General features: G+C 60.3%; 212 protein-coding genes, 1 tRNA gene and 3 pseudogenes (1 of these 216 only partly in view). 118 read left to right on the plus strand and 98 right to left on the minus strand.

The window, feature by feature from the left end:
• Positions 1-477: 477 nt before the first annotated feature.
• Positions 478-708, minus strand: a complete 231-nt coding sequence (locus tag QWJ46_RS05340) for a hypothetical protein (protein ID WP_302749539.1) — start codon at positions 706-708, stop codon at positions 478-480.
• 390 nt (positions 709-1,098) lie between these two features.
• Here QWJ46_RS05340 and QWJ46_RS05345 point away from each other — a divergent pair, with 390 nt between their 5' ends.
• The 3 genes from QWJ46_RS05345 (at position 1,099) to QWJ46_RS05355 (ending at position 3,809) form a co-directional block, all read left to right on the plus strand.
• Positions 1,099-1,401, plus strand: a complete 303-nt coding sequence (locus QWJ46_RS05345) for a DUF982 domain-containing protein (protein WP_184453000.1) — start codon at positions 1,099-1,101, stop codon at positions 1,399-1,401.
• Positions 1,402-2,029: 628 nt separating this feature from the next.
• Positions 2,030-2,785, plus strand: a complete 756-nt coding sequence (locus tag QWJ46_RS05350; protein ID WP_302749542.1) for an abortive infection family protein — start codon at positions 2,030-2,032, stop codon at positions 2,783-2,785.
• Positions 2,786-3,425: 640 nt separating this feature from the next.
• Positions 3,426-3,809 carry a hypothetical protein gene (locus QWJ46_RS05355; protein WP_302749543.1) on the plus strand — a complete coding sequence of 128 codons (384 nt, stop codon included), beginning with the start codon at positions 3,426-3,428 and terminating at the stop codon, positions 3,807-3,809.
• Positions 3,810-4,032: 223 nt separating this feature from the next.
• Here the strand turns inward: QWJ46_RS05355 and QWJ46_RS05360 are convergent, their stop codons facing one another.
• On the minus strand, positions 4,033-4,806 hold the full coding sequence (locus QWJ46_RS05360) for a competence protein CoiA (RefSeq protein WP_368046075.1): 774 nt from the start codon (positions 4,804-4,806) through the stop codon (positions 4,033-4,035).
• Positions 4,807-5,282: 476 nt separating this feature from the next.
• On the opposite strand from QWJ46_RS05360, the gene QWJ46_RS05365 reads away from it, so the two are divergent.
• Genes QWJ46_RS05365 through arsH form a run of 6 tightly spaced genes read left to right on the plus strand, consistent with a single transcriptional unit; the run spans position 5,283 to position 8,801 of the window.
• On the plus strand, positions 5,283-5,642 hold the full coding sequence (locus QWJ46_RS05365) for a helix-turn-helix transcriptional regulator (RefSeq protein WP_302749546.1): 360 nt from the start codon (positions 5,283-5,285) through the stop codon (positions 5,640-5,642).
• A complete protein-coding gene (locus QWJ46_RS05370) occupies positions 5,630-6,070 on the plus strand; it encodes a GNAT family N-acetyltransferase (protein ID WP_302749548.1) in 441 nt (146 codons plus the stop codon). Before QWJ46_RS05365 ends, QWJ46_RS05370 begins: the two co-directional genes overlap by 13 nt.
• 15 nt (positions 6,071-6,085) lie before the next feature.
• Positions 6,086-6,613, plus strand: coding sequence for an arsenate reductase ArsC (locus QWJ46_RS05375; protein ID WP_302749549.1), 528 nt, complete (start codon positions 6,086-6,088; stop codon positions 6,611-6,613).
• Position 6,614: 1 nt separating this feature from the next.
• Entirely contained in the window at positions 6,615-7,673 is a 1,059-nt protein-coding gene (arsB, locus tag QWJ46_RS05380; RefSeq protein WP_302749550.1) for an ACR3 family arsenite efflux transporter, read from the plus strand.
• Positions 7,670-8,098, plus strand: coding sequence for an arsenate reductase (glutaredoxin) (gene arsC, locus QWJ46_RS05385; RefSeq protein ID WP_302749552.1), 429 nt, complete (start codon positions 7,670-7,672; stop codon positions 8,096-8,098). Before arsB ends, arsC begins: the two co-directional genes overlap by 4 nt.
• Entirely contained in the window at positions 8,091-8,801 is a 711-nt protein-coding gene (gene arsH / locus QWJ46_RS05390) for an arsenical resistance protein ArsH (protein ID WP_302749554.1), read from the plus strand. The genes arsC and arsH overlap by 8 nt, the downstream gene beginning before the upstream one ends.
• Here arsH and arsK read toward each other — a convergent pair whose 3' ends face one another.
• Together arsK and QWJ46_RS05400 are read right to left on the minus strand one after the other, a co-directional pair.
• Positions 8,802-10,013, minus strand: coding sequence for an arsenite efflux MFS transporter ArsK (gene arsK / locus QWJ46_RS05395; protein ID WP_302749555.1), 1,212 nt, complete (start codon positions 10,011-10,013; stop codon positions 8,802-8,804).
• A complete protein-coding gene (locus QWJ46_RS05400; protein WP_302749556.1) occupies positions 10,006-10,368 on the minus strand; it encodes a helix-turn-helix transcriptional regulator in 363 nt (120 codons plus the stop codon). The genes arsK and QWJ46_RS05400 overlap by 8 nt, the downstream gene beginning before the upstream one ends.
• Positions 10,369-10,410: 42 nt before the next feature.
• On the opposite strand from QWJ46_RS05400, the gene QWJ46_RS05405 reads away from it, so the two are divergent.
• A complete protein-coding gene (locus QWJ46_RS05405) occupies positions 10,411-10,932 on the plus strand; it encodes a DUF6428 family protein (RefSeq protein ID WP_302749557.1) in 522 nt (173 codons plus the stop codon).
• Positions 10,933-11,037: 105 nt separating this feature from the next.
• On the opposite strand, the gene QWJ46_RS05410 is transcribed toward QWJ46_RS05405, so the two are convergent.
• Entirely contained in the window at positions 11,038-11,325 is a 288-nt protein-coding gene (locus QWJ46_RS05410; protein WP_302749559.1) for a hypothetical protein, read from the minus strand.
• Between the two features lie 168 nt (positions 11,326-11,493).
• On the opposite strand from QWJ46_RS05410, the gene QWJ46_RS05415 reads away from it, so the two are divergent.
• Positions 11,494-12,996 (plus strand): hypothetical protein, encoded by a 1,503-nt coding sequence (locus tag QWJ46_RS05415; RefSeq protein WP_302749561.1) that lies wholly within the window; start codon positions 11,494-11,496, stop codon positions 12,994-12,996.
• 87 nt (positions 12,997-13,083) lie between these two features.
• On the opposite strand, the gene QWJ46_RS05420 is transcribed toward QWJ46_RS05415, so the two are convergent.
• Both QWJ46_RS05420 and QWJ46_RS05425 read right to left on the minus strand, forming a co-directional pair.
• Complete coding sequence (locus QWJ46_RS05420; protein WP_302749563.1) at positions 13,084-14,682, minus strand: reverse transcriptase domain-containing protein; 1,599 nt, start codon at positions 14,680-14,682, stop codon at positions 13,084-13,086.
• Positions 14,683-14,880: 198 nt separating this feature from the next.
• Positions 14,881-15,018: a hypothetical protein gene (locus QWJ46_RS05425; protein ID WP_302749565.1), complete on the minus strand. Its 138-nt coding sequence runs from the start codon at positions 15,016-15,018 to the stop codon at positions 14,881-14,883.
• Positions 15,019-15,083: 65 nt separating this feature from the next.
• On the opposite strand from QWJ46_RS05425, the gene QWJ46_RS05430 reads away from it, so the two are divergent.
• Entirely contained in the window at positions 15,084-15,515 is a 432-nt protein-coding gene (locus QWJ46_RS05430) for a hypothetical protein (RefSeq protein ID WP_302749567.1), read from the plus strand.
• A gap of 1,256 nt (positions 15,516-16,771) precedes the next feature.
• On the opposite strand, the gene QWJ46_RS05435 is transcribed toward QWJ46_RS05430, so the two are convergent.
• Together QWJ46_RS05435 and QWJ46_RS05440 are read right to left on the minus strand one after the other, a co-directional pair.
• A complete protein-coding gene (locus tag QWJ46_RS05435; protein WP_302749569.1) occupies positions 16,772-16,996 on the minus strand; it encodes a hypothetical protein in 225 nt (74 codons plus the stop codon).
• A gap of 95 nt (positions 16,997-17,091) precedes the next feature.
• Positions 17,092-17,286 (minus strand): hypothetical protein, encoded by a 195-nt coding sequence (locus tag QWJ46_RS05440; RefSeq protein ID WP_064710028.1) that lies wholly within the window; start codon positions 17,284-17,286, stop codon positions 17,092-17,094.
• A gap of 839 nt (positions 17,287-18,125) precedes the next feature.
• On the opposite strand from QWJ46_RS05440, the gene QWJ46_RS05445 reads away from it, so the two are divergent.
• Both QWJ46_RS05445 and QWJ46_RS31245 read left to right on the plus strand, forming a co-directional pair.
• On the plus strand, positions 18,126-18,365 hold the full coding sequence (locus QWJ46_RS05445; protein ID WP_302749573.1) for a hypothetical protein: 240 nt from the start codon (positions 18,126-18,128) through the stop codon (positions 18,363-18,365).
• 512 nt (positions 18,366-18,877) lie between these two features.
• Positions 18,878-19,135, plus strand: a complete 258-nt coding sequence (locus QWJ46_RS31245) for a DUF982 domain-containing protein (protein WP_368046079.1) — start codon at positions 18,878-18,880, stop codon at positions 19,133-19,135.
• A gap of 4 nt (positions 19,136-19,139) precedes the next feature.
• Here the strand turns inward: QWJ46_RS31245 and QWJ46_RS05450 are convergent, their stop codons facing one another.
• Positions 19,140-19,376, minus strand: coding sequence for a hypothetical protein (locus tag QWJ46_RS05450; protein WP_302749574.1), 237 nt, complete (start codon positions 19,374-19,376; stop codon positions 19,140-19,142).
• 161 nt (positions 19,377-19,537) lie between these two features.
• Here QWJ46_RS05450 and QWJ46_RS05455 point away from each other — a divergent pair, with 161 nt between their 5' ends.
• The 4 genes from QWJ46_RS05455 to QWJ46_RS05470 all read left to right on the plus strand — a co-directional run bounded on the left by QWJ46_RS05455 (position 19,538) and on the right by QWJ46_RS05470 (position 22,381).
• A complete protein-coding gene (locus tag QWJ46_RS05455) occupies positions 19,538-19,849 on the plus strand; it encodes a DUF982 domain-containing protein (protein ID WP_302749575.1) in 312 nt (103 codons plus the stop codon).
• A gap of 201 nt (positions 19,850-20,050) precedes the next feature.
• Positions 20,051-21,331, plus strand: a complete 1,281-nt coding sequence (locus QWJ46_RS05460) for an NRAMP family divalent metal transporter (RefSeq protein ID WP_302749576.1) — start codon at positions 20,051-20,053, stop codon at positions 21,329-21,331.
• Between the two features lie 191 nt (positions 21,332-21,522).
• Positions 21,523-21,798, plus strand: coding sequence for a BON domain-containing protein (locus QWJ46_RS05465; protein WP_302749578.1), 276 nt, complete (start codon positions 21,523-21,525; stop codon positions 21,796-21,798).
• A gap of 271 nt (positions 21,799-22,069) precedes the next feature.
• Complete coding sequence (locus QWJ46_RS05470) at positions 22,070-22,381, plus strand: NUDIX hydrolase (protein WP_302750259.1); 312 nt, start codon at positions 22,070-22,072, stop codon at positions 22,379-22,381.
• A 56-nt stretch (positions 22,382-22,437) separates the two neighbouring features.
• On the opposite strand, the gene QWJ46_RS05475 is transcribed toward QWJ46_RS05470, so the two are convergent.
• Complete coding sequence (locus QWJ46_RS05475) at positions 22,438-22,842, minus strand: cytidine deaminase (protein ID WP_302749579.1); 405 nt, start codon at positions 22,840-22,842, stop codon at positions 22,438-22,440.
• Between the two features lie 57 nt (positions 22,843-22,899).
• Here QWJ46_RS05475 and QWJ46_RS05480 point away from each other — a divergent pair, with 57 nt between their 5' ends.
• The 4 genes from QWJ46_RS05480 (at position 22,900) to QWJ46_RS05495 (ending at position 26,528) form a co-directional block, all read left to right on the plus strand.
• On the plus strand, positions 22,900-23,427 hold the full coding sequence (locus QWJ46_RS05480) for a hypothetical protein (RefSeq protein WP_302749580.1): 528 nt from the start codon (positions 22,900-22,902) through the stop codon (positions 23,425-23,427).
• 492 nt (positions 23,428-23,919) lie between these two features.
• The gene (locus QWJ46_RS05485; RefSeq protein WP_302749581.1) at positions 23,920-24,186 is read left to right on the plus strand and encodes a DUF982 domain-containing protein; all 267 of its coding nucleotides are present in this window, start codon (positions 23,920-23,922) and stop codon (positions 24,184-24,186) included.
• A 644-nt stretch (positions 24,187-24,830) separates the two neighbouring features.
• Positions 24,831-25,565 (plus strand): phosphotransferase enzyme family protein, encoded by a 735-nt coding sequence (locus QWJ46_RS05490; protein WP_302749583.1) that lies wholly within the window; start codon positions 24,831-24,833, stop codon positions 25,563-25,565.
• 138 nt (positions 25,566-25,703) lie between these two features.
• Positions 25,704-26,528 (plus strand): MBL fold metallo-hydrolase, encoded by an 825-nt coding sequence (locus QWJ46_RS05495; protein ID WP_302749584.1) that lies wholly within the window; start codon positions 25,704-25,706, stop codon positions 26,526-26,528.
• Positions 26,529-26,823: 295 nt separating this feature from the next.
• Here QWJ46_RS05495 and QWJ46_RS05500 read toward each other — a convergent pair whose 3' ends face one another.
• From QWJ46_RS05500 to QWJ46_RS05520, 5 genes are all read right to left on the minus strand, one after another.
• Positions 26,824-27,648, minus strand: a complete 825-nt coding sequence (locus QWJ46_RS05500; protein WP_302749585.1) for an SDR family NAD(P)-dependent oxidoreductase — start codon at positions 27,646-27,648, stop codon at positions 26,824-26,826.
• A 277-nt stretch (positions 27,649-27,925) separates the two neighbouring features.
• A complete protein-coding gene (locus QWJ46_RS31250) occupies positions 27,926-28,069 on the minus strand; it encodes a hypothetical protein (protein WP_368046076.1) in 144 nt (47 codons plus the stop codon).
• 130 nt (positions 28,070-28,199) lie between these two features.
• Entirely contained in the window at positions 28,200-29,003 is an 804-nt protein-coding gene (locus QWJ46_RS05510) for an SDR family oxidoreductase (RefSeq protein WP_302749586.1), read from the minus strand.
• Between the two features lie 39 nt (positions 29,004-29,042).
• Positions 29,043-29,453: a heme-binding protein gene (locus QWJ46_RS05515; RefSeq protein ID WP_302749587.1), complete on the minus strand. Its 411-nt coding sequence runs from the start codon at positions 29,451-29,453 to the stop codon at positions 29,043-29,045.
• A gap of 167 nt (positions 29,454-29,620) precedes the next feature.
• On the minus strand, positions 29,621-30,526 hold the full coding sequence (locus tag QWJ46_RS05520) for an AraC family transcriptional regulator (protein ID WP_302749588.1): 906 nt from the start codon (positions 30,524-30,526) through the stop codon (positions 29,621-29,623).
• A gap of 494 nt (positions 30,527-31,020) precedes the next feature.
• Here QWJ46_RS05520 and QWJ46_RS05525 point away from each other — a divergent pair, with 494 nt between their 5' ends.
• Positions 31,021-31,293 carry a hypothetical protein gene (locus tag QWJ46_RS05525; RefSeq protein ID WP_302749589.1) on the plus strand — a complete coding sequence of 91 codons (273 nt, stop codon included), beginning with the start codon at positions 31,021-31,023 and terminating at the stop codon, positions 31,291-31,293.
• Between the two features lie 232 nt (positions 31,294-31,525).
• Here the strand turns inward: QWJ46_RS05525 and QWJ46_RS05530 are convergent, their stop codons facing one another.
• On the minus strand, positions 31,526-32,068 hold the full coding sequence (locus QWJ46_RS05530) for a hypothetical protein (RefSeq protein WP_302749591.1): 543 nt from the start codon (positions 32,066-32,068) through the stop codon (positions 31,526-31,528).
• Positions 32,069-32,674: 606 nt separating this feature from the next.
• On the opposite strand from QWJ46_RS05530, the pseudogene QWJ46_RS05535 reads away from it, so the two are divergent.
• Both QWJ46_RS05535 and QWJ46_RS05540 read left to right on the plus strand, forming a co-directional pair.
• A pseudogene (locus QWJ46_RS05535) lies at positions 32,675-32,812 on the plus strand (DUF982 domain-containing protein); the annotation flags it as partial.
• A gap of 259 nt (positions 32,813-33,071) precedes the next feature.
• Complete coding sequence (locus QWJ46_RS05540; protein ID WP_302749592.1) at positions 33,072-33,320, plus strand: hypothetical protein; 249 nt, start codon at positions 33,072-33,074, stop codon at positions 33,318-33,320.
• A 218-nt stretch (positions 33,321-33,538) separates the two neighbouring features.
• Here QWJ46_RS05540 and QWJ46_RS05545 read toward each other — a convergent pair.
• Positions 33,539-33,697 (minus strand): annotated as a pseudogene (locus tag QWJ46_RS05545) (cation transporter); the annotation flags it as partial.
• Positions 33,698-33,807: 110 nt separating this feature from the next.
• On the opposite strand from QWJ46_RS05545, the gene QWJ46_RS05550 reads away from it, so the two are divergent.
• Complete coding sequence (locus tag QWJ46_RS05550) at positions 33,808-34,047, plus strand: hypothetical protein (protein ID WP_302749593.1); 240 nt, start codon at positions 33,808-33,810, stop codon at positions 34,045-34,047.
• Positions 34,048-34,073: 26 nt separating this feature from the next.
• Here the strand turns inward: QWJ46_RS05550 and QWJ46_RS05555 are convergent, their stop codons facing one another.
• The 5 genes from QWJ46_RS05555 to QWJ46_RS05575 form a co-directional block, all read right to left on the minus strand.
• Positions 34,074-35,369 carry a hypothetical protein gene (locus QWJ46_RS05555; RefSeq protein ID WP_302749594.1) on the minus strand — a complete coding sequence of 432 codons (1,296 nt, stop codon included), beginning with the start codon at positions 35,367-35,369 and terminating at the stop codon, positions 34,074-34,076.
• A gap of 199 nt (positions 35,370-35,568) precedes the next feature.
• Entirely contained in the window at positions 35,569-35,781 is a 213-nt protein-coding gene (locus tag QWJ46_RS05560) for a hypothetical protein (protein ID WP_302749595.1), read from the minus strand.
• A 50-nt stretch (positions 35,782-35,831) separates the two neighbouring features.
• Positions 35,832-36,647, minus strand: a complete 816-nt coding sequence (locus QWJ46_RS05565) for a DUF1236 domain-containing protein (RefSeq protein WP_302749596.1) — start codon at positions 36,645-36,647, stop codon at positions 35,832-35,834.
• 100 nt (positions 36,648-36,747) lie between these two features.
• Positions 36,748-37,143: a DUF1236 domain-containing protein gene (locus QWJ46_RS05570; protein ID WP_302749597.1), complete on the minus strand. Its 396-nt coding sequence runs from the start codon at positions 37,141-37,143 to the stop codon at positions 36,748-36,750.
• Positions 37,144-37,271: 128 nt separating this feature from the next.
• Positions 37,272-37,544 carry a BON domain-containing protein gene (locus QWJ46_RS05575; RefSeq protein ID WP_302749599.1) on the minus strand — a complete coding sequence of 91 codons (273 nt, stop codon included), beginning with the start codon at positions 37,542-37,544 and terminating at the stop codon, positions 37,272-37,274.
• Positions 37,545-37,792: 248 nt separating this feature from the next.
• Between QWJ46_RS05575 and QWJ46_RS05580 the strand changes: the two genes are divergently transcribed.
• Positions 37,793-38,074 (plus strand): DUF982 domain-containing protein, encoded by a 282-nt coding sequence (locus QWJ46_RS05580; RefSeq protein WP_302750260.1) that lies wholly within the window; start codon positions 37,793-37,795, stop codon positions 38,072-38,074.
• Positions 38,075-38,840: 766 nt separating this feature from the next.
• Here QWJ46_RS05580 and QWJ46_RS05590 read toward each other — a convergent pair.
• From QWJ46_RS05590 to QWJ46_RS05600, 3 genes are all read right to left on the minus strand, one after another.
• Complete coding sequence (locus QWJ46_RS05590; protein ID WP_302749601.1) at positions 38,841-39,125, minus strand: DUF1236 domain-containing protein; 285 nt, start codon at positions 39,123-39,125, stop codon at positions 38,841-38,843.
• A 94-nt stretch (positions 39,126-39,219) separates the two neighbouring features.
• The gene (locus tag QWJ46_RS05595) at positions 39,220-39,447 is read right to left on the minus strand and encodes a hypothetical protein (RefSeq protein WP_302749603.1); all 228 of its coding nucleotides are present in this window, start codon (positions 39,445-39,447) and stop codon (positions 39,220-39,222) included.
• A 462-nt stretch (positions 39,448-39,909) separates the two neighbouring features.
• Positions 39,910-40,581 carry a hypothetical protein gene (locus QWJ46_RS05600; protein WP_302749605.1) on the minus strand — a complete coding sequence of 224 codons (672 nt, stop codon included), beginning with the start codon at positions 40,579-40,581 and terminating at the stop codon, positions 39,910-39,912.
• A gap of 362 nt (positions 40,582-40,943) precedes the next feature.
• Between QWJ46_RS05600 and QWJ46_RS05605 the strand changes: the two genes are divergently transcribed.
• The 5 genes from QWJ46_RS05605 to QWJ46_RS05625 all read left to right on the plus strand — a co-directional run bounded on the left by QWJ46_RS05605 (position 40,944) and on the right by QWJ46_RS05625 (position 54,622).
• Positions 40,944-41,561, plus strand: coding sequence for a hypothetical protein (locus tag QWJ46_RS05605; RefSeq protein WP_302749606.1), 618 nt, complete (start codon positions 40,944-40,946; stop codon positions 41,559-41,561).
• A gap of 32 nt (positions 41,562-41,593) precedes the next feature.
• Positions 41,594-43,543 (plus strand): AAA family ATPase, encoded by a 1,950-nt coding sequence (locus QWJ46_RS05610; protein WP_302749607.1) that lies wholly within the window; start codon positions 41,594-41,596, stop codon positions 43,541-43,543.
• An 81-nt stretch (positions 43,544-43,624) separates the two neighbouring features.
• Positions 43,625-44,785, plus strand: a complete 1,161-nt coding sequence (locus QWJ46_RS05615; RefSeq protein WP_302749608.1) for a hypothetical protein — start codon at positions 43,625-43,627, stop codon at positions 44,783-44,785.
• Positions 44,786-45,080: 295 nt separating this feature from the next.
• Positions 45,081-48,497 carry an STY4851/ECs_5259 family protein gene (locus QWJ46_RS05620; RefSeq protein WP_302749609.1) on the plus strand — a complete coding sequence of 1,139 codons (3,417 nt, stop codon included), beginning with the start codon at positions 45,081-45,083 and terminating at the stop codon, positions 48,495-48,497.
• Positions 48,494-54,622: a DEAD/DEAH box helicase gene (locus QWJ46_RS05625; protein WP_302749611.1), complete on the plus strand. Its 6,129-nt coding sequence runs from the start codon at positions 48,494-48,496 to the stop codon at positions 54,620-54,622. The genes QWJ46_RS05620 and QWJ46_RS05625 overlap by 4 nt, the downstream gene beginning before the upstream one ends.
• Before the next feature lie 223 nt (positions 54,623-54,845).
• Here QWJ46_RS05625 and QWJ46_RS05630 read toward each other — a convergent pair whose 3' ends face one another.
• The 8 genes from QWJ46_RS05630 to QWJ46_RS05665 form a co-directional block, all read right to left on the minus strand.
• Positions 54,846-56,033, minus strand: coding sequence for a hypothetical protein (locus tag QWJ46_RS05630; RefSeq protein ID WP_302749612.1), 1,188 nt, complete (start codon positions 56,031-56,033; stop codon positions 54,846-54,848).
• Position 56,034: 1 nt separating this feature from the next.
• Positions 56,035-57,039 carry a nucleoid-associated protein gene (locus tag QWJ46_RS05635; RefSeq protein ID WP_302749613.1) on the minus strand — a complete coding sequence of 335 codons (1,005 nt, stop codon included), beginning with the start codon at positions 57,037-57,039 and terminating at the stop codon, positions 56,035-56,037.
• A 91-nt stretch (positions 57,040-57,130) separates the two neighbouring features.
• Entirely contained in the window at positions 57,131-59,353 is a 2,223-nt protein-coding gene (locus QWJ46_RS05640; RefSeq protein WP_302749614.1) for a TniQ family protein, read from the minus strand.
• Complete coding sequence (locus tag QWJ46_RS05645) at positions 59,350-60,336, minus strand: TniB family NTP-binding protein (RefSeq protein WP_302749615.1); 987 nt, start codon at positions 60,334-60,336, stop codon at positions 59,350-59,352. The genes QWJ46_RS05640 and QWJ46_RS05645 overlap by 4 nt, the downstream gene beginning before the upstream one ends.
• Positions 60,336-62,723 (minus strand): hypothetical protein, encoded by a 2,388-nt coding sequence (locus QWJ46_RS05650; protein WP_302749616.1) that lies wholly within the window; start codon positions 62,721-62,723, stop codon positions 60,336-60,338. The genes QWJ46_RS05645 and QWJ46_RS05650 overlap by 1 nt, the downstream gene beginning before the upstream one ends.
• 3 nt (positions 62,724-62,726) lie before the next feature.
• Positions 62,727-63,305, minus strand: coding sequence for a hypothetical protein (locus QWJ46_RS05655; protein WP_302749618.1), 579 nt, complete (start codon positions 63,303-63,305; stop codon positions 62,727-62,729).
• A gap of 1,620 nt (positions 63,306-64,925) precedes the next feature.
• Positions 64,926-66,209, minus strand: a complete 1,284-nt coding sequence (locus QWJ46_RS05660; protein WP_302749619.1) for an O-acetylhomoserine aminocarboxypropyltransferase — start codon at positions 66,207-66,209, stop codon at positions 64,926-64,928.
• A gap of 118 nt (positions 66,210-66,327) precedes the next feature.
• Positions 66,328-66,756 carry a CoA-binding protein gene (locus QWJ46_RS05665; protein ID WP_302749620.1) on the minus strand — a complete coding sequence of 143 codons (429 nt, stop codon included), beginning with the start codon at positions 66,754-66,756 and terminating at the stop codon, positions 66,328-66,330.
• A 116-nt stretch (positions 66,757-66,872) separates the two neighbouring features.
• Here QWJ46_RS05665 and QWJ46_RS05670 point away from each other — a divergent pair, with 116 nt between their 5' ends.
• On the plus strand, positions 66,873-67,196 hold the full coding sequence (locus QWJ46_RS05670; protein WP_184453006.1) for a hypothetical protein: 324 nt from the start codon (positions 66,873-66,875) through the stop codon (positions 67,194-67,196).
• Positions 67,197-67,669: 473 nt separating this feature from the next.
• Entirely contained in the window at positions 67,670-68,506 is an 837-nt protein-coding gene (locus QWJ46_RS05675; protein WP_184453008.1) for an EamA family transporter, read from the plus strand.
• On the opposite strand, the gene QWJ46_RS05680 is transcribed toward QWJ46_RS05675, so the two are convergent.
• Both QWJ46_RS05680 and QWJ46_RS05685 read right to left on the minus strand, forming a co-directional pair.
• Positions 68,507-69,334: an enoyl-CoA hydratase gene (locus QWJ46_RS05680; RefSeq protein ID WP_184453010.1), complete on the minus strand. Its 828-nt coding sequence runs from the start codon at positions 69,332-69,334 to the stop codon at positions 68,507-68,509.
• Between the two features lie 82 nt (positions 69,335-69,416).
• Positions 69,417-69,647 (minus strand): DUF1127 domain-containing protein, encoded by a 231-nt coding sequence (locus QWJ46_RS05685; protein WP_184453012.1) that lies wholly within the window; start codon positions 69,645-69,647, stop codon positions 69,417-69,419.
• Positions 69,648-69,719: 72 nt separating this feature from the next.
• Between QWJ46_RS05685 and QWJ46_RS05690 the strand changes: the two genes are divergently transcribed.
• From QWJ46_RS05690 to QWJ46_RS05720, 7 genes are all read left to right on the plus strand, one after another.
• Positions 69,720-70,619, plus strand: a complete 900-nt coding sequence (locus tag QWJ46_RS05690) for a LysR family transcriptional regulator (protein WP_302749625.1) — start codon at positions 69,720-69,722, stop codon at positions 70,617-70,619.
• Between the two features lie 293 nt (positions 70,620-70,912).
• Complete coding sequence (gene rplM, locus QWJ46_RS05695) at positions 70,913-71,377, plus strand: 50S ribosomal protein L13 (RefSeq protein WP_012483399.1); 465 nt, start codon at positions 70,913-70,915, stop codon at positions 71,375-71,377.
• 2 nt (positions 71,378-71,379) lie between these two features.
• Positions 71,380-71,847: a 30S ribosomal protein S9 gene (gene rpsI / locus QWJ46_RS05700; RefSeq protein WP_302749638.1), complete on the plus strand. Its 468-nt coding sequence runs from the start codon at positions 71,380-71,382 to the stop codon at positions 71,845-71,847.
• Positions 71,848-72,155: 308 nt separating this feature from the next.
• Positions 72,156-73,346: a CmlA/FloR family chloramphenicol efflux MFS transporter gene (gene cml, locus QWJ46_RS05705; protein WP_302749639.1), complete on the plus strand. Its 1,191-nt coding sequence runs from the start codon at positions 72,156-72,158 to the stop codon at positions 73,344-73,346.
• Between the two features lie 235 nt (positions 73,347-73,581).
• Positions 73,582-74,544 (plus strand): agmatinase, encoded by a 963-nt coding sequence (gene speB / locus QWJ46_RS05710; protein WP_302749641.1) that lies wholly within the window; start codon positions 73,582-73,584, stop codon positions 74,542-74,544.
• 61 nt (positions 74,545-74,605) lie between these two features.
• A complete protein-coding gene (argC, locus tag QWJ46_RS05715; RefSeq protein WP_302749643.1) occupies positions 74,606-75,538 on the plus strand; it encodes an N-acetyl-gamma-glutamyl-phosphate reductase in 933 nt (310 codons plus the stop codon).
• Between the two features lie 7 nt (positions 75,539-75,545).
• Positions 75,546-76,334 (plus strand): sulfite exporter TauE/SafE family protein, encoded by a 789-nt coding sequence (locus QWJ46_RS05720; protein WP_302749645.1) that lies wholly within the window; start codon positions 75,546-75,548, stop codon positions 76,332-76,334.
• Positions 76,335-76,354: 20 nt separating this feature from the next.
• On the opposite strand, the gene QWJ46_RS05725 is transcribed toward QWJ46_RS05720, so the two are convergent.
• On the minus strand, positions 76,355-77,458 hold the full coding sequence (locus QWJ46_RS05725) for a COX15/CtaA family protein (protein ID WP_302749646.1): 1,104 nt from the start codon (positions 77,456-77,458) through the stop codon (positions 76,355-76,357).
• 115 nt (positions 77,459-77,573) lie between these two features.
• On the opposite strand from QWJ46_RS05725, the gene QWJ46_RS05730 reads away from it, so the two are divergent.
• Together QWJ46_RS05730 and QWJ46_RS05735 are read left to right on the plus strand one after the other, a co-directional pair.
• Positions 77,574-77,783 (plus strand): DUF2842 domain-containing protein, encoded by a 210-nt coding sequence (locus tag QWJ46_RS05730; protein WP_302749648.1) that lies wholly within the window; start codon positions 77,574-77,576, stop codon positions 77,781-77,783.
• Positions 77,784-77,901: 118 nt separating this feature from the next.
• Positions 77,902-79,143 carry a GNAT family N-acetyltransferase gene (locus QWJ46_RS05735; protein WP_302749649.1) on the plus strand — a complete coding sequence of 414 codons (1,242 nt, stop codon included), beginning with the start codon at positions 77,902-77,904 and terminating at the stop codon, positions 79,141-79,143.
• Positions 79,144-79,205: 62 nt separating this feature from the next.
• On the opposite strand, the gene QWJ46_RS05740 is transcribed toward QWJ46_RS05735, so the two are convergent.
• Positions 79,206-81,380 carry a GumC family protein gene (locus tag QWJ46_RS05740; protein WP_302749650.1) on the minus strand — a complete coding sequence of 725 codons (2,175 nt, stop codon included), beginning with the start codon at positions 81,378-81,380 and terminating at the stop codon, positions 79,206-79,208.
• A 189-nt stretch (positions 81,381-81,569) separates the two neighbouring features.
• Between QWJ46_RS05740 and QWJ46_RS05745 the strand changes: the two genes are divergently transcribed.
• Genes QWJ46_RS05745 through QWJ46_RS05760 form a run of 4 tightly spaced genes read left to right on the plus strand, consistent with a single transcriptional unit; the run spans position 81,570 to position 86,178 of the window.
• Positions 81,570-82,145 (plus strand): polysaccharide biosynthesis/export family protein, encoded by a 576-nt coding sequence (locus QWJ46_RS05745; RefSeq protein WP_012483394.1) that lies wholly within the window; start codon positions 81,570-81,572, stop codon positions 82,143-82,145.
• A 3-nt stretch (positions 82,146-82,148) separates the two neighbouring features.
• Positions 82,149-83,318, plus strand: a complete 1,170-nt coding sequence (locus tag QWJ46_RS05750) for a glycosyltransferase (protein ID WP_302749653.1) — start codon at positions 82,149-82,151, stop codon at positions 83,316-83,318.
• A gap of 56 nt (positions 83,319-83,374) precedes the next feature.
• Complete coding sequence (locus tag QWJ46_RS05755) at positions 83,375-84,937, plus strand: undecaprenyl-phosphate glucose phosphotransferase (protein WP_302749655.1); 1,563 nt, start codon at positions 83,375-83,377, stop codon at positions 84,935-84,937.
• Entirely contained in the window at positions 84,934-86,178 is a 1,245-nt protein-coding gene (locus tag QWJ46_RS05760) for an O-antigen ligase (protein WP_302749657.1), read from the plus strand. The genes QWJ46_RS05755 and QWJ46_RS05760 overlap by 4 nt, the downstream gene beginning before the upstream one ends.
• 26 nt (positions 86,179-86,204) lie before the next feature.
• On the opposite strand, the gene QWJ46_RS05765 is transcribed toward QWJ46_RS05760, so the two are convergent.
• The 3 genes from QWJ46_RS05765 to QWJ46_RS05775 all read right to left on the minus strand — a co-directional run bounded on the left by QWJ46_RS05765 (position 86,205) and on the right by QWJ46_RS05775 (position 89,404).
• Entirely contained in the window at positions 86,205-87,038 is an 834-nt protein-coding gene (locus QWJ46_RS05765) for a carbohydrate ABC transporter permease (protein ID WP_302749658.1), read from the minus strand.
• A complete protein-coding gene (locus QWJ46_RS05770) occupies positions 87,038-87,931 on the minus strand; it encodes a carbohydrate ABC transporter permease (RefSeq protein WP_302749660.1) in 894 nt (297 codons plus the stop codon). Before QWJ46_RS05770 ends, QWJ46_RS05765 begins: the two co-directional genes overlap by 1 nt.
• Positions 87,932-88,057: 126 nt before the next feature.
• The gene (locus QWJ46_RS05775; protein ID WP_302749661.1) at positions 88,058-89,404 is read right to left on the minus strand and encodes an extracellular solute-binding protein; all 1,347 of its coding nucleotides are present in this window, start codon (positions 89,402-89,404) and stop codon (positions 88,058-88,060) included.
• 169 nt (positions 89,405-89,573) lie between these two features.
• Here QWJ46_RS05775 and QWJ46_RS05780 point away from each other — a divergent pair, with 169 nt between their 5' ends.
• Complete coding sequence (locus tag QWJ46_RS05780; protein WP_184453497.1) at positions 89,574-90,176, plus strand: GNAT family N-acetyltransferase; 603 nt, start codon at positions 89,574-89,576, stop codon at positions 90,174-90,176.
• Between the two features lie 32 nt (positions 90,177-90,208).
• Here QWJ46_RS05780 and QWJ46_RS05785 read toward each other — a convergent pair whose 3' ends face one another.
• A complete protein-coding gene (locus QWJ46_RS05785) occupies positions 90,209-91,966 on the minus strand; it encodes a glycogen debranching protein (RefSeq protein WP_302749662.1) in 1,758 nt (585 codons plus the stop codon).
• Between the two features lie 359 nt (positions 91,967-92,325).
• Between QWJ46_RS05785 and QWJ46_RS05790 the strand changes: the two genes are divergently transcribed.
• Together QWJ46_RS05790 and QWJ46_RS05795 are read left to right on the plus strand one after the other, a co-directional pair.
• Complete coding sequence (locus QWJ46_RS05790) at positions 92,326-93,507, plus strand: ROK family transcriptional regulator (RefSeq protein ID WP_302749664.1); 1,182 nt, start codon at positions 92,326-92,328, stop codon at positions 93,505-93,507.
• 70 nt (positions 93,508-93,577) lie between these two features.
• The gene (locus QWJ46_RS05795) at positions 93,578-93,871 is read left to right on the plus strand and encodes a RodZ family helix-turn-helix domain-containing protein (RefSeq protein WP_302749665.1); all 294 of its coding nucleotides are present in this window, start codon (positions 93,578-93,580) and stop codon (positions 93,869-93,871) included.
• Between the two features lie 55 nt (positions 93,872-93,926).
• Here the strand turns inward: QWJ46_RS05795 and QWJ46_RS05800 are convergent, their stop codons facing one another.
• Together QWJ46_RS05800 and QWJ46_RS05805 are read right to left on the minus strand one after the other, a co-directional pair.
• Complete coding sequence (locus QWJ46_RS05800) at positions 93,927-94,139, minus strand: hypothetical protein (protein WP_184453048.1); 213 nt, start codon at positions 94,137-94,139, stop codon at positions 93,927-93,929.
• 248 nt (positions 94,140-94,387) lie between these two features.
• Complete coding sequence (locus tag QWJ46_RS05805; RefSeq protein ID WP_184453050.1) at positions 94,388-94,609, minus strand: hypothetical protein; 222 nt, start codon at positions 94,607-94,609, stop codon at positions 94,388-94,390.
• 534 nt (positions 94,610-95,143) lie between these two features.
• On the opposite strand from QWJ46_RS05805, the gene QWJ46_RS05810 reads away from it, so the two are divergent.
• Complete coding sequence (locus QWJ46_RS05810; protein ID WP_302749666.1) at positions 95,144-95,776, plus strand: bifunctional 2-polyprenyl-6-hydroxyphenol methylase/3-demethylubiquinol 3-O-methyltransferase UbiG; 633 nt, start codon at positions 95,144-95,146, stop codon at positions 95,774-95,776.
• A gap of 81 nt (positions 95,777-95,857) precedes the next feature.
• Here QWJ46_RS05810 and QWJ46_RS05815 read toward each other — a convergent pair.
• Positions 95,858-95,934 (minus strand) — tRNA-Pro (locus QWJ46_RS05815).
• 519 nt (positions 95,935-96,453) lie between these two features.
• Between QWJ46_RS05815 and QWJ46_RS05820 the strand changes: the two genes are divergently transcribed.
• Positions 96,454-96,834 (plus strand): hypothetical protein, encoded by a 381-nt coding sequence (locus QWJ46_RS05820; protein WP_064801724.1) that lies wholly within the window; start codon positions 96,454-96,456, stop codon positions 96,832-96,834.
• Between the two features lie 71 nt (positions 96,835-96,905).
• Here the strand turns inward: QWJ46_RS05820 and QWJ46_RS05825 are convergent, their stop codons facing one another.
• The 6 genes from QWJ46_RS05825 to bcsN all read right to left on the minus strand — a co-directional run bounded on the left by QWJ46_RS05825 (position 96,906) and on the right by bcsN (position 106,706).
• A complete protein-coding gene (locus QWJ46_RS05825) occupies positions 96,906-97,574 on the minus strand; it encodes an HAD family hydrolase (protein WP_302750261.1) in 669 nt (222 codons plus the stop codon).
• Positions 97,575-97,650: 76 nt separating this feature from the next.
• Positions 97,651-100,011, minus strand: coding sequence for a cellulose synthase (locus QWJ46_RS05830; protein ID WP_302749667.1), 2,361 nt, complete (start codon positions 100,009-100,011; stop codon positions 97,651-97,653).
• Positions 100,008-101,054, minus strand: a complete 1,047-nt coding sequence (locus QWJ46_RS05835) for a glycosyl hydrolase family 8 (RefSeq protein WP_302749668.1) — start codon at positions 101,052-101,054, stop codon at positions 100,008-100,010. The genes QWJ46_RS05830 and QWJ46_RS05835 overlap by 4 nt, the downstream gene beginning before the upstream one ends.
• Positions 101,051-103,483: a cellulose biosynthesis cyclic di-GMP-binding regulatory protein BcsB gene (locus tag QWJ46_RS05840; protein ID WP_302749669.1), complete on the minus strand. Its 2,433-nt coding sequence runs from the start codon at positions 103,481-103,483 to the stop codon at positions 101,051-101,053. The genes QWJ46_RS05835 and QWJ46_RS05840 overlap by 4 nt, the downstream gene beginning before the upstream one ends.
• Positions 103,480-105,672 (minus strand): UDP-forming cellulose synthase catalytic subunit, encoded by a 2,193-nt coding sequence (bcsA, locus tag QWJ46_RS05845; protein WP_302749671.1) that lies wholly within the window; start codon positions 105,670-105,672, stop codon positions 103,480-103,482. The genes QWJ46_RS05840 and bcsA overlap by 4 nt, the downstream gene beginning before the upstream one ends.
• A 53-nt stretch (positions 105,673-105,725) precedes the next feature.
• Positions 105,726-106,706, minus strand: coding sequence for a cellulose biosynthesis protein BcsN (gene bcsN, locus QWJ46_RS05850; RefSeq protein ID WP_302750262.1), 981 nt, complete (start codon positions 106,704-106,706; stop codon positions 105,726-105,728).
• A 315-nt stretch (positions 106,707-107,021) separates the two neighbouring features.
• On the opposite strand from bcsN, the gene QWJ46_RS05855 reads away from it, so the two are divergent.
• A complete protein-coding gene (locus QWJ46_RS05855; RefSeq protein ID WP_184453060.1) occupies positions 107,022-107,336 on the plus strand; it encodes a DUF1236 domain-containing protein in 315 nt (104 codons plus the stop codon).
• A 36-nt stretch (positions 107,337-107,372) separates the two neighbouring features.
• Here the strand turns inward: QWJ46_RS05855 and QWJ46_RS05860 are convergent, their stop codons facing one another.
• Positions 107,373-109,019 (minus strand): ATP-binding protein, encoded by a 1,647-nt coding sequence (locus QWJ46_RS05860; RefSeq protein ID WP_184453062.1) that lies wholly within the window; start codon positions 109,017-109,019, stop codon positions 107,373-107,375.
• A gap of 269 nt (positions 109,020-109,288) precedes the next feature.
• Between QWJ46_RS05860 and QWJ46_RS05865 the strand changes: the two genes are divergently transcribed.
• Positions 109,289-109,636 carry a response regulator gene (locus QWJ46_RS05865; RefSeq protein ID WP_184453065.1) on the plus strand — a complete coding sequence of 116 codons (348 nt, stop codon included), beginning with the start codon at positions 109,289-109,291 and terminating at the stop codon, positions 109,634-109,636.
• Here QWJ46_RS05865 and QWJ46_RS05870 read toward each other — a convergent pair whose 3' ends face one another.
• The 6 genes from QWJ46_RS05870 to QWJ46_RS05895 all read right to left on the minus strand — a co-directional run bounded on the left by QWJ46_RS05870 (position 109,637) and on the right by QWJ46_RS05895 (position 114,067).
• Positions 109,637-110,179, minus strand: coding sequence for a MerR family transcriptional regulator (locus QWJ46_RS05870; protein WP_011424865.1), 543 nt, complete (start codon positions 110,177-110,179; stop codon positions 109,637-109,639).
• Between the two features lie 149 nt (positions 110,180-110,328).
• Complete coding sequence (locus QWJ46_RS05875) at positions 110,329-110,667, minus strand: integration host factor subunit alpha (protein WP_184453067.1); 339 nt, start codon at positions 110,665-110,667, stop codon at positions 110,329-110,331.
• 105 nt (positions 110,668-110,772) lie between these two features.
• A complete protein-coding gene (locus QWJ46_RS05880) occupies positions 110,773-111,744 on the minus strand; it encodes a beta-ketoacyl-ACP synthase III (protein ID WP_064711301.1) in 972 nt (323 codons plus the stop codon).
• A 20-nt stretch (positions 111,745-111,764) separates the two neighbouring features.
• Positions 111,765-112,811 (minus strand): phosphate acyltransferase PlsX, encoded by a 1,047-nt coding sequence (plsX, locus tag QWJ46_RS05885; protein ID WP_184453069.1) that lies wholly within the window; start codon positions 112,809-112,811, stop codon positions 111,765-111,767.
• Positions 112,812-112,910: 99 nt separating this feature from the next.
• On the minus strand, positions 112,911-113,465 hold the full coding sequence (locus QWJ46_RS05890) for a DUF177 domain-containing protein (RefSeq protein ID WP_184453071.1): 555 nt from the start codon (positions 113,463-113,465) through the stop codon (positions 112,911-112,913).
• 11 nt (positions 113,466-113,476) lie between these two features.
• Positions 113,477-114,067, minus strand: a complete 591-nt coding sequence (locus QWJ46_RS05895) for a ubiquinol-cytochrome C chaperone family protein (protein ID WP_302749673.1) — start codon at positions 114,065-114,067, stop codon at positions 113,477-113,479.
• A gap of 187 nt (positions 114,068-114,254) precedes the next feature.
• On the opposite strand from QWJ46_RS05895, the gene QWJ46_RS05900 reads away from it, so the two are divergent.
• Entirely contained in the window at positions 114,255-114,788 is a 534-nt protein-coding gene (locus QWJ46_RS05900; RefSeq protein WP_302749674.1) for an outer membrane protein assembly factor BamE, read from the plus strand.
• 102 nt (positions 114,789-114,890) lie between these two features.
• On the opposite strand, the gene QWJ46_RS05905 is transcribed toward QWJ46_RS05900, so the two are convergent.
• The 3 genes from QWJ46_RS05905 to QWJ46_RS05915 all read right to left on the minus strand — a co-directional run bounded on the left by QWJ46_RS05905 (position 114,891) and on the right by QWJ46_RS05915 (position 118,167).
• Complete coding sequence (locus QWJ46_RS05905; RefSeq protein ID WP_184453078.1) at positions 114,891-117,029, minus strand: sodium-translocating pyrophosphatase; 2,139 nt, start codon at positions 117,027-117,029, stop codon at positions 114,891-114,893.
• A 196-nt stretch (positions 117,030-117,225) separates the two neighbouring features.
• Complete coding sequence (gene nusB / locus QWJ46_RS05910; protein WP_064706868.1) at positions 117,226-117,708, minus strand: transcription antitermination factor NusB; 483 nt, start codon at positions 117,706-117,708, stop codon at positions 117,226-117,228.
• A gap of 3 nt (positions 117,709-117,711) precedes the next feature.
• A complete protein-coding gene (locus QWJ46_RS05915) occupies positions 117,712-118,167 on the minus strand; it encodes a 6,7-dimethyl-8-ribityllumazine synthase (protein WP_011424856.1) in 456 nt (151 codons plus the stop codon).
• Between the two features lie 345 nt (positions 118,168-118,512).
• Here QWJ46_RS05915 and QWJ46_RS05920 point away from each other — a divergent pair, with 345 nt between their 5' ends.
• The 7 genes from QWJ46_RS05920 (at position 118,513) to QWJ46_RS05950 (ending at position 126,349) form a co-directional block, all read left to right on the plus strand.
• Positions 118,513-118,872, plus strand: a complete 360-nt coding sequence (locus tag QWJ46_RS05920; RefSeq protein WP_184453082.1) for a hypothetical protein — start codon at positions 118,513-118,515, stop codon at positions 118,870-118,872.
• Between the two features lie 169 nt (positions 118,873-119,041).
• Positions 119,042-119,545, plus strand: coding sequence for a cupin domain-containing protein (locus tag QWJ46_RS05925; protein ID WP_302749681.1), 504 nt, complete (start codon positions 119,042-119,044; stop codon positions 119,543-119,545).
• Between the two features lie 24 nt (positions 119,546-119,569).
• Entirely contained in the window at positions 119,570-120,085 is a 516-nt protein-coding gene (locus QWJ46_RS05930; RefSeq protein WP_302749683.1) for a GNAT family N-acetyltransferase, read from the plus strand.
• Positions 120,086-120,369: 284 nt separating this feature from the next.
• Positions 120,370-121,266 carry a glycosyltransferase family 2 protein gene (locus QWJ46_RS05935; RefSeq protein WP_368046077.1) on the plus strand — a complete coding sequence of 299 codons (897 nt, stop codon included), beginning with the start codon at positions 120,370-120,372 and terminating at the stop codon, positions 121,264-121,266.
• 112 nt (positions 121,267-121,378) lie between these two features.
• The gene (locus tag QWJ46_RS05940; protein WP_302749685.1) at positions 121,379-123,751 is read left to right on the plus strand and encodes a glycosyltransferase; all 2,373 of its coding nucleotides are present in this window, start codon (positions 121,379-121,381) and stop codon (positions 123,749-123,751) included.
• Between the two features lie 205 nt (positions 123,752-123,956).
• Complete coding sequence (locus tag QWJ46_RS05945; RefSeq protein WP_184453088.1) at positions 123,957-125,138, plus strand: acetyl-CoA carboxylase biotin carboxylase subunit family protein; 1,182 nt, start codon at positions 123,957-123,959, stop codon at positions 125,136-125,138.
• The gene (locus tag QWJ46_RS05950) at positions 125,135-126,349 is read left to right on the plus strand and encodes a Gfo/Idh/MocA family protein (RefSeq protein WP_184453089.1); all 1,215 of its coding nucleotides are present in this window, start codon (positions 125,135-125,137) and stop codon (positions 126,347-126,349) included. The genes QWJ46_RS05945 and QWJ46_RS05950 overlap by 4 nt, the downstream gene beginning before the upstream one ends.
• Positions 126,350-126,566: 217 nt before the next feature.
• On the opposite strand, the gene QWJ46_RS05955 is transcribed toward QWJ46_RS05950, so the two are convergent.
• Complete coding sequence (locus QWJ46_RS05955; RefSeq protein ID WP_302749687.1) at positions 126,567-127,676, minus strand: DegT/DnrJ/EryC1/StrS aminotransferase family protein; 1,110 nt, start codon at positions 127,674-127,676, stop codon at positions 126,567-126,569.
• A gap of 190 nt (positions 127,677-127,866) precedes the next feature.
• Here QWJ46_RS05955 and QWJ46_RS05960 point away from each other — a divergent pair, with 190 nt between their 5' ends.
• Genes QWJ46_RS05960 through rfbA form a run of 5 tightly spaced genes read left to right on the plus strand, consistent with a single transcriptional unit; the run spans position 127,867 to position 133,262 of the window.
• Positions 127,867-129,861, plus strand: a complete 1,995-nt coding sequence (locus QWJ46_RS05960; protein ID WP_184453091.1) for a glycosyltransferase family 1 protein — start codon at positions 127,867-127,869, stop codon at positions 129,859-129,861.
• Positions 129,851-130,429, plus strand: coding sequence for a dTDP-4-dehydrorhamnose 3,5-epimerase (gene rfbC, locus QWJ46_RS05965; protein WP_302749688.1), 579 nt, complete (start codon positions 129,851-129,853; stop codon positions 130,427-130,429). The genes QWJ46_RS05960 and rfbC overlap by 11 nt, the downstream gene beginning before the upstream one ends.
• Positions 130,430-130,435: 6 nt before the next feature.
• Positions 130,436-131,491 carry a dTDP-glucose 4,6-dehydratase gene (gene rfbB / locus QWJ46_RS05970; RefSeq protein WP_184453093.1) on the plus strand — a complete coding sequence of 352 codons (1,056 nt, stop codon included), beginning with the start codon at positions 130,436-130,438 and terminating at the stop codon, positions 131,489-131,491.
• A gap of 3 nt (positions 131,492-131,494) precedes the next feature.
• Positions 131,495-132,382 (plus strand): dTDP-4-dehydrorhamnose reductase, encoded by an 888-nt coding sequence (rfbD, locus tag QWJ46_RS05975; protein WP_184453094.1) that lies wholly within the window; start codon positions 131,495-131,497, stop codon positions 132,380-132,382.
• Between the two features lie 10 nt (positions 132,383-132,392).
• On the plus strand, positions 132,393-133,262 hold the full coding sequence (gene rfbA, locus QWJ46_RS05980; RefSeq protein ID WP_302749689.1) for a glucose-1-phosphate thymidylyltransferase RfbA: 870 nt from the start codon (positions 132,393-132,395) through the stop codon (positions 133,260-133,262).
• An 85-nt stretch (positions 133,263-133,347) separates the two neighbouring features.
• Here rfbA and QWJ46_RS05985 read toward each other — a convergent pair whose 3' ends face one another.
• The 7 genes from QWJ46_RS05985 to QWJ46_RS06015 all read right to left on the minus strand — a co-directional run bounded on the left by QWJ46_RS05985 (position 133,348) and on the right by QWJ46_RS06015 (position 140,113).
• A complete protein-coding gene (locus QWJ46_RS05985) occupies positions 133,348-133,977 on the minus strand; it encodes a riboflavin synthase (RefSeq protein ID WP_302749691.1) in 630 nt (209 codons plus the stop codon).
• Positions 133,977-135,287, minus strand: coding sequence for a bifunctional diaminohydroxyphosphoribosylaminopyrimidine deaminase/5-amino-6-(5-phosphoribosylamino)uracil reductase RibD (ribD, locus tag QWJ46_RS05990; RefSeq protein WP_302749692.1), 1,311 nt, complete (start codon positions 135,285-135,287; stop codon positions 133,977-133,979). The genes QWJ46_RS05985 and ribD overlap by 1 nt, the downstream gene beginning before the upstream one ends.
• A gap of 3 nt (positions 135,288-135,290) precedes the next feature.
• Complete coding sequence (gene nrdR, locus QWJ46_RS05995) at positions 135,291-135,767, minus strand: transcriptional regulator NrdR (protein WP_003547190.1); 477 nt, start codon at positions 135,765-135,767, stop codon at positions 135,291-135,293.
• Positions 135,768-135,776: 9 nt separating this feature from the next.
• Positions 135,777-137,075 (minus strand): serine hydroxymethyltransferase, encoded by a 1,299-nt coding sequence (gene glyA / locus QWJ46_RS06000; protein ID WP_020920944.1) that lies wholly within the window; start codon positions 137,073-137,075, stop codon positions 135,777-135,779.
• Between the two features lie 217 nt (positions 137,076-137,292).
• A complete protein-coding gene (locus QWJ46_RS06005) occupies positions 137,293-138,594 on the minus strand; it encodes a murein L,D-transpeptidase (protein WP_302749803.1) in 1,302 nt (433 codons plus the stop codon).
• Between the two features lie 436 nt (positions 138,595-139,030).
• Positions 139,031-139,546, minus strand: coding sequence for a MarR family winged helix-turn-helix transcriptional regulator (locus tag QWJ46_RS06010; protein WP_004673822.1), 516 nt, complete (start codon positions 139,544-139,546; stop codon positions 139,031-139,033).
• 129 nt (positions 139,547-139,675) lie between these two features.
• Entirely contained in the window at positions 139,676-140,113 is a 438-nt protein-coding gene (locus tag QWJ46_RS06015; RefSeq protein ID WP_097598436.1) for a DUF6163 family protein, read from the minus strand.
• Positions 140,114-140,244: 131 nt separating this feature from the next.
• On the opposite strand from QWJ46_RS06015, the gene hemB reads away from it, so the two are divergent.
• The 6 genes from hemB (at position 140,245) to QWJ46_RS06045 (ending at position 144,670) form a co-directional block, all read left to right on the plus strand.
• Entirely contained in the window at positions 140,245-141,258 is a 1,014-nt protein-coding gene (gene hemB / locus QWJ46_RS06020) for a porphobilinogen synthase (protein WP_302749808.1), read from the plus strand.
• A 74-nt stretch (positions 141,259-141,332) separates the two neighbouring features.
• A complete protein-coding gene (locus QWJ46_RS06025; protein WP_064801688.1) occupies positions 141,333-141,791 on the plus strand; it encodes an RDD family protein in 459 nt (152 codons plus the stop codon).
• A gap of 196 nt (positions 141,792-141,987) precedes the next feature.
• On the plus strand, positions 141,988-142,764 hold the full coding sequence (locus tag QWJ46_RS06030; protein WP_088395785.1) for an arginyltransferase: 777 nt from the start codon (positions 141,988-141,990) through the stop codon (positions 142,762-142,764).
• A 355-nt stretch (positions 142,765-143,119) separates the two neighbouring features.
• Positions 143,120-144,004: a DMT family transporter gene (locus QWJ46_RS06035; protein ID WP_302749809.1), complete on the plus strand. Its 885-nt coding sequence runs from the start codon at positions 143,120-143,122 to the stop codon at positions 144,002-144,004.
• 55 nt (positions 144,005-144,059) lie between these two features.
• Positions 144,060-144,281, plus strand: coding sequence for an AbrB/MazE/SpoVT family DNA-binding domain-containing protein (locus tag QWJ46_RS06040; RefSeq protein WP_302749811.1), 222 nt, complete (start codon positions 144,060-144,062; stop codon positions 144,279-144,281).
• Positions 144,281-144,670 (plus strand): type II toxin-antitoxin system death-on-curing family toxin, encoded by a 390-nt coding sequence (locus tag QWJ46_RS06045; protein ID WP_302749812.1) that lies wholly within the window; start codon positions 144,281-144,283, stop codon positions 144,668-144,670. The genes QWJ46_RS06040 and QWJ46_RS06045 overlap by 1 nt, the downstream gene beginning before the upstream one ends.
• Here QWJ46_RS06045 and QWJ46_RS06050 read toward each other — a convergent pair.
• Together QWJ46_RS06050 and parC are read right to left on the minus strand one after the other, a co-directional pair.
• Positions 144,660-145,118: an SRPBCC domain-containing protein gene (locus QWJ46_RS06050; RefSeq protein ID WP_184453111.1), complete on the minus strand. Its 459-nt coding sequence runs from the start codon at positions 145,116-145,118 to the stop codon at positions 144,660-144,662. The genes QWJ46_RS06045 and QWJ46_RS06050 overlap by 11 nt on opposite strands.
• Before the next feature lie 223 nt (positions 145,119-145,341).
• Complete coding sequence (parC, locus tag QWJ46_RS06055) at positions 145,342-147,597, minus strand: DNA topoisomerase IV subunit A (RefSeq protein ID WP_302749813.1); 2,256 nt, start codon at positions 147,595-147,597, stop codon at positions 145,342-145,344.
• Between the two features lie 234 nt (positions 147,598-147,831).
• Between parC and QWJ46_RS06060 the strand changes: the two genes are divergently transcribed.
• The gene (locus QWJ46_RS06060) at positions 147,832-149,019 is read left to right on the plus strand and encodes a hypothetical protein (protein ID WP_302749814.1); all 1,188 of its coding nucleotides are present in this window, start codon (positions 147,832-147,834) and stop codon (positions 149,017-149,019) included.
• Between the two features lie 140 nt (positions 149,020-149,159).
• On the opposite strand, the gene aspS is transcribed toward QWJ46_RS06060, so the two are convergent.
• Entirely contained in the window at positions 149,160-150,950 is a 1,791-nt protein-coding gene (gene aspS, locus QWJ46_RS06065) for an aspartate--tRNA ligase (protein ID WP_302749815.1), read from the minus strand.
• A gap of 255 nt (positions 150,951-151,205) precedes the next feature.
• Between aspS and QWJ46_RS06070 the strand changes: the two genes are divergently transcribed.
• From QWJ46_RS06070 to QWJ46_RS06085, 4 genes are all read left to right on the plus strand, one after another.
• A complete protein-coding gene (locus QWJ46_RS06070) occupies positions 151,206-152,597 on the plus strand; it encodes a multicopper oxidase family protein (protein WP_302749816.1) in 1,392 nt (463 codons plus the stop codon).
• Between the two features lie 131 nt (positions 152,598-152,728).
• Positions 152,729-153,874 carry a ribonuclease D gene (gene rnd, locus QWJ46_RS06075; protein WP_302749817.1) on the plus strand — a complete coding sequence of 382 codons (1,146 nt, stop codon included), beginning with the start codon at positions 152,729-152,731 and terminating at the stop codon, positions 153,872-153,874.
• A 76-nt stretch (positions 153,875-153,950) separates the two neighbouring features.
• Positions 153,951-155,012, plus strand: a complete 1,062-nt coding sequence (locus tag QWJ46_RS06080) for an adenylate/guanylate cyclase domain-containing protein (RefSeq protein ID WP_184453123.1) — start codon at positions 153,951-153,953, stop codon at positions 155,010-155,012.
• A 106-nt stretch (positions 155,013-155,118) separates the two neighbouring features.
• Positions 155,119-156,477: an esterase-like activity of phytase family protein gene (locus tag QWJ46_RS06085; protein WP_302749818.1), complete on the plus strand. Its 1,359-nt coding sequence runs from the start codon at positions 155,119-155,121 to the stop codon at positions 156,475-156,477.
• Between the two features lie 278 nt (positions 156,478-156,755).
• On the opposite strand, the gene ppx is transcribed toward QWJ46_RS06085, so the two are convergent.
• The 4 genes from ppx to QWJ46_RS06105 form a co-directional block, all read right to left on the minus strand.
• Positions 156,756-158,276 (minus strand): exopolyphosphatase, encoded by a 1,521-nt coding sequence (gene ppx / locus QWJ46_RS06090; RefSeq protein WP_302749819.1) that lies wholly within the window; start codon positions 158,274-158,276, stop codon positions 156,756-156,758.
• A gap of 11 nt (positions 158,277-158,287) precedes the next feature.
• Positions 158,288-160,492: an RNA degradosome polyphosphate kinase gene (locus QWJ46_RS06095; protein WP_302749820.1), complete on the minus strand. Its 2,205-nt coding sequence runs from the start codon at positions 160,490-160,492 to the stop codon at positions 158,288-158,290.
• Between the two features lie 65 nt (positions 160,493-160,557).
• Entirely contained in the window at positions 160,558-161,271 is a 714-nt protein-coding gene (hdaA, locus tag QWJ46_RS06100) for a DnaA regulatory inactivator HdaA (protein WP_184453131.1), read from the minus strand.
• Positions 161,264-162,388 (minus strand): AI-2E family transporter, encoded by a 1,125-nt coding sequence (locus tag QWJ46_RS06105; RefSeq protein ID WP_302750265.1) that lies wholly within the window; start codon positions 162,386-162,388, stop codon positions 161,264-161,266. Before QWJ46_RS06105 ends, hdaA begins: the two co-directional genes overlap by 8 nt.
• Before the next feature lie 243 nt (positions 162,389-162,631).
• On the opposite strand from QWJ46_RS06105, the gene purM reads away from it, so the two are divergent.
• Together purM and purN are read left to right on the plus strand one after the other, a co-directional pair.
• A complete protein-coding gene (gene purM, locus QWJ46_RS06110) occupies positions 162,632-163,705 on the plus strand; it encodes a phosphoribosylformylglycinamidine cyclo-ligase (RefSeq protein ID WP_302749821.1) in 1,074 nt (357 codons plus the stop codon).
• Positions 163,702-164,373, plus strand: coding sequence for a phosphoribosylglycinamide formyltransferase (gene purN, locus QWJ46_RS06115; protein ID WP_302749822.1), 672 nt, complete (start codon positions 163,702-163,704; stop codon positions 164,371-164,373). Before purM ends, purN begins: the two co-directional genes overlap by 4 nt.
• A 271-nt stretch (positions 164,374-164,644) precedes the next feature.
• On the opposite strand, the gene QWJ46_RS06120 is transcribed toward purN, so the two are convergent.
• The 3 genes from QWJ46_RS06120 to QWJ46_RS06130 all read right to left on the minus strand — a co-directional run bounded on the left by QWJ46_RS06120 (position 164,645) and on the right by QWJ46_RS06130 (position 168,742).
• Positions 164,645-165,814 carry an alpha-D-ribose 1-methylphosphonate 5-triphosphate diphosphatase gene (locus QWJ46_RS06120; RefSeq protein ID WP_302749824.1) on the minus strand — a complete coding sequence of 390 codons (1,170 nt, stop codon included), beginning with the start codon at positions 165,812-165,814 and terminating at the stop codon, positions 164,645-164,647.
• A 136-nt stretch (positions 165,815-165,950) separates the two neighbouring features.
• Positions 165,951-166,541, minus strand: coding sequence for an NUDIX domain-containing protein (locus QWJ46_RS06125; protein WP_302749826.1), 591 nt, complete (start codon positions 166,539-166,541; stop codon positions 165,951-165,953).
• Positions 166,538-168,742 carry a molybdopterin-dependent oxidoreductase gene (locus QWJ46_RS06130; protein WP_302749827.1) on the minus strand — a complete coding sequence of 735 codons (2,205 nt, stop codon included), beginning with the start codon at positions 168,740-168,742 and terminating at the stop codon, positions 166,538-166,540. Before QWJ46_RS06130 ends, QWJ46_RS06125 begins: the two co-directional genes overlap by 4 nt.
• Before the next feature lie 16 nt (positions 168,743-168,758).
• Here QWJ46_RS06130 and QWJ46_RS06135 point away from each other — a divergent pair, with 16 nt between their 5' ends.
• Both QWJ46_RS06135 and QWJ46_RS06140 read left to right on the plus strand, forming a co-directional pair.
• Positions 168,759-169,628, plus strand: coding sequence for a 23S rRNA (adenine(2030)-N(6))-methyltransferase RlmJ (locus QWJ46_RS06135; protein ID WP_302749829.1), 870 nt, complete (start codon positions 168,759-168,761; stop codon positions 169,626-169,628).
• Positions 169,629-169,688: 60 nt separating this feature from the next.
• Positions 169,689-170,285: a glutathione S-transferase gene (locus QWJ46_RS06140; RefSeq protein WP_302749830.1), complete on the plus strand. Its 597-nt coding sequence runs from the start codon at positions 169,689-169,691 to the stop codon at positions 170,283-170,285.
• 87 nt (positions 170,286-170,372) lie between these two features.
• Here the strand turns inward: QWJ46_RS06140 and QWJ46_RS06145 are convergent, their stop codons facing one another.
• Positions 170,373-171,008: an outer membrane protein gene (locus QWJ46_RS06145; protein ID WP_184453147.1), complete on the minus strand. Its 636-nt coding sequence runs from the start codon at positions 171,006-171,008 to the stop codon at positions 170,373-170,375.
• A 364-nt stretch (positions 171,009-171,372) separates the two neighbouring features.
• Here QWJ46_RS06145 and QWJ46_RS06150 point away from each other — a divergent pair, with 364 nt between their 5' ends.
• The 5 genes from QWJ46_RS06150 to QWJ46_RS06170 all read left to right on the plus strand — a co-directional run bounded on the left by QWJ46_RS06150 (position 171,373) and on the right by QWJ46_RS06170 (position 175,822).
• Positions 171,373-172,140 carry an SDR family oxidoreductase gene (locus QWJ46_RS06150; RefSeq protein ID WP_302749831.1) on the plus strand — a complete coding sequence of 256 codons (768 nt, stop codon included), beginning with the start codon at positions 171,373-171,375 and terminating at the stop codon, positions 172,138-172,140.
• Positions 172,137-174,176, plus strand: a complete 2,040-nt coding sequence (uvrC, locus tag QWJ46_RS06155; RefSeq protein WP_302749833.1) for an excinuclease ABC subunit UvrC — start codon at positions 172,137-172,139, stop codon at positions 174,174-174,176. The genes QWJ46_RS06150 and uvrC overlap by 4 nt, the downstream gene beginning before the upstream one ends.
• A 158-nt stretch (positions 174,177-174,334) precedes the next feature.
• Positions 174,335-174,925 (plus strand): CDP-diacylglycerol--glycerol-3-phosphate 3-phosphatidyltransferase, encoded by a 591-nt coding sequence (gene pgsA / locus QWJ46_RS06160; protein WP_011424811.1) that lies wholly within the window; start codon positions 174,335-174,337, stop codon positions 174,923-174,925.
• On the plus strand, positions 174,922-175,176 hold the full coding sequence (gene moaD / locus QWJ46_RS06165; protein ID WP_221147298.1) for a molybdopterin converting factor subunit 1: 255 nt from the start codon (positions 174,922-174,924) through the stop codon (positions 175,174-175,176). The genes pgsA and moaD overlap by 4 nt, the downstream gene beginning before the upstream one ends.
• 184 nt (positions 175,177-175,360) lie before the next feature.
• Entirely contained in the window at positions 175,361-175,822 is a 462-nt protein-coding gene (locus QWJ46_RS06170) for a molybdenum cofactor biosynthesis protein MoaE (protein ID WP_302749838.1), read from the plus strand.
• On the opposite strand, the gene QWJ46_RS06175 is transcribed toward QWJ46_RS06170, so the two are convergent.
• Positions 175,823-176,719, minus strand: a complete 897-nt coding sequence (locus QWJ46_RS06175) for a branched-chain amino acid ABC transporter permease (RefSeq protein ID WP_302749839.1) — start codon at positions 176,717-176,719, stop codon at positions 175,823-175,825.
• A 64-nt stretch (positions 176,720-176,783) separates the two neighbouring features.
• On the opposite strand from QWJ46_RS06175, the gene QWJ46_RS06180 reads away from it, so the two are divergent.
• Together QWJ46_RS06180 and QWJ46_RS06185 are read left to right on the plus strand one after the other, a co-directional pair.
• Positions 176,784-177,329 carry a CGNR zinc finger domain-containing protein gene (locus tag QWJ46_RS06180; protein WP_302749841.1) on the plus strand — a complete coding sequence of 182 codons (546 nt, stop codon included), beginning with the start codon at positions 176,784-176,786 and terminating at the stop codon, positions 177,327-177,329.
• A complete protein-coding gene (locus QWJ46_RS06185) occupies positions 177,326-177,829 on the plus strand; it encodes a hypothetical protein (protein ID WP_302749842.1) in 504 nt (167 codons plus the stop codon). The genes QWJ46_RS06180 and QWJ46_RS06185 overlap by 4 nt, the downstream gene beginning before the upstream one ends.
• A 72-nt stretch (positions 177,830-177,901) precedes the next feature.
• Here QWJ46_RS06185 and ndk read toward each other — a convergent pair whose 3' ends face one another.
• Both ndk and QWJ46_RS06195 read right to left on the minus strand, forming a co-directional pair.
• A complete protein-coding gene (ndk, locus tag QWJ46_RS06190) occupies positions 177,902-178,324 on the minus strand; it encodes a nucleoside-diphosphate kinase (protein WP_004680549.1) in 423 nt (140 codons plus the stop codon).
• Positions 178,325-178,405: 81 nt separating this feature from the next.
• Positions 178,406-179,095, minus strand: a complete 690-nt coding sequence (locus QWJ46_RS06195) for a glutathione S-transferase family protein (RefSeq protein WP_302749849.1) — start codon at positions 179,093-179,095, stop codon at positions 178,406-178,408.
• 138 nt (positions 179,096-179,233) lie between these two features.
• Between QWJ46_RS06195 and QWJ46_RS06200 the strand changes: the two genes are divergently transcribed.
• The 7 genes from QWJ46_RS06200 to QWJ46_RS06230 all read left to right on the plus strand — a co-directional run bounded on the left by QWJ46_RS06200 (position 179,234) and on the right by QWJ46_RS06230 (position 187,612).
• Positions 179,234-179,743: a DinB family protein gene (locus tag QWJ46_RS06200; RefSeq protein ID WP_302749851.1), complete on the plus strand. Its 510-nt coding sequence runs from the start codon at positions 179,234-179,236 to the stop codon at positions 179,741-179,743.
• A 146-nt stretch (positions 179,744-179,889) separates the two neighbouring features.
• Complete coding sequence (locus QWJ46_RS06205; protein WP_302749852.1) at positions 179,890-180,939, plus strand: GGDEF domain-containing protein; 1,050 nt, start codon at positions 179,890-179,892, stop codon at positions 180,937-180,939.
• Positions 180,940-181,049: 110 nt separating this feature from the next.
• Entirely contained in the window at positions 181,050-182,933 is a 1,884-nt protein-coding gene (locus tag QWJ46_RS06210; protein ID WP_302749853.1) for an ABC-F family ATP-binding cassette domain-containing protein, read from the plus strand.
• A gap of 128 nt (positions 182,934-183,061) precedes the next feature.
• Positions 183,062-183,913, plus strand: a complete 852-nt coding sequence (locus QWJ46_RS06215) for a polysaccharide deacetylase family protein (RefSeq protein WP_302749854.1) — start codon at positions 183,062-183,064, stop codon at positions 183,911-183,913.
• Between the two features lie 78 nt (positions 183,914-183,991).
• Positions 183,992-184,426: a hypothetical protein gene (locus QWJ46_RS06220; protein ID WP_302749856.1), complete on the plus strand. Its 435-nt coding sequence runs from the start codon at positions 183,992-183,994 to the stop codon at positions 184,424-184,426.
• Positions 184,427-184,559: 133 nt separating this feature from the next.
• A complete protein-coding gene (locus tag QWJ46_RS06225; protein ID WP_302749858.1) occupies positions 184,560-186,599 on the plus strand; it encodes a prolyl oligopeptidase family serine peptidase in 2,040 nt (679 codons plus the stop codon).
• A gap of 89 nt (positions 186,600-186,688) precedes the next feature.
• On the plus strand, positions 186,689-187,612 hold the full coding sequence (locus QWJ46_RS06230) for a Gfo/Idh/MocA family protein (protein WP_302749860.1): 924 nt from the start codon (positions 186,689-186,691) through the stop codon (positions 187,610-187,612).
• 45 nt (positions 187,613-187,657) lie between these two features.
• Here QWJ46_RS06230 and QWJ46_RS06235 read toward each other — a convergent pair whose 3' ends face one another.
• Both QWJ46_RS06235 and QWJ46_RS06240 read right to left on the minus strand, forming a co-directional pair.
• The gene (locus QWJ46_RS06235; protein WP_302749862.1) at positions 187,658-188,107 is read right to left on the minus strand and encodes a DNA polymerase III subunit chi; all 450 of its coding nucleotides are present in this window, start codon (positions 188,105-188,107) and stop codon (positions 187,658-187,660) included.
• Positions 188,104-189,597: a leucyl aminopeptidase gene (locus QWJ46_RS06240; protein WP_302749864.1), complete on the minus strand. Its 1,494-nt coding sequence runs from the start codon at positions 189,595-189,597 to the stop codon at positions 188,104-188,106. The genes QWJ46_RS06235 and QWJ46_RS06240 overlap by 4 nt, the downstream gene beginning before the upstream one ends.
• 143 nt (positions 189,598-189,740) lie before the next feature.
• On the opposite strand from QWJ46_RS06240, the gene QWJ46_RS06245 reads away from it, so the two are divergent.
• The 7 genes from QWJ46_RS06245 (at position 189,741) to rsmA (ending at position 198,201) form a co-directional block, all read left to right on the plus strand.
• Positions 189,741-190,514: a phosphatase PAP2 family protein gene (locus tag QWJ46_RS06245; RefSeq protein ID WP_302749865.1), complete on the plus strand. Its 774-nt coding sequence runs from the start codon at positions 189,741-189,743 to the stop codon at positions 190,512-190,514.
• Between the two features lie 99 nt (positions 190,515-190,613).
• The gene (lptF, locus tag QWJ46_RS06250; protein ID WP_184453187.1) at positions 190,614-191,795 is read left to right on the plus strand and encodes an LPS export ABC transporter permease LptF; all 1,182 of its coding nucleotides are present in this window, start codon (positions 190,614-190,616) and stop codon (positions 191,793-191,795) included.
• The gene (lptG, locus tag QWJ46_RS06255; RefSeq protein ID WP_184453189.1) at positions 191,792-192,880 is read left to right on the plus strand and encodes an LPS export ABC transporter permease LptG; all 1,089 of its coding nucleotides are present in this window, start codon (positions 191,792-191,794) and stop codon (positions 192,878-192,880) included. The genes lptF and lptG overlap by 4 nt, the downstream gene beginning before the upstream one ends.
• A complete protein-coding gene (locus tag QWJ46_RS06260) occupies positions 192,880-195,210 on the plus strand; it encodes an LPS-assembly protein LptD (RefSeq protein WP_302749866.1) in 2,331 nt (776 codons plus the stop codon). Before lptG ends, QWJ46_RS06260 begins: the two co-directional genes overlap by 1 nt.
• A gap of 184 nt (positions 195,211-195,394) precedes the next feature.
• A complete protein-coding gene (locus QWJ46_RS06265; protein ID WP_302749867.1) occupies positions 195,395-196,339 on the plus strand; it encodes a peptidylprolyl isomerase in 945 nt (314 codons plus the stop codon).
• Between the two features lie 6 nt (positions 196,340-196,345).
• Entirely contained in the window at positions 196,346-197,374 is a 1,029-nt protein-coding gene (pdxA, locus tag QWJ46_RS06270) for a 4-hydroxythreonine-4-phosphate dehydrogenase PdxA (RefSeq protein ID WP_302749868.1), read from the plus strand.
• Complete coding sequence (gene rsmA, locus QWJ46_RS06275) at positions 197,374-198,201, plus strand: 16S rRNA (adenine(1518)-N(6)/adenine(1519)-N(6))-dimethyltransferase RsmA (protein ID WP_302749869.1); 828 nt, start codon at positions 197,374-197,376, stop codon at positions 198,199-198,201. Before pdxA ends, rsmA begins: the two co-directional genes overlap by 1 nt.
• A 96-nt stretch (positions 198,202-198,297) precedes the next feature.
• Here the strand turns inward: rsmA and QWJ46_RS06280 are convergent, their stop codons facing one another.
• Genes QWJ46_RS06280 through QWJ46_RS06295 form a run of 4 tightly spaced genes read right to left on the minus strand, consistent with a single transcriptional unit; the run spans position 198,298 to position 203,340 of the window.
• Complete coding sequence (locus tag QWJ46_RS06280; RefSeq protein ID WP_302749870.1) at positions 198,298-199,737, minus strand: coniferyl aldehyde dehydrogenase; 1,440 nt, start codon at positions 199,735-199,737, stop codon at positions 198,298-198,300.
• A 21-nt stretch (positions 199,738-199,758) separates the two neighbouring features.
• Complete coding sequence (locus QWJ46_RS06285) at positions 199,759-200,865, minus strand: NAD(P)-dependent alcohol dehydrogenase (protein ID WP_302749871.1); 1,107 nt, start codon at positions 200,863-200,865, stop codon at positions 199,759-199,761.
• A 31-nt stretch (positions 200,866-200,896) separates the two neighbouring features.
• Entirely contained in the window at positions 200,897-201,718 is an 822-nt protein-coding gene (locus QWJ46_RS06290) for a p-hydroxycinnamoyl CoA hydratase/lyase (RefSeq protein WP_302749873.1), read from the minus strand.
• 44 nt (positions 201,719-201,762) lie between these two features.
• Entirely contained in the window at positions 201,763-203,340 is a 1,578-nt protein-coding gene (locus QWJ46_RS06295) for an AMP-binding protein (protein ID WP_302749874.1), read from the minus strand.
• Positions 203,341-203,537: 197 nt separating this feature from the next.
• Here QWJ46_RS06295 and QWJ46_RS06300 point away from each other — a divergent pair, with 197 nt between their 5' ends.
• The gene (locus tag QWJ46_RS06300; protein ID WP_302749876.1) at positions 203,538-204,023 is read left to right on the plus strand and encodes a MarR family winged helix-turn-helix transcriptional regulator; all 486 of its coding nucleotides are present in this window, start codon (positions 203,538-203,540) and stop codon (positions 204,021-204,023) included.
• Between the two features lie 76 nt (positions 204,024-204,099).
• Here the strand turns inward: QWJ46_RS06300 and QWJ46_RS06305 are convergent, their stop codons facing one another.
• Positions 204,100-204,999: an AraC family transcriptional regulator gene (locus QWJ46_RS06305; protein WP_184453209.1), complete on the minus strand. Its 900-nt coding sequence runs from the start codon at positions 204,997-204,999 to the stop codon at positions 204,100-204,102.
• Between the two features lie 235 nt (positions 205,000-205,234).
• Between QWJ46_RS06305 and QWJ46_RS06310 the strand changes: the two genes are divergently transcribed.
• The 8 genes from QWJ46_RS06310 (at position 205,235) to QWJ46_RS06345 (ending at position 213,810) form a co-directional block, all read left to right on the plus strand.
• Positions 205,235-206,698, plus strand: coding sequence for an aldehyde dehydrogenase (locus QWJ46_RS06310; protein WP_184453211.1), 1,464 nt, complete (start codon positions 205,235-205,237; stop codon positions 206,696-206,698).
• Between the two features lie 65 nt (positions 206,699-206,763).
• A complete protein-coding gene (locus QWJ46_RS06315) occupies positions 206,764-208,080 on the plus strand; it encodes an ABC transporter substrate-binding protein (protein ID WP_302749879.1) in 1,317 nt (438 codons plus the stop codon).
• 5 nt (positions 208,081-208,085) lie between these two features.
• On the plus strand, positions 208,086-208,841 hold the full coding sequence (locus QWJ46_RS06320; RefSeq protein WP_302749880.1) for an ABC transporter ATP-binding protein: 756 nt from the start codon (positions 208,086-208,088) through the stop codon (positions 208,839-208,841).
• Complete coding sequence (locus tag QWJ46_RS06325) at positions 208,838-209,566, plus strand: ABC transporter ATP-binding protein (RefSeq protein ID WP_184453217.1); 729 nt, start codon at positions 208,838-208,840, stop codon at positions 209,564-209,566. The genes QWJ46_RS06320 and QWJ46_RS06325 overlap by 4 nt, the downstream gene beginning before the upstream one ends.
• The gene (locus tag QWJ46_RS06330; protein WP_184453219.1) at positions 209,563-210,495 is read left to right on the plus strand and encodes a branched-chain amino acid ABC transporter permease; all 933 of its coding nucleotides are present in this window, start codon (positions 209,563-209,565) and stop codon (positions 210,493-210,495) included. The genes QWJ46_RS06325 and QWJ46_RS06330 overlap by 4 nt, the downstream gene beginning before the upstream one ends.
• Positions 210,492-211,517, plus strand: coding sequence for a branched-chain amino acid ABC transporter permease (locus tag QWJ46_RS06335; protein WP_302749881.1), 1,026 nt, complete (start codon positions 210,492-210,494; stop codon positions 211,515-211,517). The genes QWJ46_RS06330 and QWJ46_RS06335 overlap by 4 nt, the downstream gene beginning before the upstream one ends.
• Before the next feature lie 40 nt (positions 211,518-211,557).
• Positions 211,558-212,343: a coniferyl-alcohol dehydrogenase gene (locus tag QWJ46_RS06340; RefSeq protein ID WP_184453223.1), complete on the plus strand. Its 786-nt coding sequence runs from the start codon at positions 211,558-211,560 to the stop codon at positions 212,341-212,343.
• Between the two features lie 21 nt (positions 212,344-212,364).
• Complete coding sequence (locus QWJ46_RS06345) at positions 212,365-213,810, plus strand: aldehyde dehydrogenase (RefSeq protein WP_184453226.1); 1,446 nt, start codon at positions 212,365-212,367, stop codon at positions 213,808-213,810.
• 41 nt (positions 213,811-213,851) lie between these two features.
• On the opposite strand, the pseudogene QWJ46_RS06350 reads toward QWJ46_RS06345, so the two are convergent.
• The 8 genes and pseudogenes from QWJ46_RS06350 to fabD form a co-directional block, all read right to left on the minus strand.
• Positions 213,852-213,986 (minus strand): annotated as a pseudogene (locus QWJ46_RS06350) (DNA-binding response regulator); the annotation flags it as partial.
• A complete protein-coding gene (gmk, locus tag QWJ46_RS06355; RefSeq protein ID WP_184453228.1) occupies positions 213,982-214,644 on the minus strand; it encodes a guanylate kinase in 663 nt (220 codons plus the stop codon). The pseudogene QWJ46_RS06350 and the gene gmk, both read right to left, overlap by 5 nt.
• A 3-nt stretch (positions 214,645-214,647) precedes the next feature.
• Positions 214,648-215,535: a YicC/YloC family endoribonuclease gene (locus tag QWJ46_RS06360; RefSeq protein ID WP_302749882.1), complete on the minus strand. Its 888-nt coding sequence runs from the start codon at positions 215,533-215,535 to the stop codon at positions 214,648-214,650.
• Between the two features lie 19 nt (positions 215,536-215,554).
• Positions 215,555-216,772 (minus strand): endolytic transglycosylase MltG, encoded by a 1,218-nt coding sequence (gene mltG / locus QWJ46_RS06365; protein ID WP_184453232.1) that lies wholly within the window; start codon positions 216,770-216,772, stop codon positions 215,555-215,557.
• 131 nt (positions 216,773-216,903) lie between these two features.
• Entirely contained in the window at positions 216,904-218,166 is a 1,263-nt protein-coding gene (gene fabF / locus QWJ46_RS06370) for a beta-ketoacyl-ACP synthase II (protein ID WP_302749883.1), read from the minus strand.
• 94 nt (positions 218,167-218,260) lie between these two features.
• Positions 218,261-218,497: an acyl carrier protein gene (locus QWJ46_RS06375; protein WP_003547058.1), complete on the minus strand. Its 237-nt coding sequence runs from the start codon at positions 218,495-218,497 to the stop codon at positions 218,261-218,263.
• 287 nt (positions 218,498-218,784) lie between these two features.
• Positions 218,785-219,522, minus strand: a complete 738-nt coding sequence (gene fabG / locus QWJ46_RS06380; protein WP_302749923.1) for a 3-oxoacyl-[acyl-carrier-protein] reductase — start codon at positions 219,520-219,522, stop codon at positions 218,785-218,787.
• A 30-nt stretch (positions 219,523-219,552) separates the two neighbouring features.
• Entirely contained in the window at positions 219,553-220,497 is a 945-nt protein-coding gene (fabD, locus tag QWJ46_RS06385) for an ACP S-malonyltransferase (protein ID WP_302749925.1), read from the minus strand.
• Between the two features lie 201 nt (positions 220,498-220,698).
• Between fabD and QWJ46_RS06390 the strand changes: the two genes are divergently transcribed.
• The 6 genes from QWJ46_RS06390 to QWJ46_RS06415 all read left to right on the plus strand — a co-directional run.
• Positions 220,699-221,742 (plus strand): aldo/keto reductase, encoded by a 1,044-nt coding sequence (locus QWJ46_RS06390; RefSeq protein ID WP_302749927.1) that lies wholly within the window; start codon positions 220,699-220,701, stop codon positions 221,740-221,742.
• A gap of 310 nt (positions 221,743-222,052) precedes the next feature.
• The gene (gene rpsF / locus QWJ46_RS06395; RefSeq protein WP_004680499.1) at positions 222,053-222,511 is read left to right on the plus strand and encodes a 30S ribosomal protein S6; all 459 of its coding nucleotides are present in this window, start codon (positions 222,053-222,055) and stop codon (positions 222,509-222,511) included.
• Positions 222,512-222,523: 12 nt separating this feature from the next.
• The gene (rpsR, locus tag QWJ46_RS06400; protein ID WP_004680498.1) at positions 222,524-222,772 is read left to right on the plus strand and encodes a 30S ribosomal protein S18; all 249 of its coding nucleotides are present in this window, start codon (positions 222,524-222,526) and stop codon (positions 222,770-222,772) included.
• Between the two features lie 156 nt (positions 222,773-222,928).
• Complete coding sequence (locus QWJ46_RS06405) at positions 222,929-223,915, plus strand: DUF2232 domain-containing protein (protein ID WP_302749931.1); 987 nt, start codon at positions 222,929-222,931, stop codon at positions 223,913-223,915.
• Positions 223,916-223,937: 22 nt separating this feature from the next.
• Positions 223,938-224,516, plus strand: coding sequence for a 50S ribosomal protein L9 (gene rplI, locus QWJ46_RS06410; RefSeq protein ID WP_184453242.1), 579 nt, complete (start codon positions 223,938-223,940; stop codon positions 224,514-224,516).
• A gap of 374 nt (positions 224,517-224,890) precedes the next feature.
• On the plus strand, positions 224,891-226,386 hold the 5' portion of the coding sequence (locus QWJ46_RS06415) for a replicative DNA helicase (RefSeq protein ID WP_184453508.1). It continues 1 nt past the right edge of the window; 1,496 of the gene's 1,497 nt are visible here — the first part of the coding sequence; the start codon lies at positions 224,891-224,893; the stop codon is cut by the window's right edge — 2 of its three bases fall inside, at positions 226,385-226,386.

Consider the following 226,386-nt stretch of genomic DNA (forward strand, 5'->3'; position numbering starts at 1 on the left):
GTCGGACAAACAACGTCATCATCCTCCCTCAAGCAAGGTCAAACCACCGCTGAGTATCGCTGGCGAGGGCCGGTTATTTCGGAACTCTTCTATAAAAAACGTAGTCGAGAACTTCGAGCAAGCAACTGATTTTTATGATTATTTAGCGTTTTGAATCGTATGACAATTACCGCATGTGCGAAGTAACAATGATGTACGTTCGTCCGGCCGCATCGTCGAAAGACCGCCAGGGGCCGAAGCTTTGGCGACGGGGCCGTAATTTGGCTGGAAGGTATTGTTTGAACGCCATGTACGAACGATAGTGCACAAGCACCAAGCCTCGTGGGGGCTAATCGCTGAATACTAGGAGCGATGGTCCGCGCCCAGGTAACCCTTCCAGACAGTAGCGATAGTCCTGACGGCTTCAGAAGTACCTGATTACGGTATAACCAGGAGGGAACATTGTCGCCACGATGTAGCCAGTTCGATAGTTCGACGTCATGGCAATGACGCTGTTATTAGCCCGGCTGCAATTCCAACCCCGAGGACAGCTGGAAAGGCATCCGCCGCAAACGCGCCAGGGCCATCCCCTGTTCCTCTGGAAAACAAATAGAGAACAACCATTGCGACAGTTGCCGTCATAAGCGTCCACCCCGGTCGCCAGAACGCGAGCGCGACGAAACCGACGATGTACGGCAAAACAAAAAGGATAAAGAACAACATCAGCATACCAAGGCGAATCCTTTAACAGCTGCTAAACGGTAGTCGGCAAGAGAGGCGGACAACTTTCGACGCCGCAAATGTCGGCACAGGAGAAATAGTAAAGTTGCAATTACACCGAAGGAAGAATGGCTGACAGGAACTAGTCGAAGGCGAGGCATGAGGATTGCGTTGCAAAACCTGGCCAATCCCGTCATCAGAGCGTCTGCCATCGGCCATCATCGCAACAATAGCCGATGCAGCTTGGGGCGCTCCGACATCGTAGAGCGCCCACTCCTTTCCAGCGGCATACCTTCACACCAAGTCACGGTGGGTAACCAATCGTCAATTACGAATTTGGAATACACGCGTATATTAGACTTCGGGATTACAATCCCTGCCTTGAGCGGGTTGAGGACAATGGACTGGGACGCAACCTCTGCATTCACGCCCGTCGGGCTGGCTCTTCGCGGCCAGCCAGCTCACAGGATCGTCCGCACCCTCGGCGACGCGGCATATATGCTGCTCAAGGACTGGCCTTCCGATGACGGCGAAGAATATGTTACTGCTGTCAAGGCTTGCGTCGATGCGATCAGCGGTCAGATCGCTCCGGAGCAATTTTGGGACGCGTTCCTGCGTGCGGCCGATGAAGCCGGCATCGCTGCTCTGACCGTCGTTCACAGCGAGCAAAAGGAGCGGGTGGTTGCGAGTCGCTCCTTTTGACCTGATCATCGATGATGCTAGGTCGATATCAGAACGTAAGAAATGAGAGCCGTCCGCATTGCAGCCGCTCAGACTGTCGAAAATCGAGAGGATGGCGAAGGTGCTCTGTCCCTTGCAGTCGAGTTTTCGCAACGGACAGAAGCCGCAGGTGCAAGGCTCCTGTGTTTTCCCGAGGGATACGTATAGGGGTATACTGCTCCACTTTTTCGCATTTTTCCGCCCTTCCAAAACGAAATTAACGCCCGACTCTGTTCGAATCGAACGCTGATCCTATGGCTGCATTAGACAAACGTAGTCTTCGAAATTGCAGACATCTGCTGCGAAGGACAATCAGATGTAGTTCGTCACAAACGTTTGACAACATCCCCATTGAAATCGTTGAGCTTTCAAGAAGACGGCTTCACGTACGTGTGGCTGTTTCTTCACATACCATTGCTCAGGTATACGCCTTACGTCAAATACCCTTGACCAACTCTGCAACCTGAGGGTAGGTCATTGTTTTGTTGACTGTTTTCGCAAATAGACCTTGTCCGGGACTGTCGTCACGACGTCTTGCTCACAGGGCGCTTCAATCTGGATTGCAATGACCAAAACGTACGAACAGCTTGTCCCCCGTGCCGAAAGAGACATGCTGGAGCAGGCGCTCAACATGGGCGAAGGCTATGTCTTGGATTTCTCCGACCGAACCTTCAACGACTTCTTCTATGAAACGCTTGGCATCGATCCAGAGACTGAAGGACTTCTCTTCAATGGACGCGGAACGTCAAAGGCCAAGCGACTGAGGTCCTTCATTGAGCGCGCCCCTGCATCTTCGGTAGCGAAACTATTACGCGAGCTGTGGGACTACCGCGGGTCGATGGTCACTCGGGGGCGGACCGCACGCGAGCAGGAGCTGGAGGCCAGTTTCTTCACTACCGTTGGCCGTTTCGAAGGGGCGAGCCAGGACATCGATACCTCTGCGATCGAGACGTTCGAACCGAACGAGACCCTCGACGAACTGGTGGCGTCTATCCGTCGTGACCTCGACGCCAAGAAGCCGCACGCTGCCTTGGATCGCCTCCATACCTACTGCATGAAGCGTTTCGCGTCTTTGGTCAGAAAGCACGGAGGCGGCGAGTGTGGCGTTGATGACCCGCTGCACTCCCGCGTCGGACGCTACATCAAGCACCTTGGTGCGCAGCGCAACCTTTCGCAGATGTCAGAACGGATCATCAGGAGTTCGATCAGCGTCTTCGAGGCTATGAACGAAATCCGCAACAACAACTCGTTAGCACACGACAATCCTGACCTGATCGATCCCGACGAAGCGAGGTTCATCTTCGACAGCGTGACCGCAATTCTTCGATACATCAAATCTGTCGATGGTCGGCAATTCGAGGACTAGGCTCGCTGCCCCTGGGAGCGACACACGTGTACTCAGATACAGGATTGGCTGCCAAACTGTTTCCGCCGGCTCGCGATCAGGCGACAATTGCCATCAGAGCAATCAGGAAGAGACGGCTATGCCAATATGCCACCGGGAAGACAGCCTCCACTATTCGCGCAGCGCATCCTTGATCGAAGAACGTCTAGGCGTTCTCGCAACCGACTTGGACTTGTGGCGGAGGCAAAAATCCAGCGCTCCGTCAGACGTCGTCGAACACGCGATCAGCGTTCTCCTTGGGATATACCGGCAGTTTTTCGAAAATGAGTTCCAATGGCATGGCCCAGTCCCGTCCCTGGGCGAAACGCGCATCATGCGACAGGAGATCGCCGCTGGCGCGATTACATTGCTATTGCATTTTTGCGAGTGCGGATTCGGACTGGCAGCGAACCTTTCTGGGGTTGGGACCCAACATTTCCCGTCGCATAGAATGAGTTCGGCTGAACACACCCTCACGATCAATTTCGCGAATTTCTTGGTACAGGATTTTAAACGTCAGATCGGTGTGTGGGGCGATATGCGCCGATCGGATAGAGATAACGCAACTCTGCATTAACTTGAGCGAGTTAAAGACCCCACAGAACACAGTGGAGTCATCGAAATGCTGGAAACGCTTTTGCGTTACGCGCGACACATACATGCAATTGATCCCGCCGAGGCAGAGCGGGCATACCGCGAAGCTATGGCCTTTCTTGAGCAATCGCAGATGGCTCTCGACGAAATGTTAGACGAACCCGCCGCAGCTGCGATACGACAACGCCTTCAGCTTATCGCGGAGGCGGCGCAGCAATTGGCTTATGAATACTACCATCAACACGGGCGCGCCATCGACGATAGCGCCCTCGATCCTGGAAAATTCACCTACGACTATCTCCCTCCGGGCCACAAGACTCGCCGCCTCGAGCCAATCGAACTGGCACGCGAAATTTTAAGGTACTTACAGGATGTATTGCCTCATACCCTGCCTCCCGAAATGAGGCAGTAGTCTATCCAGTGCCGGAGACAATGATGCTGGCCACCGCGGTGCGGTGGCCGAAACGATGGGTGGATAGCACGTGCCTCCATGAGCGCGTTGATTGCTAATACGTCCCTTCTGAAAACGATCAGTCGCTACACTCCTTGGATGCTCCGAGATCGGCACAGCATCTCTAGGCCGGTCTCCGACGCGAGGCACCTCCAGCGTTTCCACTTCGGTATTCGATAAGGACCTAAAATCTGGGACGCCGCGCTCGCGTCCTCGTCAGATGCCCCTGAAAACCCGGCAGTGGCGATCTAGGCGGCGGAAACGGCATTGGCCTCGCAAACCCCTTGATTGGCGTTCCCGACAGCAGGTGGTCGACCACGCTCTGCCGGAGAACGGGCGTCACGACAACCCGCTCTCGTGGAACATAGTTCACTAGCCAGAGAACTCCCGTTGCGGGCAGCCAAGGGATCGCAAATTCAGCGTCGCCAAAATCCAGGAACACCGGGCGGGTCCCTCCCCGCCAACGCTCGACGATTGGCGATGCTTGATCCCACAGGACCCACGCCCGCGTCTTGGTCTCGGCCGAAGGGGCGGTTGTGGTGATTTCCTGGCGGAACGACGTCAGGTCTCGTTTAAGTCGCGTGCCGTCCACGATCCAAACCATAGGGTCGTAAAATGCCTCTCGAGACGCTTTCTCGTTTAGCGAGATCGCCGAGTGCTGGAACTCGACGACGGTACCACTCCGTGTTCTGACGTCCGCTATGTGAACCTCGCCATCCGTAGCCCGGTGATGGATTTCCTGCCAATCAGCGGGAAACTCGTTCTTCCATGCTCGATGCCATTCCGTCTCGGGCTCCCACCATCGGTCGCAAACAGCCGTGCTGACGTGGGCCCAATGGTGCAAGCGCTTGACGCCGCATTTAGCCAGTGTCGGCCAGCCGCAACCAGGGCAACTACCACGTAGTCCGGTCGTCGCTTCCTGACGGATTCCATCTACAAAGGCGAATTTCATTGTCATCTCCAAACGGCCGTGAGCGCGCCAAAATTGACGCAAGCTCTGTTCCTAGTAAGGGAATTTGGCGGGCGGCTTGGTCGCCGCTTGGAGATTTTTCGGGCAGTTTCGGCTGCCTCATGTTCTTATTCGTCTGGTCCGCCTGACGAATAAGCTGAGGCTATTGGCCCCCACATCAGAAATCAACTGCATGGACTGGGTTATGCACTGTCTGTATTGCCGTCGGTCTTTATGCATCGGAGGCTGAAGTGTACCAGGAACCGTTGCAAGGCTAAGGAGTTAATGCCTCAGTCGGGCGTAAGCGTAATTGGAGCGCGGCGCTCTCCCCATCCCTCGGGAATCCGAGGTTGCTTCCAGCTTTCGAGCTGTGACGCGGGGTTCGAATCCCTGCCCCGACAACAATCGGCCGCCGATATCAAATCACAGATGAGTCGAATAAAGCCACGTCTTGACTATTTCGATATATCCGTTATTCTGGATATATGGAATCAAAGAACGCAATCGCGGCGCTGGCCGCCCTCGCCCAGACGACAAGGCTTGAAACGTTCCGCCTGCTTGTGAAGTCCGAGCCAGACGGCATTCCGGCTGGTGAACTCGCGCGCATGATGGATGTACCCCAAAACACCATGTCCGCCCATCTGGCGACCCTGTCTCGCGCGGGCATCGTCAGGAGCGAGAGGCAAAGCCGCTCGATCATCTACCGTGCCGACCTCGAGAGCTTCCGCGCGCTCACGCTGTTCCTTCTCAAGGACTGCTGCGGCGGGAACGCCGAGCTATGCGCTCCCCTGATTGCCGATCTCACCCCATGCTGTTCTCCGGAGACCGGGCCGTGCGTGAACTGAAGCTCGATCCGATCGATGTTTGTGACGAGTTGAAGGCCGCGCTGGCCGGCGCGGCGCTGCCGACAGACGACATCGACGAACCGGGACGGTCATACTTCCGGCTAGCTGACCTCGAAGGCCGGGTCATCGGCTACTCCGGGATCGAGACAGCCTCGGACGATGCAGTTCTCTTGCGATCCATGGTGATCCTGCCGTCATTTAGGTCCGAGGGTCACGGGCGGCGTCTCGCCGAAATGACCCTCGAGCGGACGCCCCGTGCCGCCGAAGTCTATCTCGCGACGACGAACGCTGCGCCGTTCTTCGAGCACCTCGGCTTTGTGGCTGTTGGCCGCGACCAAGTGCCACGAGCGATCCTTTCCACCCGCCAGCTTTCGGGGCTCTGTCCCGCATCGGCGACGATCATGAGGCTGACCAGGCCTCCGACCTAACGACGGACCACGACCATGACCGACAAGACCTACAACGTGCTCTTCCTGTGCACGGGCAATTCCGCACGCTCGATCCTCGCTGAGTCCATCCTCAGCAAAGAGGGCGCTGGACGATTTAGGGCCTTCTCCGCAGGCAGCCAGCCAAAGGGCGAAGTGAACCCGCATGCGCTCAAGGAACTGGCCGCTCTCGGCTATCCGTCGACGGGCTTCTCATCGAAAAGTTGGGATGTCTTTGCCGAACCCGAAGCGCCAGAGATGGATTTCATCTTCACCGTCTGCGACAGCGCCGCGGGCGAAGCCTGCCCGGTCTGGATCGGCCACCCGATGACGGCGCACTGGGGTGTCGAAGACCCCGCCGCCGTCACTGGCAGCGAGGTCGAAATCCAGCGAGCCTTCGCACAGGCCGCGCGCTTCCTCAAGAACCGCATAACCGCCTTCATCAACCTGCCGCTGGCCTCCATCGACCGCATGGCGCTGGAGCAACATGTACGACAGATCGGTTCGCTTGAAGGCGCATCCGTAAAATCCGCAAAGGCCGAGTGAAATGTCCACCTTCGAACGCTACCTGACCGTCTGGGTTTTCCTCTGCATCGGCGTCGGCATCGCGCTTGGCCATGTGATGCCGAGCTTCTTCCACGTCATCGGTACCGCCGAGATCGCCAAGGTGAACATCCCGGTCGCCGTGCTGATCTGGCTGATGGTCATCCCGATGCTCCTAAAGATCGACTTCGGTTCGCTGGCGAAGGTCGGAAGCTACTGGCGCGGGATCGGCGTGACCCTCTTCGTGAACTGGGCCGTCAAGCCGTTCTCGATGGCGCTTCTCGGCTGGCTGTTTGTCGGCTGGCTGTTCCGCCCTCTCCTGCCGGCAGACCAGATAGACTCCTACATCGCGGGCCTGATCATCCTGGCGGCCGCGCCTTGCACCGCCATGGTGTTCGTGTGGTCGAACCTTACGAAGGGCGAACCCCACTTCACCCTGTCGCAGGTCGCCCTCAACGACGCCATCATGATCGTCGCCTTCGCACCCATCGTCGGCCTGCTATTGGGCCTTTCGGCGATCACTGTCCCATGGGACACGCTGACGATATCGGTGGTCCTCTACATCCTGATCCCCGTCGCCATCTCCCAGATCGTCCGCAAGAGACTTACCGCCGACGGTACGACACGAGCACTCGACGGGCTCCTAGCGAAGCTGCACCCGCTTTCGCTTCTGGCCCTGCTCGCCACCCTGATCCTGCTCTTCGGCTTTCAGGGAGAGCAGATCATCGCCCAGCCCGCCGTCATCGGCCTTCTCGCGGTGCCGATCCTGATCCAAGTCTACTTCAACTCCGGTCTGGCCTACCTCTTAAACCGCATGTCGGGTGAACAGCATTGCGTCGCCGGACCGTCGGCACTCATCGGAGCCAGCAACTTCTTCGAGCTCGCGGTCGCGGCCGCCATCAGCCTGTTCGGCTTCCAGTCCGGCGCAGCGCTCGCGACGGTCGTCGGTGTCCTCATCGAGGTGCCAGTGATGCTCTCTGTCGTCTGGATCGTGAATCGCACGAAGGGATGGTACGAGGCCGCGCCCGCCGTTTCCCGAAACACCGTCACCGAAAGGACATGACCATGGACGTTAGCATCTACCACAATCCCGCATGCGGGACGTCGCGAAACACGCTCGAAATGATCCGCAACGCGGGCATCGAACCGACCGTGATCGAATATCTCAAGACGCCGCCATCCCGAGCCGAATTGGTGAAGATGATCGCCGACGCAGGCCTCACCGTTCGCGAGGCGATCCGCGAAAAAGGAACGCCCTACGAAGAGCTTGGTCTCGACAATCCTTCGTTGACCGATGACCAGTTGCTCGACGCCATGCTCAAGGACCCGATCCTGATCAACCGCCCGTTCGTTGTCACGCCGCTTGGCACCCGTCTGAGCCGCCCGTCCGAAGCCGTCCTCGATATCCTGCCCGACACCCACAAGGGTGCCTTTACCAAGGAAGACGGCGAGAAGGTTCTCGACGAGAAAGGAAAGCGAATTGTCTGAAGCATTCCCAGCGCTTGAAGAGCGGCACCTGCATCAGCCCGACCTCGATGCGCTCCGCCCGCGGTTCTCGACCCACAAGCCGCGCATCCTGATCCTCTACGGTTCGCTGCGAGAAGTCTCCTACAGCCGTTTGCTCGCCTACGAGGCACGCCGACTGCTCGAGCGCCTGGGCTGCGAGGTCCGGGTCTTCGATCCCAAGGGCCTTCCCCTGCCGGATGAAACACCAGTCGGCCATCCCAAGGTGCAGGAACTCCGGGAGCTGTCCGAATGGTCCGAGGGTCAGGTATGGGTCAGCCCCGAGCGCCACGGCGCGATGACCGGCGTCATGAAGTCCCAGATCGACTGGATTCCGCTCGCCGTCGGCTCTGTGCGGCCGACACAGGGGAAGACGCTCGCGGTGATGCAGGTGTCCGGCGGCTCGCAGTCGTTCAACGCCGTCGGCCAGCTTCGCATTCTCGGCCGCTGGATGCGGATGATCACGATCCCCAACCAGTCTTCAGTCGCAAAGGCCTATCAGGAGTTCGATGCCGAAGGACGGATGAAGCCGTCGTCCTACTACGACCGTGTCATCGACGTCTGCGAGGAACTGGTGAAGTTCACGCTGCTGACCCGCGACGCCTCGTCGTACCTGACCGACCGCTACAGCGAGCGTAAGGAAGACGCAGCCAAGCTCGAACAGCGGGTCCAGTTGAAGTCGATCTGATCAGCCAGCGGCGACGAGGCTCCGTTTCGTCGACATGGCGACGCTGATGAAGGCGGCCATGCCGACCGTCCCGAGAGCTGCGGTGGCGAACAGGGATAGGCCGATGCCGATCTGCTCCATGGCAATCGCGAAGACAAAAGGCGCGGCAGCTCCCAACGCGAGCCGTGCCGCCGCCATCTTGCCCGTGATCGCGCCGTATCCATCGCTGCCGAACAGATAAAGCGGAAGGCTGCCCTGTGCGATCGAGTTGATTCCGGAACCCAACCCGAGGCAGACCGCGAAGGCGACGGCTCCCGGAAGCCAGCTTCCGCTCACGCCGAGGATGACGATCCCAGTCACCATGAGCGCAGCCGAAATGACCGCAAGCACGGGCGGCGACAGGCGTGTACCGAAGATCATATTGATCAGGCGGCTCAAAATCTGCGCGGGACCGAACAGCGAACCGATGACGACCGAGGCCGTCCCGAGACCGAGATTGCCGAGCATCGGGACCATGTGAGCGAGGATGGATGCCAGCGTAAACCCGAGGATGGCGAAGGCGGACGAGACGACGACCATCGCACCCCGTCGCGCTTCCGGAGGGATCGCGCCGATTACCCGTTCCCGTTCGCGGATGGTACCGCTAGCGATTGCCGCCTTGCCCTTTCGCATCATCCAGAAATGCAGGGGCATGCAGACAAACAGGTTGAGAGCGGCAAACATCAGATAGATTTCCCGCCAAGACAAGTAATCCATCAGGGCTGCCGAAATCGGCCAGAAGATCGTCGAGGCGAAGCCGCCGATGAGTGTCAGGTAGGTGATACTCCGGGGAGCTGTCCTGGGATCGCTTTCGACAAGCGCCGCGAAAGCCGCTTGGTACTGAACCATCCCGGAGGATATCTCCAACAGTACGATGGCGAGCGCGAAGACGGCTACGGACGGCGACCATGCGCAGAGCGCCAGCGTCAGGGCGGACAGAAGCGAACCGAGGGTCAGAACGGTCGCTGCCCCTACCCGGTCCATTTGCTTCCCGATCACCGGAGCGGAAAGCCCGCCAACGAACAGCGAAACCGAGAAGACGCCGAAGACCTGCTCGAGCGTCACGCCGAGGTCCTTCGCCATACCGGGCGCGAGGATCGAAAACGAGTAGTAGAGCGTCCCGTAGCCGATGATCTGCGTGAGGCCGAGGGCGGAGATCGTCGCGAGCGAAATCGCGTTCCTGGCTTCACGCATGCTGGTTGGCTTCCGGCTGCGCGGCCGAGCAGCAATCCCCCTCGCCTTCGGGAACGCCGAGCACCCGTGGATGTCCCGCGCAGCAATCGTGCATCAGGAACGTCACCAGGCTCGAGAGCGCATCGTAGTTGGCGCTGTAGACGATCGAGCGGGATTCCCGCCTCTGCGCGATCAACCCCGAGCGCTCGAGTTCCTTGAGGTGGAAGGAAATGTTCGAAGGCGAGACGCCCATTTTCTCGGCGATCGCCCCGGCCGCCATGCCGTCGGGACCGGCGACGACCAAAGTGCGCACGACCGCCAGGCGCGTCTCCTGAGCAAGCGCGGCGAAAGACATGAGGGCTTGACGTTCTTCCATATTTCAATATTCCTTGAAGCATTGAACCAAGGAGTAACGGATATGAACTCGATCAGCAAGGACGTTTTGGCGGCTTCGGACATCACTCTTGGAGACCTCCTCTCGAATATCGCCTCCAAGCCTGATCTCCCGCTTGTCTTCACCTACGACGGCCGCGAGATCAGAGGCGGCTATCACGTCACCGAGGTGAAGGCGGGTCAGTTTTCGGCGCTCGATTGCGGCGCGAACCCCGAAGCATGGTCCGAAATCTTCGTACAGCTCTGGGATATCGAAGAGGACGGCCGATCCCACATGACGGCCGGAAAGTTCTCCGCGATTATCCGCAAGGTGTCCGAACACGTCGGCCTCGATGGCTCGGCGAAGCTGACATTCGAAGTCAGTGACGGCATCGAACCCATGCGGCTCTTCTGCGCAGACCTCCCGGAAAGCCAAGCCGGTTCTTTGAGCGTTGCCTTGGTACCGCGGCCGGCCAGCTGTAAGCCGCGCGATCGCTGGCTAGCGGAGCAACAGATTGCGAAATCGGCGTGCTGCTCACCTTCGACCACGTCGTCGTGTTGCGCATAACCGGACATAAACGGCCTAGCCGGGCTAACGCTCGTCTGCAATGCCCCGCTCACCACGAAGCCGCAGGCTGGGAATTATACCTATGGCCTATGAAACTGGGCGGGCTTAACGTGTATCACGTAGACCGAGTTCAGTGAGCTTGATGTTCAACGGATGATCTTGTACCAAAAGGCTTCTGTCTCCGTGCTCAATCTCGTGAGAGAGATTGGCCTCTACCCGGGTCGCAAACTCTGCAAAGCGGTGCTTCAGGCCTTCATCCGCTTCGTTAAGAACTTTGTCCGCGAAGGATGCGACCAGATGCTTTTGGGTGGCGCAGCTTCCCGTTGCCTCAGCCAAGTCCATCCTCTCAATCAGCAGCTCTTCCCATGCGCCCATTGTCCCGTCCTTACCCATTGGAGCCACGCCCTCCTGGATATTTTCGAGTCATATGGCAGCCGGCGCAAATTTCTAAGCATCGTGCGGGCCAGTTCGCCTCACTAAAAATCGAGAGAAGTGTGGGCAACCTTCCGATTGCAACGATTCCGGGCTAGCCTTTCGCACCCACAGCGATTCAAGGCCCATATGGCGACAAAAGCCACAATTGCCGACCTGTTCCCAGACCACACAGGCATGATCCTCGTTGCCAAGGACGTGAGCGATGGATTGCCGCGTCGTATCACCGAGGTCGCCAACGGTGGGGACTGCGGATGCGTCTGCTTCGGATGCGGCAGGCGGCTGATCGCCAGGAACCGCTTCGATCCGACGGCTCGGGCGCATTCCTTCGCGCACCGCCCAGAGGACAACGTCGTAGACTGCGTGTCATCGGGGGAAACAGCTCTCCACATGCGCGCGAAGGAAATCATCGCCAAGCATTGCCGGGTGACCCTGCCAGCCACGACCACGCCGGGCCTGGACGGAAAGCCAGTCGAGGTATCCCCCGAGCGATCCATCCAACTCACGGACGTCCACCTGGAAACCGCGGCGGGAGAGGTTTTCCCGGACGTCATCGCAACGATGTCAGACGGCCGACGACTGTTCATTGAGATCGCGAACACCCATCCCTGCCCTCCCGAGAAAATCGAAAAGCTGGACGCCATGGGCGTGGAAGTTCTGGAAATCACCGTTTCGAGCTATCAGCGCCACCCGCTCGACGAACTCGATGACATCATCCTGGACACCGCCCCGCGGAAGCTGATCCACAGCGCCGAGGTGAAAGTCAAAGCGGCGGAGATCGCCGAGGAGCGCCGTCGTATCGAGGAGAAGGAACGTCAGGAAGCCGAGCGGCTTATAGCCGTCTATCGAGAGCCACCATCCGCCAGACATCGGAAGGCGGCAGAACTGGTCGAGGAAATGTCGCTGTGGGGCTTCGACGAATTCATGGATGCGGACGACACCCGGCCGTCGGCGTTCATCGTTCCCCGCCGCCAATGGCAGGCCGCCGTGTTCTACAGGTTCATGGACACCCAATATCCCGCCACCGTGTCGCCGATCGACATGGTGGACAGGTTCAGGGAGCGGAAATGGGAAAAGCCGGACCTCGTTTTCATGAAGACCGAGATGTCGCGGAAGATCGCCGCCTTGGCCGAGGACTTCAAGTCGGCCTACGATGAGGTCCTGGCCTACATGCGGCGGCTGGAAAAGGCCGAGGTCGTCTACCAGAAGCCCGGGAAGACCTTCTACATGACCCATGACTTCAAAAAGAAGCTCAAGGCCACCCTTGAGACGCTTGAGGTGGCCGACGCCAACCGGGAGGTGATCAAAGGGGTATACCGGCACATCGAGGAACTGCTGAAACCCAGAGGTGCTCGTTTGCCGGACTTCGACGGATGGCTAAAGCAGCAGGCGGACCGGCACGACCTCGCCGTCGAGGAGTTTCTGACTGATGACGACCTTGTCTGCGGGGCCGAGGAAAACCTGAAGGAGATGAACCGGGTCATCGACAAGAGGGCTGCTGGCGAATGGGACGAACTTCCCGACGACCTCATGGGCCTTCCGCTGGTCGATCTTGTCAATGGCCTCATGCAGGCGTGGCATAACGCCGAGGAGAGCGTAGGTGACGGCTGGCGGGCAAAGATAGAGAATTAGATAGATCAGACTTACGAGAGAATTGTGTTCCCGCTGGGAGCGCGTGCGAATGAGTGCCCCCTCGGCCACCAAGTAGTCACCTTGCGGTCACAGGCCAAGCCAATCGGTTAGAGCCTTGACGTGAACGGCGAAGTCCCTGCCTTCCTCAGGACCACCTTTGTGGATGATGCCGGCGAGCTTATCGCCGCTGTCGACAACGGGTCCTCCCGACATTCCTTGAGTCAGCATTTGGGTCACCTCGATGAGCGGTACTGCATGCTTGACGGAAAATGCGCTAATGTTGCCGTTCCTGACGTTCATTCCGTCGCCAGGAGCGAATTTGGGATAGCCGAGCGCGGAGAGTGAGTCCCCAACGACAAACTGTTCCTCGGAAATTTCAAGTTCGTAGAATTCGTTCTCGGGAATGTTGTGGTCCAGGATGGCGAGGTCTCTGATTTCACAATGCTGTTTTACGGTCGCCTTGAAGACGTTGGAAGGCTTGGTGGGATGATAAACATCGATCTCAGCCCCGGCCGCGGCGGCTTCCACAACACAGTGCGACGCCGTCACCAACCCAACACCCTTTAGGAAGAACGCACTTCCCTGCGCGAAATCCCCTACAAAATGCTCTATCACCCAAACTGCGCGCTTTCGTACCTCATCCCTCGTGGGCTGCAATTTGAAGGCCTTCGCGGGAAACTTGTCATTGAAACGCCCAGCCAAGCTCCGGAAAACAGGATCGGATCGTCCTTTCACGCTCCCAATCCAGCTGATTTTCCCTTTCAGGAAGTTCGAGATTTCGCAGGTACCGCCGTATTTGTCCTCGAACTTCTTCTGTGCATCAGCGAGACCAAGGCTGTCAATCGAGTACAGCGTGCTCCTGACGTCTCGGATGAAGCGTCGATCGACGTTCAAACCTTCGTTGATTTTCAACCCGGTGACGATCCGACGGGAATGCCTGTCGGCATAATGCGTTTTGGCTTTGTTGATCGCAAAGCCGTTATTGACGAACGCCGCCTTTAACCGCGAAGCAAGGATGCCCGGGTCAAAGTTGCCACTCGCGGGAAGCCCGGCATCAAACAGGGCCGTCAAAGGCTGATAACTCGAAAACGAGACGTCGTCGGCGTAGCGAGTATAGATACAGTGAGCCGCCTTGGCGAAACGCTGAAGCTCCTTGTCCATGGCGAAGCAGATCATGTTCGAGATGACGGGGCTACTCGGAGCGCCTTGAGGAAGGCATCCCCGGTTGCAGCATATGCGGGCAACGATGTCTGCCGCGCCGCTCTGCACGCCGAGAGCTTTGAGGAGACCGGCGACCCGATTCTCCGATATCGCAGTAAAGAACCCCTCGATGTCGAGATTTACAACAAATTTGCTTCGGAAATATGAAGTCGCATTTGTCACGACGGACCGATGCGGAACGAAACCGTGTACGGGATGTCGGGGTTTGTACATCTCATCGAGCAGCGACGCGATATTTCGCTGAAGCATCTTCAGGCGGCGATCGGGTGCACTGATAATCCGGCTCTTCCCCAGGGTCTTCGAAATTTCGAACTCGTGATACATGCGACCACGAAACCACCAGATTTTTTTGAGTTCGGCGGCCGTTACTCCAAGATGGGCTAGAAGGGCAGCTTCGCTCGTCAGCGCGGCCGGCACACTCGCGCGAAACTTGAGGCCGCCAAAGACGACGCCGGGATGTGGCACGAGGTCTCCCTCCAATCACGCCATGCTCGAAGCATTATGTGGCGCGCACGATATTGTAGGTACGTTTGCTCTTACGCCGCAGTTACGACAGCGCGTATGCGAGGGGAGACCTCGTGGAAAAGACGTACCAAGTGATGTTGGCGTCGAACAGCGGTAAACCAGTTTTTCTTCAGACAATTCACAGGCATCGCGGGCTATCTACATATACCTCGTGTAGTCCGAACTGACCTTGCCGTCCCCCACATATTTGAGAACTTCGCCGACCTTACGCGCCGCCCGGATCGGGATTGGCAGCTTCTGGTTCATTTGGGTGGAATTCCAGTTGATCTTCGTCATCGAGAGGACTTCCTTGGCGATCTGTGCAACGGTGCTGTCGCTGCTCTTGTGCGGACAGCCGCGAGTTGAAGTTCAGGCCGTCGCAGCGACCGACGACGGAGTCTGTTTTTGCGGCGGCCATTCAGAAATTCGGCGAGCCTTCAGTCACGGATAAATCTGGGAATGACATCTGGGCAGCGTGGAAATTCGGTGCCGAAGGCGCAACAGCCGAAAAACTGGAATCGCCATTGGGCTGCATCGGCACCAGCGACTTCCCGGTCGGGCTTGACGAATTCACGGCGAAGAAAGCAAAGCAAGCCGCAAGCATGTGCGGCATCTATATCGACTTCGTCGTTCGGGGCGACCCGACGGGTCTGGCAAACGAGCTTGAGATGAAGATGATGGACCAGCTCGATCTCGTGCACGATTTCGATGCCGACAATGCTGACGCCAGAAAACGGATCGATGCCGCGCGAGCCAAGAACGTAGGGAATGCGGCCGCGGCCCCGAAGCTTTAGGGCCAACAGCGAACCCGAAACGACGCCCACAGGGTTGCGGCCTCATCCTTCCGCGCCGCAGCCTCGTTGACGTCACTGCGGCGACCCCTCACCAGTCCAAAGAGGAAAGCGGAGTGACCCGTCCATCCCCCTTCTTTACCTTCTGCATCCAATGGCCAATTGGGTTTAAAAAACCTCGGGCGACGCGCCTGGTTCTCTAATGCAATCCTGTTTGGCGACGCAGAGGCGGCGTCGGCCGACGAAAGCCTCGTGCGCATCTGGAGCCTGTGGAGGAGCAACGATCGTTGTGACTGAGGTCAATCAGGGTGGCCGCCCAGCGCACAGGAGACACATTGCTTGGGGTAAGCAAAATAATCGCTGAGCGGCTCGATGAATAATATGAATTTTTCATTCGATTTCTAGTTGATTTATTCTTTGGAGCGCGGACGTATAATCACGTTTACTTTATCGTCAGCATCTAAGTCTAATTGATAAAAGTATTACTTATTGTGCAGAAATAAAACATCATGCAAAATAGTTGTGCAGCGCTCAGATGCGCGAAAGCCAAAGAAACACCCCCACCTACCAATCCCCGTGGAAGCGGGGATTTCTTTCCGCAAGAACGGTAGCGGGGAATAGTGTTCTCAACTGCACTTTTGCGTCGGGGACTTCGGCACCTCTGCTATTGCGACGTCGGTCCCGCGAAAATAAGGGATTTTTGTAAAGGCCGGGAACTGGGGCGGGACAATAGGGTTGTTTCAGTGGACGCGGGTGCCTTTCCACCTGGCGGCCTACCTATCCCAGAGTTGGGTCGTGCGGAGGCAAGTTTTCGGTCTGCTCCCAAGCGACGCTCCGCGCGGCCCGACGCTTCAATGAATTGACAGCCGGCGCAGGCCGTCGATATCGTCGCCTGGCCACAGGTCCGCGCGCTCCTCGCATCGCTGGCCGAAGGATGCCCCGACCGAATGTGGAGCCTCGACCAAGCCGGCCGATCGTAGTCGGTCATGCGTACTGGCTGGATCGCTGGGAGTTTCTCTGGACGAAGCAGGAGAATACAGCAAGCGCGGTGGCATAACCACAAGTCGTAAAAAAGTGCGACTGTGCCAGGTCGTCTCTGTCAAGAGCTGCGGCGACCGCCGAAATACGAAAAAGGCGCGTGACCTAACCCCGCCAATCAGTGAGGCGCGTCATCCAGTCTCCTATTAGACTCTGTTGCTGGCCTTAAATCGGATTTCGAGCGCGGTGGGGTTCGAGATGTACCCCGTGCCGCGGATCGATTAATGGAGGGCAGCGGGCGCGGGCGCGATCAGGGGGAACCGCGCGATTAATATACTGGTGAGTTCCTCCTGGGTACGATGGCCGCGATTGAAAAGGTCGATTGCGGCGCTGCAGATTATTTCCGATGTCTTGTCGTCCGGTTTGGCCTTGTAGTGCCTAAACCAAGATTGAACGGACAGTGATAGCACAGCCCATTCGGTTTCTTGGATGCTCGTGACTAACATTCCTGATCTCCCCACAAGTTGGAACGCGGCAGCCTTGCAGGGTTTCAGAGCCTGCAATCCTGGTTGTGCCGTAACGTTGAAGAATCTCCTGCCATTCAGTGCGAGATGATCGCACGACCGCTGGAGGCCAGATGCTCTGTAATGGCTCGCCGGATTTCGATGACCGTGTCGAAGAGCCTGTTGTCCAGGTCGATGACATTGAAGCGGACAGCGATGAATTTGAGGCGGTTTTCGACAGGGACGGCGATCCCGACTTCCTGCCCGTTAAATACGACAGCTTGCTTTTGCATAACAAACCTCGGGCGCGCCACACGGGAGCACCATCTTAGAAAGTGGGAAAGGGTTTACGACGCGTCAGCTTGCCGTCGCAGGTCGGTATCGGATCGAGACGAGCTCACGCACTCGCTGCACCCCGAAGAAACGAAGTCGGACAAACAATGTACTCATCCTCCTCAAGCGAGATCAAACGACCGCTGAGTATCGCCGGCAAGGGCGGATATTTCGGAACTCTTCTTGCAAAAAACGTAGTCGAGAAACTTCGAGTAAGCAACTGATTTTTGTTGTTATTTAGCACTTTGAATCGTATTACAATTACCGCAGGTGCGAAGTAATAAATGATGTACGTTCGTCCGAACCCACCGCCGAGGGACCTGTCGGCGAGACCGAAGCATTGGCGAACGGGCCCTACTAGAACGTATCCTCGAACCGTCGATCTCGGCTCGATCACGGTCATTGGAGATGACAATAGAATCATTTTCTCGTCGGGCTATCTCAGCCTAACCTCGACACGGGACCCCTTCTCCGAGGGCTGCCTGATCACCTCGCCTGAATTGCGCCGCCATCAGCTTCGCGAGTTTCGATCCGATCTCGCCGTCAAGGTCTGGCGGGCACCCTGCCCCGTTGTCTGCCACAGTTAGGAAGATGTCCGCTCTTCCGAGGTCAGCGTGATCTTCACGCTCCCGCCATCGTCGTTTCGCGAACCCTATTGTTCGGAAGGTATTCCTACCTCCCTGCTGCGGGTAACCGAGGGTTCACCATCTCACCAAAGTATGGCCGGAGCGACGCACTCTCTAGTTGATTTCACCGGGATTTCAGGCTGATGTGGAGCATCCGATCTATGGCTCCATTCATGCAGCGCTACGAGATACAAGCACTCGAAAACGGAATGTGGTCGGTCATCGATCATCAAGCTGGCAGTCCACTCGTCGACCAGGAAGGTTCGGCCGAAAAAACGAGGCTGGAGGCCCGGGCCTGGGTCGATTTCCGCAACGGCATGTTGGCTCCTCCCGCAAAGGATCGGATTTCATCACGGCTCCAGAACATGCGTCGCATCTGGGTACTGCTCTCTGGAAAGCCGCAGACAAGGTAATCAGCCTTTCAGAAATGCGGTCTCTTCAGCAGTAGCGCAGCCGGCGGACTGATACGATTGGTCGCTGCCACTCCGACCTCGGCCCATTGCGGACCGTCATACCGTGGCGCAATATAAAGCCTATAATGCTCCAGTTGGCGATCTTAGCAGGGCGAGGCCGATTGGGAGATCAGACGTGCTCTTGCCTCAGGTGGAGCCCCATTAATGTCTCTAAACCTCCTAAATCTTCCGGAACTCTCGGAGCGGCACATAGAGATGCTCGCGAAGGTAATAGCCGACTGGTGCGGCGCGAACTCCATCGACGCAGATGGGGATTGCGCGCAAGCCGCATACGCTGCCGCGGTTGATCTTCTGAGTGCGAATACAGACCTGTCAGCATGCCAATTGCGACAGGCACTGGACATCAGGATGGGTGAAAACAAGCGTGAGGAACCTTCGTCGTAAACTGAAGTTTGGACGAAGCGGACGCTCCTTTTGGCGGGTTGTTGCCCGCTGGCGATGGAGCATATGTCTTGTGGAGAAGTGTCGTTATTTTACATCTGCGAAAGTCGATCACCGTGAGATCGGCAAAACAGGCGTTCGGTCTTCTATCGGCCCGTTGGCCGGTCTCTGACGGCAAGGCTTACATCGCAGCCCTTGAAGCATGTGAAGGCGTTGATCAAGGACATGTTTCAGACGAAGGCGCTCGAGAGTCGTTCTTATTGGCGTTGAAGGAAGCCGAACTCCCTTACTCGACCGATACAGAACCGGGACAAACCCGAAATTCCTAGTATTTCAATGAAGGGTGATCGCTCGCTCGGGCACCGTGATCTCCTCCGCGACGAGGCCGTCGAGGGCGACGGCTACTTCATCGAGAGACCAGCCGACGCTGAGGGCATGATCGATCATCAAATGAAATTCGCTTTCGAGATATTCCTTGCAGTCATTAAGACGATCAGACGAAACAACAATTTTGCGCGTATTAACGATTCTTGGCATGGCATTGCCCTCTTCTTTGAGGATAACTGGCATTAGACATAATTGTTCCTACAACGAATAGGCCGTTCTTCGTCTGCAAGTCGAAATCTGCGCGTTCCAAGCAGTTCCCCTCACAGATTTTTAAATTCCAAGGTATAAAGCGTGCGGTTATACTGCAGGCTGGAAAGGTCGTGCAGGCGCATTGGGGCGGGAACATGTACTGGAATACATCGTCGGCGTTTACCCCGGTGGGGCTTGCATTGCGTGATCCGGCGACACGCAAGATCGTACGGACTCTGGGAGATGCGGCGTGTGTTCTGGTGAGGGACTGGCCTCGGAACGACGGGGACGAATACATCGCTGCCGTGAAAGCCTGCGTCGACGCGATGAGCGGGAAACTTGCGCCAGAACAGTTCCGGGAAGTGTTTTTGCGTGCGGCCGATGAGGCAGGCATAGTCACGCTGAACGTCGTCCAGAAGGGTGTGAGAGCGCGACGTCCACATCTACCCGCGACCGTACGCAGATAGGCCACGATCCCAAATGTCGCTCTTATGAGGCGACCGAACTGCGATTTACGTCATTGCCGACGACGAGTTCTATCCGTGGTCTCCCCGTGTGTCGGTGGTCGACCGCCAGTATGCCTTTGTTAACGGTGACTTAGCATAGGGCGCTCGGAACTCAGATCGATCTCACGCATTCTTGTCTCAGTCGAAACAGTGCTCACGGCAATGGATGCTTCCTCACCTCGCGCCCAGTCTTCGCAGCAGGAAAGCCCCAGCCTTCTAAAGGCTCTTGGGCCCGGTCTGGTCACAGGTGCGGCGGACGACGATCCGAGCGGCATCGCCACCTACAGCCAAGTAGGTGCGCAGTTTGGGTACACCCTTGGCTGGACTATGCTCTTCAGCTACCCGCTCATGGCAGCGGTCCAAGGATTGAGCGCGGGTATCGGCGTGGTGTCGGGGAAAGGCCTCGCCAAGAACCTGAAGCTCCACTACCATCCTCATTTCGCGTACCTCGCGATGGCCCTGCTGTTTATTGCGAACTTCATCAACATCGGAGCCGATCTCGCCGCGATGGGAGCCGCCCTGAGATTGCTCGTTGGCGGGCCGGAGGTCTTCTACGCCCTCCTTTTCGGTATTGTTTGCGCGACCGCTCAGGTGTTCGTTCCATATTCCGCCTATGTCTCCGTACTGAAATGGTTGACATTGTCGCTCTTCGCCTATGTCGGCGTCGTTTTGGTGGTTGGTGTGCCTTGGGGCCAGGCGTTGAGCGGCGTCGTCATGCCTACATTCCAGTTCACTGGAGACAACTTCACCGCCTTCGTGGCCATCCTTGGCACCACGATCAGCCCCTATCTGTTCTTCTGGCAAGCAGGGGAAGAGGTGGAAGAACTGAGACGCCGCAAGCTCACGCGCCTGCGGCGGGTTCCGGAAATGGCCGAGCCAGAACTAGGCCGTATCCGTATCGATACGATCGTCGGCATGGGCTTCTCCAATCTTGTGGCAATCTGCATCATGGCCGCGGCCGCGGCGACATTGCACGTCAACGGCACCAACCAGATCGAGACCTCGGCGCAAGCGGCGGAAGCCCTCAAGCCGGTCGCGGGTGAGTTCGCCTTCGCGGTCTTCGCGGTTGGAATTATCGGCACCGGCCTTCTCGCGGTTCCGGTTCTTGCGGGTTCTGCAGCCTACGCCGTAGCCGAGAGCTTTGGCTGGTCGGAAGGACTCGACAAGAAGCCCAAGGAGGCGAAGGCTTTTTATGCCGCAATCGTATTCGCCACGCTCGGAAGCGTCGCGGTCACGATGGTGGGGCTCGATCCCGTCAGGGCCTTGTTTTGGAGCGCGGTCGTCAATGGTGTGCTTGCGACACCGATCATCGTCATGATGGTCATGATGGCGAGAAACCCGGCCATCATGGGAGAACTCAAAGCGCCGCGTTGGATGGTCTATATCAGCGGCTTTACGGCGCTCATCATGGGGCTGAGCACCATTGGCATGTTCCTATTTTGAGTGTTGCGCAACCCTGTTCGTTGTCGGACAGGTAGTTATGACGCCGGTATCTGCCGGACAATCGATATCCACGGACAAGCGATGATCAAGATCGACTGCGGGAACGCTCACAGCCTTCTTGGACCTAAGTCCCGGACACCGAACCAAATCGTCTTCCAGCTGTTTCCTTCCCACCAAGAAGGAGGACTGCCATGACGTTCGAGCCGGAAACCCTCGCCCACGATCAGCTTGCAAGCGTGCAGGCTGCCATGTCCGCGGAACTGGAAAGCTCATCGATCCTTGTAAGCATGGTGGGCAGAAACGTACTGCTAGAAGGCTATGTTGCCGGCTACGTTGATCGGGAGAAAGCGACTGCTATCGCCGCGTCGATAGCAGGCCCCGAAAACGTGCACGACCGGATGCGAGACGCCGATGAAATGGCAGATATCACGTCAACCCACGACGAACCTTTCTTACCTGTGTCGTGATTTCCCCGGTAGAGGTGCTGCGGCCACCAACCCGTCGAACAGTCCGGGCGCTCTTTGCCCTGTTTGCCACATGACAGATTTGTGACATACAGGTTTCCCATCACATCGACTAGAAATCGGCTGACACTATGTTGCTTGAGCGTGAACCAACGTTGCGGGTGTCCACGCCCCAGAAGACGGTATATCAAGCCGCGGGAGTTTGTTTGGTAGCTCGGCCGGACGAAGCGCCTCAAGTAGTGCTTGTTCGTAGCAAGCGCACAGGCGACTGGGAATTCCCAAGGGAACGGTCGAACACGGCGAGTCGAGCGCGCAGACTGCCGAGCGTGAGGCTTTCGAAGAAGCCGGGATGGTCGGTTCGGCGACTGCCGAACCGATCGGCACTTTCGAATACGAGAAAGACAGCAACGGCACTCGGTATCACGTCACCGTGCACGCTCTATTCGGGAACGAGCTTGCCGATTGTTATCCCGAAAGCGATGTTCGAGAGCGGCTTTGCGTACCGTTGTTTGATGCCATTGATATCGTCGCCAGACCGCAGGTCCGCACGCTCTTGGCATCGCTGGCGCAGCGGTGCGGAGACTAGCACGGGCGGGCAACTTGAGCGCTATGAGCGTCAAAGGGTGCCTTGCACAAACTCCTTTAGGTGATCGGCTCCGGCCAATCGCACTCTGGGATCAGCTCGCGAAGTGTCTTGGTACGTTCGCCGTCAAGAATGATTTCCGCATCGAGATTTTCATCGTTGACCTGGCGGATGAATTCCCGGCAGACGCCACAAGGCGGCAGAACGTGAAGCTGTCCTGTCTTCTGATTGCGCCACACGGCGACAAGCTTGCGAAGACGGTATTCGCCATTTGAAATCATCGCGGCCATTGCGCTTCGTTCCGCGCACAGGCCCCAGCTTGGAGTATCGACGCAGACTCCTACATATCGATTTCCCGTGGCGGTAACAACCACCGCCCCGACGTCGCCAAACAATCGACCGCTTGTCGTCTGGTGGGGTCTGATGAGCTGTGCAGCTTGGTCGATCAGGTCTTTGTTCGTCATACCGGCAGGTTAGCATCTCGATCCCATTCACCACAGTCCTCATGGATCAATGGAACTATGTTTCTGCCCGCTTGCGAACTCGGTCCTAAGACTTCGAAGGATTTCCTCCCGCGACTGGCCTTGGGAGCGCAGGTCTACAACCCGGGCTACGAAGCCCTGATGGTCTGGAGAAATCTTCAGCTCATTGCACGCATCGACGAGGATCGCCTCGAGGAATTAGAGATCGTCAATGTCAATCGCGAAATCAGAAAACAGGCCCATGGGGCTTCAACCTACCTCACAGAAAGGCTCGCCGAACGCGGCCGCTACTATCCGGTGCGCGGGACTGCCCGTGTCATAGATCACCGCAGCGATGTGTGCCACAAACGTATCTGCGGTCAGCGGCAGGCCGGCCGCGGCAACTGCCTCGGCCTTTTCGTCGAGCAGCCTATCCAGCGCGTCACGATCGTAGACGTAGAGTGCTCCGCTTCGGATAACTGTGTTTCGTGTCGTGAAATGCGCCGAGGCGAGCCCGCGTCTCGCGGCGGCAGCAGCGAGAGCCTTAGGAGTCGTATCGAGAAACCGTTTGATCGTATAGACCGGTAAGTATCCGACGGGCTTAGCTGGTCCGACATCCGTCAAACTTCGAAGGATCGCGCTCCGCATTCCGTTGTCCGTGACCACGCTACTGCTCAGTCTCGCCACGACACTGATGATCCTAAAACACAAGAGTTTAGCGCTACGCTGAGGCGGCCATCCAACTATCACGCTTGACGATAGCGCATTCGCGAAAAGCTGCAATTACATCGAAGGAAGGATAGCTGACAGGAGTATTCGATTGCGAAGCTTCGTTGCAAGATTGAGATTGTAATTTGGCCAAAACTTCCTCATTAGAGGGTCCTGCCATCGGCCCATCATCGCAACAACAGCCGATGCAGCTTGGGGCGCTCCGATACTACATCGTAGAGCGCATACTCCCTTTCCAGCGCCATACCTTCACGCCCGGTCACTCCAGGTAACCAATCGTCAATTACGAATTTGGAATACACGGGTATATTACCCTCTGGGATTGCGATCCCTGCCCTGAGGTCGACGATAATGGACTGGGACGCAACGTCTGCATTCACACCCGTCGGGCTGGCTCTGCGCGGCCATTCAGCTCAAAGGGTTGTCCGCACCCTCCGCGACGCGGCATACATGCTACTCAAGGAATGGCCTTCGGATGACGGCGAAGAGTATGTCACCGCGGTGAAGGCTTGCGTCGATGCGATCAGCGGTCAGATCGCTCCGGAGCAATTTTGGGATGCGTTCCTGCGTGCGGCCGATGAAGCCGGCATCGCTGTGCTGACTGTCGTTCAGCGATGAGAGAAGAGAAAACCGGCTGGCTCCTTGAGCGATTATACAAGGAGTGCACAGCCCGCGAGAAGAGTAAATGGATCGGAGAATGAAACGAGGCCGTCGGGCTTTTCGGGTGCCGAGGGGGCAATGGCAGGCCGCCATCCTCTACGGGCTCGGGGCACCGTCCATCCCGAAAGTTGGACGCGGTAGCGATGCTGGAGCGCCCACGGGAGCGAAATGGCGAAACCAACTCGATCCATGTCAATCACCAGGGAGGTTTCTCACTGGAGGTTACCACAACGCACAAAACCTCCCTGGCGTCCTTTCAACAAGGATCAGAGGAATCTAGGAGTGGCGAAGCCAAGGGAAAGCGGGACCTAAGTCGCACTCGCGACCTGAGTGCCATCACATCATGTCTACACCATCGCGGCCCAATGACGATGTGTTCCAACACATTGCGCTTCCTAAAGATACTAATATCGACTTCGACCGATCTATAATCGCATTTGCTAATATTCCAAACAGAAGTTTCTGAGCAAAATTGCGCCAAACAACGTAATGTCGATACAGACAATTGGCCTGCCTCCGGCTCGAAGTGGACGAACAGCCGTTGCGGCGGCGCAAACCTTCCCTACTTCTCCCACTGACTTCAAAAAGGTGGGATATTGCGAATGGGATGGGACGCACTCAGGCATTGGGGTGAAGACGCGGTCCGAATCGAACGACTTACTGGCGGAGTTGCCAATGACGTGTGGAGCGTTCGCGTCCGCGGGCAGATCGCCGTTGGTCGTCTCGGCCGTAGGACCGACGTCGATCTCGCATGGGAAACCGAACTCATGCAATATCTCAACGGTGAAGGCATGCACGTTCCAGTGCCGATCCCGACGACTGACGGCCGGCTGTTCGTGGACAGCCTGGTGGTGATGAAATACATGGAGGGCGGACCGCCCGAGACGGAGTCCGACTGGCGTCGCGTGGCCGACACGCTTCGTGAGCTCCATCGGTTGACACAGGGGTGGCCGCAGCGGCCAGGCTGGCGATCGTCGACCGATCTCCTTCACGCCGAAGCCGGAACGAGGATCAACCTTGCCGCGATGCCGCCGGAGGGCGTTGTTCGATGTCGAGCAGCGTGGGCGCGGCTCGTCGGACGTCAGACATGCGTTGTCCACGGCAACCCCAACAGCCCGAGCAACGTGCGCATGACCGCCGATAGGGTCGCGTTGATCGACTGGGACGAGTCACATGTCGACGTTCCCGACCTCGACCTGGTGCTGCCCGGCAATGCTGCCGGTCTCGACGACAGCGCGCATGAGATCGCCGCGCAAGCGTCCGCCGCATGGGAAGCCGCCGTATGTTGGCCGGATGAGTACTCCTTCAAGCGGCTCGGCGAAGTTCGGGCGGTCTGAGGAGTTCGACGGATCAAGCGGCCGTATTCGTGCCGAAGCCCGCGACCACGCTGTTAAAGTTGAGATTTGCGCGTGTCTTGCAGTTGCGATTGCAGCTGGGATAGATGGAAATGGTGAGCGCTAACAAGGAGCTGAGCAATGACATGTCATATCTGCACCGCCTGTGGCACTCAGTTTGGCGAAAGCAGGGAGCCGCCATCTGCATGTCCCGTTTGCGAAGATGATCGTCAGTTCGTGCCGCCATCAGGTCAGGCATGGACGAACATGGCGGACCTCAGCTCGACCCACAAAATACAATGGTCAGAGGAAGCCAACGGCATACATTCTCTTCAGGTATCACCGGGGTTCGGGATCGGGCAGCGAGCCTTCCTCATCGAAGGGCCCGACGGTAATATTCTGTGGGATTGCATCAGCCTTCTGGATGAGACCAGCAGAAAGACGATTGCTGCTCTGGGCGGCATTGCGGCCATCGCCATTTCGCACCCGCATTTCTATACATCCATGATGGAGTGGAGCGAAGCCTTTGGTGACGTGCCTGTCTATGTTCACGCCGACGATGGCGAATGGGTCCAGAGATCAGGCCCGGCACTCAGTCCGTGGACGGGTGAAATCCTTGAATTGAACCAGGCAACCTTGATCCGCTGCGGCGGCCATTTCGCCGGCAGTTCGGTACTTTATTGCCCTTGGCTAGAAGACGGTCGCGGCGCGCTGTTCACCGGCGACACGATGCAGGTAACGCTCGATCGCCGGTATGTAAGCTTCATGCGCAGTTTCCCGAACCTCATTCCGCTAAACGCCCGAACAGTGAAGGGCGTAGGAAAAGCGGTGCATTCCTACCGCTTCGAGGCGATCTACGGGGGATTTTCAGGCAGGACGATCAAACACAGCGGATCGCGTGTCATCGAGCGATCGGTAGCGAGATACATCGCGGCTATCGAAGATGACCCCACACGACAGGATTGATCCTTTACACGGGTGGCCGCCAAATCGGGAAAGGCCGCTCCATTCCTGCTGACGACGGAAGTCGAGTGTCGCCGCGAAGTGGCGAATGTCACGGCATGCCTGCGCCCCGAAACGGGAGTTCCCCGAGCGTGTCGACCTCCACGCTTGGGTATCTTCGCTTTTCGCTAGCTGGAGGGTTCCCACTTTGAATTCGATGGGCAACCAACCCGGCGTCGATGTTTGACATAGACGGCCATTCTTCCGCAGAGAACCTGAATAGCGCTTTTACGGACGAGGAAGTAACGACATGCCGGCTTCAGAAGTCGGTCGACACTGAAACCTCTCTCCATCTCCTGATAATTTCATCGTCAGACATATGCTTCGCCGCGATGGCGGCCACGGTGTCGCCGCCGAACGGCATCCGAACTGGGGGCTCGGGGACGTCGGCAAACGCAACGAGCTGTCGCGCAAACTTCTCGGGGTCGCCGGGCTGATTGTGGTTCATGGCAGCGGCGTGCTCGCGGACGGCTCCGGCCGTTCCGTCGTAGTCCGATATGCGGGTCGCGCTGGCCGAAAGTGAGCTGGCATCCAGGAAATCCGTGCGAAAGTAACCAGGCTCGATCACCGTCACATGAATTCCGAGAGGAGCCAATTCGGCGTGCAGCGCCTCGGAGAGACCTTCGACTGCAAACTTCGTCGAGCAATAAATTCCGAAGCCAGCACCTGCGCGGTAACCACCGATCGACGAGATGTTGAGTATGCGGCCGGACCGCTTGGCTCGCATGTGCTGCAGGACGGCTCTCGTTACCGTCAGCAGTCCGAACACGTTTGTCCGATAGAGACGCTCGACCTCCGCGCTCGTTGCCTCCTCGACCGCGCCGATCAGTCCGAAGCCTGCATTGTTCAGGAGGACATCGACACCGCCGAAGCGCTCGATGGCGGCTGCCGCAGCTTCGCGCGCCTGCGGTTCATCGGTCACGTCGAGAGCAACGGCGAGGAGATTGGGCATCTCCCCGAGGCTTTCAGTTATGGATTTGGGGTTCCGCGCGGTGGCGACGACATTGTCACCACGTTCCAGAGCCAGTTGCGTGATGCGCGCACCAAAGCCGCGCGATGCCCCAGTTATGAACCACGTTTTCATTGCGATCTCCTATGCGGACGTCGCCCTCGTGTTTTACTGGACGTTGGCGGGGAGCTTCCACAGCTCGTCGAAGGCGATGCTGTCGAAAATGCCGACGCGTTGACGATCTTGCTGTCATTAAGCTCCAAAAACCACGCGTAGATGTTCTTGTACGGTCTGCCATCCTTCGCCGTTCCGGCGGCATCGAAGAAGACTATGACCGTGTCGCCTCAGCGTACGTGTCTCGGATCGAGGTTCGAGGCCGACGCTCATGCGAGCGTTGAACGGCTTGATCACCTCATTGATGAAGGCGTCTCGGCTGCCGTAAGTTTTTGCTGCCACCGTCGTCTGCCGGCACCTCAAAGGGGCTGCCGGTGCCACCAGCCCAGGCATCGAATGCCGTCTGCACCAGCGCCTTGTTCGATGCTTCATCTGCAGCCATCGTTCCACCTGCCAGGAGGCCACGATGCAGTTGCTTTCCTCATGCGCATCTCGAAACTCCTGATGTTGTTTCTGCCGACGGTCTTCCGGAGGCGGGAGGCGAGCGGCCGGGGGCTTCGCCGCGGTTAGAGTCAAATCTGGTTTTCCCAGGCCTTGAGCTGGTGGTCCTTCAGCATGTTCTCGATGATTTTCGGAACCACGTTGCGGAACTTGCCAGTGTCGGCGGGAACGATTTCGATCATCCGGTCGATCATCTCCTTCGGGTCCATCTTGCCTTCCGGGGTGGCGAAGAACTCGTCGAAGCCCTTGCGGAGATCGGCGCGCTTGGTGAAGTTCTTGCTGTCGTCGAGCCAGCGGAAAGGATTGTCCGCCATCGTCTCGTTGTACCCAGTGTAGTAGGCTCCGGGATTGATGGTCTGAATTTTGATTCCGTATGCACCCAGCTCTTGCTGAAGAGCTTCGGCGATGGATTCAAGCGCGTGCTTGGTCGAGACGTAGGTGCCCCAGTTCGCGGGAGTGAAGAGACCGCCCATCGACGATGTGAAGACGACCTTCCCCTTCTTTCCTTGCTTCACCCACTTCTGGACGACGCCCTGCGTGAGCTGGAGAGGGAGGATGACGTTGACCTCGAAGTTGCGCCGGACGAGATCGATCGGGATTTCCCAGACCGGACCCGCTTCGCCCATGCCAGCGTTGTTCCAGAGAATGTCGTAGTCCCACCCGATCGCCTGCTTGATATCGTACGGGTCGTCGAGATCGAGACGCTCGACACGTAGGTTTTGGAGATCAAGAGAAGCGGCTTCCTCGCGAAGTGGCGTCACCTGCGATGAGACATGCGCCGTCGCGATTATGTTGTGACCGTTCTTCGCCATGCCGATCGCGGCGGCTTTGCCGAAACCTGACCCAGCGCCCGTAATGAGGATCGTCTTAGACATGCTAATCTCCTATTGTTGGCTTGACTGTTCGAACCGAAGTCAGGACGTCGCCCGCAGGGCCGACAATGCGGCTCGAGCCACATCCATGTCCTCCGCCACGGCACCTCCCGAGACACCTAACGCACCTAAAAACGTCCCGTCCGGAGCCGATAGAGGCAATCCGCCGCCGAAAACGACCAACCCACCGTTGGTCTGTTCCAGACCGGGCGAACCTCCACCGGGCTTGCAGAATTCCCCAACTGCTTCCGTCGCCATCTGGAAGAGAGCTGCCGTCTTGGCCTTCCCGACCGCGATGTCTATCGAACCGAGCAAAGCGCCATCCATTCGGCTGAACGCCTTGAGCTGCGCACCTGCGTCGAGCACGGCTATGTTGACCCGAACCCCGATCTCCTCGGCCCGGGCTTCCCCGGCTGCTATGATCGAGCGAGCTTCATGTGCTGTTATCTGCATGCCACCCCTCCGGTCCGGACGACCGCGCGTCCTTTTCGGACAATAGCCAAACTTGATCGGCTGACGAGGTATCAGAGTGCGCTTATGTGTATGTGGGTGCTGCTTTGAATCGGTCCGATATCACAGGACTTTCAGCAGCTTAACCGGGAATAGGTGAATAACGGCTGTCACACCTTGTGCTTGCGACGCCAATCTCCCGGCGACGATCTGAAATGCCTGGAGAATACTTTCGTCAAATGGCTGTGGTCGGTAAAGCCACAATCTTCGGCGATGGCCTGGATGCTGAGACCCGTTGCCCCGAGGAGCTTCATTGCCTTCTCGAGGCGCTGATGTTGCAGCCACATCATCGGAGAGCGCCCGGTGCTGATCTTGAATGATCGGGCGAGATGGGCACGTGATAGACCGGTTTCCTTCGCGAGAACGTCCAACCCGATATTGCCGTTCATGTTGGCCAGGAGCAGTTCCTTAACTCTCCGCTCTTGCCATGGAGCCAACCCACCCTTAATCGCACGGAACTCTATCGCGCGTTCGCCGTAGGCAGACGCAAGATGGCTTATCAACGTCATCGTCAACTGGTCGAGAAAGAGGCGGGATGTTGCATCGGGCTGTTCGAATGCGGGCTCGAAGCATTCCATCAGGTTCTGAATAATGCTGTCCGAATGTCCGAGCACATCGCGGTCCCTCAATGCGGAAAACGGTGCCAGATCGTGCTCCCTGTGAAACTCGGCTATGGCGGAACGCGACGCGAACATCGAGACGCAGTCAACGTTGCCGGCCTCCACGGCGCTGTACCGCCGGCGTAGGTCAAGCAGAAGGAACTCACCCGGATCGAGCGGGACGGAAACCGCTGGCCTGCCGTCGATCCAGCGTGGACGGGCGGGCAAGTGGTTTCGCTGGTAGCAGATCATATACCCGTCAGCTTGCTCGAGCTGAACCGGTATCCCTTTTTCGTCATGCTGCCATTTGAGCCTCCCGAAGGTGGCATCCTGCAGAGCGAGCTGACTCATCTCCAGCGACGCTGGCCGCTCTAGCCCTTCAAACCGATCTGGACTGCGTATCCCCACCCGCGTCATCGGACCCCCTGTTAATACAGCTGCGCGATCTTACAGGCCCGCGCATTAGAATTCACCTGCTCTTCTGGCCGTCATCTCCGTGAATCACTGTTGCGGAACGAGTTCGTGATCTTCTTGGGCCGTTGGTCCATAGACTGTGGGTTTTAGGCGGCAGATATATTTGAACACAACAGAGAGTTACTCGATGTCGCATTTGGCTACGTGGGCGACCCGCGTTCAGGGCAAGTTCCACGGGTGCCGGTCGTCGATGGATGGTCAACGGCGTGCACACATCGATCGCGGGTTTTCCATCAATCGCGGTCTTCCCCAACGGTCGCCACGCAGCCTCCGAGACCTCGTCCGTGGAACAGATGTGAAGAAGGAAACTCGAGTCGCTTTTTCCTTGGAAAGTCCGACCGGACAGGCATGGGAACTTCGGCGTCGCGCGGCGGTTTAGTTGCAAATGCGGCGTGTTAGGCGGACATCCTGCACCTCGGGCGGCAGAAGAGATCGTCATGGCAAGGGAAGCCGACATAACCATATTAAGAAAGCGTGGAATGCTGGCGACCGTGCGTGGCGTCGTTGCGCATAGCGTGGGCGGGGCAGAGTTCGAGACTGCGCCCTGCGATATGCTGTTGGGTAATGCAATTCTGCATGTTGCGAGACTGGACGCTTCGGTTTGCACGACTGCCGCAGCGAGTGTCATTGCGGGGGGCATATCGCTGAATTGCGACGAATGCCGTCGGCTCGCGTTGAAATATGGCGACAAGCTTGAAGTTCGCGAGTAGAAGCTAGAGCCCTGAGTACTGGCCGGTCAGCTTCTTTATTCCGCAGGTCCAAATCTCGGCACCAAAGCGCTCCCCTGAGCGATTTTTGCACGCACGAATGCTGTGCCGGTGCGTTGGGGCGGGAACATGTGCGGGAAGGTTGGGGAATTACGGGCTGATCCAATGGCTCGCGGGTGCGCAACCTCGGCGCGCCGGCTTTTCAGTTCTCCTCCGTCAGCAAGGAGCCGACTCTTCACCTTCGTTTGGCGCTTTCGTAATAGCGCTTCACGATGTCCTTGACTTCGCTTGACGTGAAGCCAGGAATCCATCTGTGCGGTATCGCGACGGTCCTTTCAAGAGGCTGCCGCTTGCGCAAATGTCCAAGTATCTCCGGATCAGCGTCTTCGCGAACAGTCAGATAGATGAATTCCGCCCGCCAGCTCTCGGGGATATCGACACGTTCGATCATCGACCAGGGGATGAGCTTCGGTAGCCTCTGTGCAGTGACGCCATCGGGCCCGATCACCATTATGGGCTTCGCGAAGTCAACCTTCCGAGCGTTTACCAATACATAAACGATGACGCCGAGGAAGACTATCGCGAAAAGGCCCTCTCCGACACCACTCGCAGGTCTGCTCATTTCGATCTGCCCAAGAGCGATGAGAGAGAGGTAGCCGAAACAGAGTGTCATAACCCCAAGAACAATGAACAGATATCGAACTCTCCCACGCAAGACGAGAACCGGCTGCGTAGCGCCGCTGTCGCGGTCAGTGGTCCAACGATGTGCCTCGGTCATTTGGTGATTCAGCTCCCTGGTGCCAGTAAGTGCGCCCTGTCGATTTGGGACGGCCGCATGGCTGGATAGTTAGTGGGAGGGCGCTACCGGCAGCGTGGAATTCTTACGACGAAGCCATGCGGTTGCGATAAGGCCTAGCATAGCGAAACCATACCAGGTGACCATCAGTGTGAGTATCCATGGATGCTGCCCGTCACGAAGGGCGAAAACAGCCACAGCGAGAGCGACATTAGCAATGAGAACCCCAATCGTAATGAAGAGCACCAAGCGCAACCCTTGTTAGCAATTTCGATATAGGAAAAACAACCGGGCTCTCCAAGAGGAGGACTGTGTCAACGTTTAAATCTGGTAAATGATTACGAAACGCGATTGAGGTTGCAATCTGGGCAGAACTCCGTCATCTGGGCGTCCTGCCATCGGCCATCATCGCAACAATAGCCGGTGCAGCTTGGGGCGCTCCGATACGACATCGTAGAGCGCCCTCCTCTCCTGTGCATACCTTCGCAACCGATCACGCCGGTTAATCAATCGTCAATTACGAATATGGAATACCCGCGTATATTAGAAGCTCGAGGACTACGATCCATACCTTGAGCGGTCGAGAACATGGACTGGAACGCAACCTCTGCATTCGCACCCATTGGGCTGGCTCTGCACGGACAGCCAGCTCACAGGATCGTCCGCACCCGCGGTGACGCGGCATATATGCTGCTCAAGGACTGGCCTATTGATGACGGCGAAGAATTGCCGTGGCCATGGCCGCCGCCCCGGCGAGACGAGCGCCGGCGTACACTGGTCAGTCGTCCTCACTTGGATTGGAAAAACAACTGTTTAGCGACTGGTACTAGCTAGTCTACTTCTTTTGGATGCATTGCCTTTGAACATTCGTTATGTCTAATGTGAAGTTTGGCGTGGCGTCGGGAGGCCGTGCCACGCTCGAAAGATGCGGCATGCGTCACATACGGCATGTCTTAAATCAGCAAAGCACTGTAGGAGGAATAAAATGAAAACGATTCTTATCGTCACGACGGCGCTTGCATTCGCCGCCTCCACTCCCGCGTTTGCCGACCCCAAAGGCACTGCGACGACAACCACCAGTGAACAGGGACATAGCGGCAACCCACCACACAACGATAACGGGACTACAACGACCACCACGACGACCGGACCGAGCGGGCAGGTGAATAACGGCAAGCTCGATTGCAACAATTGCTCGACAACAACAACAACGACAGGACCGGGCAACTCGTAAACCACGATGATTGCGACAAGGTGGGGCGGGGAAACCGCACGACTCCGGTGAAGACAGCGAAGTGAGAGGGGTGCGCGGATATTTATTGGGAAACCCGCCCCCTCTTATCTAGGCGCGTGCAATTGCACTCGGGTTCTCTGTGTCGGCATTCCGGACGGTGATCAGTGTCCACTCGTCGGCTCGAAGAACGATATTGGTGGGGCCTTTACGCGATAGGGGGATGCATCCTCAAGGAAGTCAGCGCTGTCCGCCAGAAGTGATGCTAACCCGATTCTCAGGGCAACGACAAATTTGACTCAGAATTAGGCGAGATTCGCAATAGCGACGACGAGAACGACAGAAGCGGTGCTGTCACCTACGCCCTCTCCACCACCCACCGGCGCGAAACCAAGCCTTTCAGGTCTTGATCGAAATGCAGGCCACTGTTGCTGGCATGCTCTAGCGCTGCCGCGGCTTGCGGTTACGTTGGTCGTCACGGGGGATAGAAATGGCAAAAACCGACTGGCCAAGAGAACCGCTGACTTCCGACACCATGCAGCTGCTCGAGCGGATACTTTCCGATTGGTGCGCTGAGCAGCAATGCGACAAGGGTAGTGAGCGCGGGCAGGTCACTGCGAAAATGCTTATCGACTGGTTTGAGTTCGGGGTCCATGATGAACCGGAGTTGGCTCGCCTGGTTCGTGATCCGGCGATGCTCGACCTCAAGACGCCGGGGCGAACCCGATGAAAGAGCGCATGGAATGCGATACAGACTTAGATCGACTTCAAATACTCTATGAGGTCGCCCTTTTCCTGAGCGCTCAGATTTAACTTCAAATGATCGTTGTAATGTTCGACAACGTCCTCGAGCGTGGTAAACCGGCCGTCATGGTAGAAGCCGCCCTTGTGGACCTTCTCCACGTTCCACAAGGCCCGCAACGGCGCTGTCCGGTAGCGGCCGTCCGGGGCTCGCTTCGCCTGGAAGTCGTCTATCCCGATCTCGTCCGCCGTATGAAGGTTCCAACCGGGCTCCGTGAAGAGCGGCGGCACATGGCAAGTGGCGCACTTGGCCTTGTCGTTGAAAAGGGCCTTTCCCTTCTCCGCCGCCGCGCTGTCGAATGTGCCATCTGGCGGCTGCGGGGTGGGTAGGGATAGCTGATAGAAGTGCAGCGCCGGAAGTTTGGCGGTGATCCGGTCTTCCCCGTCCTGCTTGTGACCCTGCTTTGTCCTGGCTGCAACCGGATACTTCTCGGCGTCATCAAGCCGCGGATCGTAGAACACGCCTTTCCCGTGCATCTCGAGATTGCCGACATAGGCGTTCCAGTAGCTAACTGTGCCCCAGGCTCCAGTCCAGGTATGATTGTTCACGCCCGCCAATCCGAATGCGGGAGGATTGAGCGTCGCGGCCGTCTTGCCGTCCGGGCGGAATGCCTTTCCGTCCAGGTTGAGTTCGGCGTCGAACTTGCCGGGTCCCCAGGCTTCCACCGCCTTTTTCACGTCGGCTTCGGAGATTTGCAGCATCTCGGTGAATGCCGTGAGGTCAGGCGCTAGCGCGACGATCGCACCGATGTCCAGGTCGCGGTTGGGCCAGCCGTCCAGCATATGGCCGATGCCGGGAGCGTAGGCGTCGTCGACTGTCGAATGGCATACCGCACACTGGATGCCGACCGACGTCAGCGTCTTTCCGTCGTCGCCGAAAAATCCGGTTACGCCGACAACGGCATTGGCCTTCAGCAGGAGAAGCGTGCTCGCCGGATCGTCAAGATCAACCTTGCCCTTATTGAGCGCTGCCGCGACGTCCTTCGGGATGGCGTTGAGGTCGACCTTCAGACCGAGCTCCAGAGCCTTCTTGGGGCTGAGCCCCGGCCCCTTGCCACCCAGCTTCTCACCTGCGATGGCCTCGTGAAGCTTGAGTTTGCCTCCCCAGAAGTCCTCACTGCCGAACGTGTCGAAGCGGAATGTCTCGCGACCCTCCTCCAGGAACCGTCTGGCTTGGGCGGCTGCCGCCGCATCAAATTCCTTGCCGCCGACGGAGGCTTTTTTGGCCGTCTGGGCGGCCGCCGGGATCATCGTCGAACAGAGGAGAAGAAGGAAAAAAGCTGCTGTACCATGAGAGCGCAGAGACATAGAAATCCCTCACGCAGCCGACGTTTTCGGCTTGCGCACCTGGGTTTACCGCAATGAAAACAACTCCCATCCACAATATTACAGTATGCTAAATTAGCAATGTAAATCCATTATTCTCGCCCCGTCTGAGGCTGAATGACATTTATCGCCCAGCGGATTTGCCTAGATTCACCTGGGCCAGCATTGAACGGGACGTGGTGGGGTCAATGGCCTGCGACTTAACGGGAACCCACACCCGGGCGGATGTCTGACGGCCCGGGGACAACGCCAGACCGCCGACAATAGCGACCATGGCGATCAGGATGACGATGATGGGAAACGCGACACCGGATGGCTTGTCTTCATTATAGATCATTGATTGCTCCTGCGGCCCGGCGGCGCATAGACGCCGCCGGGAAACGCCCGTTAGGCCTCGATGATGTAGACGATCGTCAGGGCATCGGGATCGACGATGACGATGCGGCCGTCCGCAAGGATGAAAAAGCGATAGCCTTCGTACTGCGGAACGATCTTCACTATGCGCGGCGGCAGGGGTTCAAGCCGCACTTTCTTCGGGATTTTCACCCCGACGGAGACCGTGAAGTCCACCTGTTTCACGGGCTCGACATGGACCTCCTTCACCACCGTTCGAATTTCGGTCTGCTGCTCGACCGAGATGTTGACGTTGGTTTTGGTGTTCGTCTGGTTGGTGGTCGTCGTGTTGTTGTTGACGTTGGTTTCAGACGAACTCTTGTTTGTCGTGGTTGCATTCTGGTCGGTCGACTGCTTCGACGTATCGCCGCCCTGCGTGGTGGTGCTCTTCGTACCTGTGGTGGCCGAACCGCTGGTATCGGTGGTGCCGGATTTGGCGGCGGGCTTCTGTTCTGTCGTTGTGCCACCGCTGGCGTCCTGCGATCCGGGCTTTGTTTCCGTCGAAGTCTTGCCGGAGGCAGTTCCGCTCGTCGAACTATCCTTCGCCGGCTGCTCCGCGCTCTTCTTCATCTCTGAGCCTTGGCCAGATTTCTGCTGAGATGACTGGTCCTTGTCTGGGCAGGCTCCGGAAGCGTCGGGCGTGCAATCGGTGCCGGTCTTGGCGGAGCCCGACTGCGAGCCGGCGTCCGCACCGGACTGGGCCTGGCCACTGCTCTTTGTGTCCTGCTGGGCCGCGGACGGCAGTGTCGCAAGCGGCGATACGCTCAGTGACAGTGCTGCCACGAGCATGGCGAGATGGTTGCTTTTCATGATCGATCTCCGAGGTTTTTGCACATCGATGCCCCGCCATTTCGTGCGGTGCTTACGTGCTCTGGGGATTGAAAGGGGGCGGCCTGAGCCGCCCCATCGGTCAACGGATGACCTGGATGACCTTCCGCGAGGAAGGTTCGACGATCACACGCTGATCATTGACGATCGCGTATGCATATTTCGGATCATCGGGAACTGGCGTCACTACGACGGTCTTCGGAAGACGCTCGCCGACGACGACCTTTTGCTTCACCACGACCCGTTTGGTCGGCGCGGGAGCATGCTGAACATACGTCACCACCTTCCGCGGCGGAGGATCGATCGCGGTGCCGATGACTGCGCCGGCAACGCCGCCAACAGCTGCGCCAGCGGGGCCGCCGACGATGGCTCCTGTGACTGCGCCACCGGCCGCACCGTTGACGGTCGAGGATTGCGCAAAGGCAGATGTCGATGCCAGCAGGACTCCGGCGACAATACCTACTACTTTGATATCCATTTATTTTTCTCCTTTGAGTGGTTGGCTCCACTGCGGGAAAAAAACCGTCAAAGGGATGAAGGGTTCCACCGCCGGGACTTCGTACCGGGGGCTACGTCAGACCTTGGTCCCAGCCCGAATATCCCGCGCTACTGCACGGGGAACCGGCTCAGCATCCGGTCCTGGACGTTCTCCGAGCCGACGATTATCGCCGCGAGCGCGATGGCTTTTTCGCGGTCAGCCGGCTTTGTTATATAGCCTTCGAGCAGCACGACAGGACCGAGCATTCTGATCTCGATGGCACTGCTGTCAATGTCAGGATCGGCGGATAGGGCTGCTTCGACCGTGGCGATCGTCGATGCTGAACTATGGCCTTGCGAGCAGCGCTCTTCGTGGTTGTAGTTGTCGGGGCCGAACTTCATATTCTCCTCCTATGCCCGCCCCTCCACGGACCTTTACATTACCTCAAGCTTAATATGAGCCGCGGGCCGTGAGGTCGCCAGCCCGACCTAAGTCCGTCTTCCCCACGGCTTTATGTGGCGTAGATTTCCCTCTTCCTTGTTGGAAGGACATCAGGGAGGTTTTAGCAATGTCGCTGCGTTCCAGTCAGAACCTCCCTGGTGAAGTGTTTGTCGATCCGGCGTCGCTTTTTGGGAGTAAAGGGTGGCCTATGCAAAGAGTCGGGATAGTGGATTGGAATAGAGGCGAAGACTTCGCCCCGCTTATGCTTGTGATGAGCGGTCAAGAAAAACACAGGCTGATCCGATCACTTGGCGAGGTTGCCGAGGCCCTTGTCGCGGCATGGCCGACCGACGATGGAAAGGAATATATCGCGGCCGTAAAAAAATGCCTTGATGCCATCCAAGGCAATATCCCGCCGGAGAGAGCGCGTGCCGCACTTATACGCGCTGCGGCGGAAGCCGGAATTCCCGTGATCGCCGTCGCCCATTGACCGACGCCGCAGTGGCAGGGCTTATCACGTGAATTGTGGTATTCCTCGACGCCGACGGATTGACTGCGCTGTGAACGAACTGCACAGGCCCCATTGACCGGCACGGTCTTCGTATTCCGGTCGCGTAAAGCAGAGCGTCTGAATCTGATCTACTGGGCATCCTTCAGGTGGATGCTACGCCAATAGAACCGGTCGGTTGATAGCATCGGTCGTATCGGTCCATTCATCCGGCCTTCCTATCCCCGGCGCAAACTGGTCAAAATCACCCGCTACTATGTCAAAGTGAATGGCGATGATTTGAATTGATAGTATATTACCCTCCATCGACCGCATTTGCTAACGGTAGCGGTCGCTTGGGAGTGCACTTTGCTTCTGCCGTTCTAGCGGAGGAGCACCGAGATGTTGCTTTCCCTTATATCCCTCACAGATTCCCAAATCGAACTCGTTACTTCCGCCGTTCGCGAGTGGTGCCGTTTGCATCGTTGCGACATTGACAGCGGTGATGGGCGTAGGGCTCTCATAGTTGCTGTCGATCTGGTCCAATCTAAACATCCTGAGAAATGCCTTCTCCCGGAATTGACCCAGCGCCTTGCCCCGCCCAGCGAACGCCACGCCCAACGGGCACATGTGAGAGCGTCGTGAGAACGTCTTTTCTTTGCAGAGGTGATTGTGATCAGCACGTCTAGCCTGATGGTAGTCAAGGCTCTAGCGGCGCACCGAATTTAGAGGTATCGCGGGCTTCAAAGCGGCCCGCGATACTTTCGCATTATTGGACGACCTCAATCACCGCGCGGGTCTTCGGATTGACGAGGACTCGCTTTTTGTTGACGACCACATAACCGTAATCAGGTTGATCGGGGATTGTGTGAATCTCGACTGTGTCGGGAAGCGTCGTGCCGACTGCAACGTCACCTTCAAACGTGACGGATGGCGTTTCCTGTTTCATGACATAGGTTTTGACCTCGCCTGGGACGACGACCGTAGTCTGCGCGACCGCCGCTCCGCCCAGTGACAGGAAAAGCGATGCGGCAGAGATGACTAGAATTTTCATGTTATCCTCCAAGACCTTGAGTGTCCGAGCACAACGCTGCCGATTAAATATCGTTCCGCCGCTACACGAAATGCCTGCAGGTATGTTCGAATACTCACGTCGGCCTTTGTTTGTTGGCAACCCTTGCGAGTAGCTGTTCCAAGCTGTCTTCGTTTGTGACGCCATGCTGATAGAAGTAGATAATCTGGGTTGCGAGTTCGTCGCAGGCGTCGTCGCCCGTTATGTGCTCGGTGGAGCAAATATGATCGAAGACCCTTTTGCAGATCACAATATCTTCGTTCTGCAATGGTGCATCGAACGCAGCGAAATCATCTCTGGCCATGGTGAACACCCCCCAAGAAGATGTTTTAGTTTCTAACATCGAGCCTGAACCCAGGATGAAGAGGAAATCGCTTGTCAGCTCTCTGCCAGCAAGCAAATTCCGTCGCTGGCGATGGACTCGAATGCATGACTTGACTAATTTCCGTGGGAACACAGATGGAAAATAGGATGCCTCCATGGAGTACGGCATGCGTCGCGCGAGTCTATCCAAAGTAGCCCGAAAACCGCAGCAAGATTAGCAAGTTAAGGCTAATTGACCATCTTCCGAACCATGTCATCTTTCTTCCTACCGTGTCCCCCGCGGCTCGTTGCAACGGAAGTACAGAATGCCTCGTTAGTGCGCGGGGCATTCTGCCCGATCAGAGCAGCGCAGCTTCGTCATCTGTCATCTGACCTGTAGAAAACTGGTCCGCGAACTCGTTGGCGCGAGACTGCACATGCCGCCAGTCACCGTTCTCAAATATCAATCCTCGTCGCGTTGTTCGATTGGTGTTGGGATACCGAGAAACCGAGCCCGCGCAGGCATGCTCTCCGGCCGCATAGAGAGGAACCTCGAAGCCTGATCGGTTGAGAGCATGCCCTTACCCCAGAAAAGGAGGATTGCCCGTTCCTTCTCATCGAAGTCTGCGGGGAAATTAAATGGTGCCATTTCAACCGCTAGCGCTTGCCGGCGGGCTTTGCTGGCCTTCGCAACCTCATGGTAGCTGTTAAACGGGAAACCTCGTTCGACGGCTCGTTTTTCCAGCTCATCATCGTCGATGCCAAGCAGTGCCGTAGCCGGTTGAGTTCCGAGCAGATCGTCGCTCCACGCACGCAACACATGATCCGCCCATCCAGGGTGATCAGGACCGATCTCCTGCGGCCGCTGTTCCCGATAAAGAGCAACGGCCTTGTCGATCATCTCCAGGGCAACGTCTGCAGGCATATAGCCAGCGTCGGGCCACTCGCCCCATTCTTCGACATGCCACCACATCGGCGGACGGTCAGCCTCTTCGACGTAGTCAATTTCGAGGCTCCATTGTGCGCCTCTGGCTCGGAAGTAGAAGGGTTTGCCGTCAATGGTGCCCTCGCCTTGAATAGGAACGTTCCCGCCAAGCCAATTCAAAACATATCCGTTGCGCTCGATGTCTTTCATCCTGCCGCTTTCCGCCTATTGGACGCCGCCATTTGACGTCGCCCGAGACCCATTATGGAAGACGCCTTATTCAGCGTTCAAAACCGGAGGTTCGTTGAAGCAGCAAGGATTTTTTTAATTTCCCTGCAGACGTCCAATAACTCACCTACGAGCGCGTGATTCCGAGGTTCACGCGACGACATGCCCCAGCATCACCGCTCTCGGCAAAAATTTCAACTTTTCCGCGTGCGCCCCCTTGACGGTGCACGCGATGTTCTCTAAATGTTCCCGTCATGGAAAAGCGCCCAGCACTCATACGAATACGTTGAACTCCGAACCGCCCGTCTGCGGTTCTGATCATCCACGGCTATCGAGGTGCTTTTATGGGTATTGCGTCCCGCGCGTTGACATTGCGCGCCAACAGAAAAACCGCGTCAATCCGAACCTATTATCCGGCTGGCACCATCAAGTGTGATGGTGCCACTATCTATCGCTCCCAGGTTTCGCGTGACGCCGCCTGCATTTTCGATTTCGATCCGGTCATCATTCATTGGAGATGCCTGCCGTTCTCGCTTCCCTATGGCGACGAAGCTCACGTTCCGGATTTCGAAATCCTCGATACCGATGGCTGCCTGGAATTGGTGGATGCCCCGGATAGGGATGTCGACGTCGAGCAACTGGCAGCTTCCGCACGCAGAATTGGGATGTCTTATCGCCAGCTTCGGCGGGACGAAATCTATGGCGGGCCGAGACTTCGAAACGCGAAAGACCTGCTGAGATATGCCAACTGCCAGGTTTCGCTCGGAGATCGGTTGCGCCTGCTCGCCGGGCTCGACGAACACGGAACCCTGACAGTTGCGGAAAGCCTGGCGGCCTTCACGGAAACCAAAGCCGTGGCTGGCCTCGCAAGCTTGATCCTCCAAGGCTTCGTCTCGGTGGACCTTGATGCTGGCCTGATTGGCCCTGAGACCACGGTGAGACGGATAACGCGTGACCTTTAGTCCGCGCTCCAACTCCGAACATCGAGGCACCTATGACCTTCAAGAAAAGCGGAAGTCTTCCTAAAAGATACCACGATCCCTACGGCGACGAGGAAAGCGATGCCCTGTCGCTCCCCACGCACCTGGCGGTCATCACGATGTCGCGGGTCATCAGGCTCTTCCTCAAGAAGAGATCGGGTTTCGTCGTGGCTTTCGTTTTGCCACCGGGCGGTGACTTCAATGCATATCAGCGGGCGGCCACCTTCCTGCTCGAGGATACGCTGCCTCTGACCAAGGACGAAGGCTACAACTATGTTGTGCCTGTTCTCGACGAAGATGACCTCCATGACGGCTTCGCGGCATTCAGGAAACTGAAACGCATCAGGCGCGCGCTCATTCTCGTTACCCAGAAGAAACTCCTCACCGACGAGGTCAAGCTGGCGGCCGATGTCGTCGCGGAACTCCCCTTGCCCTCTGCCGACGACTACCGCATCGCCGCACGCGCCATGGGCTTCGGAAACCTCAGCGAGGCGGATGCTCTGCTGCTCGCAAGCCAGCCTCCGGTCCGCGCGGCGATCGCCATTCGCCGAGGACGGCCTTTTGCGGCCGCTCTTAAAAGGCTGCGCCTCTATCCCAATGCAAGCGTCCCGATCGGCGTCCCTCCGGGACCGACACTGCAAGAGCTGTCCGGCTATGGGGAAGCGAAGACGTGGGGTCTGGAACTTGCCGCAGATGTGGAAGCATGGCGAACCGGAGCGATTACCTGGGACGACATCGATCGCGGAGTCCTTCTTTCTGGACCGCCGGGGTCGGGCAAGACTTCGTTTGCGGCAGCATTGGCTCGCACGTGCAAGACGAACTTCATCTACGCTTCCGCGGCGCAATGGCAATCCTCTGGTGGTGGCTACCTCGGAGACATGCTGTCAGCGATGAAGAAAAGTTTCGCTGATGCCGAAGCTGCGAAGCCGTGCGTCCTCCTGATCGATGAACTTGACTCCATTGGAAGTCGCACCGAGGACGCCGGCCGTAACTCGTCCTATGCCCGCCAGGTGATCAACGGGCTCCTGGAACTGCTGGACGGCGGCCGTGCGCGTGATGGCGTCGTCGTCCTCGGCGCGACCAACTACCCGCACTTGATCGACGCCGCCTTGTTGCGTTCCGGCCGTCTTGAGCGACATTTCGAGATCGGACTTCCCGACGAGAAAACGCGCGCTGACATCTTCCGTTTCTACCTGCGGGGACGTCTCTCCGATCAGGAGGTCCTGACCGTCGCATCGGATTCCGAAGGATGGTCGGGAGCCGACATCGAGAAGTGTGTCCGCCAGGCACGCAGAACCGCGAGGCGTCAGGGCCGTGAGATCATCGTTTCCGATGTCAAAGGGGCATTGCCACCGACGCAGAAAATCCCGATGGCCATGCAGAGGCTGATCGCCGGCCATGAATTGGGACATGCGATCATCGGGGTGTTGGTGGAGGCCGACCCGCTGATCTCGGTGTCCATCCGCGAGAAGTTCAGAGACGACGGCCAGGCTCAATCTCTTGGACATGCCAAGTTCATGGAACGCGCGTTCGGCAGAAAGACCTCCACCTACTTCCTGGACAGGATCGCAATCCTGCTTGGCGGGATCGCGGCGGAGGAGGTGCTGTTTGGCGACTTCGGAAGCGGAGCGGCGGGACACCGGGTAGCGGACCTCAACCTTGCGACCGAGCTCGCCACCATGATCGAAATCAAATGGGGATTCGGCGGCAGTCTTGCGGTGGAACTGGTCGACTCGCCAAAGAGCCTGGAAAAGATGCGGATGAAGCGCAAAGGCTTGCAGCGCGTTGTCGACGAAACGTTGAGAACGCAGTTCCAGAGGGCGAAAACCCTTCTTGAAGAAAACCGTCGGGCGCTTCTCGATCTCCATGGCAGGCTGCTCAAGGAACGTGAATTGTCGGCCGAAACCGTCAGAGCGGTGGTCGACGCCAACCGAGAAAGCGATCTCAAGTGCCTGCGGCGTTGAAACCAGGTGTAGGGGTGTCTTCCGGAGAGAGCTGCGCCGCCTATATGAAACGAAAGGCCGATCGGTCGGTGTGGAGAGTGCATGACGCTTGAAGAATTCACTGCGCAATTGAACGGTGCCACGTTCTGGAAAGAATTCACCTATTCCGAGACGTGGTTCTATCCTCGGCCCAAGGACAAGGTGGAGCTGGCCGACGGTATCGTGCTGATCGGCCCGCTGGCCTACGTGTACCAATTGAAGGAGCGTACGGACGCCACCGACGATCCGGAAGCCGAGCGCCGGTGGTTCAACAACAAGGTGCTCGGGAAGGCGACGAAACAAATCCGGGACTCTCTCGGGTATCTCGCCGACAACGACAGTATCACCTTGAAGAACGCCCAAGGTCATACCGTCGACGTAAAAGGACCAGAGCTGACTGACATCCATAAGGTCATCATTTTCTCGGCGACCGAGGCGCTCCCAGCGGATTGCTGGGAAACCCAGTTCTATATTAGCGGCACGGCCGGATTCATCCACGTGCTGGCCGCACACGACTACCTGGGCATTCTGGACAAGCTTCGCGTCCCGAACGACATCCGCCTGTACTTCGAATACCGACAGTCCGTGCTGCCCCGTTTGCGCGAACAGGGAACGAAGGTCGAGGAGCCGGACATAATGGTCGCTTTTCTCACAGAGCGAGACCTGCCAGCGCCGGGATCGAAAGAGCGGCTCCGCGCATTCGTGCAGGACTTGGAAGCATTCGACCTGAGTCCCATTCTCGGTGATCTGGCAGCCCACATTCAGAAGCGCGACGACGACAACGACTACTACCGTATCCTCATTGAGTTCGCCCGCTCATCCCGTTCGGTGTGGCGCGAATTCAAGCTGCGTCTCGTGAAATCGCTGGATGCGGCACGCGCGGGAGAAGCCATAAAACCATTCCGGTTCACTTGGCCGGAGAACGATTGCACGTACATGGTCGCCGCGATGGACCCCGATTGGCCGTCGTCTGGTCCTGATGGTGAGCGTATGCGCATGGGAGCGCTTGCCATGTTCACCGAAGCCGCCAAGTACGACGCCAAGTCGACCAAGGGTGTCGGACTGTTGATCTCGAAAGATGGTCGTCACGTCAATCTGGATTGGTGCCTTGTTGAACGCGCGTGGGAGAAAGACAGCAGGATCGAAAAGGTGCTGGCAGACGGCGAGCTATTCCGACCAACGACCGAGCGGAAGGTGGATAGTTTCTATTTCCGGGGCGATTAGGAATAGGGATAGGCTGCAAGTATACAGCTCACATTTGCTTCTAGGGCGAACGCAATGGCCATCGTATTCAAGGCCGGATACCGTCGGCTCCAATCCTTATGTCTCGCTCAATACGTGCCGTTAGCAAGTTGCGAAAAACGTGAAATTACTTCGCTAACGCCGTTCCTTTCTCTGACTTTTTAGAATTGAAACCGTTGAAGCCGGTGGTTTCTACCCTGACCATGTAATTTCTAAACATTGAAGCGAACTCAACTTTAGATAACAATAAAGATCGAATCGCTGGGTGGGGACGGTTGTGATTTCGAACGATATTGATGACGATGGACTGCGCGCAGAATTCAGGCGCTGCTACCATCATTTACAAGCGCTTGAACGCCTCAACGAAGTTTTAAAAAATCGGTACTCCGACGCCGCCAACGAACTGCAGATGCTGGTGATACGGCGGCTCAGAGAACTGCGAACCACGGCAAGCCCACTTCCATCGAGCGCCGACGCACCCACGAACTGGATGAATGCATTTCTGAAAGCCCGTGGCCTCGTCCAACCTGACCGACGCCCCTTTCATAGATACAGGATGTCCGATCAGGAGTTCGAAGCCAGCAGAACCCTGCTTCGTGTGCTAACCACTAGCGGAAGACTTGTCCCGGGCAACCGCAACGCCTGTGGCATCTTCGCCGCGTTCTGTGCGGAATGGTTCAGGAGAGAGGCGAAATCGACCTTTCGCAAGTGGGACGCCCTAGCACCGGATATCTTTCCCGCCATCCACGGAAACCAGAAGCGGGAGATGGCGGAGGTCGGTCTTCTGTTCTGGCGTCGTCGTGTAATTGAAATCGAAGGCGCGAAAGAATACTTGCTTTCGCTTGCCCTCGAAGGTGGCGTCCCGGTTAGAGTCATCGCCGACGAAGGCGCTGGGTGGCTCCGGGACTATCTGCGGAGGCTGCTGCGCCACGCGGTTGCAGCCCGCGAACTCAATGCGGTCCGCAGCTTCGCACATGACGAGTCGTACCGCGTTAAGCTGAGTTATAGGCACGACACTTTTGTCGACCTCTGCGCCGAGCTTGCCACCGAACTCGCAAAGTGGCGCGCTGTCGTTGAGAGCGAAGCACCCTCGGGCATTGACCCTGTCTCCTTCCTGGATGCGAAGTATCCAACGTGGAAGGACACGATCCCGGTCTACCTGCCGCCAGGAGAAGACTCTGCGACACGAGTCCTGTTGACTGGCCTCATTGCCGAGAAAATTGAATCGTTCACGGGTGTGGGGATCGGCTGCGAACGATATCTCAGCCTTGAACCCAGCGGTTGGCAACCTGCATTGCGCATCCAGGCAACGGGCGATATTCCTGTCGGGAGGCTCCAGGGTGTTTCGACGGGAAATCGTTGGCGGGCCATTCCCACGGGCGTACTCGCCGACTACCTTCCCTGCCAGTTTGCACTCCTCGAGCCGCCGTCAGAGGACCAGCAAACGTGGCGCGTCCGCCCCCTCGCTGACCTGAGCCGCTTGATTGTCGGCTTCCCCTTTTCAGCTGCGGTGAGTGTCGATCTGAGCGACAACAGCAGGTTCCACACGTTTGATTGGCCGAATGGACATCGGGTCTCGTCGGAAGTCTTGGTTTTCGACGAAGATGAGCCGACAGAGAACCCTTCTCTGTTGCGTTTGGTAAAGACCGGGTCAGCCAGCCTGCCTTCAAAGAAGCTTTACGCCCTCGTTTCCGCAACATGGACGGTAGACGGCGACGACAACGCGTTGGGACGCATCTGGTCGATAGATGACAAGTCTCTCGTCGAGGTGCTTGGAACCCTTTACTTCTCGGAGCCCGGCGCTTCCGCGGACGGGAGATACCGGGTCGAGGCTGGCCGGGAAGGACGAGAAGAAACCCTGGATTTTAACGCGCGTCATTCCGCGGGCGTGATGGCGAACGGTGACTTCGACATCCTGGAAACACCTTTGACGTTCAGGATTCTACGAGACGGGGTCCAACGATCCATCGAGCGCGATGAGCTGTTTTACCGTGTGCCTGGCGGCCAGTGGAGGTCTATTCTCCGCGGCGAGATCGCCGATCTCGGGATGCAGGAGATATCCTGGCGTGATCCCAAGGCAAACATCCAGATCGAGAAACGCACAGTCGCGGTCGTTCCGCACGGCGCTTCTGTTAAGGGCAAAATAGCCGCCCAAACTCGAGGGCAGCTGTCCGTCACTGATCTGCCTGGGTGGAAAGTCCGCCTACAGGATAGCGCGGTCAGAACCGTAACCGGAGACCCGACCGGTAATAGCTTCGAATATTTGGCGACCCCCAAGTACCGGATTTCTGCCGAACTGGTGCCAGCATTGGGCCACCCTATTCCGATCGTCGTACCTGTCTCGGCACGTGAGGCCATGATGGTGGACGGCGCGGGAAAACTGGTGCGGGAAGGACAGCAGATAGACCTCGCATCGCTGCGTGGGTCGCGGGCGGTATCGTCCCATAAAGCCACTCTCGTAATTTCGAGAAAAGGCTCGAAGTCACAGGATATCTGCGTGGAAGTCGATGGTGAACTGGCCATCTCCGCTCTGAAGCCGTCGATCGAGCAAATTCTGGCGAGCTCCGACCAGCAGGACGTACAACTCGATTTGCATTTTGTCGGCGATTCCAAGCCGCCAATCCGGTTGGCGAGATATCGCTTGGATCGCCCACCCATCCAGGGTGGCGCAGTAACCCTCCCATCAGTCGGCTCAGCAGTGTTTCGGGCGGTTCTCGCGCCGGAGCTTGAACGAAGTCTGGTTAGGGACGCCGACGGCAGGTACAGACTGCCTGACGATGCGTACGGACCCTGCCTCGCATATCTGCGGGATGGACCAGATATTTTGACTAGGCCCGCGCTCTTGTTTGGTGCCGCCGACCTTCCGGATTTCCCGCCAGGCTCCCTGCGGTGCGGCCTCGCCATTCGGTCCTTCAACGATCTGCAAGCGGCCATTTCCAAGCGCTTGGAAAAAATGGGCACCGAAACGGATGCCGTCGACGACCTCAAATACCTCAGGTCGATGATCACCAATCTCGCGGGCTTGCCGCCTTCTGCGATGGAAGCCTTGCGTCATCTCCCTCAGCATCCAAAGACCCTGGTGCGCACGCTCTTGGGGGCTGCCGATACGCAGGAACGTTTGTCGGTGTGGGGACTGCAGGGGCAACTACCCTTTATCTGGCTCGCTATCCCACTTCACTCCTGGAAAGAGGCATTCGATATCGAACGCATGATGCTCGAAGAAGCGCTCTCGCAAGTTCCGGGCACCGACGAATTCCGGATGGAAATTCTCGTAAGATATTTCCGGGATAAGTTCGCCGATCTCGTCGAGATCGAGCCGGCCTTAGCTGTCATCGTCTCAGCAATCGGATTTCCGCTCGCCACCTCGGCTAAGCCTATCGAGAGCGTCTTCGAGAATTTCATCAAAGACGAGCGCGAGCGCGAAACCGAGGGCACCCGTGTTCTTCGAGCCTCTCCTCTAGCAGTTCGGCTGGGGGAACTCGACATGGCACTTCCCAAAGAACTCCAGACCCGTTTCACCCTTTCCGAATTCGATGCAGTAAACGCGCCGATACTTCTGGCCGCCGCGGCGCTGGGCCGCGCTACTATCGACCCGGACCTCGAGGTTCTATTACGCGTAGCGCTCCGAGATCACGGCGGTTTTGTCTCCCAAGCCTACCCCCATTTCTTCAGCATGCTCAGGACCAAACAATGAAGCCTTTCGAAACCCTGTCCGACATCAGACGCCGTTCGGTCGACGCTGTTGTCGCGCAGCTTGGCACCAACAACGAGGACCTCAACAGGCATCTGCGCGCCATGCTGGGCAGCGAGAGCGCCGCGGAAGGCTCTGTAATCCAAGACCCCGTCATAGAGGGCGCGCATCCATTCGTCGCCGCCACAAAGAACATGGAGCAAGTCCCGGCAGAGGTACTACACCCTAAGCTGGTCTCCATTCTCGATGTGCTTGCCGAAGATGACGAGTATCGATTTCCCAAATCCAGGAAGCCGTTCCGACACCAGATGGCAGCCTGGGAAACGCTGTCCCGACCGGGGACACCACAGTCAGTCTTGGTAACGTCCGGTACGGGTTCCGGGAAAACGGAGTGCTTTCTGTTTCCAATCCTGAGCGATCTGGTGAGGCAAACCGAGGAGAATCCCGCCACACTCGAGGGCGTTCAGGCAATCCTGCTTTATCCCCTTAATGCACTGATCGAGAGCCAGCGCGCGCGTCTTTCAGCATGGACAAGTCCTCTCAAAGGCAAAGTTCGCTACTGCCTGTACAACGGCGACCTGCCCCAGCCTGCGCAACCCGAGAGTGAACGCAAGGCCAATCCGGAACGACAGATCGACCGGCACCAGCTGCGATCCTCTCCCGCGCCGATCCTTGTCACCAACATCACAATGCTCGAATACATGCTCGCGCGTGCCGAAGATCAGCCGATCATCGAAAAATCCCGCGGGAAACTCCGCTGGATTGTTCTCGACGAAGCTCATTCTCTGGTTGGTGCCGCCGCCGCCGAGACGGCACTGCTTATCCGCCGCGTTCTCCTCGCCTTCGACACCGCACCGGAGAATGTGCATTTCGTCGCCACCTCGGCGACGATCGGGGATGATCGCGATACCGACGACAAGCTTCGGCAATTCCTCGCCGAGGTTGCCGGGGTACCTGATAGCCAGGTCCACGTCATCAAGGGGGAAAGGACGCTTCCCCATCAGCCGCGCGTTAGCACCATCCCGCAGCTTGATATGTCCTCAGCGTCAGCCTCGGAACTCTACGACCACCTGGGTAGTCAATCCCAGGTCTGGGATTTCGTGAAGGCGCTCAAAGAGAAGCCGCAGCCGCTGACCTCCCTGACAAGGTTGGCGAAGTCAATGGGAACCGATGCCGAGGCATTGCTCTCTCTTCTTGGGTCGGCCGAGAAGCCGCATCCAGAAACAGGAGAGCCAGAACGCCTTGCGCCGATGAGGGTACATAGCTTCGAGCGCGCGATCCCGGGCATCTGGGGATGCATCAATCCCGGCTGCGATAAATCTCCCGCAGGATGGCCTTTCGGGAAGCTGTTCTCGGTCAAGTTCGACACTTGCGACGTCTGCGACGCCCCGGTAGTCGAGTTGATCACATGTACCGAGTGCGGAGAGCCGATGCTGGAAGCGGAGGAGGACCGAACAGCCGGAAAGCTCCGCCCTTCCAGAAGAGGTCTCGCCCGCGACGAATTCCAGTACGAGGCCGAACGCGACGGAGGACTTGATCCGGAAGAACCCGATGATGACGATGACGGCGAAGAGTCGGCCACGCAGGCGCAGTATGTGGCTAAGCAAACGATCCTTTTCGCCGCCAGACCGTCCCGCGCATCGCGTACGATCAATCTGTCAACGACGGATTGGAGCGTTTTGGCAGGTCCGTCCGACGGCGCGATAAGCCTGCGTTACGAAGAAAAATCGGATGCCGACGGAGCGTGCCCATGCTGCGGTACGAACGCACTACGCGGGATCGACAATCTCCTTCGGCCAGTAAGGTTCGGCGCGCCGTTCTTGGTTACGGCGGCAGCGCCGATCCTTCTTGAAGCCGTCGACCCAAGGCCGAACAGCCAGCGTGCCCTGCCTTCTTCGGGAAGAGGCCTGATCTCCTTCACGGACAGCCGCCAAGGGACGGCCCGAATGTCGGCGAAGTTCCAAGCAGAGTCTGAACGAAACTTCGTCCGCTCGTTTATTTATCATTCCGTACAAGGTTCGTTGTCCGGCGCAGTCGACACCCCTGAGATCGCCAACATCCGTAAGGTGATCGCCCAAATGGAACCGATGGCCGCGGGAAATCCGGCGCTTCAACAGATTATCGACCAGCAGCGCGCCGAGATCGCCAAGCTGACGAGCGCCAGTATGGCTGGCGTCGAATGGAACGAGCTTGTCGACCGGCTTTCCAAGAGGCCTGAAATCGAGTTCTGGCTGAAGGAGGTCTGGGAACCGCGCGATCCCGACCGATTCGGCGATCCGCGAAAGCTTGCCGAGTTCCTTGTCTTGAGAGAGCTGTTCCGGCGGCCGCGCCGTGCCAACTCGTTGGAGACCCTGGCTCTGGCATGCCTCAAGTTCCCATCCATCGAACGCGCTACCACGATTCCCCGCGCGTTCGCGGATCGCGGCAAGACGCTGACAGACTGGCGTCATTACCTCACGGCCATCATCAATCATTTCATCCGGGCGAAATCCGCGGTGGCAGTTGATCCCCGGACCATGCGGTGGATCGCCCCTCAAATCAGGTTGCGCCCCCTACTCGGCCCCGGACGGTCCAGCGGCGGCGACAAGCGCTACGTCGTTTGGCCAAAGGTACCGCGGAATCTCTCGGCCCTGTCCACGCCTCAGACCCTCCTAATTCTGGGCCTGAACCTGAACATCGCCGACCCGGGAGACCAGGACGACATGCAGGACTGCCTTCAGATGGCCTGGGATCAGCTACAACACGTTCTGAACTCCGACCGGGACAATCCCGCCCTCGATTTCACGAAGGCAGTGATCGCTCCCGTGACCGACGCCTACAGATGCCCGGTGACGCGGAAGGCCGTGGAGATTGCTCCGTTCGGACTTTCTCCATACGCTCGTGTCAACGCCACGCCGGCCGCGGTTACCCCACTGAAAATGCCGCTGATGCCGGTCCAGCTCATCGCGCCGGATGACCCTGCCTCGGCAAGGTCGACTGTTTCGGAATGGTTGACTGCAGACGAACGTGTTGCCGACCTCAAACAGGCGGGAATCTGGATCAACATCTCGGACCGCCTCGCGCTGTTCGTGGATTATTTCCGGTCCGCCGAACATTCCGCACAGCAGGAGAGTCAACGTCTCAGGGACTACGAACGGGATTTCAAAGACGGGCGGATAAACATCCTGAATTGCTCGACGACCATGGAGATGGGCGTCGACATTGGCTCGGTGTCCACAGTGATGATGACGAACGTTCCGCCATCAATCGCCAACTATCGGCAGCGTGTAGGTCGAGCTGGCCGCCGCCGGCAACCATTCTCCATGGCATTCACGTTCTGCCGAGATCGACCGCTGGATCGCGAAGCGTTTAGCAATCCGCTTGCATATCTCGAAAGGTCGATGTCGCCGCCCAAAGTGGCGCTCAACAGCCGTCCTATCGTCCAACGGCACGTCAACGCCTACCTACTCCGTCAATACATGCTGTCGCGAGGCGGTGATGCGCTCAAGCTGACCATCGGCGCGCTGATGGGATGCCCGGTGAAGGTCCTGGAGGGCCGTACCGAAAATTCTCCGGTATCGCAATTCCTGCAGTGGCTGGGAGAACCGTCAACGGCCGTGGCCAGCCAGCAGCACCTCAAGAAACTCGTCGCACGATCGGTATTGGAGACGGAGAACACGCTGATCGAGGACTGCAGGGTGGCGATGCAGCAGGTCGAGGAAGTTTTCGTGCACGAATGGGAAGGCCTGCGCCAACTCGCCCGCGACGAAGGCGAGACCATGAAGGAAGCTGGGCGCGCCCGCATGTCTCTTGAACTCCAAAGGCTGTGCGGCGAGTTCCTGTTGAGCGCACTGGCCGACCGAGGGTTTCTCCCAGGCCACGGCTTCCCGACAAACGTAGTGACGTTCATCCCACATAGATCGAAGAAGGCCAAGGACGAGGAGCAGTCAAAAGACGGTCGCAGGCACACCCGCCTGTCGGGACCGCAACGATCGCTTGATCTTGCGATCCGGGACTACGCGCCAGGATCGGAAGTGGTCTTGGACGGATTGGTCCACCGATCGGCCGGCGTCCTGCTCAACTGGAAGAGACCAGCGACCGAGGAGAAGGTCAGAGAAGTTCAAAGCATTAAGCGGCATTGGCACTGCGCTCAGTGCGGAGCTGCCGAAACCACCCTCCAGGATGTCCGCGCCTGCCGGGAATGTGGGTCTCAGGTTCTCAGCGTCGAGTATCTCCGTCCGAGTGGCTTCGCCGTGGATTACTGGAAAAAGGAACATGCCGACACCGACAGGATCGAATACGTTCCGCCAGAAGAACCAATCGTGTCGATCGCAGACGAGCCGTGGGTCGCTCTCCCGATACCTTCGCTCGGGCGATATCGTGGCAGCCGTGAAGGGAGCGTCTACTATTCAAATAACGGCCCATCCCAAAACGGGTATGCGGTTTGCCTGCACTGCGGGCGCGCCGAACCCGAGAAGGAAGCGGTTTCCGCCGCCGACGGACAGATTTCACCGTCTCCGCTCGACGGCCATCGCCCGCTGAGACGCAAGGCCGCCGACGGTCCGATTGTCTGCGAAGGCGTCGAGAAAAGGTGGAAAATCAAGCGTCACCTCGCTCTAGGCTATGAGATAACGACGGACGTCTTCGAACTGCAGTCCTCGTTCCGGATTTCAGACGCCGCCGCAACAGCCTTGGTCATCGCGCTGCGCGAGGCGCTCGCACGTGCTCTTGGCGTCGAGGCCGATGAGATGGGATACTCGGTTCACCGGTCGAAAAACGAACTCGGCGGCGACTGTAGCTCGCTTCTCGTTTTCGACAGGAACGCAGGCGGTGCCGGCTTCTCGATCTCGATGGGCGACGATATTGCGAAAGTTCTGCGCGATGCGGAAACTATTCTCGACTGCCGTAACCCGGGATGCGTCGATGGCTGCGCCGCATGCGTGCTGACGCCAGATGCGCCGTTCGAGGACGGCAAGCTCGACAGAACGACCGCTCTTGCCTTCGTCAGATCGTATTTGAGCTTTGGTGCTGCGGTTGACCCGGCGGAACGTTTCTCCGACGACACCAAACTGTCGATTTCAGTCGCTGACGAAATCGATCGGGAACTCAAGCGTCGACACAATCCGGTCGTCCGCATCTACTTCCCCGAAGACCCTGACTTGGGCCAGGTCCCATCCTGGTCAATCATGCAGAACCTGAGTACTTGGGCGTATCGAGGATATCGAATTGTCGTCGTAGTGCCGTGCTCAGCGATCGCGCAGGCTGATCAGGCGTCCAAACTCACACTCCACGCACTGGGTCACCGTCTCTCCCAAGCAGAGGGAGATTTCGCGATCCATATTGGCCCCACGCCAACCAGCAAAAGCGGCGCACCGATTTTCGCCAGCGTCACCGGTGGTCCAGATGTCGCAGTCTGGGTGACGCGGGACGGAGCGCCGCGCTACCCGGGGGTAGCGTGGGGGCAGCCGAGGGAAAGCTCGATCTACAGAGGCACCGTCTCTGAAATCGAACCTACGTCCCCAATCCTTCCATCCGACCTATTGCCCCAGTCGAGCGCCAAGGTGCTTCTCATCGAGAACAATCTCGACCGAGCTATGAGCCTTTTCGGAAATGGAATGGCAAGTCTTATCCGGGCGAACCTCGTCGAGCTCGGTTTTGAGGCTGGTGCGGTAATAACCCGGATGGAATATAAGGACCCCTATGTGCGCTCGCCACTCACAGCCAAGTTGCTGATCGACACCGCGTCTGCGTTGTTTAAGGGATCGGCTTCCGGGTCCCTGAAAATAACGACGTCGCCGCCAAAGCACGCCGCCTCTCCCCCCAAATGGGTCTGGAACGACTGGCCGGATCAGGTGGCATTAACGTCAGTGCAGAGGCAATACGGGTTGCTCAAGAACGTAACCGTCGATGTCGTCGTGGACGAGTGCGGCCATGGACGTTTTCTGGATTTGTCCTTCGCGGACGGACGCACAGCCTCGGTGATCTTTGATCAAGGGTTCGGTGCTTGGTCCCCGACGGTTCGGGACAGTCGCACGATCCACGACTTCAAGCAGTCCGATCACGCTCAAGCGTTGTCGATAAGTAAAACGAACGCTATGCTTTCTCGAAGAGGAGTATGGCCTACCTACGTCGTGCTGAAGGCGATGTAACGGCGCGTAATCTTTCGACCAGAGCAAAGTCGGCGCTCTGGCCGGCGGGATGTTGGCAACCCTCGCGAGAGAGCAAGCTGACCAAGCGGCATCAAGGTGTCAGTCAAAAGCGCGCTCACCCGTAGATTGTCGGCGGAGGCAATCCGGCAGGCGATCACCATGAACAACGAACGTGGCATCAAGCGTTTGCTTTCGGCCCCCCCCCGTGAGCGATAGACCTCGTCTAGCTATGCAGGCAGGCTGACAATTCTGGAGTTGTCAGCCTGTGATAGATGAACCAAGTCATCCCAACGCCGACCCAGCAAACGATCAGTATCCCCCACAAGATCACCCGGTGGATGTTGATGCGCTTCTTCAGTCCCGAATAAAGCGGGAGGAACTGTTCGGCGACCGTCGCGTACTCTTTGGTGAGCTTCTCCCGCTGGCGCAGGAGATCGCCTGCGATGGAACTCAGGGTCATCAATTGGTTCACCACCGCGATCGTCAGCAGAACAACGAACAGCGTGGCCCCGACCGAAACCGCGAGATTGGCCCAAAATTCGACGGCGCATTCTTTCGCCAATTTCAGCTGGGTGGCGACGATGACCGTGGCGACTGGCACGCCCATCACCTGATTTTGGATGTCATGGAACGTCTTGTGGATTTTGTTGGTGTAGTCGCTGATGGCTTCTTCGGTCTTTGTCTTTATCTTCTCGTATGAGAACTCCGAGGCGAACAGTTTGTAGCCATCCTGCGTCTTCAAGACGAGTTCCCGCAGGTGCGCGACAAGAAACCGAAAGCGGTCATTCTCGGGTTGGTTCCGACACAATTCGATTACGTTGGACGAAAGAATTGCCGTCTTCTGGTCTTTGTGGATTTTTTCGAAAACGAAGTCCTCAAGCTCGTCAACCGTGGCAGCCGTCACAGAGCCAATATCGGCGACCTTGAATACAACAGGAATCCGCAGCCGCCCCCGTCCGAGGAACGTCGCCTCTGCATGATGCGGATCAACGAACGCCGCTGCCTCGGATAATGATCTGACTAACCTGAGGACTAATCGGTAGCGGAAAATCGAATCTGGGACTGTTGTGTCGTTGTAGGCGAAGTTCTCGCTGATGACATAGTAGTGCGAAGGCTCCCTGATGCGATGCGCGGCCGCCGCAATGACACCGTCCACGTCGCGAGCGAGCAGGCCCAGCCCCGTGCGCGGCGTCGAGATTTCGAGATCAACGTTTCCACCTAAAACCAGCTTGTCGGCATCGCTTTCGATACGAATGCCGGAGTCGCGAAATGCGTCGTCATCGGTGTTAATGAAATTCAACGTTTCGAGGATTGAATGATCGGCAATGTGAAGGCGTCCGCCAGTTTTGGCGGCATTGAACACCGTGTGCCGATACAAAGGAATCAGTTGGTCAAACGTGATCCTTGCCATTCTATTCCCGTTCTCGTTCGAGTTCCTCTACAAGCTCGGCAGGCAATTCGTTGAAGGTTATGGTCTTCTTCTCGTGGTCATACACGATCTTACCTTCGGCGAGCGCGCTTCGGTCGAACTCCACGGACCATTGTGACGTCTTCGCTTTGAATCTGACAAGTGCCCGCAAGGAGCGTCGGTTAGGAACGAAACCGTCGCCAAGGGCCAGATCAGGATCGCCAAGCGCCTTGGCAAGCACGTCGGGCTCGTCTGGATACAGCTCGTTGGAAAAGGCCTGGAAGTCCAAGGGCAGGCCCTCTCTTACATGCCGTTCGCAGATTTCGTACGCGCGTTGGAGGAAGACATTCTTGTCCTTGACCACTCCTTTCGCTGGGTCGGCGAAATCTTCGAGAACCCGGATCAGCGTCTTTGTATCCTGGATGTCCTGAACCGTGGTGTCGCAACCTAGAAATTCCTTGAAATACTCTGCCACATCGCCCTTGCCTTTTAGGAAGCCGATATAGCGATCTGCTTCAGCCAGCCAGGCGGTGATGTTGACGCGGCCTGCAAAGCGAAAGCCGTCGAGATCGAGATGCTTCACGTCGGCGATATCGAGGTCGTTCGTCAGCGCCGCCCCGAGCTTGTCGTTGATTATCGCCACCATCAGGTAGACGTGGTTGTCCTTTTCGATGTGGGCAAACAGCACGTGGCCCCCAGTGGCCCCCGGTTTGCGGCGAGCCTGTACCGTGAGGGTGTCCATCAGCTTTTGCGTAAGGTCTGCGAAATCCTGATATTTTCCTCTTTCGAAATCCGAGATGAAGGTCTGCGCCGGGTAATCCGCGACTTTATCGGAAAACCTTCCATGCGCCTTGGAGGCCTTGCTGGCGTAAAGCGAATGAAGTTCATTCACAACGCGGACCACGGTCGGAGAGACGTTGAGCTGCGCTTTCCCGAGAATGGTTTCGAAATCGCCCTGCCCTTTGCGCCTCAGGTCATGAACGGCAACCTGAACAACATTGTCGACCATCGAATCTCCCCAGAATTACGGACCTCGCGGCTGTTTGAGCACATACTGGGGAAATTTCAAGAAGTGACGTGTGAAGCCATTGAAATGCACGTCAAAAAAGCTGATCGCCAATTTGGCTGCGAGCTGGTGTCTTTCGTTCCGCGCCAGGTCGAGCGGATGGGCTGCGCCCCTCGCCTCCTCGTTTCCGATGATAGTTCTCCCGGACTTTCATACGGGCGAATTCCTGCGACCGCTCGATCGAAAGCACGAGCCTGTCAAGGAAGCGGTCGACTTCGCTAGGATCGGCGTGTTCCGTCACATCTAGCTCCAGGAACTCGCGGTCGTTGCCATAGGGAACCATCTCGATGAGCAAGCGCGACCAAGTGGGATCGTAACAGAACACCGCCGAGAACGTCGAGTTCTGCCAAGCCCGCTGTCCGCCGAACGGCAGGGCGTCCGGCATGAAGAGATACGGGCAACGATCGCGAACCTTCGCCACCAAAGAGGTCCAGTAGTCGACCAGCCTGGGATTGCTAACGACAGACGGATCGTGATCGAGGCCAAGTGCCGCCACGACGTCCTTCCTGCGCACGACGGTTTCCGTTCGCTGCCCATTGTGGTTCCATGCGACGACGGGTTTCACGCCTGCCTTCGACAGCTTCTTGAAAAGCTGGATGGGATGAAGACCAAGCGCCGGAGCGAAGTCAGCCACCTTTGCATGACGCTTGGCGAACATTGAAACGCGCGAGCGATATAGCAAGGTAAACCTTGGTCGCCGATCGGCCGGACCGAGAAGCCCCCTCTCGACAAGAACCATCACGGTGACATGGCTGAGGTTCAGGATTGCCTGAGCCTGCCCGATTGTCACCATATCGTGACTTCGCCCGAAGGCGTGCCGCTGTCGGCGATGGGTCGTCTCGATCATAAGGCTTTTGAAGCCAGGTGCGTCAGTTCGCCGTTCTGAGAGCGTGTGCCGCCCTTCCAGAACGTCGATCGCGAGCTTTCCGGGGACAAGTTTGTTTCGCTTGCGATAGAGGTCGAACGTGATACCGAAGTCCGGATTGCCGTTGGTGGGAAGCTCGCCGATGAGCGAGAGAAGCTTGTTCACCCTGCCAAGGTCATAGCGAGCGCCATTCCGCTTCCCCGGGTTCAATCCCTTGAAGACTTTAAGATGTCCTGCATGGACAAGATGTCTGATGGAGTCCCTGTGGATACCTAGTCGCTTTGCCGTCTCCTCCGGGCCAATCAAGGAGTCCACGAAGGTCCTGATCTGATCTGCATCGCCCTTTGCCACCTGATCGCGCAACCGCGCGGTATGGCGGACACCCAGTTCGTCGGCGATGGCAATCAGGCCCGCGGGCTGCAGCCCAAGATCACGAGCGAGTTGTGCTGGGGAAACGTACTCGACAAGTAAATCCGCAGGTTTGACGGGGCGCTTTACGCCGGAGACCTCAAAAGTCCTCGCCTCCTTGAGTGCTCTCCTAAGCAGGCCTTTGAGTCCAGTGTCCCGGATTGCCGATGTCTTTTTGCTCAGCCAACCGAACTGTGTGTCGACAGCCGGGCTGTTATTGGCCGGAGATGGAAACTGCCGTAGCCATGCACGTGCCGCCTCTGCGACGGAAGGCCCTCCTCCGCTCAACGCATGGAAGCCATTGTCGATGTCGTCCACACCGGGTTTCGGGATTTCCTCCATCCGTGGATTGGCAAGGAATTTCCCGAAGATTTCGGAAACGTCGATGACATCCCTCAGCGCCACGCCGTCAAAGGCGTCGATATGGATGGCCGCCATGTACCCAAGGCGTCCAAGCAAGTAACGACCGATACCGTCAGTTTCTACGCGGGCCATCCGCCTGCCAAGGTCCCAGCCTCCTCTGGAAAACCCGAACTGCGGCCATGTCCATGAGATGGCTTTGCCCTCTGCATCTTCTTGGACGATTTCGACGCCGTGCAATGGACACTTACGCAGGGCGACGATGTCCCACCAATTGCGATGGTATGCCTTCTCGGCGATGCATCCAGGGCACCAACGTCGGTTCCACTGCGAAATCTGGGCCGCCGAGAACATCTGGCCACCCATATATGCGACCTTCGGCTCCTCGCGAGGCGTCGCCAGCCGAAGGCTCGCCAGCCACTCGACGGGGAGAGGATGCGCCTCCAGCAAAGTAAGGGAACCGTGAGGACTGACAGCATCGCTCTCGATGCCGTTCCAAATGTTGAAGGTCACGGCACTGTTGATGCCGTGGGCGTCGATCAGTCTAAGGCTGTAACCGTGGGCGGGTTCATCGTGCTCAGGTGCAAAATTCCACCGACTGAAGGGGAGGACGCCTTCGATCATTTTGCCACCTCTAGTTCCCTGAACGGAATGAGCTTCTCGCCGCTGGGCAACCGGTCTTCAGCGGCGATCCGGAGGAATTCACGGGTAATAAACGGTGCCCCTCGATTGATCCCCATATACCCGGACGGGATAATCATATTCATGATCTTCCCGACAGAACCGCCGCCGACCGAAATGAAGTCGTGGAGGTATTCTTCCTTGTGGAGATTGGAGAGTGATGGAAACGGGAGTCGGGCATCGACATCGGCAATGAAGATTTTGAGTCTGCCACGTCCATTGGGCTTACTGTGATCGAACTCCTTCATTGTGAACGAAGGAAACTGGCCACGGTTGAATAGTTGTGTGTTTTCTTCGACGGCATTTTGAATGTTGCCCAAGCCGACCAGAAGGATGTTGCACACTCTCTGGTTTGCGATGTGTTGGAGCAGCGAAGCATGAGAGGTGGATTTCGTTCGCGAGACCTCGAAGAGGAAATGCGCGTCGTCGATGATGAGGAGTTCCGCCTCCATTTCGGCCAGCCGACGGGTGACGGTGGAATTCATGGAAGCAATTGTCATCCGGGGGATTGTCGACGCGCCTGTGGCAGCGAAAATCTGCCGGGCGAATTCAATGCGATCCCAATCTGATCGTGCCTCCAGGTAGGGTACTGGAATCCGCCATCCCCTTTCGCCGAAAACGGGCGGATTTTGGCTGGCGTAGTATTGAGCGACGAATGATTTTCCAGTTCGCGAGTCTCCAAGCAGCCCGCCAATCCAACCAGCCGCATGCCTCCCGCCATCCACGGGCCTGTGAAACCTATCCCTAATGAACGCAAGGCCGCTTTCGAAAAGACGGTGCGGCACGAGCAGGTTCGTGATCATGTCCTGCCGTTTTTCGACGGAGAGACTTGCGGCCGCCTGCCTCTCGACGTCGGACTTGAATGCAGTCATGTGGAATTCGGGGAAGAACCGCAGTGTCGGCTTGGTCTGTTCGGGAGTGATCATCAATTGTCCTCGTCGTTGTCGTAGAGTTTCCGCAGATGTTCGATGTCGTCCGTGTCGGAGTAGCCGGACAGTTGTTCCTGGTGGTCAGCCACGCCGGGTTTGGGCTTGGTTGATTTACGGGCAGCATGTTCCGCCGCCTTCGCCGCCAGTGGGTCGCGGGGTACCAGCCGACCGTCCTCGTCGCGCTCATGGATTTCAGCCGGCGTGTCGTCGGCGCGGTAATCGTTGGCGGCAGGAGAGGCTCGTTTACGCCCCCGCGGGGAGAACGGGTTTGCATGGTCGATAAAACCTGAACTGGCTGCGGCACTGGTGACCGTTTCCACGACACGACTGCGGCGGGTCTTGTTGGAAACGCCGCGGTAAAAGGCCGCGAGCGTCTCAGCGGTCTTGTGTTTTTTGCGCTCGGCGTGGATGGCGGTCATGTCGTCGCCGTGCGCCGTCAACGCGATCGCCAGGTCTCTGATGTTCGTCAAAGGACGACGATTGTGTTTGTTGTAGTGCTGGATGGCGCGCTTGTGCTGATACAGTCGAAGGCCGCTTGCGTAACTCAGGTCGGCCGCGACAGCGGGAACCTTGACCGCCGTATCAGCCGTCGGAACGGTCACGTAGATGAAGCCCAGGTCGGAAGGGTCACGGCAGCATTTGTAGAGCGTCGTCGGCTTGCGCGGCTTCCTGGCCTTCGCTCGGTTCGGAGGCGTGCTCGTCGGCGACGTAGCCATGACCACCAGTTCGGGCGACGAATAGCGGATGTAGTCCCAGACGATGCAGCCGTCCTGGATGGCCGCCTCGTGCTGTTCGCCGGAAAGCCTGGCGAAGATTTCGGGATTGATAGGCTGGCGGTTTCCGGCCTTGTGAATGTTGTCGTCGAAGAGCTGCTGGGGGACGCCCTTTAGGGTTCTGAGGAAGCCAAGGCCTTTATGCGACGACCTGTTGTAGTCGCAGGCCCAGGCGGTCACGTGCCTGACGAGTTCGTTTAATTTGATTTTGGGCTGACCAAGCTCCTTTTCCTTGCCACCCTCCTTGCGTCTCACAACGTTGGAAAGCGTGGTACCGGGGAGATTGTGGATCAGGCTGTCGTTAAGCGTCCTGATCGTCCGCTCCAGGCCGCCTTTCGAATTTGGCTCGCCGGGGCGGACCTCGTGAAGGCTGACGCCGATTTCGTCACAGAACGCGCGCATTTTGTCGCTCTGCAGATGGGGGTCGGCATCCACGACGAGAACACTCATGAGACCGTGCATGGTCCAGTCGAGGCCTGGATACTCGGACATGTCCTTTGGGTAGACCGCCTGCTTGAAGCCGTGGAGGAACGCTTCGAAGCTCGGTTTTCCAAAGAAGACCGTGAAACCCAGGATGCCTGCGCTCATCCGGTCGCGAAACAGGATGATGTTTGGTCGCCCCCAGATGTAGCTGTAGACGTCATCGAGGACGGTGACGTCCAGCTCTGTGTAGTCAACCTCGACGACTTCCAGCGGAACGGTTGGCAGGAGCTGCGGGATACGGAGGTCGTGGATACGCATCGCGGTCTCGAGGTCCTTGCGAAGGACATCGCGCGTGAAGTGATCTACGCCGTAAAACCGCCTTTCGATCGTTGACTGATGTGGCTTGACGATGTTGCCATCTTCGTCGGTGACGAGAGGGATGAGGTCTTTATTCTCCGGCAGGAGAAGCAGTCTCTCGTATTCTTCACGCGCATCGAGTGCCGTGCCCTTGGGCAAGGACCAGGCATACTCGGCCGCTTCGCGGAACAGGTCTTCAAGACGATCGCAGTATGCGTGTTCGCGATTTCCACGTGACTTGCCAGGAGCAAGCGCCAAGAGACGGTTGAACGGATTGTCGATGTAAGCCCGGATCGCCGATTTGAGCGTGTTGTAGCAAGGTGGCTTCTCGTCCCCGACATCCGCAGCATGTTTCAAGGCGGCCCGAAGGATCACCTTGCGCTTGGGCATGACAGTGCCTTTCCCCCCTTCCCTCAGGATGGCGGCGACGTAGGCGAGCTTGCGCTCTCCCTCCTTCCTCTGCTCGGGCTCAAGGGGGATCGAACTTTCGGCGTTCCTTCCTGACACTTTCGATTCATGCGGGATGAAACGGCCTTGCCGCTCCAACTGACTGATCTGCCAGTTCGAAAGGTGGCCAGGCTGATCGCTTGCTACGTTCTGGACCTGGAATTTACCGCCAAGGCCAGCCCAATCGGCGTAGGAAACGACAATGAAGTGGCCGATCTTCGAACGTTCGGGGTTGATGATCGAAAACCGATAGCCCTTAGAGAAGCTGTAAATCTGGACTTTCTCGCCCTGCGGGGGGTGGGTTGGAATGTCGAGGTCCCGCATGTCCAACGCAACAGGCAGCTTGTCGCGCTTGAGGAAGTCATTGTGTCTGACGAAAGACATGTCTCAGCCCTCCCCGTCGAAGCAATCAGCGGTCGCAAAGGTGACAACCGTATTTTCGGAGATGGGCGTCCCAAGATCGATTTGGACTTCTCCTGAGATCGCAAGCTGAAGCACGGAAGCGACGGCTGCCTCGCGGTCGCCATAGTTGGCCTGATCGACAATGTGGCCGATGGTCGTGGCTTCCGCAGAATGCCCATCGACGACCCGCCGAACGGCGCTCATGGCCTGCGGATCGCGGGTGCGGTTATCCCGCCAGAGGCGGCGGACGTTGTCCATGCGAGGCTGGATGTGAAGAGCGAGTTCGGTGATGATCGAGTAGCTGGCCCCGAATTGGTCCGCGTATGCCGCTTCGAGCTGCGCTCTGCGCCGCTCGCGGTACCATTGTTCCTTCAACATGGCTTCCGAGACGACATCGGCATAGACCACGGCCCCGTCTGCCTTCAGGATGCCAAGTGTCGGGATGTGAGTGGCCGTCCCGTTCGGACCGTAGCGGTCGAACGTCTGATACTCGAGCTTCAATGGATATGGCGAGATCAGACAAACGGAAGGGTCGACTTCCAGGTGCCACAGGTAGTCCCGCATCAAGGGCTCGGCAGCGCGAATGCCACTCCCGGAAACGGACTTCCGAGAGGGCACATGGCTCGGGGTACCCCCGGCCTTCTTTCGCTTCGGGACCTGGAAGACAGGCTCATGGCCAGGTTCGAACCCGTACGGCAAACTACCTCTCATTGCTGCCTCCTCGTGCCGCGCGTTCGGCTTCGCCTTTCTGGCTAGGGGTGAGGACGGCGATCTCAGCGATCGTCTTCGCGGAAACGCCGAGGCTTTCGGCTCGGGCGGTAGAAATCTCGAACGGTGGCGGGCTTGGTTTGATCCGAACAAACATTACGCAGTTCTCCATCCCGGCGCGCAGGACGGCCGGTTAACGCTGAACAAAACAGAGTGACGTCACGTCAGGCCGCTAAGCGACCTATTCGGAAGGTGGAGGAGGCAAGTTTTCTCATTGAGACCCGCTGAGCTAGTGGACTTGTCATTCAGATGGCAGCCGTAAGCGTTCCGTTTTCGCGGTCGGCTTTATATTCGGACTGTTGAAACCATCATGTTCGACATTGCTCTTCCTGCGGTTCGGATCGGGGCGGCATCGCCGTCAATCAACGATCGACTGGAACAAATAGCGAACACAATTGAAATGTCAAGAGGCCACAATGCTGGCGGGCACGGAAAGCCGGTCGCGCACACGGGTGTCGCCACGTGTCAACGATGCGTTAACTTCCACCAGTCATAGTGAGAAGGCTTAGACAAGCATGCATACCTCCTTTCTCTTTGCGGAAGGATGGCAATGAGAGAGCCGGGCCGGTCGCCAAACCATTTGGCCGGCTCTCTCCTCCTCCCCGAAAATTCAATGGATCGTGGTCGAGTTCGTTTTGCCGGATTGAGCTTGTCGTCATCCCCTTAAAGAGAACTTAACGCCATTCGAGCCGATTTCGGCTTCATCGGCACCACGACAGCCCGGCGTTAACTTTTCCGCACCCGTCCATTCTCACGCTGCGGTCGCGACGCGACCATTGCAGGAACGCCTGTGTCCTTCTGTCGAAAACCGCGAGTTCTCAGATTCTCACGCCGTGCTGGCTCGTCTCGCCATCTTCCGTCGGGGTCTATATTTCAAAGCAGGCGCGTCGACATGCTGCGCGGCCGACGTTACGGAAGCCTGAGGGGGTTCTAGTCGATCTCAGTCGACACTTCGCCCGTCGTATGAGCCCGGCGTACCGGAGGCCGATTGAGTTTCTCGAATTGCGGACTTCACAGTAATGTCTTCAATTACGCCGCACGGCGGGGTCTTCGATAAAAATTATGTCGCCCTGCGGCGCGGCTCCATCCGAGCGGTCTCCACATGGTCCGCCGCGACCGCGAGTTCTATGATTTTTTGGAGGCGGCCTATTGAGGTGGTTCGGTCGTGACCGGGGGGAGACCCACCCCTGCATCGGTCTTCCGGCGGGCTTCCCGCGACCTCTGTCGCGCGGCAATGGGTTAACAAAACGGCCTTCGAGCACAACCAAAAAAAATTTCAGAAGACTGCTTTTTTCGAAGTTCGACCGCCGAAAGCGCCCTGTTTTCAGGGGTTTTCGGCGGTCGACTCAATACAACCTGCTCAAAAAAGTTGTCAAAGGAACTGACGTAGGTGTCAGAGGTATGTGACGAACTACATCAGATCTTCGAGAGCGCCTGCTCAAGATCAGCGATGATGTCCTTGACGTCCTCGATGCCGATGGAAAGGCGCACCACGTCGGCTCCGGCACCGGCGGCGATCTTCTGCTCGTCGCTCAGCTGCCGATGCGTTGTCGAGGCCGGATGAATGACGAGCGAGCGGGTGTCGCCGACATTGGCAAGATGGGAGAAGAGCTCAAGTCCTTCCACCAGCGTCTTGCCAGCCTCATAACCGCCCCGGACACCGAAGGTGAAGACGGAGCCCGCGCCCTTCGGCGAATAACGCTGCTGCAGGGCATGGTTCGGATCGTCTTCGAGACCGGCATAATTCACCCAGGCGATCTTGCTGTGCGCCTTCAGCCACCGGGCGACGGCGGTGGCATTGTCGCTGTGGCGCTGCATTCTGAGCGGCAGGGTCTCGATGCCGGTCAGGATCAGGAAGGCATTGAAGGGCGAAATCGCCGGGCCGAGGTCGCGCAGGCCGAGCACGCGGGCAGCGATCGCGAAGGCGAAATTGCCGAAAGTCGCGTGCAGAACCATGCCGTTATATTCCGGTCGCGGGCTCGACAGCATCGGGTAATTGCCTGACTTCGACCAGTCGAAGGTGCCGCCGTCGACGACAAGGCCGCCCATGGAGTTGCCGTGGCCGCCGAGAAATTTCGTCAGCGAGTGCACGACGATATCGGCGCCGTGCTCGATCGGACGGATGAGATAGGGTGTTGCCATCGTATTGTCGACGATCAGCGGCAGGCCGTGGCGATGCGCGACGTCGGCAATGGCGGCGATATCGACGAAGGTGCCGCCCGGATTGGCAAGGCTTTCGATAAAGATGCCGCGGGTCTTGTCGTCGATCTGGCTTTCGAAGCTCGCCGGATCGGCGGAATCGGCCCAGCGCACCTGCCAGCCGAAATTCTCGAAAGCATGGCCGAACTGATTGATCGAGCCGCCATAGAGCTTGCGGGCGGCGATGAAATTTTCGCCCGGGCGCATGATGGTGTGGAAGACGATCATCTGCGCCGCGTGGCCGGAGGCGACGGCAAGGGCCGCCGTGCCGCCCTCCAGCGCGGCGACGCGCTCCTCGAGCACGGCCTGCGTCGGATTCATGATGCGGGTGTAGATATTACCGAAGGCCTGCAGGCCGAAGAGGGCGGCGGCGTGATCGGAATCGTTGAAGACGAAAGCGGTCGTCTGGTAGATCGGCGTCACCCGTGCGCCGGTCGCCGGGTCGGGCTGTGCGCCTGCGTGGACCGCCAAGGTGTTGAATCCAGGATCGTTCTTGGCCATGTCGCCCTCCGAATTGTTGCTCACGGGGCAGGATCATAGCTTGTCGCCTACGAAAGTTAATCGCGATCCGTTTCAACCTTGGGCGTTCGGTGGAAAATCCGTCTCAGGGCAGCCCTGCTCAGGCAATGAGACGAGGATATTCGATCGCCGGGCAGCGGTTCATCACCACTTTAATGCCGGCAGCCTCCGCCTTTGCCGCCGCGGCATCGTCGCGGACGCCAAGCTGAGCCCAGAACACCTTCGGCAACGGCCTTAGCGCCAACGCCTCCTCAACGACCCCATCGAGATATTCGGCAGCGCGAAAGACATCGACCATATCGATCGGCACCGGAACGTCGGCAAGCCGGGCGTAGACGGTGCGGCCCTGGATCTGTTTGCCCGCCTGCCCCGGATTGACGGGAATGACCTCATAGCCGCGCGACAGCAGATAGCCCATGACGCCGTTGCTCGGCCGGGCCGGATTGGGCGAGGCACCGGTCAGCGCGATGGTCTTTACCGACTGCAGGATTCCGGCGAGATAATCATCCGTGTAGGCGTCGTGATCCATTTCCGTTTCTCCATTCCGGGAATGCCTTTGAGCCCGCCGGCATTTTTTGCATTTCGGCAAAACCGGCTGCACGTGTTTTGCGTATATAGGAGTTGAATGGCCCTGAGGATGATTCAATGAGAAAAATTGCTCTTGCCGTCATGCTTGTGCTCGCCGCATCATCGGCAGCGGCGATCTCGCGCTACAATCCGCTCACCATGAGCTGCGCCAACGTGCGGGCGGCCATCCACAATCAGGGCGCCGTCATCTTCCGCTACCAATCTCCCCGCGGGCTGCCGCTTTATGATCGCTACGTCCGCAACAGCAATTATTGCGACGCAACCGATTATGCGGAATGGACTCATATCCCGGCAAAGGATGATCCCCGCTGCCCGGTTCTGAATTGCCAGAGCATAGACAACCTTGACGGGATGCTCGTCATTCCGCATCATCAGCTCTGACGTCGCCGCCGCCGCGCGCCCTGCAGGCACCGTTCGCCTTTCGCGCTTGCAAACAGGCTTAGAGTTCAATCGCGCGCTGCGATTTATCCGAGAATATACAATCTAAAGCTTCTTTTTTCGTGTATGTCAAAGTTATAGAATAATATCTGTATTTCAGCAGCATAGAAAGAACCGCTCCGGATTTCTCCCAGCCGTTTTCTCCTTCGGTTCCCCATAAGATCACGATGCGTTCTCTCGTCCATTAGAAACATCTCATAGTTGAGGAGATCGCGTGGATTGAACGCATATCGCGCGCACGTAAAACTTGTCGTCAGGCCCCGCCATTGTTTGCATACTGAAAGGATGATATTGAACCCGAAAACGCATCCGCGACCGCGGCAATGCATTTTCGTGCAAATATCAGTTGTCTTTCCAGAATTCTGCCCCGTCGAGGCGAGGCGCTTGGCCTTCCTCCGCAGCACCGGATTTATCCCTTGCCTCTCGACGTCATCCTGCTCGTTCTGTTCGGTGCGCTACTGCATGCGACATGGAACGCGATCGTCAAAGCGGGAAGCGATAAATCCCTGGATGCGGCGTTGATTTCGGCCGGCGGCGCAGTGTCCGCGTTGCCGTTTCTGGCATTTCTGCCGTTGCCGCAAAGCGCAGCCTGGCCGTTCATCGGCGCCTCGGCCATCCTGCAGTTCGCCTATTTCCAGCTGGTTGCCGCCGCCTACCGAGCCGGTGATATCGGCCTCGTCTATCCGCTGATGCGCGGTTGCGCGCCGTTGCTGGTCGCCGCAACAAGCGGTGTCGTCCTGCGCGAAAATCTTTCCGGCGCCGCTCTTGCCGGGATCATGACGATTTCAGCCGGCGTCCTGACGCTCGCCTTGGAAGCTCGGCGCAGCAGCGGCCATGCGGTCGCCTTCTCCATTGCGAATGCTTTCGTCATCGCCAGCTACACTTATGTCGACGGCATCGGCGCACGTCTTTCAGGCAATGCGGTTTCCTATACGTTGTGGATGTCGCTGCTGCCGCCGATACTGCTGTTTGCCTGGGCGGCGTCGCAGCGCGGCAGCTTGATGGTGCTGCATCACGTTCGCCGCAACTGGTGGCGCGGCCTGATCGGCGGCGCGGGATCGATTGCATCCTATGGACTGGCACTTTGGGCGATGACAAAGGCGCCGGTGGCGACCGTTGCCGCACTGCGGGAAACTTCGATCCTCTTTGCGCTGGTGCTTTCCGTTGCCGTCTTCAAGGAAAAAGCCGGCATCTGGCGTTACGTCGCCGGGGTCGTCATCGCGATCGGCGTGCTGGTTCTGAAACTCGCCTGATCATTCGCCCTTCCATTCCGGCTTACGCTTGCCGAGAAAGGCGCCGATCCCTTCCTGCGCGTCCTGAGTCAGCATGTTTTCCACCATCACCCTGGCGGCATAGTCATAGGCCGCCTCCACTGGCAGTTCGAGCTGCCGATAAAACGCTTCCTTGCCGATTTTCAGGATCAGCGGCGATTTGCCGGCAATCACGGCGGCATATTTGGAAACGACCTGCGCCAGATATTGCTTCGGCACGATGCGGTTGACGAGGCCGAAATCCTTGGCGGTCGAGGCATCGATCGTCTCGCCGGTCAAGAGCATCTCCATCGCCTGCTTGCGGTGCGCGGCACGGGAAACGGCCACCATCGGCGTCGAACAGAACAGGCCGATATTGACGCCCGGCGTGCAGAACGTCGAAGTGTCGGTGCAGATCGCCAGATCGCAGGAGGCGACGAGTTGACAGCCCGCAGCCGTTGCAAGCCCATCGACCTCGGCGATGACAGGTTTTGGCAGATGCGCGATCTTCAGCATCAAATCGGCGCAAAGCCGGAAGCTTTTCTCGAAGAAAGCGGCGCCCTGATCTTCGTCGACGCGATGGGCCGTGAGTTCCTTGAGGTCATGGCCGGCGGAAAAGACGACGCCGGTGGAGGCGATGACGACGACGCGCACATCCAAATCCGCCTCCGCCTTTTCGAGCTCAGCCATCAGCGCTTCGAGAAGCGCGATCGAAAGCACATTGGCCGGCGGGTCGTTAAGCACGAGCCGCAGCACGCCGTCGCGCAACGAGCGGAGCAACAATCCATCCGTCCCGTCCGTTTCCTTTCGGAAGGATACGATTTCGGCCATGATGCTGCTCCCTGCGCTCGATTTCCACACATCCGTTCTGCCACAAGGCGCCGCCAATTTCGAGCAGGATCCGCCGTCGCGGTCAAAACCAGAACCATGATTTCGATCTCTCTGCCCTCGCCTGCGCAGGGGTCAGACCGATATCGCGAAGCTCGTCAACGGTGAGTTCCGAAAGCTTGCGGCGGCTGCGACGCTTTTCGAGCCGGCACTCGATGGCCGCCAGCAGCCGCCTGCCCCAGCGCGCCGTCTCGCGGCGTTTCAGGCGAAGGGCGCTGAGCGGTATCTCTAAGCTTTCGTCGAATTCCACGGTCATCTCTTCATCCTTTCCTGATGGACGAAAGATGCGCTGGAAGGCGCAGCGAAAGAAGCTTATGGATATTATCATATGCATAAGGATTTCTTTGGCATGCTCCTCAATCTCGATCAGCTCGCAACCTTCATCAATGTCACCGACCTCGGGAGCTTTACGGCCGCGGCCGACAAGGAAGGCGTGACGCAGCCGGCCGTCAGCCTGCAGATCAAGGGGCTCGAACAGCGGCTCGGCGTCAGGCTGATCGAGCGCGTCGGGCGGCAGGCGCAACCGACGGCGGCGGGCATCGACCTGCTTTCGCATGCAAGGCGTCTGCTTCAGCAGGCAGCCGCGGCGGAAGAAGCGATGATGCCCCACCGGGATGGCTCCAGCGGCCGGGTGCGCATCGGCAGCGGCGGCACGGCATCGATCCATCTGCTTCCCCGCGCCATCGCCGCCGCCCGGCAGTCCATGCCCGGCCTCGAAATCACCGTCTCGATCGGCAATGCCGACGATATTCTGCGCAATCTGGAAGCCAACAGTCTCGACATCGCCGTCGTGGCCCTGCCGGCATCGGGACGGAACTTCGAGATCGAACCCTTTTACGAGGAGGAATTGCTGGCTGTCGCCCCTGCGGGCAGCCCCGTGCCCAAGGGTGGACCGGACGCCGTCTTCATGCGCGACAGGACGCTGCTGCTTTACGAGGGCGGCAATACGAGGCGGGCAATCGACGCCTGGCTGGCCGCCCCGGATACGAGGATCCGACCGGCGATGGAGTTCGGCAGTATCGAGGCGATCAAGGAGCTAGTGGCCGTCGGACTCGGCTGGTCGATCCTGCCGGGGCTGGCGGTGAAACGCGACCGCGCAGGTCTCCTGACGACATCGTCGCTGCGACCGAGGCTGACACGCCGCCTCGGCATGGTTCTTCGCCGGGACAAACATCTGACACGCGGCCTTCGTGAAATGATAAAATGCCTGCGTGCCTTTGAGGATTAGCGATGGTTTTCGATACCAGGCGGGCAACGCTAAAAACATTAAACAGGGCAAATATTCAGCCCGAATGTGGGGTACCACAACACCACACAGCTAACCGCTTGTTTTCATTTGTTCTTTTTTCCGATCGTCGCGAAGGCCGATATTGACCCTGTGTCACATTGCCTTTATACACCGCGCCAGAACGCAGCCTGTCCGGGCTGCTTTCTTTTTGGCAGGTTCGCGCTTGCCAATCCAAGCAACAAGAAACGCCCTTAAAGCCCTCGGGCCAAGGGTCCTAAAAGAGAGTATTCACTATGGCAACCTTCTCACAGAAGCCTGCAGAGGTGGAGAAGAAGTGGGTGATCATCGACGCCGAAGGGCTGGTCGTTGGCCGTCTCGCTTCCATCATTGCTATGCGCCTGCGCGGCAAGCATAAGGCAACCTTCACGCCCCACGTTGACGACGGCGACAACGTCATCGTCATCAATGCCGACAAGGTCGTTTTCACCGGCAAGAAGTATTCCGACAAGGTCTACTACTGGCACACCGGCTATGCCGGCGGCATCAAGGAACGCACCGCACGCCAGATCATCGAAGGCCGCTTCCCCGAGCGCGTCCTCGAAAAGGCCGTCGAACGCATGGTTCCGCGCGGCCCGCTCGGCCGTCGCCAGATGAAGAACCTGCGCGTCTACGCCGGCTCCAACCATCCCCATGAAGCCCAGCAGCCGGTCGCCCTCGACGTTGCCGCGCTCAACAAAAAGAACGTAAGGAGCGCCTGATCATGGCTGACCTCTCCTCCCTGAAGGATCTCGGCACGGCTTCCGAAGCTGCTGCTCCGGCCCACGTCCGCAAGGTCGATTCGCTCGGCCGCTCCTACGCCACCGGCAAGCGCAAGAACGCCGTCGCCCGAGTCTGGGTCAAGCCGGGCTCCGGCAAGATCATCATCAACGGCAAGGAATTCGGGGAATATTTCGCCCGTCCGGTGCTGCAGATGATCCTGCGCCAGCCGATCGTCGCGGCTGCCCGTGACGGCCAGTTCGACATCGTCGCAACCGTTGCCGGCGGCGGCCTCTCCGGCCAGGCCGGTGCTGTTCGCCACGGACTGTCCAAGGCGCTGACCTACTTCGAACCGGGCCTGCGCTCGGTGCTGAAGAAGGGCGGCTTCCTGACCCGCGACAGCCGCGTCGTCGAACGCAAGAAGTACGGCAAGGCGAAGGCCCGCCGCTCGTTCCAGTTCTCCAAGCGTTAATCGCTTCGGACAGACGGGAATTTACGAAGGCCGGGGAAACCCGGCCTTTTTGTTTGGGCGTTCGATGAATCCCGGCATCGCCTCGCCGGTCGCCATTGCCGCACTCCGGTTCTGCTGGTAGAAATCCGACCAAACGCTTCGCGAACGAGCGGAGCCCCAATCAAGGTCGCATCATGGGAACAACTAAGTCCGCAGACAACTAAGCCGCAACAACTTTGCGCTGTTGTTGCGGCATCTGTCCCAGCAAATCCGATACTGATGAAAGACAGATCGCCGCCGAATGAAAATCATTTGAGCGGATCTTACCCATGTCTTATCCGAAAATTCCGTCGTGGAATTATTCCTTGCCGGCAAGCTTGTTGCTGATGGCTCCTTTCGACATCCTGGCGTCGCTTGCCATGGACATCTATCTCCCGGTCGTGCCGACGATGCCCCAGGCGCTCGGCACTTCGCCTGAAGTCATCCAGTTGACCCTCAGCCTCTACATGCTTGTGCTCGGCGTCGGCCAGATTGTCTTTGGTCCGATCTCCGATATCGTCGGGCGACGGCCCGTTCTTCTCGCTGGTGCGGCACTCTTTGCCCTTGCGTCCCTTCTGCTTGCCGGGGCCTCATCCGCACTCCTCTTCGTGGCCTTGCGATTGTTGCAGGCGATCGGCGCCTCAGCGGCTCTTGTCGCCACCTTCGCAACAGTGCGCGACGTCTACGCCGAACGGCCGGAAAGCAGCGTGATCTATAGCCTGCTCGGTTCCCTGCTATCGCTTGTGCCTGCGTTCGGGCCGGTCGTCGGTGCGGTGATTGCCGACCACTATGGCTGGCGAGCCATCTTTCTCGTCATCGGCCTGCTGTCGATCGTCGCCATTCTCAATGCCGGCATGCGGTGGCATGAAACCCGCCCCGCTACGACGGCGACAACCATCGCAATACGCCCGATCCTCGCGAGCTTGCCCTTCTGGATCTACACGACCGGCTTCAGCGCGGCGATGGGAGCCTTCTTCGTCTTCTTCTCTACCGCACCCCGCATCCTGATCGATCGGGCCGGCTTTTCCGGCATCACCTTCAGCTTCATCTTTGCCTCGGTGGCCTTGGTGATGATCGTGACAGCGCGCTTTGCCAGCCGCTTCGTCACACGCTGGGGCATCGCAGGCAGTCTCGCAAGAGGCATGGCGATGCTGCTTATCGGCGCGGTATTGCTTGGCACAGGAGAGATGTTTCTGCAGGCACCGCTTATCGGCCTCATCCTGCCGATGTGGATCATCGCGATCGGCATTGTCTTTGCGACAGCCGTCACGGCCAATGGTGCGCTTGCTGCTTTCGGCAATACCGCGGGAACAGCCGTGGCGCTCTACTTCTGCGTCGAAGGCCTGCTGGTCGCTGTTGCAGGCACATTGTTCGTGGTTCTGCTCGACGGGAACACGGCGTGGCCGCTCGCAGCCTATACCGGCGCAGCAGCGCTGATAACGCTGGCTGGATTGCGCCAGCTAGCGCGGAAGGCCGTCTGAGGAATTTGCCGAGGAATGGCGGCAGCTTAAAACGCAGAGCGGTCGTCAAGCGAGGCATCGCTTGAAATCTCGGCGCACCTCGCCTACCCCTTACCTGCCCCGAAAGGAAACATCCGTTCCTTTCGGGGCAGGATCGGGCGGACGCGATCAGGCGGTTTGGTCGTGACCGGTGGCTAGGCAATATAGGGTGACATCGAACGCGACTACGTTAGCGCCCACAGAGAAGGAGCCCCCCTTGGCAAACAAGACCATCGATCATGCCTTCACGGCGACCACCCTCACTTCGGCCGCCAGCGATCCCACCTTTGCCGGCGCGCTGTCCTTCATGCGCCGCCGCTTCACCAAGGAGCTTACCGGCGTCGATGTCGCCGTCTGGGGCATCCCCTTCGACGCCGCCACATCGAACAGGCCGGGCACGCGCTTCGGCCCGCAGGCGATCCGGCGCGCCTCGGCGATATTCGACAATGATGCGCAATATCCTTTCAACCGCGAACTGTTTGCCGACATGGCGGTGATCGACTATGGCGATTGCCTGCTCGACTACGGCAATCATCAGGACACACCTGGTGCCATCGAACGCCAGGCAAACGCGATCCTCGACAGCGGCGCCTTTCTGCTGACGCTCGGCGGCGATCACTACGTCACATGGCCGCTGCTGAAAGCCCATGCGGCAAAACACGGGCCTCTCGCACTCGTGCAGTTCGACGCTCACCAGGATACCTGGTTCGACGAAGAGCGGCGTATCGACCACGGCTCCTTCGTGGCGCGGGCCGTGCGCGAGGGCATCATCGATCCTGACCGCTCGATCCAGATCGGCATCCGCACCCATGCGCCGGAGGATTGCGGCCTCAATATTCTCTATGGTCATCAGGTCGAAGACATGAATGCCGGCGACATCGCCTCGGCAATCATCTCTCATACGCGCGGCGCCCCTGCCTATCTCACCTTCGATATCGATTGCCTGGATCCGGCCTTTGCGCCGGGTACCGGCACGCCGGTTGCCGGCGGACCGTCGAGCGCCAAGATCCTCTCGGTGCTGCAGCGTCTGCACCAGCTCGATATCCGCGGCGCCGACGTGGTCGAAGTGTCGCCGCCCTACGATCATGCCGATATCACCGCCATTGCGGGGGCAACGGTGGCAATGTATATGCTTGGCCTTCATGCCGAGCGACGCGCCATTGCGGTGTCACAAGGCTGATTTATCATCGTTCAAATTGAATCCGGAAATCCTCAGAACCCATTGAAAGCGCAGGTCTAACATGGCACCGAAAATCTTCATCGATGGCGAACACGGCACAACGGGTCTGCAGATCCGCACGCGCATGGCCGGCCGCCGCGATGTCGAGCTTCTGTCCATTCCCGAGGCCGAGCGGCGCAATGCCGCCATGCGCGAAGACATGCTGAACGGCGCCGACATCGCCATCCTCTGCTTGCCCGACGACGCGTCGAAGGAAGCGGTTCAGATGGTCTCGGCCAATAATAACGTCCGCGTTATCGACACCTCGACGGCCTTTCGCGTCAATCCCGGCTGGGCCTACGGCTTTGCCGAAATGGACAAGGAGCAGGCCGAGAAAATTGCTTCCGCCCGCTTTGTCTCGAACCCCGGCTGCTATCCCACGGGCGCGATCGGCCTCATCCGGCCGCTTCGCGCCGCCGGCATTCTGCCGGATGGCTATCCGGTGACGGTTAACGCGGTCTCCGGTTATACCGGCGGCGGCAAGCAGATGATTGCGCAGATGGAAAACCCGGATCATCCGGACGCGATCACCGCGCCGCATTTTCTCTACGGCCTGCCGCTGACCCACAAACACGTGCCTGAAATGATGGTGCACGGCCTGCTGGACCGCGCACCGATCTTCTCGCCGTCGGTCGGCAAATTCGCACAGGGCATGATCGTGCAGGTGCCGCTGCATCTCGACAATCTCGCCGAGGGCGCGACGATGGAAAGCATCCATGCCGCGCTCGTCGCCCATTATGCCGGGCAGGACATCGTCACCGTCGTGCCGCTAGCCGAAAGCAAGGCGCTGCCCCGCGTCAACGCCGTCGAGCTCGAGGGCAAGGACACGATGAAGCTCTTCGTCTTCGGTACGCCGGGTGGTTCCCAGGTCAATCTGGTGGCGCTGCTCGACAACCTCGGCAAGGGCGCCTCGGGTGCTGCCGTGCAGAACATGGACCTGATGCTCGCCAGCTGAGGCCACGATGCTGGATAGGCTTGTCGCCGATATGCAGGCGTGGTTTGCCGCCGCCCTACCCGGTCACGGCATTTATGCGCTGATGGCGTTTGCCTTGATCGCCGGGCTAGCTCGCGGCTTTTCCGGTTTCGGCGCAGCGTTGATCTTCGTCCCGCTCGGCGGTGCCATCGTCGGGCCGAAGCTGGTCTCGCCGATCCTGCTCGTCATCGACGGCATCGCCACACTGGGGATGATCCCACCCGCCTGGCGCGACGCCAACCGGTCCGAGGTCTTCGTCATGGCGGCCGGTGCGGCACTCGGCGTCCCGGCCGGCACGGCGCTGCTGGCGCTGCTCGACCCGACGCTGCTGCGCTGGAGCATCACGATCATCGCCATCTGTCTGCTCGCGCTTCTCGTATCGGGATGGCGCTACCACGGCGCGCCGTCCGCGCCGCTCAGCAGCGGCGTCGGCCTGATTGCCGGACTTTTCAGCGGCGCCGCGCAGCTCGGCGGGCCGCCTGTCGTCGCCTATTGGCTCGGCGGCAAGACCGACTTCGCGCGTGTCAGAGCGAATGTCGTGCTGTATTTTTCGATCTCGTCGGTGTTCAGCGCCATCAGCTATTATATCGGCGGCCTGTTCGTGCCCGCCGTCTTCGCGCTCACCGTCGTCGTCCTGCCGAGTTATGCGCTCGGTCTCTATGGCGGCTCGAAACTGTTCGGGCTTGCCGAGGAACGGACCTTCCGCATCGCCTGCTACGTGCTGATCGCGGCGGCTGCCATTATCGGCATGCCGCTGCTCGACGGCGTGCTGCGTTAGAACGAATAAGGCTTGTCGCTTCAATCGCGCTCGGTGATCATCGTCTCGTGCGGGTATTCGCCATAAAAGCCGCGCCAGTTGGCGACGGCGAATCCAAATACAACAAGCGCGCCGGCCTGATGCAGCAGCCCCCAGTGAAGCGGCACCTGCATCAGTAGCGTGGCAATGCCGATTGCCGCCTGAGCGGTCACCAGCGCGAAAAGCAGGACGGCGCGGCGGGCATGGGTGGTCCAGGGTGCGGCGCGAAGGGCGATCACCATGTTGATCAAGGTCAGCGCGAAGAGCGTATAGGCGCCGATGCGATGGATGAACTGCACGGTTTTCGGGTTCTCGAAGGCATTGATCCAGAAGGGCTGCTGAATGAGCAGATCGGAGGGAATGACGGCGCCATCCATCAGTGGCCAGGTATTGTAGGAAAAACCGGCGTCGAGTCCCGCCACCAGGGCACCGAGATAAATCTGGAACAGGGCGAAAACAGCGATGGCGGCAGCGAAGCCGCGCGAACTGCGTGCCGGCGCCGGATCGTTGGAGTGCGGCGACAGCCCGCGCATGATCCACATGCAGCCGGCAAAGATCAGGCAGGCCATGACGAGATGCGTTGCCAGCCGGTACTGACTGACGTCGGTGCGGGCAGACAGCCCTGACGATACCATCCACCAGCCGATGAAACCCTGCAGGCCGCCGAGCGCCAGGATGCCGACCAGCGGCCAGCGCAGGCGTTTCTCGATCCGCCCCGTGAGCCAGAAATAAAGGAGCGGCAGCGCGAAGATCATGCCGATGCCACGGGCGATCAGTCGGTGCGCCCATTCCCACCAGAAGATGCCCTTGAACTCGTCGACGGTCATGGAACTGTTCAATTGCTGAAATTCGGGAATGCGCTGGTAGAGGCGGAACTCCTCTTCCCATTCCACGGCCGACAGCGGCGGAATGACGCCATGGATCGGCTTCCACTCGGTGATCGACAAGCCGGAATTGGTCAGCCGCGTTGCCCCTCCGACGAGCACGAGACAGAAGAGCGCCAAAAGCACGACGCCGAGCCATAGCCGCAAGGCGCGGCGGTTGCGGTGCTGCTTGCGTACTTCGCTCAGGATCGCCTGTTCCATGGTGGGGTTCGCGACGGCCATGATGTCTCCTTCTATCCGGCAGTTGATTTGCCTCACCGGCTCATGCAAAACAAGCCCCGAAGCTTTGCGGCATGCCGTCGCGCCGCTCCGCGCTACCTCAGACAAGAGATAAACAATGCCCGTCCGTCTCCGCAAATTCATCGGCACGATCTTTATCATCGTGCTTGTGCTCGTCTATGCGCTGGTGGCGAACACGATCGCGGTGGCGACGCTCGGCAACGCCCCCTGGTGGGGGCACCTGCTCTACTTCCTGCTGACCGGCCTGCTTTGGGTATTGCCGGCAATGGTGATCATCAAGTGGATGGCCGGACCGCGGCAGCAATAGGCCATTAACGGCCGAATAACCGTGATCGGCGGAAAACCTCGCCGATGGGCGGCGGTTAAACCAAATATACGTCCTGCACACCTACCTTCCCGTTCAGCATTTTGACCGGAGAGTTCCCGTGCAGACGCAAAAGCTCGATGTTGATGAACAGCCGTCCGATGATGGCGCGCTGCCCGATATGGCGATTTCACGCCTACGCCAGGTGAGCATGAAACTTGCCATGGCAAAAATCGACATCTCGGTATTCGACGCGATGCAGCCGCTGGAGGATGATTGGCGGGCTCTGGAGACCGACGATCTCCACTCACTTCATCAGAGCTATGATTGGTGCGCCGCCTGGGTCAAAGGCTTTCGGCGGCCGCTGGCGATCCTCAAGGGCACTTATGCCGGGGAGACGGCCTTCATTCTGCCGATCGAGATCGTCACGTCCCGCGGATTGGCCGTCGCCAAGTTCATCGCGGCCGACCACAGCAATATCAATACCGGTCTGTTCTCCGGCAATTTTGCCGAAAGCGGCGGCAGCATCGACGCGGAGAAGTTCGCGGGGCAGCTTCGGCAGGTCTTGAAGGGCCATGCCGATCTGCTGCTGCTGCAAAACCTTCCGCTGGAATGGCGCGGGCGGCAGACCCCGCTCACCGGACTGCCGATGGTGCAGAACCAGAACCACGCCTATCAATTGCCGTTCCTCTCCAATTTCGAGGAGACGCTGAAGCAGCTCAACGCCAAGAGCCGGCGTAAGAAATTCCGCGTTCAATCAAGGCGCCTGGACGCGGCCGGCGGCGTCGAATATGTCATCCCGGAAACATCGGAAGAACAGCACCGCCTGCTCGATATCTTCTTCCACCTGAAGAGTATCCGCTTCGCCGACCTCGGCCTCCCCGACGTCTTCGCCGATCGGGAAACGCAGATCTTCCTGCACGGCCTCATCGACAAGCGGGATGATGCAAGACAGTATTTCGGCCTGCAGATGCATGCGCTGCGGCTGAAGGGCGAGAACAAGGACCGGATCGCTGCGATCTCGGGCATTTCGCGCAAGGGCGATCACGTCATCTGCCAGTTCGGGGCGATCGATGAAGATCTTGTGCCCGATACCAGCCCCGGCGAATTCCTCTATTGGCAAATCATTTGGGGACTGCACGGCAGTGGCGTCGCGCTATTCGATTTTGGCCTCGGCGATCAGACCTACAAACGATCCTGGGCGCCGGTCGAGACCGCTCATTACGACGTGGTGCTGCCGGTTTCACCATTTGGCCTTGCCGCCGGCGCGGCACACCGGATCGTTACCCGGGGCAAGGCGCATATCAAGGCGCGCCCGAAGCTCTATAAATTCGCCCAGAACATCCGCGCACGGATCGGCTGAGCGTCTTTGTCTTGCGTATGTCGTTCTTCGCAGAACCGCTGCACACTTTTGCGCGACATGCTTCAGGCGGCCTGGCCGAGCGCCTGCTCGGCCCCTTCGCCGCCCGACATCAGCACGACGCGCTCATAGCCCGCAGTCTGGAATTCCGTCATCAAGGTCACAAAGATAGTCTCGTCCATCTCCGGAAGGGAGAGGACGATCTCGACATCCCGGCTGCGCGTCAGCCGCGAGATGCCGGCGACATCGGCCGCACCGCATTCGACCACCACGAGGTCGTAGGCGGCGGCGAGCGCATCGAGCAGCAGCGACAGCCGGTCGACACCGCGCATGGCGCGGCGCACGTCGCTCTGGCCCTGCGGGATCAGATGGGCATCGGAAAGGCGATCGCCATGGATCGTGTCGCCGAAGGCGGCCTCGCCGCACAGCAGATCGGTGACACCAAGAGCTGTCTGGTCCTCGGCCATCAGTTCTGTGGGATAGCCGGAGCCGGTCATATCAATCAGAATGACGCGGCGGCCGGCATCGGCGAGCATGCGCGTCAACGCAACCGTCGCCGCCGAGCCATTGTCACCAGTTGGGGATATGGCAATTGCCAGCGGCGCGCGGCTGCCCGTGAGGTAGTCCGCAACCGAGGCAATGGAAAATTCATTGTCGTCCTCCGGCGCCTCTTCGGCGGCCGCCGTTTCTTCGATCACGTCCTTTCCGTCATCCTCCGTGACAACAGCGAGCATACTCGGCTGGACGGGCCTTCTGACGGCAGCGACACCCGGGGCGGCCTGCGGCACATCCTTGTCTTCGGCGACCGTTTCCGCCTCGACCGCGTCACGGGAGGCATCGACGGCACGAAGCGCCCGGCCGCTGAAGAGTTCGGCGAGCATGGTGACGATGGCGCTCAGGATCAGCGTCGCGACGGCCGCGACGACGACGATCGGCACAACCTTCGGGAAATAGGGATCGACCGGCTCGATGGCCCGGGAAACGATACGGGCGTCCGCCGGGCTGGAGTTGCTGTCGGCGCGCGAGGCGGCCTCGCGGTAGCGCACCAGATAGGTTTCGAGCAGCTGGCGCTGGGCGTTTGCCTCGCGCTCCAGCGCGTTGAGGCCGACCTCGTCTTCGCCGGCGCGGGCGCTGTTGGCTTGTACCGCGTCCTTCTGGCGCTCGAGCTCGCTTGCGCGGAGGTCGGCAACCTTCGCCTCATTTTCGATGCTGGCCAGGATCTTCTGCGTCTCCTGGCGGATTTGACCGCGAATATCGGAGAGCTGGGCGCGCAGGCTCTTCAGCCGGGGATGACTGTTGAGAAGGCTGGTCTGCAGATCTGATATTTGCGACTGCAGGCCCGATTCCGTCGCCTTCAGCCGCTGGATCGCCTGGGAAGACATGATGTCAGGCAGCGTATCGGAGGCTTCGCCCGATGACAGCGCATTGCGCACCGCCTGCGCCCTCGCCTCGGCATTGGCCTTGTCGCCCCGCACGCGGGTGAGTTCCGCGGAGATGTCATTAAGCTGCTGGGCGGGGAATGTGGTCGTGCCGTTCGTTTGCAGCAGACCGTGGTTGGTGCGATATTCCGCCACCTTCTTCTCGGCCTCGCCGACCTTCTGCCGCAGGTTTTCGATCTCCGGCTCAAGCCAGCGCGTCGCTTCCGAATTGGAGGCGAGCTTGGCGCCGCTCTGGGTGGAAAGGTAGACCTTCGCCATAGCGTTCGGGATGGCGGCGGCGAGCTTCGGATCCTTCGACGTGAAATTGATGCCAATGACGCGCGAACCCGGCACCTGATAGACCTGCAGCCGCTCGACGAAAGCGTCGATCACCCGTTCTTCCGGCGGGTTCTCCATCGGGTTCTTCTTCAGATGCAGCTTCACCAGGATGCTGCTCATCGCCGAGCCGTTGGCGGCATCGTCGAATTCCGGCAGATTGTAGAGCTTCAGGTCGTTGATCACCTTCTTGAGGAGATCGGCCGATTGCAGGAGTTGCACCTGGCTGGCGATATTCAGCTCGTCCATCAGTGGCCCGGCGCCGGCTTCGTTCGCTTGCTGGGTGCTGGCGAAGGCTGGCGCGCGGGGTTCAATGAGGATGCGTGTTTCGCTGCGATATTGCGGCGAGATGATCTTGGCGCCGGCAAAGGCGACGCCGGCCGCCGCGAGCGTGATCGTCAGAATCCTGAGCCGGCGCGCCCAGACGGCGCGAACCAGCTGGCCGAGGTCGATATCCACATCCTGATCACGCACTACGCCGGACATGCTCTTACTCCACAACAAACGTGCCGCAAGCGTAAACGACCATGGTAACTCAACGGTTAATGCTGATCCTGCCGAGAAATAGCGAAGATCGGCAAAGAATTGGGGAATTGTTATGCGCCTTTTACCGGGCATTAACCCTAACGGATCGATAACGGCTGCACCGAGTTCATTTTCTGTGAGCACAAGCGGATGTCTGTCGCCCCGCCCAAAATCCTTTTGGCCCTGAGCCTTGCAGCCATGACGGCAGCATTGGGCGGCTGCACGACGTATAAGCCGGCTCCGAAAGCCTTCAACGAGGCGACCATCCAGCCCTATACGCTTGATAGCGGCGACCGGCTGCGCATCACCGTCTTCGACCAGCAGAGCCTGACCAACACCTACACCGTCGATCAGGCCGGTTACATCGCCTTCCCTCTCATCGGTCAGGTCCCTGCCCGCGGCCGAACCCTGCAGCAACTTTCAGGGCAGATCGCCCAGAAACTGCAGCAGGGCTATCTTCGCGATCCCGATGTCACCATTGACGTCGACCGCTACCGCTCGATTTTCATCATGGGCGAAGTCGGCCAGCCCGGCCAATATGCCTATGTTCCGGGCATGACCGTGCAGAACGCCATCGCGGTTGCCGGCGGCTTCTCCAGTCGCGCCAACCAGAGCATGGTCGATGTCACCCGCAAGATAAACGGACAGGTGCTGACCGGCCGCATCAACATATCCGGCCCGATCATCGCCGGCGACACGATCTACGTTCGCGAACGGCTCTTTTGAGCAATGGCAAGAGAGAGGCCGCTCCGCATTCTGCACTGCTTCAGATCGCCGGTCGGCGGGATTTTCCGCCATGTCCGCGATCTGGTCGAGGAACACAGCAAGGCCGGTCATCATATCGGCATTCTCTGCGACAGCTCGACCGGCGGCGAGCACGAGGACAGATTGTTCGATGATATCCGCCCATATCTGTCTCTCGGCCTGACACGCGTGCCGATCCGCCGCTCGGTCAGCCCGTCCGATATCGCGACGATGTGGGATACGTACAAGAAGATTAAAAGTTTGCGGCCGGATGTGCTGCACGGGCACGGCGCCAAGGGCGGCGTGCTCGCGCGACTTGCCGGCTCAGCCCTGCGGGTGAACAGGTATCGCGTAGCCCGCCTCTATACCGCGCATGGCGGAAGCCTGCATTATTCGCGCTCCTCATTCACAGGACAGTTCGTCCTCAGGATGGAGCGCCTGCAGGAATATTTCACCGATGCGCTGGTCTTCATCTGCGAATACGAGCGCGACACCTATGCGCGTAAGGTGGGCAAGCCGCGGACGAAGACGAAACTGATCTATAACGGCATCGGAGAGCGTGAATTCGAGCCGATCCACACCCGGTCGGATGCCGTGCATTTCATCTATGTCGGGATGCTTCGGGACCTCAAGGGTCCCGATCTGTTTGTCGATGCCTTCGCCAAGACCGAGCGGCTGCTCGGCAGGCCGCTTTCGGCGCTGATGATCGGCGACGGACCCGACCGGGACCGCTACCGCGAGATGATGATCGAACGCGGCCTCGGCAAACGGATCGGCATGTTGCCGGCAATGCGTATCCACGAAGCCTTTGCCATGGCGCAAAATCTCGTCGTCCCCTCTCGCGCCGAAGCCATGCCCTATATCGTGCTCGAAGGGCTGGGGGCCGGCAAGACGATCATCGCCAGCCGCGTCGGCGGCATTCCCGAGGTGCTCGGCAAGGACAGTCCAGCTCTTGTAGAGCCCGGCAATTCCGACGATCTCGCCCGCGTCATGGCGGAAGCGCTCAGCACGCCCGGCTGGCACGCCAGAACAATGCCGTCGCATGAGGCAGTAAAGGCCGTGTTTTCCTCGACCGTGATGGCGCGGGATGTCCTGCAATTATACCATGAGCTCGTCGGTCCCGCCGCCGAGCAAGCAATGTTCGTTACCCCGTAAATAATTCTTAGGGGCTTTCTGGTATTTCGCTTGCTGACAACGAGCGACAAAACCCCATGAACAAATTGGAAAAAAGCGATCAATTCGATGTGGAAGCGCTGCGCAAGCAAATTTCCGAGATCGAGGCGCACCGCAACGCAGGTCAGGCGCACTCCGCCGAACCGATCGAAATCAATCCTTATGCCCGGCAGATCGCCGAACAGTTCCGCGACGGCACTCGTTCGCCGGTCATTATTATCGGCCAATTGCGGCTCCTGGAATTCCTGGCGCTCTTTTCGATTGCCCTGATCGTCCACTACTTCTGGCCAGGTGACGGCAGCGATCCTCTGCTGGTGCGGGTCGGCATGGCGGCGATCGCTTCAGCCGCGACCGTCGTCACCCTGCAGCTCGCCGACACCTACACCATTCCCGCACTTCGGGCGAAGCTACGGCTCATGCCCCGCATTCTCGCCTCCTGGACGATCGCGCTTGTCCTGACCATCGGCCTGTTCGCGCTCATTCGCGGCACCACATGGGCGATGGTCGATGCCTATGTCCCGTGGTTCACCGTCGGCGTGCTCTTTCTCGCGGCCGAGCGTTTCCTTGTCGCCTACGGCATCCGCAACTGGGCGCGCAACGGCATCATGGAGCGGCGGGCCGTCATCGTCGGCGGCGGCGAACCGGCCAAGGAGCTGATCCGCATCCTCGAACAGCAGGCCGACAACGACATCCGCATCTGCGGCATCTTCGACGACCGCGGCGAGAAACGCTCACCGATCATGGTCGCCGGCTACCCGAAGCTCGGCACCGTGGCGGAACTCGTCGAATTCGTGCGGCTGACGCGCATCGACATGCTGATCATCGCCCTGCCGCTTTCGGCCGAAGCCCGCATCTTCGATCTCCTGAAGAAGCTCTGGGTCCTGCCGGTCGATATCCGGCTTGCGGCGCATGCCAACCGGCTGCGCTTCCGGCCACGCGCCTATTCGCATGTCGGCGCTGTGCCGATGCTCGACATTTTCAAAATGCCGATCCGCGACTGGGACTCCGTCGCCAAACGCGGCTTCGACATCTTCTTCACCCTGGTCGCGCTTGCGCTGCTCTGGCCGCTGATGGCTGCAACCGCGATCGCCATCAAGGCGACCTCGGAAGGTCCTGTCTTCTTCATGCAGAAGCGTCACGGCTTCAACAACGAAGTCATCAACGTCTTCAAGTTCCGCTCGATGTACACCAATATGGCCGACCCCTCAGGCAAGGCCGCGGTGACCAAGGGCGATCCGCGCGTCACCCGTGTCGGAAGGTTCATCCGCAAGACCTCGATCGACGAGCTGCCGCAGCTTTTCAACGTGCTGCGGGGAGACCTCTCGCTGGTCGGTCCGCGTCCGCATGCGGTTCTTGCCCAGGCGCGCGACCGCGCCTTCGCTGATGTCGTCGAAGGTTATTTCGCCCGCCATCGCGTCAAGCCTGGTGTGACCGGTTGGGCGCAGATCAACGGCTGGCGCGGCGAGGTCGACAATGACGAGAAGATCAAGTTCCGCACGGCCTACGACCTCTATTATATCGAGAACTGGTCGCTCTGGTTCGATCTCAAAATCCTGTTCCTGACTCCGGTCCGGCTGTTCAACACGGAAAATGCCTATTGAGCACGATCGAGGCGACATATTCGCGTGTCGCCCAGCCGCGGCGGACAACGCTGCGGCTGATCGGCTCGGCCTTCGTCGCCTTCGGCGTTTTCCTCTCCGGCTTCGTCATCGATGAGCCGGCGCCCTATGAACTCTGGATGGCGGGGCTGATCGGCCTCTGGTTCATCCTTGGTCTCAGGATTTCGCGCAGCGTCGCGCCGTTGCTTGCGCTGCTGCTTACTTTCAATATCGGGGGCATGCTGTCGCTGACGCAGATGAAGGACCTTGCGACGGCACCGATGTATATCGCTGTCTCGACCTTCCTGGCGCTGACCGCGGTATTCTACGGGGCGATCATCGAGGACAGCCATAAGCGGCTGCCGCTGATCTTCAACGCCTGGACCCTGGCTGCCGTCGTCACGTCGGCGCTTGGCGTGCTCGGCTATTTCCACGCCTTTCCCGGCTCGGAAGTGTTCACTCTCTATGACCGCGCCAAAGGCGCGTTCCAGGATCCAAACGTCTTCGGCCCCTTCCTGGTGCCGCCGTCGCTCCATCTCATCCACGGCATTCTGGTCGGCGACCTGAAGAAATCGCCATTGAAGGCAGCCGCCCTTCTCGTGATTGCCATCGGCATCTTCCTCTCCTTTTCCCGCGCCGCCTGGGGTCTCTTTGCGTTCGGCGTGGTGCTGCTGATTTTCATCATGCTGCTGAAGGAGCGCAGCGGCGCCTTCCGATTGCGCGTGCTGATCCTGTCACTGGCGGCGATCATCATGCTGGTCGCATCGCTGCTCGTGGCGCTGCAGATTCCGAAGGTCGCAGAGTTGTTTTCGACACGCGCCCAGCTCGTGCAGCAGTATGACGGCGAACATCTCGGCCGCTTCGAGCGCCACAGGATCGGTTTCACCATGATGATGGAGCGCCCGCTCGGCATCGGTCCGCTCGTGTTCGGCACGATGTTTCCCGAGGACGAGCATAACATCTGGCTGAAGTCGCTCACCTCCTATGGCTGGCTCGGCTTCGTCAGCTATGTCGGAATGCTGCTCTGGACGCTCATCCTGGGTTTCCGGAACTTGCTTCACGACCGGCCCTGGCAACCCTTCCTGATGATTGCCTGGATCTCCGTTCTCGGCCATGCGGCGATCGGCAATGTCATCGACATCGACCACTGGCGGCATGTCTATCTGCTCTTCGGCACGGTCTGGGGCTGCGCGGCGCTGGAAGCGCGTCACAGGCGCGGCCGAAATCTCGCCGGAGCGGCTTGAAGCCTGCCGCCAATGGCTTGGGCTGCCTATTTCGTCGTCCCGGCCGTCAAGCCAGCGATGAACCGCCGCTGGAAAATGAGATAGGTCAGGATGAGCGGGGCAATGACGATCACCGCCCCGGCGGTCAGAACCGGCGTGTTGACGGTGTAGCGCCCCTGGAAAAACAGCATGCCGAGGGGCAGCGTCCGATAGGCATCGTCATTCACCAGAATGAAGGGAATCAGAAACTCATTCCAGGTCCAGATGAACAGGAACAGCGCCAGCGTCGACATTGCCGGCACCATCAGGGGCACGACGATCTTGCGAAGGATATAGAAGCGCCCGGCGCCGTCGAGGACCGCCGCTTCGAGAATCTCTTCGGGCAATTGCTGCATCGCGCTGGCGAGGAAGATCGTCGAGAATGGGATCGACATCGCGATCTGCGGCACGATCACGGCGGCATAGGTATTGATCCACCCGAGATACCGCATTTCATAATAAAGCGGGATGATGAAAGCCTCTGCCGGCACCATCATACCGAGCGTCAGGATGGCGAACAGCATACGCCTGAGCGGGAAAGACAGAAAAGCGAAGGCGAAGCCCGTCAGCAGGCCCAGAAAGACGCTCGCGGCCACAACGGGTATGACGACAATGATCGAATTCCAGAAGTAAATGTTGAAATGCCCGGCATTCCAGGCATCAAGGTAATTTTCGAAGTGCGGATATGCCGGCAGGGCGAACGCACCCTTTAGGACGTCGGCCTTGCTCTTTATTGACGTCAGAAGCAGAAGCAGGAATGGCGTGATCGTGACGAATGCGAGAAGCCAGAGGAGAATGCGAAGAGGGAGCGTGGTAGCGGGGATATTGGACGAACGGCTCATCACGCCACCCCTTTGTTCTGCGAGCCGACAAACCGGTGAATTGCATAGTTGATGATGAATGTCAGGGCCGCGCCGACAATGGCGATGGCCGCCGCCGCGCCGAACCGATTGAGCTCGAAACCGAGCTGGTACATGTAGATGTTCGGTACGAGCGTGGCGTTGGCGGGGCCGCCGCGGGTCATTGTGAAGATCAGGTCGAAGCTCTTGATCGACGCGATGACCGTCAGCAGCAAAACCACCCTGATCTCCGGTATTAGAAGCGGCAGCGTTATCCAGAAAAACGTCTTTCGCGCCGAAGCGCCATCGACCTTCGCAGCGTCAAAGAGCGAGGGATCGATGCGCTGGATTCCCGTGAGGAAGATCACCATGCAAAAACCGAAGAAATACCAGGTGGCAACGATCCCGACCGCGGGAAGCACGAAGTTGAAATCTCCCAGCCAAGGGAGTGCGAACATGCCCAAGCCTACCGCTCTCAGAAATTGATTGAACGGACCGAATGCAGGATTGTAGAGCCATGCCCAGATGATGCCCAACACGGCAGTCGGCATGATATATGGCAGGAACAGGAATGTCCGCAGGGCGAGCTGTTCCCGTTGCTTCAGATTCCAGACGCAGGCCGCAAGACCTATGCCGAGCCCGAGCGGCAGGACGCAGTAGAATATCATCAGCTCGGCATTGTTGCGCAAGGCGATGTAAAAACGATCATCGGAAAAGAGATCGACGTAATTGCCGAGGCCAACCCACTTGGGCACGGTCAAGCCGTCCCAACTGGTCAGGCTCAACCCCAAAGCCGCGACAATCGGCCCGAAGACAAAGGCCGCGTAAAGCAGCAATCCGGGGAAGAGATAGATCCAATTGGTATGTTCGGAGCCATCAAGTGGGGAGCGCTTCATTCCGGTACTCCATGAAGCCAAAGCTATCGTCGTCGTGCAGCAAGCCTGAGATCGCGGTGCTGATTTTCTTGAGATGATGTCGACGAGACGCAGGCCGCGAACGGTCGCGGCCTGCGTCCGCGCCATTTATTTTTGACCCTTCAGGTAAGCCTGATAATCCTTGTCCATAGCGTCGACAAAGGCTTCAGGCGTGATCTTGCCGGACAGGAGAAGCGGCGTGTTATCGTCGATTGTCTTCAGCATCGTCGGGCTCGACCAATCGGGATAGTGGCCGAGAGCGTCGTTGGCGTTGAGCGTCTTCCACATCTCGATGCCGGAACTCAGCAGCGGCGTGAGCTTTGGCTTCGCATCCGCCGCAAGCGACGTTGCCGGAAGATAGCTGGCATTGGCCCAGGTTTCGGCAGCTTTTTCCGAGACCATGTAGTCGATATATTCACCGGCCAGGTCCTGCGTTTTCTGGTCTTTGGCAAGGCTTGTTATTGCCCAGGCAAGATCCACGCCTCCGACGCTCAGCGGCTTGGTAATGCCTTTCGGGGCAGGAATGGCCATGAAGCCGATATCCTGGTTGTGCTGCATATCACCGAAATACCAGGTTCCCGAGATCAGGAAGGCGCCCTGCCCCGATATGAAGAGCTGGACGGCGTCGTCACCCGAAATGCCCTCGAAACCCGGATAGAAATAGCCGCCCTGCGCCCACTTCTGCACCAGTTTTGCGGATTCGATGTTGCCCTTGGTGTTCCAGGAGCCGCCCCTGCCGTAGATCAGATCATCAAGCTCGGCGCGATTGCTTGCGTCGATATGGGCTTGATCGATGGCGCCAATCATGTGGAGGGCGAGATGCTGCTTTGCGCTGCCCATCATGAAGGGCGCAACGCCCTTTTCCTTCAGCTTGTCGAGATCGGCCAGGAGTTCCTCGAAGGTCTTCGGCAGCGCTATGCCGGCATCGTCGAGGATCTTCTTGTTGTAATAGAGGCCGACGATCTCGGCGAGGCCTGATATGCCGTAGGTCTTACCGACGCCGAACTTTGGCCCATCCCAGCGATCTCGCGCCAGCACGGAATCGGACTGGCGCTTATCCCAGCTGTATTTCTTGATGTAGTCGTCAACCGGCAGGAGCAGCCCTTCCTTGACCATTGCGCCCATATCGCCGGCGCCCTGGTTGACTTTCGTGACAACCGGGCCGTTGCCTGCCGAAACTGCGAGCTTCAGCGTCAACTTCATGTCATCGAATGTGCGGGCAGTACGTTTGATCGTAACGCCGGGATGCGCAGCCTCGAAGTCCTTGTTCAATTGCTCGATGACCGCACTCTGACCTTCATAGGTCTGGTCGTCCCATACAGCCAGATCGTCAGCGCGCGCCGCCGCCGAAAGGCTGAAGCTTACAAGCGCCGCGCCGGTCAGCGCGACAGCTGCTTTCCATTGGCTTGCCGACAGAATGTTGATCGATTTCACGCTACTTCTCCTCTGTTCCACCTTTATTCGGTTTATTCTCCACTCCCCGTTCAGGCCGGGCGCCACGCACCGGCCGAACGTTTTCTTCCCTCAGAGCTTTGCCGGGCTGGCGAATCTGAGGTAATCGTCAATGCATCAGCCTTTCTCGCGGCCTGAAATGACAAAGCGCCACGCAGGAGGTGGCAACGTGATGGACACCAATTGCTTCATCCGTCCGGCGATTGATGCGGATATCGACGCCCTTTTCGACATCTGCCTGAAAACCGCGAATGGCGGACACGATGCCAGCGCGCTTTACAGCGACCCGCATCTGCCGGGCTACATCTGGTCGGTACCCTATCTCAAATTCGCCAAAGACTTCGCCTTTGTTCTTGTTCAGGACGACCGCCCGGTCGGCTATGTCGTCGGCACGCCGGATACCAGCGCGTTCGACAGAGACTTGCAGGCGAACTGGTGGCCGTTCGTGCGCCGGGAGATCGCGGGCCTGACGCCCGCCCGTCCTCGCGACGCCGACGTGATCGAGCGAATTCACAATCCCCGCAGCGGAACGGCGTGGCTTCAAGACCAGTACCCCGCGCATCTCCACATCAATATTCTTCCCGGGCGTCAGGCAGCCGGCTGGGGACGCAGGATGATCAGCACCGAGCTTCAGGCGTTTAGGAATCATGGGGTCGGAGCCGTACATCTCGGCGTCGATCCGAACAACGAACGCGCCAGAGGCTTCTACCGCCACCTCGGCTTTTCGGAATTCGAACGGGATGGCGGCGTCGCCTTCGCAATGCGGATCGACTAGGGATTCGGCTAGAGCCGACGACGCCGTAGAGTTCATGACATCGGCTCCGCATTTGCGGCGTCCAGCCCATATTTCAGAACCACCGCCGCCGGCATGGCGCTCCAGCCCTGAAGCAGCGACCCGCGCCCGTAAGGCGGCGAGAAATATTCCACCGCGCCGATCCAGCCGTTGTCGAGGCAGGTTTCCCACCAGCGCGTCAATGCGTAGCGCGCGGCTCCAAGCCCGTGGCGAAGGCGCTCTTCGGCGTAGGCGCCGTCCCAATAAGGCCAGTCCGAGCCGTTATGGTAGCGGTAGGGGAAGGCCGTCTTGGATCGCAAATCGCTTTGCCGCTTGAATGGTGGATAGGCGCACATCACACCCCAACTGCCATAGGGCTGTTCCTGATTGTTGCGCGTTTCCAGCCTGGTTTCAAACGCTCTCAGGAGGCCGACAGCCCTCTCCTCTGAAATGGCACTAAATCGCGATAAGGTCAGACTGTCGAGAGCCAGATGATCCTCGACAAAAGAGCCTGGCATTCCGTAGTCGAGATATCCTCCCGTTGCCGGCACGAAGAGCTTGGCTTCGATTTCCCGGCGAGCAAGCATTGCGGTCTTGCGCGCATGTTCGGCAAGGCTCGGATCGTGCCCCTCGCCCAGTCTCGCCACCGCATCCATCGCGCCGACGAAGAGGCCGAGATCGTAGGAGACAAGGCCGCCACGGAAGACATTATCGGCCCAATCTCGGTCGTTGCGCGGCTTCAGCGGCAGAACGCTGTCGGGACCGGCCAGACTGACATAGCGATCCATGATCGCCCTCACTGTCGGCCAATGAAGCTGCAGCTCGGCTGCGTCTTTCGTAACGCCGAAATAGTCATCCAAAAAAAGAATGAAGAAAAGCGGACTGTCGAAGTGGTCGCTCCACCAATCCTGCGGACGGTTATGATACTCCGGAACTGCTCTTTTGTGGTTTTTGGGATTGGCCTTGCAGTCGGCGACGAAGCGCTGCCAAGCATCCGATTGCGCCGGTCCCGTCAGGATAACGCCGCTCGGGGCCTCTCCGTCCGGCTGTATTCCCCTAGCGAGCAGTCGGATCTCGTCGCGCACCGCCTCCGGAGCAAGCGTCAGCAGCGGCTGCATCGTCCAATAGCCGTCGCGGTAATAGGTCCGCGCCGGAGCGCTATAGGCCTGTCCGGCGGCAAGGCCGGCGAAGGCGCCATTTTCGTCGCGCCTTATGCTGGAAAGGGCCGCATGTATCCCCTGGCTGACCATGCTGCGCATCAGCGGGTCGGCCTCAGGCATCACATCGCAAAGCGCCACATATTCCGCGGCTTCGGTGATAATGGCTTCACTGGTGAGATCGAGCGCTCTCTCGGCTTCGTCTCTCGAGGCGCCGCCGGCAATCCGCAGATCGGAATCTCGAGCCTCCACGATAAGGGCGCCCCAGCCCATTTCGAAAATCTGCCGATCAGCGCTGCGGGACACCTTCGCTTTCGCGTCTCGCCCATCCGGCTCGTGCCACCAGGCGCAACGGCGCGCTGGATAGACGCCCTGCAGGCTCACTCCACTGATCAGCATCACCGGCAGCGACTGCGCGACAAAAACGCCGCCCTGTTTCGAGACGAGCCGGTTCGGAGCGTAGATATAGGGGCCGGTGATCGGAGAAAACCGCACACGCCCCAGGCTGCCGGCACCCCAAAGCGCAAGATCGGCATATCCGTCCGGATGAACATCCGCCTGAAGGCGTGGCGCCATTATAGGCAGCAAGACGCCGGCGTCGGCTGAAAGCTGTCCGTCGGTCGAAGGCTTTATCATAGACAGGTCCCCGACAGCCGCGTTGAGGAACCCGCAGAATGCGAAACGGAGAGACAGCCGAACCAGCCTGAGCCGATTCCTCTTCGGGCGATCTTGGCGCGTGCGCGCCGACCCAGACAATATGTACGGTGCATACTTGTCCTCGACCCTCTTTCAATCGCGCATTTGATTACGCGTTGATCCCAGCCTACAGGCGGCTCCTCTTTTGTCAAGGACGTAGACAAATTGTCAGCTTCCGTGTACTGAACTCGACTATGGAGATGAGGGTTGAGGACTAAACCCATCATTTCGCGGTGGTTGAGTATCGGACCGACCTTACATTAGGGATACACCTCGAACTAATTGGAACGAGCAGCCGGATGGCAACGACGTCGTCTATCGTACAGACTCCCATCGCCCGAAAAATCTCGACCAACGCGGTGATCCGGACCGTGTTAGCCAAGGGGAAGATCTCTCGCGCCGATATTGCCAAGCTGACCGGCTTGTCGAAACAGACGATTTCCGATGTCGTGCGCGATCTTGAGGATGATGGGTGGCTGAAACCTGTCGGGCAGACCGATGGTCGCCCCGGCCGGAATGCGATCATCTATGAAATCAACGCAAGCGCGGGCCTCGCGGTCTCCATCGATCTCGGAGGCACCAAGATCGCTGCGGCTATCTGCGATCTGTTGGGTAACGTCGTTGCGGAAACCAAAGTACCCACCGACCCACGCGGCGGACCGCATCTCGTTAGCCAGTTCAGCGACCTGATCACTCAACTCGCGCTTGCGGCGGGCACGACTGCCGACAAGCTGCGCCTCGTCGTTCTCGGCAGTCCCGGCGTCCTCGATCCGGCTACTGGACATATCAACGTCGCGCCGAACATTCCCGGCGTCGACGCAATGGATCTGCGGCAAGCGTTCAGCGACAAGATGGGCATACCGGTGATCATCGAAAATGACGTCAACCTCGCCGCGCAAGGAGAGAGATGGCGGGGACACGGCGTCGAGGTCGGCAATTTTGCTTTCGTGGCTCTTGGGACGGGCGTCGGCATGGGCATTATCGCCAATGGCGCGCTGTTGCGCGGCGCGCGCGGCGCAGCCGGCGAAATTGCCTATCTTCCACTCGGCGGCGATGCTTTTGATCCAGGCGGTTTTACGCTGGGAACCTTCGAGAGCGCGGTCGGCAGCGTCGCCATGCTGCGGCGCTATACCGGTTTCGGCGGGCGCAACGCCTCTACCGTGGCCGACCTCTTCGCTGCGTTCAATGCAGGCGAAACGAGCGCCATCGGCGCAATCGAAGAGACGGCGAGGCTGGTGGCGATCGCTATTGCCGCCATCGGAGCAACTCTCGACCCGGAACTGGTGATCACCGGCGGCAGTATCGGTGCAAGGCCGGAGCTCGTAAATGCCATCCGCGCTTTTCTGCCGCGTTGCACCCCCTACCCGCCGCGCATCGAGATCAGCCGCTTCGGCAACCGCGCCGCTCTCATGGGAGGCATGGGTATCGCCGTCGAGCGCATGCATGACGATCTGTTCGGTGTAAAATTGCAGGACGCTTGAAGATCGCAGCAGCTCGCAATCAGCCGCTGCGCCACTTGCGAAGCGCGGCAAATGCGCTAGATTTTGCACCATGATCACAGCAACGCAGATACGCGGCGCGCGCGCCATGATCGGAATGAGCATCGAAGAGCTCGCCGCCGCAAGCGGCCTGCCGGTCGAGACCGTGACGGCGTTGGAAAAGGGCGAATTTGAGGGTGAGCCGCATGCGCTGTTCGACGTGCGCAGCACGCTCGAGGCGCATGGCATTATCTTCCTTTCGAGCGGCAATCAAGATGAAGGCGGCCCCGGCATCCGGTTGCGGGCACGCACATCAATTGATGACGGCATCCGGCCGGAAAATCTCAATGCCGCCAATGACGACTGACCAGATCCGTCTGTCAGGTTTCGCGATCCCATCTCTTCATTGCGGGAACCGCGTGTCAGAGATAGGTCTTGGCAAGGTCGGCGAGTTTGCCGCCGTCTCTCACGCCCTGTCTGTAAAGCTGAATGATAACCGCACCGATCCTCTCGGCCTCCGGCGTCGTTCTGACCAGGCCGCGTTCGTTGCAGACCTTGTCGAGCACTTGCGAAAGCAGATCGAGATCTTCCGAAAAGAGCGGTAAATCATGCGGATGAATTGATGACCGTAACATCACGCCGCACTTCCCTCCGAGGGCAAACGCCTACACGCTTGCATCGCCGGCCGCCCTCCGCAACCGGCAATGAAGTTATTATGCGTGAGGGTCCGAACTTTAGCAACTGCGCAAACTCCTGCGGAACAAAATTTCCTTCCGCACGTCTGGCGCATTTTGCAGCAGGGATCCGAACCGGCTCCGGCGTGTTGCGATCTTTCAGATCCGCCGTTTGGCTTCATCCTGATCTGGCGTTACCGCAACATGCTTCAGCCGTTGCGGCGGCCGCCAGCGGCGATGAACGGCGGATCGATGAAGCCTTCCATGATCACCGTGGCGGTCAGCTCGATCACTCGTTCCTCGGCAAGTTCGGCAAGCGCGAGGGCAACGTCGCCCTCTGGCCAGCCGGCCTTGACCGCCTCGTCCGACAGAGCTTGGAAAGCATCGGCAAGGGCCTGCCTGCAAGTTAGGTTCTGGTTCATATCCGCCATGCGCTCGCACCAGGCCATCTCTGAGAGGAACAATCCTAATCTACACATATTCGCAAAAATGCGAAGCACCAAAAGGTTCTCTGAAATTTAAAACCAGACTATTCAGCGTAAATTCTGTATAACCTTAACAAAATAATCAAACATCAGTCTGTACTATTGATGGATTCTTAAAAATATCTAGAAGAACTATTTTTCAATTAATCCCGTTAAGGGAGTATTTCATTGGATGATTTACTTCAAATGGTCAAAATCGATACACTGACCATTTCTCTGCCCAATGGCATAGACCCGAAGCCCGGCCGTTTTCAGCATCTTCGCGCCACCCTGTCAATCAGCTTCGAGGTATTCCCGGCGCGAGCATGACCATCAATCGCGTCGTGGTGAAGAGGAGCTTAAAGCGGTTCGGCCGTTGGGCATCGGAGGAAGCGGCGAATGCCTACCGGCGTGATCACCTTATTACCATAACGGCACCACACTGCCGTCAAAGTCCGCCGTACCATTGCCTCGGCGCGTTCAATTTTTTCAGGAGGTAAAATGTCTATCGAACTGGACGCTACTACCTACGTTCACGCCAAGCCGACGACCGCTCATTCCTATATCCTGCCGGCCGTTGTCGACGTTCTTGAAAACAGTTTCCACGAGGCAAACGAAACGGCGGTCTTTGATCTCGGCTGCGGCACCGGCGGCGCTGCCTCGGTGCTTGTGGAGAAAGGCTACGACGTCGTCGGCGTCGATCCGTCGGAGGACGGCATTGCGAAAGCGAAAGCGGTCCATCCCGATCTTCCGCTGGAAATCGGTTCCGGCTACGACGATCTTTCCAGCCGCTACGGGACCTTCGATGCGGTGATCAGCATAGAGGTCGTGGAGCATGTTTACGACCCGAAGGCTTTCTCGGCGACCATGTACGATCTGGTGAAACCGGGGGGCATCGCGGTCGTATCGACGCCTTTTCACGGTTACTGGAAAAATCTGGCTTTGGCGGTAAGCGGAAAGATGGATGACCATTTCATGCCGCTCAAAGAGCACGGCCACATCAAATTCTGGTCCCCGGGGACGCTGAGCACGCTGCTGCTCGACACAGGTTTCGAAGACGTCGACTTCGAATATGTCGGGAGAATTCCGCTTCTGGCAAAATCGATGATTGCAATCGCGCAGAAACCGCACTGACGACCCGTTCTCTACCGAAGCCACGCACGCGCTGCATTCACCGTTAACGTGATGTTCTGACTGGGATTTCAAGGGGATAAATGGTCGGGGCGACTGGACTCGAACCAGCGACCCCTTGACCCCCAGTCAAGTGCGCTACCGGGCTGCGCTACGCCCCGACCTGCCGAAACGGCTTGATTGCTTTATGAAATCGGCCTTCATAGCGCAAGGGGAAAATGATGGTCGGGGAATAAAAATAGAACGGAAGGCGTCGAAAAGCACAGATCGGCGCAAACAGTCCCACGAAAGTCCCACGCGATGTTTCCGATGCGTTCCGAGAGCGAATTCGGTTGACCATCCTTTGAATCGCAAGGCGTGCTCAGCGTTCAATGACCAGAGTCTCGCCGTCTGCAGCAGAAGCGTTCTCATTTGCAATCTGCGCCCGGCCTTTGGCGATTGCAGCTTTCTTTTCATCAGCGATGGCTTTGACTACCGCCATCTTTGCGCTTCTGCCTCTCCCGAGATCCTGATCGCCAACAGACACTTGATGTTGGAAAGCAATCGCGAAACAGAGACTGAAGTCCGCTGTCACCACAAGCGGACATGGTTGGGTGGTTGGATTCACCGTAGGCAGACCACCATTTGCTTTTGGTCTTACCGCTCTACCTCAATCGAAAGAGACAGTGGAGGAAGTCGCAGTGCGGAAGCCGATCATATTATTTGCCTTTGCTGCGTTCGCCCTACCCGCTGATGCGATGGCGCAGTCGCCTGAGCTCGAGGATACCTGCAAATCCGTGGCAAAGAGCTTCTTCATGACCGATCAGCTCGCTATCGGCACCGTGCAATCCTTTCCCGAGTTGAAGCCGCCGGGTGTCCGCATGTCGTATTCGACGCGGCAGGGAACCGCGCCGGCCGAAATGACCGACATATTCGAATGCGAGTTCGACAAGGCCGACAAGCCGCACAACCTGGCGCGCTTCTGCGTGTCGAGCACGTGCTATTCACCGAACGCCGATGACGGTGACCGCAAGCGCCGCTTCGACGAAATGCGCATTCTCCTCAACCGCGCTGAGAAATAGGATGGCGCCGTGCTCGGCATGATGGGTGGAGATGAAGCATTTCGCGAAGGAAGCAGTGCGCCCGATAACGTTCAGATTGCGACGACCTTCAGCCGACCTTCGGCGGTCTGGCGAGGCTGCCACGCCCGATAGTTGGCAATCGAAAAATGCGGGGTTTCGAAAGGCGTGGCGTGGGTTTCGGTGATGACGGTGACGTCGGCGCCTGCGGCCTCGCCGGCAAGAATGCCGGCAACGGCATCTTCGAAGACCAGGCAGTTTGCCGGGTCGACGCCGAGGCGGCTTGCACCGAGCAGATAACCCTCGGGGCTGGGCTTGCCGGCTCCGACCTCCCGACCGCTGACCATCACCTTCGGCATCGGAATACCGGCTGCAGCCATGCGACGCCTGGCGAGTTCGATCGGCGCGGAAGTGACGATCGCCCATCTGCCGTCGGGGATGGCGTTGAGGAAGCGGACGGCATCGGGAATTTCGACGATGCCGGAGACGTCCTCCATCTCCTCGGCCAGCAGCAGATCCGCCTCGTGCACCGGATCGACACCCGGCAAGCCGAGGCCACGGATCACGTCGGAGGCACGGATGCCGTGGATCGTTTTCAGGAAAACCTCCGGCTCAAAACCATGGCGTCTTGCCCATTCGCTCCAGACGCGCTCGACGACGGCAATGGAATTCAGCAGCGTTCCGTCCATATCGAAGAGGAAGGCGTCATAGGATCTGTCGAGGACGTCGTGGTGACCGGGCACGGTTGTTTCCTTGCGAGCGCGAGGCAGCGCGGCCTCTCCGGCAGGCGAGTAGCCGAGAGCGGCGACGGCGTCAACGTCAGTCGTTGACATCAGGATGCGTGACGTTGCGAACATCGGCCAGACCACGTGCGGCGTCGCGACTGCCGGTCGCAGCGGCGGCTTCGAAGATCCGCATCGCGTCATCGTACATTTTCAGATTGAGATAGCAGTAGCCGCGCAGAACCATCAGATCGATGCGCTCCTGCTGCAGCTGGGCGCGCTGGTCGAGATAGATGAGGGTTTCACGGTAACGCCCCGCGTCGAAGGCCGACAGGGCGCGATCGGCGAGGATCGCCACCTGCAGTTCGGCAGCGCGCTGGCGGCTCTGCGGCGCCTTGGTTGCCGCAACGGCGGCATTGCTGGAAAGACCGGCGCGCAGATAGGCGAGACTCTGACCATAGGCTGCATCTTCGCGGATCTTGCGGATCGGGCTCTGTAACGCCGTCTCGAAGGCCGAGACCGCCTCCATCGGCCGGTTGATATCCATCAGGCACCAGCCGCGCGACAGCGCCTCGCCCGGCCCGAGTCGTCCCGCGTCGATGGTCGTCGAGCAGCCCCGCGCCTGGCGCGGACCGCGCTCGACAGTCACCGAAGGCATCGCCGGCCTTGAGGCGCGGATGGCGACTTCCGGTTCCGGCTGCCGCACAGTCGGCGGCTCGGCCGGAAGCGGCGCCGTGGAAGCGGCCGGACGCTGCGGCGGCTCTACCGGCTGCTGCGGCGCGAGCGGCGCCTTTGCAGACTGCGTATCGGCGCTCGATGCCGGCAAGGAAGTGTCCTGAAGATTGGCGATTCGCGCCGACCGGCCGGCCCAGCCGCGCTGGAGGTCGAGGACGCCCTTGCGGTCGTTCAGCTGCTCACGCGTAACGGCAAGGCCGTAGGCGGACGGTTCGTCGTCCGGTTTCCAGGCAAGCGCGGTTTCGAACCAGCGCGCAGCGGTCTGAAACTGATTGAGAGAGCGGGCATACCAGCCGAACTGCTGCGCCGTCGGCACATATTTCCGGGTGATGACTTCGGCTGCGATCCGATGAAGCACGTCCTCGGTCAGATTGGCCGGCGGTTGCAGCGCCATCAGATTGGCGGTGGCGGCAAGATAGGTCGCGGTCGCATCATCGGAATCGGCGCGCCAGCGGAACATCACGTCCTCGGCTTCCTGAGGCGCCTTGCGGGCGATCAGCACCAGCGCCAGCCCCTGCGAGGCGGCGGCCGTATCCTCCCTGTCGCGGGCGGCACGAAACCACTTTTCGGCAACGGCAGGATTGTTGCGGCGAAGGTGGTGCCAGCCGAGCAGCAGCGCATCGGAGGCCAGTCCCTGGCTTTCGGCGAGCTTTTCGAGGTGAGCGATATAATTCGGCGCGATGGCGAGCTTCGGATCGTCATTGCTTTCAGCGACGAAGCGTCGGGCAAGATTGTCGCGGATTGCATCGAATTCCCTGCTACCATCGACAGCAGGCTTTTCCAGCGCCAGCAGCGCCTGCATCGGCTGGTAGTCAAGCAGCGTCGAGGCTTTTTCGACCGTCGCCTGCCGTTCGGCAGCGTCGGTGCAGTTCTTCAGGATATAGGCATAAGCATCCTGCCCGCGCTGCGCCCTCTCCGTCCGGATGAAGGCCTCGGCGACACGCCAGAGCACGTCGACCTCGCTGCAGGTGAGCAGGCTCGGCGTCGCGGCGGCGATATCGACCACGGTCGCATATTGCTTGAGATCCGAAGCGTTGATGAGGCGGGAGCGGGCCTCGGCGACACCAAGCCGCTCGAGCAGATCAGCCGGCGGCTGCCATCCGGCGTCGGCGGCCTGACGGTCGGCGATCGCTTTGCGCAACTCTGCATAGCGGCCATCGGAATAAAGCTTCCACATGGCCTCGAGCTGCTTGTCGCCATTTTGCGGCACGGCGAGTGGATCGGCCGGCGGAACCCAGTTTGGATAAAGCGCCTGAAGCCGGGAGATTTCGGCCTGCAGGCGGACTTTGTCGCCGCGGCTGGCAAAATAGCGAAGCGCGCTTTCATCGACGGCAGGCGGCGCGGGCGCCGCGGCCTTTTGAGGCGCCGGCCGGTCGGAAACGGTCGGCGGCGCGAGCGGGGCCGGCTCCGCAGCTGTCTGAGGCGCATCGCGTTGCGGTGCTGCCGGCTGCTCTGCAGCGGCATTCGGCTCATCGCTGCTCCGTGCCGGTGGCGGCGACGAAGTGATCGCTTCGATCCGGTCGGCGACGCTCTCGGCATTGAATTCGGGATTGCCCGCGGGAGCGTCGTCCGGCTTGATGCGGCCCATCATCAACAGTTCCGGCGCCGGCCTGTCTGCGGAGCCAAGGCTGAGCTTTTGCTGCAGGGCGGCACGATCCTTCAATCCGGTGACGAGGGTCGCTACCACGACTGCCGCTGACATCGCCACGAGAGAAGCTTTCACAGACACTCCGGATGCTTCTCCCCGATATAGGCCAGCCCCAGCAGTTGAAGCGTGGACGGATAATAGAGCGTGGGTGCGAATTGCAGAGCCGAGACCGGCAGCCTCGTCCCGTCGATTACACAGGCCACAACATCGTTAACAATTCTATAACCCGGGTCCGGCAACACGGTCTTCGGCCGGCCGGTGGTCAGATCGATCGTGGCCGGAATGCCATTCTGCGACATCCCCATTTTCAGGTGGTTCAAAAGCGCCTTGTCTGTGATGCCGCCGCGCGCGAGATAAAGCGGAATGCGAAGGGCATTGTAGGCAAATTCGGCGTCGAAACCCTCTGCTGGCCGAGGCGGACCGCTGAGACTGACCCATTCGGCAGGAAGCTTGCGCGGACCGAACTGCATCGTCTTCAACAGCGCCACGCCGTCGTCCGACAGCTTTTTCCAGGCATCGGAGGGAGCAAGCGCTGCCATGACGGGCATTGCCTCGTAAATCCAATAGGAAGGATTGACGACAGGGCCGTCGTCACGATCGGCAGCGCCAAAACCTTCGCTGCCCGGCATCAGCAGCGTCCGGCCCGCCGAGCGGACGACGGCTTTCGCAAGCAGCGCCTGCGCCATGCGGGAGGCGGCGAGGATATAGTCGTTGCGCTTCCATGCGGTGCCGGCAAGCGCCAGGGCATAGGCGATCAGTATGTCGCCATCCGTGGCATTATTGGTGTCGGACACGTGCGGCTTGACGTTGGGATCCCATTTCCAGACGGCCAAGCCATCGTCGCGCAACAGCAGCTCGGTACGGGTAAAATACCAGATCTGCTCGAAATCCGCGGGGCTCGCCGAGAGATAAGCGAGCAGCATGCCATAGCCCTGCCCTTCGCTATGGCTGATATTGCCGTTGCCGTTATCGATGATCCGGCCGGTCGCATCGAGAAATTTCGCCTTGTAGGCGGACCACGCATCGGCATTGATCATCGCCGGCTGCGCGGCGGCGGACGGGCTTGCAGGGGCGAATGCAGCCGTCGCCGCAAGCAGAAGCACGCGCCACCACCTCATTTGGACCGCCCCAGCGTTTTGAGCATGCGCGAGGTGGCGACGCCGATCAGCAACACGAAGACGACGAGCAGCGAAGCATAGGAGAGGATATTCGTCGACAACCAGTTGGCGGCGATCAAGCGGTAATTGGCGATCGACCAGGGCGTGGACGGGACGAAATCGAAGCGGGTGACGGGCACTGTATCGATCTTGCCGGTCTTGCTCGAATAGGTGGTGATATGGCCTGATATCTGCGGCCAGTTCAGCTGACCGGTCAGCACCTCGAGCCCTTCGCGCAGATCCTTTGCCGAGGGTGCCGCCACCACGGTCCAGGAACCCTCTCCCAGGGGGCTGGAGCCTTGCGCAACCATGAGCGTGTCGGCGTTGGAGGGAGTGAAGACCGTCTCGGCGCCGGGGATGAACTGCAGCGAACTGCGGGTGATGTCGAAATTGCGCCCCAGCCATTCACGGAAGGCGGTGATGCGGCTGCGCAAGATACCGCCGCTCACCTTGGAATTCCACTCCTCGAAGGCTGTGCCGGTATCGACGACGCCTGGCTGCGTGTCGGCCACCGGACGCCACGAGGCTTGGCTCGCCGTCGAGATGTTGGCTTGCGTCAGCGCGGTTGCCGGCATCTGCGAAATCGAGCCGATGAAGATGGCGTCCCGATCGCCGATTGTATTCGGTGACGCCACGGTTTCGACGGCGATCGGATGGCCGGCCATCACCGCCATCTGACCGAGCAGCGTAGCCGCGGCCGAAAGCGTATCGGCATCGACGCGATCGATGAACAGCGGCGTCGGTTCCGTCGCCCGGCCATAGGGATAGGCCGTGCCGGAAATGGCGGCCAGGTTGGGACGCTGCCCGACGCGGGCAAAATCCGGAATGTGCACTTCGGAGGTATCGAACAGGGCAAACCGGGGATTGGCGCCGGCGGTAGCACCTGGAGCGCAAGCGGCATCGTCCTTCGTCATCAGGATCGTCTCGATCCCAATCGTATTGAGGCCGGGTTTGAAGTGGCGCATCGTCACGCGGATCGGCAGATGACGGAGAATGCCGCCGGTCGTCGAAGTAAGCGGCACGGTGGAGGCGATGTTGTCGTTGACGTAAATATCGATATGGCTGCCGGGCAGCACGTTATCGGTATAGGCGGCATCGAGCAGCACCTTCGCCTCGCCATAGGCGTTGGCATAAAAATCGGCCGGCACGGCGACATTGAAGCTGGTGCGGAACCGCCGGCCGGAAAATTCCGTGGTCTTCACGCCGAGTTGCGAGAGGGCAATGCTGGTGTCGGAAAAGACCAGCGGCGCATTCGGCGCGCTCCAGCGCTCGGTGGTCAGCGCATCGCGGCGGACGTCCGCGGACCTGTCCGTTGGCGAAACGATCGTATCGATCGCCGAGGAGACGGCTTGCCAGGAGGGGCCGCTGATCAGAAGCACCGGCGAGCCGTTGCGCGGGTCGGTCACGAAAGCAGCGAGCGGTGCGCTTTCGGCCCCGGGCGGCAGGTCGGGAAAGAACGGCCGCAGTTCCGCGGCGGTCCCGACGAGCACACCGAGCTTGCCAGGACCGGCGGCCGGAAGCGAGGCGGTGCTGAAGGCGAATATCTGGTTCGGCATGCTGCTCAGCACCGACAAACCCTGTGCCAGCCGCAACAACGGCTTGGTCGTCCCCGGCTGCTCCAGCGCCGGGACGACGATATCGAACTCCGTCCTGCCGGTGCCATCGACGCCGATGGCGCGGATCGCGTCGGCACTCGAAAGCTCCGCGGCATTCCCGCCGGCAAAGCTCAGATAGGTTCCGGCCGGATCGATATTCGACCATAATTCATAGGTGGACTGGATGCTGCAGTCGGTGCGATGGCGCTGCTCTGCCTGGAAGGTCACAAGATTGGCGCCCGGCTGCAACAGGCCGGGGGGAACTTCGAAAGTGACGGCGGATGAGCCGTCCGCCGAGCTGACCCGCTGCTGACCGATCGGACGATTGTTGAGATAGACGGTCAGCGCGGAGGCTTCCGGCGCGACGACGATCGAATTCTGATAGGCGAAGGTGAAACTTGCCTTGGCGGCCGCCTGCTCGGGAGTCAGATAGACAGACCATGACCGGCGGTCATATTCGCCGCTGAGACTGAATTTCGAAAATGGCACGAGATAACGCCTGCTATCGCGGTGGCGCGGCTGCGAAGCGGCATTCGCCGCCGCGCCAGACTGAGGCGCCGGCGCTGCCGGCTGCGGCACAACAGTGATCGGCGCAGGAGCGGGCGCGGGCGTTACGGAAATGGGTGGCATGACAGGTACCGGCGCCGTCGCTGCGGGCGGAACGGGCGGCGTCAATCTCGGGGCGGTGGACGCGTCGGGCGGCCGCTCGCCGGACATGTCGAAGGGCGCCGTCTGCGCCTGGGTGACAGCGGGGGCATGCAACAGGAGAAGCGCGGCGGCGACGATCTTTCTCATCCGGCATTGACCTTTGCCGCCCGCTGCTGCGCCTCCCGCTCCGGCCGCATGCTGCGGAAGAGGTAAACCAGGCCGCGGCTGGTCTGATAGAGCGACAGGCCAAGAAACCAGATGGTGCCGCGGATGAGGCCCGGATTGCGGCGGCGCGATTCCTGGAACTGGGTCCACTGATCGGAATTGGCAAACATCAGATCGGCGATCAGGCGATGATCAAGCGCGCTTTTCGGCACGTATTGGCAGCCGACATTGCTGATATCGCCTGATGGCTCGATGTTGCGGACGATCAGCGGCAGGGTTTCCAGATCTGCGCCGCTATAGGGCCGGAAGCGCATCTCGCCGGGGGCGCCGACGAGCAACTCATCGAGATGCTTGTTGAAGATATGCAGCCTTGCGCCGTGGACGGAGACATCCTCAATCGAGGCCGCATACCACTTGCCGTTGGCGTAAAACTCGCAGCGCCGGTTGACGCGGACGCGGCGGGACAAAGCGCGCTCGCCACGTTCCGACACGACGCCGAGCGCGCAGCCGGCCATGATCAGGTTGATGATGTTCCACCCGCCGACGACAAGCGTGACGTCGGCCTTATAGGGCTCGGCATAAATCCTGTAGAAGGTGATGACGAGCGCAATGATCTGCACCGCAAAGATCACGAAGAAGGGACGGCTGATCTCAGACAGGCGGCTGACGGCGATCGATTCATCCTTGGCGGTAACCTTGAAGGTCGGCTTCCGCGGATTGAGCATGACCGAGACGACGGCCGGCAGCAGATGCACGGTCTGGACATATTCGTAAAGTTCGGAAATCCAGGGCCAGCGGAAGGATCCGTAGAGGTAGTTCTGCATCATCAGATTCACGAGCATATAGGCAAGCGTATAAGCAAGGAATTCGCCGCCGGAGGCCGTGAAGATTTCCAGGTCGAAGAACAGGTAGAAGAGCGGCGCAAACAGGAAGATCGTACGTGGGAACGGGAAGAGCCAGAAAAGCGTGGATGACATGTAGCACAGGCGCTGCGGGATCGACAGGCCGCGCTTCAGAAGCGGGAAGCGGAACCGCAGGATCTGCATCATGCCCTGCGCCCAGCGGCTGCGCTGGCCGATGAAGCTTGCGAAGGTGGCCGGCTGCAGCCCGGCGATCAGCGGCTTGTCGACATAGAGGCTGTTCCAGCCGCTGCCATGGAGAGCCAGCGCCGTCTCGCAATCCTCGGTAATGCTGATGCCGGAAAAGCCGTTCTGGGATTCGAGCGCCTTGCGGCTCAAGACTGCAGCCGAGCCGCAGAAAAAGGCGGCATTCCATTTGTCGAGGCCGCGCTGGATGATGCCGTAGAACATCTCATTCTCGCTCGGCATTTTTTCGAAAGTGCGCAGATTGCGTTCGAGGGGATCGGGATTGATGAAGAAATGCGGGGTCTGGACGAGAAAGAGCTTCGGGTCGTCTTCGAAGTAGCCGACTGTCTCGAGCAGGAAATCGCGAGCCGGCGCGTGGTCCGCGTCGAAGACGGCGATGAGTTCGCCGGTCGAATGTTTCATGCCGTTGTTGAGATTGCCGGCCTTGGCATGCTCGTTGCGGTCGCGCGTGAGATAAGTGACGTCGAGATCCTGGCAGAGCTGCTTCAGCTCGACATGGCGGGCCGCCGCCGCCTGAGCCTCAAGCAACTTGCCGGAATTGCGCTTCTGCAGGGTGCCGCCGTCGTCGAGCAGCCAGACATGCAGCTTGTCGGCCGGATAGTCCATCGCCTTGGCGGCAGCCAGCGTGTTTCCGAGAAGGCCGGCATCCTCGTTATAGGAAGGCACGAACACATCGACATGGGGCAAACGCCCGGGATTGGCGGCTCGCGATGGGCGCGACGGAAGCGGTGTCGCGACGATGAAAAGGCTGAGCGCCAGCATCGCGACGCTGTACATTTCGGCAAGATAGAGCAGCAAACCGGGAATGAAATTCTCAGGCTGGTTCAGCGGCGGCAGGGTGTTGGTGGTGCGCCAATAGACGTAGCGCAGCACGATCGACGTTCCGAAGGCAAGCGCCACCAGGCGCCATGTCCCCTCGCCCTTCAGAATCTTAATGAGCGCCATCACCGTGACGACCGCAGTGCTGGTGATGAGCTGGGTCTGCAGATTAACCGGCAGAGTGATCAGCACGATCATGCAGAGCGAAACAACGGCCCATATGAAGACACTGCGGGCTTTGCGCATCGACGTTCCTTCGAAATTGCGCCGGGGCACCGTCTGTTACCCCGGGGCATACTCTATCTCCGGCAGACGGCCCTCATAGCCGCGTCGCCTATGCAGTCCGGCGAGGGCACCGTGACGCCGATCGCTCTTGCCGATTGTTCCAGCGGCGCGGCGGCCGGATCCGGCGCAGCACTCGTCTGTGGCGCCTCGCTCGGCAGCGGCACTCGCGGGCCGATCGGCGTCGGCAAGGGTGCGGCGTCCTGCGCCGGTTGCTGCCTTGGGGCGCTGCGAACCGGAGCTGTCCGCGGCAGGCGGACTACGGCAGGCGCCGGCTCATAGCCGATCGGCATCGGGCTGGCGCGATATCCGCTCTCATCGGGATAGATCGGTTCACCGGTACGACCGAGCGCCGCGCTGGCTGGGGGCGGGTTACCGTACGGATTCCAGGTCGGGCCGTCGAAGGTGCCGGTGATGGTATAGCCGTAGACGATGCCGAGCAGCTGGCGCTCGGTGGCGCGGGCATCGCACAGGCGCAGGCGCAGCTGGATCATGCCGAAATTGCGGGCCTGGGTATTGGCGGCCGCGCTCGAGCGGATCTGCTGCCAGGCATAGATGCAGGTATCGCCGACGCGGCTGCGGCCGGAAGCATAGCCGAAGGGGCCATAGGCGTTCTGCAGGAAGGTCGCCGATGTCGCCATCGGCACGCCGGGAGCCGAACGGGCCACCTCGCGAGCAATGCCGCTCTCGTTGATCATGCTGAAGCTGGCATTGCCCATTCCCGGATTGGCCCCGGAAGCGCCGAAGAACTCGGCTTTCAGAAAATTCTGGCCGGGTACGGAAGATGAGGTGAACAGCGAGATCGTCTGCTCGACGCCATTGCCGCGCTTGCGCTCGACGACGTTGACAATCGACGGCCCGCCCGGCGGCGGCAGGACCAGCGCCTTTTCAGGCGCCACGGTCTCCGGTCCGGAAGGCTGTCGCACACCGCCTGTTGACGTGCAGCCGGCCATCAGACCCGCCACCGCCAGCAGCGATATCGTCTTCCCTAAGCGCATGCGCGAGCCGCCGTAATCGTCTTTCCAGATATCCATTCGCAGACCGAAACGCGACGGACCGTCGAATCAACGGCCACCCGGCCGTTCACCTGACATAAATCGCCGACATGGTTAACGAAGAGTAAAGAGCCCGACCCTGATGCCACCAGACGACTCGCGTTGAACGTGATTCATCAACCGTATGGTGCATAAACCGGTTTAGCAACAAACAATCGGCGCGCCGACCTCTGCCACGACATCAAGGCGGTAGTAGCGGAACTATGCGGTATGGCCGGCGTTGCCTTGATGTTCAGAGTTCAAAAAGGAGAACATCCCATGCGCAAGATCACGCTCGCTACGGTCGCCATGCTGACCATCTGCTCGGCCGCCTTTGCACAGAGCACGGTGGTTGTCACCGATCCCGCACCAACTGGTTCCGTCGTCCTGCCCGGCGAGGTGCGCACCTATGTCATGGAGCAAAACACGCCATCCGTCGTCTATGACGGCGAAATCACGGTCGGCGCGACGCTGCCGGATACAATTGAAGTCCATACCGTGCCCAATGTCGACGGCTATGCCTACACCGTCGTCAACGAGCGGCGCGTGATCGTCGAGCCGAAGACGCACCGCGTGATCCAGGTTCTCGAATAAGGGATTGGGGCTGGAGACGCATAGTCCTGCACGACTTCACGTCCCCTCATCTGCCGCGCTCACCGGCACGTTCAAGAGTTCACGGATCTTGTGGGCGAGTTGCTCCAGGCTGAATGGCTTGGCGAGCAGCGAGACGCCGTGGTCGAGCACGCCATTGTGTACGATGGCGTTGCGCGTGTAACCCGTGGTGTAAAGAATTCGGATCGCCGGCCATTTTTCTTGAACGGCATCAGCAAGCTGACGTCCGCTCATCTGCGGCATCACAATGTCGGTGAAGATCAGATCGACGTCGGGGTTCTCCTCCAAAAGGAGAAGCGCCTCCACGCCGCTTGCCGCCTGCAACACGCTGTAACCGAGTTCGTGGAGGCTTTCGGCGGTCATGGTGCGGACATGTTCATCGTCCTCCACAACCAGGATAGTATCGTTAACGCTTCCCTGAGGAATCGGCTGGGCGCCGACGGCGGCCAAGCGAGCATCCGCCTTGCCGACATGACGCGGCAGATAGATCTTCACCGTCGTTCCCCGGTCGATCTCCGAATAGATCTTGATGTGGCCGCCGCTCTGTTTGATGTAGCCGTAGACTTGGCTCAGCCCGAGACCGGTTCCCTTGCCGGGTCCTTTGGTGGTGTAAAACGGGTCGAAGGCTCGGTCGATTACATCGGCCGACATGCCGATGCCGGTGTCAGTGATGCTGATCATTACATACTGGCCCGCCTCGACCTCCGAATGCATGCGCGAATATCGCTCGTCAAGCTCGGTATTGGCGGTCTCGATCGTCAGATGACCGCCGCCGGGCATGGCGTCGCGCGCATTGACGGCAAGGTTCAGCATGGCGTTTTCGAGTTGGCTGAGATCGGCGAAAGTCGGCCAGAGGCCACCGGCAAGTACGGTCTCGATTCGGATATGTTCGCCGAGCGTGCGCCGCAGCAACTCCGACATGCCGCCGACCAGCTTGTTGACGTCGATCACCTCCGGGGCCAGCGGCTGCTGACGTGAGAAGGCGAGAAGACGTGCGGTCAATACCGCGGCTCGCTGGGCGCCGTCTCTGGCGTTCTGAAGGGAGTTCAGCAGGCGCGGATCCTCGTGTCCGGTCATCCGCCGCTGGGCGAGATCGAGATTGCCGATGATGATCGCCAACATATTGTTGAAATCATGGGCGACGCCGCCAGTGAGCTGACCGATCGTCTCCATCTTCTGCAACTGGCGCACCTGCGCCTGGGCGGCGGCGTTCTCTTCCATCTCATGCCTGAGTTCGGCAGTGCGCTGCACCACCGTTTCCTCAAGGCGCGCGTTGAAGCTGTTGAGTTCGCTGCGGAGTCGACTCTGCCTGCCCTGGGCGACAATAATCGTCTCCATCAGGCCGATGATGATCACGGCATTGATGAGAAAGGTCGCAAGGCCGATCCATTGACCGGCGCTCACCGGCCAGAAGGCATCGTGCGGCTCGACGAAAAACTGCTGGACGAGGAAACCGGCGAGCATGGCCGCTACGAAGCCCGGCCCGGCGCCGCCGATGAAACTTGCAAGCAAGATCGCCGGAAGGAAGCTCAGGAAAGGAAACCCGGAGAGATAATCGCTGGCGGCAAGTCTTAGAAGAAAGGTCAGACCGACGAAGGCAACGGCCAGCGGATAGGTATAGCCCGGCCTGTGACGCAGCCAATCCGTGGCACTCAACAAATCCATTCTACACCCCTTCTCGGCCGTCGCGGAAACGGCATCCCAGGTTTTGCACATCGAATTTCGCCGGGCAATATGCTGTTTCCAAAGCGCGACGCGATCTTTCAGATTCGCTTGCCGTACCTTGGATTTTTATGTTTACACACATCGGCGTCTCAAAACGGCTGCACTGTTTTGTGCGACAAGTTTTCCACCACTGCGCGTGGCATCTTGACGAGCTTCGCGAGCGGTCCACATAAATCTTCGTGCCCGGCAGGGGAATGGGGGACGGGATCATGAAAGACATATTCATCGTCGAGGACGATGCGCTGATCGCCATGTTGCTCGAGGACATGCTGAGCGATCTTGGCTATCGGGTTTGTGCGAGCGCGCCGGATCTGGAACGGGCGCTCGCAACGGCCAGGGACGCAGAATTCGATGCTGCAATCCTCGATGTTTCCCTCGCAGGCCGGAGCTCGCTGCCGGTCGCAAAGCTGCTTGACGAACGCGGCAAGCCCTATCTCTACGCAACGGGATATGGCAGCGCCCCGGAAGGCAGCAGCCCCAGCGCGCTCCCGGTGCTGCGAAAGCCGTTCCAGCTCAGCGAGCTCGAACAGGCGATGAAGCAGCTTTGCGGAACGTAATCAGCGAACCTGATCGAGCAGACGCTTGCATTCCAGGAGGTCGTAGAGCGCCTCCTGGAGCAGCGCCCTGTCTTCCTTGCCGACGCTCGATTTGCCGATCGAGACTTCCGGCTGCTCGTCGTCGCCGGCGACGAAATTGAAGAACCGGCGGGTGATCGGCGGCTTGGCCCGGCCGACAATCTGGTCCTCCTCGGCCATGCCGACACGTGGTTCCCCGGCGCCCGCCTCCTGCGCACCCGAGGCAAGCGCCTCGACACTGGCGAGATCGCCGTGGCCGACCGAGATGACGAACTTGTTGCCGTTGGTCTTCAGAAGCTTCTGCACGCCCTTGATCGTATAGCCGTGATCATAGAGCAAATGCCGGATGCCCTTGAGGAGGTCGACGTCCTCGGGCCGATAGTAACGACGGCCGCCGCCGCGCTTCATCGGCTTTATCTGGGGAAACCGTGTCTCCCAAAAGCGCAGCACATGCTGCGGCAGATCAAGATCGTCTGCGACTTCGCTGATGGTGCGAAAGGCATCGGGGCTCTTGTCCAACGTCATATGCTACGCAACCTCGCAGGCTCAATCCAACGGCGACTCACCATATTTCAAAGGTTTGGCGTCGACAATTCAAGTCATGTCTCGACGTTGCGCACAGGGGATCGGCCAGAGCGAGAAAAAACACCGCTCCGAGAGGAGGAAGTCCGATCTCAGAGAGCCGGATTCTGCGGCTTCAGCTTGATCTTGCGGGAGACATGCGCCTTAAGGATGCGCGTCTTCAGCACGTTCGAAGCCTTGAAGGTCATCACCCGGCGCGGAGAGATCGGAACCTCCTCGCCGGTCTTCGGATTGCGGCCGATCCGCTCGTTCTTATCGCGAACCTGGAAGGTGGCGAAGGAGGAAAGTTTGACGGTTTCACCGCGAACAATGGCGTTGCAGATTTCGTCGATGACAGTTTCCACAAGTTCAGCGGATTCGGTCCGGGATAGACCAACCTTGCGGAAAACGGATTCCGCCAGGTCTGCTCGCGTCACTGTTTTTCCGGTCATGGTTCCCCGCCCATTACAAAATATTTTTTGAAAGCGAACGAAGAGTATTTGTCTTGCGCCTCAGGGTCAAGCTCTTGTTCGCCGCCAGTTTTTTAGGATTCGCGCTTACCAGCGCAGCAAAACAGCGCCCCAGGTGAAGCCGCCACCCATCGCTTCGAGCATCACGAGGTCGCCCTTCTTAATGCGGCCGTCGCCGGCGGCGGTCGCAAGCGCGAGCGGGATCGAGGCGGCCGAGGTATTGCCATGCAGGTCGACGGTGACGACGACCTTGTCCGCATCGATGTTCAGCTTCTTCGCCGAACCGTCAATGATGCGTCGATTGGCCTGGTGCGGCACCAGCCAGTCGAGGTCTTCGGCAGTTGTTCCGGTCGAATCGAAAGCGGCCTGAATGACGTCGGTGATCATGCCTACGGCATATTTGAAGACTTCGCGGCCTTCCATTCGCAGCTTGCCGACGCTGCCCGTCGTCGACGGTCCGCCATCGACATAAAGCTTGTCCTTGTGCGAACCGTCGGAGCGCAGATGCGCGGTCAGCACGCCGCGATCGGCAGACGTGCCCTCACCTTCTGCCGCCTCGAGCACGATCGCGCCGGCGCCATCGCCGAAAAGCACACAGGTGGTGCGGTCGTTCCAGTCGAGAATGCGCGAAAAAGTCTCGGCACCGATGACGAGAACGCGCTTTGCAAGGCCGCCGCGAATATAGGCGTCGGCGGTCGTGACCGCATAGACGAAGCCGGTGCAGACGGCCTGGACGTCGAAGGCAAAACCGTGGCTCATGCCGAGACGGTTCTGGATGTTGACCGAGGTTGCCGGAAAGGTGTTGTCCGGCGTCGAGGTGGCACAGATGATAAGATCGATATCGGCGGGCGTCAGGCCGCCATTGGCAAGCGCCGCACGCGCGGCGGCTTCGCCGAGCGAGGCCGTCGTCTCGTCGTCGCCGGCCACGTAACGCTGGCGGATGCCGGTGCGCTGGACGATCCATTCGTCCGACGTATCGACGATGGCCTCCATATCACGATTGGTCATCACGCGCTTCGGAAGTGCGGCTCCGAATCCGCGAACCACTGAACGGATCATGTTCGATTGAACCCCATAGCTCATGCCGCTTCCGGGCCTATGGGAGGCAGCCGCTTGGCATGATATTTCTTAAGATCGTTTTCTATTTTCTGATTGAGGCCGTTCTTAGCCATGTCGTAGCCGACCTCAATGGCAGCAGCGATGCCTTCGGCATTGGCCCCGCCATGGCTCTTTATTACGATGCCGTTCAGCCCGAGAAACACGCCGCCATTGACCTTGCTCGGGTCGAGCTTCTCACGAAGCATATCGAAGGCGCTCTTGGCGAATAGATAGCCGATCCGGGCGAGCAGTGTGCGCGACATGGCGGCACGCAGATATTCGGCGATCTGCTTGGCGGTGCCTTCAGCGGTCTTGAGCGCGATATTGCCGGAGAAGCCTTCGGTGACGACGACGTCGACCGTGCCCTTGCCGAGGTCGTTACCCTCGACGAAACCGGAATATTCGAGCGAATCGATATTCGCCTCACGCAACAGCCGGCCGGCCTCCTTGACCTCTTCCTGGCCTTTCACCTCTTCGACACCAACGTTCAGAAGGCCGATCGTCGGGCGTTCGATCTCGAAAAGCGCGCGCGCCATGGCGCCGCCCATCAGCGCAAAATCCATCAGTTGCTGTGCATCGGCGCCGATCGTCGCACCGACATCGAGCACGATGCTCTCGCCCTTCATCGTCGGCCAGATCGCCGCGATCGCCGGGCGCTCGATGTTGGCCATCGTGCGAAGACAGAATTTCGCCATCGCCATCAGCGCGCCGGTGTTGCCGGCCGAGACGGCGACATCGGCATCGCCCGTCTTCACCGCCTCGATCGAGCGCCACATGGTGGAGACATAGCGGCCGCGGCGCAGCGCCTGGCTCGGCTTCTCTTCCATGCTGACAGCAAGCTCACAGTCGTGAAAGACCGATTTTTCCTTGAGTTTCGGGAACTTGGCGAGAAAGGGATCGCACTGTTCCTTAAGACCGTAGAAAACGAAGGAAATATCCGGATGCCGGTCCAGCGCCTTGGCGGCGCCGGGGATGACAACCTGGGGACCAAAGTCGCCACCCATGAGGTCGAGAGATATTCTGATCACGCGTCCCTGATCCTTCTTTTCGCCGAGGGGCGAAATTTCGGCCAAAATACCGGTTTTGGCGTCGCATACAACTGAATTATGTCAAATGCCAGAGGTGCTTCAGTCCTTTTTCCAGTCCTTGAGGACCGCGAAAGCGGAGGGCTTTTTGTCGTTTTCGCCGCTATCCTCGATATGGCCCTTGAACTCGACACCCTCCTTGCGGGGATAGGGATCGATCGCGAGCGCGGCGAATTCGGTAACCACCTCGCCGGCATCGATCGTGTCGCCGACAAAGGTCTCGGGCAGATCGGGACCATCGGGATCGAGCAGCATCTCGCCAGCGTCGTTGCCGGGCTGGCGGGCAAGCTTGGAACCCTCAGGCACGAAGATCTGCTCGAAACTTTCGTCGATCACGGCTTCGACCGGTTCCAGCGTCACGACGCAGGACTGGACGATCTTCGCCTGTACGCGGCCCTTGACACGCACGCCGTCGCGCTTCCAGCGGGCGATCTGCAGATCGGCGCTGAGATCGTCGACGGAGACGACGCTCCAGGCCTCGGCAAGCGCCTTCAACTCGCTGGCATCGGCCTCGATATGAACCTCGACGGGATTGGCCGAGATGTGGCCGACCTTGACGTGATAGGAGAAGGGAACATCGTCCCGATCGTTCTTCATCGTTTCCTCATTCAGGCGACCGGCGGCAGCGTTGCCGAACCGCTGGCGATCAGATCTTCCGGAACGGCGGACAGATGAGATTCTGCGGCCATCATCCAGCTGGCCAGGCCGGACATATCGGCCGGTGTCTCGGTTTCCGGGTAGATATTGCGCGCTAATGCAAGAGCCAGCGCTTCGGCATCACCGGCGTCCATCGCCTTCGAATAGGTTTCGAGCCGGCCGTAGAACATGCCGGCGAGCTTCTTCATGCGTTTCGGCACGCTGTTGTCGCCGATGCCGAGCTCGCGGATCGAATAGTCGATGTCCTGAAAGAAGGCATCGACGATCTCCTGGGCAATCTCCTGGCCGCTGACGGCCGAGGCGCGCGTGCGGCGAAAAAACAGAATCATCACGATCGACAGCATTTCGAAGCGGCCCATGACCGTATCCGGTACATTGAGCCGCTCGTAGAGATCGGGCATCCGCGCGGCTGCGGTCAGCGCCGCATATTGCCTGTCGACGATCACCTGATTGTTGTTTTTCTTGCGGAAGAGCCCGAGGATCATTGTTTTTTCCGGAAATGCCTCATTCTTCACGCCGGCTGGCATCCGGCCTTGTTGCATGATTTCGAAAGCTGGTTTACCGAAGCAGGCGCGAATTGCAATGCCGTTCGTGGCCAGCTTCGGGACGACGCCTTCGAGGCGCCAGCGAAGCGAATTCGGGAAACTCGACCCGGAATGGCCACAATGGTTTTGCAGGAGGAAAGCGTGCAAGGCCCAAAATGGCTGCTATCGACACCCAAGGGAGTAGATGTCGTTGAAGAAACGGTATTTCAAGTCTGACATGAAACTCTTCAGCAGCGCGGCCATTGCCTTCATAATCGCCTCCACATCAGCTCTTTCAGGCTGCCAGACCGGCACCGTGCTCAACGGCGGCTATGTCGTCGATCAGCAGTCGCTCAATCTCGTTCCGGAAGGTTCCAGCCGCGAACAGGTCCTGCTTTCGCTCGGCACGCCATCGACGACGGCGACCTTCGACGGCGAGGTCTTCTATTATATTTCGCAGCGGCGCACGCGCGCCGTCGCCTTCCAGAAGCTGAAGGTCGTCGACCAGACCGTTCTGGCCATCTATTTCGACAAGGACGGCGTCGTCACCCGCCGCGCCAACTACACACTCCAGGACGGCAAGGTCTTCGATACCATCGCGCGCGTCACGCCGACCGGCGGCAAGGAACTCACCTTCCTGCAGCAGATGCTCTCCGGCGGCAGCGCAGCAAGTGCTGCCCGAAGCCTGTTCGGCGGCGGCGCCGGCGGCACACCGCAGAATCCGAGCAGCCTGCGCTGATCGGACATGCCTTCAACGAAAAACCCGCCGGAGCGATCCGGCGGGTTTTTCAATGGGCGCATTTTGGCGCCGCGGCGGCCCGCGGCGCTTTTGCGATCTGCATCAACCCGCGAGAACGGCGAGCAACAGCAGCGCGACGATGTTGGTGATCTTGATCGCCGGGTTGACGGCGGGGCCGGCGGTATCCTTGTAGGGATCGCCGACGGTATCACCGGTGACGGAGGCCTTGTGCGCATCCGAGCCCTTCATGTGACGCACGCCGTCCTTGTCGACGAAACCATCCTCGAAGCTCTTCTTGGCATTGTCCCAGGCGCCCCCGCCCGAGGTCATCGAGATGGCGACGAAGAGGCCGTTGATGATGACGCCGAGCAGCGATGCACCGAGGGCGGCAAAGGCCGAGGCCTTGGAGCCGGAGATCAGAAGCACGCCGAAATAGACGACGATGGGGGCAAGCACCGGCAGCAGCGAAGGTACGATCATCTCGCGGATGGCGGCCTTGGTCAGCAGGTCGACGGCCTTGCCGTAATCCGGCTTTTCTGTGCCCTGCATGATACCGGGCTTCATCTTGAACTGCCGGCGAACCTCCTCGACGATCGAACCGGCGGCGCGGCCGACGGCTGTCATGGCGATGCCGCCGAACAGATAGGGAATCAGGCCGCCGAAAAGCAGGCCCGCGACGACGTAAGGGTTCGACAGCTCGAAGGAGATCGTGCCGATATTGGCGAAGTAGGGATATTGGTCGCCGTGGGCCGCAAAATATTGCAGGTCGTTGGCGTAGGCGGCAAAGAGCACCAGCGCGCCGAGACCGGCAGAACCGATCGCGTAACCCTTGGTGACCGCTTTGGTGGTGTTGCCGACGGCGTCGAGCGCGTCAGTCGACTTGCGCACTTCCGGCGGCAGATGCGACATTTCGGCGATGCCGCCGGCATTGTCGGTAACTGGGCCGAAAGCATCCAGCGCAACGATCATGCCGGCAAGACCGAGCATGGCGGTGACGGCGATGCCGGTGCCGAAGAGGCCGCCGAGCTGATAGGTGGCGAGAATGCCGCCGACGATGACGATGGCCGGCAGGGCGGTCGATTCCAGCGAGACCGCAAGGCCCTGGATGACGTTGGTGCCGTGACCGGTCACCGAAGACTGGGCGATCGAAACGACGGGGCGTTTGCCGGTGCCGGTATAATATTCGGTGATAACTACGATCAAGGCGGTGACGACGAGGCCGACGAGACCGCAGACGAAGAGGTTCGTACCGGTGACGTCGGCGCCGGCGACCGTGCCAAGCGAGCCCCAGCCGACGGTCAGCGAGGTGGCGGCGCCGAGACCGACAATCGACAGCAGGCCGGTGACGATGAGACCCTTGTACAGCGCACCCATGATCGAGCCGTTCGAGCCGAGCTTGACGAAGAAGGTGCCGATGATCGAGGTGATGATGCAGGCGCCGCAGATCGCCAGCGGATAGATCATCGCAGACTGGAGGATCGGCGCGCCAGCAAAGAAGATCGCTGCGAGGACCATGGTGGCGACAACGGAGACCGCATAGGTTTCGAAAAGGTCGGCGGCCATGCCGGCGCAGTCGCCGACATTGTCGCCGACATTATCGGCGATCGTCGCCGGGTTGCGCGGATCGTCTTCGGGGATACCGGCCTCCACCTTGCCGACGAGGTCACCGCCGACATCGGCGCCTTTGGTGAAGATGCCGCCGCCGAGACGGGCGAAGATCGAGATCAGCGAGGCGCCGAAGCCGAGCGCCACCAGCGCGTCGATGACTTCGCGCGAGCCGGTCTCATGTCCGAGCCCGACGGTCAATATCGTATAATAGATGGAGACACCGAGCAGCGCGAGGCCCGCCACCAGCATGCCGGTGATCGCGCCAGACTTGAAGGCGATGTCGAGGCCGGCGGAAAGGCTGGCGGACGCCGCCTGGGCGGTGCGCACGTTGGCGCGGACGGAGACGTGCATGCCGATGAAACCGGCAGCACCGGACAGTACGGCGCCGATCAGGAAACCGATGGCGGCGGTGGCGGAGAGAAGCAGCCAGGCTGCGATGAAAACAACGACGCCGACAAGCGCAATGGTTCTATACTGACGTGTCAGGTAGGCTTGGGCGCCCTCGCGGATATAGCCCGCGATCTCCTGCATCCGGCTATTGCCCTGATCAGCGGCAAGCACCGACCGGGTCGCCCAGGCGGCATAGACCACCGAGAGCAGACCGCATGCGATTACGCACAAAAGAATGGTCATTTCGCTCTTTCCTCCCATAGGCCGGAGCTCACTCCTTCTCCGGCAGATACGCCGCCGACTCGCCTTCCTCTCCACAGAAATGCACAGCTAAGCGGTGCGGAGATTGCGTGGTCGATCACGTGGCGTCAAGCCCGCAAAGGCCGAAAACCATTGCGGTACGAAGAAAGACGTAGGGAGATTGTCGGCGGATAAAGAGTTACTTCTTCGCCTCACCGCGGACCTGCTTGGCGATGCGGTCGAGCACGGCATTGACGAGCTTCGGCTCGTCGTCATCGAAAAAGGCCCGAGCGATCTCGACATATTCGGTGACGATGACCGCCACCGGGACGTCTTTGCGATCGAGGAGTTCGAAAACGCCGGCACGCAGGATGGCGCGCACCGTGCTATCGAGGCGCGACAGCGCCCAATCATCCTGCAGCGCTGCAGCAATCAGCGGATCGAGACGGACCTGATCACGCACGACGCCGGAGACGATGGAGCGGAACCAGGCGGCATCGGCCTTCAGATAGGTCGCGCCGTCGAGTTCCTGGCCGAGGCGGTGCGCCTCGTATTCGGCGACGATTTCCAGAACGCCGGTGCCACCGACATCCATCTGATAAAGCGCCTGAACGGCCGCCAGGCGGGCAGCGCCCCGCTGGTTCGCAGTCTTGACCGGCCGTTCCGTCTTGTCGTCGTTCATTCGTTATGCACCCAGTTTCTGCTTCAGCGCGATCATCGTCAGCGCCGCACGAGCGGCAAACCCGCCCTTGTCCTTGTCCGAACGGCGGGCGCGCGCCCAAGCCTGTTCGTCATTTTCCACGGTCAGAATGCCGTTGCCGATGGCAAGGGATTCGCTGACCGCTAGATCCATCAGAGCGCGCGAGGATTCGTTCGATACGATATCGAAATGATAGGTCTCGCCGCGAATGACCATGCCGAGAGCGACATAGCCGTCATAATGCGTGCCGCCATTGTCGTCCCCATCGAGCGCCATGGCAATCGCTGCCGGAATTTCCAACGCGCCGGGAACGGTGACGACCTCATAGGTGGCGCCGGCTTGCTCGAGGGCAAAGGTCGCGCCTTCGAGCAGTGCGTCGGCCATGTCGTCATAGAAGCGGGCCTCGACGATCAAAATATGGGGAGCGGTCTCTCTCGACATTGTTTACCTTCGGTTGGCGGCACTTTTTCCACTCGACAGCCCGCGGTCAAAACATGCCTTCATCGGAATGGCAAGCACTTTCGGCCGGTGCCGCAACTGCGAAAGAGGAAATATCGACAAGGGGATAGCCGCACCATCCTTGCCGAGCCGGCCACGCCCTCGAAATCCGCTTTTCCGGAAGCGCCGAAAACGGCAATTCGAAGGCCGTTTTCATGAAGAATTTTTAATGCGTTTTCAGTCACTTAACCCATTGAATCGCGAAAGCGGCAGCGCCAATTCCATCTCGTGACGCAGACGATCCCCTGCACGACAGCCGACCGTCAAAGCAGATGAAAGGATTAAATCATGAACCGCGTTGTCACAATCACCATCGCCGCAGCCCTCTCCTCCCTCGCATTTGCCGGCGTCAGCCGGGCCGAGAGCTTCGGAATGAACTCCGCCCAGGGCATAGAGCAGACGCTCAGGACCTTCCGGGGCAATGACTTCAATGTCGAGCAGGTCCGCAACTGGCACAATCTCGACGACGAGACGACAGGTCCGCGCTCGGCCCCGGAACGCTCCGGCCAGGCCATACGCGGCATCCAGGCCTCGATCGATGCCAACAGATCGCTTGCCCACCGTCTGAACAATGAGGGCGTCGATGTCCGCAACATCGTCAATGCCGAACAGGCGGCGGACGGAAGCGTGACCTTCTACGTCCGCTGAGGTCACGACAACAACAGAGCGTCCGGCGCATCCATCCGAAGCGCGGCGCTCGAAGCATGGGCGGCGTTCTCCTCTCCGCCCATGCCGAGGATTTTCCCGGGTCAGCGCGCGATCGCCATTGAATTTTCCGGCAAGATGATAGCTTCTCTTCCTGCAACAGGAGGACATCATGGCGGCGGAATCGAAAGCAGTCATCAATATCGCTGATCTCAAGCTCGACCACTGGAAACAGGGTGAGTTCTACGAAGGCGCCGACGTCTCGTTCGGCGCGCAGCTCGGCCTTGCGGGCCTCGGCATCAGCTACAATGAGGTGCCATCCGGCAAATCGAGCTGCCCCTTCCACAATCACCACGTCGAAGACGAGCTGTTCTACGTGATCGCAGGCACCGGCGAATACCGTTTCGGCAGCGAGCGCCATCCGGTCCGGGCGGGCGACGTGCTCGGCGCACCTGCGGGCGGGCCGGAAACGGCGCATCAGCTTATCAATACCGGCACAGCCACGCTCGTCTATCTCGGCATTTCGACGATGGCGAAAACCGAGATCGTCGAATATCCCGATTCCGGAAAGTTCCTTGCCAAGACCAACAGGGACGCGACAGAAACCGAGCGCTTCCGCCATATCGGAAGAACCAAAGGCGATCTCGACTATTGGGACGGGGAGCCCGGCGCCTGAACGCGACTTCCACAAGGACTCATCGTGATCGACATACCCACCTTAGAAACGGAGCGGCTGACGCTTCGCCCTCACCGCCTCGCCGATTTCGAGGCGCTTGCGGCGCTATGGGCGGACGAAAATGTCGTTCGCTTCATTACCGGTGCGCCGTCGACGCGCGAGCAAAGCTGGAGCCGCATGCTGCGCATTGCTGGCATGTGGCATCATATGGGCTTCGGCTTTCTTGCGATCGTGGAAAGGGAAAGCGGCAGGTTCATTGGCGAAGCTGGTTTCCTCGAAGCCCGGCGCGATATGGAACCGTCGATCGAAGGAACGATGGAGATCGGCTGGGCGCTGATGCCCGCAGCCCACGGCCGCGGTTATGCCACAGAGGCGCTGACCGCTCTGATCGGCTGGGCGGAAGCGCATTTTCCGGGAAAGCCGATGAGCTGCATCATCAGTCCCGAGAACCACGCCTCGCTGCGGGTCGCAGCCAAACTCGGTTTCCGCGAGACCACGCGCACGCAATACAACGGCGAGATCATTCAGTTTTCGCGTTAGGGAATTCCCTCCAGCGGGCAACTAAGCGCAGGGTCGTCCACCGCACAGGCCCGATGCTCGCGGAACGCAGAGTTGCGAATGCCCGAGAGCGTGCCACCTTTCTCCAGCAATCATTTGTCTATCGGCCGAGATCCGCGGCGTGATTTTGCTGCCTCTTCTGCGCAAGCCTCGCGTAACGCCCGAGTTCTATGGTCATGGCAAGCGGTCTGCTTCGGTCCTTCGGCGAGGCGATCACCGCTCTCGCCGGCTGAGGCTGGAGAGAAGCGTTTCAAGGGGAGAAACATTTGCCGCGCGTGTCGATCTGTATACCGGCCTACAAGCCTGATTTCTTTGAACTCGCCCTGAAGAGCGCAATCGCGCAAAACTATACGGATGTCGAAATCATCGTCTCGGACGATTGCCCGACGGACGCCATCGAGGCTATCTGTTCACGGTATTCCAGCCTCATTACTTATAGCCGCAATCCCCATCCTGGCGAATACACCAATATCATGAGGCTCGCCGGTCTCGCTGAGGGCGAATACATCAAATTTCTGTTCGATGACGACGTGCTTAGCCCTTTCTGCGTGCAGTTTCTTCTCGAAGCGCTGGAGGCGACGCGCGGCAGAGGGACGAAACTTGCCTTTTCACCGCGGCACGTGATCGACGAGAGGAACAACTTCATCAATCTAATCAACCATTTCCAGGTTGCTCAGGGTTTGAAGATCATTGAAGGCCGGGATTTCATCCGCTTGACAGCGATGCATCACCTCAACCTTATCGGCGAATATTCGACCGTGATGATGCGTAAGGCGGACTGCTTTGACGAGAATGGCGAGTTCCGGCTTTTCAGGCCCGAAAACGGCGTCTTCCGCGGCCTTCTTGATCTTTCAGGCTGGATGGAGCTCGCCAAGGAAGGCGCGTTCGTCGCCCATCCGCACCCGCTTTCCTATTTCCGGCAGCATTCCAATTCCAAATCAAACCACACCACGAACCCGATCTTCATCTACGCCATCATCTTTTACGAAGACATTCTGAACTATGCGCACGCCAACGGATTCCTCGGCCCGCAGGATTTGCCGGTCTCCTATCGCAATCTGATCAATGTCTACCAGTACTGGCGCGCCGCCTTTCCCGAACTCGATGCGAGGATCGCTCGCCTGAGTGCGCTGCTTGATGATGCCGGGCGATGGAGCGCGTAGCGGTTTGGGCCACTCGCTCCCAGGGAGCTTCGGTGTACCCGCACGTTTCGCACAATTCTCACGATTTAATTGATGGTCGACATGGCGCGACCATGCAGGCAGAGGGTTTCAAATGATGCAGTTGATGGATGCTACAATGGCGGGTTTCGGCGGACGCGAGCAGATCGTGCAGGCGTCTTTTTCGGTCATCGTCCCCGCCTACAACGCATCAAACGTCATCGAGCGATGCCTGCAGAGCCTCTTAAATCAGCAGGGGAAGACGGCATTTGAAATTATTGTCGTCGACGATTGCTCGGCGGACGACACAATCGCTAAAGCCGAAGAGATAGCTCGTGGGCACAATAACGTTAGTGTCCTGCGCCTCGACAGCAACGGCGGACCCGGCATCGCAAGGAATGCAGGGGTACTCAGAGCAAAAGGCGAATGGATTTGCTTTGTCGATGCCGACGACGTCGTGGAGAACAACTTTCTAGAGATGCTTCAGGCATCCGTCGAAGACCTCACGGATATCCTCGCGTTCAACTCCAGCCTTTATGACGCAGAAACCGGCAATAGCCTGAAAGCCAGCATCCGCGAGGATCTCGCCCGAGTCGAGGGCGCCGACAGGCTGGCGGATTATCTTCAGGATCGCGTTGATCGATCAGTCATCTTCCATCTGTTCCGCCGCCGTTTCCTCCTCGACAATCACATTATGTTCCGCGGCGGCCTTCACGAGGACGTCGATTACATGTTTCACGCGCTGATGCGCGCGCGTTCGATCAAGAGTCTCGACAGGCAGATCTACCGCAAACTCGATACACAGGGCTCAATCGTCAATTCGCTCAGCACCCGTCATGTCGACGGCTTCTTCGATGCGCTCGATGCCATGCATGCGCTCGTGGCGGACACGCCGATGTGGCCTGACCTGAAAAATCCTTTCCTGACAGGCATCATCAACGTGACCGCGTCTCGCCTGCTCAGGCTGCTGCCCGGCAAGGTGGTCAAGCTCGAGGATGCCGGCAAGATCCTCTCCACGCTTCACGGCCGTGTCGTGCGCTCAATGAAGCTTGCCGAGCTCGCCTATCCCCTGCCGGTTCCACCATCCGGCTTCCGCACCAAATACCGGATCACCTTCGATGCCTTTATGAACGGCATGGAAAAAGGCGATACGACCGAGGATATGCTGAAAGCCTTCGCGGAGATCGCGCCGAAGCTCTGGAGCTGCTACGACCTTCATCATTCCATTCTGCTCGGGCCCGGCGAGGTGCGCACCTGCTGCAAGCGCTTCACCTATGAAGGCGAGCTGAAAGGCGATGTGGTTCTTTTTGGCGGTAACGGCAAGGATTTCGAGTTCACCTACAGCGATATCAAGCAGGCAAAGGATGCCCTGTTCCTCGAGATCAACCGAGACAACTCGGATGAATGCCGCGGTTGTCCCTTCTTGAAATTCGAGGATTGGGGCCGGCCGCTCAATCAGGGCGTCAAGTATCTTTCCTTCGAGCATCACTCGCTTTGCAACATGCGCTGCACCTATTGCAGCGAGACGTATTTTGGCGGCAAGAAGCCCGCTTATGATGCGGGTGCATTTATCGACACATTAAAGGATGCGAAGGCCCTCGAGAACATGGAATATATCGTCTGGGGCGGCGGCGAACCAACGGTCGAGCCGCGCTTCGACGAGCTTCTCAGCAAGCTGGCTGAGGGCATTTCCAATGTTAAGCAGCGCGTCATCACCAACGCGACGATGTATTCGGAGCCCCTTGCGGACCTTCTCAGGAAGGACCAAGCCCATATCGTTACCAGCATCGACGCCGGAAACAGCAATAATTTCAATGAGATCCGCAAGTACAAACATTTCGCGCGGGTCTTCGAAAACCTCCGCCGCTATGCTGCCTGCTCTTCGCGCAACGTCGTCATAAAATATATTCTCTTGCCGGAAAACAGCTCCTCGGACGAACTCCGGCAATATGCCGACCTGATCGTCGAGAATGGCCTGACCGATTGCAACTTCCAAATCAGCTGCGATTTCAAAACCGATCGCGTGACCGATGACCAGTTAGTGTCCATCGTAGAGCTTCACCATCTGCTGAGAGTTCGCGGCGCGCGCCTCATTTTCCTCGACGATCTCGTCTGGCAGCGGATCTTGACGGTTACGCCGGATACCCTGGAATTGCTGAAATCCAAGCTGGAATCTTCGGTGCTGGAAACGGCATTCGAGCCGGTCCATCCTGAGGGCGTTGTGGTTTGGGGCATCGGCGGACAGGCTCAGATCATTCGCCGCAAGTCGCAGTTCTTTAAAACGAGCAAGATCGCTTATTTCATCGATCCGCGCCCCGAAATGATCGGCCAGAGGCTCGGCGGCATTGAAGTGCGCGCTCCTCATTCGGCGCTGTCGGATGACCTGCCGATCATGATCGGCGCCGTGCAAAGCGCACCGGAAATTTACGATCAAATTGAGGCCCTCGGCATAAGCCCCCAACGCATTCTGCAGAAAGTCATCCTGTAGCGCTGAACTCTGATCGAAGCGATGGGAAGTCCACCGCCTCGCTCAGCAAGCCTCGGGAAACGCCCGCGGCCTATGATTTGATCACCGCATCCGTTTTCGCGTCTCTGAACACCGGAAGCGGATGGAAGAGAGCTGTCAATCTGCTGCTCCAGCGGTTGATGCGCAACGCCCCTGACTCGTCAGGGGATGTGGGAGGGATTTGAGAATGACCAAGAGAGCATTGCTGGTCGGCAGCAACTTCAGCGCAGTTCCCCTTCTATTCGCCCTGAAAAGGCGCGGCCTGCATATTTCCGTGTGCGGAAACCGGCCGGATGAGCCCTGCCACGCGCATGCGGATCAGTCGCATCTCATCGACTACAGCGATCCGACCGTGCTGCTCTCCCTCGTCGAGAACGGCGATTTCGATTTCATCGTGCCGACCGGCAACGACGTTGCCTATATGTCGACCACCTTCGTCGCCGAAAAGCTCGGATTCCCGCGCTTCGATTCGATGGAAACCGCGACCATCATTCACACGAAGCAGGCGTTCCGCAGCTTCACCGAGCAGTACGATATCCCTGCCCCACATTCGGTGCGCCTGCACGGCGACTCGCCGGTCGAGACCGGCGCACTGCGCTACCCGCTGCTGGTGAAGCCAAGCGACAGTTTCAGCGGTCGTGGTGTCACGAAGGTTTTCGACAGGACAGAACTTACCGACGCCGTCGCCGACGCCCGGCGCAACTCGCGCGCGGCGGAGATCGTTATCGAGGAATTCGTCGAAGGCAGCCTGCACAGCCATTCCGCCTTCATCAAGGACCAGGAAATCATCTTCGACGTCTTCGTCGACGAATATTGCACAGTCTACCCATACCAGGTCGATTCATCGAATCATCCGTCGCGGCTCTCCGAAACTGTCCGTTCGAAGACGCGTGCCATTATGGCGCGTGTCGTCAAGCTGCTCGGACTGCAGGACGGCCTCATCCATACGCAGTTCCTGTCGAATGGCGACGATGTCTGGATCGTCGAATGCATGCGGCGCTGCCCGGGTGATCTTTACGGCTCACTTGTCGATCAGTCTCTCGGCATCGATTATGCCGACCTCGTCATAACGCTGCTGCTGGGCGAGGAATTTTCTGTCAATCCGCGCTTCAATCCGCCGCTGTTTTTTGGGCGCCACACCATCACCTCCGACACTCCCTCGACGCCGTTTTCCTTCTCACATTCCATTCCATCATCCGATGTCCGCATCGCACAGCTCAAGACCACCGGCAAGCCGATGAAATCGGCACCGCTCGACAAGCTCGCCATCCTCTACGCCCGTTTCGAGACGCAAGGCGAGATGCTGAAGGTGGCTCCGGATTTCAAAACGTTCATTTCGCTCCAAACGATGCAAGGAGACCTCGCATGAGCCGATCAAGCCAGGGAGTACCGGAAAAGCTGCGCCTCGGCTTTCTGGGCGGCGCCGTCAATTCTGCTGTGGGTCGCGCTCATCGCGATGCAATCGAACTTGATCAGAAATTCGATCTTGTCGCCGGCTGCTTCAGCCGCCACCAGGAGATCAATCGCGAGACAGCGGAACAGTACCGCATTTTGCCGGAGCGCTGCCATGGCGACTTCGATAGCTTGCTATCGAAAGAATCCGGCAACATCGATGCTCTCGTCGTGCTTACGCCGACGCAGCAGCATACGAATCAGGTTGTCGCCGCACTCGAGGCGGGTATTCCGGTGATCTCGGAAAAAGCCCTTGCCGGTTCGAGCGCCGAGACCCGCATGATCGACAATGCGCGCAGTAACGGGACCTTTTTGGCCGTAACCTACAATTACACGGGATACCCCATGCTCCGCGAAATCCGCGGCATGGTCGAGCATGGTGTTTTCGGCGAATTGCAGCAGATCCATATTGAGATGCCGCAGGAGAGCTTCCTCCGTTTCCGCCGCGACGGGACGCCGATGACGCCACAGGATTGGCGCTTGCGCGACGGTCCCGTGCCGACGGTTTCGCTGGATCTCGGCGTTCATGTGCACTCGTTGCTTCATTTTCTTACACAGCGGGAGCCGGAGGAAGTCTGCGCGACCAGCCAGAGTTTCGGCAACTTCCCGCAGGTGCTCGACAATGTGCAGGCGCTCGTGCGCTGCGCCGGCGGCCTGCATTGCAGCATGTGGTACGGCAAGACAGCGCTCGGGCAACGCAACGGCCTGCGTGTGCGGCTCTATGGCTCCAAGGCATCAGTCGAATGGCTTCAGGAAACCCCCGAGATTGCCCATTTCTACGACCGCAACGGCCGCAAGCAGATCCTCGATCGCGCCAGCCCGGATATCATGATCGCCAACGCTAGCCGCTATGAGCGGTTCAAGGCAGGTCATCCTTCGGGCTTCATCGAAGCCTTCGCGAATTATTATGCCGACCTTGCGGACGCCCTGCTGCAACGCAAGACCAATAGCGCACGCTTGCCCCATCCCTATGTTCTCGGGCTCGATGAGGCGGAAGAAGGACTGCGGCTGCTGGAAGCGATCGAATGCTCGCGGCTTGAAAAGCGCTGGATCGAGATTGAGCCGCGGGGCGTACGGCGCGCTGTGACAGAGCGGCTCGAAATCCAGGCTCCGCAACTGGCACTCTAATCTATCCTCTACAGGATAAAGAAAGCGGCGTGGTCGATGGTCACGCCGCTTTCGTATGGATAGCCGCCTGCAATGCGCGGTTATGCGATTTCTTGTTTTGCACGCAGAGTCCGCGCTTCAAAATCTGCTGACAAGGTAGGCCCCCTGTTGGCGCACGATATCGCACCGTAGATCGTTTCCATCTGCGATGCGATATGACATCCAGAATATCGTGTTTTTAAACCGACTCGATCAGCTCACAGACCTTGTCGACGATCTCCATCTCCATGTCCGGATAGATGGGAAGGCAGAGCACCTGTAGTGCTGCTTCGCTGGCGACCGGCAGGTTCGACGGCTGGGCGGAAGGCAGGCTGCGATACATCGAGAAGCTTGAAATCAGCGGATAGAAATAGCGGCGCGGATGAATGCCGTTTTCCTTCAGTAGCTCGTAGAGCCCGTCGCGTGAAATGGGATAGCCAGGGCGGACGAGGATCGGGAAATAAGAGAAGTTGGAGACGGTCTCGCCGGAACGGTCCAGGCATTCAATGCCCGCAACGCCGCGGAGCCGCTCGCGGTATGCACCGTCGATGAGCTCACGCCTTTCAAGTGCAAACTTGATGTATTTCAGCTGCAACAGGCCGAGCGCAGCGTTGAACTCGCTCATCTTACCGTTCGTGCCTGGCGCCACCACGGTCACTTCATCGACGTAACCGAAGTTCTTCAGCTGGTCGATGCGGGTCTTCGTCTTGACATCCGGGCAGATGATGGCCCCGCCTTCGAATGTGTTGAAAACTTTCGTCGCATGGAAGCTGAGGATGGAAAGGTCGCCGTGATTGAGAACGCTTCCCCGTTGGTCTTCCACGCCGAAGGCATGGGCGGCATCATAGATGACCTTCAGATTGTAGAGATCGGCGATCTTCTGGATCGCATCAACGTCGCAAGGGTGGCCGTAGCAATGCACCGGCATGATCGCCGTCGTCTGCTGTGTGATCGCCGCCTCGATCTTCGCTGGATCGAGATTGAGCGTCACAGGGTCGATGTCGACGAAGACGGGCTTTAAGCCGTTCCAGAGAAGCGAATGCGAAGTGGCCACGAAGGAATAAGGCGTGGTGATGACTTCGCCCGTGACGCGGAGCGCCTGAAGCGCCGTCAGCAATGCAACGGTGGCGTTGGAAAACAGGCTGATGTGCTTCACGCCGAGATGGCTGCAGAGCTCCTGCTCCAGCTGCTCGTGGAATGGTCCGCCATTGGTCAGGATGCGATTGTTCCAGATCGCTTCCAGCGAAGGAATGAATTCTTCGAGCGGCGGCAGGCTGGGCTTCGTTACATAGATCTTTTCGTTTTTCATGACGCCGTCCAGAGTTGGGCACTAGCACTCAATTGGCCTGGTACGAACATCAGGGCTTAACCTGTTGCCAGGCTGACCAGCGAAATCCCCGCCAACAGTGTGGCGCAAGCTTCACGTCCAATAGTCGACACCCATACGAATGCCGTACCGTGAATCACGAAGACGGCAGCCATTCGCGAAGGACGATACCTTGACGATCAATCAGCCCATTTCTTCTTTGCCGGCCGGTCTTCCTGATCTGGCGCTTCTCACGGAGAAAGCTGCCGGGACGGGATCTGTCATTATCTATCAGCCTTATCTCGACCCTTCGCAGCGCAGCCAGATCGACGCAGCGGCCATGCCGCTCGATATCTCGTTCAATACGCAGGCCACGACCCGCGAATATGAACTCTTCCGCACCCTGCATCAGCATCACGAGGCGATCGGCCTCGGCGATGACGTATTCTGGGGGCTGCTCTCCAGCAAATTCGAGATGAAGTCGGTAACGAGCTTCCCGTCCTTTGTCGCAGAGGCGGAAAAGGCCAGGGCAGACGGTGCGGATGCCTATCTTTACAATCCGCTGATCGGCCACGCGGCGATCTACAGCAACGTCTGGGAACATTCGCTGCTTGGCGGTCATCCCGGTATGGACCCGATCTTCCTGCACATCCAAGACCTCGGCTATCCGATCGCGCCGCCGCAGGACAAGACTGCCTTCGCGTTCTGCAACTATTTCTGCGGCAACCGGAAATTCTGGTCCGGGTATTTCGCTTTTTGCGAGCGCATTCTCGAATCGCTGGAACACCAAGCGCGCGCCGGCACGCCGGCGGGTACTGCCTATGCCGGTACGGCACACTATTCGCGCGATGCCAATGCGAAGATGCGCCCCTTCGTGATCGAGCGCCTGCTCGGGCTTTATGTCCAACAGGCTGCCGCCTCCGGATTGAAAATCGCCGCCTTCGTACCGGCTCTTGTCGATTTCGAATGGAAGTTCGGCACCCGCCTCGGCCGGATGCTGCATGGCCTCTTTGCCGCCAAGGAAGCCTTTCTGAAGAGCCGTGACGAGGCTCTGCTGACCTCGTGGCAGGAAGGCCGCCAGCCGCTTATCAAGCAGCCGCATCTGATCTGGATGGCTGATGATCCGCCGGGCTGGATGCCGCGCGGCCAATTCATCGGCGGCCGCGAATTGATGCGCGCCTATGCTCCGCAGGCCTCAGGCGCCTCCCCGATGCCGCAGCAGCCGGTGCGGACGGAAAGGTCTGCTATACCAGCCGCGCCGAAAATCGATGAGCCGCTCCGCGATCCGCTGCAGCCCTTTGCCGGCGGGTGGCAGGCACACAAGGACCGTCATTGCATCTGGATCGTGACGCCCGAAAACTACAATCACAGCCACGCCTTCGATGAAGTCGCGCTCGGGCTGCAAGGCGCCTTCGAGGAACTCGGTGGCTCGGCACCGATCGTCCGCGACATGAACGCATTCGCCGGCCGTGCGCCGATCATCTACGGCGGCAATCTTCTCCCCGCGGAAATCGTCGGCCATCTGCCGAAGGACAGCGTCATCATCAACCTCGAGCAGGTGTCCGAAGAAAGCAGCTGGATCAATTCGCGCTATACGTCGATCCTGAGGGCAATGCCGGTGCTCGACTACAGCCCGCGCAACCGCGAAAACCTTGCCGCCAAGGGTATCGATCACGCCGGTGTCCTCGAAATCGGTTACAGCGGTTGCCTGAGCCAGATTCAGCACAACCCCGTGAAGGATATCGACGTCCTCTTCTACGGCTCGATGAACGAACGCCGCCACCATATCCTGAAGACGCTGAAGGACAGCGGGCTCAAGGTCGCGCACCTCTTCAACATCTATGGTGCGGAACGTGATGCGGCGATTGCCCGCGCCAAGATCGTCATAAACATTCATCATTATGCGAGCGGCGTCTTCGAGATCGTGCGTATTTCCTATCTGCTCGCCAATCGCGTTTGCGTACTGACGGAAGGCGATAGCCGCGATCCAGACCTCCAGCCCTTCATCGGCGGCTTGGCAATTGAGCGCTATGACGACATGATCGAGCGCTGCTCCAAGCTGATCGCAGATGCAGACGAGCGCGATGCCATTGCCGCGGCCGGCCTTGCGGCCATGCGGAGCCGCTCGCAGGCGGACATGCTGATGAGCGTCATGAAGGCCGCAGAAAAGGTAAGTCATGCGCACTGAGACCGCGGCCATCGAGGGCATTGTTGCAATCACGCCGCCACGCTTCGGCGATCACCGCGGCTACTTCTCCGAGGTATTCAAGGATGCCTGGTTCCGGGAAAATGTGGCGGACGTCATGTTCATCCAGGACAATGAGTCGCTTTCGGCGCAGGCTGGAACCGTCCGAGGGCTGCATTTCCAGATCCCGCCCTTTGCCCAGGGCAAGCTGGTGCGCTGCCTTGCCGGTCGTATCATGGATGTCGTCGTCGATATCCGGGAGGGATCGCCGAGTTTCGGCAAATGGCTCTCTCAGGAACTCTCGCCGGAAACCGGCAAGCAGCTCTGGATACCCGCCGGTTTCGCACACGGATTCGTAACGATCGAGCCGAACAGCGTCATCAGCTACAAGGTCACCGCACCCTACAGCCCGCAGCATGATCGGGGCATCGCGTGGAACGATCCGATGATCGGCATTCGCTGGCCGTTCGATGAGAGAGAGATGGTGTCGTCCGACAAAGATAAGACGCTGCCGCGGCTCGCCGATCTGCCATGCCATTTTTCCTATTCAGCACAGCAACCCAAGGATTGATCGTCGATGCGCATACTGGTCACGGGCGGAGCGGGCTTCATCGGATCGGCATTGGTGCGCCATCTTGTCAGCGAGATCGGCGCCGAGGTGCTGAATGTCGACGCGCTGACCTATGCCGGCAATCTGGCATCGCTGAAATCCGTCGAATCGGCGCCGAACTATCAATTCCTGCGCGCCGACATCTGCGATCACGCCAGCATGCAGGAAGCATTCGCATCCTTCCGCCCTGATATCGTCATGCATCTCGCCGCAGAGAGCCATGTCGACCGCTCGATCTCCGGCGCTGCCGATTTCATTCAGACCAATATCCTCGGCACATTCAGCCTGCTGGATGCCGCACGGCACTATTGGGATGGGCTTGACGCGCGCAGCAAGAGTGCCTTCCGCTTTCTGCATGTGTCGACGGACGAGGTGTACGGCTCGCTCGGCGACCAGGGCCTCTTCGAGGAGACGACGCCTTATGATCCATCATCGCCCTACTCCGCCTCCAAAGCCGCGAGCGACCATCTGGCGATCGCCTGGCACCGCACCTACGGCCTGCCCGTCGTCGTCTCCAATTGCTCCAACAATTACGGCCCGTTCCATTTCCCGGAAAAGCTCATTCCGCTGATGATCCTGAACGCATTAGAGGGCAAGCCTCTTCCGGTTTACGGCAATGGCGCGAATGTTCGCGACTGGCTCTATGTCGAAGACCACGCCCGCGCGCTCTTTGCGATCGCATCCAGAGGGCGCCCCGGCGAAAAATACAATGTAGGCGGCCGCAATGAACGCAGGAACATCGATGTCGTTCATCGCATCTGCGCTATTCTCGACGGCGTCTACAGTGACAAGGCACCGCATGCGCGTTTGATCACCAACGTCACGGACCGCCCCGGCCACGACGCACGCTATGCGATCGATGCCTCGAAGCTCGAAAGCGAACTCGGCTGGAAGGCGCAAGAGACTTTCGAAACCGGTATCGAGAAGACGGTGCACTGGTACTTGGAAAACGAATGGTGGTGGAGGCCGCTGCGCGAAAACGTCTACTCCGGCGAACGCCTCGGCGTTTTCAAGGGACAATAAGCGATGCGCATTGCCGTCACCGGCAAACAGGGCCAGCTCGTTCAGTCGCTGCTCAGACGTGGCGCCGAAACGGGCGTCGAAATCAGTGCGGTCGGGCGCCCGGAAATGAACCTCGCGGATCCCACAAGCATTGCAGCCGCCTTCTCGGCTCTGCGCCCGGATGTAATCGTCTCGGCCGCCGCCTATACGGCGGTCGACAAAGCCGAAAGCGAAGCCGAGCTTGCGTTTTCCGTCAACGCGGCAGGCGCCGGGGCGGTTGCCGAGGCTGCCGCGCGGATCGGGGCTCCGGTCATCCATATTTCGACCGACTACGTTTTCAGCGGCGACAAGGCTTCCGCTTATTCCGAAGAGGATGCGACGGCGCCGATCTCGGTCTATGGGCGTTCGAAGCTCGCGGGCGAGAAAGCCGTCGCGGCGGTGAACCCGAACCACGTCATCTTGCGCACCGCCTGGGTCTATTCGCCCTTTGGCAGCAATTTCCTGAAAACGATGCTGCGGCTTTCCGAGACGCGCGATCATCTTCGCGTTGTCGCCGATCAGACAGGATGCCCGACCTCGGCACTCGACATCGCCGACGCGGTTCTTGCGATCGCAGCCCGCATCGTAGCGGATCCTGCGCCATCGCTCCGCGGCACCTTTCACCTGACCGGCAGCGGCGAAGCAAGCTGGGCGGACTTCGCTGAAGAGATATTCGCGGAGCTTCTTAAATCCGGCGGCAAAAAGGTCGAGGTCGAACGCATCCCGACGGCGGATTATCCGACACCGGCGAAGCGTCCCGCCAATTCGCGTCTCAACGGCGACAAGCTCGCCAGAATATATGGAATCCGGCTCCCGGAGTGGAAGCAGTCCATGATGGTGGTCATGCAAGACCTTTTGAATAAAGGTCTTTAAGGAGATGGGCATGAAGGGAATTATTCTCGCCGGCGGCACAGGCACACGTCTGCATCCGATCACAGAGGCCGTCTCGAAACAGTTGATGCCGGTCTACGACAAACCGATGATCTACTATCCGCTGACGACGCTCATGCTCGCTGGCATCAGAGAGTTGCTGATCATCACCACGCCTCACGACGTCGAAGCTTTCAAGCGCCTTCTCGGCGATGGCTCGCAATGGGGAATTTCGCTGACCTATGCCGTACAGTCGAGCCCGGACGGCCTCGCCCAGGCGTTCATCATCGGCGCCGACTTCGTGCACGGCGACAGTTCGGCACTCGTTCTCGGCGACAACATCTTCTACGGGCACGGTCTGCCGGAAATCATGAAATCCGGCACGAGTCGTCGCGAAGGCGCGACAGTCTTCGCCTATCACGTCACCGATCCGGAACGTTATGGCGTCGTCGGCTTCGACGAAAAGATGAATGCGCTGTCGATCGAGGAGAAGCCGAAGGAGCCAAAATCGAACTGGGCGGTGACCGGCCTCTATTTCTACGACCAGCAGGTGGTCGATATCGCTGCCAACCTGAAGCCGTCACCGCGCGGCGAATTGGAAATCACCGATGTCAACCGCACCTATCTCGAGCGCGGCCAGCTTTTCGTGGAGTTGATGGGCCGGGGCTATGCCTGGCTCGACACCGGCACGCCGGACAGCCTGCACGATGCCGCGGGTTTCGTCAGCACGCTCGAGAAACGCCAGGGCTTCAAGATCGCCTGTCCCGAGGAAGTCGCCTGGCGCATGGGTTACATCTCGCAGGCCGAACTCGCCAAGCTCGCGGAGAAGCTCGGCAAGAGTGCCTACGGCCAGTATCTGAGGAAGCTGTCCCCGGATTGGTGAACTATCCGGCCGGCCAGACGCGCTGTCCCTTTCAAACCGCACATAACACCGAAAATGGTCGGAGTTATGCGTTCACCCGTATGCATCAGAGGTTTCCTGCTCCTTGCGCGCTCGGGAATTCCGCCAGCCGGGCAGCGTAACGCGCCATGGTGTCGACTTCGAAATTGACGAAATCGCCGGCCTTGCGCTCGCCCCAGGTGGTGACCTCGAGCGTATGGCGGATGAGTAGGACGTCGAAATCGGAGCCGTCGACCGCGTTGACGGTCAGCGAAGTGCCGTCGAGTGCGATCGACCCCTTGGGGGCGACGAATTTCGCCAGATGTTCGGGCGCACGCAGGCGATAGCGGGTGGCGTCACCCTCCGATGTCACCGAGAGGATTTCCGCCTTGCCGTCGACATGTCCGGAAACGATGTGGCCGCCGAGTTCATCGCCGATCTTCAACGACCGTTCGAGATTGATGCGGCTGCCTTCCCGCCAGGTTCCGATCGTCGTCAGCCGCAGCGCCTCTTCCCAAGCCTCCACCTCGAACCAGCGGCCATTGCTGCCTTCATCAGGCAGGCCGGTCACGGTGAGGCAGATGCCGGAATGGGAGATTGACGCGCCCATATCGATGGTAGAGGGATCATAAGTGGTCGCGACGCGCAGCTTGATGCCCTCCTTCAGGGGGGAAACGGATTCGACTGTGCCGACGTCGGTGACTATTCCGGTGAACATCAAAGCCCTCTTTCGTATTCGTCCAGGCGATCGTCGCCAAACATTCGCGTGCTCATATGCATGAAACCGGATGGTATGTCGGTTGCCCGCAACGGGGATTCAATACCGCCCTTACCGATGACGACAGGCGACTGGTAAAGCTGGATGCGGTCGACAAGGCCGGCGTCGAGGAAAAGCCGCGCGGTTTTTGCGCCGCCCTCGACCAGAAGCGAGGAAATGCCGCGCGTGGCAAGCGCCGGCAGCAAGACCTCGGGATGATAGGGATTGCAGTAGACGATTTCGACACCGGCGGCTTCGAGCGCAGCGCGGCGGGAATTTATGTCGGAGGGGTCAGTGGGCGGAGCACCCCCCTCTGCCCTGCCGGACATCTCCCCCACAAGGGGGGAGATTGGCTGGGGGTTGGCTCCCTGCCCTACATCTTCTGTTGCTGGTGATGATGAATCTGCTTGGGACGTCAGATCGCGCTCCTTGCCGATCTCCCCCTCTGTGGGGGAGATGTCCGGCAGGGCAGAGGGGGGTAATCCCTCAGCATCCGCCGCCAACGGCGAAACTTCCTCGCTCGCCACCACGATGACCGGCACCTCCCGCGCCGTCTGAACCAGCTTACTCGTCAGCGGCAACGCGAGAGACGGATCAAGGACGATACGGATCGGCGACTGGGCTTCGAGCCCTGGGGTCCGCACCGTCAGCAGCGGGTCATCCGATATCGCCGTGCCGATGCCGACCAGGATCGCGTCGGTTTCGGCGCGCAGCGCCTGCACCTCGACGCGGGCCTGCGGACCGGTGATCGCCACCTGCCCGGCCCCCTCGCGGCCGATCATGCCATCGGCGGAAACGGCAAGTTTGAGAGTCACATAGGGGCGGTTCTTCGTCTGGCGGGTGAGATAGGCAGCCAGCGAACGCCGGCCCTCCGTCTCCAATACGCCGGCATCCACCTCGATGCCGGCCTGGCGCAGCATGGCGATGCCGCGGCCGGAGACGCGCAGATCGGGATCGGTGACGCTGATGACGACGCGGGCCACGCCATAGGCGATCAGCGCCTCGGCGCAGGGTGGCGTCTTGCCGTGATGCGAGCAGGGTTCGAGCGTCACATAGGCGGTAGCGCCGCGGGCACGTTCGCCGGCTTCGGCGAGCGCCTGCGGCTCGGCATGCGGGCGGCCGCCGAGCGCCGTGACCGCACTGCCGACGACGACGCCATCACGAACGATCAAGCAGCCGACAGAAGGGTTGGTGGCGGTGCGGCCGAGATGCTGACGCGACAGGCGGATCGCAGCCGCCATGAAACCTTCGTCATCCGCCGTGACGCTCATGGCTCATCTATCCAGCGGGTCGCGGGCGATCTTGGCGTTGATTTCGGAAATGACCTTCTCGAAATCCTCGGCAAGCGAGAAATCCCGGTAGACCGAGGCGTAGCGCACGAAGCCGACATCGTCGAGGCTCTTCATCGCTTCAAGCACCTGCAGGCCGATCTGCTCGGAGGAGATCTCGGTTTCGCCGGAGCTTTCGAGCCGGCGGACGATGCCGGAAACAGCACGCTCAATGCGATCCCGCTCAACGGGGCGCTTGCGCAGCGCCACTTCGAAGGAGCGCACCAGTTTGTCGCGATCGAACGGAACCTTGCGGCCGGTCTTCTTAATCACCATCAGCTCGCGCAGTTGCACCCGCTCGAAGGTAGTGAAACGGCCGCCGCAATCCGGACAGATACGCCGCCGGCGGATGGACGTGTTGTCCTCCGCCGGACGCGAATCCTTGACCTGGGTATCTTCCGAACCGCAATAGGGGCAGCGCATCGCTACTCCTTATCCCATGTAGTCATACATTGGGAAGCGGTCTGTGAGGTTGACCACCTTGCCGCGCACGGCGGCTTCAACGGCGGCGTTGCCGTCATCGGAATTGGCAACCTTCAGGCCGTCGAGAACCTCGACGATCAAATTGCCGATCTCGCGGAATTCGGCCTCCTTGAAGCCGCGCGTCGTGCCGGCCGGTGCGCCCAAACGCACGCCTGACGTAACGAAAGGCTTTTCCGGGTCGAAGGGGATGCCGTTCTTGTTGCAGGTGATGTAGGCACGGCCGAGCGCTGCCTCGGCGCGCTTGCCGGTGGCGTTCTTTTTGCGCAGGTCGACGAGCATCAGGTGGTTGTCGGTGCCGCCGGAGACGACGTCGAGGCCGCCTGCGATCAGCGTTTCGGCCAGCGCCCGGGCGTTCTTGACGATCTGAGCGGCGTATTCCTTGAATTCCGGCTGCAGCGCCTCGCCGAAGGCGACCGCCTTGGCAGCGATGATGTGCATCAGCGGACCGCCCTGCAGGCCCGGGAAGACGGCCGAATTGAACTTCTTGGCGAGATCCTCTTCATTGGTGAGGATGACGCCGCCGCGCGGGCCGCGCAGAGACTTGTGGGTCGTCGTCGTCGCGACATGGCAATGCGGGAACGGCGACGGATGCTGGCCACCGGCGACGAGGCCGGCGATGTGAGCCATGTCGACCATCAAATAGGCGCCGACGCTGTCGGCGATCTCGCGGAAGCGCTTCCAGTCCCAGATGCGGGAATAGGCGGTGCCGCCGGCGATGATCAGCTTCGGCTTGTGCTCTTCGGCCTTGCGGGCGACTTCATCCATATCGAGCAGGTTGTCGCCTTCGCGCACGCCGTAGGAAACGACGTTGAACCACTTGCCGGACATGTTGACCGGCGAACCATGCGTGAGGTGGCCGCCCGAATTCAGGTCAAGGCCCATGAAGGTGTCACCCGGCTGCAGCAGCGCCAGGAACACGGCCTGGTTCATCTGCGAGCCGGAATTCGGCTGAACGTTGGCGAAATTGACGCCGAACAGCTTCTTGGCGCGCTCGATCGCCAGCTCCTCGGCGATATCGACGAACTGGCAGCCGCCGTAATAGCGCTTGCCGGGGTAACCCTCGGCATATTTGTTGGTCATGATGGAGCCCTGGGCTTCCAGCACGGCGCGGGAGACGATGTTCTCGGAAGCGATCAGTTCGATCTCGTGCCGTTGGCGACCGAGTTCCTTTCCGATCGCGCCGAAGATTTCCGGATCGACGTCCGCAAGCGAGCGATTGAAGAAGGATTCGGTGGAAGCATTGGTCATGGGCGGGCTCCTCAACTGGAATGCGCTGAGGTATTAGCCTTCCGCCGTGGCAAGGGCAATACGAAGAACGACATTTGCTGAGCAAAGCGCGCGCTCCGGCCATTTTGCGACAGCGCGGCGCCGATGAATGGCGGCCGCATGACGCAGCGCCCTGCCCGGCATAAAAAACCGCGCCCCCGAGGCGCGGTTCTCAAAATCACGATGCTGAGGTCGCCGCTTACTGAACCGGCTGTTCCATGCCGGCCGTGGTGTCGAGCGCGAGCTCGGCATTGCCATCCATCTGATAGATGTCGTCGCGGAACTGGACGATGCCGTCGGGCATGCCCCAGGCGGAGATGTAGACGAAATAGACCGGAACTTCGGTGGCGAGCTTGATCGGCGTGTTGACGCCGCTTGCGATCACCTGCTCCATCTGCTGGCGGTTCCAGCCCGGCGTCTCGCGCAGCAGCCAGGTCGACAGGTCGCGCACGTTCTGAACGCGGACGCAGCCCGACGATTCAAAACGCATGAGCTTGTTGAATAGGCCCTGCTGCGGCGTGTCGTGCATGTACTCGCCGTTCTTGTTGTAGAAGTTGATCTTCGTCGACGCCATGGCGTTGATCTTGCCCGGGTCCTGGCGGAACATCAGGTTCGGCGCCTCGCCGTTCCAGTCGACAGTCTCCGGAGAAACCTCGTTGCCCTTGCCGTCGATCAAGCGGATCGCGTTCTTTTCGAGATAGGTCGGATCCTTGCGCATCAGCGGCATGATGTCCTTTTCGACGATCGAGCGCGGTGCGGTCCAGTAGGGGTTGAGGATGACTTCGTAGATCTTCGAATTGACGAGATGCGTCGGCCGGCTGAGACGGCCGACGACCGCGGTGTGGCGCGTCGCAACGCTGCCGTCTTCGACAGCCTCGACATAGGCGGCCGGAATGTTGACCATCAGATGGCGGCGGCCAAGATCTTCCGGGAAGGTCTGCAGGCGGACCAGGTTGGTGTTCAACTGCTGCAGGCGGACATCGGCCGGAATGTTCATCGCCTTCAGCGTGAATTCGCCGAGAACGCCGTCGGACGGCAGGCCGTGACGCGCCTGGAAGCGCTTGACGGCACCGTCGACATAGGAATCGAAGGCGTTCGACATGCCTGCTTCGCGCGGCAGGTCGCCGGTGATCGCAAGGCGCTGGCGCAGCGCCTGGACGGCGGGAGAGGAAACGCCGAGCTGCAGGCGCTGATCACCGGGATTGACTTCAGGCCAGCCGCCGGCGGCCGCAATCTGCTGATACTGCATGATCGCCTGCTGGGCACTCGCGACCGACTGGGGACCGAGGATCGGCGTGTTGGAAACGACGGCGGTCGCCGTGCGCGAAGCCGCCTTCGCATCGAACTGGTCGTCCCAGTTGCCGCGGCGCGGTGCGTTGATCAGCGTATCGAGCGCCGACTGCGCCAATGCCGGCGCGGCCATCACGCTGGCGCCAATCGTTGCCGCGGACGCAAGGAAAGCGCGGCGCGAGAGAGCTTCATTTCCGTTTTTCTTCGACATAGTCCCAACCACCGAATGCCACGATAAGAGAAGCCGCGGCTCTTTGCGAAATCACTGCGCTTTAACGCAGATCCCATCCATTCGTTCTCCCGGCACATCGGAATATTCCGCCCGTCGCATCACAAGATCGCGATGCGAAAATCTGAACGTTCCTGGTCCATTGAAAGCGCCGGTTGCTAACCTTCCGCTGCCACACCAATATGGCCAATTCGTGTTGCCTAGACTGCAGATAGCAGCCTATAGCCGAGTCATCACGCAACGAACCATGTGACGAGGTAAATCGTGCCGGTTAATAACGGCTAAAAAACGGCTTGAATACCGGCCCTTACGCTTGCCTGCCATGCGTTGCAAAGATGCCACGCGGGGCGCAAACGGCAAAACCGGACGCGCAGGGAACGCATCCGGTTTTCTCAACCCTGAAAGGAGGTCGAGGGTCTTAGAGGCGATACATGATCGAGTCGTTCCAGAAGCGGTCGAGCCGCTGGAGCAGCTTGTTCATCTGGGTGAACTCGTCGGTGCCGATGCCGCCGACCTTGTCGATCGAGGCGATGTGGCGTTCGTAGAGCTTGGCGACCGTTTCGGCGATGTCCTGGCCGGTTTCGGTCAGGCTGATGCGGACCGAGCGGCGGTCGATACGGGAGCGCTGGTGGTTGATAAAGCCGAGGTCGACCAGCTTCTTGACGTTGTAGGAAACGTTGGAGCCGAGATAGTAACCCCGCGAGCGCAGCTCGCCGGCGGTCAGCTCGGAATTGCCGATGTTGAAAAGGAGCAGCGCCTGGATGGCGTTGACGTCGCTGCGACCCTGACGGTCGAACTCGTCTTTGATGACGTCGAGAAGACGGCGGTGAAGACGTTCGACAAGATGAAGGGATTCCATGTAAAGATCACGGATGCCCTGATCCTGCTGGTCACGGAAGTTGGATACCGCCTGCGGCTTGATTTTCGTGTTCATATTGACTGCCTCACTGTTTGTTTGGCGGTGTCGTTTTCTTCCCGCCTTGAGTGAGACCCTATCGAATACATATAAAATTCGACTTAAACCGCAGGCTTAATGGAGCCTTACCGGAAACTCCACGTTGTCTCAGGGTAAATCAACACTTACCTGGCGGCGGTGCCGGCGCTTTTCCAGCCAGAGCAACAGGCGGAAAATGCAGTAGACCACGGCGACCATGAGATGCAGCAGGATGATCAGCTTGTTGGGCCCGAAAATGTCAGGCAGCAGACCATACATCAGGATCTGCCCGCCTGCGGCAAGCACCCAGATAACAGGCCCCCAGGAGACGGTGAGCCAGAGGCCGAGCGAGGCGACGGGGAAAAGCACGGCAAGGCTGGTGCTCGCCACCTTCCACGGCAGGCTCAAAAGATCGAAGCGGCCGGCGCCGACCAGAGAATAGCCGACGAGCATCGCCCAATATTGCAGACCGAACCAGAAGCAGGATACGGCCACCAGCCTCAGGAAGAGGATGAAGAGAAGATCCGCCAGCGTGCGTTTCGGTATTGTCGGGGAATCGGTTTCCATGGCGCAAACATCGGTTCGGGATCGGATCGTTACAAGCAGTTTTTCCGCCGCGGCCAATCGTCCGGTTTGGATTTTCCGGGCGCCATGATAATGAGCGCTCCGATAAATGGAATGGGCCAGGGATAGATATCATGCAGGATAAGACGCATCTCGTCGACGACATCACCGGCCATCGCCGCATGCGGCGCAATCGCAAGGCAGACTGGACGCGCCGGCTGGTGCAGGAGAACCGGCTGACGGTCGACGACCTGATCTGGCCGATCTTCATCGTTCCGGGCTCCGGTATCATCGATCCGATCCCGGCGATGCCCGGCGTCAACCGCATGAGCATCGACAAAGCCGTCGAGGCCGCGCGCGAAGCGGCCGACCTCGGCATACCGGCGCTGGCGACCTTTCCCAATATCGAGATGGAGCTGCGCGACGAGACCGGCTCGAACAGTCTCGAGGCCAACAATCTGATCAATCAGGCGACAGTGGCGATCAAGAAGGCGGTGCCCAATATTGGCGTCATCACCGACGTCGCGCTCGACCCCTTCACCAGCCATGGCCATGACGGCATTCTGAGAGACGGCGAGATCGTCAACGACGAGACGGTCGATCAGGTGTCCAGCGCCGCCGTGATGCAGGCCGATGCCGGCGCCGACATCATCGCCCCATCGGAGATGATGGACGGGCGCATCGGCGCAATCCGCATGGCGCTCGATGCGGCCGGCCACCAGGGCGTCGGCATCATGAGCTATGCGACGAAATTCGCTTCCGCCTTCTACGGTCCCTATCGCGAGGCGATCTCGACGGGCGGGCTGCTGAAAGGCGACAAGAAGACCTATTATATCGACCCGGCCAACGGCACCGAGGCGATCCGCGACGCCGCCCTCGACGTCGAGGAAGGCGCCGACATGCTGATGGTCAAGCCCGGCCTGCCCTATCTCGACATCTGCTGGCGAATGAAGGAGGCCTTCGGCCTGCCAACCTTCGCCTACCAGGTGTCCGGCGAATATTCGCAGATCAAGGCAGCGGCGATGAACGGCTGGATCGACGGCGAACGGGCGATGCTTGAGACGCTGCTGTCGTTCAAGCGGGCGGGATGCGACGGCATTCTCACCTATTTCGCGGTCGAGGTGGCGAAAATTCTCGCAAAGAGGTGATTTCGGGGCGAATGATTGTATTTCGCCCCGCCGACACCATATCAGCGGCGTCGCTTTTGCGAGAGGAGATTGAGATGAGCTACAACCCCAATCCGCTTTATGCCGCACCGGAGGACTGGCGCGCCTATAGCGGCGTGTTGAGCCGCCGTGTCTTTGCCTTCATCCTCGATTACCTCATCGTGGCACTGCTGTGCATTCCCGCGGCGATCGTTCTGTTCTTCCTGTCGATCGTCACGCTCGGCCTCGGCTTCTTCCTCTACCCTGCCCTCTTCGTCATCGTCGCCGGCCTTTACTTCGGCCTGACCGTCGGCGGGCCGAGCCAGGCTTCGCTCGGCATGCGGGCAATGGGGATCGCGATCGTGCGCGTCGACGGCCGGCCGATGGATTTCCTGACGGCGATCGTGCATCTGGCGCTGTTCTGGATCCTCAACTCGGTACTGACGCCACTCATCCTCCTTGCCGGCCTGTTTATCGAGCGCAGCCGTCTCATCCACGACCTCCTGGTCGGCACGGTGACTGTGCGCACTGCCTGAGGCCTGCCTGCCTGAGATCCTGGCGGCGGAGACGAAAAAGTCTCCGCCTTCCCCTGTACCGGGGATCACGACGCTCCATATCCAAGATTAGAAGACTGAAATGGAGGGCGAAGACCGCCGCGCTGTTGACGTTTTCTATTCTTAGGTCATGCTGTCAGAAAACGGCACTGTCTCGACAAGGAAATTTCCGCGACACATGAATACGCAGACGACGCCATCCCCGCAGTTTTATCTGACGGCTCCGGCTGCGTGTCCGTATCTGCCGCATGAGATGGAGCGCAAGGTCTTCACCCATCTGGTCGGCCCGCGGGCCGCCGAAATGAACGACATCCTCACCCAGGGCGGGTTCCGCCGCTCGCAGAACATCGCTTACCGCCCGGCCTGCGAATCCTGTCGCGCCTGCGTTTCCGTGCGGATTCTTGCTCAGGAATTCGAACCGACGAAATCGATGAAACGGGCGCTTGCCGCCAATTCCGACGTCATCGCCACCGAATTCGCAGCCCAGCCTTCCAGCGAGCAATATTCACTGTTCCGGCGCTATCTCGATTTCCGGCACCAGCAGGGCGGCATGTCCGACATGACCGTGCTCGATTATGCGATCATGGTGGAAGACACGCATGTGAACACGCGAATCATCGAATACCGCCGGCGCGAGGAAGGCTCCGGGCTGGAGGAGCGGCCGAAGGGCGAGCTGCTTGCCGCCGCACTGACCGACACGATGAGCGACGGCCTGTCGATGGTCTATTCCTACTTCAATCCGGCGCTCGAGCGGCGTTCGCTCGGCACGTTCATGATTCTCGACCATGTCAGGCGCACGAAAGCGCTCGGTCTGCCGCATGTCTACCTCGGCTATTGGGTTCAGGGATCACGGAAAATGGACTATAAGACCCGTTTCCAGCCGCAGGAGCATCTGACCCCGCGCGGCTGGGAACGTTTCGACCCCTCCTCCATGCCCGAAAGCACCCACGATTAGAGCCTTTCCTGGTCAGTTTGAAGCATTCTGCCGGAGCAGGTTTTCGCCAGGGCAAAGGCGATTGGCGACGGGCATACCCCCAGGTACGTCCGAGCCGATCGCCTTTGATCCTGGAGGAAAGATGCCCGCCCACCGGCCGCACCGCTTCGCCGCGGCGAAGCGACAAGTGCGTCCGGCGATTCTGGAGTCTTGCAGATTTGCCAGGCAAATCTGCGGGAGGGTTGGCTGAAACGGGCCGGCTGATCGACCGGCCGTCTTGGCCGTAGAGCTTAGCTACGACGCGCGCCGGCCGATCGACCAATCCGACTCCGTTTGAGCCAACAGAATGCTTCAATCTGACCAGGAAAGGCTCTAAATGTTCCCCACTGCTCTTTCCGATCATCGGAAAGGCCTGTTGCTGACGGCGATCGGCGGGCTGGCGCTTTCCATGGATATCCCGCTCGTTCGCCTTGGCGACGGCGACATCTGGTCGATTCTCGGAGTGCGGAGCGCAGCAACGGTTGTCGCCACGCTCGTCATATTAGGAGCAATGCGCCTTGTATCGGGCAAATGGCCGGTGCTCGTTCCAGGGCGACCCGGTCTGATCGCCGGTCTGCTCTACGGTCTCTCTTCCCTCACCTTCGTGCTGGCCGTCTTCAACACGGCCACCGCCAATGTCGTCTTCATCGTCGCCTTCAACCCGATGTTCGGGGCTCTTCTTTCCTGGATTTTCCTCAAGGAGAAGCCCCCGGCCGCAACGCTGGTCGCCATGCTGTTCATGGTCCTCGGCGTCGGATTGATCGTGAGCGAAGGACTTTCCAGCGGCCATGTTTTTGGCGACGCCATGGCGCTTCTCAGCGCGCTCATTCTTGCCGCAGCCATTACGGTCGGGCGTGCCTCGCGCCGGAAAATGGGCTTCGTGCCGCTGCTTGCCGCCATCCTGCCGGCTGTACTCGGCCTCACGCAGGCTCTGCCCTCAGGGCTTGCCATCGCCCATCCAGGCTGGATCCTCCTCAACGGCGCCATCGTGATGCCGGTCGCCTTCTGGTGCCTGGCGACAGGGCCACGTTATCTGTCCGCGCCTGAAGTCGGCATGTTCTATCTCTTGGAAACGGTGCTCGCGCCGATCTGGGTCTGGCTGATTTTTGCCGAAACGCCCGTAACGACGACGCTCGTCGGCGGCGGCATCCTGACGGCGACAATCGCCGCGCATTCCCTCTGGATGGCGCGGCGGAAGAGCATCATGCAAGTCTCGATGTGACGTTGTCGCCCGCTCGGCACCGTGTTATAACGGCGTTACCACAGAGGACAGAGCGATGAACGTCACGATCCGTAAGATCGGCAATTCCGAGGGTGTCATCATCCCCAAAGAGGTTCTCGATCGCCTCGGATTAAAAACAGGCGACTCGCTGGAACTGCAAATGGAAAACGGCGGCATCAATTTGAGGCCGGCTGACGAAGATTTGTCTCGTCAGCTCGAGGCGGCACGACATTTCATGGACAAGTATAAAGTCGCTTTGAAGAGGCTGGCCGAATAATGGCCTTCAAATTCCTGACAAAGCCATTGGTGGAGACTCTGCAGACAATGCAGATCGAGCGCTTCGGCGGGCTTGCCGGGTTGCGTGACGAGGGCGCTTTGGAATCCGCCCTCGGCCGGCCGATGCATCAGGCCAATCACGGTTGCGACGATGTCATCGAACTCGCCGCAGCGTATCTTTTCGGCCTCGCCCGCAACCACGCATTCGTCGACGGCAACAAGCGCATCGCGATCGTCACCGCCGGTGTATTCCTTCTCGAAAATGGCTACGAGATGGAGACCACCGACGCCAATCTCTACGCTTTCGTCCTTGCCATCGCCGCCGGCGAGATTGACGAGGAAGGTGCGACGCGCTTTCTGCGTGACTTCAGCCTGCCGCTCAACCGGTAGCCTTCAACTGCTGCTGTTCCAGTTCCCTGCCGAGCGCTTCGACGACATGTGCCCAGCCTTGCCGTGTTTTCTCCTCGTGTGCGGCCCATTCGGCGCACATTTCGTGAGTCAATGTCAGGCGGCTGCCGCCGCCGAGAGGCTCGATGTCGATTTCGACGCGATCGCAATTGTGGTCGTGCTCCTCGACGGAAAAGCTGAAGACCATGCGTTGCGGGCGCTTCAATTCCAGGAAGACGCCCTGATGGAAGGCGTCGCCGGTCGGGCGGCGGTCGACGACGAAGAAACGGCCGCCGACGCGCGGATCGATATCGGCACGGATGACGTGACCATCATCGGTCGCAAACAGGAAGCGGCGGGCAATTTCGGGGTTAAGCCAGGCGTCGTAGACCACAGCGGGCGGGGCCTTGTAGGTCTGGCTGACATGCAATTTGATGGTGCTGGCGGGCATCGATTTTCCTCCGGTAGGGGCACGCGCGCCTTCCCGAAGCGCAACGAACCACAGCCGTTCCGTCCGCCCACGCAACCGGCCTTCTCTTATTTTTGATAACAGCAATGAGATAGAGAAGTTCCCGCGCCCGCCAAGAGCCGAGCGCGGAATTTAATTCGACAGAAAATCAAGGTGTTACGGCAGTCCTTTGCGCACCTGAACAGGCGCGCAGCGCTGTAAAGCCTCAGCCGGCAAATTTGCCGCTGCGCGGGAAGCCCTTCGGTACGGTGCGGCCGGCGCTGGCGCGGTCGCCCAGCCATTCGGCGAGCTCGTCCTTGCTCTTCGTGAAGGTGCGGCCTGCGCTGTCTTCCCAGACGAGGCCGTCTGAGATCGCGAAGCAGCGGACGTCGGAAATGCCGCCATCCTTGTAGCGCTGCAGGCGCACGCCCTTACCACGCGACATTTCCGGCACCTGCGCGAGCGGGAAGACCAGCAGCTTGCGGTTTTCGCCGACGACGGCGACATGATCGCCGCTAACCGGCACCAGCAGCTGCGTTTCCTCCGGCAGCGCGACATTCATGATCTGCTTGCCTTTGCGCGTATTGGCGACCAGCTCCGCCTCTGGAACGACGAAGCCATTGCCGGCCGTCGAGACGATCAGTTGCTTGCGCGAGGAATCTTGGACGAAGGCGGTCAGCACCGCCTGGTCGTTGTCCATGTCGACCATGATACGCAACGGTTCGCCATGGCCGCGACCGCCCGGCAGCTTGTCGCCACCGAGCGTGAAGGCCTTGCCGCCTGTCGTGACGATCAGGATCTTGTCGGTCGTCTGCGCCGGGAAGGCCATTTTCAAGCCGTCGCCTTCCTTGAAGGTCAGCGTCGCCGTGTCGGCGATGTGGCCCTTCAGGGCGCGGATCCAGCCCTTTTCGGAAATGACGACGGTGATCGGTTCCTTCTCGATCATCGCCTGCTGGATCGCCTCTTCATCGGCCTCAGGCGCTTCGGCGAACTGGGTGCGGCGGCGGCCGACCTCGGTCGCCTTGGCGAATTTCTTCTTCACCTCGCCGATTTCCCAGGCAACCGTCTGCCACTGCTTGTCGTCGGAAGCAAGCAGCGCCTCGATCTCGCTCTTTTCCTTGGTGAGTTCATCGAACTCCTTGCGAATCTCGAACTCTTCCAACTTGCGCAAGGCGCGCAGCCGCATGTTGAGGATCGCCTCGACCTGATTGTCGGTCAGATCCCATCGCGCCATCATGACGGGCTTCGGCTCGTCTTCCTCGCGGATGATCCGGATCACCTCGTCGATGTTGAGGTAGGCAATCAGAAGACCGCCGAGGATTTCAAGACGTTTTTCGATTGCGGCCAGACGGAAGCGCGACCGGCGCTGCAGGACCTCGCGGCGGTGGTCCAGCCATTCCTTGAGCACCTCGTTCAGTGCCATGACTTTGGGGATGCGTCCCATGGACAGGACGTTCATGTTGAGCGGGAAGCGGCTTTCGAGCTCCGTCAGCTTGAACATCGATTCCATCAGGATCGTCGGATCGACACTGCGCGACTTCGGCACCAGGACGACTCGGATGTCCTCGGCCGATTCATCGCGGATATCTTCCAACAGCGGCAGCTTGCGGGCGATCAGCAGCTCGGCGATCTTTTCGATCAGCCGCGACTTCTGCACCTGGAAGGGAATTTCGGTAATGACGATCTGATAGCCGCCGCGGCCGAGATCCTCGGTCTGCCATTTCGCCCGCACGCGGAAACCGCCGCGGCCGGTGCGGTAGCTCTCGATGATGCTGTCGCGGCTGTCGATGATGATGCCGCCTGTGGGGAAATCCGGGCCGGGGACGAACTCGACAAGCTTTTCGACGGTCGCATCCGGATGTTTGATCAGATGCAGGGCGGCGTCGCAAAGCTCGTGGGCATTGTGCGATGGGATCGAGGTCGCCATGCCGACGGCGATGCCGGAGGAGCCGTTGGCGAGCAGGTTCGGGAAGGCGCCAGGAAGCACAACCGGCTCAGAATTCGATTCGTCGTAGGTGTCGCGGAAATCGACGGCGTCCTGATCGATGCCTTCGAGCAGCAGTTCGGAGACCGCCGTCATCTTCGATTCGGTGTAACGCATGGCGGCGGGGCTGTCGCCATCGATATTGCCGAAATTGCCCTGGCCGTTGACCAGCGTGTAGCGCTGCGAGAAATCCTGGGCGAGACGGGCAAGCGCGTCATAGATCGACTGGTCGCCGTGCGGGTGGTAGTTACCCATCACCTCGCCGACGATCTTGGCGCATTTGCGGAAGGCCGAGGTCGGCCTCAGCCCCATCTCGTTCATGGCATAGACGATGCGGCGATGGACGGGCTTCAGCCCGTCGCGCACGTCAGGCAGCGCGCGATGCATGATGGTCGACAGCGCATAGGCGAGATAGCGCTGCTCGAGCGCCGCCTTGAGGTCGACCGGCTGGATGTTGTCGTCGTCTCCGCCGGAGGGCGGCAAAATCTCTTGTCCCATGGGTTCTGACTAGCCCAGAAGTGGCCGGCGGGCAAGGAATCCGGGCCATTGCAGCTGTGGATGAAGTCTTGGCACCGACATCAAAGGATGAGACAAACGTTCCGCCGCAATTTGGACTTCGTTTGCCGTTCCTTTCAACGGAAATTTAGAAGTCCGTAAATATAAAGCGGGCCCAATCCGTAGTAGCGTAACTGCAGATTTTAGAACCGCCACACGCCACCAGAGGAATCACCCATGAACTTTTACCGGACAACGCGGCTGATGCTGTCGGGCGCCGCCTTTTTCTCGCTCGCCGGCTCGGCCTTCGCTTTCGATGGCACCGATCTGCTGAACAAGATCAATGCCGCTTATGCCGCACAGGGCGGGACCATTGCAGCTGAGAACATCGACATCGACGGCACGACCGTGACCTTGAAGAATGTCACCCTCAAGCCGACCGGCGGCGAAAGCCTGCCCATCGGCGAAATCACCCTTTCCGGCGTCGAAGAAGACGAGGACGGCGGCTATTACATCGAAGAAGCTGCCTTCCCCGACATCAACAAGACCCAAGACGGCGTGACCGTGACGGCGCAGGAGCTGACGCTCGGCGGCATCTCCGTGCCGGCAACGGCTGGCGGCGATACGCTCGATACCATGATGCTTTACGAAACCGCCCATACCGGCCCGCTGAAGGTGGTCAAGGACGGTGCGGAAGTGTTCTCGCTGCTCCAAACCGACATGAACCTGACGCTGCGCGAAGACGAATCCGGCTTCGATTTCGACGGCGCCTTCAAAAGCATGAAGGCCGATCTCAGCAAGGCCGAAGACGCGCAGAGCAAGGACGCGATCGAGAAGCTCGCCCTGCAGCACGTCCAGGGCGATATTACCATGAAGGGCGCCTGGGAACTCGCCCCCGGCACGATCGATATTTCGGAATTCGCCTTCGACTTCACCAACATCGGCAAGCTGAATCTTGGCTTCAAGATCTCGGGTTACACGATGGCTTTCATGAAATCGATGCAGGATGCGATGAAGGAATCCGAAGCCAATCCAAACAAGGAACAGTCGCAGCAGGCGCTCGGCCTTGCCATGCTCGGCCTGATGCAGCAGCTGTCCTTCGAGGCCGCACAGGTGCGTTTCGAAGATGCGTCGATCACCAAGCGTGCGCTGGATTATGCGGGTTCGCAGCAGAACATGTCCGGCAAGCAGATGGCGGATTCGCTGAAGGCGATGACGCCGATCATGCTGGCGCAGCTTAATATCCCGGAACTGCAGAACGCCGTTTCGGCCGCGGTCAACACCTTCCTCGACGACCCGAAGAGCCTGACCGTCAAGGCCGCTCCCGAAAAGCCGGTGCCGTTCCCGACGATCGTCGGTGCTGCCATGGGCGCTCCGAACACGCTGCCGCAGGTGCTCGGAGTCAAGGTTTCGGCCAACGACTGACCGCTTGGCTTTCTTCATGGGAGCAGGCTCGGCAGTTCCGCTGCCGAGCCTTTCTATTTCCGGCATATGCAGGCATTGGCACAAATGAAAAGCCCGGCGATTGCGATCGCCGGGCTTTCTCATTCGACAATGATCCGAACTCAGTCCTTCTTGACCGGCGGGATCGGCCGGATCGCGAGCTCGCGCAACTGCGTCGGCGTTGCCGGGCTCGGCGCGCCCATCAGCAGATCCTGGGCCTGCTGGTTCATCGGGAAGAGCGAGATTTCGCGCAGGTTCTTCGCGCCGACGAGCAGCATGATGATGCGGTCGATGCCGAAGGCAGCGCCGCCATGCGGGGGCGCGCCATACTGGAAGGCGCGGTAGAGGCCGCCGAAGCGGTCCTCGACGTCCTGCTGGCTGAGGCCGATCTTCTCGAAGGCGGCAACCATGGTTTCCGGCGACTGGTTGCGGATCGAACCCGAGGCGATCTCGAAGCCGTTGCAGACGGCGTCATACTGGAAGGCCTTGATCGTCAAAGGATCCTGGTTCTGCAGTGCGTCGAGGCCACCCTGCGGCATCGAGAACGGGTTATGGGCGAAATCGACCTTCTTCTCTTCCTCGCTCCATTCGAAGAAGGGGAAGTCGACGATCCAGCAGAGTTCGAAGCGGTCGCGGTCGACGAGGTTGAGCTCTTCGCCGGCCTTGGTGCGGGCCTCGCCCGCAAACTTATAGAATTTTTCCGGCTCGCCGGCGACGAAGAAGCAGGCGTCGCCGTCACCGAGACCGAGCTGGGTCCGGATTGCATCGGTGCGCTCCTCGCCTATGTTCTTGGCAAGCGGTCCGGCGCCTTCGAGCTTCTCACCTTCCTTGCGCCAGAAGATGTAGCCGAGGCCCGGCTGGCCCTGGCTCTGCGCCCAGGTGTTCATGCGGTCGCAGAAAGCGCGCGAGCCGCCCGTTCTGGCCGGGATCGCCCAGATCTGGACCTTCGGGTTGGAGGCGATCATGCCGGCGAAGACCTTGAAGCCGGAACCGGCGAAATGCTCGGTCACCGCTTCCATGACGATCGGGTTGCGCAGATCAGGCTTGTCGGAGCCGTATTTGCGGATCGCCTCGTCATAGGGGATGCGCGGCCATTCCTTGGTGACCGGCTTGCCTTCGGCAAACTCCTCGAACACCTTGGTCATCAGCGGACCCATCGTGTTCCAGACGTCTTCCTGGGTGACGAAGCTCATTTCGAGGTCGAGCTGGTAGAATTCGCCCGGCAGCCGATCGGCGCGCGGGTCTTCGTCACGGAAGCACGGCGCAATCTGGAAGTAGCGGTCGAAACCTGCGACCATCAAGAGCTGCTTGTACTGCTGCGGCGCCTGCGGCAGGGCGTAGAAGGTGCCGGGGTGAATACGGCTCGGCACGAGGAAGTCGCGCGCGCCTTCCGGCGAGGAGGCCGTCAGGATCGGCGTGCTATACTCGGTGAAGCCCGCGCCGCTCATTTCACGGCGCATGGCCGAAATCACCTGGGTGCGCTTGACGATGTTCTTGTGCAGGGTTTCGCGGCGAAGATCGAGGAAGCGATACTTGAGGCGAACGTCTTCCGGATAGTCGGGTTCGCCGAACACCGGCAGCGGCAATTCCTTGGCGGCGGAGAGCACTTCGATTTCCTGCGCGTAGAGCTCGATTTCGCCGGTCGCCATGGTCTTGTTGACGGTGTCTTCGGTACGGGCCTTGACGAGGCCGTCGATGCGGATGACCCATTCGCCACGCACGGTTTCCGCCGTCTTGAAGGCGGGGCTATCCGGGTCGGCGACGACCTGGGTGATGCCGTAATGGTCGCGAAGATCGATGAAGAGAACGCCACCATGGTCGCGAACGCGATGGACCCAGCCGGCGATGCGGACGGTCGAGCCGACATCCGTCTTGCGGAGGGCGGCGCATGTGTGGCTGCGGTAGCGATGCATGATCTCAAATCCTGGCATGTGGCTGAAGACGGCAGCAGGGGTTCTAAGACCCTCCCGCGCCGACAAGAAAATCGGGCGGAAAAGCGCATGGACGCTCCGATTTGTCAAGGCTTAGCGCGCCCCGCCCCTGGGTTTGGCATGCGTTTATGGCGAGGCTGCGACCCGCAGGCTGCGGCAGTTTGGCCGCGTTTCCCGTATTGATGAAGATGCGGCTCAACTTTAGAAGGATCGGCATTCTCGTCCTGGAGCCTCTGCATGCCTCTGCTGACCCGCCGCAACCTTCTGAAGGCATCCGCCGTCGCCGGCGCCTATGGCGCCGGCATCGCCGTTGCCGGCAAATTCGGGCTTGCCGAGGCGGCGCCGGAACCGCAGCTGCTGACGGCTGTGAAAACGGAGGCCTTGCTGACCGAGGCGGGTCCGACCAGAGATGTCATGAGCTGGGGCCATGACGGCATGCCGCCGGCTCTGAGGATGACCAAGGGGCGGCCCTACGCGGCAAGGCTGAAAAACGGGCTCGATGAGCCGACCACGATCCATTGGCACGGGCTTCGCATCGACAACCGCATGGATGGCGTGCCCTTCGTGACGCAGCCCTATATCTATACCGGCGACAGCTTCGACTATGTCTTCACGCCGCCCGATGCCGGCACCTTCTGGTATCATCCGCATTGCAACACGCTGACGCAGATGGGACACGGCATGACCGGCATGCTCGTCGTCGAGGATCCGGCCGATCCGGAGTTCGACGCGGAGGTGCTGCTCAATCTGCGCGACTGGCGGCTCGGAGGCGACGGGCAGTTCATCGCGCCCTTCCGGCCGCGCGACGCTGCCAAGAGCGGCACCTACGGCACGGTGCGCACGGCCAACTGGCGCCGGGAGCCGCAATATGATGCGCCGGCCGGCGGGCTGGTGCGGCTGCGCATTGCCATCACCGACGTGACGCGCATCTTCTCGCTGAAGATGGCGGGCGCCGATGCGACCGTTATCGCCATCGACGGCAATCCGGTGCCGAAACGCTTCCCTCTCGACCTCCTGCAGATCGGGCCGGGCCAGCGGCTCGATCTTGTGGTGCGCATGCCGGACGATGAAGGCGCCGTCGCGACACTGGAAGATATCCGCGGCACCGCCCCGAAGACGATCGCCAGCCTGCGTGCGGTCGGAGCATCGCTGAAGCGCGATATCGGCGATCTCGGGCCTCTTGGCCAAAATCCTGTTCCGAAGGCCGATCTTTCCGCTGCCGAACAGATCCCGCTGGTGTTGAGCGCCACTGCGGAAAATGCCGCCGTGGAGAGCATCTGCGGCACGCTCGGCTACAGCTTCTGGGCGATCAACAAGGTGCCGTGGCCCGGAGACACGCCCGATCCGACGGCGCCGCTGGCGGAACTGAAGCTCGGCAGGAGCTATGTCTTCAACCTCGAGAACACCACGCCGCACGCGCATCCGATCCACCTGCACGGAATGAGTTTCACGGTGATCTCCTCCTCGACGCGCGAGGTGATGCCGCTGGTGTCCGATACTTACCTCGTCCAGCCGGATGAGAAGGTGCAATTGGCCCTTGTCGCCGACAATGCCGGCGACTGGGTGCTGCATTGCCATATCATCGAACATCAGAAGACGGGAATGACCAGCTATATCAGAGTGAGCTGAAGCATTCGCCTTGCCTCAGTTTGGACGTGATTCTTCTTCAGCAATGCCCGAAGCCTGTGCTGTTGTATTGACATATCGAAGCGAAAGGAGAAGGAAGGTTCAACCAACCTTTTCCTTGCGAATGAATTGATATGATCGAAACCACCGCCGATTTGGCGGCCGCCTGCAAAGAGCTGGCCAAGTCCGACTTCATCACCATCGACACCGAATTCCTGCGTGAGACGACCTTTTGGCCGGAGCTCTGCCTGATCCAAATGGCAAGCCCGACATTGGAAGTTCTCGTCGATCCGCTGGCGAAGGGCATCGACCTCGCCCCCTTCTTCGAGCTGATGGCCGACACGAAGGTGTTGAAGGTCTTTCACGCGGCACGTCAGGACATCGAAATCATCTTCAATCGCGGCAATCTCATTCCGCATCCGATCTTCGACACGCAGGTCGCGGCCATGGTCTGCGGTTTCGGCGACAGCGTCTCCTACGACCAGCTGGTCAGCCGCATCAAGAATGTCCATATCGACAAGTCGTCGCGCTTCACCGACTGGAGCCGCCGGCCGCTCTCCGAAAAGCAGCTCGAATATGCGCTGGCCGACGTCACGCATCTGCGCGACGTCTACCTGTCGCTGAAGGCCGAGCTCGATCGCGAAGGCCGCACGTCGTGGCTGCGCGAGGAAATGGACATTCTCGAGGCGCGTGAAACCTACGACATGCATCCCGACGACGCCTGGCAGCGTCTGAAGATGCGCCTGCGCAAGCCGCAGGAGCTGGCGATCCTGAAATATGTCGCCGCCTGGCGTGAGCGCGAGGCGCGGGCCCGCAATGTGCCGCGTTCGCGCGTCTTGAAGGACGATGCGATCTACGAGGTCGCCCAGCAGCAGCCTAAGGATTCCGAAGCCCTCGGCCGCTTGCGCACCATTCCGAAGGGTTGGGAGCGCTCGGCCGCCGGGACGGCGGTCATCGAGGCGGTCAATGCGGCGCTCGCCCTTCCGAAAGCCGAGATGCCACATGTGCCTCGTCAGGCACAGGCCCCGGAGGGCGCAGCTGCCGCCGTCGAACTCTTGAAGGTGCTGCTGAAGCTGATCTCGGAAAAACATGGCGTGGCGCCGAAGGTGATCGCCAACAGCGAGGATCTCGACAAGATTGCCGCCGATGGCGAGAAGGCCGATGTCGCTGCCCTGCACGGCTGGCGGCGCGATCTTTTCGGCGAGCCGGCGCTGCAGCTGATCCAGGGTCAGATCGGGCTGCGTTTCGCCGGCCGAAAGGTTGAAACCGTCAGCCTCTGAAACCAAATCGAATTCGCTTGACGCTTTTTTCCCAGCTGAAACAATGACTGGAGGAAACCTCAGGCGAAGAGGCGGCATGCGGGAAATATCTCCAACGCAGAACTGGATCTTGATCGCGATCGTGCTGGCTGCCAGCGGCGTCGTCTACGATCTGATGTTCTACTCCAATCAGACGCCGGTCATCGGGGCGATCTTCGCGCTCTTTATCGGCATGCCGATTCTCGCCTTCGAGCGCAAAGTTCTGTTTCGTACCCTCTACCGACGCATCCAGAGGCTGCCGACCTTCCTGTTCATCATCACGGAACTGGTGATCTACGAGATCCTGATGAGCATCGGCTTCGCCTGCGCCGGCCTCCTGCTCTGGTCGCTCGGCATGCTGACGCCGTCGTCGCTCGTCGACCTCGTCATCATGCCGTTCGAGGTCTTCCTCTATGCGCTTGCCGTCTGCTCGGCACTGATCTTCATCCTGCGCGTGCGGGAATTGCTCGGCCGCGAAGTATTCGTCAGCATGCTCATCAGCCGCTATCGCAATCCGGTCAAGGAAGAGCGTGTCTTCCTCTTCATCGACCTCGTCGATTCGACTGCTTTTGCCGAAAAGCATGGCGACCTCAGAGCACAGCAGCTGCTGAGCTCGCTGTTTGCGACCTTCGCGGAACCGGTGCGGCGCCACAAGGGCATGATCAACGACTATGTCGGCGATGCGGCGATCATTACCTGGCCGCTTGCCCGCGGCGTCAAGGATGCGCGCTGTGTTCGCTGCATCTTCGATATTCTCGCCGATATCGAAGCCAATGCCGCCGGCTGGCGGAAAAAATACGGTCAGGTGCCGAAGCTTCGCGTTGCCCTTCATGGCGGCGAGATCATCACGGCGGAAGTGGGCGTCGATCACCACAAGATCAGCTATTTCGGCGATACGGTGAATACGACCGCCCGGCTGGAGACGCTCTGCCGCAGCCTGAACCGGCAGGTGCTGATCTCGGCGGAGCTGGCCCGGCGCATGACTTTTCCCGACGACATTTCTTGCGAAGATCTCGGGATCCATGCCGTCAAGGGACGCGGCCAGGCACTCGGCGTCATGGCGCTGTCCTCGCGTGCGGTGACCGTTCTGAACACGCCCGCAGTCGTTCTGCACGGCTGAGCAAGTCCATTTATCAGCCGTCACCAAAGCTTCACCCAACCGTCAATTCGCTGACACGGAAGCCCTGTTAAGCGGAAGCTATTCGCATCCGCTCCGTGGGGAAATTATGAAGAACGTCCTTTCTGCTTCCGTATCGCTTTTCATCCTGATTGCCGGCCCCGTTTCGGCCGACCAGCAGCAGTTCCCGGCCAAGCTCGGCGGCCAGGCGATCCTGCCAGCCAACACCATGGTCCCGGCTCCGGCCGACGCCCCCGAATTCCTCAAGCATTCCGGCAAGTTCACGACGCCGGACCGCAAGCGCACCGAAGCACTCGGCAGCGTTCCCGGCAAGGACGGCGCGCGCGTGACGGACCTCAAGCTTCCGTTCGACGGTCAGCCGATCCAGGGTTTCTCGGGCATCAAGACGATGGCCGACGGGACCTTCTGGACGCTCTCGGACAACGGCTTCGGTTCCAAAGCCAACTCTTCCGACTCCATGCTGTTCCTGCATCAGATGAAGTTCGACTGGACTGCCAACAAGGCTGAGGTCGTCAAGAACCTCTTCCTCTCCGATCCAAACAAGATCGCGCCTTTCCCGATCGTGCTCGAAGGCACAGAAAAGCGTTACCTCACCGGTGCCGACTTCGACATCGAATCGATCCAGCCGGTTGCCGACGGCTTCTGGCTGGGCGACGAGTTCGGTCCCTATATCCTCAAGGTCGATACCGAAGGTCGCCTGACGGACGTGATCCCGACGACGCTCGACGGCAAGCCGGTGCTTTCGCCCGACAACCCGCTGATCCAGCTGCCGGGCAATCCGGCCGCCAAGATGCCGGTCTTCAACCTGAAGCGCTCGGGCGGCTTCGAAGGCCTTGCCATGTCGAAGGACGGATCCAAGCTCTACGGCCTGCTCGAAGGTGCCATCTACAAGGATGACGGCACAATGGAAACGGCTGACGGCCATACGGCCATCCGCGTCATCGAATTCGACGCTGCCTCCAAGAAGTGGACCGGCCGCAGCTGGCTTTATCCGTTCGAAGACAAGGGTGTATCGATCGGTGATTTCAACATGCTCGACGACTCCACCGCTCTCGTCATCGAGCGCGACAGCGGCGCCGGCACCAGCGATAAGGCCTGCGCCGACCCGAAGCAGCCGAAGCCGGATTGCTTCGAAGCTCCGGCGGTGCTGAAGCGCGTCTACAAGATCGAGTTCAACGACGCCAATGTCGGCAAGGCCGTCCGCAAGATCGGCTATATCGACCTCCTGAACATCCAGGACCCCGACAACAAGAAGAAGGCCGGCAACAAGGACGGCGTCTACGACATGCCGTTCGTCACGATCGAAAACGTCGACCGCGTCGACGCCACGCACATCATCATCGGTAACGACAACAACCTGCCCTTCTCGGCCGGCCGCGCCGTCGACAAGGCTGATGACAACGAGTTCAGCCTGCTTGAAGTTGGCGAGTTTTTGAACGCGAAGTAATTGGGGGCTCTAATGTGAGATTGAGAGGGCGGCGCGTCAGTGCCGCCCTTGTTGTTGAGGGCGTGCCGTGCGGCACCCCCCTCTGCCCTGCCGGGCATCTCCCCCACAGGTGGGGAGATTGGCTGGGCGCAACGATTCCGCCATACAACACTGCTTAGCATCAGTAGGTTGCTGGAAAGGGACCGAGCGATCACCTCCTGCCAATCTCCACCCTTGTGGGGGAGATGCCCGGCAGGGCAGAGGGGGGGTGCCCCATGGCACAACCGCCGCGAATCAACCTACTCGAACCGAAACGCCAGCCTTTTGTTCGTCAGCCTCGACAGCTGCTGCAGGCGGCCGTCCAGGCGTTCGCCGGCGAAATCGCGATATTCCGGCGGTACGATGAATTCGAGGTCGAAGTCCGGGTTTGACGATTTGCGGAAGGTCAGGTTCTTGACGATGCCGGGCATGGAGGCGGAGAAGAGATAGACGACGCGCAGCATGCCGCCGAGCAGTTTGGCGCGGTCGATGAACTGAGGGGTCGCGATCTGCGCCAGCGGACCGGTGGCGCCGTCGTCATGCAGGCCCTCGAAACGGTAATAATTGGTGAGCGCGATGAAGGCGCGGCCTGGATGGCTGATGCCGACGAAGGAGGAGTGGGCGATGACGTTCAGCGCCTGCAGGCCGCGATAGTCGGGATGGGCGCGCCAGCTGATATCGGCAAGCAGACAGGCGGCCTGACGATAACGGCTTTCCTCTTCGGTTTCCTGGACGCCGAACAAGGGCATCATGCGGCCGGTCCATTCCGCCAGTTCGCGGGCATGCTCCGGCGAACGGGCACGCAGGATCGCCAATTCGCCTGCAGCGGCCAGCAGCGGGTCGGCGCGGCGCTCGGCCTCAGACAACAGCGAATAGAGATATCCCTCGCGCACGCCCTGCGCCGAGAAGGAAATCACCGACGGCTTCATGACGCTCAAGACTTCCTTCATGGCGATGGCGCCGAAAGGCAGCAGCGAACGGCGATGCTTGGAGACCGCCTGAAGGGCCGGTTCCTTGGAATCGCGCGCGGTGGCCACCTGATCGAGGAACAGCATCATCGCTTCGAGCGATACCTCATAACCCTGCATCATGTGCAGCGGATAATTGGTGATCTCCATGTGCAGCTTGGCGATGTTTCGCCAGGTGCCGCCGACGGCGTAGAAGGTGCGCCCCTCGCCGTTCGTCAAAAGCTTTGCCGTCTTCAGCTGCTTGCGGGCGAAGTCACGCGCTTTGGAAAGAGAACCGCCGGCATATTCCGACAGGCGCAAACCGCCGAGCGGCAGCGTAATGCCCTTGCCGACCTCCTTGCCCTTGATGTCGATCAATTCAAGAGAGCCGCCGCCGAGGTCGCCGGCAATGCCGTCAGGATTGAAGAAACCGCTGATGATGCCGAGCGAGGCGAAGCGAGCCTCCTCCTCGCCCGAGAGCACCCGGACGTGGCGCTGCAGGATCGTCTCGGCCTGATGGATGAAATCGGGGCCGTTGCTCGCCTCACGGGCGGCGGCCGTCGCCAGCACATACATGGTGGCGGCCCGCGCCTGATCGGATAGGGCCTTGAAACGGTGGAGCGCCGCCAGAGCCCGAGCGACGCCCTCTTCATCCATCTTGCCGGTGACGGCTATGCCTTTGCCGAGGCCGCAGAGGACCTTTTCGTTGAAGAGGATCGTAGGCGAACGGGACAGGCCTTCGTAGACGACAAGACGAATGGAATTCGATCCGATGTCGACGACGGAGACCGGGGCGATCCCTGGAAGGCGCCCCTGGGCTTCAGATTCAACCATATGGTCCAGTTTTACTTGTTGTTGCGGCCTTCGAGCAGGCCGGCGATCAGTTTCGGCGCGCTTGATTTCAGAGCTTCACCACGGCCTGACAGGCTCGGATTGGTCATGAAATACTGCTGCGCATTGAACGGCTCCTCGCCCCTGCGCACTTCCATGCGCCGCGACGTACCGTCGGGCAATATCTCGTAGCTTTGTTGATTGTCAATCACGTTGCCGAGCATAATCTGTGACAAGACCTGCTCATGAACAGTCGGATTCGTCAGCGGAACCATGGTCTCGACGCGGCGGTCGAGATTTCGCGGCATCATGTCGGCCGAGCCGATGTAGACCAGCGCCTTGTCGGAAGGCAGGCCATAGCCGTTGCCGAAGCAGAAGATGCGGCTGTGCTCGAGGAAGCGGCCGACGATCGATTTGACTCGGATCTTCTCCGAGAGACCGGGCACCTGCGGACGCAGGCAGCAGATGCCGCGCACGACGAGATCGATTTCGACGCCGGCATGGCTGGCGCGATAGAGCGCATCGATGATGTCGGGGTCGACTAGCGAGTTCATCTTCATCCAGATCGCCGCCGGCGCGCCGTTCCTGGCATGCTGAATCTCTTCCTCGATGTGACGCAGGATACGCGAGCGCAACGTATAAGGCGAGACGGCGAGCTGCATGCCCTCTTCAGGTTCGCCGTAGCCGGTGATGAAGTTGAAGATATTAGCCATGTCATGGGCGATGACGGAATTGCAGGTGAAATAGGAGAGATCCGTATAGATCTTGGCGGTGATCGGATGGTAGTTACCGGTTCCCAAGTGACAATAGGTTCTGAGCTTGCCTTCCTCGCGGCGGACGATCATCGACATCTTGGCGTGGGTCTTGAGCTCGATGAAACCGAATACGACCTGCACGCCGGCGCGTTCGAGATCGCGCGCCCAGCGGATATTCGCCTCTTCGTCGAAGCGAGCCTTAAGCTCCACCAGTGCTGTCACCGACTTACCGGCTTCAGCGGCGTCGACCAGAGCGCGGACGATCGGGCTGTCGTTCGAGGTGCGGTAAAGCGTCTGCTTTATCGCCAGAACGTCAGGATCGCGCGCAGCCTGGAGAAGGAACTGGACCACCACGTCGAAGGATTCATACGGGTGGTGGACGACCATGTCCTTCTCACGGATGGCGGCGAAGCAGTCGCCGGCATGTTCGCGGACGCGCTCGGGAAATCGCGCATTGTAGGGCTGAAACCGGAGATCGTCGCGCGGCGCCTTGGTGATCTCCGACAGAGTGTTCAGCGCCAGCAGCCCCGGCAGAACGGCGACGCGATTGTCGGGGATGCTCAGTGCCTGCACGACGAACTGACGCAGCGAGGCCGGCATTTCGGAATCGGTCTCGATGCGGATGACCTTGCCGCGGCGGCGCCGCTTCAGTGCCGTTTCGAAAAAGCGCACGAGATCCTCGGCCTCTTCCTCGACTTCGATATCACTGTCGCGGATGACGCGGAACGTACCGGAACCCTGCACCTCATAGCCCGGATAGAGACGGTGGATGAAGATGTTGGCGACGTCTTCCAGCGTGATGTAGCGGATTGTGTTCCCGTCATCAGTTAGGCGGACGAAGCGGTCGAGCGCTGGCGGCAGGCGCAGCAGCGCCGTCATCGGCTCGCGGCCGTTCTTGCTGACGAGCTGCAGCCCGATCGAAAAACCGAGATTGGGAATGAAGGGGAACGGATGGGCCGGATCGATGGATAGCGGCGTCAACACCGGGAAGATCGCCTGTTCGAATTCGGCCGCCAGCCACTGCCGGTCTGCATCACTCAGGGCGCCCGGGCGCACGATCAGAATGTCTTCCTTGGCGAGATACTGCTGCAGCACGGCGAGCGAAGCCTGCTGCTCCATCTGCAGATGGTCGATCTCCTGCAGGATCGAATCGAGCTGTTCGGCCGGTGTCTTGCCGTCGGGGCTGCGGATGGCGATGTTCTGGCGCACCTGGCCCTCGAGGCCGGCGACGCGCACCATGAAGAACTCGTCGAGGTTGGCTGCCGAAATCGACAGGAAGCGGACGCGCTCGAGCAGCGGATGTTCGGTATTCAGCGTCTCTTCCAGGACACGGCGGTTGAACTGCAGCCAGGAGAATTCGCGGTTGATGAAGCGCTCGGGGCTTGCCAGCAACTCTTCCAGCCGGGGCACGTTGTCGTTGGTTTCCGGAGTGAGTTCCTGATGTTCTGCGACTGCGCTGTCCATGGTCCGCTTACCCCGTTTTCAATCGCGACGGCAATTATATCAGTTTCACGACGGATCTGTGACAGTCAATCGGCCGGTTCCGAATTTCCCAATTCATTCAATACTTCGGCAGCAAGAGCTCGGGTGATTTTCGTGCCCCGCGACAGGGCCAGCCGGTCGAGCCTTTCGACGATCGTCTGGGCCGCATTCAGCGACCGCTCCATCCGGTTGACGATATAGAGCACGAGTTTGTCATCTATATAAAGCTGCCGGTCGGCGAAGAGCTTGACGATCACCTGCGACAACAGGGCTTCATCCGGCTCGCCGATCTCGACGACGGTGGCAGCCTTGAGGCGAGAGCGCAGATCCGGCAGCAGAACCGGCCACGACATCGGCCAGAGACGGCTTGTCATCAACAGGCTGGTGCCGTTTTCGCGCACGCTGTTGATGACGTGGAAAAGCGTGTTGTCGTCGAAGCCGAGGCGATCGGCATCCTCGAACAGGACAGGGCCGTTCGCCGCCGTGACCGCGGCATTGGAGCCGGCCTTGGGGTGAATGATCTCCGCTCCGCTGTGTTCTTTCCAGATGCCGGCCAGGTGCGATTTTCCCGAGCCGACGGGGCCGGCAAGGATAACGACCGGCGACGGCCAGTTCGGCCATGCATCGACGATCGAGACGGCGGCGGCGAGACGCTCCGAGATCAGGAGATCGTCGCGGCCGGTTGCAACGTCATGTGAAAAGGCCAAGGGAAGCTGTTCTCCGGCCTTGCGCTTCGGATCAGCGTTCTTCACGTCATTCATTGGGTACTGATTTCGTCTTCTGAGCGCGGCCGCCTGATGACCCGCCAAAATAAAGATCGCTCTGAAGGTAACGCGAAAGCGCGAAGCGGACAAGGACGCCGACGGCGGCGGCAGCCGGCACGGCGACCAGAAGACCGACGAAGCCGAAGAGCGCGCCAAAAGCAAACAGCGCAAACATCAGCCAGACCGGATGCAGGCCGACGCTGGAGCCGACGAGCTTCGGCTGCAGGATGTTGCCTTCCAGAAACTGGCCGCTGAAGAAGACCACGAGCACCAGGCCGATCCAGGGATAATCCGGCCAGAACTGCACGATCGCCACGCCGACGGCGAGAACGAGGCCGACCAGCGAGCCGACATAGGGAATGAAGCTGATCATACCGGCGAAGAGGCCGATCAAGAGGCCGAAATTCAATCCGACGAGGGAAAGGCCGGCGGCATAATAGATGCCGAGGATGAGGCAGAGCGAGCCCTGACCGCGGATGAAACCGGCGATCGCCTGATCGATCTCGCTGGCGATCTGGCGGACATCATTCACGTAATCGCGCGGAATCCATTGATCGACCTTGGCGACCATGCGGTCCCAATCGAGCAGGATATAGAAAGCCACGACGGGGGTGACGACGAGCAGCGAGATGACGTCGACGATCGCCTTGCCGGAATTCCAGATCTGCGCGAAGAGCCCCGTCAGAAAGCCCATGCCCTCGGAGAGGATGCCGGAGAAATTGTCCTTGATCGTGCCGACTTGGCTCCTGATCCACTGCGGCAGCAGCGAATGCTGCGACTGGGCGATGAATTTCTGCAGCTGGCTGATATAACTCGGCAGGCGCTCGGCGAAATCGTTGAACTGGCTGATCAGCACGGGAATGAGGATCATCAGCGCCAGCGCAAAGACGATGACAAAGGCGATCAGAATGCCGACCGTCGCCATCATGCGGCTAAGCCCCAGACGCTCCAGCCGGTCGGCGACGGGATCGAGGAAATAGGCGATCGCCATGCCGGCAATGAACGGCAAGAGGATCGAGCTGAAGACATAGAGAAAGGCGATGAAGAAGACGAGCACGGCCAGCCAGAAGAAGATCTGGCGCTTCAGACTGTTGCCGCTGACATGCTGTGGCATTGCTTCCCCGTTTCGCTCGCCGCCGCCGAACGCCGCCTCTTGTCCGACGCGGCCATTCAGCACATAGGATGCAGGCGCAAAGATGGTCAACCCTGTCACGCCAAATCCCGGAAAGGCCGGTTAAAGACACGGGAAATTGGGGGCTTTTCCCATGCAGCGCTTGCATAAACGCCCCTGTCATGCAATTGCGACCGGCAGATGACGCGGCGCGTCCGCCGCCTGAAATAGCCATCGGAGACCAGCATGAGCCAGTCTGGGAAAAACGGTCTGACCTACAGCGATGCGGGCGTCGACATCGATGCCGGCAACCTCCTCGTCGAGAAGATCAAGCCAGCGGTGCGCTCGACGCGCCGTCCGGGCGCCGATGGCGAGATCGGCGGCTTCGGCGGGCTCTTCGATCTCAAGGCGGCGGGCTTTACCGATCCGGTCCTCGTCGCCGCCAATGACGGCGTTGGCACCAAGCTGAAGATCGCGATCGACGCGGATTACCACGACACCGTCGGCATCGACCTCGTCGCCATGTGCGTCAACGACCTCGTGGTCCAAGGCGCCGAGCCGCTGTTCTTTCTCGATTACTTCGCGACCGGCAAACTCGATCCCGACCAGGGCGCTGCGATCGTCGGCGGTATTGCCGCCGGCTGCCGCGAGGCAGGCTGCGCGCTGATCGGCGGCGAAACGGCCGAGATGCCCGGCATGTATTCCTCCGGCGACTACGATCTCGCCGGTTTTGCGGTCGGTGCGGCCGAACGCGGCAAGCTGCTGCCCTCGGGCGATATCGCCGAAGGCGACGTGATCCTCGGCCTCGCCTCCTCCGGCGTCCATTCCAACGGCTTTTCGCTGGTGCGCAAGATCGTCGAACTCTCCGGCCTCGGCTGGGATGCTCCGGCGCCGTTCGCCCAAGGCAGGAAGCTCGGCGAAGCGCTGCTCGAGCCGACCCGCATCTATGTGAAGCCGCTTCTGAAGGCGATCCGCGAGACCGGCGCGCTGAAGGCGCTCGCCCATATCACCGGCGGCGGCTTCCCGGAAAACATTCCGCGCGTGCTGCCGAAACATCTGGCCGCCGAGATCGATCTTGACGCCGTCAAGGTACCGCCGGTCTTCTCATGGCTCGCCAAATCCGGCGGCGTCGAGGCGAAAGAAATGCTGCGCACCTTCAACTGCGGCATCGGCATGATCGCCGTCGTCGCTGGAGAGAATGTCGCGGCGGTATCGAAGGTGCTGGAAGCCGAAGGCGAAAAGGTCGTCACCCTCGGCCGCATGATTGCTCGCGACGAGGGCGCTCCCGGCACGGTCTATAGGGGCACGCTTGCCCTATGAACACGCCGCGCAAACGCGTCGTCGTCTTCATATCGGGTGGCGGCTCCAACATGATGGCGCTGGTTGCGGCGGCCAAGGCCGCCGACTATCCGGCCGAGATCGTCGGTGTGATCTCGGACAAGGCGGATGCCGGCGGCCTTGCCAAGGCGGCGGCCGAAGGCATCGCCACCTTCGCCTTCCCCCGCAGGGACTATGCGAGCAAGGAAGCGCACGAGGCGGCGATCTTTTCCGCGCTCGACACGCTTTCGCCCGACATCCTGTGTCTCGCCGGATACATGCGGCTGCTGACGGCGACCTTCATCCAGCGGTATGAAGGCCGGATGCTCAACATCCACCCTTCCCTGCTGCCGCTGTTTCCAGGCCTGCACACGCATCAGCGCGCCATCGACGCGGGCATGCGCATCGCCGGCTGCACCGTGCATTTCGTCACCGAGGGCATGGACGAAGGGCCGACGATCGGCCAGGCCGCCGTGCCCATTCTCTCCGGCGACACGGCCGAAAGCCTCGCCGCGCGGGTGCTGACTGTCGAACACCAGATCTATCCCCAGGCCCTGCGGCTCTTTGCCGAAGGCCGCGTGACGATGGACGGCGGCAAGGCGGTGGCTGCTGAGGTTTCCGCCGTCGCCCCTAAGACGCAATTGATTTCGCTGATCGGCGACTGCGCTTAGATTGTAGATAAGGTCAGCCAACGTCGTTATTCTAGAGCTTGTGCCAATGTCACGGTTCGATGGCTGCCCATATTTAACTGCCGCCACTCCTGTTTGCGACGAATGACATGCCGCAACGTCTCGATTCCCTCTTCTCCCCTTGGCGAGAAGAGAACATGCCGTGGCCCTTCCGTTCCTTCTGATCTCACTGGGCGGCTCGCCCATATGGGGCAGCCATCTCCCATTGTTTATGCTGCCCTCATCTCCAAACCGCAGTCTTGGGCGACATACACTAAGCCGCCAGCGCCCGCAGCGGATGCAGCGTGCCGTCGCTGTAGACGAAGCGGCCGGCGCGGAAGGTGGCGCGGATGCGGTTGATGTCGCCCGGCTCGACGACGACCAGATCGGCGCGCTGGCCGAGGGCGATCTCGCCGCGGTCCGACAAGCCGGCGGAGCGGGCGGCGTTAGCGGTCGCCATGGCGACGGCGGCCGGCAGGCCGCCTTCCACCATGTCGGCGAGCTTGAAGATGCCCGGCACGAAGGCGGCGGGATGATAATCGGCGGCGATGATGCTGAGCAGCCCGGCCCTTGCAGCGTCGAGGGCGCTGAGATTGCCTGACATCGACTGGCCGCGCAGGGCGTTCGGGGCGCCCATCAGCGTCCAGAGGCCGCGGCGGCGCGCCTCTTCGGCCGCAGGAGCCGTGACCGGAAACTCGCTGATGGTGACGCCGAGGTCATGCATCTCGGCGACCTTCTCGACGCTGTCGTCGTCATGCGAAGCGAGCGACAGCTTGTGCTTCAGCGACAGGGCGACGATTTCCTTCAGCCTGGCCTCGATCTCGGGATTGTTGCGCATGGCGATGCGCTTGGCGACGATCTCCGCCGCCATGTCCTCTGAAATGGCGCGGCGCTCGGAAATGCTGAGGATGTAGGTTTGCAGATTGTTGTACTGGCCCTGGCCCGGCGTGTGGTCGGTCAGCGAAACCATGTCGATCTGATCGGCATTCAGCAGGCGCTCGAGTGCGGGAGCGGCGCCGACATTGGTGATTTCGTAACGGGCATGCACGCGGTGGTCGATCAGGAGGTCATCACGCAGCCGGTTGATGCCTTCGATCACCGCCGACGTGGTCTCCAGCGAGCGGACGTGGCCATAGACGCTTTCGGTGGCGAAAGAGACCGCGGCAAAGGCTGTCGTCACACCGGCGGCGGCCAGCTTCTTGTCGAGTTCGTGGATGCCGAAATCGATCGGCATGGTCGCGTTCGGCCGCGGCGCGATCTCGCGCTCGATCATATCGCCGTGCAGGTCGACGAAGCCCGGCATCAGCAGCCGGCCGCCGCCGTCGATCGCAGCCCCGGCAACCGGCTCCGGCCGGATCTCGGCGATGGCGCCGTCCTCAACACGCACCGAACCTTCGCTCACCATCTCGTCTGGGAGAACGAGGGTGAAATTGCTGAGCCACATGGGCTTTCTCCTGACCGCATTTGATGATCGACAAACCGCAGCGGATAGAACCGCTTCGTGACAAACGTATGAATTTTCGAGCGCCGGCAGTTTAATACCGGAGCCGACATGGGTGATCGAACGATCCCCCGACCCGCTATCTGATCCTATCCCGGTTCAACGCAGCCCATTGCAAAAGCATGATCGTCTTGGCGTCGAAAATCTCGCCGGTCTCGATCATCCCAGCGGCTTCGTCGAGCGGGATTTCCATGACCTCGATATCCTCATGCTCCTCGTCCAGGCCGCCGCCTTCAGCGACGCGGTCGGCGGTGTCGATCAGGGCTGCGAAGAAGTGGACGACTTCGCTGATGGCACCCGGCGACATGTAGCATTTGAAGAGGAAGCGCGCCTCGCGCAGGCGATAGCCGGTCTCCTCCATCGCCTCGCGGCGGATCGCGGCCTCTGGATGATCGTTGTCGAGAAGGCCGGCCGGCACTTCGATCACCCAGGCGGGATCGCCGTTCAGATGCACAGCAAGACGGAACTGGCGGACAAGGACGACGAGATCGCGTTTCGGATCATAAAGCAGAATGCAGGCGGCCGGCGTGCGGTGGTAGACCTCCCGCTTCAACCGCTGGGTCGCGCCGTTACGGTCGATATAGTCGAGCAGATAGCTGCTCAATCGCGTCCACCCATTCGATAGTATTTCCTCGCCGACGATTTTCACCCGTGATTTCGGCTGCGTCATTCAGCACCCCCGCGAAGCCAGACCTTGTTGTCGTGCACGGCCGCTCCGCCATAGGGCGCGACCGGGTCGGCGCCCGTCAGGACGTTGATGCCCTCGCCGTCGACATGCGCCTTGTTCGGCCAGAGCCCCTCGGCAATCAGTACGCCCGGCTTCACCTCGGTGGTGATGCGGGCGTGGATGCGCAGCTCGCCGCGGCTGTTGCCGATACGGACGAGATCGCCATGGGCGATGCCGTTGGATTCGGCATCGACAGGATTGATCATCACCTCGGGACGGCCTTCTTTCTGGCGAGACGTCTTGGTCTCCGAAAAGCTCGAATTCAGGAAGTTGCGCGCCGGCGACGTGGCGAGACGGAAGGGATGCTCTGGATCGACAACTTCGATAACATCGACCTGATCGGGGAAAGCCGGCAGTTCGGCATGCGGCCCGAGCGCGCCGATGGCGGCCGGCGGTTTGTTCGGCGCCGGCTGATTGATCCAGTCGGGGCGAAAATGGAACCTGCCATCGGGATGGGCAAAGCCATTCAGGAAATGGGCGTCCTCGAAGGCCGGCTGGCGATCGAACCATTTGTGTTCGAGGAAATGGTCGTAGTCCGGCAGGTCGCTCGATCGGAGGATGCGGTCGATCATCTCGCGGGCGGTAAAGCCGAAGCCGGGACGATCGGCGACGCCGAGGCGTTTTGCCAGTTCCTCGATGACGAAGAGATTGGTGCGCACGGTCGGCGGCGGCTCGACCAGCTTCGGTCCCAGCAGGATGTGGTTCTGGCCGCCGGCGCGGTAGATATCGTCGTGCTCAACGAACATGGTCGCAGGAATGACGATATCGGCGATGTCGGCGGTTTCGGTCATGAACTGCTCGTGGACGGCGACGAAGAGATCGTCGCGGCCAAAGCCGCGCCTCACGAGACGCTGCTCGGGAGCGATGTTGGCGGGATTGGTGTTCTGGATCAGCATCGCCGTCACCGGACCACGATGGCGCAGCGCCACCGGATCTCCGGTCAGCACCCGGCCGATCTGCGACTGGTCGAGCATGCGGATATCGCCGTCCTTCATCGACCGGCCGGTCAGTTCCGCATTATTCATGCGGAAGATATCGCTGTTCGAATGGAAGGCGCCGCCGCCCTCATATTGCCAGGAGCCGAGAACGGTGGCGACCGACGCGGCCGCATGCATGGCGACCGCGCCGTTGCGCTGGCGGGTGAAACCGTAGCCCAAGCGGAAGAAGGTCTTCTTCGTCGTGCCGACGAGGCGGGCAAAGGCTTCGATCTCCTCGACCGACAGACCGGTGATGGCAGCGGCCCATTGCGGCGTCTTCGTCCTCAGATGCGCTTCGAGACCCTGGGGATCGTCGGCATATCTCGCCATGTAGTCACGATCGGCATAGCCATCCCGGAAGGCGATGTGCATGGTGGCGCAGGCGAGCGCAGCATCGGTGCCAGGCTTGACGATCAACGCCATGTCGGCCTGCTTCATCGTCGGATTGTCATAAATGTCGATGACGACAATCTTGGCGCCACGCTCTTTGCGTGATTTGACGGCGTGGGTCATGACGTTGACCTGGGTCGAGACCGCATTGGTGCCCCAGATGACGACGCAATCGGTGCGGCCCATCTCGCGCGGATCAGGCCCACGGAGCGTGCCGGTTGCCATGGTAAAGCCGGTCCAGGCCGGATTGGTGCAGATCGACGAGAAGAAGCCGGAATAGCGCTTGGCGTGGCGCAGCCGATCGATCGAATCGCGCTGCACCCACCCCATGGTGCCGGCATAAAAATAGGGCCAGATGGCCTCGCTGCCGTCCCTTGCCTCGGCCTTCACGAAGGCTTCGGCGATTTCGTCAAGCGCATCGTCCCAGGAAATCTGCTGCCACTGCCCTGCCCCCTTGGCGCCGGCGCGGCGCAGGGGGTGCATCAGGCGGTCGGGATGGTAGAGCCGCTCGGCATACCGGGCGACCTTGGCGCAGATGACGCCCGAGGTGTAGGAATGGTCGCCGGCGCCGCGCACGCGGCCGATGCGGCCGTCCTCCGATATCTCAACCTCCAGCGCGCAGGTGGAGGGACAGTCGTGCGGACAGGCCGTGTGGCCGATCTTGCTGTCCAGCTTCGGGGATTTGGCGTCGATGGGGGTCGCAATGTTCATGGCATTTGTATATGCCAAGGCCTGCATGGCCAAAAGCCAGAAAAACTCCCCATGACGTGAATTCATACGGACATCAGCGAAAATGAACTACCGCCATATCTACCATGCGGGCAATTTTGCCGATGTGCTGAAACATGCCGTGCTGGCCAGGCTGATCCGCTACATGCAGAAAAAGGAGGGCGCCTTCCGCGTGCTCGACACGCATGCGGGCATCGGCCTCTATGACCTCTCCTCCGAGGAAGCGCAGAAAACCGGCGAGTGGCAGGCTGGCATCGGCAAATTGATGGAGGCCGACCTCGGGCCTCAGGTCGCCGAGCTGCTGGAGCCCTACCTCTCGGCGATCCGCGAACTCAATCCCGAGGGCGGCATTCGTTTCTATCCCGGATCGCCGAAACTTGCGCGCATGCTGTTCCGGCCGCAGGACCGGCTGTCGGCGATGGAGCTGCATCCCGAGGATTACGCCCGCCTGCACCGGCTGTTCGAGGGCGATCACCATGCCCGCATCACCGAACTCGACGGCTGGCTGGCGCTCGGTGCGCATCTGCCGCCGAAAGAGAAGCGCGGCATCGTGCTCGTCGATCCGCCTTTCGAGGAAGAGGACGAGTATGAACGCCTGGCCAAGGGACTGGAAAAGGCTTATCGCCGCTTTCCCGGCGGCACCTATTGCCTTTGGTACCCGCTGAAGAAGGGCGCGCCGATCAAGGAATTCCACGAGGCTCTGCAGGCGCTCGACATCCCGAAGATGCTTTGCGCCGAACTCAGCGTGCGCAGCGACCGCGGCATGACCGGATTGACCGGTTCCGGCCTCGTCGTCGTCAATCCGCCCTTCACATTAAAGGATGAGTTGCACCAGATGCTTCCGGCGCTGAAGGACCATCTCGCCCAGGACCGCTTCGCCTCGCATCGCGCCTTCTGGCTACGCGGCGAAAACAAGACGGTCAAGGACGATTGACCGGCCAATCCGCATCGGGGATAGTCCGTCCCACAGCCCCATAGTCTCATCAGGTATCCCATGAAGCTCCTCTGTTCACCCGCCTCGCCCTATTCCAGCAAGGTGCGGATGGCCGCGCATTTTCTGGGAATCGAGTTGAACGCCATCCGGGTCGATACCAATGCCGGGCCGGCGATCCTGGTGGACAACAATCCACTCGGCAAAATTCCGACGCTTCTGACGGAGGAAGGGGCTTCGATCTTCGACAGCGTGGCGATCATGCATTATTTCGACCGGCTGACAAAGGGTGGCCTCTACCCGTCCAAAGATGGCAAACGCACGGATGCGGAGATTCTCGAAGCGCTCTGCGACGGCATCTGCGACTGCCTGCTCACGATCGTCTACGAGCGCCGCTTCCGTGACGAGGAGAAGGTTCACCAGCCCTGGATCGACCGGCAATGGAAGAAGGTGACGGCCGGACTCGCTCATCTCAGCGCCAAGCCGCCGAAACTCGGCAAGAAGCTCAATGGCGGACATTTTGCGCTGGCCGCCACGCTCGACTATCTCGACCTGCGCTTCAAGGACCAGTGGGAAGCCGATCACGCGCCGCTTGTCGACTGGCTGGCGCAGTTCGAAAAGAAATTCCCTGCTCATCGTGAGCTCAAAGCCAGCGCCTGATCCGGAGCTGAAACGGAGCGCCGGACAGCGGACAGAAAAAAGCCGGGCGATGAGCCCGGCTTCTGCATATTGGGATGTTCAATCGGCTTAGAATTTGACGCCGATGCCGAGCTTGACGCTGTTCTCGTCGTAACCGCGCGAGAAGCTGCCGGAGTCGAGGTCGTAGTCCTTGCTCTGGTAGTCGGTGTAGCGATATTCCAGGCGCGTCGTGATGTTGTTGGTCACGAAGGCTTCGACACCGGCGCCGACCGTATAGCCGTAGTTCGTCTTGCTTTCGTCCGAGGTGCCGTCCGAAACCTTGACGTTGCCGAGGGCAAGACCAGCCGTACCGTAGAGCAGGAAGGGGTTCATGTCGTAGCCGACGCGGCCGCGAACGGAGCCGTTCCAGCCATACTTGTTCTTGACGCCGCCCGAGGAGACGTCATCGCCGCTGTAGCCGAGATCGGATTCAACGCCGTAAACGATCTGGCCTGCTTGCCAGTTGTAACCGGTGAAGACCTGGCCGCCGAAACCGTAGGTGTGGCGATCGGAACCGAAGTCACCCATGTTGTAGGTGCCGGCGCCGCCGAGGTAGAAGCCTTCCCAGTTGCCGGCCGGCTTGACCGGGGCTTCCTGGGCAACCGGTGCTTCCGGAACCTGGTCGACGGCATCAGCCGCCTGAGCTGCCGAAACGCCCGCGATTGCAAAAGCAGAGGCCATGAGGCCAGCAATGAGTACACGCATACTTTTCTCCTTTCAGTCCCGCGCCGCTTTCATCTGTTTATCAGCGAAGCATTGGCGGGGAAATTGCCAGATGTCCCTTCCGGATCGAGACTGAAATTGGAACTGAAATGCGGATTTGAAAGAGCCAAATTGTGATATCATTGTGGCTGCCGCATGGCGGAAATTCGATGTTGCTTGCGAGCAACATAGGTTTCATTAACCCTACCGAATGGTTAAACTTAAAATGCTCATTTTAAGAAATCCCATTATTAAATAATACATAGAATATCCCGGCCATAGATGCAACCGTAGCCGCCTATTTATATAATCTCCGCCCGTCCTTATATAGGTTGCACACAGACTCGCGGGATCAGAAGGCAAGATTTTGAACCACAAAAGACTTCGCTCAGCCCTGATAACAGGGGCGGCCAAGAGAATAGGCCGGGCAATCGCCGAAGACCTTGCTGCAAATGGCTTTTCCGTCGCGATCCACGCCAATAGCTCCCTCGGCGAAGCCGAAGAGCTGGCGGCGGAATTGCGGCGAAAGGGACAAAGAGCGGTCGCGTTGCAGGCCGACCTTACGGACATCGGCGAAACGGCTGAGCTGGTCGCGAAGGCGTCGGAAGTGCTCGGGCCGCTCGATCTGCTCGTCAACAATGCGTCTGTTTTCCAGCATGATTCCGCGCGCAGCTTTAACGCCGCCACATGGGCGTTGCACTTCGATCTGCACGTACGTGCGCCCTCGATCCTCGCTGCGACCTTTGCGCAGCAGCTGTCTGCCGAGGCGGCGGGACTCATTGTCAACATTATCGACCAGCGGGTCTGGGCACTGAGACCCAGCTTCTATTCCTACACGCTCTCCAAGTCCGCGCTGTGGACGGCGACGCAGACGCTTGCCCAGGCTTTGGCGCCACGCATCCGCGTCAATGCGATCGGCCCCGGCCCGTCGATGCCGAGCGAGCGGCAGGCAATGGAGGACTTCCAAGCGCAGGTCTCAGCCCTTATCCTGCAGCGAGGGCCGGCACTGGAAGAATTCGGACGAACGATTCGCTTCCTTTACGACACGCCCTCGATCACCGGCCAGATGATTGCCCTCGACGGCGGCCAGCACCTTGCCTGGCAGACGCCCGATGTGGCGGAGATAAAGGAATGAACGGACGAAAGCTGCCGGATGGCGGCGTTCTCTACGACGATACGGATGAGAGCGAAGACGATATCGAGGTGGAAGGCGAGGTTTCCGTCACCCCTCTTGCGGCCGCGGTCGACTGGAATGCGGGCAGCCTCAACGAGACCGGGCTTGTCGGCGCCGAACTGATCGGCGAATTCGTCAAGCGGCTGCCGAACAGCCCTGGCGTCTACCGCATGTTCAACGCCGAGGGCGACGTGCTTTACGTCGGCAAGGCGCGCAGCCTGAAGAAGCGCGTCGGCAACTACGCCGTCGGCCGCGTGCATTCCAACCGCATCGCCCAGATGGTGCGGCAGACGGCGAATATGGAATTCGTGACGACGCGCACGGAAACCGAAGCGCTGCTGCTGGAAGCGAATCTGATCAAGCGCTTGCGGCCGCGCTTTAACGTGCTGCTGCGCGACGACAAGTCGTTTCCCTATATCCTCATTACCGGGGATCACCGGGCGCCTGCCATTTTCAAGCACCGCGGCGCCAGGGCGCGAAAGGGCGACTATTTCGGGCCTTTCGCTTCGGCCGGCGCAGTCGGGCGTACGATCAATTCGCTGCAGCGCGCCTTTCTCATCCGCACCTGCACCGACAGCGTTTTCGAAACGCGCACGCGGCCGTGCCTGCTCTACCAGATCAAGCGCTGTTCCGGGCCTTGCACGCGCGAGATCAGCGACGAGGGCTATGCCGAGCTGGTGCAGGAGGCGAAAGATTTCCTGTCCGGCAAGAGCCAGAAGGTGAAGTCGCATATGGCGGAAGCCATGAACCAGGCGGCCGAGGACCTCGATTTCGAACGGGCAGCGATCTATCGCGACCGCCTGGCAGCACTCTCGCATGTGCAGAGCCATCAGGGCATCAACCCGGCCGGCGTCGATGAGGCTGACGTTTTCGCCATCCACCACGAAGGCGGCGTCTCCTGCATCCAGGTGTTCTTCTTCCGCACCGGCCAGAATTGGGGCAACCGCGCCTATTTTCCGAAGGCCGACCCGCAACTATCCAGCGCCGAAGTTCTGAATGCCTTTCTCGCGCAATTCTACGACGACAAGCCGGTACCGAAACAGATCATGCTGTCGGAGACGGTCGAGGAACTGGAACTGCTTGCTGCGGCCCTCAGCGAAAAGGCCGGACACAAGGTTTCCATCCTCGTGCCGCAGCGCGGCGAGAAGCGCGATCTCGTCGAGCATGTGGTCGGCAATGCGCGCGAAGCGCATGGGCGAAAGCTTGCCGAGACGGCGTCGCAGTCGCGGCTGCTCGAAGGCTTCAAGGAAACCTTCGGGCTCGCCTATGCGCCGCAACGCATCGAAATCTACGACAACTCGCATATCATGGGCACCAATGCCGTCGGCGGCATGGTGGTGGCGGGGCCGGAAGGCTTCGTGAAGAACCAATACCGCAAGTTCAACATCAAATCGACCGACATCACTCCCGGCGACGACTTCGGAATGATGAAGGAGGTGATGACGCGGCGCTTCTCGCGGCTGATCAAGGAGGAAGGCATTCCCGATCGGACGGCGCCGGCAGCCGCTGCCGACGCCGCCGATATGCCCTTCCCCGCCTGGCCCGATGTGATCCTCATCGACGGCGGCCAGGGGCAGATGACGGCGGTGCGCGCCATCCTGGCCGAGCTCGGCATCACCGACAGCGTGACGGCGATCGGCGTCGCCAAGGGTGTCGACCGCGACGCCGGACGCGAGCGCTTCTTTGCGCCGGGACGCGAGAGCTTCACATTGCCGCCGCGCGATCCGGTTCTCTATTTCATCCAGCGCATGCGCGACGAAGCCCATCGTTTCGCGATCGGCTCGCACCGGGTGCGGCGCAAGAAGGAGATGGTCAAGAACCCGCTCGACGAGATCGGCGGCATCGGCCCGTCACGCAAACGCGCACTGCTCCAGCATTTCGGCACGGCGAAGGCGGTTTCCCGCGCCGCCCTGTCCGACCTAATGGCGGTGGAAGGTATTTCGGAAGCCGTGGCCAAGCAGGTCTACAACCATTTCCACGACGACGCCGCGAAATAAGCGGCGGCCGTCGCAAATTCCACGCAATGGCGGTGAAAAGACAGAAAGAATGTTGACGGTCCCCGGGCAAAGCCGTCATCTACATCGACCCGAAAATCGAAATCGGTTTTCGTAAAGACGCGGCGCTGCAGCGGCGCATCAATTCAGAGAAACGATCCATGGCATCGCGTGCGTACAGCCTTCCCAACCTTTTGACTTACGGCCGCATCCTCGCCGTGCCGCTGATCGTTCTTTGCTTCTTCGTCGAGGGCAGACTGTCGATCAGCAATACGGCGCGCTGGGTGGCGCTGTGGATCTTCATCATCGCCTCGATCACCGATTTTCTCGACGGCTATCTCGCGCGGATTTGGAACCAGACGTCGAATATCGGCCGGATGCTCGATCCGATCGCCGACAAGCTGCTGGTCGCCTCGATCCTCCTCCTGGTCGCAGCCGACCAGACCATCGCCGGCTGGTCCATTTGGGCGGCAATCATCATTCTCTGCCGTGAGATCCTGGTTTCCGGCCTGCGAGAATATCTGGCGGCGCTGAAGGTCAGCGTGCCGGTAACACGGATTGCCAAGTGGAAGACGACGCTGCAGCTCGTCGCCATCGCCTTCCTGCTCGCCGGCCCGGCCGGCGACGAGATTTTCCCCTACACGACCCAGACCGGCATCGCGCTCTTGTGGATCGCAGCACTGCTGACCATCTATACCGGCTACGACTATTTCCGTGCCGGGCTGAAACATATCGTGGATGACGAGGAATGACGCGGCTTGTCTATTTCGCCTGGGTGCGCGAACGCATCGGCAAGGGCGACGAGGAGATCGACCTCCCCTCCTCCGTCGTCACCGTCGCCGATCTTCTGAATCATTTGAAGACGCTGGGCGAGGAATATGAAGCCGCACTTCAATATCCCGAGGTCATTCGTGTGGCGCTGGATATGGAACATGTCGAGCATGACGAGCCGATTGGCGCCGCACGCGAGATCGGGATCTTTCCGCCGATGACGGGGGGATGAGGATGGATGCGGCATATTCCCCCTTCTCCCCTCGGGGAGAAGGTGCCCGAAGGGCGGATGAGGGGGCCACCGCCGCAGATATTGCTCTTCGCTTGCGCTCAGTGCGTTCGCGGCGTTTGCCGCTCACCCCCCTCATCTGTCCTTCGGACATCTTCTCCCCGCTGGGGAGAAGGCGGAGGTCGCGGTGACCATCACCTCCACCATCCGCGTCCAACGCGAGGACTTCGACCTGCAAGCCGAAGTCGATCTGCTCTCCAAGGACAAAGCCGGGATCGGCGCCGTTGTGACCTTCTCCGGCCTCTGCCGCGATGAAGGCGGGAGGCTGGCGGCTCTCGAACTCGAGCATTATCCCGGCATGGCTGAAGCCGAGATGAGCCGCATCGGCAAGCTCGCCGTCGAGCGCTTCGCCCTTCTTGGTCTGACTGCCATCCACCGCTACGGCAAGATCGCCGTGGGCGAGAATATCGTGCTCGTCGTTGCGGCCGCGCCGCACCGGCAGGCAGCGTTCGACGGCGCCAATTTCGTCATGGATTTCCTGAAGACCGCCGCCCCCTTCTGGAAGAAAGAACATGCTTCGGACGGCACGGCGAGCGACTGGGTGGCGGCGAAAGATGCCGACGATGCGGCGCGCGACAAGTGGAAATGATCAGAGAACCACTCGCTCCCTGCGGCTCATAACCAGCAGCAGGACGAGCAGTGAGAAGATGACGAGATCGCGCCAGACGAAAGGCCCGTAGGCGCCCCACAGGGTTTCGACGACGGCAAGCCCGGCGGCGCCGGCAGCCGAGCGCAGCGGATCGGAATAGCCGCCCACGGCTGCGATCAGCAGCACCTTGAGCCCGAACATCAGGCCCGCGCCGAAATCCATCGATCCGTAATAGAAGGTCGCGAGGATGCCGCAGAGGGTGGCGACGAGCGCGGCTGCCGCATAGGCGATAAGGAAGACAACGCTGGCGCTGGTGCCGCAGAGCTCGGCGGCCAGCGGATCGTCGGTGACGGCGCGCCAGAGGCGGCCCCAGGCCGTGCGCCTGAGGATCAGCGCACCGACCGCGACGATGACTGACATCAGCGCCGTGTCGATCAGTTGGATATAGGTGAGCGTCACCTTGAATGAACCGTCGTTCCAGAAGACGACGACATCGTTCAGGAACGGCGGCAGCCAGATGGCGCGCGTATCGGCGGCGAGTCTGGCGGTCTCCATCAGCACGATCATAATGCCGAGGGCGGCGACAATGACCGTATTCGGCGATTTGCTGGCGAGCGGTAGCATGATCGAGCGGCCGATCCAGATGCCCGCTGCCAGCGAATAGACAAGCGCAGCGCAGGCGCCGATGGCAAGGGCGGCCGGCAGCACCAGCCAGAACCTAATATAGGCGAGTTCGGTAAAAAGCAGCAGGATCTGGCCTGAGAACGCGAAGATCGCCCCATAGGTGATATCGGCCCGCTTGGTCACGCCGAAAGCAACGGCATAACCGAAGGCAAGCGCGGCATAGAGGGCGGCAAGCGGCACCGCATTCGCCAACTGCTGCAGAAGATAGGCCATTCCGAGGACTCCGCGTCAGCAAATTATAACTAGTAAAACCTATTTCGCCAGTTATAATTTCGCCATGAGCTTTTCCTGGACCCCTCACCGTTTCGCCGGCGGCGCACTGGCGCTCGATGTCGCCAACAGCGTCGTGCTGCGCGACGACCCAAAGCGGCGGATCGACCGCTTCGCGAGCCGCGAGCAGATGCGGAACTTCCCGCGCGCCGCCGCCGAATTCTGCGCCGAACGCGCCCTGTTCGGCGAGATCGCGCCGCTGGCAGCACAAGACGAGGCGGATTTCTTCGCGCTGAGGGAAGCGATCGACCTCTATTTCCGCAAGCGTATACTGGACGGCAGCGACAACCGATTGCTGGCCGGGCTACTGGAAGCGGTGGCCAAGATCTTGCGTGGAGCCAGTCCCGGCAATCTGGCCGCGGCGACCGCCCATTCGGTGCTCAGGTTGATCGCCATGCCGGATCCCGAGCGCATGAAGATCTGCGGCAATTGCGGCTGGCTGTTCATCGACCGCAGCAAGAACAAGAGCCGGGCCTGGTGCGACATGGCTGTCTGCGGCAACCGCGCCAAAGCGAACCGTCACTATCGCCGCAAGAAGGAGGAGACGCCATGAGAAAACATCTGATCGTAGCGGCGGTTGCCACGGGGCTTCTGCTTTCCGCCTGCCAGCGTCAGGCCGAAAACCTCGTCGAAGTCACCGGCCACCTCTTCGTCTTCAACTACCGGGTGGCGAGCGCCACCTATCTGCTGACGTTGAAGAAGACAGGCCCGATCCCTGATGGCTCGGTCATCATCGCCGAATTTGAAAACCCTGTGGGCGGCGCCCCGCTGATATTGAACCAGAAAATCTACCCGATTGACGACAAGATCGCGCTGCAGAGCGAAAACCTGCACTGCGTGCGCAAGGATCGATCCTATAAGGTAAATGTCCGGCTGGTCGACAGGGACGGCAAGGTTCTGCAGGAGTTGACGACGCAGTTCCGCTCCGACCTCGACCAGACGGTGCTGCCGAGTAAACCGCTCGTCGTCGGCGCGCTTTATGACAAGAACCCGGAAGTCTTCAAGCCTGACGGCAGCGTCGATTTCTCGAACACTGACAAGTGCCCATCATAGAAAAAACCGGAGCGAAGCCCCGGCTTTCGAGAGTCACTTCAAGGCATTGCGAGGCAATGCCGAAGCGCGGCCTCAGCCGACGATTTCGGTGTCGGAGAACCAGTACTTGATTTCCTGGGCAGCCGTTTCTGGAGCGTCGGAGCCGTGCACGGAGTTTTCGCCGATCGACAGCGCATGCACCTTGCGGATCGTGCCTTCGTCAGCGTTTGCCGGGTTGGTCGCGCCCATGATTTCGCGGTTCTTGAGGATCGCGCCTTCGCCTTCCAGAACCTGGACGACGGTCGGGCCGGAGGTCATGCCTTCGACGAGTTCGCCGAAGAAGGGGCGATCCTTGTGAACGGCGTAGAAGCCTTCGGCTTCGCGGCGGCTCATCCACACGCGCTTAGAGGCGACGACGCGCAGGCCGGCATCTTCGAGCATCTTGGTGATGGCGCCCGTCAGGTTGCGCTTGGTTGCATCAGGCTTGATCATCGAGAAGGTGCGTTCAATCGCCATAGTCAAATCCTCTGTTTTCTCGGGAAAAGTGGGCGGTCTTTACCCGCCCCAACGCCCGAAAACAAGGGGTCGGCGGCAATTTCACGCCGCTGTCACAGTCCTGCCGCGGCTTTCGTGAAGATCGAGGCAGCGTTCGAACCAGGCGACGACCGGATCGTCGGCGGCCAGCATGGCCAGCCCTGCGGACACGCGCAGCCATTGCAGCGCGCCGAAGACGATATAATCGGCAAAGAGCGGCGTCTGCCCGCCGATGAAGGGCTGGAACTTCAGCATGTGCCGGAGCGGCTCCAGCTTGGCGCCGAAGGCAGCCTTCTCCGCCTCGCTGTCGGCGGCAAAGACTTCCAGCGGCTTGCCGAGCCTGACCTCGCGGCTCTGACGAAAATAGGCCTTATCGCCTTCGTCCAGGATCGCGTGGATATCGAGAAGGGCAATCCGCATGATTGCCGGGTGGATGATCATCTGCGAATAGCCCTCGACCATGCGCGACAGCGCCTTGCCGCCCTCGCCGTTAAACAGCGACGGCCGCTCGGGATAGGCCTCTTCGAGATAGAGGGCGATAGCAAAACTGTCCGAGATCAGTCGGCCATTATCGTCGAGCACGGGCAGGGTCGACGAGACACCGCCGCCGATTTCGCGGATGCGGGCGTAGGTGGTCGGGATCTCCTCGAAATCGAGCCCCTTATGTGCGAGCGCCATTACCGCCTTCCAGCAATGGGGCGAAAAGAAGCGCCGTTCGTCGGCGCCGCAGAGGGAATAAAGGGCTCTGGTCATGATAATCCTTTCGAGGTCTGATCTGCCTGCATTCGACGACAGAAAGCGAGCGTGATCAAATCAGGAAATTTCATGGCGCCATCACTCGGATTTCTTGGGAAACCGGCTAGACTGCTCCAGCAACGTCAGGGGCAACATATGCTTAGACATTTCAGGATGTTCGCGGCCTATAACCGCTGGGCCAATGACCAAGTCTATGCGGCTGCGGCCGAACTCAGCGAGGCGGAATTCCGCAGCGACCGCGGCGCCTTCTTCGGCTCGCTGCATCGCACGCTCAATCACCTGCTCGTCGCCGACCGAATATGGATGAAGCGCTTTACCGGCAGCGGCGAAGCGCCGGCGACCCTCGATGCCGTGCTTTTCGAAGAGCTGGATGCACTTGCCGCCGCGCGCAAGGCGGAGGACGAACGCATCGTCGCCTGGACGGGTAGTCTCGACGAGGCGAGCCTCGCCGGCGACTTCACGTACCTCCCGGTAACGCAGCCGATCCAGATCACTCAGCCGCTTTCGAGCGCGCTCGCGCACCTCTTCAATCACCAGACGCATCACCGCGGCCAGTGCCACATGACGCTGACGGCGCTTGGCAAACCGAGCCTCGGGCTGGACCTTATCTACTTTCTGCGCAGCGAAGGCCGCGAGTGGATGTGAGGCAGCGGTCTCCATCAAGACTGAATTAACCGCCTTTGCCGGTTCCCATCGCCAATCCGGCGCTTCCCTTCGTAAATTCAGCCTCTCTTAAAAGCTTGCGAGCATAGCAGACGTGAGAGAAATGAGACCGGGCGCGAGGGATCGTCATGCAGAATGCAAGCACAAACGCACTGGTGGCGCGCGAATCCATCCGCCCAGGGCCAATGACGGATATCCAGAAGATCGCGCAGCACATGGCGCGGCTCAACGTCGCCGCGCTGCCGCGCAACTACGAACTCTTTCATGAGGCCATCATCGGGCACAATCCTGGTCTTGCACAGGATATCGCCGCGCTCGGGGCGCAGCCGCAACAGGCGATGCTCGACGAACTCGGACTGAAATACCGCCTGGTCGGCCATTGCGGGCTGGCGGGCGAGACGTCGCGCAACGAGGCCAGCCGGACGCTGCGCGCGGTGGCGGAAAGGCTTGCCGAGGGATTGCGGCACAGAGACGCCTTTGCCCGCGCCTGCGGCACGATCCTGAGATCTGTGGCCGGTCATGAGGACCAGAGCCTTGCCGCCTTCATCGGCGAGGTCGATTACCTCTCCGCCTCGCTTGCAACGGTAATGTCGGCGGAGATGGAAACCGGTGCCAGACTGCAGGACGACATCGACAGGCTGGAAATGTTGGAGCGCGGCATTGCGGCAATGCAATCGGCCACCGTCGCCGACAAGATCACCGGCCTTGCGAACCGCATCGCGCTGAATCGGCAGATCACCGAACTCTATGAACGTGAGGAAGGTGCCGCCGGCAGCGCGCTGATCATGGTCGATATCGACGATTTCACCGAGCTCAACGACAGATACGGCACCCAGGCCGGCAACAAGCTCTTGAAGAAGCTTGCCGCCCTCTTTCGAAAATCGGTGAAGAAGAACGATTTCGTCGCCCGCACCGAGGCCGACGAATTCGCCTTGCTGTTTGCCAATGTCGGTATCCAGGACGCGATTGCTATCGCCGAGCGCCTGCGCGCCTCCGTCGAAGAAAATCTCGTCTTCGCCACCTCCGACAAAGGTGACAGCGGCAGGCTGACCATCTCGGTCGGCGTGGCGCTCAGCGCCGATGCGGCGACACCGGGACAGCTCCAGGCCAACGCCCGCGTCGCGCTGCTTGCCGCGCAATCGAACCGCCGCCTGCCGGTGCAGGCTTTCGGCCGCTGAGGCGTATCATCGCTGTCGGCGCGGACGAGCCTGCTCACCGGGGGACGAGCGAGATCGCCGGGGGATAAGCGGTCTTGCCTTGGCGGGCAGTTTCGGCCAAAACGCCGGCCATGATCACGATTACCGATATTTCCGCCCGCATTGCCGGACGCCTGCTTCTCGACAATGCCAGTCTCTCGCTGCCTTCAGGCGCCAAGGCCGGTCTCGTCGGGCGCAATGGCGCCGGCAAATCCACACTGTTTCGCGTCATCACCGGCGATCTCGGCTCGGAGACCGGGGCAGTGTCGATCCCGAAGGCAGCGCGTATCGGTCAGGTGGCCCAGGAAGCGCCGGGAACCGAGGATTCCCTAATCGAGATCGTGCTTGCCGCCGACAAGGAACGTGCGGCTCTGCTTGCCGAAGCGGAAACGGCAAGCGACCCGCATCGCATCGCCGAAATCCAGATGCGCCTCGTCGATATCGATGCGCATTCGGCTGAAGCGCGGGCTGCGAGCATCCTCGCCGGCCTCGGCTTCGACCAGGCGGCGCAAGCCCGCCCCGCCTCCTCCTTCTCCGGCGGCTGGCGCATGCGCGTGGCACTCGCCGCCGTGCTGTTTGCCGAGCCGGACCTGCTTCTGCTCGATGAGCCGACCAACTACCTCGACCTCGAAGGCACGATGTGGCTGGAGGACTATATCCGCCGCTACCCGCACACGGTCATCATCATCAGCCACGACCGCGATCTCCTGAACAATGCGGTCAATTCCATTGTCCATCTCGACCAGAAGAAGCTCACCTTCTACCGCGGCAATTATGACCAGTTCGAGCGGCAGAAGGCGGAAGCCGACGAGCTGCAGACGAAGGCCAGGGCCAAGAATGAGGCAGCGCGCAAACATCTGCAGAGCTTCATAGACCGCTTCAAGGCCAAGGCTTCTAAGGCTCGGCAGGCACAGTCGCGCGTCAAGGCGCTCGAGCGGATGGGAACGGTCGCCGCCGTCATCGAGGACCATGTGCAGCCAATCACCTTCCCCGAACCGGAGAAACAGCCGGCCTCACCGATCGTCGCAGTCCAGGGCGGCGCGGTCGGCTACGAGCCCGGCAAGCCGATCCTGAAGAACCTCAACCTGCGCATCGATAACGACGATCGCATCGCCCTGCTCGGCTCGAACGGCAACGGCAAGTCGACCTTCGCCAAATTCATCTCGGGGCGACTGTCGCCGGAGAGCGGCGAAGTAAAGCTCGCACCGAGCCTGAAGATCGGTTTCTTCGCCCAGCATCAGCTCGATGACCTGATCCCCGAGCAGTCTGCCGTGGAACATGTGCGCCGGCTGATGCCGGCCGAGCCGGAGGCCAAGGTGCGCGCCCGCGTTGCACAGATGGGGCTGGCGACCGAAAAGATGGCTACCGCCGCCAAAGATCTTTCTGGCGGCGAGAAGGCACGCCTGCTGATGGGGCTTGCCGCCTTCCATGCGCCAAACCTGCTGATCCTCGACGAGCCGACCAACCATCTCGACATCGATAGCCGCCGTGCTCTGATCGAGGCGCTGAACGATTACAACGGCGCGGTGATCCTGATCTCGCACGACCGCCACCTCATTGAGGCGACCGTCGACCGGCTGTGGCTGGTCAACGGCGGCACTGTCACCACCTTCGAAGGCGACATGGACGAGTACCGCGACCTCATCGTCAGTTCCGGTAAGAAAAAGGAAGATAGGCCGCAGACCAGCGACGATACGACCTCGAAGGCCGACCAGCGCAAGCTCAATGCGGAAAGACGCGCCTCACTGACGCCGCTGAAGAAAAAGATCAACGAAATCGAATCCTTGACGGCCAAGCTGGAGAAACAGATTCAGGCTCTTGATGCGGAACTTGCGGATCCGGCCCTTTATGAGAAGACGCCTGCCAAAGCCGCCGAAAAGGCAAAACAGCGCGGCGAGGCCGCGGCAAAACTCATGGCTGCCGAGGAAGAATGGCTGATGCTGTCGTCCGAATATGAAGAGGCAATGGCAGGATAGCCACAGTCTTCGAGGAAATGCGGCGGACTGCCACGCGTTAACGAGAATTCCTGCCGATCTCAACCGATCGTTAACCATAATTCGAAAGGTTGTCTCAACATTCATTACTGATTTGTTGAGCCCTTTCCATGCATCGGTTTTTCGTTCTTTCCTGCATCGCCCTTGCGGCCGCCCTCTCCGCCTGCAGCACGACCAGACAATCCCCCGACACCTCGATCAAAACCGCCTCGGTGGTTGCGCCCGAGGGGCGGCCGCCTTCCGGCAAGCCCGCCAAGGATGATGATGCAACGCCGCTCTTCGTCGGCCCGCATCACCTTTCCGGCAGGACGCTGGAGATCTCCTCGCTCGCCGATCTCAAGCTCAACGACAAGGAAGTGATCCTGAGCTTCGACGATGGCCCGATCCCCGGCCGGACGGACAAAGTACTGGCGATCCTCGACCAGTTCGGTGTCAAGGGCGCCTTCATGATGGTCGGCGAGATGGCCGAGATGCATCCGGCGCTGGCGCGCAAGGTGGCGATGGAGGGCAATGCGATCGGCAGTCACACCTATGACCATGCCAATTTGACTGCGCTGAGCTTCGATGCGGCCATGGACGAGGTGGTCAAGGGCGAACTCGCGGTGACCACGGCGACGGGAACAGACGTCTCGTTCTTCCGCTTCCCCTATCTCGCCGAGAGCCAGAGGCTGCGCGCCGCCATCGCCATGCGCGACATGGTCGTCATGGATGTCGACATCGACAGCAAAGACTATTTCACCAGCACACCCATGTCCGTGACGCAGCGGACGATGAACCTGCTGCACAAGCGCGGCCACGGCATCGTTCTGATGCACGACATCCATAAGCGCACCGCGACGATGCTGCCGACTCTGCTTTCGAAACTCGAAGCCGAAGGCTACAAAGTCGTGACGCTGAAGTTCAAGAAGCCGGAGGTACCGAACGACCTCGTCGCCTCGGCCGATTTCATAGCGACCCGCTAAGAAATGCCTTTTCGGCGAGTGTTGACCAGACCGCAACGCCGGTACTTTTAGTCGACAGGATGTTAGAAGGAGAGTGGTTTGTTTCGCTATCTCTGTGGCGCGTTATTCGCTTCCGCGCCGCTCGCTGCCGCCCATGCTGAGTCTGCAAATTTCTGCAGAAACAGTTTCAACCCGAACGAAGCAGTCGAGACCCGATTCATGGGACTTGAATACGCGCTTATCGCTCATGTTCTCGCGGAAAGATATTGCGGAGCAGAACCGAGGCCGATGGGTCCCCGATTTCTAGGGTATATCGAGAAGCAGGGATGCGACTCAGGAACTGAGATCTACAAAGACGTCGAGGCAGCTATCGCAAAAATGGAGGGCGCAGGCCTGAAACTGCTCGCTCAAAATGGAAACCCCAAGTTAACGATGTCCGACGAACAAGTGCAGGAATGGGCATCGACTGCTACGAAAGAGCTTGGAGGATGCGACACGCTGAAAAAGGCTCATGACGCCGAACTTGGACAGTAAACACTCCATGTGAGCGCGCTCGCTTGCCAGGGATGAGCCACTTGGAAGTCAGAGCGTGAAGCAGAAAACCGCTCACGTTTATCCGCATCATGCGCTAAATCTATGCAAAATCAACGAAGCCGGCAGCTCAGACATGAACCTTCATCTCGAAACGGACGAAGATCCACGCACCCGCCAGTTCATCGCCGAACATAATGCGCTCTCCGACGCGGCATTGAGAACGCCGCAATTTGCCGAAGATCGCGACGCGATCAAAGCGCTGATCGAGCGGCAGGACAGGCTGATCGTGCCGATGCGTCGCGGGGGATGGCTGTTCGACTTTCGCCAGTCCAAGGATAATCCGCTTGGCCTCTGGCTGCGCCTGCCGGCCGACCAGCCGCCGTTGCCCGATGCCACCTGGGAGCCGGTGTTCGATCTTGACGCCTTTTGCCTCGACCAAGGGAAGCGCTGGAGCTGGCGGGGCGCCGTCACCTGCCCGTGGGAGCCGACGCGCGTCCTGCTGATGCTTTCGGACGGCGGCTCCGACCTCATCCGTCTGCTCGAATTCGACGCCGAGCGCAAACAGATCGTGAAGGGCGGTTTCGACACGCCCGCCGCGCGGTCACATGCTACGTGGCTCAGCCGCGACGAGATCTGTTATTTCGGCTCGATCGACCGATTTTCGGCGACCCGCTCGGGATGGCCGCGCGTCGGGCGGCGGTTGAAGCGCGGGCAGCGGCCGGAAGATGCCGCCATCATGTTCGAAGCCGCCGATGAGGATGTCTATGGCTTCAACCTCGTCATCGACCCTGCCCTCCCGGGCGCTTCGGCCGATGCCGGACTGATCGACATTTTCGTCGCCAGCCACGAAATCGGTGTGGCGAGCGCTTTCCTCATCGCCGATGATGGCGCGCAACGGCACATCGATCTGCCCAAGGAGGCAGATTTTCAGTTCAATCATAATCATTGCCTCTGGCGGGCAAAGACCGACGAGCGCGTTGCGACCGGCAGCCTCGTGCTACAATCCTTCGATCCCGCCTCGCAGGCGCTGCTCGGGCCGGAACGGATCCTGTTTCAGCCTGGTGAGGGCCAGTCGATTTCGCAGATGATGCTGATGCGCGAATGGTGCGTCTTCATCGTTTCCGACCGGCTGCGGCCGCGTCTTCTGGTGCTCGACCTGACACAGCCCGATGCCGAACAGCGGGAAATCGTGCTGCCGGCGGAGATGCAGACGGCTTATGTCAGGCCGCTCCATGCGGATCTGCATCTTGGCGACGACACGCTTCACATCGTCGGCCAGGGTTTCCTGCAGCCGCCGACCTGCTACCGCCTCGAACTCTCCGATCGCAGCAGGGAGCCGGAGCCGATCTTCATAGCGGCGGCGCCGAGCTATTTCGATGCGAGCGATATGTCGTCGGAACTGCTGGAGGCTGTGTCCGAGGACGGGACCAGGGTCGCTTACCGACTGGTGCTGCCGCAACGGTGGGCCAAGGGCGCACTGCCGGTGCTGATCTACGGCTATGGCGGCTTCGACGTCTCGCTGTCGCCGAGCTATTCCGGGGTTACGGGACGCTGGCTGGAGCAAGGCGGCGCCTATGTGCAGGCCTATATCCGCGGCGGCGGCGAATTCGGCCCTGACTGGTATCGCAGCGCCAAGCGGCAGGGGCGAGACCGGGCCTTTGCCGATTTCGTCGCCATCGCCCGCGATCTCGTCGCTCGCGGTTACACCGTGCCATCGCGGATCGCCTGTCAGGGCGGCAGCAATGGCGGCCTGCTGACGGGTGTGATGCTGACGCGCTACCCGCAGGATTTCGGCGCGGTCTGGTGCCAGGTGCCGGTGCTCGACATGACACGCTTCCACCTGTTCAGCGCCGGCCAGGCGTGGATAGACGAATATGGCGATCCGGAGACGCCGGCGGACCGGGAATTCATGCTCGGCTATTCGCCGTTTCACAATATCAGGCCGGCCGGCGAGATCACTTATCCGCCGATCTATATTGAAAGCTCCAGCAATGACGACCGCGTGCACCCCTCGCATGCGCGCCGTTTTGCCGCGCGGCTGGAGGAAGAAGGACATCAGCTGCTCTTCCACGAATTCGGCTTGGGCGGGCATGGCGGCGACGGCAGTTCCGAGGAGCGCGCCGCCCGCGCCGCGATGGGTTACAGCTTCCTTCGCGAGACCATCATGCGATAGGATAGAGGGGCAGAGCTTGTCGGCGCTCTTCTTTCTGCTACAACAGGCTCAATAAATCATACTTTTCATACAGGCACGAGCGAAACACCATGTCCCCTATCAATCTCGCCATCGTCGGCGTCGGCAAGATCGTCCGCGACCAGCACCTTCCTTCCATCGCCAAGAACCCGGATTTCAAGCTCGTCGCCACGGCAAGCCGTCACGGCACGATCGAAGGCATAAACAGCTACACCACGATTGACGCGATGCTCGACGCCGAGCCCACGATCGATGCCGTTTCGCTCTGCATGCCGCCGCAATACCGCTATGAAGCCGCCTATAAGGCGCTCGTTGCCGGCAAGCATGTCTTCCTGGAAAAGCCGCCGGGTGCAACGCTGAGCGAAGTGGCCGACCTCGAGGCGCTGGCAAACAAGCAGGGGGCATCGCTCTTTGCCAGCTGGCATTCGCGTTATGCGCCGGCCGTCGAAGCCGCCAAAGCGTTTCTTGCCTCGACGACGATCAAAAGCGTGCATGTGATCTGGAAAGAGGATGTCCGCCACTGGCATCCGAACCAGGAGTGGATCTGGCAGGCCGGTGGCCTCGGCGTTTTCGATCCCGGCATCAATGCGCTGTCGATTGTCACTCATATCCTGCCGCGGCTTTTCATCACCGGGGCCGTGCTGGAATTTCCGGAAAATCGTGATGCGCCGATCGCCGCCGATATCCACTTCCGCGATGCAGACGGCCTGCCGGTTCATGCCGAATTCGACTGGCGCCAGACCGGCAAGCAGAGCTGGGACATCGTCGCGGAAACGGCAGCCGGCCAAATGGTCCTCTCCGAGGGCGGCGCCAAGCTTTCCATCAACGGTAAGCTGACATTCGCCGAACCGGAACAGGAATATCCCTCGCTCTATCGCCGCTTTGCCGAAATCATCAAGGCGGGCAAATCGGATGTCGATCTCGCCCCCCTGCGCCACGTCGCCGATGCTTTCATGCTCGGAAAGCGGAAATTCGTCGAGGCCTTCCACGACTGAGTCATTTGAGGTCCTTGCCGGTCGGCTCCGACGGCAAGGACCCGCTCAAGCCTTCTTCTCCCACCGCCCTTCCGGCGTCTGCTGCCAATAGGTGAGGTTATGCCCCTCGCCTTTCAGCTTCTTCCATTGCATGCGGGCGCCTTCCAGCTGCTCCTGGTCGTGGCCGTCGAACATGAAGACGACGCGCTCATAGGCATCGGCCGGCGGCGGCTCGGCGCCGTCGACGATGAAACGCACGGTCGCCGCATTGGCATTGTCCGACGTGACCGTCAAAAGCACCGGCTGGTTTTCGGCAAAATCGCCTTCGTCGATCCCATGCGGCAGGAAACTCTCCTCGCGAAACGTCCAAAGATGCGCATCGAGTGCATCGCGCCGCGCGGCCTCGCTCGTCTGGACGACGACGCGCCAGCCGCGCTCGATGCTTTTGTCGAGGAGCGGCGGAAGCGCGTCTTCCAGCCTGGTTTCGGTCAGATGATAGAAGAGAACGTCGGTCATCGGGATTCATGATGGGCGCGAACGAGCTCGTCGAGCAGGCGCACGCCGAAACCGGAACCCCAGGACTGGTTGATCTCATCCTGCGGCGAGCCCATCGCCGTGCCGGCAATGTCGAGGTGCGCCCAGGGCGTGTCCTGCACGAAGCGTTTGAGGAAATGCGCCGCGGTGATCGAGCCGGCCTGACGGCCGCCGGTGTTCTTCATGTCGGCGAATTTGCTGTCGATCAGCTTGTCATAATCCTTGCCGAGTGGCATCCGCCAGAGTTTCTCGTTTGTGGAAAGGCCGGCCGTCGTCAGCTGGGCGGAAAGCTGGTCGTCATTGGAGAACAGGCCGGCATGCACGTTGCCAAGCGCCACGACGATTGCGCCGGTCAGGGTGGCCAGATTGATCATGAACTGCGGCTTGAAGCGATCATTGCAATACCAGAGCGCATCGCAAAGCACGAGGCGACCTTCGGCATCGGTGTTGATCACCTCGATCGTCTGGCCGGACATTGAGGTGACGATGTCGCCCGGACGCTGGGCGTTACCATCGGGCATATTCTCGACCAGGCCGATGATGCCGACGGCGTTGACGGCCGCCTTGCGGGCGGCGAGCACATGCATCAGGCCGGTCACGGCTGCGGCGCCGCCCATATCCCCCTTCATGTCCTCCATGCCGGCGGCCGGCTTGATCGAAATGCCGCCGGTATCGAATACGACGCCCTTGCCGACGAAGGCGACGGGACGGTCCTTGCTCTTGCCGCCCTTCCACTGCATGACCGCCAGACGCGGCGGGCGCACGGAGCCCTGAGCGACGCCGAGCAGCGCGCCCATGCCGAGACGGCGCATTTCCTTCTCGGTCAGGATTTCCACCTCGACGCCGAGCTTTTCCAGTTCCTTCGCCCTGGCAGCGAATTCGACAGGTCCAAGCGCGTTCGGCGGTTCATTGACAAGGTCACGGGCGAGATTGACGCCGCCGGCGATCGCTTCGGAATCGGAAAACGCCTTTTTGGCGCCGGCCGCATCGGCGGTGATGATCGTCACCTTGACCAATTTTGTCGGCTTCTCCTCGTCGTCGTTCTTCTTTGTCTTGTAGGCATCGAAGCTATAGGCGCGCAGCAGCATGCCAAGCGCGAAATCGGCGGCGGCGCGTGCGTTCGCCTCAAGGCCTGGCACGTCGATGAAGATGGCGGCCTTGTCAGTATTCTTGATTTTCGATGCCGCAGCGCCGCCGGCCTTCAGCCAGTCATGGGCGGCGAGTTCGCCGGCCTTGCCAAGCCCGATGACGACGATGCGATCGACGGGTGCGCCTTCCGGGGCGATAATATCGAGCGCGGCCGTGGATTTCGCGGAGAATCGGGCAATCTTCGCAGCCTTGGCGATCACGCCTGCCGGATCAGCCGTGTCGGCGCCTGCGGCGCTGTCGGCCTCGGCAGTCTTCAACAGGATCGCGAGCCCGCCATTGAGCTTTACCGACTTCGAGAATGAAATTTCGAACTTTGCTGACATGTCTTCTCCGCTGGGATTCTTGAAATCCGTCCCTGGCGGATAATTTCGCGTTTGGCGGGTCTGTCAATGGCTCGCGACACTTGTTATGGTCGCCCGCGGCTGTCCAGGCCCTCATGTTTTCGTCAATTTTGCAGATAATCGCGTTGACAGTTTTTTCGAAAAATCGATGGCGGAGACCGGTGATCCGCCTGCCGAATACGACTTTCGGTGCATTCCTGCTTCTGTTCTGGGCGTGGTGGGCGCTGCTTGCCATCTTTCGCGCCTTCCCTGGAATAGACATTTATTTTTCCCAGCTTTTTTTCGTGGGCGCAAATTGTGACGCGACTGCCGCTGCCGGGAGCATCTGCGGCGGCTTTCCCTATCGCGACTCGGGGAATTTCGACCTGCTGCGAACCATCTTCTTCCGCCTGCCCTATGTCGTGGCGATCGTCATGGCGTGGAAACTGATCGAATGTTACCAGCAGCACGGCGCGACCTTCAACGCCGAGCGGGCGCGCAAGCTCAAAGTCGCGCTCGGAACGATGCTGATCGGGCCGGTGCTGCTCGTCAATGTTATCCTGAAGGAACATTGGGGTCGGCCGCGGCCGGTGCAGACGGATATTTTCGGCGGGAGCCTGCATTTTGTCGAGGCCGGCTCGCTTGCCGGCAAATGCGTGTCGAACTGCTCCTTCGTCTCCGGCGAGGCGGCGAGCGCTGGATGGCTGTTCTGCCTTCTGCTCTTCATCCCGAAATCGCTGCGTTATGCGCTGGTGCCGCCCGTCGCCGCGATCTCGATCCTGACACCGGCCATGCGGCTATCCTTCGGCGCGCATTATCTTTCCGACGTGACGCTCGGATGGCTCTCCTCGCTTGTCGTCTTCGCCGCGCTGCTGGCGCTAACTGAGTCGCAACAGGGCCAAAAAAATTCTGAAATTTGAATGAATTTTTGACACCTGCTTGTCGCAAAAGCGCGACAAAGAGCGTAGAGGGATTCTCCTGCAAGCCGTTTGGGCGTGCAGGTGCTTTCAAGGGCCGGCATGAAACTACTCGAGACATACATATTGCGGCGCGTCGGCCAGATGTTTCTCGTGGCGCTCCTGCCCGTGCTGGCGATCATTTGGACGACACAGGTTCTGCAGCGCATCAACCTCGTCACCGACAGCGGCCAGTCGATCGGCTCGTTCGCCAAGCTCGCGACGATGATCCTGCCGTCGATCATTCCCGTGGTGCTGCCTTTCGCCCTCGTCATCGCCATCACCCAGACGCTGACGACGATGAACAACGATTCCGAGCTGACCGTCATCGACGCGGCCGGGGCACGGCGCACTATTCTGGTCCGGCCGATCCTGCTGCTTGCCGCCGTCATCAGCGTCTTTTCCTTTTTCGTCGACAACATCGTCGAGCCGCGGGCAAAGACCGTGGCGCGTCAGATGATCGCCGAAACCTACGCCGATCTCCTCTCCTCGGTCATCGAGGAAAAGACCTTCCGCAAGCTCGACGAGGGTCTTTATGTGCAGATCTCGCAGCGCCTGGCGGGGCGCATGCTGAAGGGCCTGTTCGTCGCCGACGAGCGGGACCCGGCCTACGAGCTGATCTATTATGCCAAGGAAGGCGCCGTCGACGATACCGGCACGACGCTGATCATGCACGACGGCGAGGTGCATCGCAAAACGCCCGACGGCAACGTCTCGGTCATCAATTTCGATTCCTATTCCTTCGACCTCTCCGACATGACGGAGAGCCGCGGTCAGGCGACGCTGAAAGCCAGCGATCGTGACTTGTGGTTCCTGTTCAATCCGGATCCGAACGATAAGGACTATACGATCCGCCCCCAGAGCTACCGCGCCGAACTGCATCGACGGCTGACGGACTGGATCCTGCCTGTCGTCTTTGCACTGTTTTCGCTGGCGATCGCCGGCGATGCGCGCTCGCACCGGGAAGCGCGGCTGCATCCGATGGTGAGCGCGCTCGGCTATGCTTTCGCGCTACGATGGGCTGCCTTCTACGCGGCAAACCAAATCGACACCGATCCGGAATATATCGCAGTTCTCTACGCCATTCCGATCGTCAGCAGCATCATCTCGATCATCTTTCTCGGCCTGCACAAGCGGCTGGTCATGCCTTCGTTCGTCTGGGACGGGATATCGGCTTCCTGGAGACGCATGCAGGAAAGACTGCTTACCGCGACCAGCAGGTCCGGCGGGGGCGCGGCCCAATGATGTTCGGGACATTGTCGCGTTATTTCTTTCGCCGTTACCTGGCGACGACCTGCTGGTTTCTGATCGGCGTATCGGCGATCGCCTTCCTGCTTGATTTCAGCGAGACGGCGGGACGCATGTCCGGCCTGCCCGGCTACACGATCGGCGGCGGCATCGTGATGACCGCCGTGCGCCTGCCGCTCATCCTGCAGCAGACAATCCCCTTCGTCGCCCTCTTCGTCGGCATGACGGTGCTGATCGGCCTCAATCGGAAATATGAGCTCGTGGTCACGCGCGCGGCCGGCATCTCTGTCTGGCAGTTCATGTTTCCCTTCATCGCGGGCTCAATTGCGCTCGGCGTGCTGACGATGACGGCGCTCAACCCGCTTGCCGCCTGGGGACAGCGTCAGGCGCTGCTGGTCGAGTCCGACTGGCGTGGCGAAAACGCAGTTCTGCGCAAGGCGCCGCAGATCCCGTGGCTCCGCCAGATCAGCGGCCGCGACGACGTCATCATCGGCGCCCAGACGGTCCAGGAGAACGGAACCAAGCTGATCGACGCCGTATTGATCCATTTCGATTCAAGCGGTCGAGTCATTCTGAGACAGGATGCCGCCACGGCGAAGTTGGAAGATGGTTACTGGCAGCTTAACGGCGTCGTCGAGCGCAAGCCTGGCGAAATCCCGCTGCGCAAAACTTCGGTCCAACTTCGCACCAATCTGAAACAGGATTTCGTTCAGGAGCGGCTGACAGCGCCGGAAACAATTGGTTTCTTTGACCTTTCCAATCGCATTGCGGCGGCCAAATCCTTCGGCATCTCGACCAAGGCCTTGGAGACGCAATTCAACTCCCTGTTGTCTCAGCCATTGCTGCTGGTGGCCATGACTCTCATTGCTGCAACAGTGTCCCTAAAATTTAGCCGGTTCAACCAATCCCGCTCCGTGATTCTGGGTGGAATCCTGTCAGGCTTCATGCTTTATGTCATCACCGTGCTTGTTAAAGCATTCGGAAGCAGTGGAGTCGTGCCTCCCTTCGTGGCGACGTGGATACCGGTCGTCGTCGCGTTGGCCTTGGGCGCGACTATTTTGCTTCATCAGGAGGACGGCTAGTGGCGGTAGGCGACCGCAAGTATTTTAGTAAACAGTTGGTTGCCCTGCTTGTCGGTGCGGCTCTATGTTCCTATTTCGGCAGCGCCCCGGCCTCCTATGGCCAGGCCAGCACGCCTGAACAAAATATCGAGAATAAGATTCCCGAAGGGGCCAAGCTTCTGCTTTCGGCCAACGAACTCGTCTATAACCGTGACGCCGAACTTGTGTCGGCGATCGGCGGCGTGCAGATCAACTATGGCGGCTACAAAATGGTCGCCCAGAAGGTCGAGTACAATCAGAAGACCGGTCGGATGATGGCGCTCGGCAATGTCGAGCTCGTCAGTCCGGACGGCAACCGCATCTATGCCGACAACCTAGACGTGACCGACAATTTCGCCGACGGGTTCCTGAACTCGCTGCGCATCGAAACCGCCGACAATACCCGTATCGTCGCCGAAAGCGGCGAGCGGGTCGGCGGCACGAAGATGATTCTCAACAAGGGCGTCTATACCGCCTGCCTTCCCTGCGCCGAAGATCCGAAGCGCGCACCCTTCTGGCAGGTCAAGGCCAAGCGCGTGATCCAGAACGGCGAGACCCATACGATCCGCCTGGAGCGGGCGCGTTTCGAACTACTCGGTTACCCGATTGCCTTCGTGCCATTCATCGAGGTTCCCGACAATACGGTGAAGCGCAAGTCCGGCTTTCTGTTCCCGACGATGAGCCTGTCGCAGAACCTCGGCTTCGGTCTTTCCATTCCTTATTATTATGTGATCTCGCCGAGCATGGATGCGACGGTCACGGCGACCGGCTACACGGCCCAGGGCTTCCTCGTCGAAGGCGAATTTCGTCAGCGCTTCGAGAACGGCACGCATATCCTGCGCGTCGCCGGCATCGATCAGGCAAAGCCGGGCAATTTCAGCTCCGGCACCAGCGATGCCGAAGCCGAGCAGCGCGGCATGGTGGCGTCAAAGGCGGAGTTCCGCATCAATCCGCGCTGGACGTTCGGCTGGGACGTCATGGTGCAGAGCGACAACAATTTCTCGAAAACCTACAAGCTGCGCGGCTTGAGCGGCACCGATCGCACGAACCAGATCTACCTGACGGGGCTTGGGAAACGGAATTATTTCGACATGCGGGCGTTTTATTTCGACGTCCAGGATGCCGATCGGACGAACACGGCCGAAAAGCAGCAGGCCATCGTCTATCCCGCGCTTGATTATCACTATGTCGCGCCTCAGCCGCTTGCAGGCGGCGAACTTTCTGCGGACGTCAACCTGACGAATATTTCGCGCACACACGACGACTTCTATACCGTCGACGGATTCGACCGGTTCCGCGGCCTGAAGGGCCAGACTTCGCGCCTGACGGCCGAACTTCAATGGAAACGCACCTATGTCACGCCGACCGGTCTGGTGATCACGCCGCTTCTGGCAGCGCGCGGCGACGCTTTCGCGTTGAACATGAATGACCCCACAGGTTACGCCGGCAATTATCTTGACGACGAATCCGCCACCCGCTCGATGTTCACCGCCGGGCTGGAGATGCGGTATCCGATCCTGATGACGACTGATAACAGCACGCATATTCTGGAGCCGATCGTCCAGATCTATGCGCGCCCCGACGAGCAGCTCGCCGGCCGGCTGCCGAACGAGGATGCACAAAGTTTCGTTTTCGATGCCACCTCGCTCTTCGACCGCGATAAATTCTCAGGTTACGACCGCGTCGAAGGCGGCACCCGCGCCAATGTCGGCTTCCAGTATACCGGGACGTTCGACAGCGGTTACAAGCTGCACGGCATTTTCGGCCAGTCCTATCAGATCGCCGGCCAGAACTCGTTCGCGACCGATGACCTCGTCAATGTCGGCGCGGATTCGGGCCTCGAAACCGACCGCTCCGATTATGTCGGACTCGGCGGCGTCGAAACGCCGTACGGTGTTTCCGTTGCGGCCTCCTACCGGCTCGACGAGAAGGATTTCGAGTTTCGCCGTGGCGACCTGACGACAGCCTACCAGAACGACACCTTCCAGACGCAGGTGACTTACACGCATCTCAGCGCCCAGCCGGCCTATGGCTTCGCCGAGGACAACGACGAGATCCAGACCAGCAGCAAGGTCAAGTTCAAGGACTATTGGTCGATCTTCGGCGGCATCGCCTGGGATCTGAACAACGATGTGATCAGCCGCCGGACACTCGGCCTTTCCTATGAGGACGAATGCACGATCTTCACGATCGCCTATACGGATAGCAGGGATTCCGACGACGAGTCGGCAAGCGACTGGACGATCGGCGCGCGGCTGACGTTCCGCACGCTCGGCGACATCAAGATCGGCTCCGACACTCTCTCCAACTAGCCGGCGGACGGCGTAAACATGGCCTCAAGTCATTCTTTCGCCGTAAGCCTGTGCAGGACATTGCCGCCAGTCGATATCCGAGGCATAGGAGTTTCGCGCCGCGATGGAAGCGATTTCCGCGTGTCTCGCACTGTGGTAAGGACGCCGCGATCAACCTCTCGCGGCGCTATTGGGAGGTCAACAGATGATTGACGCGAAAAAAGCCATAACCGCCTTTCTCGCCGGCGCAGCGATTGCCTTGCTGACGGGCCTTGCCGGCCCGGCGCTTGCAGTAAGCGGAGTCCAGGCCGTAGTGAACGGCACAGCCATCACCAGCGGCGATGTCGCCAAGCGTCAGGCCTTCCTGCGCCTGCAGCATACCAAGGCCGACGCCAAGACCGCCACGGAGCAATTGATCGACGAGTCGCTCAAGCGGCAGGAGGTCGCCCGCGTCCATATGTCGGTTTCGCAGCAGGACGTCGATGCGTCTTTCGCGCGCTTTTCGGCCGGCAACAAACTTTCTGTCGAACAGATGTCGCAGATCCTCGATCGCGCCGGCGTCGGCGTCGACCATTTCAAAGGCTTCATCGCCGTGCAGATGAGCTGGCCGCGCGTCGTCAATGCGCGCTACGGCTCGACCTCCCGGCTGTCGAACTATGATCTCGTCTCGCGCATGATGCAGAACAACAAGCAAAAGCCGGTAACGACGGAATATATGCTGCAGCAGATCATCTTCGTCATTCCCGAAGCCAAGCGCGGCGCCATTACCGGCAAGCGCAAGGGCGAGGCCGAGGCATCGCGCTCGAAATTTCCTGGCTGCGATCAGGCAAAGACCTTTGCCGCGACGATGCGCGATGTTTCCGTGCGTGATCTCGGCCGCATGCTCGCTCCCGAGATCCCGCCAGACTGGAAGCCTCTGGTCGAGCAGGCCAAGGGCAACACCACAGGCACCCGCGTCACCGAGAAGGGCGTCGAATATCTGGCGATCTGCAGCCAGCGGCAGGTCTCCGACGACCAGGCCGCCGAAATGGTCTTCCGCCAGGAGGATCTCGACAAGTCCAAGGCCGGCAAGAACGGCCCACCGGAAAACGAAAACAGCAAGAAATACCTGGACGAACTGCGCAAGAAGGCGCAGATCGCCTATCGCTGACCGACGATGGCGATACCCTTTTCACGACCGCTTGCGCTGAGCCAGGGCGATCCCGCCGGCATCGGACCGGATATCACCCTGATGGCCTGGCTGCGGCGGCGTGAACTCGGGCTTCCGCCTTTTTTCCTGATCGGCGATCCGGATGTCTTGGCTCTGCGGGCCCGCCAGCTCAATCTGGCGGTTTCCATTCGTGAGATCGACAAGGCCGGCGAGGCCACCGGCATATTTGCCGATGCGCTGCCCGTCATGAGCGTCCCGGCCGGCATTGAGGTGGTGGCCGGCGAGCCGCATGCGGCAACGGCGAAGGGCACGATCGCGGCGATCGAGAAAGCAGTCTCGCTTGTCATCGGCGGCGAGGCGCTCGCAGTCGTCACCAATCCGATCGCCAAGGCCGTGCTCTACGAGGCGGGTTTCCGGTTTCCCGGCCATACCGAATTTCTCGCGGATCTTGCCGCCAGGGCGACCGGCAGGCCGGTGACGCCGGTCATGATGTTGTCGGGACCGAAACTCAGGGCCATTCCCGTTACCATCCACATTCCTGTCCGCGATGTACCGCAAGCATTGACCGGCGAACTGATCATCGAAACCTGCCGGATCGCCGATGCGGATCTCAGGCAGCGCTTCGGAATCGACGCGCCACGGCTTGCCGTCGCCGGCCTCAACCCACATGCCGGTGAAGGCGGAGCGATCGGCACGGAGGATGAGGACATCATCCGCCCGTCGATCGAGCAGCTGCGTGACGAGGGTATCGATGCGATCGGCCCCCTGCCCGCCGATACGATGTTCCATGACGAGGCGCGGGCGCGGTATGATGTCGCCATCTGTATGTATCACGATCAGGCGCTAATCCCCGCCAAGGCCCTCGGTTTCGACGACAGCGTCAACGTCACGCTTGGACTTCCCTTCGTGCGAACCTCGCCGGATCACGGCACCGCTTTCGGCATTGCCGGCAAGGGACTGGCGCGTGAGCAGAGCCTGGTTGCAGCACTGAAGCTTGCCGCCCAGCTCGGCCGCTCTTGGGAAAGCCGCCGCTGATGGCAGCACTCGATGGCCTGCCGCCGCTTCGCGACGTCATTCAGCGTCACGGCCTCGATGCGCGCAAGGCGCTCGGGCAGAACTTCCTGCTCGATCTCAACCTCACGCAGAAGGTCGCCCGCACGGCAGGCGCGCTCGAAGAGACCACCGTTTTCGAGGTCGGCCCCGGTCCCGGCGGGCTGACCCGCGCGATACTGGCGCTCGGCGCCAAGAAGGTCATTGCCATCGAGCGGGACGCGCGCTGCCTGCCGGCGCTTGCCGAGATCGCCGATCACTATCCCGGCCGCCTGGAGGTCATCGAAGGCGATGCGCTGAAGACGGATTTCGAAGCATTGGCGCCGGAAGGCCCCGTCAAGATCATCGCCAACCTGCCTTATAATGTCGGTACGCAACTGCTGGTCAACTGGCTGCTGCCGAGGGCCTGGCCGCCATTCTGGCAGTCGCTGACGCTGATGTTTCAGAAGGAAGTCGGCGCGCGGATCGTTGCCGGCGAGGACGACGACCATTACGGCCGTCTCGGCGTGCTCTGTGGCTGGCGAACGGAGGCACGCATGGCCTTCGACGTCCCGCCGCAAGCCTTCACGCCGCCGCCGAAGGTGACTTCGACAGTGGTGCATCTGATCCCCAGGGCGAACCCCATCCCCTGCGCTGTCGCCAATTTGGAAAAAGTAACGCAGGCCGCCTTCGGCCAGCGCCGCAAGATGCTGCGCCAGAGCCTGAAACCACTTGGTGGCGAGAGCCTGCTCATCAAGGCGGGAATCGATCCGGCGCGGCGGGCGGAGACCCTCTCAGTCGAAGAATTCTGCCTTCTCGCAAATAGCCTTTAGCGCCAAATTTCCTGTTGGATGCACAAAGGACGCGCCTTAGGTCGAAGGCCGTCCTTTCGCATTGGCGATCGGACGGCTGGGTTGATGAGGAGCACCTTACTTGCAGATCGCTTGGGCCAGAAAGCCGCGCATCGCCTCGCCGAATGGAGCACGCATCATGTATTCCGCTTCCACCATCTTGCTCTGGTGGTAGACGGCGCGCGGATGCGAGAAGGCGAGGAAGCCAAATTTGCCGTGATAGGCGCCCATGCCGGAATGACCGACGCCGCCGAAGGGCAAGCCCTCCGCCGTGACGTGGCTCATGCAGTCATTGACGGTCACTCCGCCGGAGGTCGTATTGTCGAGAACGCGGCGCTCCTCTTCGCCATCCTGGCTGAAGTAGTAGAGGGCAAGGGGGCGCGGCCGGGCGTTGATGCGATCGATAACGTCTGCGACATCGCGGTAGGGAAGAACCGGCAGAACCGGCCCGAAGATTTCCTCCTGCAGGGCACGCATATCGTCGGTGGGATCGAGGATCAGGGTTGGTGGCATGCGGTGAGCCGATTGCTGCGAGAAATTCTCTCCCGCCGGATTGATCTCGACGATTTGGGCGCCCTTGGCCCTGGCGTCGTCGACCAGGCCCTGCACGCGGGCGTGATGACGGGCATTGACGATCGAGGTGTAATCAGGATTTTCCTTCAGCGTCGGATACATCGCGCCAACCGCCGCCACCGCATGTTCGGCAAAGGCTTCGACGCTTTCCTCGGGCACGTAGACATGATCAGGCGCCAGGCAGATCTGGCCGGCATTCAGCGTCTTGACGGTCATGATGCGACGCGCCGCGTCTGCGAGATCGGCCGAACGGCCGACGATGACGGGCGACTTGCCGCCGAGTTCGAGCGTCAGCGGCGTCAGGTTTTCTGCCGCCGCCCGCATAACCTGATGGGCAATCGCCGCGCCGCCGGTGAAGATCAGATGGTCGAAGGCAAGCGAGGTAAAAGCGGTACCGGTCGCCGGTCCGCCCTGCACCACGGCAATTTCCGTTTCGTCGAAGGAGCGGGCAACGAGTTCCGCCATCAGCGCGGCCGACGCCGGCGTTACCTCCGACGGTTTGATCATGGCGCGGTTGCCGGCGGCGAGGATGCCGGCAAGTGGCGCAAGCGCGAGCTGATAGGGGAAATTCCAGGGGCTCAGGATACCGACCACCCCCTTCGGCTGATAGACCACCTCGGCCACCGCGTCCGGGAACAAAGCCTCGTGCTGCTCGGGCTTCAACCATTCGGCAAGATGAGCCTTGGCATATTTGAGCGAACCGACGCAGGTGAAGACGTCGAGAAGCAGGCTCGCCTCGACGCTGCGGCTGCCGAAATCATCCGACAGAGCGGCCGCAATGGCATCCTTATGATCGACAAGAAGGGCGATGACGCGGTCGATACGATTAATGCGGGTCCCGATGTTGGGTGGCCCCTCCTTGAGGAAAGACGCTCTTTGCCGGCCAAGCAGCTGCTTCATGACGTCAGCACTGGTATCGGTGGCGATTGGGGTGACGGTGTTCATTGGTTCCTCCCTCGAACGATGTCAGGCGGCCGGCAGGCGCACGATCGGTTTCAGCACGATGCCTCTTTCCGAGTCCTCCACCGCCCGGTTGATGTCGGCGAAATCGTAAAAGCTGACGAGCCTGTCGAACGGGAAGCGCCCTTGGCGATGAAGGTCGATCAATAGCGGGATCAGCACGTCGGGATTGGAATCGCCTTCGACGATACCGCGCACCCGGCGGCCGCCGGACAGGATATGGGTGAGGTCGAGCGTCAATGTCGCGCCGTGCGGCGAAGCCCCGACGATGCCGCATGTGCCGCGCGGCGCCAGTACCCGCACGCACTGGTCGATGACGGCGGGCACGCCGGAGGCATCGATCGAATAATCGACGCCGGCGCCGGTCAGCGCCATGATTGCAGCGACCGCGTCGATCTCCTTGCCATTGACGATGTCGGTCGCTCCGAGTTCCGCTGCAAGCGCCAGCCGCGTCTCGTTGACATCGACGGCGATAATCCGTGATGCACCGACGACCCGCGCCGCCATCACGGCGGCCAGACCAACAGAGCCCATGCCGAAAACTGCGAGTATTTTTCCAGGCTCGACGTCGAGCGCATTCATCACCGCGCCAGCGCCGGTCTGGATACCGCAGGCGAGTGGGCCAAGCAGCGCCAGATCCGCATCTTTCGGCACTTTCACGATATTGCGTTCATGGCAGAGCGCGTGGCTTGCAAAGGACGATTGTCCGAAAATATTGCCATGAATCCGCTCTCCCTCGCATGAGAGCCCGGTCGAACCGTCGGCGCGCGCACCGAAGAAATTGCGCGGGAAAAATTCGTGGCAGTAGGTTTCCTCGTGATCGCTGCAGCTCGGGCAATGACCGCAGGAATTGAAGGTCATGACCACGTGATCGCCTGGCGTCACCTTGGCGACGCCCGGCCCGACACGTTCGACGATCCCCGCGCCTTCATGACCGAGCACGACCGGCTGCGGCACCGGCAGATGCTGGTCGCGCATGACGATATCGGTATGGCAAACGCCGGTCGCTATGACGCGAACCAGGATCTCCCGCTCGCGCGGCTCCTCCAGATCGAGGCTCTCCAGCGAAAACGGCATATGGGGCGCACGTGCCACCGCGGCATGGATCTTCATTCTATCCTCCTCCCGAGATCAATCCGCGCCCTCAGCCGCGCTTGTAGGCGCCGAGCCCCGGCTGATATGTCTTGTCATCGAGGAACTGCTTCAGCCCCTCGTCGCGCCCCTTGGTCTTGTCGAGAAACAGCATCTGCTCCAGCTTGGCGTAGATGTAATCGTCGGCGAGATCCCACGGCAGGTTGCGCACCCGCTTATAGGTGTCCTTGGCGGCCTTCAGCGTCACCGGGTTCTTTTCGAGCAGGCTGGCGCAGATCTTGCGGACTCGGGGTTCGAGCTCGGCGAGCGGCACGGCCTCGTTGACGAGACCCATTTCGGCAGCCTTGCGCCCGCCGAAGAGTTCGCCGGTCATGATGTAGTAGAGGGCATCACGATGGCGCATCACCTCAGCGACTGCGCGGGTGACGTTGCCACCCGGCAAGATGCCCCAGTTGATTTCGGAAAGGCCGAAATTCGCCTCCTCGGCGGCGATGGCAAGGTCGCAGGAAACGAGCGGCGTGAAGGCGCCGCCGAAGCACCAGCCGTTGACCATGGCGATCGTCGGCTTCTCGAAATACATCAACCGGCCCCACCAGCCGCCGGATTGGCGCCGCGCCTTCAATGTAGCATCGCGCGGTTTGTCGTCATTGTCGCGAAAATATTCTTTGAGATCCATTCCGGCGGACCAGGACTCGCCGGCGCCGCGCAGGACGAGCACGCCGCAGCGCTCATCGCCCTCGAGCTCATCGAGTACCTCCAGCATCCGTGCATTCAAGGCCGGATTCATCGCATTGCGCTTTTCCGGTCGGTTGAGGGTCACGAAAGCGATGCCGTTATCGAATTCGACCAGAACCGGCGATTGGTCTTCAGTCATCAGATCACTCCATTGGTTTCGGCATGGAAGCCGGGGCCGCTTCATCAGCCCTGTCGTTGAAGGGTTTCGTCGGAATGCAGCTGGCGCAGGACATGTTTCTGCACTTTGCCGGAGGCGGTGCGGGGAACGGCTTCGACGAAGAGGATGTGCGCCGGGCGCTTGAAAGCGGCGAGCCTTACCGCGCAATGGCCGGCAATCGCTTCGCCCGTCACCATGGCACCCGGCCGCAGCACGACATAGGCGACGCCACATTCTCCCCACCTGTTGTCGGGAATGCCGACGACCGCGACGTCGAGGATATCGGGATGGCTTGCGAGGACAGCCTCGACTTCGGCCGGATAAACATTCTCACCGCCGCTGATATACATATCCTTCAGCCGGTCGACGATGCGATAGAAGCCGTTTGCTTCACGCCGGCCGAGATCGCCGGTACGGTACCAGCCGTCGGTGAAGGCGGCGGCGGTTTCCGCAGGCTTGTTCCAGTAGCCTGGCGTCACCGCCAGTCCACGCAGCCAGATTTCGCCGATCTCGCCGGGGCCGACGTCGTGGCCACCCTCGCCGACAATGCGGATGTCGACCAATGGTGCGGGAAGACCGACACTACCGGGATTGTCCTGCACCGCGCGCTGGTCGATCGGCACATGCAGCACCGTTCCGGCCTCGCTCATGCCGTAACCGTTGACCAGCGCAACGCCGTCATCGAGATAGCTTTCGATCAGCGCCTGCGTCAGCGGCGCGCCGCCGACGAAGAGCGCATGCAGGCCAGAGAGAGCCGCGGCGCTATAGGCGGGATCGTTGCGCAGAGCCAGGGCGATCTGCGGCACGGCGAAATAATGGGTGACGGCACGCTCACGCAAGACGGCCAGCGTGCGCGCCGGGGTGAAGCGGTCGCAGATGACGAGCGTACCACCCAGCATCAATGTGGTTCGCGCCACGGCGATGAGCCCGATCGTATGGAAGAAGGGCAGATCGCACAAAGCGACCGATGCCGGCCCGATCTCTCCGACGAAGGAAAAATTGACGGCGGCAAAGAAAGCATTGCGGCCGGTGATAACGACGCCCTTCGGCTGCCCTGTCGTGCCCGAGGTGTAGAGAAGGACGCACGCCCGATCCGCATCTTCGGACACCGGATCGGCCGTGACGCTCGCCTCGATGCGGGCCGCAAGCCCGGCTGGGCCATCTGCCGTCGAGATCACCGCCATGTCAGGATCGGCATCTGCAAGGCTCGCCACAACTTCCGAAAACTCCTCGTCGTAGACCAGGAGCGCCGGCGCGCAATCGGCAAGGATCGGCCGCAGTTCGGCGGCGCCGAGACGCCAGTTGAGCGGCACATAAACGGCGCCCACGCGCTGGCAGGCAAAAGCCAGCACGATCGAATCGATCGAGTTGCGCGCCAGCATGGCGATCCGCGCCCCGTCCCGGCGCGCTCCGAGGATATTATCGAGGAAACCGGCACATCGGGCGATCCGCATGTTGAGCTCGGCATAGCTGAGCTGACGGCCGGTGGCGATCTCGAACACGGCCTGTCGATCCGGCGCGACACGGGCGCGGTAATGGATCGGATCCTCCGCCACCAGTCCACAATCGACCGACGAAGACCTTCCGGAAAGGGAACGCGCCATTTTTCCTCCGATGCCAGCCGCTCCTCCGCGGCCGACAAATTTGTATGCAACACATACTAATATTTTTTGAGCAGGATGCAAGAGGCTGCTCGCGGCAAATCCATCCACTCCGACAAGCTCCGGGAAATCTTCGGGCGGATATTGACTAACCTGCTGATTTTGATGGTTATAGCGCCTTGACTAGGCGAGAATGAATAATGGCTACAAAACCACCGCAGGATGATGTTGAGAGCGAGGATGCTCCGGCGACGCCGTCTCTCGACGTCGGCCGGCTTGGCGATCTCCTCGGTTTTCATCTGCGTATGGCGCATGTCGCGATCTACCGCGACTTCGCTGAAACCATGGAAGAGCTGGCGCTGACGCAAAAACAGCTCGCGGTGATGGAGCTCCTTGCAGTCAATGCGGGTGCATCGCAGATCGACCTTGCCAATACGCTCGGCACCGACCGCGCGACCATGATGGCGCTCGTCAACCGGCTCGCAGGCCGCGACCTCATCGAGCGCCGCCCTTCAGCTGCGGACCGGCGCCGCCAGGAACTGCATCTGACGATGGCGGGTCACGCCATGCTCGCGCGGGCGCGCAAGCTGATCGATGCACACGAACAGCGTTTCATCGACCTGTTTTCGCAAGATGAAATGGATGCTCTGCTGGCTGCGCTGAAGCGGATATATAAGCGCGACTGAAACCTGCTTCCGCCCTTTGCCGGCTTGCCAGAGCAGAAGGAGCCTTGGCAACCCCGGCGATGCAATGCGCGCAAACCTAAGGCCAATCCGCATAACCCGAGGAAAGCATGCTGTTTTCCGAGCCGGCGGAAGCACGGGCGATCTCACGGTAGCCGGCGGGGGAAAGGCCGGTTTTGCGCTTGAAGAAATGGCTGAAATAGGTCGGGTCGCGAAAGCCGAGGCTGTCGGAGATTTCCTGGATGTTGCGGGCCGAACGCTCCAATCTCAGCTTTGCCTCCTGCACCACGCGCTCGTGCAGAAGCTGGATCGGCGAGCGGCCGAGCGTCCTTTGACAGATCGAATGCAGGCGGTCGGCGGTGACGCCCAATTCCGCGGCATAATCGCTGATCGGCCGGTGCTGGCGGAAACCGGCCTCGACCAGCTGGCGATAACGCTGCAGGATCGATCCGGTTTCGCCCTGCCCACGCGGCTCGCTTCTTTCGCTGTCGCTGCCGCGCCACAGCGTCATGAGGATCAGCCTGAGATAGGCCGAGACCACCATCCAGGAGGCCCGGGAGGGATCGCCGAGTTCCCGCACGAAGCCCGAAATCAATGGACTGATTTCGGCCACCAGCAAGGGGTCCCGTGCCTCGACCAGCTTGCGCTGCTCGGTGAGGAGACGCAGCGAGTAGGATTCCACCTTGTCGCCAATCGCGTCGACCATGATCTGCGCCGAGGCGCCGATGAGATGGGCGGCACTCCCGGCAGCAATCGACAGATCGCAGCGTGCCTGCGGCGGTAGGAAGGCAAGCAGCGGCCCGTGCAGCGGCCGGTCTTCGCCGCTGTCGAAATGAAGGTCGGCCGCCCCGTCGCCGAGCAGCAGGAAATGGTGGAAATCGGTATAGAGGCCTTTCTGCAGACGGATACGCCGATGCGACAGTGACGGCGCATGCCACTCGCCCCTGGCATAGTGATGAATGCCTCCGTCCGTGGCCAAAGCCGCTCCTCCGCTCCTGTCAAATAGTGCCGCAGTCGCCGGATAATTACAATATTAACCCAATAAATCGCATTCCATCCGCCATCGATCGGCGTAACCTTATCGTCATTAGCCTTTGGGAGGAGGCATTTCATCAGACACAGGAACGCTTAAGCGGCCTCTAGGCCGTTGCGTCCGCTCGTCTTCTCCCGTGGCAATAATCCAGGCGTCAGCACTTGGCGCCAGCATGTGACGAATGGGTGAAACCGTGTTTTCGGCAAAGCTGATGATCAACAACGAGGCGATGGATGCTTCCCACGGGGCCACCTTCGAACGCGTCGATCCGCTGACCGGCGATGTCGCGACGATCGCTTCGGCAGGATCCGTCGCCGACATGACGCGGGCCGCCAATGCCGCCGCTGCTGCCTTTCCCGATTGGTCGCAAACCGGCCCCGGCGAACGGCGTAGACTGCTCAACGCCGCCGCCGAACTTCTCGATGCCCGTTCGCCGGAACTGATTGCCGCCATGACCGGGGAAACCGGCGCCACGACGCAATGGGCGGCGATCAATTGCCGGCTCGGCGCCGATATTTTGCGCGAGGCGGCGGCGATGACCACGCAAATCTCGGGCGAGCTCATTCCCTCAGGCATTCCCGGAAACCTCGCCATGGCGGTGCGCCAGCCGGCCGGCGTCTGCGTCGGCATCGCCCCCTGGAATGCGCCCATTATTCTCGGCACCCGCGCCGTCGCCATGCCGCTTGCCTGCGGCAACACCGTCGTCCTGAAAGCCTCCGAACTCTGCCCGAAAACCCACGGCCTGATCGGCGACATCCTGTGTGACGCCGGCTTTCCCCGCGGCGTCGTCAATGTCGTCTCCAATGCGCCGAGCGATGCCGCCGCCGTCGTTGATGCCCTGATCGCCCATCCGGCTGTGCGCCGCATCAACTTCACCGGCTCCACCCGTGTCGGCAGGATCATCGCCGAAAGCGCGGCACGGCATCTGAAGCGCTGCCTTCTCGAACTTGGCGGCAAGGCACCATTCATCGTTCTTGCCGACGCCGATATTGACGAGGCAGTGGGTGCCGCCGCCTTCGGCGCCTTCATGAACCAGGGCCAGATCTGCATGTCCACAGAGCGGATCATTCTGATGGACGAGATCGCCGATAATTTCGTCGGCAAATTCCGGGCGAAGGCCGAAACCCTCATCGCGGGCCATCCCGGGGACGGCAATACGCCGCTCGGCACGCTGATCAACGCCGAAGCGGCGCGCCGCGTGAAGTCGCTCGTCGACGATGCCCTGCAGAAGGGTGCTGCGCTCGTCTGCGGCGGCCGGCCCGACGGCACGCTGATGGATGCGACCGTCATCGATCACGTGACGCCTGCCATGCGCATCTACCGCGAGGAAAGCTTCGGGCCGGTTGCGGCGATCGTCCGGGTCGGCAGCGTCGATGAGGCGGTGACGGTTGCCAACGACAACGAATATGGGCTCTCGGCGGCGGTTTTCAGCGCCGACATCAATGCGGCGATGGCGGTTGCCATGCGGCTTGAATCCGGCATCTGCCACATCAACGAGGCCACGGTTTCCGACGAGCCGCAAATGCCGTTCGGGGGCGTCAAATCAAGCGGCTATGGCCGCTTCGGCGGCAAGGCCGCAATCGATGAATTCACCGAGCTCAGATGGATCACCATGGCTGGGGGAAAACGACACTACCCGATCTGACTTCAGATCGGGATGAACACAGGAAACGGGCTGGGAGGCCCGCATCAATAGGGAGGAACGATTTCATGAACGGCATTTTCCGCAATGGCAAACTCAACGCGGCGTCCCTGACCCGCCGTTCTTTCATCGCATCGGCTGCCGCAGGCAGTGCGGCGCTGGCGCTTTCCGGCCGCACGGTTTTCGCGCAAGGCGATACGTTGAAGGTCGGATTCATCAGCCCGCGCACCGGCCCTCTCGGCGGCTTCGGCGAGACCGACGGCTATGTGCTCGAACTGGCGCGCAAGGCGCTGGCGAACGGCCTGCAGGCCGGCGGCAAGACCTGGAAGGTGGAGATTCTCGACCAGGACACCCAATCCGACCCCTCGCGCGCCGGCCAGCTGGCGAAGGACCTGATCAACAACGAGGCGATCGACCTGATGCTCGCCGTCTCGACGCCCGAAACGATCAATCCGGTGGCCGATGCCTGCGAGGCGGCAGGCATTCCCTGCCTGTCGACGGTGATGCCCTGGGAAGCCTGGTATTTCGGCCGCGGCGCCAAGCCCGGCGCGCCCTCGCCGTTCAAATGGACCTATCATTTCGGTTTCGGCGTCGAAGAGTTCCACAAGGCCTATGTCTCGCAGTGGAACCTGATCGAGACCAACAAGAAGGTCGGCGTCATGTATCCGAACGATGCCGACGGCAATGCGATCCGCACCCATCTGGCGCCGGCACTTGCCAGGGCGGGCTTCACCATCGTCGATCCCGGCGCCTATGAAACCGGAACCACCGACTTTTCGGCGCAGATCGCTCTCTTCCGGCAGGAAGGCGTAGAGATCTTCAACTCCTTCCCGATCCCGCCCGATTTCGCCGCCTTCTGGCGTCAGGCGGCACAGCAAGGCCTGACCCAGCAGATCAAGATCTGCCAGGTCGCCAAAACAGGTCTCTTTCCATCCGACATCGAGGCACTCGGCGATCTCGGCCTCAACATCGGCAGTGCCGCCTATTGGCACAAGGCCTTCCCTTACAAATCGACGCTGACCGGCGTCTCCGGAACCGAACTCGCTGACGGCTACGAAACGGCAAGCGGCAAGCAGTGGACGCAGCAGCTCGGCGCCAGCCTTGCGCTGCTCGACGCCGGCTTCGATGCGCTGAAGGCGAGTACCGACGTCAAGAGCAAGGAGGCTGTCGCCAAGGCGCTCGCCACGCTGAAGACGACGACGATCGCCGGCAAGGTCGACTTCACCAGCGGTCCCGTCGCCAATGTTTCTCCCGGGCCGATCATCGGCACGCAGTGGGTGAAAGCGCCGGAGGGCTCGAAATTCGCGCTCGACTACGTCGTCACCGAAAACGCCACCGATCCCAATGTTCCGGTCGGCGCCAAGCTCACCGCCTATAACGGATAGCAACAGTGCAGAGGCAAGAAGCTCAAAGGCGGCCGGGGGAAGCTTTTCTCTCGGCCAGGGGGATCCACAAGCGGTTCGGCGCGCTTGTGGTGCTGGAGAATCTGGATTTCTCCATGGGCGATGGCGAGGCGGTCGGCATCGTCGGGCCGAACGGCGCGGGCAAGACGACCCTGCTCAGCGTGCTCGCCGGCGCCTACCCGCCGAGTGCGGGAAGCATCACCTTCGATGGCGCCGACGTCACCAGCCGGACGGCGGCGGAGCGCTGCCGCTCCGGGCTTGTGCGGACGCATCAGATTCCCAAACCCTTCAGCGGCATGACGACTTTCGAAAATGTCTTCGTCGCCGCTTCGCACGGCAATGCGGCAAGCCGCGACGAGGCCTATGAGCGTGTGGTGGATTCGCTGTCGCTCTGCGGCATGCTCGGGGTCGCCAACCGCCCGGCCGACACCCTCGGTCTCCTGGATCGCAAGCGGCTGGAGCTTGCCCGTGCGCTTGCCACGCAGCCGCGGCTGCTGCTGCTCGACGAGATCGGCGGCGGCCTGACCGATGGGGAGGCGAGCGAACTCGTCGAAACCATCCTCGAATTGCGCCGCCGCGGCATCGGCATCGTCTGGATCGAGCATATCGTCCATATCCTGCTGCAGGTGGCGGAAAGGCTGATCTGCATGGATGCCGGCCGGATCATCGCCGATGGCGAGCCGAAGACTGTCATGAGCGATGCGGAGGTGGTCAAGGCCTATCTCGGAGGGACGCCCGCATGAGCCTTCTTTCCATCGAGAATCTCGACGTCCGCCACGGCCTGCTGCAGGCGGTGCGCGGGGTCAGCTTCGATGTCGCCAAAGGCGAGGTGCTGGCGCTGGTCGGCGCGAACGGCGCCGGCAAGACGACGCTGCTCAGATCGATCGCCGGCGCCCATCTGCCCGCCTCCGGCCGCGTCCTGCTCGGCGATGAGGATCTGGCTGCCGTGCCCTCCCACAAGCGGATCGCCAAGGGCATCGCCCTGGTACCGGAAGGCCGGCGGCTGTTTTCGCAGATGACAGTGGAAGAGAACTTGCTTCTCGGCAAGAGCTGCGGGCGCAAGGGCGAGTGGAGCATCGACCGCATCCTCGACGCCTTCCCGAACCTGAAGTCCCGCCGTCACGCCAAGACCGGGCACCTCTCCGGCGGGGAACAGCAGGCGACCGCCATCGGCCGGGCGCTGATGAGCAATCCCGATATTCTTCTGCTGGACGAGGTCTCGCTCGGGCTTTCGCCTCTGGTCGTCGACCGCGTCTATGCCCAGTTGCAGGCGCTGCTGACTTCGGGAACGACCATCGTGCTGGTCGAGCAGGATCTCGGCCGCGCCATGAGTGTCGCAAGCCGTATCATCTGCATGCTGGAAGGCCGTATCGTGCTCGACAGGCCGGCAGCCGCCGTCACCCGCGACGAGGTCACCAAGGCCTATTTCGGACTGCACCGGACAGCCGGCGAAAGGAGCGCATCATGATCAACACCCTGATCCAGGGCCTCCTGCTTGGCGGTTATTACGCCGTCATCGCCTGCGGATTGTCCTTCATGTTTTCGGTCATGCGGATCATCAATCTCGCGCATGGGAGCCTGGCGGTCGCCGCCGCCTACGGGCTGTGGCTGCTCGCCGCCAAGGCCGGCATTCCACCTTTCGCCGGCCTTTTGATCGTGCTGCCCGTCATGGCGGTGATCGGCTGGCTGCTGCAGCGCTTCATCCTCGAACGCAGCGCCCGCGGCGGCACGCTGCTGCCGATCCTGACGACCTTCGGCCTGTCGATCGTCATCGACAATCTGCTGTTCGAACAGTTCGGCGCCGACACACGATCGCTCGCGCCCTTCATCGGCAATCTCTCCTATGCATCCTGGCAGCTGCCCGGCCACATCTTCGTCGGCAAGCTTGCCGTGATGATGATGGTAACGGCGATCCTCATTCTCGGCGGGCTGCAATTCTTCCTCGGCCGCTTTACATTGGGCCGCGCCATCCGCGCGACGGCCGAAGATCCGGATACGGCGGGGCTCGTCGGCATCGATGCGCGCAGGGTGAATGCGGTCGCCACCGCCATCACCATGGTCACGATCGGGATTGCCGGCGCCTTTCTCGGGATGCGGGCGACCTTCAGCCCTTATGCGGGCGGTCCGCAGCTTCTCTTTGCCTTCGAGGCCGCGGTCATCGGCGGAGCGGGATCGCTGTGGGGAACGCTTGCCGGCGGCATCGTTCTCGGCCTTGCCCAGTCGCTCGGCGCGCAATTGCATCCGCAGGGCTTTCTGATCGGCGGCCATGCCGTGTTCCTGCTGGTGCTTTTCATCCGGCTGTCCCGGTCCCGCCTGCCGGTTCTCGACAAGATCGCAGCGCTTCTGAAACCCAGCGCCCTCCTCAACCTTCGCGCACGCCTTCGGAGCTCGACATGACATTCGTCTCCAACGGAATATCAATCGAGCGTTGGACGACCTCGTCGCGGCTGGCGCTCGGCTCCATGGCCGCGGTGTTTGCCCTCCTGATCCTTGCCCCCGCCGTGCTCGGCGCCGGTGCGATCGACCGGATGACCGCCCTGTTCATCTATGTGATCCTGGCCGCCATGTGGAATGCACTCGCCGGTTTCGGCGGGCTGGTCTCGGTTGGCCAGCAGGTGTTCTTCGGCCTCGGCGCCTATTTCACCATTCGGCTCGCCGATGCGGGCCTCGATCCCTTCGTCTCGGTCTTTGCCGCCGCGATCGTGACCGGCGCCCTGTCGATCCCGCTTTCGCTGTTCATGCTGCGGCTGAAGGGCGGCGAGTTTGCGATCGGCATGTGGGTTGTGGCCGAACTCACCCATCTGCTGGTCAATCTCGACCGGCTGATCCAGGGGGAAACCGGAACCTCGCTGATCTCGCTCAATGTCTATGACACCGGCACGCGGCGGGCGGCGATCTACTGGCTTGCGCTCACATCCATGGCCGCCCTGCTCGGCGCGCTCTTCATGCTGATGCGCAGCCGCGCCGGTGCGGCGATGCAGGCGATCCGCGACAATGAGGAGGCGGCGACCTCGGTCGGCGTGCGGGTGACCGCCACCAAGCGGCTGCTCTTCGTGCTCGCCGCCGTCGGCATCGCCATCGCCGGCGGCTTGTGGCTGGCGACCGCCACGACCTTCCAGCCGAAGACCTATTTCAGCGTCCAGTGGACGGCCTACATGATCTTCATGGTGTTGGTCGGCGGGATCGGCAAATTCGAGGGCGCCATCCTCGGCGCCATCCTGTTTTTCGTCATCGAGACTTTCTTCGGCAGCGCTGGGGTCTGGTATCTGATCGGGCTTGGCGCCACCGCGCTGATCTTCTCGCTCTACCTGCCGCGCGGCCTCTGGGGCGAAGTCGAGCGCCGTTTCGACTTCCAGCTTCTGCCCGTCGGCTACCGGCTGAAATTGCCCGGCCCGACGAAAATCAAATGGGAAGAATGAACCCGCCTGCTTCCCGGTTTTCTTGCGAAAGGTGAAATCCATGCTTTTTGGTAAAACAATCCTGGTGACCGGCGTCGCCTCCGGCATCGGCGCCCGGACGGCGGAATTAGCCGGCCAGATGGGCGCTGAGGTCATCGGTGTCGATGTGCGCGAACCGGCAAATGGAAGTGCCGCCTTCATCAAGGGCGATCTCTCCACGCCATCGGGCGTTGCCGAGATTGTCGCGCAGCTGCCGGCGCGCCTCGATGCGCTCGCCAATGTCGCCGGTCTTTCCGGCAGTACTGGCGTCGTCTCAACGCTCGCCGTCAATTTCTACGGGCTGCGCGCTTTGTCGGAAGCCGTGGCGCCCCGCCTGCGCGAAGGCGGCGCCATCGTCAACGTCGCCTCGATCGCCGGTTACGGCTGGCGCGCCAATCTCGAACGGGCCAAATCGCTGACCTCGATCGAGGGCTTTCCGGATGTCGCGGTCGTCGTCGCCGAGCACGGCCTTAAGGACGAGCAAGGCTACCCGCTCTCCAAGGAACTGCTGCTGCTCTGGACCATGCGCGCCGCCCACCAGCCCTTGTTCAAACACCGCAGCATCCGCGTCAATGCGGTGAGCCCCGGACCGGTGGAAACGCCGATCCTCAAGCAGTTCCGTGCCGTGCTCGGCGACGCCAGGGTCGAGAGCGACATCACCCGCGTCGGCCGCGCCGGCACATCAGCCGACATCGCGCCCGCCGTGCTCTTCCTCTGCTCGGACGGCGCACGCTGGATCAATGGCGCCAATCTTGCCGCCGACGGCGGCCTCGAAGCATCCATCAACGCCGAAGTGCTCGGCTTCTAGTTTTTGCCAGGAGACCCCACGATGAATATTTCCCTGCTCATAAACGGCGCCGACCGGCCAGCCTCCAGCGGCCGGACCTATGACCGGATCGATCCCTTCACCGAGAAGCTTGCGAGCCGCGCCGCCGCTGCCAGCCTGGAGGATGTCGCCGCCGCCGTCGACGCCGCCTCCACTGCCTTCGGCGCCTGGTCGAAGACCGGCCCCGGCCAGCGCCGCGCCATCCTGATGAAGGCCGCCGATATCATGGATTCGAAAGTGGCCGAGTTTACCCGGCTGATGATCGAGGAGACCGGCGCCACCGCCCCCTGGGCCGGCTTCAACGTCATGCTCGCCGCCAACATCCTGCGCGAGGCGGGCGCCATGACGACGCAGATTTCAGGCGAAATCATCCCTTCCGACAAGCCCGGCACGCTCGCCATGGGCGTTCGCCAGGCCGCCGGGGTGTGCCTGGCGATCGCGCCCTGGAACGCGCCCGTCATCCTCGCCACCCGCGCCATCGCCATGCCGATCGCCTGCGGCAACACTGTTATTCTCAAGGCATCCGAACAATGCCCGGGCACCCACCGGCTGATCGCCACGGCTCTCGCCGAAGCGGGCCTGCCGGCCGGCGTCATCAACATTCTCACCAATGCTCCTGAGGATGCGCCCGAGATTGTCAACGCACTGATCGCCCATCCGGCCGTCAGGCGCGTGAACTTCACCGGATCGACCAAGGTCGGCAAGATCATCGCCGAGACCTGCGGCAAATATCTCAAGCCCGCTTTGCTCGAGCTCGGCGGCAAGGCGCCGCTCGTCATTCTCGACGACGCCGATATCGACGGCGCTGTAAATGCCGCGATTTTCGGCGCCTTCATGCATCAGGGCCAGATCTGCATGTCGACGGAGCGGATCATCGTCGACACGGCGATTGCCGATCAGTTCGTGGCTAAACTGGCCGCCCGCGCCAGCCAGCTGCCGGCCGGCGACCCGCGCGGACATGTCGTTCTCGGCTCGCTGATCAGCCTCGACGCCGCCAGGAAGATGGAGGAGCTGATCACTGATGCCACAGCCAAGGGCGCAAAACTCGTGGCCGGCGGCAAGCGCTCCGGCACCGTGGTCGAGGCGACGCTGCTCGATCACGTCACTCCTGACATGCGCGTCTATTCGGAAGAATCCTTCGGCCCGGTCAAGCCGATCATTCGCGTCTCCGGCGAGGAGGAAGCAATCCGCGTCGCCAACGACACCGAATACGGCCTGTCATCCGCCGTCTTCAGCCGCAACATCCAGCGGGCGATGGCGGTTGCGGCGCGCATCGAATCCGGCATCTGCCACATCAACGGCCCGACGCTGCACGATGAAGCGCAAATGCCCTTCGGCGGCGTAAAAGGCAGCGGCTACGGCCGCTTCGGCGGCAAGGCAGCGATTGCCGAATTCACCGACCTGCGCTGGATCACCGTGGAGGATTCTGCCCAGCACTATCCCTTCTGAGAGGTCAGGCGCGTCCAGCGAATTTTCCGAGGGTGCGAGCGCGCCATTTCAATGCCGTGGCAGGTGACCTGGCGCGATGCTGTCTCAAACCTGACGTCAGCGAATTCCAGTGTCGGCATGGCCGTCACCGGCGAGCGCCGCATCAGGGCACGAATCCGCGCAATCAGCTCGCTAGATCGACGGCGTCTCTTCCAGCAGCTCGCGAACGAAATCGAACATGCCGTGGCGGCGGTCGCGGCGCAGGCGTTCGGCCTTGACGATCGATTGGACGGCGTCGAAGGCGGTGTTGAGATCGTCATTGACGATGACATAATCATATTCGCGCCAGTGGGCGATCTCGGCGCGGCTGTTGGCCAGACGCGTCTGAATCACCTCCTCGGAATCCTCGGCACGGCGGTGCAGCCGCGACTGGAGCTCCGTCATGGTTGGCGGCAGCACGAAGATCGAGACGACGTCGGCCGACATCTTCTCCTGCAGCTGTTGAGCGCCCTGCCAGTCGATATCGAACAGCATGTCGCGGCCTTCGGCCATGGCCTGCTCGACCGGCTCGCGCGGCGTGCCGTAGAAATTGCCATGCACCTCGGCCCATTCGAGCAGTGCGTCGCTGTCGCGCAACCGCTCGAACTCGCGCACGCTCTTGAAATGATAATGCACGCCTTCGACTTCGCTCGGGCGGCGCTGGCGCGTAGTGACGCTGACGGAGAGGCCGATATGCTTGTCGGTTTCCAGAAGCGTGCGCGCAATGGTGGACTTGCCGGCGCCCGATGGCGACGAAATAACAAGCATCAGACCGCGGCGGGCGATCTGTACGGGCGAGGATTTCGCCGGTTTCATGTCCTACTCCAAATTCTGGACCTGCTCGCGGAACTGGTCGATCACGACTTTCAGCTCGATGCCGGCGGCCGTGACCGCCGAGGCATTCGACTTCGAGCAGATGGTATTCGATTCGCGGTTAAATTCCTGTGCAAGGAAGTCCAGCCGGCGCCCGGCAGGCCCGCCTTTCACCAGGAGATCGCGCGCGGCGGCGATATGCGCCTTCAGGCGATCGATTTCTTCGCGCAGATCCGCCTTGGTCGCCAATAAAGCGGCCTCGGCGTGCAGCCTGTCACGGTCGAGCGCGGCCATGCCGTCCATCAGCAAGGCGACCTGTGCCGCAAGCCGGGCGGCGATCTCCGGCTGAGATCGCGAGGGATCCAGCTCGATCGTCCGGGTCAGGCCCTCGATCGTCGCAACGTGATCGAGAAGAATGCGGGAAAGCGCCGCCCCTTCCTGTGCGCGCATTGCCTTGAGATCGGCAAGCGCGGCGAGCAGGCCGGCGACAATATCGGCATCACGGGCGGCAAGCGCCTCCTCGCCGTCCTCGCCTTCACGGAACTCCACGATGCCGCGCACCAGAAGCAGCGTATCGAGCTTCAACGGCGCCGGATCGATCACGTCAACCAGTTGCTCGCGCATGGCGAGCACGGCAGCGAGCGCCTCTTTGTTCAGAACCGCCTCGAAACGGTTCTCATCGGCGGTGACAGATAGGGTTGCCTGCAGGTTGCCGCGGCTGAAGGTTTCGCCGGCAAGGCGGCGGACCTCCGCCTCCATGCGTTCGAGGCCGGGCGGCAGGCGCAGGCGCAGGTCGAAACCCTTGCCGTTGACCGAGCGCAGTTCCCATGCCCAGCGCCAGCGGCCGCTCGTTCCCTCGCGCCGCGCAAAACCGGTCATCGACTGCAAAGCCATGGGAGCCTCCCGAAAACTGTCAGTTGATTTTCTTTTTCTTCGGCGGCACGACAGCCGCGCCATTGTCGCCCGGCTGCTCTTCCGGCTGGCCGTCGACGGCGATATTCGGGTCCGAACCCTTGTCGGCCTCGAGCTTGCGCCAGCGCTTGACGTTGGCATTGTGCTCGTCGAGCGTAGCGGCAAAGACGTGGCCGCCGGTGCCGTCGGCGACGAAATAGAGATCCTGGGATTTCCAAGGGTTGGCGACGGCTTCCAGCGCATCCTTGCCGGGATTGGCGATCGGCGTCGGCGGCAGGCCCTTGATGACATAGGTATTGTAAGGCGTGTCCCGTTTCAGATCCGACTGATAGATCGGCCGGTCCGCCGGTTTTCCCTCGCCACCGAACAGCCCATAGATGATCGTCGGATCGGACTGCAGGCGCATGCCCTTGCCAAGCCGGTTCAGGAACACGGAAGCGACATGGGCGCGTTCGTCGGGAATGCCGGTCTCCTTTTCGACGATCGAAGCGAGCGTCACGAATTCTTCTTTGGATCGCAGCGGCAGCGAGGCGTCGCGCTTATCCCAGATCTGATCGACCAGCTTCTGCTGTGCAGCCGCCATCTGTTCGATGATTTCCGAGCGCTTGGTGCCGCGCGAGAATTTGTAGGTGTCCGGACGCAGGCTGCCTTCGGCCGGCAGTGCGGCCGGCAAGTCGCCTTCCAGCACCGGATCCTGCAGCATGCGGTCGAACATCTGGCGGACCGTCAGGCCCTCCGGAAAGGACACCGAATAGAGGATGGACTTGCCCGATTTCAGCAGCTCCATGATATCGCTCATCGAGGCTCTCGCCTTGATCTCATATTCGCCGGCCTTCAGGCTCTCGCCGGCGGAAAGATGCGTCGCCGTCAGATATCGGAAGATACGGGCATCGGAGATGATCGCGTTGCGCTCGAGGTTCGAGGCGATTTCGGCGAGACCAGCGCCGTTGCGGACGATGAAATTGGTGTTGGTCTGCAGCGGGCCCGGGCTCTGATAGGTCGAGGTCGCGTAGTAGAAGCCGATGACGGCGAGGACGCAGACCAGCACCGTCATCGTCATGATGAAGTTCAGGAAAAGGACGATCTGGCTGCGAGCGTTCTTGGAGCGTTTCGGCGGCTCGGGAACACGTTCCGGACGCAGGGCTTCGCTCGGCGACTTCGGGATGATCGGTCCCTTCTGCGCCTGGGTATCGTTGCTCTGGTTCGTCGTATCGCTCACCGGCAATCCTCTATAACTCAGCCCTCATTCCGCTATTTCGCGAAGCAATGCGGCAAAAGCAGGTTCTGCCACCGTTCAACGAAGCCGCTGCCGGCCGTTGTGCTTTCACCCGGCCTGCTAAGGCGGACCCTTTACTGCGCGTAACGGCGCAGCACGAGCGATGCATTCGTGCCGCCGAATCCGAAGGAGTTGGACAGGGCCACATTGATTTCTCGCTCACTCGCCTTGTGCGGAACAAGATCGATCGCCGTCTCGCGTTCGGGATTGTCGAGATTGAGCGTCGGCGGCGCGATGTTGTCCCGAATGGCGAGCGTGGCGAAGATCGCCTCGATCGCGCCGGCTGCACCGAGAAGGTGTCCCGTCGCCGACTTGGTCGAAGACATGGAGATCTTCGACGCCGCGTTACCGACCAGGCGCTCGACCGCCCCGAGTTCGATCGTGTCGGCCATGGTCGAAGTACCGTGGGCGTTGATGTAATCGATGTCGGCCGGCGTCAGCCCGGCACGCTTCAGCGCCATCGCCATGCAGCGGCCGGCACCCTCGCCGTTTTCGGAAGGCGCGGTAATGTGATAGGCGTCGCCCGACAGGCCGTAACCGACGACCTCGGCGTAGATCTTGGCGCCGCGGGCCTTGGCATGCTCCAGCTCTTCGAGCACCACGATGCCGGCGCCCTCGCCCATTACGAAGCCGTCGCGATCACGGTCATAGGGGCGCGAAGCCTTCTGCGGATCGTCATTGTGCTGGGTCGACAGCGCCTTGCAGGCGGCAAATCCTGCCAGCGAAATACGGCTGACGGGAGATTCCGTGCCGCCGGCGACCATGACGTCGGCGTCACCAAGCGCGATCAGCCGCGCGGCATCGCCGATCGCATGCGCACCCGTCGAGCAGGCGGTGACGACCGAATGATTGGGTCCGCGCAGCTTGTGGCGGATCGAAACCTGGCCGGAAACGAGATTGATCAGGCGGCCGGGAATGAAGAAGGGGGAGATGCGGCGCGGGCCCTTATCGCGCAGGGTGTAACCCGCTTCGACGATGCCTTCGATGCCGCCGATGCCGGAGCCGATCAACACGCCGGTGGCAATCTGATCCTCATCGGTCTCGGGATGCCAGCCGGCATCGGTAAGCGCCATATCGGCGGCGGCCATGCCGAAGATGATGAAGGGATCGACCTTGCGCTGCTCCTTCGGCTCCATCCACTGATCGGCATTGAAGGTGCCGTCGGTACCGTCACCGATCGGAATACGGCAAGCGATCTTGGCGGGAAGGTCGTCGACTTCGAATTCGGTGACCAGACGAGCGCCGTTCTGGCCGGCAAGCAGCCGCGACCACGTCACCTCAGTTCCGCATCCCAAGGGTGATACCATGCCGGTACCGGTGATGACGACACGTCTCATCGCGTACTTTCCCCCGTCTCTTATGTTCTATGGAGAAATATGCCGAAAAGAAAAAGGGCGGACTCCAGGCCCGCCCTTTCTCAAATATACAGGATCAGGCCTGGGCCTTCTCAATAAACTTCACTGCATCACCGACCGTCAGGATCGAGTCGGCAGCGTCGTCAGGAATTTCGACGCCGAATTCTTCTTCGAATGCCATGACAAGTTCGACCGTGTCGAGCGAGTCAGCGCCCAGATCGTCGATAAAGCTGGCGCTCTCGACGACCTTGTCGGCATCGACGCCAAGATGATCAATAACAATTTTCTTTACGCGTTCTGCGATATCGCTCATGTCGGTTTCCTCGACCTTATGTCCTGATCGGAATGCCGTTGCGGCACCCCTACCCTGTTTCAGCCTGCGATGTTTTCAGACATCCTCGGCAAACTCGTTTACCCGGCTTCAGAGATGTCCCAGGCTTGCGAAAAGCCCGCCGGTTCGTCTGCTTTCTCGGGACGACTGTTCACAGTCATTGGCCCGCTTAACATGGTTTAAGTCTGCCGCAAAGCCAGAAAATCAACGCTTCGTGATTGCTCAACATGCTATTGCGGGAAATATCCCCATGCCAACAGTTTGTCGTTTCAGATCATCGCCATGCCGCCGTTTACGTGCAGCGTCTGGCCGGTCATGTAGGCGGCTTCAGAGGATGCAAGGTAAGCAACAGCCGAAGCGACCTCGCCGCCCGTGCCCATGCGCCTCATCGGGATAGCCCCCATGATCGCTTCCTTCTGCTTGTCGTTCAGCTTGCCGGTCATGGCGCTTTCGACGAAGCCGGGCGCGACGCAGTTGACCGTCACGTTACGGGTGGCGATTTCCTGCGCCAAGGACTTGGTGAAGCCGATCATGCCGGCCTTGGAGGCGCAGTAATTGGCCTGGCCCGGATTGCCGGTGACGCCGACGACGGAGGTGATGTTGATGATACGGCCATAGCGGCGGCGCATCATCGGATGCGTCAACTCGCGCGTCAGGCGGAAGGTCGCCGTCAGATTGACCTCGAGGACCGCATCCCAATCCTCGTCGCTCATGCGCACGAACAAGCCGTCCTTGGTGATGCCGGCATTGTTGACGAGGATATCGACACCTTCGAGATCGGCCTCGGCCCTCTGGCCGAGCGCCTTCACCTCTTCGCGGTCCGACAGGTTGGCCGGAAAGATCTTCACGCGCTCGCCGAGCTCGGCCGCCAGCGCTTCCAGCTTCTCGACGCGGGTGCCGTGCAGACCGACGATGGCGCCCTGCTTATGAAGAAGGCGGGCGATTTCCTCGCCGATACCGCCCGATGCGCCGGTGACGAGAGCCTTGCGGCCGGAAAGATCGAACATGGAAAGGTTCCTTATATCTGGAGATATCAATCAGGCCATAAGGGCGGCGACGGCCGCTTCGATATCCGCCGGTCCGCTGACGGAGATGCCATTAACTGTTTTGTCGATGCGGCGGGCAAGACCGGTCAGCACTTTGCCGGAACCGAGCTCGTAAAGCGTCGTGACGCCATTTGCGGCAAACCATTCCACCGTCTCGCGCCAGCGGACCTGACCGGTCACCTGCTCGACCAGGAGGCTGGCGATCTCGTCGGCGCCGGTCACCGGCGCGGCGCGGACATTGGCGATCAGGGGCACGACGGGATCGGACTTGGCGACCGTTGCCAGCGCCGCGCGCATGGCCTCGGCCGCAGGCGCCATCAGCTTGGAATGGAAGGGAGCGGAGACCGGCAGCAGAATGGCGCGCTTGGCGCCCTTGTCGGTCGCAAGGCCGGCGGCCTTTTCGACGGCTGGCTTCTCGCCTGAGATGACGATCTGGCCGCCGCCATTGTCGTTGGCGATCTGGCAGGCGCCGATGGCGGCCGCCTCCTCGCAGACGGCAACGACATCGGCCTGTTCGAGGCCGATGATCGCGGCCATGGCGCCGACGCCGACGGGAACGGCCGCCTGCATGGCATTGCCGCGAATACGCAGCAGCCGCGCCGTATCGGCGAGCGAAAATGTGCCGGCGGCGCAGAGTGCTGAATATTCGCCGAGCGAGTGGCCGGCGACGTAGGCGACCTTCGACTGCAGATCCAGCCCCTTGGCCTGCAGAACACGGATGACGGCGATCGATACCGCCATCAGCGCCGGCTGGGCGTTCGCCGTCAGGGTCAACGTGTCCTCGGGACCATTGAACATGACGTCGGAAAGCTTTTCACCAAGCGCCTCGTCAACCTCTTCGAAAACGGCACGGGCTTCGGCGAAATTCTCGGCGAGATCCTTGCCCATGCCGACGGCCTGGCTGCCTTGGCCGGGAAAAGTGAAAGCGATGGTCATGTTCATGTCCCTGACTGTGCCCCTCAAGGCTGTTTTGCCTCCAATTGACATTCTTTCCGGCAGAGTCAAGTGGCGCTCCATTCTCCGCAAAGCCTTTCGCGCCCGCGCAAAAGCCCGGATTTTGCTCTTGCGCTCCGTCAAATCCAGCCTAGATTTGCCCAGACCCTTCCTAGGCTCCCCTCTCTCTCCCAAGGTTTTTCCATGAAGTACAATTCCCTAGGCCGAACCGACATTTCCGTTTCAGAAATCTGCCTCGGCACCATGACCTGGGGCTCGCAGAACAGCGAAGCCGACGCTCATGCGCAGATGGACTATGCCGTCGAGAAGGGCGTCAATTTCTTCGATACCGCCGAACTCTACCCGACCACGCCGGTTTCGCCCGAAACACAGGGCTGGACCGAAGACTATATCGGCAGTTGGTTCAGCAAATCGGGCAAGCGTCGAGATATCGTGCTCGCCACCAAGGTCGCCGGCCGCGGCCGCGATTATCTGCGCGGCGGCGAAGGCGCGGATGCAAAAAATATTCGCCTGGCGCTTGAGGCCAGCCTCAAGCGGCTGAGAACCGATTACATCGATCTTTACCAGATTCACTGGCCAAACCGCGGCCACTTCCACTTCCGTCAGAACTGGAGCTACAATCCCTTCACCCAGGACCGGGAGAAGGCCGTCGCCAATATGCTCGAGATCCTGGAAACACTCGGCGCGCTGGTGAAGGAAGGCAAGATCCGTGCAATCGGCCTTTCCAACGAGACTACCTGGGGCATCCAGAAATATCTGACGCTCTCCGAACAGAAGAGCCTGCCGCGAGTCGCCAGCGTCCAGAACGAGTACAATCTGCTCTACCGCCATTTCGACCTCGATCTCGCCGAACTCTCGCATCACGAGGACGTCGGGCTGCTCGCCTATTCGCCGCTCGCCGGCGGCATCCTGACCGGCAAATATGTCGATGGTCTGAGGCCGAAGGGTTCGCGCGCGTCGATCAATCCCGATATCGGCGGCCGGCTGCAGCCGCTGCAGGAGCCGGCGACCAAAGCCTATCTGGCGCTCGCGGCGCGATACGGCCTCAATCCGGCAGTGATGGCGCTCGCCTTCTGCCGATCGAGGCCCTTCATGACGTCCGTCATCATCGGCGCGACGTCGATGGAACAGCTGAAAATCGATATCGGCGCGGCCGACCTGACGCTTTCGGATGAGATTCTGGCGGAGATCGCCAAGGTGCACCGGCAGTATCCGCTGACGCTCTGATCTATCCCCGATCGCCGCGACGCTGCCGATCGGCAGCGTCGGGTTCGAATGTCCGATTACGCTTGCCTTTCGCCAAAAAATCCGTATAAGCCGCGCTGTTCGTTAACCCGGTCTTCTGGCTGGTGGCTGAACGGAGGGCCGGTTTCCTATCGGAAATCGTTCGGAACGGAAGCGTTCCAGCCTCCCGTGTCTCCGCTCTCGACCGTCTCGGAAACGCTTTTCTTGCCTGGGTCCGCCCAATCAGGAGCAGTCGTTGAGGCTTAGCCGCCGAATATCGGGTTGAACCAAACGCAAGAAAGGCAAAGCTGTCATGGCTCTTTATGAACATGTATTCCTTGCCCGGCAGGATATTTCCGCTCAGCAGGTCGATGCCCTCGTAGAACAGTACAAGGGTGTGATCGAAGCTAACGGCGGCAAGGTCGGGCGCATCGAAAACTGGGGCCTCAAGTCCCTCACCTATCGCATCAAGAAGAACCGCAAGGCGCATTATGCCCTGATGGACATCGATGCCCCGGCCGCCGCGATCCAGGAAATGGAACGCCAGATGCGCATCAGCGAAGACGTTCTTCGCTACATGACCATCGCCGTCGAAAAGCACGAAGAAGGCCCGTCTGCCATGCTGCAGAAGCGCGACCGCGACGACCGCGGCCCGCGTGAAGGTGGCGATCGTGGCCCGCGCCGCGAATTCGGCGACCGTCCGCCGCGCCGTGACGGCGACTTCCAGCGTGGCCCGCGTCCGGACCGCGCTCCCCGCGAAGACCGTGCATAAGGAGATATAAGAATGTCTGAAGCTTCCTCCGCACCGGTCCGCCGTCCGTTCCATCGCCGCCGCAAGACCTGCCCGTTCTCCGGCGCAAACGCACCGCGGATCGACTACAAGGACGTACGCCTGCTGCAGCGCTACATTTCCGAGCGCGGCAAGATCGTTCCGTCCCGCATCACAGCCGTTTCCCAGAAGAAGCAGCGCGAACTCGCCCAGGCGATCAAGCGCGCCCGTTTCCTCGGCCTGCTGCCCTACGTCGTCGCTTAATCGGCCGATGTGACCAGATTTAGGGGAAGGCATTCGTGCCTTCCCTTCTCCCTTTCGCGATGGGCGCGGATCGGAATTCTCAAAACCCATGTTGAGACGTTTCTGAATTCGATTCAGCAACAGCCTCTAACTGCTTGATGAAGCAGGACAGCGACCTTGAAACGACCGGATCTTAAAACGCTGCTGATCGGCGCACTCGCCGGATTGACCGCCGCCCTGCTGGTGCTGGACGCGAGCATGCAGCCGTCGTTTTTCAGCGCGCTCCTCTACACGGCCTCGGCACTGCCGATCCTGATCGTCGGACTTGGCTGGGGCAATGCCGCCGCGATTTCGGCCGTCGTCACGGGAGCGGCGCTTGGTGCGGTCCTCATCTCCCCGTCTTTCGCGCTTATCATGACGCTGGTGACGCTGCTGCCGGCCGGCTGGCTCAGCCATCTTGCCAATCTCGCGCGTCCCGCCTCCGAGCTCGGCGGCCCCGACCATCTGCTTGCCTGGTATCCGCTTTCCGATATCCTGCTGCATCTGTGCGGCCTGGTGACGCTTGCCGTCATCGTCATCGGCGTGATGATCGGCTATGGGCCTGATATCACCGACCCGATCGTCGATCTGCTGATCGCCTCGGTCAAGCAGCAGCAGCCGGAATTCATGCCCGATCCGGCGGCAACCGCGCAGACCAAATCGCTGATCCTGCTGATGCTGCCGGCCGTGCAGGGCGGCATGTGGGTCAGCATGCTGTTTGCCGCTTATTATTTCGCCGTGCGCATTGTCGCCGCATCCGGCCGGGGCCTTCGGCCGCGCGAGGATATTCCTTCGTCGCTGCGGATGAACCGCAATTCGATCTTCATCTTCCTGGCCGGGCTTGCCGCCTGCTTCTTCGGCGGCGTTCCGGCGCTCGTCGGCGCCACCGTGATCGGCACCTTCGGCGCCGGTTTCATGCTCTCCGGCTTCGCCTCGCTGCATTTCCGCACTCGCGGCAAGGACTGGCGCATACCGGCCCTCATCCTTGGCTACCTGGCTTCGCTGCTCATGCTGCTGCCAGCTCTCCTCATCCTCGTCCTGGGTCTCAGCGATACGCGCAAGGCGATCGCGCTCACCCCGGCGAAAGATGCCGATACCTCCAAACAATCCAACACGAAAATCTGAGACACCAGAAAGGAACAAGAAAATGGAAGTCATCCTTCTCGAACGCATCTCCAAGCTCGGCCAGATGGGCGAAACCGTAAAGGTTCGCGACGGCTTTGCCCGCAACTACCTGCTGCCGCTTGGCAAGGCGCTGCGCGCCAACGCCGCCAACAAGACCCGCTTTGAAGCAGAGCGCGCGACGCTCGAAGCCCGCAACCTCGAGCGCAAGTCGGAAGCTCAGAAGGTCGCCGACGTCCTCGACGGCAAGTCCTTCATCGTCGTGCGCTCCGCCGGCGAAACCGGCCAGCTCTACGGCTCGGTCGCTGCCCGTGACGTCGTCGAGATCCTGGCCGCCGAAGGTTTCAACATCGGCCGCAACCAGGTTCATCTCAACACGCCGATCAAGGCGATCGGCCTGCACAAGGTCGAACTGCAGCTGCATGCCGAAGTCGAAATCAGCGTCGAGCTGAACGTTGCCCGTTCTGCCGAAGAGGCAGAGCGTCAGGCCAAGGGCGAAGAGCTCACCTCGGTCGACGCGATTTACGGTGTCGACGAAGACGCACTGCGTCCGGAAGATTTCTTCGATCCGGAAGCCGACGGCCTCGACGAAGACGAAGCATAATTCTCGACGGACAGTCCGTGAGAGGGAGAGCCCGGCCACCGCGCCGGGCTTTTTCTTTTCCGTACGTTCCGGGTTCGCGCAGCCGTTGGTCGCTTTTTAGCGGGGGATTACCCGGATGTTTTTGCTGCGTGCCCGATGTCATCGGGCTAACATATCCTTCTCCGGAACGGATGAGCTGAGTCGGCTCCGTGCCGTGTCCCGCGGGTGACACTGCCAGTATTTCTTAATTGTGGCGCCCGGGACTGTGGAGAAGTCGAACAATGGGCACAGCGTTCAGGATTTAGGCGAGACGAGCCCCGCTCCTTTCGCAGCCCCTTGATTTTCTCCATCCGGAATTGCAAATCCGGAATTGGAAAAAGACAGAACGGATGATGATGAACGACGCCGCTCGAAAGATTGCAGCCGTTGCTCCGTCGGAGCAGCATTACCGCGAAGCACCCAACAATATCGAAGCCGAGCAGGCGCTTCTCGGCGCCATCCTAATGAACAACGACGCCTATTACCGGGTGTCGGACTTCCTGAAGCCGATCCATCTCTACGAACCGCTGCACCGGAAGATCTTCGAGGTCGCCGGCGACATCATCCGCATGGGCAAGATCGCCAATCCGGTAACGATCAAGACCTTCCTGAAGGCCGACGAGAAAGTCGGCGATATGACGGTTTCGCAATATCTGGCGAGCCTCGTCAGCAATGCCGTCACCGTCATCAACGCCGAGGATTATGGCCGGGCGATCTATGATCTCGCGCTGCGCCGGGCGCTGATCACCATCGGCGAAGATGTCGTCAACATCGCTTATGACGCGCCGCTCGACATGCCGCCGCAGTCGCAGATCGAGGATACCGAACGCCGGCTGTTCGAGCTCGCCGAAAACGGCCGCTACGACGGCGGCTTCCAGTCCTTCAACGACGCCGTGGCGCTGGCGATCGACATGGCGGCCGTCGCCAAGGAACGCGACGGCGGCCTTTCCGGCATTTCCACCGGCATCCATTCGCTGGATTCGAAGATGGGCGGCCTGCAGCGTTCGGACTTGATCATCCTCGCCGGACGCCCCGGCATGGGCAAAACCTCGCTTGCCACGAACATCGCCTACAATATCGCCGCCGCCTACGAAGGCGAGGTCCAGTCGGACGGCAGCATGAAGGCGAAAAACGGCGGCGTCGTCGGCTTTTATTCACTCGAAATGTCGTCGGAACAGCTCGCCACCCGTATCATCTCCGAGCAGACGGAAGTCTCCTCCTCGAAGATCCGCCGCGGCGACATCAACGATGCCGATTTCGAAAAGCTCGTCGCCTGCTCGATGATGATGCAGAAAGTGCCGCTCTATATCGACCAGACCGGCGGCATCTCGATCGCCCAGCTTTCAGCGCGGGCGCGCCGCCTCAAGCGCCAGCGCGGCCTCGATGTGCTTGTGGTCGACTACGTGCAGCTGATGACCGGCTCGGGCAAGTCAAGCGACAACCGCGTCCAGGAAATCACCCAGATCACTACCGGCCTCAAGGCGCTCGGCAAGGAGCTCAACGTTCCGATCATCGCGCTGTCGCAGCTGTCGCGTCAGGTCGAAAGCCGCGACGACAAGCGCCCGCAGCTCTCCGACCTTCGTGAATCCGGCTCGATCGAGCAGGATGCCGACGTCGTGCTCTTCGTGTTCCGCGAGGAATATTACGTCAAGAACCAGGAGCCGCGCGATCCTCACGATCCCAAATATCCGGAATGGGAAGCACTGTTCGACAAGGTGAAGGGCACGGCTGACGTGATCATCGCCAAGCAGCGTCACGGACCGACAGGCACGGTGAAGCTAGCCTTCCAGGCGGAATTCACGCGCTTCGCCGACCTCGCAGATCCTTCCTTCATCCAATACGAGGAACATTG

It is taken from the genome of Rhizobium sp. CBN3 (assembly GCF_030518245.1).
GTDB lineage: Bacteria > Pseudomonadota > Alphaproteobacteria > Rhizobiales > Rhizobiaceae > Rhizobium > Rhizobium aethiopicum_A.

What these genes read in the sequence shown, in the direction of transcription:
- QWJ46_RS05340 (WP_302749539.1), bottom strand. Translation starts at nt 708, where the DNA reads ATGCTGATGTTGTTCTTTATCCTTTTTGTTTTGCCGTACATCGTCGGT.
- QWJ46_RS05345 (WP_184453000.1), top strand. Translation starts at nt 1,099, where the DNA reads ATGGACTGGGACGCAACCTCTGCATTCACGCCCGTCGGGCTGGCTCTT.
- QWJ46_RS05350 (WP_302749542.1), top strand. Translation starts at nt 2,030, where the DNA reads ATGCTGGAGCAGGCGCTCAACATGGGCGAAGGCTATGTCTTGGATTTC.
- QWJ46_RS05355 (WP_302749543.1), top strand. Translation starts at nt 3,426, where the DNA reads ATGCTGGAAACGCTTTTGCGTTACGCGCGACACATACATGCAATTGAT.
- QWJ46_RS05360 (WP_368046075.1), bottom strand. Translation starts at nt 4,806, where the DNA reads ATGACAATGAAATTCGCCTTTGTAGATGGAATCCGTCAGGAAGCGACG.
- QWJ46_RS05365 (WP_302749546.1), top strand. Translation starts at nt 5,283, where the DNA reads ATGGAATCAAAGAACGCAATCGCGGCGCTGGCCGCCCTCGCCCAGACG.
- QWJ46_RS05375 (WP_302749549.1), top strand. Translation starts at nt 6,086, where the DNA reads ATGACCGACAAGACCTACAACGTGCTCTTCCTGTGCACGGGCAATTCC.
- arsB (WP_302749550.1), top strand. Translation starts at nt 6,615, where the DNA reads ATGTCCACCTTCGAACGCTACCTGACCGTCTGGGTTTTCCTCTGCATC.
- arsC (WP_302749552.1), top strand. Translation starts at nt 7,670, where the DNA reads ATGACCATGGACGTTAGCATCTACCACAATCCCGCATGCGGGACGTCG.
- arsK (WP_302749555.1), bottom strand. Translation starts at nt 10,013, where the DNA reads ATGCGTGAAGCCAGGAACGCGATTTCGCTCGCGACGATCTCCGCCCTC.
- QWJ46_RS05400 (WP_302749556.1), bottom strand. Translation starts at nt 10,368, where the DNA reads ATGGAAGAACGTCAAGCCCTCATGTCTTTCGCCGCGCTTGCTCAGGAG.
- QWJ46_RS05405 (WP_302749557.1), top strand. Translation starts at nt 10,411, where the DNA reads ATGAACTCGATCAGCAAGGACGTTTTGGCGGCTTCGGACATCACTCTT.
- QWJ46_RS05410 (WP_302749559.1), bottom strand. Translation starts at nt 11,325, where the DNA reads ATGGGTAAGGACGGGACAATGGGCGCATGGGAAGAGCTGCTGATTGAG.
- QWJ46_RS05415 (WP_302749561.1), top strand. Translation starts at nt 11,494, where the DNA reads ATGGCGACAAAAGCCACAATTGCCGACCTGTTCCCAGACCACACAGGC.
- QWJ46_RS05425 (WP_302749565.1), bottom strand. Translation starts at nt 15,018, where the DNA reads ATGACGAAGATCAACTGGAATTCCACCCAAATGAACCAGAAGCTGCCA.
- QWJ46_RS05435 (WP_302749569.1), bottom strand. Translation starts at nt 16,996, where the DNA reads ATGTTAGTCACGAGCATCCAAGAAACCGAATGGGCTGTGCTATCACTG.
- QWJ46_RS05440 (WP_064710028.1), bottom strand. Translation starts at nt 17,286, where the DNA reads ATGCAAAAGCAAGCTGTCGTATTTAACGGGCAGGAAGTCGGGATCGCC.
- QWJ46_RS05445 (WP_302749573.1), top strand. Translation starts at nt 18,126, where the DNA reads ATGCAGCGCTACGAGATACAAGCACTCGAAAACGGAATGTGGTCGGTC.
- QWJ46_RS05450 (WP_302749574.1), bottom strand. Translation starts at nt 19,376, where the DNA reads ATGCCAGTTATCCTCAAAGAAGAGGGCAATGCCATGCCAAGAATCGTT.
- QWJ46_RS05455 (WP_302749575.1), top strand. Translation starts at nt 19,538, where the DNA reads ATGTACTGGAATACATCGTCGGCGTTTACCCCGGTGGGGCTTGCATTG.
- QWJ46_RS05460 (WP_302749576.1), top strand. Translation starts at nt 20,051, where the DNA reads ATGGATGCTTCCTCACCTCGCGCCCAGTCTTCGCAGCAGGAAAGCCCC.
- QWJ46_RS05465 (WP_302749578.1), top strand. Translation starts at nt 21,523, where the DNA reads ATGACGTTCGAGCCGGAAACCCTCGCCCACGATCAGCTTGCAAGCGTG.
- QWJ46_RS05475 (WP_302749579.1), bottom strand. Translation starts at nt 22,842, where the DNA reads ATGACGAACAAAGACCTGATCGACCAAGCTGCACAGCTCATCAGACCC.
- QWJ46_RS05480 (WP_302749580.1), top strand. Translation starts at nt 22,900, where the DNA reads ATGTTTCTGCCCGCTTGCGAACTCGGTCCTAAGACTTCGAAGGATTTC.
- QWJ46_RS05485 (WP_302749581.1), top strand. Translation starts at nt 23,920, where the DNA reads ATGGACTGGGACGCAACGTCTGCATTCACACCCGTCGGGCTGGCTCTG.
- QWJ46_RS05490 (WP_302749583.1), top strand. Translation starts at nt 24,831, where the DNA reads ATGGGATGGGACGCACTCAGGCATTGGGGTGAAGACGCGGTCCGAATC.
- QWJ46_RS05495 (WP_302749584.1), top strand. Translation starts at nt 25,704, where the DNA reads ATGACATGTCATATCTGCACCGCCTGTGGCACTCAGTTTGGCGAAAGC.
- QWJ46_RS05500 (WP_302749585.1), bottom strand. Translation starts at nt 27,648, where the DNA reads ATGAAAACGTGGTTCATAACTGGGGCATCGCGCGGCTTTGGTGCGCGC.
- QWJ46_RS31250 (WP_368046076.1), bottom strand. Translation starts at nt 28,069, where the DNA reads ATGGCTGCAGATGAAGCATCGAACAAGGCGCTGGTGCAGACGGCATTC.
- QWJ46_RS05510 (WP_302749586.1), bottom strand. Translation starts at nt 29,003, where the DNA reads ATGTCTAAGACGATCCTCATTACGGGCGCTGGGTCAGGTTTCGGCAAA.
- QWJ46_RS05515 (WP_302749587.1), bottom strand. Translation starts at nt 29,453, where the DNA reads ATGCAGATAACAGCACATGAAGCTCGCTCGATCATAGCAGCCGGGGAA.
- QWJ46_RS05520 (WP_302749588.1), bottom strand. Translation starts at nt 30,526, where the DNA reads ATGACGCGGGTGGGGATACGCAGTCCAGATCGGTTTGAAGGGCTAGAG.
- QWJ46_RS05525 (WP_302749589.1), top strand. Translation starts at nt 31,021, where the DNA reads ATGGCAAGGGAAGCCGACATAACCATATTAAGAAAGCGTGGAATGCTG.
- QWJ46_RS05530 (WP_302749591.1), bottom strand. Translation starts at nt 32,068, where the DNA reads ATGACCGAGGCACATCGTTGGACCACTGACCGCGACAGCGGCGCTACG.
- QWJ46_RS05540 (WP_302749592.1), top strand. Translation starts at nt 33,072, where the DNA reads ATGAAAACGATTCTTATCGTCACGACGGCGCTTGCATTCGCCGCCTCC.
- QWJ46_RS05550 (WP_302749593.1), top strand. Translation starts at nt 33,808, where the DNA reads ATGGCAAAAACCGACTGGCCAAGAGAACCGCTGACTTCCGACACCATG.
- QWJ46_RS05555 (WP_302749594.1), bottom strand. Translation starts at nt 35,369, where the DNA reads ATGATCCCGGCGGCCGCCCAGACGGCCAAAAAAGCCTCCGTCGGCGGC.
- QWJ46_RS05560 (WP_302749595.1), bottom strand. Translation starts at nt 35,781, where the DNA reads ATGATCTATAATGAAGACAAGCCATCCGGTGTCGCGTTTCCCATCATC.
- QWJ46_RS05565 (WP_302749596.1), bottom strand. Translation starts at nt 36,647, where the DNA reads ATGAAAAGCAACCATCTCGCCATGCTCGTGGCAGCACTGTCACTGAGC.
- QWJ46_RS05570 (WP_302749597.1), bottom strand. Translation starts at nt 37,143, where the DNA reads ATGGATATCAAAGTAGTAGGTATTGTCGCCGGAGTCCTGCTGGCATCG.
- QWJ46_RS05575 (WP_302749599.1), bottom strand. Translation starts at nt 37,544, where the DNA reads ATGAAGTTCGGCCCCGACAACTACAACCACGAAGAGCGCTGCTCGCAA.
- QWJ46_RS05580 (WP_302750260.1), top strand. Translation starts at nt 37,793, where the DNA reads ATGCAAAGAGTCGGGATAGTGGATTGGAATAGAGGCGAAGACTTCGCC.
- QWJ46_RS05590 (WP_302749601.1), bottom strand. Translation starts at nt 39,125, where the DNA reads ATGAAAATTCTAGTCATCTCTGCCGCATCGCTTTTCCTGTCACTGGGC.
- QWJ46_RS05595 (WP_302749603.1), bottom strand. Translation starts at nt 39,447, where the DNA reads ATGGCCAGAGATGATTTCGCTGCGTTCGATGCACCATTGCAGAACGAA.
- QWJ46_RS05600 (WP_302749605.1), bottom strand. Translation starts at nt 40,581, where the DNA reads ATGAAAGACATCGAGCGCAACGGATATGTTTTGAATTGGCTTGGCGGG.
- QWJ46_RS05605 (WP_302749606.1), top strand. Translation starts at nt 40,944, where the DNA reads ATGGGTATTGCGTCCCGCGCGTTGACATTGCGCGCCAACAGAAAAACC.
- QWJ46_RS05610 (WP_302749607.1), top strand. Translation starts at nt 41,594, where the DNA reads ATGACCTTCAAGAAAAGCGGAAGTCTTCCTAAAAGATACCACGATCCC.
- QWJ46_RS05615 (WP_302749608.1), top strand. Translation starts at nt 43,625, where the DNA reads ATGACGCTTGAAGAATTCACTGCGCAATTGAACGGTGCCACGTTCTGG.
- QWJ46_RS05625 (WP_302749611.1), top strand. Translation starts at nt 48,494, where the DNA reads ATGAAGCCTTTCGAAACCCTGTCCGACATCAGACGCCGTTCGGTCGAC.
- QWJ46_RS05630 (WP_302749612.1), bottom strand. Translation starts at nt 56,033, where the DNA reads ATGGCAAGGATCACGTTTGACCAACTGATTCCTTTGTATCGGCACACG.
- QWJ46_RS05635 (WP_302749613.1), bottom strand. Translation starts at nt 57,039, where the DNA reads ATGGTCGACAATGTTGTTCAGGTTGCCGTTCATGACCTGAGGCGCAAA.
- QWJ46_RS05640 (WP_302749614.1), bottom strand. Translation starts at nt 59,353, where the DNA reads ATGATCGAAGGCGTCCTCCCCTTCAGTCGGTGGAATTTTGCACCTGAG.
- QWJ46_RS05645 (WP_302749615.1), bottom strand. Translation starts at nt 60,336, where the DNA reads ATGATCACTCCCGAACAGACCAAGCCGACACTGCGGTTCTTCCCCGAA.
- QWJ46_RS05650 (WP_302749616.1), bottom strand. Translation starts at nt 62,723, where the DNA reads ATGTCTTTCGTCAGACACAATGACTTCCTCAAGCGCGACAAGCTGCCT.
- QWJ46_RS05655 (WP_302749618.1), bottom strand. Translation starts at nt 63,305, where the DNA reads ATGCGGGACTACCTGTGGCACCTGGAAGTCGACCCTTCCGTTTGTCTG.
- QWJ46_RS05660 (WP_302749619.1), bottom strand. Translation starts at nt 66,209, where the DNA reads ATGGCCAAGAACGATCCTGGATTCAACACCTTGGCGGTCCACGCAGGC.
- QWJ46_RS05665 (WP_302749620.1), bottom strand. Translation starts at nt 66,756, where the DNA reads ATGGATCACGACGCCTACACGGATGATTATCTCGCCGGAATCCTGCAG.
- QWJ46_RS05670 (WP_184453006.1), top strand. Translation starts at nt 66,873, where the DNA reads ATGAGAAAAATTGCTCTTGCCGTCATGCTTGTGCTCGCCGCATCATCG.
- QWJ46_RS05680 (WP_184453010.1), bottom strand. Translation starts at nt 69,334, where the DNA reads ATGGCCGAAATCGTATCCTTCCGAAAGGAAACGGACGGGACGGATGGA.
- QWJ46_RS05685 (WP_184453012.1), bottom strand. Translation starts at nt 69,647, where the DNA reads ATGACCGTGGAATTCGACGAAAGCTTAGAGATACCGCTCAGCGCCCTT.
- QWJ46_RS05690 (WP_302749625.1), top strand. Translation starts at nt 69,720, where the DNA reads ATGCATAAGGATTTCTTTGGCATGCTCCTCAATCTCGATCAGCTCGCA.
- rplM (WP_012483399.1), top strand. Translation starts at nt 70,913, where the DNA reads ATGGCAACCTTCTCACAGAAGCCTGCAGAGGTGGAGAAGAAGTGGGTG.
- rpsI (WP_302749638.1), top strand. Translation starts at nt 71,380, where the DNA reads ATGGCTGACCTCTCCTCCCTGAAGGATCTCGGCACGGCTTCCGAAGCT.
- cml (WP_302749639.1), top strand. Translation starts at nt 72,156, where the DNA reads ATGTCTTATCCGAAAATTCCGTCGTGGAATTATTCCTTGCCGGCAAGC.
- argC (WP_302749643.1), top strand. Translation starts at nt 74,606, where the DNA reads ATGGCACCGAAAATCTTCATCGATGGCGAACACGGCACAACGGGTCTG.
- QWJ46_RS05720 (WP_302749645.1), top strand. Translation starts at nt 75,546, where the DNA reads ATGCTGGATAGGCTTGTCGCCGATATGCAGGCGTGGTTTGCCGCCGCC.
- QWJ46_RS05725 (WP_302749646.1), bottom strand. Translation starts at nt 77,458, where the DNA reads ATGGCCGTCGCGAACCCCACCATGGAACAGGCGATCCTGAGCGAAGTA.
- QWJ46_RS05730 (WP_302749648.1), top strand. Translation starts at nt 77,574, where the DNA reads ATGCCCGTCCGTCTCCGCAAATTCATCGGCACGATCTTTATCATCGTG.
- QWJ46_RS05740 (WP_302749650.1), bottom strand. Translation starts at nt 81,380, where the DNA reads ATGTCCGGCGTAGTGCGTGATCAGGATGTGGATATCGACCTCGGCCAG.
- QWJ46_RS05745 (WP_012483394.1), top strand. Translation starts at nt 81,570, where the DNA reads ATGTCTGTCGCCCCGCCCAAAATCCTTTTGGCCCTGAGCCTTGCAGCC.
- QWJ46_RS05750 (WP_302749653.1), top strand. Translation starts at nt 82,149, where the DNA reads ATGGCAAGAGAGAGGCCGCTCCGCATTCTGCACTGCTTCAGATCGCCG.
- QWJ46_RS05755 (WP_302749655.1), top strand. Translation starts at nt 83,375, where the DNA reads ATGAACAAATTGGAAAAAAGCGATCAATTCGATGTGGAAGCGCTGCGC.
- QWJ46_RS05765 (WP_302749658.1), bottom strand. Translation starts at nt 87,038, where the DNA reads ATGAGCCGTTCGTCCAATATCCCCGCTACCACGCTCCCTCTTCGCATT.
- QWJ46_RS05770 (WP_302749660.1), bottom strand. Translation starts at nt 87,931, where the DNA reads ATGAAGCGCTCCCCACTTGATGGCTCCGAACATACCAATTGGATCTAT.
- QWJ46_RS05780 (WP_184453497.1), top strand. Translation starts at nt 89,574, where the DNA reads ATGGACACCAATTGCTTCATCCGTCCGGCGATTGATGCGGATATCGAC.
- QWJ46_RS05785 (WP_302749662.1), bottom strand. Translation starts at nt 91,966, where the DNA reads ATGATAAAGCCTTCGACCGACGGACAGCTTTCAGCCGACGCCGGCGTC.
- QWJ46_RS05790 (WP_302749664.1), top strand. Translation starts at nt 92,326, where the DNA reads ATGGCAACGACGTCGTCTATCGTACAGACTCCCATCGCCCGAAAAATC.
- QWJ46_RS05795 (WP_302749665.1), top strand. Translation starts at nt 93,578, where the DNA reads ATGATCACAGCAACGCAGATACGCGGCGCGCGCGCCATGATCGGAATG.
- QWJ46_RS05800 (WP_184453048.1), bottom strand. Translation starts at nt 94,139, where the DNA reads ATGTTACGGTCATCAATTCATCCGCATGATTTACCGCTCTTTTCGGAA.
- QWJ46_RS05805 (WP_184453050.1), bottom strand. Translation starts at nt 94,609, where the DNA reads ATGGCGGATATGAACCAGAACCTAACTTGCAGGCAGGCCCTTGCCGAT.
- QWJ46_RS05810 (WP_302749666.1), top strand. Translation starts at nt 95,144, where the DNA reads ATGTCTATCGAACTGGACGCTACTACCTACGTTCACGCCAAGCCGACG.
- QWJ46_RS05835 (WP_302749668.1), bottom strand. Translation starts at nt 101,054, where the DNA reads ATGAGGTGGTGGCGCGTGCTTCTGCTTGCGGCGACGGCTGCATTCGCC.
- QWJ46_RS05840 (WP_302749669.1), bottom strand. Translation starts at nt 103,483, where the DNA reads ATGAGAAAGATCGTCGCCGCCGCGCTTCTCCTGTTGCATGCCCCCGCT.
- bcsA (WP_302749671.1), bottom strand. Translation starts at nt 105,672, where the DNA reads ATGCGCAAAGCCCGCAGTGTCTTCATATGGGCCGTTGTTTCGCTCTGC.
- bcsN (WP_302750262.1), bottom strand. Translation starts at nt 106,706, where the DNA reads ATGCGCTTAGGGAAGACGATATCGCTGCTGGCGGTGGCGGGTCTGATG.
- QWJ46_RS05855 (WP_184453060.1), top strand. Translation starts at nt 107,022, where the DNA reads ATGCGCAAGATCACGCTCGCTACGGTCGCCATGCTGACCATCTGCTCG.
- QWJ46_RS05860 (WP_184453062.1), bottom strand. Translation starts at nt 109,019, where the DNA reads ATGGATTTGTTGAGTGCCACGGATTGGCTGCGTCACAGGCCGGGCTAT.
- QWJ46_RS05865 (WP_184453065.1), top strand. Translation starts at nt 109,289, where the DNA reads ATGAAAGACATATTCATCGTCGAGGACGATGCGCTGATCGCCATGTTG.
- QWJ46_RS05870 (WP_011424865.1), bottom strand. Translation starts at nt 110,179, where the DNA reads ATGACGTTGGACAAGAGCCCCGATGCCTTTCGCACCATCAGCGAAGTC.
- QWJ46_RS05875 (WP_184453067.1), bottom strand. Translation starts at nt 110,667, where the DNA reads ATGACCGGAAAAACAGTGACGCGAGCAGACCTGGCGGAATCCGTTTTC.
- QWJ46_RS05880 (WP_064711301.1), bottom strand. Translation starts at nt 111,744, where the DNA reads ATGATCCGTTCAGTGGTTCGCGGATTCGGAGCCGCACTTCCGAAGCGC.
- QWJ46_RS05890 (WP_184453071.1), bottom strand. Translation starts at nt 113,465, where the DNA reads ATGAAGAACGATCGGGACGATGTTCCCTTCTCCTATCACGTCAAGGTC.
- QWJ46_RS05895 (WP_302749673.1), bottom strand. Translation starts at nt 114,067, where the DNA reads ATGCAACAAGGCCGGATGCCAGCCGGCGTGAAGAATGAGGCATTTCCG.
- QWJ46_RS05900 (WP_302749674.1), top strand. Translation starts at nt 114,255, where the DNA reads ATGTCGTTGAAGAAACGGTATTTCAAGTCTGACATGAAACTCTTCAGC.
- QWJ46_RS05905 (WP_184453078.1), bottom strand. Translation starts at nt 117,029, where the DNA reads ATGACCATTCTTTTGTGCGTAATCGCATGCGGTCTGCTCTCGGTGGTC.
- nusB (WP_064706868.1), bottom strand. Translation starts at nt 117,708, where the DNA reads ATGAACGACGACAAGACGGAACGGCCGGTCAAGACTGCGAACCAGCGG.
- QWJ46_RS05915 (WP_011424856.1), bottom strand. Translation starts at nt 118,167, where the DNA reads ATGTCGAGAGAGACCGCTCCCCATATTTTGATCGTCGAGGCCCGCTTC.
- QWJ46_RS05920 (WP_184453082.1), top strand. Translation starts at nt 118,513, where the DNA reads ATGAACCGCGTTGTCACAATCACCATCGCCGCAGCCCTCTCCTCCCTC.
- QWJ46_RS05925 (WP_302749681.1), top strand. Translation starts at nt 119,042, where the DNA reads ATGGCGGCGGAATCGAAAGCAGTCATCAATATCGCTGATCTCAAGCTC.
- QWJ46_RS05940 (WP_302749685.1), top strand. Translation starts at nt 121,379, where the DNA reads ATGATGCAGTTGATGGATGCTACAATGGCGGGTTTCGGCGGACGCGAG.
- QWJ46_RS05945 (WP_184453088.1), top strand. Translation starts at nt 123,957, where the DNA reads ATGACCAAGAGAGCATTGCTGGTCGGCAGCAACTTCAGCGCAGTTCCC.
- QWJ46_RS05950 (WP_184453089.1), top strand. Translation starts at nt 125,135, where the DNA reads ATGAGCCGATCAAGCCAGGGAGTACCGGAAAAGCTGCGCCTCGGCTTT.
- QWJ46_RS05955 (WP_302749687.1), bottom strand. Translation starts at nt 127,676, where the DNA reads ATGAAAAACGAAAAGATCTATGTAACGAAGCCCAGCCTGCCGCCGCTC.
- rfbC (WP_302749688.1), top strand. Translation starts at nt 129,851, where the DNA reads ATGCGCACTGAGACCGCGGCCATCGAGGGCATTGTTGCAATCACGCCG.
- rfbB (WP_184453093.1), top strand. Translation starts at nt 130,436, where the DNA reads ATGCGCATACTGGTCACGGGCGGAGCGGGCTTCATCGGATCGGCATTG.
- rfbD (WP_184453094.1), top strand. Translation starts at nt 131,495, where the DNA reads ATGCGCATTGCCGTCACCGGCAAACAGGGCCAGCTCGTTCAGTCGCTG.
- rfbA (WP_302749689.1), top strand. Translation starts at nt 132,393, where the DNA reads ATGAAGGGAATTATTCTCGCCGGCGGCACAGGCACACGTCTGCATCCG.
- QWJ46_RS05985 (WP_302749691.1), bottom strand. Translation starts at nt 133,977, where the DNA reads ATGTTCACCGGAATAGTCACCGACGTCGGCACAGTCGAATCCGTTTCC.
- ribD (WP_302749692.1), bottom strand. Translation starts at nt 135,287, where the DNA reads ATGAGCGTCACGGCGGATGACGAAGGTTTCATGGCGGCTGCGATCCGC.
- nrdR (WP_003547190.1), bottom strand. Translation starts at nt 135,767, where the DNA reads ATGCGCTGCCCCTATTGCGGTTCGGAAGATACCCAGGTCAAGGATTCG.
- glyA (WP_020920944.1), bottom strand. Translation starts at nt 137,075, where the DNA reads ATGACCAATGCTTCCACCGAATCCTTCTTCAATCGCTCGCTTGCGGAC.
- QWJ46_RS06005 (WP_302749803.1), bottom strand. Translation starts at nt 138,594, where the DNA reads ATGTCGAAGAAAAACGGAAATGAAGCTCTCTCGCGCCGCGCTTTCCTT.
- QWJ46_RS06010 (WP_004673822.1), bottom strand. Translation starts at nt 139,546, where the DNA reads ATGAACACGAAAATCAAGCCGCAGGCGGTATCCAACTTCCGTGACCAG.
- QWJ46_RS06015 (WP_097598436.1), bottom strand. Translation starts at nt 140,113, where the DNA reads ATGGAAACCGATTCCCCGACAATACCGAAACGCACGCTGGCGGATCTT.
- hemB (WP_302749808.1), top strand. Translation starts at nt 140,245, where the DNA reads ATGCAGGATAAGACGCATCTCGTCGACGACATCACCGGCCATCGCCGC.
- QWJ46_RS06025 (WP_064801688.1), top strand. Translation starts at nt 141,333, where the DNA reads ATGAGCTACAACCCCAATCCGCTTTATGCCGCACCGGAGGACTGGCGC.
- QWJ46_RS06030 (WP_088395785.1), top strand. Translation starts at nt 141,988, where the DNA reads ATGAATACGCAGACGACGCCATCCCCGCAGTTTTATCTGACGGCTCCG.
- QWJ46_RS06035 (WP_302749809.1), top strand. Translation starts at nt 143,120, where the DNA reads ATGTTCCCCACTGCTCTTTCCGATCATCGGAAAGGCCTGTTGCTGACG.
- QWJ46_RS06040 (WP_302749811.1), top strand. Translation starts at nt 144,060, where the DNA reads ATGAACGTCACGATCCGTAAGATCGGCAATTCCGAGGGTGTCATCATC.
- QWJ46_RS06045 (WP_302749812.1), top strand. Translation starts at nt 144,281, where the DNA reads ATGGCCTTCAAATTCCTGACAAAGCCATTGGTGGAGACTCTGCAGACA.
- QWJ46_RS06050 (WP_184453111.1), bottom strand. Translation starts at nt 145,118, where the DNA reads ATGCCCGCCAGCACCATCAAATTGCATGTCAGCCAGACCTACAAGGCC.
- parC (WP_302749813.1), bottom strand. Translation starts at nt 147,597, where the DNA reads ATGGGACAAGAGATTTTGCCGCCCTCCGGCGGAGACGACGACAACATC.
- QWJ46_RS06060 (WP_302749814.1), top strand. Translation starts at nt 147,832, where the DNA reads ATGAACTTTTACCGGACAACGCGGCTGATGCTGTCGGGCGCCGCCTTT.
- aspS (WP_302749815.1), bottom strand. Translation starts at nt 150,950, where the DNA reads ATGCATCGCTACCGCAGCCACACATGCGCCGCCCTCCGCAAGACGGAT.
- QWJ46_RS06070 (WP_302749816.1), top strand. Translation starts at nt 151,206, where the DNA reads ATGCCTCTGCTGACCCGCCGCAACCTTCTGAAGGCATCCGCCGTCGCC.
- rnd (WP_302749817.1), top strand. Translation starts at nt 152,729, where the DNA reads ATGATCGAAACCACCGCCGATTTGGCGGCCGCCTGCAAAGAGCTGGCC.
- QWJ46_RS06080 (WP_184453123.1), top strand. Translation starts at nt 153,951, where the DNA reads ATGCGGGAAATATCTCCAACGCAGAACTGGATCTTGATCGCGATCGTG.
- QWJ46_RS06085 (WP_302749818.1), top strand. Translation starts at nt 155,119, where the DNA reads ATGAAGAACGTCCTTTCTGCTTCCGTATCGCTTTTCATCCTGATTGCC.
- ppx (WP_302749819.1), bottom strand. Translation starts at nt 158,276, where the DNA reads ATGGTTGAATCTGAAGCCCAGGGGCGCCTTCCAGGGATCGCCCCGGTC.
- QWJ46_RS06095 (WP_302749820.1), bottom strand. Translation starts at nt 160,492, where the DNA reads ATGGACAGCGCAGTCGCAGAACATCAGGAACTCACTCCGGAAACCAAC.
- hdaA (WP_184453131.1), bottom strand. Translation starts at nt 161,271, where the DNA reads ATGAATGACGTGAAGAACGCTGATCCGAAGCGCAAGGCCGGAGAACAG.
- QWJ46_RS06105 (WP_302750265.1), bottom strand. Translation starts at nt 162,388, where the DNA reads ATGCCACAGCATGTCAGCGGCAACAGTCTGAAGCGCCAGATCTTCTTC.
- purM (WP_302749821.1), top strand. Translation starts at nt 162,632, where the DNA reads ATGAGCCAGTCTGGGAAAAACGGTCTGACCTACAGCGATGCGGGCGTC.
- purN (WP_302749822.1), top strand. Translation starts at nt 163,702, where the DNA reads ATGAACACGCCGCGCAAACGCGTCGTCGTCTTCATATCGGGTGGCGGC.
- QWJ46_RS06120 (WP_302749824.1), bottom strand. Translation starts at nt 165,814, where the DNA reads ATGTGGCTCAGCAATTTCACCCTCGTTCTCCCAGACGAGATGGTGAGC.
- QWJ46_RS06125 (WP_302749826.1), bottom strand. Translation starts at nt 166,541, where the DNA reads ATGACGCAGCCGAAATCACGGGTGAAAATCGTCGGCGAGGAAATACTA.
- QWJ46_RS06130 (WP_302749827.1), bottom strand. Translation starts at nt 168,742, where the DNA reads ATGAATTCACGTCATGGGGAGTTTTTCTGGCTTTTGGCCATGCAGGCC.
- QWJ46_RS06135 (WP_302749829.1), top strand. Translation starts at nt 168,759, where the DNA reads ATGAACTACCGCCATATCTACCATGCGGGCAATTTTGCCGATGTGCTG.
- QWJ46_RS06140 (WP_302749830.1), top strand. Translation starts at nt 169,689, where the DNA reads ATGAAGCTCCTCTGTTCACCCGCCTCGCCCTATTCCAGCAAGGTGCGG.
- QWJ46_RS06145 (WP_184453147.1), bottom strand. Translation starts at nt 171,008, where the DNA reads ATGCGTGTACTCATTGCTGGCCTCATGGCCTCTGCTTTTGCAATCGCG.
- uvrC (WP_302749833.1), top strand. Translation starts at nt 172,137, where the DNA reads ATGAACGGACGAAAGCTGCCGGATGGCGGCGTTCTCTACGACGATACG.
- pgsA (WP_011424811.1), top strand. Translation starts at nt 174,335, where the DNA reads ATGGCATCGCGTGCGTACAGCCTTCCCAACCTTTTGACTTACGGCCGC.
- moaD (WP_221147298.1), top strand. Translation starts at nt 174,922, where the DNA reads ATGACGCGGCTTGTCTATTTCGCCTGGGTGCGCGAACGCATCGGCAAG.
- QWJ46_RS06175 (WP_302749839.1), bottom strand. Translation starts at nt 176,719, where the DNA reads ATGGCCTATCTTCTGCAGCAGTTGGCGAATGCGGTGCCGCTTGCCGCC.
- QWJ46_RS06180 (WP_302749841.1), top strand. Translation starts at nt 176,784, where the DNA reads ATGAGCTTTTCCTGGACCCCTCACCGTTTCGCCGGCGGCGCACTGGCG.
- QWJ46_RS06185 (WP_302749842.1), top strand. Translation starts at nt 177,326, where the DNA reads ATGAGAAAACATCTGATCGTAGCGGCGGTTGCCACGGGGCTTCTGCTT.
- ndk (WP_004680549.1), bottom strand. Translation starts at nt 178,324, where the DNA reads ATGGCGATTGAACGCACCTTCTCGATGATCAAGCCTGATGCAACCAAG.
- QWJ46_RS06195 (WP_302749849.1), bottom strand. Translation starts at nt 179,095, where the DNA reads ATGACCAGAGCCCTTTATTCCCTCTGCGGCGCCGACGAACGGCGCTTC.
- QWJ46_RS06200 (WP_302749851.1), top strand. Translation starts at nt 179,234, where the DNA reads ATGCTTAGACATTTCAGGATGTTCGCGGCCTATAACCGCTGGGCCAAT.
- QWJ46_RS06205 (WP_302749852.1), top strand. Translation starts at nt 179,890, where the DNA reads ATGCAGAATGCAAGCACAAACGCACTGGTGGCGCGCGAATCCATCCGC.
- QWJ46_RS06210 (WP_302749853.1), top strand. Translation starts at nt 181,050, where the DNA reads ATGATCACGATTACCGATATTTCCGCCCGCATTGCCGGACGCCTGCTT.
- QWJ46_RS06215 (WP_302749854.1), top strand. Translation starts at nt 183,062, where the DNA reads ATGCATCGGTTTTTCGTTCTTTCCTGCATCGCCCTTGCGGCCGCCCTC.
- QWJ46_RS06225 (WP_302749858.1), top strand. Translation starts at nt 184,560, where the DNA reads ATGAACCTTCATCTCGAAACGGACGAAGATCCACGCACCCGCCAGTTC.
- QWJ46_RS06230 (WP_302749860.1), top strand. Translation starts at nt 186,689, where the DNA reads ATGTCCCCTATCAATCTCGCCATCGTCGGCGTCGGCAAGATCGTCCGC.
- QWJ46_RS06235 (WP_302749862.1), bottom strand. Translation starts at nt 188,107, where the DNA reads ATGACCGACGTTCTCTTCTATCATCTGACCGAAACCAGGCTGGAAGAC.
- QWJ46_RS06240 (WP_302749864.1), bottom strand. Translation starts at nt 189,597, where the DNA reads ATGTCAGCAAAGTTCGAAATTTCATTCTCGAAGTCGGTAAAGCTCAAT.
- lptF (WP_184453187.1), top strand. Translation starts at nt 190,614, where the DNA reads ATGAAACTACTCGAGACATACATATTGCGGCGCGTCGGCCAGATGTTT.
- lptG (WP_184453189.1), top strand. Translation starts at nt 191,792, where the DNA reads ATGATGTTCGGGACATTGTCGCGTTATTTCTTTCGCCGTTACCTGGCG.
- QWJ46_RS06265 (WP_302749867.1), top strand. Translation starts at nt 195,395, where the DNA reads ATGATTGACGCGAAAAAAGCCATAACCGCCTTTCTCGCCGGCGCAGCG.
- pdxA (WP_302749868.1), top strand. Translation starts at nt 196,346, where the DNA reads ATGGCGATACCCTTTTCACGACCGCTTGCGCTGAGCCAGGGCGATCCC.
- rsmA (WP_302749869.1), top strand. Translation starts at nt 197,374, where the DNA reads ATGGCAGCACTCGATGGCCTGCCGCCGCTTCGCGACGTCATTCAGCGT.
- QWJ46_RS06280 (WP_302749870.1), bottom strand. Translation starts at nt 199,737, where the DNA reads ATGAACACCGTCACCCCAATCGCCACCGATACCAGTGCTGACGTCATG.
- QWJ46_RS06285 (WP_302749871.1), bottom strand. Translation starts at nt 200,865, where the DNA reads ATGAAGATCCATGCCGCGGTGGCACGTGCGCCCCATATGCCGTTTTCG.
- QWJ46_RS06290 (WP_302749873.1), bottom strand. Translation starts at nt 201,718, where the DNA reads ATGACTGAAGACCAATCGCCGGTTCTGGTCGAATTCGATAACGGCATC.
- QWJ46_RS06295 (WP_302749874.1), bottom strand. Translation starts at nt 203,340, where the DNA reads ATGGCGCGTTCCCTTTCCGGAAGGTCTTCGTCGGTCGATTGTGGACTG.
- QWJ46_RS06300 (WP_302749876.1), top strand. Translation starts at nt 203,538, where the DNA reads ATGGCTACAAAACCACCGCAGGATGATGTTGAGAGCGAGGATGCTCCG.
- QWJ46_RS06310 (WP_184453211.1), top strand. Translation starts at nt 205,235, where the DNA reads ATGGGTGAAACCGTGTTTTCGGCAAAGCTGATGATCAACAACGAGGCG.
- QWJ46_RS06315 (WP_302749879.1), top strand. Translation starts at nt 206,764, where the DNA reads ATGAACGGCATTTTCCGCAATGGCAAACTCAACGCGGCGTCCCTGACC.
- QWJ46_RS06325 (WP_184453217.1), top strand. Translation starts at nt 208,838, where the DNA reads ATGAGCCTTCTTTCCATCGAGAATCTCGACGTCCGCCACGGCCTGCTG.
- QWJ46_RS06330 (WP_184453219.1), top strand. Translation starts at nt 209,563, where the DNA reads ATGATCAACACCCTGATCCAGGGCCTCCTGCTTGGCGGTTATTACGCC.
- QWJ46_RS06335 (WP_302749881.1), top strand. Translation starts at nt 210,492, where the DNA reads ATGACATTCGTCTCCAACGGAATATCAATCGAGCGTTGGACGACCTCG.
- QWJ46_RS06340 (WP_184453223.1), top strand. Translation starts at nt 211,558, where the DNA reads ATGCTTTTTGGTAAAACAATCCTGGTGACCGGCGTCGCCTCCGGCATC.
- QWJ46_RS06345 (WP_184453226.1), top strand. Translation starts at nt 212,365, where the DNA reads ATGAATATTTCCCTGCTCATAAACGGCGCCGACCGGCCAGCCTCCAGC.
- gmk (WP_184453228.1), bottom strand. Translation starts at nt 214,644, where the DNA reads ATGAAACCGGCGAAATCCTCGCCCGTACAGATCGCCCGCCGCGGTCTG.
- QWJ46_RS06360 (WP_302749882.1), bottom strand. Translation starts at nt 215,535, where the DNA reads ATGGCTTTGCAGTCGATGACCGGTTTTGCGCGGCGCGAGGGAACGAGC.
- fabF (WP_302749883.1), bottom strand. Translation starts at nt 218,166, where the DNA reads ATGAGACGTGTCGTCATCACCGGTACCGGCATGGTATCACCCTTGGGA.
- QWJ46_RS06375 (WP_003547058.1), bottom strand. Translation starts at nt 218,497, where the DNA reads ATGAGCGATATCGCAGAACGCGTAAAGAAAATTGTTATTGATCATCTT.
- fabG (WP_302749923.1), bottom strand. Translation starts at nt 219,522, where the DNA reads ATGTTCGATCTTTCCGGCCGCAAGGCTCTCGTCACCGGCGCATCGGGC.
- fabD (WP_302749925.1), bottom strand. Translation starts at nt 220,497, where the DNA reads ATGACCATCGCTTTCACTTTTCCCGGCCAAGGCAGCCAGGCCGTCGGC.
- QWJ46_RS06390 (WP_302749927.1), top strand. Translation starts at nt 220,699, where the DNA reads ATGAAGTACAATTCCCTAGGCCGAACCGACATTTCCGTTTCAGAAATC.
- rpsF (WP_004680499.1), top strand. Translation starts at nt 222,053, where the DNA reads ATGGCTCTTTATGAACATGTATTCCTTGCCCGGCAGGATATTTCCGCT.
- rpsR (WP_004680498.1), top strand. Translation starts at nt 222,524, where the DNA reads ATGTCTGAAGCTTCCTCCGCACCGGTCCGCCGTCCGTTCCATCGCCGC.
- rplI (WP_184453242.1), top strand. Translation starts at nt 223,938, where the DNA reads ATGGAAGTCATCCTTCTCGAACGCATCTCCAAGCTCGGCCAGATGGGC.